209 protein-coding genes, 1 tRNA gene, 1 other RNA gene and 2 pseudogenes (2 of these 213 cut by a window edge) are annotated in these 228,740 nt (G+C 63.9%); 113 read left to right on the forward strand and 100 right to left on the reverse strand.

Translation table 11 applies throughout. From position 1 onward, the window contains the following. The 4 genes from dnaN to FJ943_RS16305 all read left to right on the forward strand — a co-directional run. Positions 1-256 carry the 3' portion of a DNA polymerase III subunit beta gene (gene dnaN, locus FJ943_RS16290; RefSeq protein ID WP_015313988.1) on the forward strand. Its footprint begins 863 nt before the window's first position, so the window shows 256 of its 1,119 coding nt (coding positions 864-1,119); its start codon lies off the left edge, out of view; its stop codon occupies positions 254-256. Positions 257-321: 65 nt separating this feature from the next. Then, positions 322-1,461: a DNA replication/repair protein RecF gene (gene recF, locus FJ943_RS16295; RefSeq protein WP_140722927.1), complete on the forward strand. Its 1,140-nt coding sequence runs from the start codon at positions 322-324 to the stop codon at positions 1,459-1,461. 31 nt (positions 1,462-1,492) lie between these two features. Next, entirely contained in the window at positions 1,493-2,245 is a 753-nt protein-coding gene (locus FJ943_RS16300; RefSeq protein ID WP_015313990.1) for a molybdopterin-synthase adenylyltransferase MoeB, read from the forward strand. Positions 2,246-2,247: 2 nt separating this feature from the next. Continuing rightward, positions 2,248-2,733, forward strand: coding sequence for a GNAT family N-acetyltransferase (locus FJ943_RS16305; protein ID WP_181166263.1), 486 nt, complete (start codon positions 2,248-2,250; stop codon positions 2,731-2,733). Between the two features lie 35 nt (positions 2,734-2,768). Here FJ943_RS16305 and FJ943_RS16310 read toward each other — a convergent pair whose 3' ends face one another. After that, the gene (locus FJ943_RS16310; protein ID WP_140660652.1) at positions 2,769-3,770 is read right to left on the reverse strand and encodes a D-glycerate dehydrogenase; all 1,002 of its coding nucleotides are present in this window, start codon (positions 3,768-3,770) and stop codon (positions 2,769-2,771) included. A 148-nt stretch (positions 3,771-3,918) separates the two neighbouring features. On the opposite strand from FJ943_RS16310, the gene FJ943_RS16315 reads away from it, so the two are divergent. Beyond that, positions 3,919-4,479, forward strand: a complete 561-nt coding sequence (locus FJ943_RS16315) for an SH3 domain-containing protein (RefSeq protein ID WP_015313993.1) — start codon at positions 3,919-3,921, stop codon at positions 4,477-4,479. Here the strand turns inward: FJ943_RS16315 and FJ943_RS16320 are convergent. Continuing rightward, the gene (locus tag FJ943_RS16320; protein WP_140722932.1) at positions 4,469-4,849 is read right to left on the reverse strand and encodes a DUF4260 domain-containing protein; all 381 of its coding nucleotides are present in this window, start codon (positions 4,847-4,849) and stop codon (positions 4,469-4,471) included. The genes FJ943_RS16315 and FJ943_RS16320 overlap by 11 nt on opposite strands. A gap of 28 nt (positions 4,850-4,877) precedes the next feature. Next, complete coding sequence (irrA, locus tag FJ943_RS16325) at positions 4,878-5,309, reverse strand: iron response transcriptional regulator IrrA (RefSeq protein WP_015313995.1); 432 nt, start codon at positions 5,307-5,309, stop codon at positions 4,878-4,880. A gap of 242 nt (positions 5,310-5,551) precedes the next feature. Between irrA and fabA the strand changes: the two genes are divergently transcribed. The 4 genes from fabA (at position 5,552) to FJ943_RS16345 (ending at position 9,858) form a co-directional block, all read left to right on the forward strand. Next, the gene (gene fabA, locus FJ943_RS16330) at positions 5,552-6,070 is read left to right on the forward strand and encodes a 3-hydroxyacyl-[acyl-carrier-protein] dehydratase FabA (protein WP_140722935.1); all 519 of its coding nucleotides are present in this window, start codon (positions 5,552-5,554) and stop codon (positions 6,068-6,070) included. 49 nt (positions 6,071-6,119) lie between these two features. Then, a complete protein-coding gene (gene fabB / locus FJ943_RS16335; RefSeq protein WP_140722938.1) occupies positions 6,120-7,340 on the forward strand; it encodes a beta-ketoacyl-ACP synthase I in 1,221 nt (406 codons plus the stop codon). 31 nt (positions 7,341-7,371) lie between these two features. After that, positions 7,372-8,184: an enoyl-ACP reductase FabI gene (gene fabI, locus FJ943_RS16340; protein ID WP_140660650.1), complete on the forward strand. Its 813-nt coding sequence runs from the start codon at positions 7,372-7,374 to the stop codon at positions 8,182-8,184. A 129-nt stretch (positions 8,185-8,313) separates the two neighbouring features. Continuing rightward, positions 8,314-9,858, forward strand: a complete 1,545-nt coding sequence (locus FJ943_RS16345) for a bifunctional diguanylate cyclase/phosphodiesterase (RefSeq protein ID WP_140722940.1) — start codon at positions 8,314-8,316, stop codon at positions 9,856-9,858. 104 nt (positions 9,859-9,962) lie between these two features. On the opposite strand, the gene FJ943_RS16350 is transcribed toward FJ943_RS16345, so the two are convergent. The 10 genes from FJ943_RS16350 to rimP form a co-directional block, all read right to left on the reverse strand. Beyond that, complete coding sequence (locus tag FJ943_RS16350) at positions 9,963-10,973, reverse strand: class I SAM-dependent methyltransferase (protein WP_140722943.1); 1,011 nt, start codon at positions 10,971-10,973, stop codon at positions 9,963-9,965. Positions 10,974-11,042: 69 nt separating this feature from the next. Continuing rightward, positions 11,043-13,190 (reverse strand): polyribonucleotide nucleotidyltransferase, encoded by a 2,148-nt coding sequence (pnp, locus tag FJ943_RS16355; protein WP_140722946.1) that lies wholly within the window; start codon positions 13,188-13,190, stop codon positions 11,043-11,045. Between the two features lie 279 nt (positions 13,191-13,469). Beyond that, entirely contained in the window at positions 13,470-13,739 is a 270-nt protein-coding gene (gene rpsO, locus FJ943_RS16360; RefSeq protein WP_015314002.1) for a 30S ribosomal protein S15, read from the reverse strand. A gap of 181 nt (positions 13,740-13,920) precedes the next feature. Then, on the reverse strand, positions 13,921-15,015 hold the full coding sequence (corA, locus tag FJ943_RS16365) for a magnesium/cobalt transporter CorA (RefSeq protein WP_140660647.1): 1,095 nt from the start codon (positions 15,013-15,015) through the stop codon (positions 13,921-13,923). Between the two features lie 52 nt (positions 15,016-15,067). Continuing rightward, the gene (truB, locus tag FJ943_RS16370) at positions 15,068-16,048 is read right to left on the reverse strand and encodes a tRNA pseudouridine(55) synthase TruB (RefSeq protein WP_015314004.1); all 981 of its coding nucleotides are present in this window, start codon (positions 16,046-16,048) and stop codon (positions 15,068-15,070) included. Further along, on the reverse strand, positions 16,048-16,458 hold the full coding sequence (gene rbfA / locus FJ943_RS16375; RefSeq protein ID WP_140722949.1) for a 30S ribosome-binding factor RbfA: 411 nt from the start codon (positions 16,456-16,458) through the stop codon (positions 16,048-16,050). The genes truB and rbfA overlap by 1 nt, the downstream gene beginning before the upstream one ends. Positions 16,459-16,598: 140 nt before the next feature. Then, positions 16,599-19,175: a translation initiation factor IF-2 gene (gene infB, locus FJ943_RS16380; protein WP_015314006.1), complete on the reverse strand. Its 2,577-nt coding sequence runs from the start codon at positions 19,173-19,175 to the stop codon at positions 16,599-16,601. Beyond that, positions 19,172-19,822 (reverse strand): RNA-binding protein, encoded by a 651-nt coding sequence (locus FJ943_RS16385; protein ID WP_140614777.1) that lies wholly within the window; start codon positions 19,820-19,822, stop codon positions 19,172-19,174. The genes infB and FJ943_RS16385 overlap by 4 nt, the downstream gene beginning before the upstream one ends. Positions 19,823-19,860: 38 nt before the next feature. Next, entirely contained in the window at positions 19,861-21,456 is a 1,596-nt protein-coding gene (gene nusA, locus FJ943_RS16390) for a transcription termination factor NusA (RefSeq protein WP_015314008.1), read from the reverse strand. A 49-nt stretch (positions 21,457-21,505) separates the two neighbouring features. Then, positions 21,506-22,153 (reverse strand): ribosome maturation factor RimP, encoded by a 648-nt coding sequence (gene rimP / locus FJ943_RS16395; RefSeq protein WP_140614778.1) that lies wholly within the window; start codon positions 22,151-22,153, stop codon positions 21,506-21,508. Between the two features lie 285 nt (positions 22,154-22,438). Between rimP and FJ943_RS16400 the strand changes: the two genes are divergently transcribed. Then, positions 22,439-22,603: a hypothetical protein gene (locus FJ943_RS16400; protein WP_015314010.1), complete on the forward strand. Its 165-nt coding sequence runs from the start codon at positions 22,439-22,441 to the stop codon at positions 22,601-22,603. Positions 22,604-22,655: 52 nt separating this feature from the next. Here the strand turns inward: FJ943_RS16400 and FJ943_RS16405 are convergent, their stop codons facing one another. The 18 genes from FJ943_RS16405 to FJ943_RS16490 form a co-directional block, all read right to left on the reverse strand. After that, positions 22,656-23,357 (reverse strand): tRNA (guanosine(46)-N(7))-methyltransferase TrmB, encoded by a 702-nt coding sequence (locus tag FJ943_RS16405; protein WP_041163235.1) that lies wholly within the window; start codon positions 23,355-23,357, stop codon positions 22,656-22,658. 27 nt (positions 23,358-23,384) lie between these two features. Next, positions 23,385-24,650, reverse strand: coding sequence for a methionine adenosyltransferase (gene metK, locus FJ943_RS16410; protein WP_140660644.1), 1,266 nt, complete (start codon positions 24,648-24,650; stop codon positions 23,385-23,387). A gap of 168 nt (positions 24,651-24,818) precedes the next feature. Continuing rightward, on the reverse strand, positions 24,819-25,238 hold the full coding sequence (locus FJ943_RS16415; RefSeq protein ID WP_127279029.1) for a helix-turn-helix transcriptional regulator: 420 nt from the start codon (positions 25,236-25,238) through the stop codon (positions 24,819-24,821). Positions 25,239-25,376: 138 nt separating this feature from the next. Continuing rightward, positions 25,377-26,969, reverse strand: a complete 1,593-nt coding sequence (lnt, locus tag FJ943_RS16420; RefSeq protein WP_140722952.1) for an apolipoprotein N-acyltransferase — start codon at positions 26,967-26,969, stop codon at positions 25,377-25,379. Between the two features lie 86 nt (positions 26,970-27,055). Next, positions 27,056-27,526 (reverse strand): VOC family protein, encoded by a 471-nt coding sequence (locus FJ943_RS16425; protein ID WP_140722955.1) that lies wholly within the window; start codon positions 27,524-27,526, stop codon positions 27,056-27,058. A gap of 14 nt (positions 27,527-27,540) precedes the next feature. Continuing rightward, complete coding sequence (locus tag FJ943_RS16430; protein ID WP_140722958.1) at positions 27,541-28,635, reverse strand: hemolysin family protein; 1,095 nt, start codon at positions 28,633-28,635, stop codon at positions 27,541-27,543. Between the two features lie 28 nt (positions 28,636-28,663). Next, positions 28,664-29,170 carry an rRNA maturation RNase YbeY gene (ybeY, locus tag FJ943_RS16435; RefSeq protein WP_015314017.1) on the reverse strand — a complete coding sequence of 169 codons (507 nt, stop codon included), beginning with the start codon at positions 29,168-29,170 and terminating at the stop codon, positions 28,664-28,666. A gap of 18 nt (positions 29,171-29,188) precedes the next feature. Next, a complete protein-coding gene (locus tag FJ943_RS16440; RefSeq protein ID WP_031241013.1) occupies positions 29,189-30,181 on the reverse strand; it encodes a PhoH family protein in 993 nt (330 codons plus the stop codon). An 83-nt stretch (positions 30,182-30,264) separates the two neighbouring features. Continuing rightward, entirely contained in the window at positions 30,265-31,686 is a 1,422-nt protein-coding gene (gene miaB / locus FJ943_RS16445) for a tRNA (N6-isopentenyl adenosine(37)-C2)-methylthiotransferase MiaB (protein WP_140722961.1), read from the reverse strand. Positions 31,687-31,748: 62 nt separating this feature from the next. Further along, positions 31,749-32,549 carry a 1-acyl-sn-glycerol-3-phosphate acyltransferase gene (locus FJ943_RS16450; protein WP_140722964.1) on the reverse strand — a complete coding sequence of 267 codons (801 nt, stop codon included), beginning with the start codon at positions 32,547-32,549 and terminating at the stop codon, positions 31,749-31,751. Between the two features lie 121 nt (positions 32,550-32,670). Beyond that, a complete protein-coding gene (gene rimI / locus FJ943_RS16455; RefSeq protein WP_015314021.1) occupies positions 32,671-33,165 on the reverse strand; it encodes a ribosomal protein S18-alanine N-acetyltransferase in 495 nt (164 codons plus the stop codon). An 82-nt stretch (positions 33,166-33,247) separates the two neighbouring features. Beyond that, positions 33,248-33,925: a tRNA (adenosine(37)-N6)-threonylcarbamoyltransferase complex dimerization subunit type 1 TsaB gene (tsaB, locus tag FJ943_RS16460; RefSeq protein WP_140722967.1), complete on the reverse strand. Its 678-nt coding sequence runs from the start codon at positions 33,923-33,925 to the stop codon at positions 33,248-33,250. 107 nt (positions 33,926-34,032) lie between these two features. Continuing rightward, on the reverse strand, positions 34,033-35,139 hold the full coding sequence (locus FJ943_RS16465; RefSeq protein WP_140722970.1) for a DUF1513 domain-containing protein: 1,107 nt from the start codon (positions 35,137-35,139) through the stop codon (positions 34,033-34,035). Between the two features lie 340 nt (positions 35,140-35,479). Beyond that, positions 35,480-36,559, reverse strand: coding sequence for an imelysin family protein (locus tag FJ943_RS16470; RefSeq protein WP_140722973.1), 1,080 nt, complete (start codon positions 36,557-36,559; stop codon positions 35,480-35,482). Beyond that, positions 36,559-38,160, reverse strand: coding sequence for a di-heme oxidoredictase family protein (locus FJ943_RS16475; protein ID WP_140722976.1), 1,602 nt, complete (start codon positions 38,158-38,160; stop codon positions 36,559-36,561). Before FJ943_RS16475 ends, FJ943_RS16470 begins: the two co-directional genes overlap by 1 nt. A gap of 12 nt (positions 38,161-38,172) precedes the next feature. Continuing rightward, positions 38,173-38,658 (reverse strand): bacterioferritin, encoded by a 486-nt coding sequence (bfr, locus tag FJ943_RS16480; protein WP_015314026.1) that lies wholly within the window; start codon positions 38,656-38,658, stop codon positions 38,173-38,175. Beyond that, complete coding sequence (locus FJ943_RS16485) at positions 38,624-38,935, reverse strand: (2Fe-2S)-binding protein (protein ID WP_140614790.1); 312 nt, start codon at positions 38,933-38,935, stop codon at positions 38,624-38,626. The genes bfr and FJ943_RS16485 overlap by 35 nt, the downstream gene beginning before the upstream one ends. 48 nt (positions 38,936-38,983) lie before the next feature. Next, on the reverse strand, positions 38,984-40,273 hold the full coding sequence (locus FJ943_RS16490; protein WP_015314028.1) for an imelysin family protein: 1,290 nt from the start codon (positions 40,271-40,273) through the stop codon (positions 38,984-38,986). Between the two features lie 432 nt (positions 40,274-40,705). On the opposite strand from FJ943_RS16490, the gene FJ943_RS16495 reads away from it, so the two are divergent. The 3 genes from FJ943_RS16495 (at position 40,706) to FJ943_RS16505 (ending at position 42,607) form a co-directional block, all read left to right on the forward strand. Next, entirely contained in the window at positions 40,706-41,959 is a 1,254-nt protein-coding gene (locus FJ943_RS16495) for an FAD-dependent oxidoreductase (RefSeq protein WP_140722979.1), read from the forward strand. A 79-nt stretch (positions 41,960-42,038) separates the two neighbouring features. Beyond that, the gene (locus FJ943_RS16500) at positions 42,039-42,296 is read left to right on the forward strand and encodes a type II toxin-antitoxin system ParD family antitoxin (RefSeq protein ID WP_140722982.1); all 258 of its coding nucleotides are present in this window, start codon (positions 42,039-42,041) and stop codon (positions 42,294-42,296) included. Then, positions 42,296-42,607 carry a type II toxin-antitoxin system RelE/ParE family toxin gene (locus tag FJ943_RS16505; RefSeq protein ID WP_140722985.1) on the forward strand — a complete coding sequence of 104 codons (312 nt, stop codon included), beginning with the start codon at positions 42,296-42,298 and terminating at the stop codon, positions 42,605-42,607. The genes FJ943_RS16500 and FJ943_RS16505 overlap by 1 nt, the downstream gene beginning before the upstream one ends. Positions 42,608-42,630: 23 nt before the next feature. Here FJ943_RS16505 and FJ943_RS16510 read toward each other — a convergent pair whose 3' ends face one another. Next, the gene (locus FJ943_RS16510) at positions 42,631-43,908 is read right to left on the reverse strand and encodes a 4-aminobutyrate--2-oxoglutarate transaminase (RefSeq protein ID WP_140660891.1); all 1,278 of its coding nucleotides are present in this window, start codon (positions 43,906-43,908) and stop codon (positions 42,631-42,633) included. Positions 43,909-44,135: 227 nt separating this feature from the next. On the opposite strand from FJ943_RS16510, the gene FJ943_RS16515 reads away from it, so the two are divergent. Genes FJ943_RS16515 through FJ943_RS16525 form a run of 3 tightly spaced genes read left to right on the forward strand, consistent with a single transcriptional unit; the run spans position 44,136 to position 49,425 of the window. Further along, complete coding sequence (locus tag FJ943_RS16515) at positions 44,136-45,272, forward strand: efflux RND transporter periplasmic adaptor subunit (RefSeq protein WP_140722988.1); 1,137 nt, start codon at positions 44,136-44,138, stop codon at positions 45,270-45,272. Beyond that, positions 45,269-46,339 (forward strand): efflux RND transporter periplasmic adaptor subunit, encoded by a 1,071-nt coding sequence (locus FJ943_RS16520; protein ID WP_140722991.1) that lies wholly within the window; start codon positions 45,269-45,271, stop codon positions 46,337-46,339. The genes FJ943_RS16515 and FJ943_RS16520 overlap by 4 nt, the downstream gene beginning before the upstream one ends. Continuing rightward, positions 46,336-49,425, forward strand: a complete 3,090-nt coding sequence (locus FJ943_RS16525; RefSeq protein ID WP_140722994.1) for an efflux RND transporter permease subunit — start codon at positions 46,336-46,338, stop codon at positions 49,423-49,425. Before FJ943_RS16520 ends, FJ943_RS16525 begins: the two co-directional genes overlap by 4 nt. Before the next feature lie 40 nt (positions 49,426-49,465). On the opposite strand, the gene FJ943_RS16530 is transcribed toward FJ943_RS16525, so the two are convergent. The 12 genes from FJ943_RS16530 to ffs all read right to left on the reverse strand — a co-directional run bounded on the left by FJ943_RS16530 (position 49,466) and on the right by ffs (position 61,289). Further along, positions 49,466-50,227, reverse strand: a complete 762-nt coding sequence (locus tag FJ943_RS16530; RefSeq protein WP_140722996.1) for an ABC transporter ATP-binding protein — start codon at positions 50,225-50,227, stop codon at positions 49,466-49,468. Continuing rightward, positions 50,224-51,087: an ABC transporter ATP-binding protein gene (locus FJ943_RS16535; protein ID WP_140614795.1), complete on the reverse strand. Its 864-nt coding sequence runs from the start codon at positions 51,085-51,087 to the stop codon at positions 50,224-50,226. The genes FJ943_RS16530 and FJ943_RS16535 overlap by 4 nt, the downstream gene beginning before the upstream one ends. Next, the gene (gene nikC / locus FJ943_RS16540; RefSeq protein ID WP_015314038.1) at positions 51,084-52,010 is read right to left on the reverse strand and encodes a nickel transporter permease; all 927 of its coding nucleotides are present in this window, start codon (positions 52,008-52,010) and stop codon (positions 51,084-51,086) included. The genes FJ943_RS16535 and nikC overlap by 4 nt, the downstream gene beginning before the upstream one ends. Before the next feature lie 196 nt (positions 52,011-52,206). After that, complete coding sequence (locus tag FJ943_RS16545) at positions 52,207-53,268, reverse strand: ABC transporter permease (protein WP_140614796.1); 1,062 nt, start codon at positions 53,266-53,268, stop codon at positions 52,207-52,209. Between the two features lie 19 nt (positions 53,269-53,287). Then, positions 53,288-54,931, reverse strand: coding sequence for an ABC transporter substrate-binding protein (locus tag FJ943_RS16550; protein WP_140722999.1), 1,644 nt, complete (start codon positions 54,929-54,931; stop codon positions 53,288-53,290). Between the two features lie 260 nt (positions 54,932-55,191). Beyond that, positions 55,192-56,451, reverse strand: coding sequence for a lytic murein transglycosylase (locus FJ943_RS16555; RefSeq protein WP_140723002.1), 1,260 nt, complete (start codon positions 56,449-56,451; stop codon positions 55,192-55,194). A 13-nt stretch (positions 56,452-56,464) separates the two neighbouring features. After that, on the reverse strand, positions 56,465-57,070 hold the full coding sequence (recR, locus tag FJ943_RS16560) for a recombination mediator RecR (protein ID WP_015314042.1): 606 nt from the start codon (positions 57,068-57,070) through the stop codon (positions 56,465-56,467). A gap of 78 nt (positions 57,071-57,148) precedes the next feature. Further along, complete coding sequence (locus FJ943_RS16565; RefSeq protein ID WP_140723005.1) at positions 57,149-58,156, reverse strand: cell wall hydrolase; 1,008 nt, start codon at positions 58,154-58,156, stop codon at positions 57,149-57,151. 250 nt (positions 58,157-58,406) lie between these two features. After that, positions 58,407-58,814 (reverse strand): hypothetical protein, encoded by a 408-nt coding sequence (locus tag FJ943_RS16570; RefSeq protein WP_140614800.1) that lies wholly within the window; start codon positions 58,812-58,814, stop codon positions 58,407-58,409. Between the two features lie 83 nt (positions 58,815-58,897). After that, positions 58,898-59,221 carry a YbaB/EbfC family nucleoid-associated protein gene (locus tag FJ943_RS16575; RefSeq protein WP_015314045.1) on the reverse strand — a complete coding sequence of 108 codons (324 nt, stop codon included), beginning with the start codon at positions 59,219-59,221 and terminating at the stop codon, positions 58,898-58,900. 31 nt (positions 59,222-59,252) lie between these two features. Next, positions 59,253-61,088 carry a DNA polymerase III subunit gamma/tau gene (locus tag FJ943_RS16580; RefSeq protein WP_140723008.1) on the reverse strand — a complete coding sequence of 612 codons (1,836 nt, stop codon included), beginning with the start codon at positions 61,086-61,088 and terminating at the stop codon, positions 59,253-59,255. 104 nt (positions 61,089-61,192) lie between these two features. Continuing rightward, an RNA gene (gene ffs, locus FJ943_RS16585) (signal recognition particle sRNA small type) lies at positions 61,193-61,289 on the reverse strand. 144 nt (positions 61,290-61,433) lie between these two features. Here ffs and FJ943_RS16590 point away from each other — a divergent pair. The 3 genes from FJ943_RS16590 to FJ943_RS16600 are packed head-to-tail and all read left to right on the forward strand — an operon-like array spanning position 61,434 to position 63,179. Continuing rightward, positions 61,434-61,853: an HIT family protein gene (locus tag FJ943_RS16590; RefSeq protein WP_140507712.1), complete on the forward strand. Its 420-nt coding sequence runs from the start codon at positions 61,434-61,436 to the stop codon at positions 61,851-61,853. A 51-nt stretch (positions 61,854-61,904) separates the two neighbouring features. After that, positions 61,905-62,849 (forward strand): NAD(+) diphosphatase, encoded by a 945-nt coding sequence (gene nudC, locus FJ943_RS16595; protein WP_140723011.1) that lies wholly within the window; start codon positions 61,905-61,907, stop codon positions 62,847-62,849. Positions 62,850-62,879: 30 nt separating this feature from the next. Next, on the forward strand, positions 62,880-63,179 hold the full coding sequence (locus tag FJ943_RS16600; RefSeq protein ID WP_140723014.1) for a Dabb family protein: 300 nt from the start codon (positions 62,880-62,882) through the stop codon (positions 63,177-63,179). A 1-nt stretch (position 63,180) separates the two neighbouring features. Here FJ943_RS16600 and FJ943_RS16605 read toward each other — a convergent pair whose 3' ends face one another. Both FJ943_RS16605 and FJ943_RS16610 read right to left on the reverse strand, forming a co-directional pair. After that, positions 63,181-64,044 (reverse strand): prephenate dehydratase, encoded by an 864-nt coding sequence (locus FJ943_RS16605; RefSeq protein ID WP_015314050.1) that lies wholly within the window; start codon positions 64,042-64,044, stop codon positions 63,181-63,183. A 9-nt stretch (positions 64,045-64,053) separates the two neighbouring features. After that, the gene (locus FJ943_RS16610; protein ID WP_140660621.1) at positions 64,054-64,782 is read right to left on the reverse strand and encodes a 3-deoxy-manno-octulosonate cytidylyltransferase; all 729 of its coding nucleotides are present in this window, start codon (positions 64,780-64,782) and stop codon (positions 64,054-64,056) included. 192 nt (positions 64,783-64,974) lie between these two features. Here FJ943_RS16610 and FJ943_RS16615 point away from each other — a divergent pair, with 192 nt between their 5' ends. The 7 genes from FJ943_RS16615 to FJ943_RS16650 all read left to right on the forward strand — a co-directional run bounded on the left by FJ943_RS16615 (position 64,975) and on the right by FJ943_RS16650 (position 74,721). Next, positions 64,975-65,676: a cytochrome c family protein gene (locus FJ943_RS16615; RefSeq protein WP_140660620.1), complete on the forward strand. Its 702-nt coding sequence runs from the start codon at positions 64,975-64,977 to the stop codon at positions 65,674-65,676. Between the two features lie 165 nt (positions 65,677-65,841). Next, on the forward strand, positions 65,842-67,719 hold the full coding sequence (locus FJ943_RS16620; protein ID WP_140723017.1) for an extracellular solute-binding protein: 1,878 nt from the start codon (positions 65,842-65,844) through the stop codon (positions 67,717-67,719). A gap of 14 nt (positions 67,720-67,733) precedes the next feature. Beyond that, a complete protein-coding gene (locus FJ943_RS16625; protein ID WP_140723020.1) occupies positions 67,734-69,602 on the forward strand; it encodes an extracellular solute-binding protein in 1,869 nt (622 codons plus the stop codon). Positions 69,603-69,881: 279 nt separating this feature from the next. After that, positions 69,882-70,976: a microcin C ABC transporter permease YejB gene (locus FJ943_RS16635; protein WP_015314055.1), complete on the forward strand. Its 1,095-nt coding sequence runs from the start codon at positions 69,882-69,884 to the stop codon at positions 70,974-70,976. Beyond that, positions 70,976-72,121: an ABC transporter permease gene (locus FJ943_RS16640; protein WP_140660617.1), complete on the forward strand. Its 1,146-nt coding sequence runs from the start codon at positions 70,976-70,978 to the stop codon at positions 72,119-72,121. The genes FJ943_RS16635 and FJ943_RS16640 overlap by 1 nt, the downstream gene beginning before the upstream one ends. Further along, positions 72,118-73,749, forward strand: a complete 1,632-nt coding sequence (locus FJ943_RS16645) for an ABC transporter ATP-binding protein (protein WP_140723023.1) — start codon at positions 72,118-72,120, stop codon at positions 73,747-73,749. Before FJ943_RS16640 ends, FJ943_RS16645 begins: the two co-directional genes overlap by 4 nt. Before the next feature lie 30 nt (positions 73,750-73,779). Further along, positions 73,780-74,721 (forward strand): glyoxylate/hydroxypyruvate reductase A, encoded by a 942-nt coding sequence (locus tag FJ943_RS16650; protein ID WP_140723026.1) that lies wholly within the window; start codon positions 73,780-73,782, stop codon positions 74,719-74,721. Positions 74,722-74,836: 115 nt separating this feature from the next. Here the strand turns inward: FJ943_RS16650 and FJ943_RS16655 are convergent, their stop codons facing one another. The 3 genes from FJ943_RS16655 to FJ943_RS16665 all read right to left on the reverse strand — a co-directional run bounded on the left by FJ943_RS16655 (position 74,837) and on the right by FJ943_RS16665 (position 76,759). Beyond that, complete coding sequence (locus FJ943_RS16655) at positions 74,837-75,364, reverse strand: AAA family ATPase (RefSeq protein ID WP_140660614.1); 528 nt, start codon at positions 75,362-75,364, stop codon at positions 74,837-74,839. 14 nt (positions 75,365-75,378) lie between these two features. After that, positions 75,379-75,738 (reverse strand): hypothetical protein, encoded by a 360-nt coding sequence (locus tag FJ943_RS16660; protein WP_015314060.1) that lies wholly within the window; start codon positions 75,736-75,738, stop codon positions 75,379-75,381. A 100-nt stretch (positions 75,739-75,838) separates the two neighbouring features. Next, a complete protein-coding gene (locus tag FJ943_RS16665) occupies positions 75,839-76,759 on the reverse strand; it encodes a methyltransferase domain-containing protein (RefSeq protein WP_140723028.1) in 921 nt (306 codons plus the stop codon). Positions 76,760-76,909: 150 nt separating this feature from the next. Between FJ943_RS16665 and FJ943_RS16670 the strand changes: the two genes are divergently transcribed. Then, a complete protein-coding gene (locus FJ943_RS16670) occupies positions 76,910-77,920 on the forward strand; it encodes a ligase-associated DNA damage response exonuclease (protein ID WP_140723031.1) in 1,011 nt (336 codons plus the stop codon). 4 nt (positions 77,921-77,924) lie between these two features. Further along, on the forward strand, positions 77,925-79,526 hold the full coding sequence (locus FJ943_RS16675) for a cisplatin damage response ATP-dependent DNA ligase (RefSeq protein ID WP_140723478.1): 1,602 nt from the start codon (positions 77,925-77,927) through the stop codon (positions 79,524-79,526). Between the two features lie 34 nt (positions 79,527-79,560). On the opposite strand, the gene FJ943_RS16680 is transcribed toward FJ943_RS16675, so the two are convergent. Continuing rightward, complete coding sequence (locus FJ943_RS16680) at positions 79,561-80,706, reverse strand: hypothetical protein (RefSeq protein ID WP_140723034.1); 1,146 nt, start codon at positions 80,704-80,706, stop codon at positions 79,561-79,563. 288 nt (positions 80,707-80,994) lie between these two features. Here FJ943_RS16680 and FJ943_RS16685 point away from each other — a divergent pair. From FJ943_RS16685 to FJ943_RS16730, 10 genes are all read left to right on the forward strand, one after another. Then, a tRNA-Thr gene (locus tag FJ943_RS16685) sits at positions 80,995-81,070 on the forward strand. 289 nt (positions 81,071-81,359) lie between these two features. After that, a complete protein-coding gene (locus FJ943_RS16690) occupies positions 81,360-81,587 on the forward strand; it encodes a hypothetical protein (RefSeq protein ID WP_083883127.1) in 228 nt (75 codons plus the stop codon). Between the two features lie 148 nt (positions 81,588-81,735). Continuing rightward, positions 81,736-81,924, forward strand: a complete 189-nt coding sequence (locus FJ943_RS16695; protein ID WP_015314066.1) for a DUF2158 domain-containing protein — start codon at positions 81,736-81,738, stop codon at positions 81,922-81,924. 212 nt (positions 81,925-82,136) lie between these two features. After that, entirely contained in the window at positions 82,137-82,559 is a 423-nt protein-coding gene (locus FJ943_RS16700; protein ID WP_140723037.1) for an acid-shock protein, read from the forward strand. A gap of 45 nt (positions 82,560-82,604) precedes the next feature. Continuing rightward, the gene (locus tag FJ943_RS16705; RefSeq protein WP_140714101.1) at positions 82,605-83,147 is read left to right on the forward strand and encodes an RNA polymerase sigma factor; all 543 of its coding nucleotides are present in this window, start codon (positions 82,605-82,607) and stop codon (positions 83,145-83,147) included. 26 nt (positions 83,148-83,173) lie between these two features. Further along, positions 83,174-83,626, forward strand: coding sequence for a hypothetical protein (locus FJ943_RS16710; protein WP_140723040.1), 453 nt, complete (start codon positions 83,174-83,176; stop codon positions 83,624-83,626). Further along, the gene (locus tag FJ943_RS16715) at positions 83,623-84,078 is read left to right on the forward strand and encodes a periplasmic heavy metal sensor (protein WP_140614819.1); all 456 of its coding nucleotides are present in this window, start codon (positions 83,623-83,625) and stop codon (positions 84,076-84,078) included. Before FJ943_RS16710 ends, FJ943_RS16715 begins: the two co-directional genes overlap by 4 nt. Positions 84,079-84,186: 108 nt before the next feature. After that, positions 84,187-84,462: a hypothetical protein gene (locus tag FJ943_RS16720; protein WP_140723043.1), complete on the forward strand. Its 276-nt coding sequence runs from the start codon at positions 84,187-84,189 to the stop codon at positions 84,460-84,462. Between the two features lie 116 nt (positions 84,463-84,578). Next, positions 84,579-86,105: a DUF1800 family protein gene (locus FJ943_RS16725; RefSeq protein ID WP_140723046.1), complete on the forward strand. Its 1,527-nt coding sequence runs from the start codon at positions 84,579-84,581 to the stop codon at positions 86,103-86,105. A gap of 46 nt (positions 86,106-86,151) precedes the next feature. Beyond that, positions 86,152-87,390: a DUF1501 domain-containing protein gene (locus tag FJ943_RS16730; RefSeq protein WP_140723049.1), complete on the forward strand. Its 1,239-nt coding sequence runs from the start codon at positions 86,152-86,154 to the stop codon at positions 87,388-87,390. A gap of 53 nt (positions 87,391-87,443) precedes the next feature. On the opposite strand, the gene FJ943_RS16735 is transcribed toward FJ943_RS16730, so the two are convergent. From FJ943_RS16735 to FJ943_RS16760, 6 genes are all read right to left on the reverse strand, one after another. After that, positions 87,444-90,854 (reverse strand): acyl-[ACP]--phospholipid O-acyltransferase, encoded by a 3,411-nt coding sequence (locus FJ943_RS16735; protein ID WP_140723052.1) that lies wholly within the window; start codon positions 90,852-90,854, stop codon positions 87,444-87,446. A gap of 346 nt (positions 90,855-91,200) precedes the next feature. Then, positions 91,201-92,769, reverse strand: a complete 1,569-nt coding sequence (locus tag FJ943_RS16740) for an indolepyruvate oxidoreductase subunit beta family protein (RefSeq protein WP_140723055.1) — start codon at positions 92,767-92,769, stop codon at positions 91,201-91,203. Further along, on the reverse strand, positions 92,762-94,915 hold the full coding sequence (locus FJ943_RS16745) for an indolepyruvate ferredoxin oxidoreductase subunit alpha (RefSeq protein ID WP_140723058.1): 2,154 nt from the start codon (positions 94,913-94,915) through the stop codon (positions 92,762-92,764). Before FJ943_RS16745 ends, FJ943_RS16740 begins: the two co-directional genes overlap by 8 nt. 44 nt (positions 94,916-94,959) lie before the next feature. Beyond that, positions 94,960-95,442, reverse strand: coding sequence for a MarR family transcriptional regulator (locus FJ943_RS16750; protein ID WP_140723061.1), 483 nt, complete (start codon positions 95,440-95,442; stop codon positions 94,960-94,962). Next, a complete protein-coding gene (locus tag FJ943_RS16755; protein WP_140723064.1) occupies positions 95,442-97,013 on the reverse strand; it encodes an NAD(P)/FAD-dependent oxidoreductase in 1,572 nt (523 codons plus the stop codon). Before FJ943_RS16755 ends, FJ943_RS16750 begins: the two co-directional genes overlap by 1 nt. Before the next feature lie 152 nt (positions 97,014-97,165). Continuing rightward, positions 97,166-97,957 carry a cyclase family protein gene (locus tag FJ943_RS16760; protein ID WP_140723067.1) on the reverse strand — a complete coding sequence of 264 codons (792 nt, stop codon included), beginning with the start codon at positions 97,955-97,957 and terminating at the stop codon, positions 97,166-97,168. A gap of 118 nt (positions 97,958-98,075) precedes the next feature. Between FJ943_RS16760 and FJ943_RS16765 the strand changes: the two genes are divergently transcribed. From FJ943_RS16765 to FJ943_RS16830, 13 genes are all read left to right on the forward strand, one after another. Then, entirely contained in the window at positions 98,076-99,650 is a 1,575-nt protein-coding gene (locus tag FJ943_RS16765; protein ID WP_140723070.1) for an NAD(P)/FAD-dependent oxidoreductase, read from the forward strand. A 112-nt stretch (positions 99,651-99,762) separates the two neighbouring features. Then, a complete protein-coding gene (locus FJ943_RS16770; protein WP_140723073.1) occupies positions 99,763-101,292 on the forward strand; it encodes an ABC transporter substrate-binding protein in 1,530 nt (509 codons plus the stop codon). Between the two features lie 88 nt (positions 101,293-101,380). Further along, positions 101,381-102,388, forward strand: coding sequence for an ABC transporter permease (locus FJ943_RS16775; protein WP_140660597.1), 1,008 nt, complete (start codon positions 101,381-101,383; stop codon positions 102,386-102,388). Further along, the gene (locus tag FJ943_RS16780) at positions 102,381-103,229 is read left to right on the forward strand and encodes an ABC transporter permease (RefSeq protein ID WP_140614831.1); all 849 of its coding nucleotides are present in this window, start codon (positions 102,381-102,383) and stop codon (positions 103,227-103,229) included. The genes FJ943_RS16775 and FJ943_RS16780 overlap by 8 nt, the downstream gene beginning before the upstream one ends. Next, a complete protein-coding gene (locus tag FJ943_RS16785; RefSeq protein WP_140723077.1) occupies positions 103,226-104,104 on the forward strand; it encodes an ABC transporter ATP-binding protein in 879 nt (292 codons plus the stop codon). The genes FJ943_RS16780 and FJ943_RS16785 overlap by 4 nt, the downstream gene beginning before the upstream one ends. Continuing rightward, positions 104,097-104,933, forward strand: a complete 837-nt coding sequence (locus tag FJ943_RS16790) for an ATP-binding cassette domain-containing protein (RefSeq protein WP_140723080.1) — start codon at positions 104,097-104,099, stop codon at positions 104,931-104,933. The genes FJ943_RS16785 and FJ943_RS16790 overlap by 8 nt, the downstream gene beginning before the upstream one ends. Positions 104,934-105,013: 80 nt before the next feature. Beyond that, a complete protein-coding gene (locus FJ943_RS16795) occupies positions 105,014-105,613 on the forward strand; it encodes a VOC family protein (RefSeq protein WP_140723083.1) in 600 nt (199 codons plus the stop codon). A gap of 142 nt (positions 105,614-105,755) precedes the next feature. After that, positions 105,756-108,050: a bifunctional salicylyl-CoA 5-hydroxylase/oxidoreductase gene (locus FJ943_RS16800; protein WP_140723085.1), complete on the forward strand. Its 2,295-nt coding sequence runs from the start codon at positions 105,756-105,758 to the stop codon at positions 108,048-108,050. 370 nt (positions 108,051-108,420) lie between these two features. Continuing rightward, positions 108,421-109,179 carry an SDR family NAD(P)-dependent oxidoreductase gene (locus FJ943_RS16805; RefSeq protein WP_140723088.1) on the forward strand — a complete coding sequence of 253 codons (759 nt, stop codon included), beginning with the start codon at positions 108,421-108,423 and terminating at the stop codon, positions 109,177-109,179. Then, the gene (locus FJ943_RS16810; protein WP_140660590.1) at positions 109,173-109,643 is read left to right on the forward strand and encodes a MarR family transcriptional regulator; all 471 of its coding nucleotides are present in this window, start codon (positions 109,173-109,175) and stop codon (positions 109,641-109,643) included. The genes FJ943_RS16805 and FJ943_RS16810 overlap by 7 nt, the downstream gene beginning before the upstream one ends. Beyond that, positions 109,640-110,452 carry an enoyl-CoA hydratase family protein gene (locus FJ943_RS16815; protein ID WP_140723091.1) on the forward strand — a complete coding sequence of 271 codons (813 nt, stop codon included), beginning with the start codon at positions 109,640-109,642 and terminating at the stop codon, positions 110,450-110,452. The genes FJ943_RS16810 and FJ943_RS16815 overlap by 4 nt, the downstream gene beginning before the upstream one ends. A 231-nt stretch (positions 110,453-110,683) precedes the next feature. Next, positions 110,684-111,832, forward strand: coding sequence for an acyl-CoA dehydrogenase family protein (locus FJ943_RS16825; RefSeq protein WP_140723094.1), 1,149 nt, complete (start codon positions 110,684-110,686; stop codon positions 111,830-111,832). A gap of 76 nt (positions 111,833-111,908) precedes the next feature. Further along, positions 111,909-112,304, forward strand: coding sequence for a RidA family protein (locus FJ943_RS16830; RefSeq protein WP_135916832.1), 396 nt, complete (start codon positions 111,909-111,911; stop codon positions 112,302-112,304). A 242-nt stretch (positions 112,305-112,546) separates the two neighbouring features. Here the strand turns inward: FJ943_RS16830 and FJ943_RS16835 are convergent, their stop codons facing one another. Beyond that, positions 112,547-113,638 (reverse strand): LLM class flavin-dependent oxidoreductase, encoded by a 1,092-nt coding sequence (locus tag FJ943_RS16835; RefSeq protein ID WP_140723096.1) that lies wholly within the window; start codon positions 113,636-113,638, stop codon positions 112,547-112,549. Positions 113,639-113,759: 121 nt separating this feature from the next. On the opposite strand from FJ943_RS16835, the gene FJ943_RS16840 reads away from it, so the two are divergent. From FJ943_RS16840 to FJ943_RS16860, 4 genes are all read left to right on the forward strand, one after another. Next, entirely contained in the window at positions 113,760-114,536 is a 777-nt protein-coding gene (locus FJ943_RS16840; protein WP_140723099.1) for an HpcH/HpaI aldolase/citrate lyase family protein, read from the forward strand. Between the two features lie 428 nt (positions 114,537-114,964). Beyond that, complete coding sequence (locus tag FJ943_RS16850) at positions 114,965-115,762, forward strand: ABC transporter substrate-binding protein (protein ID WP_140614841.1); 798 nt, start codon at positions 114,965-114,967, stop codon at positions 115,760-115,762. A gap of 160 nt (positions 115,763-115,922) precedes the next feature. Then, a complete protein-coding gene (locus FJ943_RS16855) occupies positions 115,923-116,597 on the forward strand; it encodes an amino acid ABC transporter permease (protein WP_015314096.1) in 675 nt (224 codons plus the stop codon). A 38-nt stretch (positions 116,598-116,635) separates the two neighbouring features. Next, positions 116,636-117,898 carry a cysteine desulfurase-like protein gene (locus tag FJ943_RS16860; protein ID WP_181174571.1) on the forward strand — a complete coding sequence of 421 codons (1,263 nt, stop codon included), beginning with the start codon at positions 116,636-116,638 and terminating at the stop codon, positions 117,896-117,898. 252 nt (positions 117,899-118,150) lie between these two features. Here FJ943_RS16860 and FJ943_RS16865 read toward each other — a convergent pair whose 3' ends face one another. The 5 genes from FJ943_RS16865 to FJ943_RS16885 form a co-directional block, all read right to left on the reverse strand. After that, positions 118,151-118,981 carry a dipeptide ABC transporter ATP-binding protein gene (locus FJ943_RS16865; protein ID WP_140714153.1) on the reverse strand — a complete coding sequence of 277 codons (831 nt, stop codon included), beginning with the start codon at positions 118,979-118,981 and terminating at the stop codon, positions 118,151-118,153. Then, the gene (locus FJ943_RS16870) at positions 118,978-119,835 is read right to left on the reverse strand and encodes an ABC transporter ATP-binding protein (protein WP_015314099.1); all 858 of its coding nucleotides are present in this window, start codon (positions 119,833-119,835) and stop codon (positions 118,978-118,980) included. Before FJ943_RS16870 ends, FJ943_RS16865 begins: the two co-directional genes overlap by 4 nt. Before the next feature lie 2 nt (positions 119,836-119,837). Next, positions 119,838-120,692, reverse strand: coding sequence for an ABC transporter permease subunit (locus FJ943_RS16875; RefSeq protein WP_174361976.1), 855 nt, complete (start codon positions 120,690-120,692; stop codon positions 119,838-119,840). Positions 120,693-120,762: 70 nt separating this feature from the next. Beyond that, complete coding sequence (locus FJ943_RS16880; protein ID WP_015314101.1) at positions 120,763-121,770, reverse strand: ABC transporter permease subunit; 1,008 nt, start codon at positions 121,768-121,770, stop codon at positions 120,763-120,765. Positions 121,771-121,820: 50 nt separating this feature from the next. Then, positions 121,821-123,413 (reverse strand): ABC transporter substrate-binding protein, encoded by a 1,593-nt coding sequence (locus FJ943_RS16885; RefSeq protein ID WP_015314102.1) that lies wholly within the window; start codon positions 123,411-123,413, stop codon positions 121,821-121,823. Between the two features lie 465 nt (positions 123,414-123,878). Between FJ943_RS16885 and FJ943_RS16890 the strand changes: the two genes are divergently transcribed. Both FJ943_RS16890 and FJ943_RS16895 read left to right on the forward strand, forming a co-directional pair. Next, a complete protein-coding gene (locus FJ943_RS16890) occupies positions 123,879-125,903 on the forward strand; it encodes a long-chain fatty acid--CoA ligase (RefSeq protein ID WP_140723104.1) in 2,025 nt (674 codons plus the stop codon). Then, a complete protein-coding gene (locus FJ943_RS16895) occupies positions 125,903-126,628 on the forward strand; it encodes a methyltransferase (protein ID WP_140723107.1) in 726 nt (241 codons plus the stop codon). Before FJ943_RS16890 ends, FJ943_RS16895 begins: the two co-directional genes overlap by 1 nt. On the opposite strand, the gene FJ943_RS16900 is transcribed toward FJ943_RS16895, so the two are convergent. After that, positions 126,612-127,334, reverse strand: coding sequence for an HAD family hydrolase (locus tag FJ943_RS16900; protein ID WP_015314105.1), 723 nt, complete (start codon positions 127,332-127,334; stop codon positions 126,612-126,614). The genes FJ943_RS16895 and FJ943_RS16900 overlap by 17 nt on opposite strands. A gap of 5 nt (positions 127,335-127,339) precedes the next feature. Further along, on the reverse strand, positions 127,340-129,016 hold the full coding sequence (gene pgi, locus FJ943_RS16905; protein ID WP_181174572.1) for a glucose-6-phosphate isomerase: 1,677 nt from the start codon (positions 129,014-129,016) through the stop codon (positions 127,340-127,342). A 304-nt stretch (positions 129,017-129,320) separates the two neighbouring features. On the opposite strand from pgi, the gene FJ943_RS16910 reads away from it, so the two are divergent. From FJ943_RS16910 to FJ943_RS16920, 3 genes are all read left to right on the forward strand, one after another. Beyond that, positions 129,321-130,814, forward strand: coding sequence for a PLP-dependent aminotransferase family protein (locus FJ943_RS16910; RefSeq protein WP_015314107.1), 1,494 nt, complete (start codon positions 129,321-129,323; stop codon positions 130,812-130,814). A gap of 191 nt (positions 130,815-131,005) precedes the next feature. Next, positions 131,006-132,589, forward strand: a complete 1,584-nt coding sequence (locus FJ943_RS16915; RefSeq protein ID WP_140714163.1) for a trimethylamine methyltransferase family protein — start codon at positions 131,006-131,008, stop codon at positions 132,587-132,589. 58 nt (positions 132,590-132,647) lie between these two features. Further along, positions 132,648-133,877 carry an aromatic ring-hydroxylating dioxygenase subunit alpha gene (locus FJ943_RS16920; RefSeq protein WP_140614851.1) on the forward strand — a complete coding sequence of 410 codons (1,230 nt, stop codon included), beginning with the start codon at positions 132,648-132,650 and terminating at the stop codon, positions 133,875-133,877. 27 nt (positions 133,878-133,904) lie between these two features. Here FJ943_RS16920 and FJ943_RS16925 read toward each other — a convergent pair whose 3' ends face one another. The 4 genes from FJ943_RS16925 to FJ943_RS16940 form a co-directional block, all read right to left on the reverse strand. Then, positions 133,905-134,303 carry a hypothetical protein gene (locus tag FJ943_RS16925; RefSeq protein WP_140723113.1) on the reverse strand — a complete coding sequence of 133 codons (399 nt, stop codon included), beginning with the start codon at positions 134,301-134,303 and terminating at the stop codon, positions 133,905-133,907. A gap of 166 nt (positions 134,304-134,469) precedes the next feature. After that, positions 134,470-135,861, reverse strand: a complete 1,392-nt coding sequence (chrA, locus tag FJ943_RS16930; RefSeq protein ID WP_140723116.1) for a chromate efflux transporter — start codon at positions 135,859-135,861, stop codon at positions 134,470-134,472. Further along, positions 135,858-136,676: a chromate resistance protein ChrB domain-containing protein gene (locus FJ943_RS16935; protein WP_140723119.1), complete on the reverse strand. Its 819-nt coding sequence runs from the start codon at positions 136,674-136,676 to the stop codon at positions 135,858-135,860. Before FJ943_RS16935 ends, chrA begins: the two co-directional genes overlap by 4 nt. Before the next feature lie 230 nt (positions 136,677-136,906). Continuing rightward, positions 136,907-138,712 (reverse strand): IlvD/Edd family dehydratase, encoded by a 1,806-nt coding sequence (locus tag FJ943_RS16940; RefSeq protein WP_140723122.1) that lies wholly within the window; start codon positions 138,710-138,712, stop codon positions 136,907-136,909. 151 nt (positions 138,713-138,863) lie between these two features. On the opposite strand from FJ943_RS16940, the gene FJ943_RS16945 reads away from it, so the two are divergent. Then, complete coding sequence (locus tag FJ943_RS16945; protein ID WP_015314114.1) at positions 138,864-139,313, forward strand: carbon monoxide dehydrogenase subunit G; 450 nt, start codon at positions 138,864-138,866, stop codon at positions 139,311-139,313. Between the two features lie 18 nt (positions 139,314-139,331). On the opposite strand, the gene FJ943_RS16950 is transcribed toward FJ943_RS16945, so the two are convergent. Next, positions 139,332-140,510: an Mrp/NBP35 family ATP-binding protein gene (locus FJ943_RS16950; protein ID WP_140723125.1), complete on the reverse strand. Its 1,179-nt coding sequence runs from the start codon at positions 140,508-140,510 to the stop codon at positions 139,332-139,334. A gap of 146 nt (positions 140,511-140,656) precedes the next feature. Between FJ943_RS16950 and FJ943_RS16955 the strand changes: the two genes are divergently transcribed. The 11 genes from FJ943_RS16955 (at position 140,657) to FJ943_RS17005 (ending at position 151,359) form a co-directional block, all read left to right on the forward strand. Continuing rightward, a complete protein-coding gene (locus FJ943_RS16955) occupies positions 140,657-141,034 on the forward strand; it encodes a VOC family protein (protein ID WP_140614858.1) in 378 nt (125 codons plus the stop codon). Between the two features lie 145 nt (positions 141,035-141,179). Further along, on the forward strand, positions 141,180-142,079 hold the full coding sequence (locus tag FJ943_RS16960; RefSeq protein WP_015314117.1) for a LysR family transcriptional regulator: 900 nt from the start codon (positions 141,180-141,182) through the stop codon (positions 142,077-142,079). A gap of 134 nt (positions 142,080-142,213) precedes the next feature. Next, a complete protein-coding gene (locus FJ943_RS16965; RefSeq protein WP_023783362.1) occupies positions 142,214-142,693 on the forward strand; it encodes a formate dehydrogenase subunit gamma in 480 nt (159 codons plus the stop codon). Continuing rightward, positions 142,690-144,246: an NADH-quinone oxidoreductase subunit NuoF gene (locus FJ943_RS16970; protein WP_140614860.1), complete on the forward strand. Its 1,557-nt coding sequence runs from the start codon at positions 142,690-142,692 to the stop codon at positions 144,244-144,246. Before FJ943_RS16965 ends, FJ943_RS16970 begins: the two co-directional genes overlap by 4 nt. Before the next feature lie 10 nt (positions 144,247-144,256). Then, positions 144,257-147,169: a formate dehydrogenase subunit alpha gene (gene fdhF / locus FJ943_RS16975; RefSeq protein WP_140614861.1), complete on the forward strand. Its 2,913-nt coding sequence runs from the start codon at positions 144,257-144,259 to the stop codon at positions 147,167-147,169. Between the two features lie 2 nt (positions 147,170-147,171). Continuing rightward, positions 147,172-148,002 carry a formate dehydrogenase accessory sulfurtransferase FdhD gene (fdhD, locus tag FJ943_RS16980; protein WP_140723128.1) on the forward strand — a complete coding sequence of 277 codons (831 nt, stop codon included), beginning with the start codon at positions 147,172-147,174 and terminating at the stop codon, positions 148,000-148,002. Next, entirely contained in the window at positions 147,992-148,303 is a 312-nt protein-coding gene (locus FJ943_RS16985; protein ID WP_015314122.1) for a formate dehydrogenase subunit delta, read from the forward strand. Before fdhD ends, FJ943_RS16985 begins: the two co-directional genes overlap by 11 nt. A gap of 110 nt (positions 148,304-148,413) precedes the next feature. Continuing rightward, on the forward strand, positions 148,414-149,967 hold the full coding sequence (locus tag FJ943_RS16990; protein WP_140723131.1) for an alpha/beta fold hydrolase: 1,554 nt from the start codon (positions 148,414-148,416) through the stop codon (positions 149,965-149,967). A gap of 109 nt (positions 149,968-150,076) precedes the next feature. Beyond that, positions 150,077-150,556 (forward strand): carboxymuconolactone decarboxylase family protein, encoded by a 480-nt coding sequence (locus tag FJ943_RS16995; protein ID WP_015314124.1) that lies wholly within the window; start codon positions 150,077-150,079, stop codon positions 150,554-150,556. Between the two features lie 82 nt (positions 150,557-150,638). Then, positions 150,639-151,001 carry a nuclear transport factor 2 family protein gene (locus FJ943_RS17000; protein WP_015314125.1) on the forward strand — a complete coding sequence of 121 codons (363 nt, stop codon included), beginning with the start codon at positions 150,639-150,641 and terminating at the stop codon, positions 150,999-151,001. A gap of 43 nt (positions 151,002-151,044) precedes the next feature. Further along, positions 151,045-151,359, forward strand: coding sequence for a hypothetical protein (locus FJ943_RS17005; RefSeq protein ID WP_015314126.1), 315 nt, complete (start codon positions 151,045-151,047; stop codon positions 151,357-151,359). Between the two features lie 179 nt (positions 151,360-151,538). Here FJ943_RS17005 and FJ943_RS17010 read toward each other — a convergent pair whose 3' ends face one another. The 5 genes from FJ943_RS17010 to FJ943_RS17030 form a co-directional block, all read right to left on the reverse strand. After that, on the reverse strand, positions 151,539-152,966 hold the full coding sequence (locus FJ943_RS17010) for a gamma-aminobutyraldehyde dehydrogenase (RefSeq protein ID WP_140723134.1): 1,428 nt from the start codon (positions 152,964-152,966) through the stop codon (positions 151,539-151,541). 74 nt (positions 152,967-153,040) lie between these two features. Then, the gene (locus tag FJ943_RS17015; RefSeq protein WP_140723137.1) at positions 153,041-153,856 is read right to left on the reverse strand and encodes an ABC transporter permease; all 816 of its coding nucleotides are present in this window, start codon (positions 153,854-153,856) and stop codon (positions 153,041-153,043) included. Continuing rightward, complete coding sequence (locus tag FJ943_RS17020) at positions 153,846-154,796, reverse strand: ABC transporter permease (protein WP_181171021.1); 951 nt, start codon at positions 154,794-154,796, stop codon at positions 153,846-153,848. Before FJ943_RS17020 ends, FJ943_RS17015 begins: the two co-directional genes overlap by 11 nt. Positions 154,797-154,810: 14 nt before the next feature. Beyond that, positions 154,811-155,809, reverse strand: a complete 999-nt coding sequence (locus FJ943_RS17025; RefSeq protein WP_140723143.1) for an ABC transporter ATP-binding protein — start codon at positions 155,807-155,809, stop codon at positions 154,811-154,813. Between the two features lie 191 nt (positions 155,810-156,000). Then, complete coding sequence (locus FJ943_RS17030; RefSeq protein WP_015314131.1) at positions 156,001-157,155, reverse strand: ABC transporter substrate-binding protein; 1,155 nt, start codon at positions 157,153-157,155, stop codon at positions 156,001-156,003. Here FJ943_RS17030 and FJ943_RS17035 point away from each other — a divergent pair. Then, the gene (locus tag FJ943_RS17035; RefSeq protein WP_140723146.1) at positions 157,150-157,338 is read left to right on the forward strand and encodes a hypothetical protein; all 189 of its coding nucleotides are present in this window, start codon (positions 157,150-157,152) and stop codon (positions 157,336-157,338) included. The two genes, FJ943_RS17030 and FJ943_RS17035, sit on opposite strands and share 6 nt — an antisense overlap. 29 nt (positions 157,339-157,367) lie before the next feature. Here FJ943_RS17035 and FJ943_RS17040 read toward each other — a convergent pair whose 3' ends face one another. From FJ943_RS17040 to FJ943_RS17050, 3 genes are all read right to left on the reverse strand, one after another. Next, entirely contained in the window at positions 157,368-158,279 is a 912-nt protein-coding gene (locus FJ943_RS17040) for a LysR substrate-binding domain-containing protein (protein ID WP_140723149.1), read from the reverse strand. Between the two features lie 79 nt (positions 158,280-158,358). Then, positions 158,359-158,976 (reverse strand): DedA family protein, encoded by a 618-nt coding sequence (locus FJ943_RS17045; protein ID WP_140714190.1) that lies wholly within the window; start codon positions 158,974-158,976, stop codon positions 158,359-158,361. Continuing rightward, positions 158,973-159,572 (reverse strand): rRNA adenine N-6-methyltransferase family protein, encoded by a 600-nt coding sequence (locus FJ943_RS17050; protein WP_015314136.1) that lies wholly within the window; start codon positions 159,570-159,572, stop codon positions 158,973-158,975. The genes FJ943_RS17045 and FJ943_RS17050 overlap by 4 nt, the downstream gene beginning before the upstream one ends. Before the next feature lie 300 nt (positions 159,573-159,872). Here FJ943_RS17050 and FJ943_RS17055 point away from each other — a divergent pair, with 300 nt between their 5' ends. The 4 genes from FJ943_RS17055 (at position 159,873) to FJ943_RS17070 (ending at position 163,327) form a co-directional block, all read left to right on the forward strand. After that, positions 159,873-160,547 (forward strand): response regulator transcription factor, encoded by a 675-nt coding sequence (locus FJ943_RS17055; RefSeq protein ID WP_140723151.1) that lies wholly within the window; start codon positions 159,873-159,875, stop codon positions 160,545-160,547. Between the two features lie 10 nt (positions 160,548-160,557). Then, positions 160,558-161,919 carry a HAMP domain-containing sensor histidine kinase gene (locus FJ943_RS17060; RefSeq protein ID WP_140723154.1) on the forward strand — a complete coding sequence of 454 codons (1,362 nt, stop codon included), beginning with the start codon at positions 160,558-160,560 and terminating at the stop codon, positions 161,917-161,919. Between the two features lie 69 nt (positions 161,920-161,988). Beyond that, positions 161,989-162,438 (forward strand): Rrf2 family transcriptional regulator, encoded by a 450-nt coding sequence (locus tag FJ943_RS17065; RefSeq protein WP_140714196.1) that lies wholly within the window; start codon positions 161,989-161,991, stop codon positions 162,436-162,438. After that, positions 162,428-163,327 carry an NAD(P)/FAD-dependent oxidoreductase gene (locus tag FJ943_RS17070; protein WP_140723157.1) on the forward strand — a complete coding sequence of 300 codons (900 nt, stop codon included), beginning with the start codon at positions 162,428-162,430 and terminating at the stop codon, positions 163,325-163,327. Before FJ943_RS17065 ends, FJ943_RS17070 begins: the two co-directional genes overlap by 11 nt. Here the strand turns inward: FJ943_RS17070 and FJ943_RS17075 are convergent. Then, a complete protein-coding gene (locus FJ943_RS17075) occupies positions 163,324-164,091 on the reverse strand; it encodes a DeoR/GlpR family DNA-binding transcription regulator (protein ID WP_140723160.1) in 768 nt (255 codons plus the stop codon). The genes FJ943_RS17070 and FJ943_RS17075 overlap by 4 nt on opposite strands. A 416-nt stretch (positions 164,092-164,507) precedes the next feature. On the opposite strand from FJ943_RS17075, the gene FJ943_RS17080 reads away from it, so the two are divergent. Both FJ943_RS17080 and FJ943_RS17085 read left to right on the forward strand, forming a co-directional pair. After that, positions 164,508-165,395, forward strand: a complete 888-nt coding sequence (locus FJ943_RS17080; protein ID WP_140723163.1) for a phosphotransferase family protein — start codon at positions 164,508-164,510, stop codon at positions 165,393-165,395. Then, complete coding sequence (locus FJ943_RS17085) at positions 165,392-167,845, forward strand: FAD-dependent oxidoreductase (RefSeq protein ID WP_140723166.1); 2,454 nt, start codon at positions 165,392-165,394, stop codon at positions 167,843-167,845. Before FJ943_RS17080 ends, FJ943_RS17085 begins: the two co-directional genes overlap by 4 nt. On the opposite strand, the gene FJ943_RS17090 is transcribed toward FJ943_RS17085, so the two are convergent. Then, a complete protein-coding gene (locus FJ943_RS17090) occupies positions 167,842-168,474 on the reverse strand; it encodes a class I SAM-dependent methyltransferase (protein ID WP_140614880.1) in 633 nt (210 codons plus the stop codon). The genes FJ943_RS17085 and FJ943_RS17090 overlap by 4 nt on opposite strands. A gap of 91 nt (positions 168,475-168,565) precedes the next feature. Here FJ943_RS17090 and FJ943_RS17095 point away from each other — a divergent pair, with 91 nt between their 5' ends. Beyond that, positions 168,566-169,468, forward strand: a complete 903-nt coding sequence (locus FJ943_RS17095) for a phosphotransferase family protein (RefSeq protein WP_140723169.1) — start codon at positions 168,566-168,568, stop codon at positions 169,466-169,468. An 18-nt stretch (positions 169,469-169,486) separates the two neighbouring features. On the opposite strand, the gene FJ943_RS17100 is transcribed toward FJ943_RS17095, so the two are convergent. Together FJ943_RS17100 and FJ943_RS17105 are read right to left on the reverse strand one after the other, a co-directional pair. After that, on the reverse strand, positions 169,487-170,410 hold the full coding sequence (locus FJ943_RS17100) for a DMT family transporter (protein ID WP_140614882.1): 924 nt from the start codon (positions 170,408-170,410) through the stop codon (positions 169,487-169,489). Between the two features lie 108 nt (positions 170,411-170,518). After that, the gene (locus FJ943_RS17105; protein WP_140723171.1) at positions 170,519-171,799 is read right to left on the reverse strand and encodes an amidohydrolase family protein; all 1,281 of its coding nucleotides are present in this window, start codon (positions 171,797-171,799) and stop codon (positions 170,519-170,521) included. A 151-nt stretch (positions 171,800-171,950) separates the two neighbouring features. Here FJ943_RS17105 and FJ943_RS17110 point away from each other — a divergent pair, with 151 nt between their 5' ends. Further along, entirely contained in the window at positions 171,951-173,705 is a 1,755-nt protein-coding gene (locus tag FJ943_RS17110; protein ID WP_140723174.1) for an ABC transporter ATP-binding protein, read from the forward strand. Between the two features lie 76 nt (positions 173,706-173,781). Here FJ943_RS17110 and ilvD read toward each other — a convergent pair whose 3' ends face one another. Next, positions 173,782-175,626, reverse strand: coding sequence for a dihydroxy-acid dehydratase (gene ilvD / locus FJ943_RS17115; RefSeq protein ID WP_140723177.1), 1,845 nt, complete (start codon positions 175,624-175,626; stop codon positions 173,782-173,784). 267 nt (positions 175,627-175,893) lie between these two features. Here ilvD and FJ943_RS17120 point away from each other — a divergent pair, with 267 nt between their 5' ends. Beyond that, positions 175,894-176,364 carry a VOC family protein gene (locus FJ943_RS17120; protein WP_015314150.1) on the forward strand — a complete coding sequence of 157 codons (471 nt, stop codon included), beginning with the start codon at positions 175,894-175,896 and terminating at the stop codon, positions 176,362-176,364. 114 nt (positions 176,365-176,478) lie between these two features. Here FJ943_RS17120 and FJ943_RS17125 read toward each other — a convergent pair whose 3' ends face one another. Together FJ943_RS17125 and FJ943_RS17130 are read right to left on the reverse strand one after the other, a co-directional pair. Then, a complete protein-coding gene (locus FJ943_RS17125) occupies positions 176,479-178,071 on the reverse strand; it encodes a peptide chain release factor 3 (RefSeq protein ID WP_140723180.1) in 1,593 nt (530 codons plus the stop codon). A 160-nt stretch (positions 178,072-178,231) separates the two neighbouring features. After that, positions 178,232-178,354, reverse strand: a pseudogene (locus tag FJ943_RS17130) (alpha/beta fold hydrolase); the annotation flags it as partial. Positions 178,355-178,453: 99 nt separating this feature from the next. On the opposite strand from FJ943_RS17130, the gene FJ943_RS17135 reads away from it, so the two are divergent. Next, positions 178,454-179,527, forward strand: coding sequence for an FAD-binding oxidoreductase (locus FJ943_RS17135; RefSeq protein ID WP_140614887.1), 1,074 nt, complete (start codon positions 178,454-178,456; stop codon positions 179,525-179,527). A gap of 331 nt (positions 179,528-179,858) precedes the next feature. Here the strand turns inward: FJ943_RS17135 and FJ943_RS17145 are convergent, their stop codons facing one another. Then, complete coding sequence (locus FJ943_RS17145; protein WP_140723183.1) at positions 179,859-180,659, reverse strand: class II glutamine amidotransferase; 801 nt, start codon at positions 180,657-180,659, stop codon at positions 179,859-179,861. 15 nt (positions 180,660-180,674) lie between these two features. Continuing rightward, the gene (locus tag FJ943_RS17150; RefSeq protein ID WP_140723186.1) at positions 180,675-180,923 is read right to left on the reverse strand and encodes a DUF6356 family protein; all 249 of its coding nucleotides are present in this window, start codon (positions 180,921-180,923) and stop codon (positions 180,675-180,677) included. 115 nt (positions 180,924-181,038) lie between these two features. Between FJ943_RS17150 and FJ943_RS17155 the strand changes: the two genes are divergently transcribed. The 5 genes from FJ943_RS17155 to FJ943_RS17175 all read left to right on the forward strand — a co-directional run bounded on the left by FJ943_RS17155 (position 181,039) and on the right by FJ943_RS17175 (position 184,964). Next, positions 181,039-181,509 (forward strand): Lrp/AsnC family transcriptional regulator, encoded by a 471-nt coding sequence (locus FJ943_RS17155; protein WP_140723189.1) that lies wholly within the window; start codon positions 181,039-181,041, stop codon positions 181,507-181,509. An 85-nt stretch (positions 181,510-181,594) separates the two neighbouring features. Further along, positions 181,595-182,080, forward strand: a complete 486-nt coding sequence (gene dut / locus FJ943_RS17160; RefSeq protein WP_140723192.1) for a dUTP diphosphatase — start codon at positions 181,595-181,597, stop codon at positions 182,078-182,080. 54 nt (positions 182,081-182,134) lie between these two features. Further along, positions 182,135-182,806, forward strand: a complete 672-nt coding sequence (locus FJ943_RS17165) for an HAD family phosphatase (protein WP_140723195.1) — start codon at positions 182,135-182,137, stop codon at positions 182,804-182,806. 340 nt (positions 182,807-183,146) lie between these two features. Next, the gene (locus FJ943_RS17170; protein WP_140614891.1) at positions 183,147-183,950 is read left to right on the forward strand and encodes an oxaloacetate decarboxylase; all 804 of its coding nucleotides are present in this window, start codon (positions 183,147-183,149) and stop codon (positions 183,948-183,950) included. 15 nt (positions 183,951-183,965) lie between these two features. Then, positions 183,966-184,964 carry a proline racemase family protein gene (locus FJ943_RS17175; RefSeq protein ID WP_140723198.1) on the forward strand — a complete coding sequence of 333 codons (999 nt, stop codon included), beginning with the start codon at positions 183,966-183,968 and terminating at the stop codon, positions 184,962-184,964. Here FJ943_RS17175 and FJ943_RS17180 read toward each other — a convergent pair. Together FJ943_RS17180 and FJ943_RS17185 are read right to left on the reverse strand one after the other, a co-directional pair. Beyond that, positions 184,956-185,681, reverse strand: a complete 726-nt coding sequence (locus FJ943_RS17180) for a sulfate transporter family protein (protein WP_140723481.1) — start codon at positions 185,679-185,681, stop codon at positions 184,956-184,958. The two genes, FJ943_RS17175 and FJ943_RS17180, sit on opposite strands and share 9 nt — an antisense overlap. A 119-nt stretch (positions 185,682-185,800) precedes the next feature. Next, entirely contained in the window at positions 185,801-186,703 is a 903-nt protein-coding gene (locus FJ943_RS17185) for an EamA family transporter (RefSeq protein WP_140723201.1), read from the reverse strand. A gap of 199 nt (positions 186,704-186,902) precedes the next feature. Here FJ943_RS17185 and FJ943_RS17190 point away from each other — a divergent pair, with 199 nt between their 5' ends. Next, on the forward strand, positions 186,903-187,895 hold the full coding sequence (locus FJ943_RS17190) for an adenosine kinase (RefSeq protein ID WP_140723204.1): 993 nt from the start codon (positions 186,903-186,905) through the stop codon (positions 187,893-187,895). Between the two features lie 272 nt (positions 187,896-188,167). Continuing rightward, complete coding sequence (locus FJ943_RS17195; RefSeq protein WP_140723207.1) at positions 188,168-188,884, forward strand: antitoxin Xre/MbcA/ParS toxin-binding domain-containing protein; 717 nt, start codon at positions 188,168-188,170, stop codon at positions 188,882-188,884. 11 nt (positions 188,885-188,895) lie between these two features. On the opposite strand, the pseudogene FJ943_RS17200 reads toward FJ943_RS17195, so the two are convergent. After that, positions 188,896-189,092: pseudogene (locus FJ943_RS17200) on the reverse strand (arginase family protein); the annotation flags it as partial. 39 nt (positions 189,093-189,131) lie between these two features. Between FJ943_RS17200 and FJ943_RS29675 the strand changes: the two are divergent. Next, a complete protein-coding gene (locus FJ943_RS29675; RefSeq protein ID WP_181174576.1) occupies positions 189,132-189,335 on the forward strand; it encodes a hypothetical protein in 204 nt (67 codons plus the stop codon). A gap of 24 nt (positions 189,336-189,359) precedes the next feature. Here FJ943_RS29675 and FJ943_RS17205 read toward each other — a convergent pair whose 3' ends face one another. Together FJ943_RS17205 and FJ943_RS17210 are read right to left on the reverse strand one after the other, a co-directional pair. After that, on the reverse strand, positions 189,360-191,639 hold the full coding sequence (locus FJ943_RS17205) for an NADP-dependent malic enzyme (RefSeq protein ID WP_140723210.1): 2,280 nt from the start codon (positions 191,637-191,639) through the stop codon (positions 189,360-189,362). Between the two features lie 132 nt (positions 191,640-191,771). Next, positions 191,772-192,965 (reverse strand): glycosyltransferase, encoded by a 1,194-nt coding sequence (locus tag FJ943_RS17210; protein ID WP_140723213.1) that lies wholly within the window; start codon positions 192,963-192,965, stop codon positions 191,772-191,774. 160 nt (positions 192,966-193,125) lie between these two features. Here FJ943_RS17210 and mutS point away from each other — a divergent pair, with 160 nt between their 5' ends. Then, positions 193,126-195,858 (forward strand): DNA mismatch repair protein MutS, encoded by a 2,733-nt coding sequence (mutS, locus tag FJ943_RS17215; protein WP_140723216.1) that lies wholly within the window; start codon positions 193,126-193,128, stop codon positions 195,856-195,858. Here mutS and FJ943_RS17220 read toward each other — a convergent pair whose 3' ends face one another. From FJ943_RS17220 to FJ943_RS17230, 3 genes are all read right to left on the reverse strand, one after another. Next, positions 195,859-196,704, reverse strand: coding sequence for an aldo/keto reductase (locus FJ943_RS17220; RefSeq protein ID WP_140723219.1), 846 nt, complete (start codon positions 196,702-196,704; stop codon positions 195,859-195,861). It abuts the gene before it with no gap. A 97-nt stretch (positions 196,705-196,801) separates the two neighbouring features. Continuing rightward, positions 196,802-197,194 carry a DUF305 domain-containing protein gene (locus FJ943_RS17225; RefSeq protein WP_140614900.1) on the reverse strand — a complete coding sequence of 131 codons (393 nt, stop codon included), beginning with the start codon at positions 197,192-197,194 and terminating at the stop codon, positions 196,802-196,804. A 43-nt stretch (positions 197,195-197,237) separates the two neighbouring features. Continuing rightward, entirely contained in the window at positions 197,238-199,751 is a 2,514-nt protein-coding gene (locus FJ943_RS17230) for a heavy metal translocating P-type ATPase (protein WP_140723222.1), read from the reverse strand. Positions 199,752-199,953: 202 nt separating this feature from the next. On the opposite strand from FJ943_RS17230, the gene FJ943_RS17235 reads away from it, so the two are divergent. The 7 genes from FJ943_RS17235 (at position 199,954) to FJ943_RS17265 (ending at position 209,109) form a co-directional block, all read left to right on the forward strand. Next, the gene (locus tag FJ943_RS17235; protein WP_140660538.1) at positions 199,954-200,766 is read left to right on the forward strand and encodes a glycosyltransferase family 25 protein; all 813 of its coding nucleotides are present in this window, start codon (positions 199,954-199,956) and stop codon (positions 200,764-200,766) included. Between the two features lie 322 nt (positions 200,767-201,088). Beyond that, on the forward strand, positions 201,089-201,892 hold the full coding sequence (locus FJ943_RS17240) for a glycosyltransferase family 25 protein (RefSeq protein ID WP_140660537.1): 804 nt from the start codon (positions 201,089-201,091) through the stop codon (positions 201,890-201,892). An 89-nt stretch (positions 201,893-201,981) separates the two neighbouring features. Continuing rightward, entirely contained in the window at positions 201,982-204,783 is a 2,802-nt protein-coding gene (locus FJ943_RS17245) for a [protein-PII] uridylyltransferase (RefSeq protein WP_140660536.1), read from the forward strand. Positions 204,784-204,829: 46 nt separating this feature from the next. Beyond that, positions 204,830-206,437 carry a murein biosynthesis integral membrane protein MurJ gene (gene murJ / locus FJ943_RS17250; RefSeq protein WP_140723225.1) on the forward strand — a complete coding sequence of 536 codons (1,608 nt, stop codon included), beginning with the start codon at positions 204,830-204,832 and terminating at the stop codon, positions 206,435-206,437. A gap of 171 nt (positions 206,438-206,608) precedes the next feature. Beyond that, complete coding sequence (gene trpS, locus FJ943_RS17255) at positions 206,609-207,676, forward strand: tryptophan--tRNA ligase (RefSeq protein ID WP_015314174.1); 1,068 nt, start codon at positions 206,609-206,611, stop codon at positions 207,674-207,676. Positions 207,677-207,768: 92 nt separating this feature from the next. Then, positions 207,769-208,260, forward strand: coding sequence for a universal stress protein (locus tag FJ943_RS17260; RefSeq protein WP_010913128.1), 492 nt, complete (start codon positions 207,769-207,771; stop codon positions 208,258-208,260). 279 nt (positions 208,261-208,539) lie between these two features. Next, positions 208,540-209,109 (forward strand): NifU family protein, encoded by a 570-nt coding sequence (locus FJ943_RS17265; protein WP_015314175.1) that lies wholly within the window; start codon positions 208,540-208,542, stop codon positions 209,107-209,109. A 158-nt stretch (positions 209,110-209,267) separates the two neighbouring features. On the opposite strand, the gene FJ943_RS17270 is transcribed toward FJ943_RS17265, so the two are convergent. Then, entirely contained in the window at positions 209,268-209,885 is a 618-nt protein-coding gene (locus FJ943_RS17270; protein ID WP_015314176.1) for a L,D-transpeptidase, read from the reverse strand. A 225-nt stretch (positions 209,886-210,110) separates the two neighbouring features. Here FJ943_RS17270 and cueR point away from each other — a divergent pair, with 225 nt between their 5' ends. The 3 genes from cueR (at position 210,111) to FJ943_RS17285 (ending at position 212,010) form a co-directional block, all read left to right on the forward strand. Beyond that, the gene (cueR, locus tag FJ943_RS17275) at positions 210,111-210,596 is read left to right on the forward strand and encodes a Cu(I)-responsive transcriptional regulator (protein ID WP_015314177.1); all 486 of its coding nucleotides are present in this window, start codon (positions 210,111-210,113) and stop codon (positions 210,594-210,596) included. A gap of 107 nt (positions 210,597-210,703) precedes the next feature. Next, positions 210,704-211,174, forward strand: coding sequence for a nucleoside deaminase (locus tag FJ943_RS17280; RefSeq protein ID WP_140723228.1), 471 nt, complete (start codon positions 210,704-210,706; stop codon positions 211,172-211,174). A 335-nt stretch (positions 211,175-211,509) separates the two neighbouring features. Then, complete coding sequence (locus FJ943_RS17285; RefSeq protein WP_015314183.1) at positions 211,510-212,010, forward strand: MmcB family DNA repair protein; 501 nt, start codon at positions 211,510-211,512, stop codon at positions 212,008-212,010. A gap of 47 nt (positions 212,011-212,057) precedes the next feature. Here FJ943_RS17285 and nhaA read toward each other — a convergent pair whose 3' ends face one another. From nhaA to FJ943_RS17310, 5 genes are all read right to left on the reverse strand, one after another. After that, positions 212,058-213,251 carry a Na+/H+ antiporter NhaA gene (gene nhaA / locus FJ943_RS17290; RefSeq protein WP_140723230.1) on the reverse strand — a complete coding sequence of 398 codons (1,194 nt, stop codon included), beginning with the start codon at positions 213,249-213,251 and terminating at the stop codon, positions 212,058-212,060. Positions 213,252-213,481: 230 nt separating this feature from the next. Beyond that, the gene (locus FJ943_RS17295; protein ID WP_015314185.1) at positions 213,482-214,045 is read right to left on the reverse strand and encodes an ActR/PrrA/RegA family redox response regulator transcription factor; all 564 of its coding nucleotides are present in this window, start codon (positions 214,043-214,045) and stop codon (positions 213,482-213,484) included. A 64-nt stretch (positions 214,046-214,109) separates the two neighbouring features. Continuing rightward, entirely contained in the window at positions 214,110-215,441 is a 1,332-nt protein-coding gene (locus FJ943_RS17300; RefSeq protein ID WP_140723233.1) for an ActS/PrrB/RegB family redox-sensitive histidine kinase, read from the reverse strand. Between the two features lie 26 nt (positions 215,442-215,467). Then, the gene (hrpB, locus tag FJ943_RS17305) at positions 215,468-217,930 is read right to left on the reverse strand and encodes an ATP-dependent helicase HrpB (RefSeq protein WP_140723236.1); all 2,463 of its coding nucleotides are present in this window, start codon (positions 217,928-217,930) and stop codon (positions 215,468-215,470) included. Between the two features lie 57 nt (positions 217,931-217,987). Continuing rightward, a complete protein-coding gene (locus tag FJ943_RS17310) occupies positions 217,988-218,878 on the reverse strand; it encodes a DMT family transporter (protein ID WP_023772505.1) in 891 nt (296 codons plus the stop codon). A gap of 24 nt (positions 218,879-218,902) precedes the next feature. Here FJ943_RS17310 and FJ943_RS17315 point away from each other — a divergent pair, with 24 nt between their 5' ends. From FJ943_RS17315 to FJ943_RS17365, 11 genes are all read left to right on the forward strand, one after another. Beyond that, entirely contained in the window at positions 218,903-219,592 is a 690-nt protein-coding gene (locus tag FJ943_RS17315) for a PIG-L deacetylase family protein (RefSeq protein WP_140723239.1), read from the forward strand. Between the two features lie 264 nt (positions 219,593-219,856). Further along, entirely contained in the window at positions 219,857-221,188 is a 1,332-nt protein-coding gene (locus tag FJ943_RS17320; RefSeq protein WP_140723241.1) for an extracellular solute-binding protein, read from the forward strand. Positions 221,189-221,311: 123 nt separating this feature from the next. Further along, positions 221,312-222,259 (forward strand): sugar ABC transporter permease, encoded by a 948-nt coding sequence (locus FJ943_RS17325; RefSeq protein WP_041163577.1) that lies wholly within the window; start codon positions 221,312-221,314, stop codon positions 222,257-222,259. Then, complete coding sequence (locus tag FJ943_RS17330; protein WP_015314192.1) at positions 222,256-223,206, forward strand: carbohydrate ABC transporter permease; 951 nt, start codon at positions 222,256-222,258, stop codon at positions 223,204-223,206. The genes FJ943_RS17325 and FJ943_RS17330 overlap by 4 nt, the downstream gene beginning before the upstream one ends. Before the next feature lie 151 nt (positions 223,207-223,357). Continuing rightward, entirely contained in the window at positions 223,358-223,561 is a 204-nt protein-coding gene (locus FJ943_RS17335) for a hypothetical protein (RefSeq protein ID WP_140723244.1), read from the forward strand. Positions 223,562-223,563: 2 nt separating this feature from the next. Next, positions 223,564-224,676: an ABC transporter ATP-binding protein gene (locus FJ943_RS17340; protein ID WP_140614919.1), complete on the forward strand. Its 1,113-nt coding sequence runs from the start codon at positions 223,564-223,566 to the stop codon at positions 224,674-224,676. Then, entirely contained in the window at positions 224,669-225,682 is a 1,014-nt protein-coding gene (locus FJ943_RS17345; RefSeq protein WP_140723247.1) for an ABC transporter ATP-binding protein, read from the forward strand. Before FJ943_RS17340 ends, FJ943_RS17345 begins: the two co-directional genes overlap by 8 nt. Before the next feature lie 70 nt (positions 225,683-225,752). Further along, positions 225,753-227,396 (forward strand): dihydroxyacetone kinase subunit DhaK, encoded by a 1,644-nt coding sequence (locus tag FJ943_RS17350; protein ID WP_140723250.1) that lies wholly within the window; start codon positions 225,753-225,755, stop codon positions 227,394-227,396. Positions 227,397-227,468: 72 nt separating this feature from the next. Beyond that, positions 227,469-228,071 carry a dihydroxyacetone kinase subunit DhaL gene (gene dhaL, locus FJ943_RS17355; protein ID WP_140614922.1) on the forward strand — a complete coding sequence of 201 codons (603 nt, stop codon included), beginning with the start codon at positions 227,469-227,471 and terminating at the stop codon, positions 228,069-228,071. Next, positions 228,068-228,457: a dihydroxyacetone kinase phosphoryl donor subunit DhaM gene (gene dhaM / locus FJ943_RS17360; protein WP_140723253.1), complete on the forward strand. Its 390-nt coding sequence runs from the start codon at positions 228,068-228,070 to the stop codon at positions 228,455-228,457. Before dhaL ends, dhaM begins: the two co-directional genes overlap by 4 nt. Before the next feature lie 21 nt (positions 228,458-228,478). Further along, on the forward strand, positions 228,479-228,740 hold the 5' portion of the coding sequence (locus FJ943_RS17365) for an HPr family phosphocarrier protein (protein ID WP_015314199.1). It continues 41 nt past the right edge of the window; the window shows 262 of its 303 coding nt (coding positions 1-262); its start codon is at positions 228,479-228,481; its stop codon lies beyond the right edge, outside the window.

The raw sequence follows: 228,740 nt of genomic DNA on the forward strand, positions 1-228,740 counted from the left end.
GCTCTCGATCAGCGAAGGCCAGGTGACGCTTGCGGTCAACAATCCGGATTCAGGCAGCGCCACGGAAGAACTGGCGGCCGACTATTCGGCCGACCCGATCGAGATCGGCTTCAACGCCAAATACCTGCTCGATGTCGCCGCGCAATTGACCGGCACGGAGGCCAAATTCATGTTGGCCGATGCCGGTTCGCCGACGCTGATCCACGACATGGCCGATGAGACCGCGCTTTACGTGCTGATGCCGATGCGGGTATAGCCGGCGCGGCGTCGCTGGCGATACGACCGGCCTTGGTTGCGGCGACTTCTACAGGCGGATAGCGGTTGCCGGCACAAACCCACATAAGTAAGCTCACGCTTACCAATTTTCGCAACTATGCGACCCTTGCGATAGATGTCGCGCCGGGCGCCGTGGTCTTTGCCGGCGACAATGGTGCCGGTAAGACCAATCTCCTCGAAGCGATCTCCTTTTTGACACCGGGACGCGGCTTGCGCCGCGCAGCCTACGGGGATGTGGCCCGTGAGGGTGGCGATGGCGGTTTTGCCCTGCATGCACGGCTCGACGGACCTGAAGGCGAGGTCGAGATCGGTACAGGCATTTCCGGGGGCGACACCGCGGAGAGCGGCAGGCGGGTGCGTATAAATGGAGCCGCGGCGCGGGCCGAGGACATGCTGGAATGGCTGCGGGTCGTGTGGCTGACGCCGGCGATGGATTCGCTGTTCACCGGGCCGGCCGCGGATCGCCGGCGCTTTCTCGACCGGCTGGTGCTAGCGATCGATCCCGGCCATGGCCAGCGCGCACTCGATTACGAGAAGGCGATGCGAGGCCGTAACCGCTTGCTGACGGAAGGCTCGCGGGATGCCAGCTGGTTCGAGGCGATAGAGACGCAGATGGCCGAGACCGGCGTGGCGATAGCGGCCGCGCGCGCCGAGTTGGTGCGCCTGCTGGTGGCCATGATCGACAGGCTGCCCGACACCGGACCGTTTCCGCGGGCCGATATCGGCCTTTCGGGTGAATTGGAGGCCGAGATTGCCGGTGCGCCGGCGGTCGATGTCGAGGAGCGGTTCCGACGGGCGCTTGCCGATGGCCGCGACCGCGACCGCGCCGCCGGACGTACCCTCGAGGGCCCGCACCGCTCGGACCTCATGGTCCGGCACCGGCCCAAGGCAATGCCGGCCGAACTCTGCTCGACCGGCGAACAGAAGGCGTTGCTGGTCGGCATCGTGCTGTCGCATGCCCGGCTGACCGGCGAAATGTCCGGCCTGACGCCGATCCTGCTGCTCGACGAGATCGCGGCGCACCTCGATGGCGGCCGGCGCGCGGCACTGTTCTCGATCCTGGAAGACCTGAACTGCCAGGCTTTCATGACGGGTACCGATGCGGCGCTGTTTTCCAGCCTGCATGGCCGCGCTCAGTTCCTGACGGTCGACCATGGCACGGTTGGGCCAACCGAAGACCCCTGATAAGATTTTTCGGCTGCTATATGGTCCTGACATGACTACCGCCCTCACCGCCGACGAGATCGAACGCTATGCCCGCCACATCGTGCTGCCCGAGGTCGGCGGCGCTGGCCAGCAGAAGCTCAAGCAGGCGCGGGTGCTGGTGATCGGCGCTGGCGGGCTCGGGGCGCCGGTGCTTGAATATCTCGCCGCGGCCGGTGTCGGCACGCTCGGCATTGTCGACGACGACACTGTTTCGCTCTCCAACCTACAACGGCAGGTCATTCACGGCACCGATACGGTCGGCATGCTGAAAACCCAGAGCGCCGGCGCTGCGATCGCCCGCATCAATCCCAACATATCGGTCGAAACGCACACATTCCGGCTCACCGCGGAAAACGCCCCTGCCCTCGTCGCCAAGTACGATATCGTCGTCGACGGGTCCGACAATTTCGAGACGCGTTATGTGGTTGCCGATGCCTGCGCCAGCGAAGGGAAGCCGCTGGTGCATGCGGCCGTCGGACGTTTCGATGGCTCGGTCACCGTGTTGAAGCCTTTCGAGGACGGCAGGGACGGCAAGCCGAACCCGAGCTATCGGGATCTGTTTCCCGAAGCCCCGCCGCCGGGCCTGGTGCCGTCCTGTGCGGAGGCCGGAGTGCTCGGCGCGCTGACCGGCGTCGTCGGCACCCTGCAGGCAATGGAGGCGATCAAACTGGTCACCGGCATAGGCGAGCCGCTGATCGGCCGGCTGCTGCTTTACGATGCGCTCGCCGCCCGCTTCGAGACCATCCGCTACAAAAGACGCTGATCTTGGAACAAACCCGTGTTTCGATCACGCAAATCCCCGCCGATTTCGGCCGCTGGGGTGATGTGCTTGCCCTGATCATGCATGCCTTCGCCTTCATGGACGGCATCATCGACCCGCCGTCGTCGGCTCACCTGCTCACAGTCGAAGCACTGCGCGCCAAAGCCTTGCGGGAGACAGGCTTTCTGGCGCTCGACGGCGACAGGATCGTGGGCTGCGTTTTTGCTCTCGAAAAGGCCGAGGGTCTTTATGTCGGCAAGCTCGCCGTCGCCCCGGACCGGCAGGGGCAAGGCATTGGCCGGCGGCTGATGCAAGCGGCCGAAGATCTGGCCCGCAGCCGCGGCAAGGCCGACATCGAACTGGAGACGAGGATCGAACTGGCCGCGAATCATGCCGCCTTTGCCCGGCTCGGCTTTCGCGAAACCGAACGGACGGCGCATGAGGGCTATGACAGGCCGACGTCCATCACCATGCGCAAGACCATTTCGTAAGCTTCGGTTTATGAGAGCCGGCGCCTGGAAGGTTTTCAGGTCCTGAGCGGCAGCACGCGGTCCGGCGGGCGATGGCCATCGACGAAGGCGCGGATATTGATGATGACCTTCTCGCCCATGTCGATGCGGCCCTCGAGCGTGGCCGAGCCCATATGCGGCAGAAGCACGACCTTGTTCCTGGCGGCCAGCTTCAAGAGCTTGCCGTTCAGGGCCGGTTCGTGCTCGTAAACGTCCAGGCCGGCGCCGGCGATCTTGCCGTCCTGGATCAGCTTGACCAGCGCTTCTTCGTCGATGATGTCGCCGCGGGCAGTGTTGACGATATAGGCGGTGGGCTGCAGCAACGCGAGCCGCCGCGCCGACAGAAGATGAAAGGTAGCGGGTGTCGAGGGACAATTCACCGAGATGATGTCCATGCGGGCCAGCATCTGGTCGAGACTTTCCCAATAGGTCGCCTCCAGCCCATCCTCGACCGCCGGCAGCACACGATGCCGGTTGTGATAGTGAATGGACAGGCCGAAAGCCTTGGCTCGCCTGGCAACGGCGGTGCCGATGCGGCCCATGCCGACAATGCCGAGCCGCTTGCCCCAGATGCGCCGGCCAAGCATCCAGGTCGGCGACCAGCCGGCCCATTTCTTGTCGCCCGTGAGCACACTGGCGCCTTCCGCCAGCCGGCGCGGCACCGCCAGCATCAACGCCATGGTCATGTCGGCGGTATCTTCGGTGAGCACGTTGGGCGTGTTGGTGACGGTGATGCCCCTCTTGGCCGCCGCCGCCACGTCGATCTTGTCGACGCCGTTGCCGAAATTGGCGATCAGCTTGAGATTGTCGCCGGCCTGGGCAATCAGTGCGGCGTCGATCTGGTCGGTCACGGTCGGCACCAGCACGTCGGCTTCCTTGACCGCAGCGACCAGTTCCGGCTGCGTCATCGGCCTGTCCTCGACGTTCAGCCTTGCGTCGAACAGCTCGCGCATGCGGGTCTCGACCGGGTCGGGCAGCTTTCGCGTGATGACCACGAGAGGCTTCTTTTTGCCTACCATTGTTTCCCTCGTTGAGACCTCTTTAACCAAGACAGGCGAAACTGAAAGCCGGTCGCGGTAGCCGATTTACCCATGTAACAAGCGGTGCCGCCGAAGACAAAGAAAAAGGGGTGCCGCAGCCATCGGGCCGGTGCCGAAAGGAACGAAAGTGTCTGGTTTCGCGTCGCTTCGCCTGGCCCTCAGCGCAGCATTTCTCGGCGCTCTTCTCTATTCTCCGCTTGCCGGCGCGCAAAGCGCGGCCGCTCCCGCCCAGAGCGCCATCACGCTCGGACCGAGCGGCCTGCCGCTGCCGCGATTCGTCAGCCTGAAATCCGGCCGCGTCAACTCGCGTGTCGGCCCCGGCGCCAACTATTCGGTCGACTGGATGTACATGAAGGCTGGCCTGCCCATGGAAATCATCCAGGAATTCGATACGTGGCGGCGCGTGCGCGACGCCGACGGCTCGGAAGGATGGATCAACCAGTCGCTGCTTTCGGGCCGACGTACCGCAATCGTCGCTCCCTGGCAGCGCGGCAAGGGCGGCCAGATCAACCTTCTCAAGAGCCCCGAAAAGGATGCCAGAGTGGTGGCGATCGTAGAACCCGGCGTCATGGGCACGATCAAAGCCTGCGACGGCCAGTGGTGCGAGATGACGTTCGACGGCCACACCGGCTGGCTTGCCCAGTCGGTCGTCTGGGGCGCTTATCCGGGCGAGCGGGTCAAGGACTGAACGTTTCGCTTTTGCGCCCGATACGGCCGAGATGGGTATCCTGAAATCCTGTTGACAGCTTCAAGCCGTAGCCCAGCGCGCGGTCGATCGCGATATGCGCGATCCAGATCAGTGCGACGGCGTTGCCGACCGCACTGCCGGCGAGGTGCCCGGCAAGCAACACAAGCACCGGTACGATCAGAATGTGCAAGGCGTTGTAGGCAATGGCGCCGGCGCGTGGGCCGCCGAGATAACCCAGCATCGACAGGTCCGGCGCCAGGATGAGCAACGCGAAGAGCCACCAGGAAACGCCTGTCGCGCCATAGAAGACGATCGCGGCAGCCGCCGCGACGGCCCATTCGAGCCGGACTATCCAATCGAGGAATTTCATCCCAGACCGCTTATTCCGGCCTTGCCGATCATTCCGGACGCTTGGGACGCAGCCTCACCACGATATCGACATTGGCGATCTCCATGCCTTCGGGCGGCTCCGGCAGATTGGTGACGGTTACCGGGCCGTTGGCGATGTCGAAAATCCTGTTTTCGCCTTCGATGTAGAAATGGTGGTGGTCGGAGGTGTTGGTGTCGAAGTAGGTCTTGGAACCTTCGACGGCGAGAATGCGCAGCAGCCCCGCCTGGGTAAACTGGTGAAGCGCGTTGTAGACGGTGGCCAGCGATACCGGCACGCCGGCGGCCTGCGCCTCCTCATGCAGTTCCTCAGCCGACAAATGGCGGTCGCCCTTGGCGAAAAGCAGGTCGGCCAGCGCAATACGCTGACGGGTCGGCCTCAGGCCGGCTTCACGTACCCGCTTGTCCACAGCGACATTTTCCTTCCGGCAGCCCCGGTCCATCTGGTCTTCCAAGCTCGCAGTCCCGCTTCAAGACACGCCCAGAATGGCAAAAAAATGAATGTCTGCCGGAACCGGACCCCTGTTGACATATATTCTGTCGCCCGAATGCGATCAATAGCGCGCATTGACCCGGGCAGACTGGCGGGTTAAGCGCAAACGCCGGTTTCCGGCCTGAAACAGATTGTGTTAGGACACCAACGACAAGGGCGCGCTACCGCCCGGACGATATGGGGACGAAATTGATGGCGGGTTCGAAATCCAGCTACGACTACGAAGACTTGCTGGCCTGCGCTCGTGGCGAGCTGTTCGGAGAGGGCAATGCCCAGTTGCCCTACCCGCCGATGCTGATGTTCGACCGTATCACCGAGGTCAGCGAGACCGGCGGCGCCTTCGACAAGGGTTTCATTCGCGCGGAATTCGATATCAAGCCCGACCTGTGGTTCTTTGCCTGCCATTTCATAGGCAATCCGATCATGCCGGGCTGTCTCGGCCTTGACGCCCTGTGGCAATTGACCGGCTTCTATCTCGGCTGGCTTGGCGAACCCGGCAAGGGAATGGCGCTGTCGACCGGAGAGGTCAAGTTCAAGGGCATGGTCACGCCATCGGTCAAGAAGGTCGAGTACGGCGTTGATTTCAAGCGTGTGATGCGCGGCCGGCTGGTGCTCGGCATCGCCGATGGCTGGATGAAGGCGGATGGCGAGCCCATATATGCGGCGACGGACCTGAAGGTAGGTCTGTCCAAGCAGTCGGCGGTCGCTTGACCGCAGCCCTGGCCCGCGCATTGGCCAGCATCCCTGGAAGGAGTTGCGAATGAGACGTGTCGTAGTCACAGGCCTCGGCATCGTGTCGTCGATCGGCAACAATGCCAACGAGGTGCAGGCCTCGCTGCATGACGCCAGATCGGGCATCAGCTTTTCCGATTCCTTTGCCGAACATGGATTCCGGTGCCAGGTCTGGGGCGCGCCGACGCTCGACCCTTCGGCGATGATCGACCGCCGCGCGATGCGATTCCTAAGCCAGGGCGCGGCGTGGAATCACGTCGCCATGGACCAGGCGATCGCGGATGCCGGCCTCGACGAGAGCGACATCACCAACGAGCGCACCGGCATCGTCATGGGTTCGGGCGGTCCCTCCACCCGCACCATCGTCGAGGCGGCCGAAACCACGCTCAAGAACGGCAGCCCCAAGCGCATCGGTCCCTTCGCGGTGCCGAAGGCGATGTCGTCGACGGCCTCGGCAACCTTGGCAACATGGTTCAAGATCCATGGCGTCAACTATTCGATCTCCTCGGCCTGCTCGACCTCGGCGCATTGCATCGGCAATGGCTACGAGCTGATCCAGTGGGGCAAGCAGGACATGGTCTTTGCCGGCGGCCACGAGGATCTCGACTGGACGATGTCGGACCTGTTCGACGCCATGGGCGCCATGTCGTCGAAGTTCAACGACAGGGCCCCGACCGCATCGCGCGCCTACGACGCCAATCGCGACGGCTTCGTCATAGCCGGCGGCGCCGGCGTACTGGTGCTGGAGGAGCTGGAGCACGCCAGGGCGCGCGGCGCCAAGATCTACGCGGAGATCGTCGGCTACGGCGCCACTTCGGACGGTTTCGACATGGTTGCGCCCTCGGGCGAAGGCGCGGTCCGCTGCATGCGCCAGGCGCTGGCGACGGTTTCCACGCCGGTCGACTACATCAACACGCACGGCACCTCGACGCCGGTCGGCGATTCCAAGGAAATGGGCGCGATCCGTGAAGTGTTCGGCGAGAAGATGCCGTTCATCACGTCGACGAAGTCGCTGACCGGCCATTCTCTGGGCGCGGCGGGCGTGCAGGAATCCATCTATTCGATCCTGATGATGCAAGGCGGCTTCATCGGCGAAAGCGCCCATATCGAGACGCTCGATCCGGAATTCGAGGGCATGCCGATCGTACGCAAGCGCATCGACAACGCAGGGATCGACACCGTTCTGTCGAACTCCTTCGGTTTCGGCGGCACCAACGCGACGCTCGTTTTCCAGCGCTACTCCGCATAAGGCCAAGTTTTTCATATAAGGATTGCCGGCCATGGACGGATTGATGAAGGGCAAGCGCGGGCTTGTCATGGGTGTTGCCAACGATCATTCGATCGCCTGGGGCATTGCCAGGAAATTGTCCGAACAGGGGGCGGAACTGGCCTTCACCTACCAGGGCGAGGCTTTTGGCCGCCGGGTCAAGCCGCTCGCCGACAAGCTCGGCGCTTCGCTGGTCGTTCCCTGCGACGTCGAGGACAGCGCTTCGGTCGCCGCCACGTTCGAGACGCTTGGCAAGGCGTGGGGCGGACTGGACTTCGTCGTCCATGCCATCGGCTTTTCCGACAAGAACGAGTTGAAGGGCCTCTATGCCGATACCAGCCGGGACAATTTCGTCCGCACCATGGTGATCTCCTGCTATTCCTTCACCGAGGTGGCGCGCAATGCCGCGCCCCTGATGACCGCCGGCGGCTCGATGATCACGCTGACCTATGCCGGCTCGGTCCGCGTCATGCCGAACTATAATGTCATGGGCGTCGCCAAGGCTGGCCTGGAGGCCAGCGTGCGCTATCTCGCCAACGACTACGGTCCGCGCGGCATCCGGGTCAACGGCATCTCGGCCGGTCCGGTGCGTACACTGGCCGGCGCCGGCATTTCGGACGCCCGCCACATGTTCTCCTACCAGCAACGAAACTCGCCGCTGCGCCGGACGGTGACGATCGACGAGGTCGGCGGCTCCGCGCTGTATCTCCTGTCCGACCTTGCTTCCGGCGTCACAGGCGAAATCCACTATGTCGATTCCGGCTACCATATCGTGTCGATGCCGACCCTCGACGAGTTGAAGCAGACGGATGGCGGCCGCGACTGACGGCGGCCCCGGTCACGCGGGTTTTTTGCCAGTAAAGAAAATAATCCTCTCCAGTAAAATTGGATTCATTCGCGGAAACTCATTTTAAGAAGGTTTCCGCTATAAAGCTTCCCATCTGGGGACCTTTTCATGCCTGCCGCCATCAACCCGAAGCGAACACCCGTGTTCCGACTGCTCACGATAGCAAGTTCGGGCATTGGCAGTTTCGTCCTCGGAATCTGGGGGCTGAAGCACGGTCTCGGCGACGGATTTGCCGGCATTTCGGCTGATATGATGGTGTCGATCATGGCCGCGCTTTGTGCGCTGGCCGCATCGGTGGCGGCAATGTCCTTCTTTGCTGGTGTCGATGAATCAGCGGATTTCGTCTTCAACGAAACCCATTTCGACAAGCTGACCGGACTGCTGGCCCGCCCGGCGATGGTCGGCAAGATCGCCGAGGCGGCATGCGCGACAAGCCGCACCGGGGAACCGATGTTCCTGATCGACATCGACATCGACCGGTTCAAGCAGATCAACGATGCAATCGGCTACACTCACGGTGACGAACTGATCCGCGCCTTCACCAAGCGGCTGCGCGACTGCGTGCCGGCGCGCGCAATGATCGGGCGGATCGGGGCCGGCGAGTTCGCGGTGCTGCTTCCCGATCACCAGATCCAGGGGACCCTGGAAAGCATGGTCGAGAGGCTCATCGACGAGATGATGGAGCCGTATGAACTCAGCACCCACCAGCAATCGGTGAGCCTGTCGGTGGGCATCGTGGCGATGCCCAAGGATGGGATCGATCCGGTCCTCATCCTGCGCCGTTCCAACCTGGCGCTGCAGAATGCGCGCGCCAGCGGGGTTGGCAACTGGTCGGTCTTCAACAGCGATATGGGGCGGGTGGCCGACCATCGCCAATGGGTCGAGTCCGAACTGCACAATGCGTTCGAGCGCGGCGATTTCGACCTGCATTATCAGCCGCAGCTCGACCTTCCGACAGGCCGCATCGTCGGCTACGAGGCGTTGATCCGGTGGCAGCATCCCGAACGCGGCATGATCCCTCCGATGGAGTTTATCCAGATCGCCGAGGAGACCGGCATGATCAATCCGATCGGCGAATGGGTGCTGCGTAAGGCCTGCAGCGATGCCCGCCATCTGCCGGACGACTGTTTCGTCGCCGTCAACATCTCGCCGGTCCAGTTCATGACCAAGGATTTCGTCGGCCTTGTGCGCGACACGATGCGGAGCACCGGCATCAAGCCGTCACGGCTGGAACTGGAAGTCACCGAGACGGCGATGATGCAGGACCGCGACCGCGCGGCCGCCATCCTGAAAGAACTCGCCGAGATGGGGATCTCGGTCGCCGTCGATGATTTCGGCACCGGCTATTCCAACCTCAGCTATCTGATCGACTTCTCATTCGGCAAGCTGAAGATCGACCGCTCCTTCGTCAGCCGTATCGATACCGATGCGAGCTCCGGCGCGGTCGTGTCGACCATTGTCGGGCTTTCCCGGGCGCTTGGCGTCAGCATCATTGCCGAGGGCGTCGAGACCGAGAACCAGGCGACACTGCTGCGGGCAGCTGGTTGCGAAGTGGTGCAGGGCTATCTGTTCGGCCGGCCGGCGCCGCTCAAATTCAGCGCTGGTGACAGGCACGCCACCGACGAAGTCCGGCGCGTCGCCAATCTACACTGACCTACAACATGTCGCGGCAATAGGATTCGCCCGACCTGCTGTAAGCTTCCGATTTGTTCCCGAACCGATGACACTTCCGGGCGACACGCATTAAATGCATCGCGTCAGCGCCGTGCGACAAACACCTTGAACATGCCGTCGCGGGCAAGCTCGGCGTGGCTGGCAAAGGCGGCCGACAGCACCGGCTCGTAGGGAAGCTGGCGGTTGGCGACCATGAACAGGCGCCCACCGGGCTTCAAGGCCTTGGCCGCGGCGCGGATCATGCCGACGCCGATCTCGGGCTCGGCCGCACGGCTGCGGTGGAAGGGTGGGTTCATTGCGATGACGTCGTAGCGGCGCTCGACAGGCTCGGCCAGCAGATCCGTCCAGAAGAAGCCCTGCGCCACGGTGTTGGCAAGGTTGCCCCTGGCGGCCTCCAGCGCATCGAAATCGGCCTCGTAAAGATCGAGGGCCGACAAGCCCGGACAGCGGGCAGCCATCTCGGCCGCCACATAGCCCCAGCCGGCGCAGAAATCGGCCGCGGTGCCACGCAAATCACCGGGCAGATTGTCGACCAGCAGTTTCGAACCGGCATCGACGCGGTCGAAGGAGAACATGCCGGGTGCGGTGCGGAACCGGTCCTCAACAAGCAAGGCGGGATTGGCGGCGCGAAGCGCGGCGGCGGCTTGCACATCAACCGGACGACGCAGCCAGAAGGCAATGCCGTGATATTTTGGCATGTGGCTATCAAGCAGCACAAGATCGCCGACGCGCTTACGCAGGCTTGCGATGCCATCCTCCTTGCCACCGGCAATGACGATCAATCCGCCCTCCGCCACCCGCTCGAGAGCCTCGGCGATGCGCAGTTCGTTTTCGCCGCGATGGCGGCCGGCGAGCACAAGCACTGCATCGAAATCCTCACCGGCCGATCGCGGCGTGACCGTGAAGCCAGCCGCCTGCAAAGCGCGGAAATACGGGCGAAAGCCCTGTACGAGATGCAGCGTAGCCTCGAAGCCCTGTGGCAAGCGCAGGCCGGGTTCGGCGCCAAGGAAGAGGATGCGCTCGTCCCTGCCCGGCGGGGAAAGAGCCTCGGCCTCGAATGGATGAAAAAGCGTCTTCAACGCTTCAGCGGACATGGCCGTGCTCCATAAACAAAAGCGGGCGCGACATAAGCCGCGCCCGCTTCGATTTTTCCGTCAGAGGCCTCAGGCGGCGTTTTCTTCGCCTTCGGTCTTCTTGTCGCGGGCGATTTCCTTGCCGGTGGCCTGGTCGACGACCTTCATCGACAGGCGGACCTTGCCGCGCTCGTCGAAGCCCATCAGCTTGACCCAGACCTTGTCGCCTTCCTTGACGACGTCCGAGGTCTTGGCGACCCGGTCGTTGGCAAGCTGCGAGATGTGGACGAGGCCGTCACGCGGACCGAAGAAGTTGACGAAGGCGCCGAAGTCGGCGGTCTTGACGACCGTGCCTTCGTAGATCTCGCCGACTTCCGGCTCGGCGACGATGGTGTGGATCCACTTCTTCGCCGCCTCGATCTCCTTGGCGTTCGACGAAGCGATCTTGACCGTGCCGTCGTCCTCGATGTTGATCTTGGCGCCGGTCTTCTCGACGATCTCGCGGATGACCTTGCCGCCCGAACCGATGACGTCGCGGATCTTGTCGGTCGGGATGTGCATGACCTCGATGCGCGGCGCGAACTCGCCGAGTTCAGGGCGGGCGCCGGTCAGGGCATGGGACATCTCGCCGAGGATATGCAGGCGACCGTCCTTGGCCTGGCCAAGGGCGATCTTCATGATCTCCTCGGTGATGCCGTCGATCTTGATGTCCATCTGCAGCGAGGTGATGCCGCCTTCGGTGCCGGCAACCTTGAAGTCCATGTCGCCGAGGTGATCCTCGTCGCCCAAGATGTCGGAGAGCACGGCGAAGCGCTCGCCTTCCTTGATCAGGCCCATGGCGATACCGGCCACCGGCTTGGCCAGCGGCACGCCGGCATCCATCAGCGCCAGCGAGGTGCCGCAGACGGTAGCCATCGAGGACGAGCCGTTGGACTCGGTGATCTCCGAGACGACGCGCAGCGTGTAGGGGAACTGGTCGGCGGAGGGCAGCATCGGACGGATGGCGCGCCAGGCGAGCTTGCCATGGCCGATTTCGCGGCGGCCCGGCGAACCCATGCGGCCGGTCTCACCGACGGAGTAGGGAGGGAAGTTGTAGTGAAGGAGGAATTTCTCCTTGTACATGCCGGTCAGGGAATCGACGTACTGCTCATCCTCGCCGGTGCCGAGCGTGGCAACCACGAGCGCCTGGGTCTCGCCGCGGGTGAACAGCGCCGAACCATGGGTGCGCGGCAGGACGCCGACTTCGGAGACGATCTTGCGAACCGTGCTCAAGTCGCGGCCATCGATGCGCGCGCCGGTGTCGAGGATGTTCCAGCGAACGACCTTCGCCTGCAATTCCTTGAATACCGAGCCGATCTGTTCGGAGGTGTACTTTGCGTCCTCGCCTTCAGCCGGGGCAAACGCGGCCTTGACCTTTGCCTTGACAGCGTCGACGGCGGCGTAGCGCTTCTGCTTGTCGACGTTCTTGTAGGCATTGCTGAGCTCGTCGCCGACGATCTTCAACATCTCGGCCTCAAGCGCGGAATAATTCGGCGCGGTGAAGTCGCGCGGCTCCTTGGCGGCAACTTCCGCCAGCTTGATGATGGCGTCGATGACCGGCTGGAAGCCCTTGTGGCCGAACATGACAGCGCCGAGCATCAGCTCTTCGCCGAGTTCCTTGGCTTCCGACTCGACCATCAGCACGGCATCAGTGGTGCCGGCAACGATGAGGTCGAGCTTGGATTCCTGCATCTCGTCGACATGCGGGTTCAGCACATATTCGCCATTGATGTAGCCGACGCGCGCGCCGCCGATCGGGCCCATGAAGGGAACGCCCGACAGGGTCAGGGCCGCCGAGGTGGCGACGATCGACAGGATGTCCGGGTCATTTTCGAGATCGTGCTGGACGACGGTGACGACGATCTGCGTGTCGTTCTTGTAGCCGGCGGCGAAGAGCGGGCGGATCGGGCGGTCGATGAGACGGGAAACCAGCGTTTCCTTCTCGCTCGGACGGCCTTCGCGCTTGAAATAGCCGCCCGGGATCTTGCCGGCGGCATAGGTCTTTTCCTGGTAATTGACGGTCAGCGGAAAGAAGTCGAGACCGGGCTTGGGCTCCTTCATCGAAACGACGGTGGCGAGAACCTTGGTCTCGCCGTAGGTTGCGAGCACCGCGCCGTCGGCTTGGCGCGCGATCTTGCCGGTCTCCAGGATGAGCGGACGACCGCCCCATTCGATTTCCACTTTGTGGTGATTGAACATGTCTTGTCCTTAATAAGCGGAAAGGGCCGCGCCGTTTCACGGTGCGCGGATGCCCTTTGCCTGGCTTCCTTTCTCGGGCAGCCACGGGCAAGACAACGGGAAGCTCGGGTGATTTAGGCGCGACAAGCGCGCGCGAGCGTCCTGCAATCCTGCCCCATGACCGTCCATGGGCGGTTTCGAACGGCCCTTTGCACGCTCGAAACCGGGTCTGGCCAGCCTGTGCGACTGGCAGAATGCGCGACCGGCGGGCTCTCCGAAGAAAGCCCGCCGGTCAATTCGTCAACGGCGCAGACCGAGCTTCTCGATCAGTGTCTGATAGCGCGAGTCGTCCTTGCGCTTGAGATAATCAAGCAGGCTGCGGCGCTGGGACACGAGAGCGAGCAGACCACGGCGGGAATGGTTATCCTTCTTGTGGTCCTTGAAATGGTCGGTCAGGTTCTTGATGCGCTCGGAAAGGATGGCCACCTGGACTTCCGGAGACCCGGTATCGCCCTTGGCGGTTGCGAATTCACCCATCAATTCCTGTTTGCGCTCGGCAGTAATCGACATCGTGTTTTTCCTTATCTGTTTGAGGAAACGGGTCGCCCGCAGCCGGGATGTCGTCCAGCAGGGGCCGTGCATGCAAAGCGTCAAGGCGCTATGCTGCGGCGCATATAGTGCAATTCCCTGAAAAACACCAGCCCAATTCACAAGCCGGCTTTTGAGGCTCAAATGACAGGTTTAGACCCGGTCAAAGCCATTTCTTCCATTTGAAGAATGCAATCAGCCCGACAGCGACGGCAGCCATGAACAGCAGAGACAATGGATAGCCGTAGTACGCCTTCAGCTCCGGCATATTCCAGGGCGAGCTGGCGGGGTCGAAGTTCATGCCCCAGATGCCGACCAGGAAGGTGAGCGGCATGAAGATGACCGAAACGATGGTGAGATAGGAGATGACGTCGTTGGTGCGGGCCTGGCTCAGCGACAGATGCATTTCGATCAGGCCGGTCAGCATGTCGCGCTGGGTCTCGACCAGCTCTATCAGCCTGAGCGAATGGTCGAGCGTGTCGTTGAGGAAGACCTTGGTCTCGGCTGTGACATAGGCCACGTCGTTGCGGATCAGCGTTGCCAGGGCATCGCGCATGGGCCACAGCACGCCTTTCAAAACATTGGCATCGCGCCGCAATTCGTGCAGCTGCCGCATCTGGTGCTTGTGCGTCGAATGCAGCATCTGGTCCTCAATGCTGTCGACCAGGTCGCCGGCAGCCTCGATCGGCGGAAAATAGCTGTCGACGATGGCGTCGATCAGCGCATAGGCGAGATAGTCGGCGCCGCGCGTGCGCAACCGGTTGGGGGCCGAACTCTCGATGCGCTTGCGCACCGGATCGAACGGATCGCCCTCGCGCTCCTGGAAGGTGACGACGAAGTTCTCGCCGAGGAAGAGAGCGATCTGCTCATAGCGATGCGACGTGACATCGTCGATCATGCGCATGACGACGAAGGCGTGATCCTCGAAGAAGTCGACTTTCGGCCGCTGGCCGGTGTTGACGACATCCTCCAGCGCCAGCGGATGCAGGCTGAAGATGCGGCCGATCTCCTCGATCAGTTGGATGTTGGCAAGGCCGGTGCAGTCGAGCCAGATGACGGGCCATTTCCGGCAACTGACCTCGACGTCGTCGATGCTGGCGTTCTCGATGGTCTTGAACTTCTGCGGCGAGATCAAGGTCAGCCGCAGTTCGGAGCGCCGCGCCGCCGGATCGGCGATCAGCGTGCCGGGCGAGGCGCCAACCGGAGGCCGTCTCGTCTTCACCGGCGCCCGTTTTTTCACCACCTCGGCCTTTGCCATGCCACCACCCGTCGAACCTGCTTGTCCTATACCGCCATCGCGATCAGACCGATCACCCGGCAAAGACCCGCTTGGGCTTGAACATGCCTTGCTCGATAGCGCCGATGGCGACGAGCTTGCCGCGCGCCGTCGCACAGGCTTCTTCCGCCTCCACCGGCGCGTCACGGCCACGAATGATGACCGGATTGCCGAGGCGGATCTTGGTCGCGGCATCGTCGCTGATCGCGATCTGCGGCAGGCAGTCGAGCGCCGCCGAGGTGTCGACGAGAAGCCCGTCGATGGCGCCGAAATCGATAGGCATCTCCACTGCGTCCGCGGCATCTGCCTCCGGATCCGGTTTATCGTCACCTTGCGCGCCGAAGCGCGCGGCCTCGAGTTCGGCGATGGTGACGAAGTCCTCTGGCGTAAACGGCTCGACCTCGACCCGGCGCAGTTCGCTGATATGGCCGAAGCAGCCGAGGTCGCGGCCCATGTCGCGGGCCAGCGAACGCACATAAGTGCCCTTGCCGCATTCGACCTCGAAAATCGTCTGGTCCGGCTTGTGCTCGACAATGTCGAGCCGGCCGATCTCGATCTCGCGCGGCGGTATGTCGACCGTCTCGCCTTCGCGGGCGAGGTCGTAGGCGCGTTCACCCGCAATCTTGATCGCGGAAAATTGCGGTGGCGTCTGCATAATGACGCCGGTGTATTTCGGCAGCAACACCCGGATATCGGCTTCCGATGGACGCTGATCGGCCTCTTTCGTCACCGGACCTTCGAGGTCATCGGTCGACCGCTCCTGTCCCCAGGCAACGGTGAAACGGTAAATCTTGGCGCCGTCCTGCACGTAGGGCACGGTCTTGGTGGCCTCGCCGAGCGCGATCGGCAGCATGCCGGAGGCAAGAGGGTCGAGCGTGCCGGCATGGCCGGCCTTTTCGGCCTGGAACAGCCATTTGATCTTGGAGACGGCCTCGGTCGAGCCCATACCGACCGGCTTGTCCAGCACCACCCAGCCGGAGACCGGCCGGCCCTTCTTCTTGCCGCGACGCCCCATTATTCTTCTTCCTTGTTGCCGTCGCTATCCAGGTCGCGTGCCACTTCGGGTGACTTCAGCAGGTCGTTGATCCTGGCGAAATTGTCGAAGGACGTATCCAGCCGGAAACGGAACTCCGGCATGTACTTCATCTGCCGGAGCGCGCCGGAGACGCGGCCGCGCACGAACTTGGCATGCTTGTTCAGCGCTTCGATCACCGCGTCGGTATCCTTTGCGCCGAGCGGAGAAACGAAGGCTGTGGCGATCTTGAGATCCGGCGACATGCGCACTTCCGACACCGAAACCACGGTATTTTCAATCAACGGGTCGATGATGTCCCCGCGCTGCAGGGTTTCCGAGAGCGCATGGCGCACCTGTTCACCGACGCGCAACATGCGCTGGGATGGGCTTGATGTGGTGGAACGGGGCATTTTTCTCGATCCTGAAAGCGTGAGGCGCGGGATGGGACCGTGCCGCATGTCTCAAATGATTATTCTCAACAGGCTTGTGGTCAACAGGCTTGGGGCGGCGGTCTTTCGACCACCGCCCGACATCGACAAGTCACTCGACCTCAGAGTGTGCGGGTCACCATCTCGACGCGGAAGCACTCGATGACGTCGCCGACGCGCATGTCCTCGTAGTTCTGGAAGGCCATGCCGCACTCCTGGCCGCCCGGGACTTCCGAAACTTCGTCCTTGAAGCGCTTCAGGGTCTTCAGCGTGCCTTCGTGGATGACGACGTTGTCGCGGATCAAGCGTACGCCCGCACCACGCTCGACCTTGCCTTCGGTGACACGGCAGCCGGCGATCTTGCCGACCTTGGTGATGTCGAAGATCTCGAGGATCTCGGCATTGCCGATGAAGGTCTCGCGACGCTCCGGCGAGAGCAGGCCCGACAGAGCCGCCTTCACGTCATCCACGAGGTTGTAGATGATCGAATAATAGCGGATCTCGATGCCCGCGGCCGCGGCCGCGGCACGTGCCTGCACATTGGCCCGAACGTTGAAGCCGATGATCGCCGCGCCAGACGTTTCCGCCAGCGAGACGTCGCTTTCGGTGATGGCGCCGGCGCCGGAATGAACGATGCGCGCACGAACCTCGTCGGTCCCAAGCTTGTCGAGCGCGGCATTGATAGCCTCGATCGAACCCTGCACGTCGCCCTTGATGACCAGCGGGAATTCCTTCAGCCCGCTCGTCTGCAACTGCGACATCATCTGTTCGAGCGAGCCGCGCTGGCCGGCATGCCTGGCCACCGCCTTCTCGCGCGCCAGACGCTGGCGATATTCGGTGATCTCGCGGGCACGGGCCTCGTTGTTGACCACGGCGAAGCGGTCGCCGGCCTGCGGCGTTCCCTGAAGGCCGAGCACCTCGACCGGCATCGCCGGCGGTGCTTCCTTGATCTGCTCGCCGCGATCGTTGACCAGAGCGCGCACGCGGCCCCATTCATTGCCGGCGACGAGGATGTCGCCCGGCATGAGGGTGCCGGTCTGCACCAGAACGGTGGCGACGGGACCACGGCCCTTGTCGAGCTGCGCCTCGATGACGACGCCCTCGGCGGTACGGTCGGGGTTGGCCTTGAGGTCGAGGATTTCGGCCTGCAGCAGGATCGCCTCGAGCAACTTGTCGAGATTGGTGCCCTTGGTCGCCGAAACTTCGACGTCCAGCACTTCACCGCCCATCGATTCGACGAAGACCTCATGGCGCAACAGCTCGGAACGCACCTTCTGCGGATCGGCGTCGTGCTTGTCGATCTTGTTGATCGCCACGATGATCGGGACGCCGGCCGCCTTGGCATGGCTGATCGATTCGATGGTCTGCGGCATGACGCTGTCGTCGGCCGCGACCACCAGGATGGCGATGTCGGTCGCCTGGGCGCCACGGGCGCGCATCGCCGTGAAGGCGGCGTGGCCGGGCGTGTCGATGAAGGTGATCTTCTGACCGTTCTTCTCGACCTGATAGGCGCCGATATGCTGGGTGATGCCGCCGGCCTCGCCGGAAACGACATTGGCATTGCGGATCGCATCGAGCAGCGAGGTCTTGCCGTGGTCGACGTGGCCCATGATGGTCACGACCGGCGGACGCGACACCAGGTCCTCGGCATTGTCGGCGATGTTGAACAGGCCTTCCTCGATGTCGGACTCGGCAACGCGGCGGACCGTATGACCGAATTCGGTGGCGACCAGTTCGGCCGTGTCGGCGTCGATGACGTCGCCCGGCTTCAGGATCTGGCCCTGCTTCATGAAATACTTGACCAGGTCGACAGCACGCTCCGACATGCGCTGCGCCAGTTCCTGGATGGTGATGGTCTCGGGCAGGATCACTTCGCGCATGACCTTCTCGCGCGGCTCGTTGTGCATCGCGCGCTTGAATTTTTCCTGGCGGCGACGCATCGACGACAGCGAACGAGCCCGGGCATCCTCGTCGGACAGCGCGGAGTTCAGTGTCAGCTTGCCACGGCGGCGGTCTTCCTCGCTCTTGGTGGGCTTTGCCGGGCGCGCCACTTCGGGCGTGACCAGACGGCGCACCGGTGCGCCGGCGGTCGCCCGCTTCGGCTTGACCTCTTCCTCCTCGTCGGCGGTCGCCAACTCGGCGGCTTGCGGTGCGCGGCGGCGCGCCTCTTCCTCGGCGCGGCGGCGCGATTCGGCCTCGGTCTGCAACCGTGCCTCTTCCTCGGCCTGGCGGCGCGCGGAATCCTCACGTTCGCGCTTGCGGCGCTCTTCGTCCTCGGCGCGGCGCTTGGCATCCTCGGCGGCCCGCTGACGGTCTTCGACCTCGCGGACCTTCGAGCCCTCGAGCGCCCTGCGGCGCGCTTCCATCTCGCTGCGCGACAATTCGTTCAGCACCATGCCGCTGCGCTCGACCGGAGCCGGCGGCGGGGGTGGCGCCTTGGGCGCTTCCTGGACGACAGGCGCCGCCACGACCGCCGGCTTCGGCGTGAAGACGGGCGCAGGCGGAGCCGCGGCCGGCTCCGGCTTGTCGCCGGGCAGCGAGAACTTGCGCTTCTTGGTCTCGACCACGACCGACTTGGTACGGCCGTGCGAGAAGTTCTGGCGCACGGTGCCCTGTTCCATGCCGGGGCGCTTCAGCGTCAAGGTCTTCTTCGGTGTAACACTCAACGTCTTGTCGTCGCCCGATTTCGTATCGCTCATTCCATATCCTCTGCGGCATCATCTTCGTCAGCAACGGCCGCAAGCATTGCAAGATCGTCCGGGGTACCGCCCCGATATCGGTCGAGCGCAACCATGCGCTTCTGGACCGCCTTACCCGCGTCTCCCGCGAGGACGGCAGCATGTATCACATTTGTACCCCCCAATGCCAAGCTCAACTCGGCCTCGGAGAAAAGTTTGTAGGCAAGGATGGAGGGGCCGCCGATATGGACGGTCGCCCGCCGCGCCTGGCTGATCTTGCGCACGCCATCCTCGGACGCTTCGGTCGCGTGGAGCACGAAAAGCGCCAGTCCGCCGCGCACCGCGCTCTCGACCTTGGTAGCGCCTAGCGAAATCGAGCCTGCCTTGCGGGCAAGACCCAGCATACCGAGAGCGTATCTGGAAAGCAGCCCGTCGACCATGCCGCCGAGATCGGGCGGCACGACCACCTGTGCCTTGAAGGCGCGGGCAAAAAGGTTCTTGGCCGCCGCCTTCTCGATATGTAGGCGGTCCGCACTCACCCAGCAACCACGGCCGGGCAGATTTCTCTTGAGATCGGGAACGACGGCCGAATCCGGGCCGACGACGAACCGGATCAGTTCATCCGGTTCGGCCTGTTTGCGGGTGACGATGCAGGTGCGATCGTTCATCTCGTCCAAGGGCGGGTTGTGTGCGATGCGGTTTCACCTCACGCACCAACGGCTTCGTCGGCCGTTTCTTCTTCGGCCGCAAGCTCGTCTTCGGTGATCCAGCCGGCCTTGAGGCGAGCGGCCAGAACCATCTGCTCGGCATCGGCGCGCGAAACGCCGTGATTGGCCAGCACGCCGGGATAGACCTTGGTCTCGCCGTCCTTGCGTTCCTTCCAGCCGGTGAGGTCGTCGGCGGCATAGCCGGCGAAATCCTCGATCGTCTTCACGCCATCCTCGCCGAGCGTCACCATCATGGCGGTGGTGACGCCGGGGAGTTCGCGCAGATCATCCGAAACGCCCAGCGCCTTGCGCTTCTCGTCGTGCTCGGCCTCGATCTTCTCCAGATATTCGCGGGCGCGGGTCTGGATTTCCGAGGCTGTATCCTCATCGAAGCCGTCGATCGAGGCGATCTCGCCGGCATCGACATAGGCGACTTCCTCGACGCTGGTGAAGCCTTCCGAGGCCAGCACCTGGCCGACCATCTCGTCGACATCGAGGGCTTCCATGAACAGCGCCGAGCGCTCGACGAATTCCTTCTGACGGCGCTCGGATTCCTCGGCCTCGGTCAGGATGTCGATGTCCCAGCCGGTGAGCTGCGAGGCAAGGCGCACGTTCTGGCCGCGGCGGCCGATGGCCAGCGACAGCTGATCGTCGGGAACCACCACTTCGATACGCTCCGCATCCTCGTCGAGCACGACCTTGGCGACTTCCGCCGGCTGCAGCGCATTGACGATGAAGGAGGCCGCCGATGGCGACCATGGAATGATGTCGATCTTCTCGCCCTGCAATTCACCGACGACGGCCTGGACGCGGCTGCCGCGCATACCGACGCAGGCGCCGACCGGATCGATCGAGCTGTCACGCGAAATGACGGCGATCTTGGCGCGCGAGCCCGGGTCGCGGGCGACCGACTTGATCTCGATGATGCCGTCATAGATCTCCGGCACTTCCATGGTGAAGAGTTTGGCCATGAACTGCGGATGGGTGCGCGACAGGAATATCTGCGGGCCGCGCTGCTCGCGCCGCACGTCGTAGACATAGGCACGCACGCGATCGCCATATTTGTAGTTTTCGCGCGGGATCAGCTCGTCGCGGCGGATGATCGCCTCGCCACGGCCGAGATCGACGATGACGTTCCCATATTCGACGCGCTTGACCGTGCCGTTGACGATCTCGCCGATGCGGTCTTTGTATTCGTCATACTGGCGGTCACGCTCGGCCTCGCGCACCTTCTGCACGATGACCTGCTTGGCAGACTGGGCGGCGATGCGGCCGAAATCCATCGGCGGCAGCAGTTCGGCGATGAAATCGCCAAGCTGGGCGTCAGGATTGCGCTCACGCGCCGAGGAAATGGCGATCTGGGTGGCGTAATCGTCGACCTTCTCGACCACTTCCATCAGCCGCTGCAGCTTCATCTCACCGGTGTTCGGGTTGATGTCGGCGCGAATGTTGGTCTCCTGGCCATAACGCGAACGCGCCGCCTTCTGGATCGCATCGGCCATGGCGGCGATGACGATCGACTTGTCGATCGACTTCTCACGCGCGACCGCATCGGCGATCTGCAGCAGTTCAAGTCTGTTGGCGCTTACAACCATGTTCTTTCTCCCGAGCCTGTTCGCCGGACCTTTGCGCCCGGCAGCTCAATCAAATTTCCTGTTCGTGTTCTTCCGTGGCGTCCGGTTCCGTACCCTCGGACACATCGTCGTCCGGTTCACCGCGGCGTCTCTTGGCTTCCTTGCGCTCCCTGTTGTCCTTGGACAACGCTTCGCGAATAAGGTCGTCGGTCAGGATCAGCCTGACATCGGCAATGGCATCGTAGGGCACGCGCACCGTCGGCTCCTCGCCATAAGCCGCCTTGTCGCGCTCGATCAGCACGTCGTTCTCACCGGCTTCGGCGATCTTGCCCTTGAAGCGCTTGCGGTCGGCGACGACGACCGATGTTTCCATCTTCACCAGATGACCGGTCCAGGTCACGAAATCCGATTTACGCACCAGAGGCCGATCGATGCCGGGCGAAGAGACTTCGAGGTGATAGGCCTTTTCGATCGGATCATCGACGTCGAGCGCCGGCGACACCGCGCGGCTGACCTCTTCGCAATCCTCGACGGTCATGGTGCCGTCCTCACGCTCGGCCATGATCTGCAGCGTCAGCCCGTTCTGGCCGGACAGATGCACGCGCACGAGGCGAAAGCCGATGCCGCGCAGCACCGGCTGGACGATCAGCGCAATGCGCGCATCGATGCCGCTTTCGCGGATGATGCGATCGTCACCTTCGTTTGCCGTTCCAGTCATCGTTGCCTATCGTTGGTCTCGAACCTATCGGCAGGTAATAAAAAAGAGCGGGACCGGGTGGACCCACTCTTCGTCATACCGACCAAGAATTTGAGGCTGATATAAACGAACACGGTTCGTGTTTCAAGTCCGCAGTCCCGGCCGGACGAAAGCCTGTGGGTTCAGGGTTGTTCCAGGCGCATGGCCGCCATGCGGCAATCCGCCTGTGAGAGCCGGCGGCGCGCTCTTATTTATTAGCCATCAAACGAATTGAATTGGCGCGCTGGCGCGCGAAAGGACAAGACCATGAGCAACCGCAGGATATTCTCCGCCTTGGGCGATCTGTTCACCACATTCGGCAGCGCCGTTGCCGCGTCTCGCGCCGTGGAAGCCGGGCGCAAGCCCAGAGCCGACGACCTGCGCAATCTCGGCATGGATCCGGCCGTATTCAACAGGATCGGTCGTTTCTGACTCCAACAGGCATTCGACCCCGTCCTCCCGGCAGGTTGCCGGTTGGGCGGACCTAGGTCCTGACGAAAGTCAGATAGGCCGGCCGGCGCCCCTCGCGAATGGCCTTTGCCTCATAGCGCGTGCCGGGCCAGCCCTCATAGGAGCGATGCCAGTCCGCCGCTTCCGCAGCCTGCCATGCGAAAGCGCCATGCGCCCGGCAATGCAGCAAGGTCCAGTTCACATAAGTGTCGATGTCGGACGCAAAGCGGAATTTCGAGCCGGGTTTCAGGACGCGTGCGAAACGATCGAGATTGACCGGACTGACGAAACGCCGCTTCCAGTGTTTTTTCTTTGGCCAGGGATCGGGATAGAGAAGATCGATGCCGTCGAGCGAGGCCGGCGGCAACCAGTCAAGCAACTGGGTGGCGTCGTCGTCGTAGACCCTGAGATTGGCCAGCGGCGCTGCCCGCACCGCCATCATCATCTTGGCCATGCCGTTGACGAAGGGCTCGACGCCTATGAAGCCTGTCGCGGGCGCCTCGATGGCGCGATGCAGGAGATGTTCACCGCCGCCAAAGCCGATCTCGAGCCGAACCGCCGAAACCTCTGCTGCAAACAGGACGCGCAGGTCTGGCGGTGCCTCGGCCGTCAGATCGAGCCGGTATTTGCCAAGCCCGCTTTCCAGCGCCGCGGCCTGCTGCGGGCGCACGGGCTTGCCGCGCCGGCGACCGAAGAAGGCTTCGGTCATGCGGCTTGGCCTGTCCGCGTCACTCATCGACTGGCGCCAGTCCTGCCGCCGCCCTCAGGCCGCGACAGCATCCTTGAGCGCCTTGGCCAGATCGGTCCTTTCCCAGGAGAAAGACCCGTCACGGCCAGCCTTGCGGCCGAAATGGCCGTAAGACGACGTCTTGGCGTAGATCGGCTTGTTGAGGTCGAGATGACGGCGGATGCCTGACGGCGACAGGTCCATCACGCTGCGCAGCGCGTCCTCGAGCTTTGCCTCATCGACCTTGCCGGTGCCGTGCAGGTCGACATAGACCGATAGCGGCTGGGCGACACCGATGGCGTAGGAAAGCTGGATGGTGCAGCGCTCGGCGAGCTTCGCCGCGACGACATTCTTGGCCAGGTAGCGCGCCGCATAGGCAGCCGACCGGTCGACCTTGGTGGTATCCTTGCCGGAAAAGGCGCCGCCGCCATGGGGGGCTGCGCCGCCATAGGTGTCGACGATGATCTTGCGGCCGGTCAGGCCTGCATCGCCATCCGGACCGCCGATGACGAACTTGCCGGTCGGGTTGATGTACCACATGCAATCGTCAGCGATCTTGAGGTCGCCCAATGCCTCGCGGATATAAGGTTCCACCACCTTGCGGACCTTCTTGGAATCCCAGCTTGAATCCAGATGCTGGGTCGACAGGACGATCTGCGTCGCCTCGGCGGCCTTGCCGTCGACATAGCGGACGGTGACCTGGCTTTTCGCGTCCGGCCCGAGCTTGCCGGCCTCGCCGTTGTTTTCGTGGCGGGCCGCTGCCAGCAGTTCCAGAATCTTGTGGCTGTAATAGATCGGCGCCGGCATCAGGTCCGGCGTCTCGCGGCAGGCATAGCCGAACATGATGCCCTGGTCGCCGGCACCTTCCTCGCCCTGACGGTCGGCGGCATTGTCGACGCCCTGGCCGATATCAGGCGACTGGCCATGCAGCAGGACCTCGATCTTGGCCGTCTTCCAGTGAAAGCCGGCCTGCTCGTAGCCGATCTCACGGATCGCCTTGCGGGCGACGGATTTGAACTTCGCCGGGTTGACGACGGGGTGGCCCGCGGCATCCTTGAGGATGTTGCCGGCCTTGTCCTTCTTCAACAACGTCTCGGGAACGCGCACTTCACCGGCGATGACGACTCGGTTGGTGGTCGCGAGCGTCTCGCAGGCGACACGGACTTTCCATGGGTCCATGCCGGTCTTCTTGGCTTCACGATAGACCAGATCGACGATTTCGTCGGAGATGCGGTCACAGACTTTGTCGGGATGGCCCTCGGCCACGGATTCCGAGGTAAAGAAGTAGTTCTGCCGCGTCACGGGTGTCCCCTCTTGAAAAACGATCGGCAGGCTGCCGATTTTGGCGCGCCACGTGTTAGCGGGGCAAAGCGCTGCTCGTCAAGCGCTGCCGCGGCTCTGGCCTGAATGTCGGAGGCGATATCTTGTGCCACCGGCGGCGCATGCCGCCGGTGCAAAGCGCATTGCGGATCAGTCGAGATCGTCCTCGGCGAGCGATTTCACCAGGTCAATGATCCTGCGGCGCACCTTGACGTCGGCGATCTTGACAAAGGCCCGGTTGAGCTGAAGTCCTTCGGGACTGCCGCAGAACTCAACAGCGAAAGCCATCGAACTATCCTCGGCAAAGCCGCGGTTGGCGGTCAATTCCTGGCCTGGCGCATCCTCGAAAAAGAAGGCGACGGGGACGCCGAGTATGGAGGCAATCGCCTGCAGGCGGCTGGCACCGACGCGATTGGTGCCCTTTTCATATTTCTGGATTTGTTGGAACGTGATGCCGAGATTCTCGCCCAGCTTTTCCTGGCTCATTCCGAGCATATTGCGGCGAAGCCGGACCCGGCTTCCCACGTGAATATCGATGGGATTGGGTTTCTTCTTGTTTTCTTCTGTCATTTTTTCCTCGCCGAATTTTTTCGGCTTTGTGATTTTTTCCTGCCCAAAGAAAGCCGGAGGCGACTGCCCCAACAGAACGATCCACCAGCTTCGAGAAATTTTCAGGCGGTACAGTATGAGTTTCTAATGTGCCAGCTGTCAATTCACCCGTAGCTTTTGCCTTACGTTCAACAGCCCCCCTACAAGCGCAAACAGCAACATGATCAGCATTCCGTTAATGCGCCGCTGGCTGGACGAAATGACCGTCTGTGCGGAAACAGGCACCTTCACATCGATGGCTCCGCGCGCGTCGATCGCAAGGGCGTCGACGACGCGGCCACGGGCGTCGACCACGGCCGAGATGCCGTTGTTGGCAGCACGCAACAAGGGCAATCCATTCTCCACCGCGCGAATCTGGGCCTGCCTGAAATGCTGATACGGTCCCGGCGTGTCGCCGAACCATGCATCGTTGGTAACGTTCACAATAAGCTGCGATGACGTAGCGTCAACTGCCACCAGATCGGGAAAGATCACCTCATAACAGATAAATGGCAGGGCACGAATGCCGCCCGGAAGCGTGATGGCATGACGCCCGTTGCCGGCCGTGAACGTCAGCGGCCCGGCGACGAGCTGTTCGATGCCGAAACGAGCGAGCAGGTCGGCGAAAGGCAGGTACTCGCCGAACGGCACCAGATGAACCTTGTCCACGGCGTCGGCGATCTCGCCCTTGTCGTTGATCGCCACCACGGAGTTGTAGTAGCGGCTGTCGGCGCTGGCCGCCGAGCCGCCCTCCTCACGCACGACGCCGGCGATCAGCATCTGCCCGTCGCCCAGCATGTCGCCCAGCGCCGTCAAGGCGTCAGGGCGCTCCGTGAAAAGGAACGGTACCGAGGTTTCCGGCCAGAGAATCAATTGCGGTTTTTCGTGACCTGGGTCCGGTGCCTTTGCGGAGAGGCCCAGCAAGGTGGCGAAGATGCGGTCGCGCACCGAGGCATCCCATTTTTCCGACAGATCCACGGCCGGCTGGACGATGCGGACATCGAGACTGCGCGTCGCCGGCTTTTCGGGGGCGTTGAGCCTGACATAGCCAAAGCCGACATGGGCGGCGGCGAACACGACAAACAGCGCGGCGCCCAGCCGAAGATGCCGACGCGCCGCCAGCAGCGCCGGCAGCGCGAAAAGGAAAACCGCGAGCGCGTTCATGCCGATCATGCCGGTCACCGAGACGCTCTGCATCAAAAGCGGCACCGGCATCGCCGCGTAGCCGATGGCGTTCCAGGGGAAACCGGTGAACAGGAAGCCGCGCAGCCACTCCGCCAGCGCAAAACCGGAGGCAAGGGCAGCGATACGGCCGATATCGCTGCTCCACAGGAGCCGCGCGACCACCGTTGCGAAGCCGTAGAAAAATGCGAGCGCGAAGGGAATGCCGACCACCGCGAACGGCAGCGCCCAGGCAAAGTCGTCGGCCTCGACCAGCAGCGCCGAGCCGATCCACCAAAGGCCGGCGAGGAAATAACCGAAGCCGAACCACCAGCCGACGGCGAAAGCCGGCCGCAGGCGCCGCAACAGGCTGCCGGAGGCTTCGCCGGTCGCGCCATCGAGCAGCCAGACCAGCAGCGGAAACGAAATGAAACAGGCGGCAAAGAAATCGTAAGGCGCCTGGCCCAGAACCGTGAGCGCCCCAGCGAAAAACGCCACAAGCGAACGCCGCCAACCCCAAAGCAGAATTATCCGGCCGGCAAGGCGCTCCATGCGTATTTCCGTCGCGCGAATCAGGAGCTAAGATTTATCAGGCCGCGCCGCGCGCTCCAAACGCCGGCGTGGTTACCGGCCGCTCTCTACCGGTGCCAGCCTTCGATGCGCAGGCCACCCAACCGCTCGGCCTCTTCACGAGAAACAGAACCCATCGGTTGCGTGAACGTCCAGACATGGCCCTCGGGATCGCGCGCCCGATACTGGCGTTCGCCGTAGAACTGGTCGGCCGGCTCGTGGATTATTGCAGCACCGGCCGCGCGGGCCTGCTCGCAATGCGCATCCAGGCCGTCTTTCAACCTGACATAGACCGATTGCGTGTTCTTGCCCTGGACCGACGCGGGGCTCGCGACATGATCGGCCCATTCAGAATCGACAATGAGGTAGCAATCGCCGAACCGCATTTCGGCGTGGACCAGCTTTCCCTCGGCATTGCTGACCACCATGCTGCGCTCGAAGCCAAAGGCTGTTTCAAGCCAATCCAGGGCAGAGCGTGGATCTTTGTAAAACACACCGGAGCCGAGGACCGAGTGCTTGAACGGATCTTCGATCGTCATGCGACAGCAGGCTTTCAGGCCTGTTCGGTGCGCGCCGTGGCCCGCCGGCGGCGTTCGCCCTTCTGGCTCTGCACGATGCGAACGCGCTTGACGCGGCGCGGATCGGCGTCCAGCACGTGGAATTCGAAGCCGGGAATGGCCTGCACCACCTCGCCGCGCGCCGGCACGCGGCCGAGCGTGTTGAAGATCATGCCGCCAATGGTGTCGACATACTCGCCATGTTCACCGGCGGCGAAATCCTCGCCGATCATCTTGGCGACCTCGTCGATCTCGGCCTTGCCGTCGACGATAAACACGCCGTCGCCGGTCTGGGTGATCATCGGCTCGTCGTCGTCGTGCTCGTCCTCGATGTCGCCAACCACCATCTCGACGATGTCCTCGAGCGAGACGAGGCCGTCCGTGCCGCCATATTCATCGATGACCAGGGCCATCTGCGTGCGCGTCGTCTGCATGCGGCCCATCAAGTCGGACGCAAGCATCGACGGCGGCACGAACAGGACCTGCCGGATCAGGTTGAGCTCTCCGATGGTGCGCGCGAGGTCGACCTGGGCAAGATCGAGAACCGTGGCGACAGGCGTTTTGCGGGTTGCCCGGCCCTTCCTGACGCGCGCCAGCTTGGTGATATGGGCCAGCACGTCGCGGATATGGACCATGCCGCGCGGGTCGTCGAGCGTCTCGGAATAGACCGGCATGCGGGAATGGCCGGATTGTTCGAACATGCCAAGCAAGTCACCGAGCGACGTGGCGATCTCGACCGCCTCGATATCGGCGCGCGGCACCATAACGTCCTCGACGCGCACCTCGCGCAGGCGCAGGATGTTGTTGAGCATGGCGCGCTCGCCAGGCGAGAAGGATTCGACATCGCTCGTCGTCTCGGCGAGCGCGCCGGCGATCTCTTCGCGCAGGCTGGTGCCGTTGCGTTGCCGGAACAGGCCCAGCACGCGGTTGAACAGGGAGGGGCCGGCAGGCGACGGCTCGATGGCCGCGCTGCCAGTGTTGGCAACACCAGGGGTGACGGTACTCGGACCTGATCCCTCTTCCGACGTATCGGAAGCCTTGATCGCACTGCCGACATCGGGGCGGGCGGCAGTCTCTGGTTTGTCGTTCATCGTCGTCCGGTCAATTGGTCGTTTTTAGTTACGCGTAGGGATCGGGAATGGCAAGCCTTGCCAGCGCGGCGCGCTCGATGGCTTCCATCTCCTCGGCCTCCGCGTCGGTCTCGTGATCATGGCCCATGAGATGCAGCAGGCCATGGATGACGAGATGGCAGATATGGTTCTCCAGCGGCTTGTCTTCCAGTGCCGCCTCGCGCGCCACCGTCTCGGCGGCAAGCACGATGTCGCCGAGCATCGGCGGCAGCGGGCCGCCTTTTGCCGGCGGAAAAGCCGGGAAAGACAAGACGTTGGTGGGCTTGTCCTTGCCGCGCCAGCCGGCATTCAACGTACGGACATGGGCGTCGTCGGAAAAAACAATGCTGAGTTCGGAATGACCCGCCGCACCGGTCTCGGCAAAGGCGGCGTCAACCGCGCGATCGACCAGCCGCGTCAGGCTTGCTTCATCGGGCCAGTCGCCCGCTTCAACCGATATATCGATCTCGACGGGAACCGGGAGGCTCCCGCCGCCGGATGTGTTGTCATCAGGCATGAGGCCGCATCGTCAAGATCAATTCTCGGCACCGAGGCCACGAGCCAGCTTGGCGTCCCGATCATAGGCCCTGACGATTTCCGCCACCAGCGGATGGCGGACGACGTCGACATCGTTGAAGCGCACGGTTACCGCGCCTGCCACACCGTCGAGGACACGCAAGGCTTCGACCAAGCCCGACTTGGTGCTCGGAGGAAGGTCGATCTGTGTCGGATCGCCAGTGACGATCATGCGCGAGTTCTCGCCGAGACGGGTGAGAAACATCTTCATCTGCATCGGCGTGGTGTTCTGCGCCTCGTCGAGAATGACGGCGGCGTGCGCCAGCGTGCGGCCGCGCATGAAGGCGAGCGGCGCGATTTCGATTACTTCGGCGGCAATCGCACGCTCGACCTTGTCGGCCGGCATCATGTCGTAGAGCGCGTCATAGAGCGGTCGCAGATACGGATCGACCTTCTCCTTCATGTCGCCCGGCAGGAAGCCCAGCCGTTCGCCGGCCTCGACAGCCGGTCGCGATAAAATGATGCGCTCGACCATGCCGCGTTCCAGCAGCATCGCCGCATGCGCCACCGCCAGATAGGTCTTGCCGGTGCCGGCCGGACCGATGCCAAACACCAGTTCCGACCGCTCCAGCGCCCGCATATAGGCGTCCTGGTTCAGGGAGCGGGCATAGATGGTCTTCTTGCGGGTGGCGATCTGGGCGGCGGAGACCTTGCCCTTGCGCTCCAATGTCGGCAGCGTGAGCTGGTCGTCGGCGGCGATAGCCATGCGCACGGCCCCGTCGACATCGGACTGGCTGATATCGACGCCCTTCTGCAGGATGCCGTAGAGATTGTCCAAGGCGCGGCGCGCCTGTTCGGCGGCCGAAGCGGATCCCTTGATGGTCAGCTGGTTGCCGCGCGAGCGTATGTCGACGCCGAGCTTCTGCTCAAGCCGGGCCAGGTTTTCGTCGAACTGGCCGTAAAGGGCGCTGGCAAGCTTGTTGTTGTCGAAAGTCAAAACGATGTGCGCCATGTCAGAAGCCCCGGATGCCGGTACCGGGGGCAGATTCTTCAGCTCCGCTGCGCTCAACCGTCTCTCCTCATCTGCCGAGACCATCAGGCCAATTCAGCGAACAGGCTGTTGTAGCCCGTCTTCGTGATTCGCACCTTGATAATGTCACCGATTTCGCCGGCGTTTTCATCAACAATAACTGGCTGCAGCCAAGGCGAGCGGCCGACCTTCTGGCCGGCCTGACGACCGGGCTTCTCGATCAGCGTATCTATGGTGCTGCCGATCAAACTCAAGCCGAAATCCTGCTGTTGTTTCAACAGCAGTGCCTGCAGGCGCTGCAAGCGGTCGTCCTTGACCGCTTCCGGCACGTGGTCGGACATCTCGGCGCCGGGCGTACCGGGACGCGCCGAATATTTGAACGAGAAGGCCGAGGCATAATTTACCTGGCGCACCAGATCCATGGTCGCCTCGAAATCGGCCTCCGTCTCGCCGGGGAAGCCAACGATGAAATCCCCCGACAGTGCGATATCGGGGCGCGCGGCGCGGATGCGGTCGAGCAGCGCCAGATAGTCCTTGGCCGTATGCCTGCGGTTCATCGCCTTCAAAATGCGATCCGACCCGGATTGCACCGGCAGGTGCAGATAGGGCATCAGTGCGGCCAAGTCGCGATGCGCGGCGATCAATTCGTCGTCCATGTCGCGTGGATGGCTGGTGGTGTAGCGCAGCCGCGCCAGGCCGGGGATTTCGGCCAGCCGGAACAGCAGCCGCCCGAGACCCCATTCCGCGGTCTTGCCCCTTTTGGCCTCGCCCTGGCCATGCCAGGCGTTGACGTTCTGGCCGAGCAGCGTCACCTCGCGCACCCCGGCCTCGGCCAAGCGCTCGGCCTCGGCGACGATCTGCGCCACCGGCCGCGACACTTCCGAGCCTCTCGTATAGGGCACGACGCAGAAGGTGCAGAACTTGTCGCAGCCTTCCTGGACGGTGAGGAAGGCGGTGACGCCGCGCTTGATCACCTCGGCACGCTTGGGCTGCGGCAGATGCTCGAACTTGTCCTCGATGGCGTATTCGGTTTCGACGATCTTTTCGCCGCCGCGAACCCGTGCCAGCACGTCGGGGAGACGGTGATAGGTCTGCGGACCGATGACCAGGTCGACGGCCGGCGAACGCCGGATGATCTCGGCGCCCTCGGCCTGCGCCACGCAGCCGGCGACGCCGATCAGCATCTCGCGGCCGGCACTTGCGCGTTCCGCCTTCATGTCGCGGATGCGGCCAAGTTCGGAATAGACCTTTTCGGCGGCTTTTTCCCTGATATGGCAGGTGTTGAGCAGCACCAGATCGGCCTCGCCGATGGCATCGGTCGCCGTATAACCGTCAGCGACCAGCGCATCGGTCATGCGCTGTGAATCATAGACGTTCATCTGGCAGCCATAGGTCTTGACGAAGACCTTCTTGGCTGCCGTGGCGTTCGCCGCCGGCTGTCCGGCCGCAGTGCCGATGTCGTCGCTCTCAATCGTGTTCAAGTCCATCCGGCGGCTTCTAACGCCTTTCCGTGACAAAAAACAGACGATTCTGCCTTGGGCCGCTGGGTTCAGCGGCTCGGGAGCGGATCGGCAAGGGCCGCCTGCATCATCTCGCGCACCCGGCCTTCCATCAGCTTGGCCGTTTCCTTGCGGTTGGAACCCTTGGCAAAGGCGATCGGCTCGCCGAAATGCACCTCGACGTCGAGCGCGCCCTCGGCCATCAGCACCTTGAGATGCGGCATCAGGTCCTCATCGCCGATCCAGGCTGCGATCGGACGGTGGCGGCGGCCGAGCGGCACGCCGTGCAGGCGCGTATAGGCGATCGCAACGGGCTGGATAAAGACCTGCTCGGCCGCGCCTTCGGAGATGGCCATCGAGGCGGCGCCGAACAGGGTGCTTTTGAAGGGCAGGACGACATTGCCGTCACCGGTCGAACCCTCGGCGAACAGCACCATGGCATCGCCCTTGGCCATGCGTCTGGCGATCTCGCTGGCCTGATCGCCAGACGAACGCTTGCGTTCGCGCTCGATGAAAACAGTGCGCTGCAGTTTCGACAGCATGCCGATCAGCGGCCAGCCTTCCATATCGGCTCGGGCGATGAATTTCACATCGGCAAAGGAGCCCAGCACCATGATGTCGGTCCAGGAGATGTGGTTCGAGGCAACCAGCAAGGGGCGTTTGTCGGACAGCGCCCCCCTGACATGGATACGCATGCCGAGCGCCCGGATGATCAGCCGGTGCCAGATCTTGAGGATGAAGGTTTCCGGCCACCAACCGGTCTTCATCGACAGGATCTGCAGCGGCACGAAAACCAGCGACCCAGCGACGACGAGGCCCAGCGCCAGGAAAATCCTGATTTTCTTGATCATCGCCCTACCATTACAGCGCCGCGCGTCCTCTTGGACGCGCAAAGGACGCTGTAACACCTTAATTCTGGCGCATGATCCTCTCCGAAATCGGATTCGATTTTCGGGATCATGCGGCCCCTGGCTAGCGAAGATCGCGGCGCATGACAAGCGCCCCAGTCGGCCCGCGATCGGGCGACTTGTAGTAATCCGGACGCTTGCCGACTTCCCGAAAACCCAGGCGACGATAGAGGGCGATCGCCGCGGCATTGGTCTCATCGACCTCGAGGAACAAGGCTTCGGCGCGCTGCGAATGCAATTCGCGCAGCACTGCGTCCATCAGCTGCCAGCCCAGCCCCTGGCGCCGATGCGACCGTGCCACCGCGACGGTCAGGATTTCACCCTCGCCCGCGGCCAGCCGGGCGAGGACGAAGCCGACAGGCGGCTTGGCGCCCTGCCCGGTTTCGCGCGCGGCATAGCCGAACACGGTGTCCTGTTCGAGCAAGGCGGCGAACTCACCATCGGTCCAGGGGCGGACAAAATCCTCGCGGTGCAGCAGCGAGACCGCGGCGCTATCGGTGATCCTGAGCGGCTCGAGCGCGTAGTCCCGGCGACGTGGCTGAAGAAAAGGTATGCGCATCAATTCTCGTTTTCTCGTCTGACCATGAGCTCTGGACAAACGGAACCGTTTGTCCGCGAAAACCGGCTTCCACTTTTCGGGATCATGGTCTTTGCCTCGAAAGTATAAACCCGGCCTGCGGCTTGGCATCGGCACCGCGCAGATAAAGCGGCTTAGGCCTTTCGCCCTGCCCCTTTGCGGCAGCCAGCCGGGCGTAGGTGAGAATGTCGGCGGTGGCCGCCCGAGGCCCGATGTCAAAGGTACGGCCGGCCGCGTCAGCGATCAGCGTCGCTGCCGTGCCGGCGAGCACCGCGAAACGTTCCGACGCCATCGTCACCGCATCCGCAAGCGTGGCCACGGCCGGACCGTAAGTCAACACCGACATTTCATCGTACAGTGCGGCATGGATTTCCTCGCGGCCGGCATCAAGCGCCGCCAGCACGGCGCGGCCAGGAAAGGCACCGGCCGCCTCGGCGGCCAGTGCCTCAAGGGTCGTCACCCCGATTGCCGGCAGCTTGAGCGCCAGCGCCAGGCCACGCGCGGTCGACACGCCGACGCGCAGGCCGGTGAAGGAACCCGGACCGACAGAGACGGCAATGGCGCCAAGGCCGGCGTAGTCGATCGCGCCGGTCTTCAACGCGTCAGCGATCACTGCCATCAGGTGCTCGGCATGACCCTTGCCCAGATCGAGCACCGAGCGGCCAAGTTCCAGCCCAGCTGCCGCGTCGTAGACGCAGGCGGCGCAGAGGCTGGCGGCACAGTCGATGGCGAGAACTTTCATGAAACGACCGGTTCGAGAAACAATTCCCTGTGCCCGCCATAGCGCGCAACCGCAAGTGTGTAGTGCATAATTTGTTAAGCGGCTTCGGTTTGGCCTGGCAGAAGAGCTTATGCCGCCGGCCCTATGCGCAGCATGTGGTTGTCCCAGACATAGTCCGGCTCCGTCCGCGTGGCACCACCGCCCTCGATGATCTCGCCGGCGCCCGTGGTGGCCATGAAACCTGCCCCGTCGGGCGCCACGCCGCAGACCTCGACCAGCGCGCTGGAGGAGACGAGCCGGCCGCTGTCCGCATCGATCACGACAAGCGAATTGCCTTCCGGCGAGGAGACGGCGACGGTGCCGGCACCAGGATTGGCGGCGACCGAGCCGATATAGTTGCGGAAACCGGACAGCACATCCCGAGGCATGTCGAGCAATGCCAACTCCTTGCCCCGGGCGGCGCGACCGACCAGAAGCGGACGATCGGTGCCGGAGCCCCTGTATTGGCAGCCGAACCAGACGGTGCCTGTCTGGTCGGTATCCATGTGACGGATCGACAATTGGTGCAGAGCGGCCGGCGGTTCATGCTTTTCGATCAGGTCGCCGGTGGCGCGGTCGATCAGCACATAGGAAGGTTTCATGGTGGCAATGTTGAGCTCGGCGCGTCCGTAGTCTGGATGGGTCTCGATGCCGCCATTGGCGACCGCGATCGTCTTGCCGTCGCCCAGCAGAAGAAGTTCGTGCGGGCCTATGCCGTAGGTCGGGAATTCGCCGACGCGATTGAATTTCGCCCGCGCGTCATAGACGCCGACCACGCCAGCGGCGTTGTCGAAGTCGTTTTCGGTGGCGTAGAGCAGAGCGCCGTCGGGCGAAAAGACACCATGACCGAAGAAGTGCCGGCCTGCGATGCTGGCGATGGTCCGCGGGGCGTCGCGCCCGGCGTGATCGAATACGACGGCGAAGGTGCCGGGCTGGCGGGCGAAAACCACCGAACGCTTCGATATCGGATCGTAGGTGACGTCATGACCGCGATCGGGCAGGTCGATCGCATGCAGCACCTTGCCGGCCTCAGACAGGACGGCGGCACCAAAACTGCCGTCGCGCTTGACGAAGGCGGTGGCGAACACGGCATCCGCCGCGAGCGTATTTGCCCAGGCCGAGGGCGTCACGGCGGCGGCAAAGCCAATGCCGGCGGCCCTCAAGAAATCGCGGCGGTCGATGAGAGGCGTTTTCAAGACATGGCCCTCCCCTGCACTGGCCGGCTCCAAGACATGGTAATTTTTAGGGATCGGAGCTGACGCTTGGCACCTGCCGATTCTTCGAATGACTCATCGCAGACGTTGGAAGTTGGCCGAAGCATCCGGAACTTCGTCATCCTTAGGCGGAGCAGGAGCGTAGCTCCGTCGCGGAGACCCAAGTATCCATGCCGTGACTTTCGCCGAGGAATGCAGCAGAGCAGAATTCTGAACCGTTGCAAGGCCTTGCGGTCACGGCATGGATCCTGGAGTCTACGCCGCGTCGCTTCGCCCCAGGATGACGAAGCTATGGGCGTTTCGGCCAATCTCAAGGTCACGCTCAGTCTCCATCCAGCGACGAGAAGCCGGCGGTCAGGCCGAATTCGGCGGTCAGCCTGGTGCCGATCAGGGTCGACAGGCTGGAGGTGATCAGGGCGAGATGCTCGAGTTTTTCGCGCAGCGCCGGATCGGCGAGCGCCTTGTCGATCGGCCCCTGGACGGCCTTGGCGGTCGCAGCGCCGTTGAGCAGCTGGATGTGGATCGACTCTGCCATCCAGCGCGCATCCGGCGGCAGCGCGTTGCCGAGCTTCGACACCTGGAACAGCGCATCGATGCCGGCCAGATTTCCGGCCAGCGCGTTGGCGGTGTTCTGCGAACGCCAGTAGATCGCCTGTTTTGGCTTGTCGGCCTCGGGCTTGGCGCCCAGAAAACCCTTCAGGCGCACATCGCGGACCATTTCCAGTTCGTTGATCAAGACGCCGACCAGTTCGGTCACCGCCTCGTTACCATCGCGATAGAGCGTGTTTTGCGGCCCCGGATTGGCCCACAGTGCCGCGAATCCATCTGGTTTGTCCCAGGCCGCGCTGACGTCCGCGGCGATGGTTTCGATGTTGCCGGCGACAGCCGCCCCGTAAGCGCAGCGATAGGATTCAGCCTTGCCCGTCAAGGCGTCGGCGCCGTCGCCGTAAAGCACGAATTCCAGCGCCCCGAGCCCCTGCATGGCAACGCTCTTGCCCGCAAGCTGGACAGGATCGGTGGCGGCGGGATCCTTGTCAGACAACGCCGCCTGCACCTGTTTCAGGCCGATGCTCTTGCGATCCGGCCAGAACAGCATGCGCTCCAGCCTGTTGTTCTCCTTGATCGGCCCGAAACCGATGATCTCGGCCGATGACCAGGCGTAGACGGTAGCCGAGAACGCAGCTCGCGCCGCTTGTACGTCCGCTTGCGAGGGCGCCTCGCAAAGCTTGTGCATGGCTTTGGTCAGGGCTTTCGCATGCTGGTGCAGGTCCTCATATGCCGGGCGGACAAAGCCGTCGATCGCGCGCTGGATGACATCAGAGGCTTTCACCGCGGCCGATGCGGGCAAGGCGCCCAGCAGAACCAGCGGAAGAACGAGAACCAGCGCGAAACGCTTCGCCATCAAAGTGACTCCAGAAATTTGACCAATGCATCGCGCTCGGTGGCGCTGGTGGCGGCAAAGCGGTCGCGCGCCTTCTGCGCCTCGCCGCCATGCCACAGGATGGCCTCGACCAAAGTGCGCGCACGGCCATCGTGCAGATAGAAGGAATTGCCGTTGACCATTTCAGTGAGGCCGATGCCCCATAGCGGCGGCGTGCGCCACTCATTGCCAGTCGCATCGCCCACAGCCTGGCCGTCGGCAAGATCCGGCCCCATGTCGTGCAGCAGGAAATCGGAATAAGGCCAGATCAACTGGAACGCCTGCGGCTTGTCAGGTGCATCGCGACGGGTAACGAATTTCGGCGTGTGACAGGCAACGCAGCCGATTTCATAAAAGACCTTCTTGCCGGCGAGCACCTCAGGCGAGGCGAGGTCGCGTCGCGCCGGCACCGCCAGGTTGCGCGAATAGAAGGTGACGAGATCCATCACCGGCGCCGGCGCCTCGACCGGGCCGAGGCGCGCCTGCACGCCGTTGGGCATGGCGAGGCACTTTTCCTGCGCGGCGGTGCAATCGCCCCAGTGTTTCGGCGCCTCCGGCGTCGAGATGCCGATATCGCCGGCAAAGGCATCGGCGGCCTGCTGGCGGATCGACGCGGTCTGCGCCTTCCAGCCGAAACGGCCAAGCGTCAGCTCGCCGCTCAGGCCATCACGCACGATGTTGGGCTTGCCGGAAATACCATCGCCATCCCTGTCGTCAGGGTCGGCACGGGCCAGAATGTCGGCCGGCGCGATCTGTTCGATGAGACCGAGGCCGATCATCGGCGGCGTCAGGCGCGGCGACAGCGTGGTGCGCGGATCGAGCGGCCCGTAGCCGAGATCATCGATCGTATAGGCGGGTTTGCGCAGTAAAACCGCGGTGCCGTCCGGCAGTTCCACCTTCCGTTCCCGATAGTCGACACGCATCCTGCCCTCACCCCTGAGACCAGGCACGGCCAGTTGCTGCAATTGCGTGCCATAGACCGGGTCTGGAAGGTTGAGCAGCCGGTGGTCGGCGAGCGCCGCCTTTTCTTCCGCGCTGCTGGCATCGCGCGCCAGCCGCAGGAACATCGAGGTGGTGCCAACATCGGCTTGCGGCGGCCGTCCGCGTCCATCCTTCAGATGGCAGTTCTGGCAGGCGCGTTCGTTGAACAAGGGTCCGAGCCCATCCGATGCCTGCGTCGAGGACGGCGACGAGACCCAGTTCTTGCGGAAAAGCGCATTGCCGAGCTTGAAGGTGCCTTCTTCCTCGAAGCTGATGTTGGCCGAAGATTGCGAGAAGGAATCACGGCTGATGTCTTTCCGCGAGGTGCCTGCGCCACCTTGCATCAGTTCGAAAGGCTCGGGCTTGGAAAAATCCGTGGTCGGCCTGGTAATGGCTGTGACGCGCACCTGATCCTTGGCATTAAGGTCGGTGCGCGTGGTGGCGAGACCGGCGGGTAGAAGGTCGCCGGCGATGGCAGAAGTGGTCAGCGCCAGCATCAGAATAATGCCGTGCCGACCAGCCGAGATGGCTGGCATTTTCCGGAGGCGCGGCGGGCCCTTGGCCCGCCGCAAGCGGCGCAGGACGTCTAAGAGGCGCCGCATTCCCGCATATCCTTAGTCCGCCTCGTCCGCCGGTGCGGCGTTGAGCTGGCCGTACTTTTCCTCACCGATCGAGGCCAGCAGGTCGAGCTGCGTCTCGAGGAAGTCGATATGGCTTTCCTCGTCGGCGAGCAGTTCCTCGAACAGTTTCATCGTGACGTAGTCGCCCGCTTCTTCGCAGATTTCGCGCGAGCGCTTATAAGCAGTGCGCGCGTCATATTCACCGGCCAAGTCGGATTCGAGCACTTCCTTGACGTTCTGGCCGATGCGCAGCGGCGCCACGGACTGCAGGTTCGGATGGCCTTCAAGGAAGATGATGCGGGCGACGAGCTTGTCGGCGTGGTGCATCTCCTCGATCGATTCCGCCCGCTCCTTCTTGGCCAGCTTGGCGTATCCCCAATCCTCGAGCAGGCGGAAATGCACCCAATACTGGTTGACGGCGCCGAGCTCCAGAAAAAGAGCCTCGTTAAGCCGCTCGATGATCTGTGGTTCGCCTTTCATGGGTCCTGCTCCCGTATTGGACGCGCAGGCCTCTGACGCGATCCAGATGTGAAACGATGTCCACGCCGCTTGCCTGCGAGCGGGCGTGGTAGTTCTCGGTGACCCGAATGATCGTTTCGACCACATTTGGGAAGCAGCCGCAACAGCGACCCCGTTTGTGCATGGCGTGATAGACCTTTGCCGGCACGATGAGCTGCCAGGGATCCTGATCCAGCAGGCCGATGATCGTCTGCTCGATCTCCTTCTCGGTGATGATGTTGCAATGGCAGATCAGCATTTCGTCGCTCTGGCTGACGGCGCTCCGATGCGCCGTTTGGCTGGGGGCTTACTTGAACACCTTGTCGGGCGCGTCGAGACTGTCGGAGCCTTCGAAGGCGATGTTGTTCAGCTTCAAGGCGCCGACGGCGCGTTCGATCGACTTGGTCTGGTCGATCAATGCGTCGATTGCCGCCTGCACGGTGGCATTGCCCGCCGTATTGCCCTCGGCGATCTGCTGGTCGTAGGCCTCGCCGGCCAATGCCCGTGCCTTGATGGCTTCCATCTTGGCGACCGAAACATCGAGCTTGTCGGACAGTTCCTTGTCGATTGCCGGATCCGCTGCCTTGACCATGTCGTGCACCGAGGGGCCCGAAACGACGGTACCATCCAGCCGTGTGTAGCTGGCGTGATAGGCGGCGCGAATGCCGACTGCATCATAGAGATGAGAATTGTAGGTGTTGTCGGAGAAGCAGTCATGCTCCTCTTCGGGATCGTGCAGCAGCAGGCCGAGCTTCATGCGCTCGCCGGCCAGTTCGCCGTAGGAGAGCGAGCCCATCCCGGTGAAGATGATCGAGATCGCGGTGTTCGGCTCGCCATCGACGAGGTTCTTGCGCGCGGCGCCGTCTTCCTTCCAGTCGTTGACCATCTTCTGCAGGTCGGAGACCAGAAGGTCAGTTGCCGATTTCAGGTACTGTGCGCGGCGGTCGCAATTGCCGCCGGTGCAGTTCTTGAGGTCGTAGTCCGTATAGGGACGCTCGCCGGCGCCTGGACCGGTGCCATGCAGATCCTGGCCCCAGAGCAGGAACTCGATGGCGTGATAGCCGGTAGCGACGTTGGCCTCGATACCGCCGGCTTGCTGCAAGGTGCCGGAGAGGAATTCCGGCGAAAGCGTCGCGGCGTCGATCTTCTTGCCGTTGATCTCGATCTCCTTGTTGGCGATCACATTGGCGGTGTAGAGCGAATTCGCGTCCGATTCCGTGCCGTAGCTCTTGGCGACATAGTCGATCAGGCCTTCGTCCAGCGGCCAGGAATTCACCTCGCCCTCCCAGTCGTCGACGACCTTGTTGCCGAAGCGATAGACCTCGGTCTGCTGGTAGGGGACGCGGGCCGCCTTCCAGGCGTCGCGGGCGGCATTGAGCGTCTCCGCCGACGGGTTGGCCAGCAGCGCGTCGACCGCCTTGTCCAGCGTCCGCGCCGTGGTTAGCGAATCCTCGTACTTGGCAAGCGCGATGTCGGAATAGGTCTTGATCACCGCCTTCGCATCGGTTTGCGCCTTTGCAGGCAGCACGAACACCGCCGCCGTCAGCAGCGCCGTGGCGCCGATCGCCACAAGCCTGCTGCCATATCGTGCCGTCATTATCGCTCTCCAGTTTCTCGGGAATTCCGCAAACGGCGCGCGCGGCAACCGGCACCAGGCCGTGTGCATGCCACCGGCCGCAAGATATGCCGCGCTGCCGCGCGGCTCAGGGAAGAAAGACACCAAAATGCCTCCAATCGAACGGGTTCAAGGCCCAGACATCAAAGGGATGCGCCAATGCGCAAGCTTCCTTAAAACTTCGAGTTCGATGGAGTCAACGGAAATTGCTGAAAAACCTAATCGAAACAACAGTTTAGAATTATTCTAAACTACAACTGTCAACTTTACGCGTTCCCTTGCACCGACTTTGCGGCCGAACTGTACGATTGACAGTCGCCATCCCGGGTGCGACCCGCAGACATTCTCTTGCGGCGGTGCCAGGCAATTGCCGCTTGGCGAGACGTCCTAGGATCGAATTGGGATCGGAATGCGATGAAGAACGGCGTGGTCATTGTCGGTGCGGGTCATGCGGGCGTGCAGGCAGCCGCCAGTCTGCGCGAGGATGGCTATGATGGGCCGGTGATCCTGGTGGGCGACGAGAATGAACTGCCCTATCACAAGCCGCCGCTGTCGAAGACTTTTATCAAGGATGCCACGGCCAAACCGCAGCCCTTGCGCGGCGAAGCCTTCTACACCGGCAGCGCCATCGACTACCGGCCGGGCATCCGGATCGAGCGCATCGATGTCGGCCGCGGCAGTCTCGACATCGCCGGCGGTGGCGCACTTGTCTTCGACCATCTGATCCTGGCGACCGGATCGCGCCCGCGTGCCTTGCCATTACCCGGCGCGGAGCTGTTCGGCGTGGTGTCGCTGCGCTCGCTGGCCGATGCCCGGCTGATCCGGGACTTGAGCGCGCACAGCGAAGATGTCGTTATTCTCGGCGGCGGCTTCATCGGACTGGAAATCGCCGCGACGCTTCGGGCGGCGGGCCGCACCGTCACCGTTGTCGAGGCGGTCGACCGGCTGCTTGGCCGCGCCGTGGCGCCGGTGGTGGCTAGCCATGTCCGGCAAAGGCTGGAATCGACAGGCGTGCGCATCCTGACCGGCACCTCGATTGCAAGGCTCGAAGGCGAAGACGGCCATGTCACCGCAGCGATCACCACCTCAGGCGAAAGGCTGCCGGCGCGCATGGTCGTGGTGGGCATCGGTGCCGTGCCGAATGTCGAACTGGCGCAGGAAGCCGGCCTCACCATCGCCAACGGCATCCGCGTCGATCACCAGATGCGCAGCTCGGTACCGAACATCCTCGCCATCGGCGACGCCGCCTCGTACCGGCACTGGTTCACCGGCGGCGACGTGCGGCTGGAATCGGTGCAAAACGCCACCGACCAGGCGCGGCTCGCCGCGCGCACCATATCAGGCCACGCCGACGCTTATTCGGCGGTGCCATGGTTCTGGTCCGACATTGGCGACATGAAATTGCAGATGGTCGGGCTGACATCAGGCGGCGACAGCCATGTCGTGCTCGGTGACCTGCCCGACAACAAGTTCTCGATCTACCACTACGCGGGAGACCGGCTGCTCGGCATCGAATCCGTCAACCGCCCCGGCGACCACATGCTTGGCCGCAAGATGCTCGGTGCCGGCTTCTCGCCGACACCGCAGACGGTGGCCACGGGTCCCGAAGGGCTGAAGGCGGCATTGGCACAATTTCACCAGGACGAGCCTGCCCGGGTTACGGGCTAAAGCAGGCCGGGATCTTGCCAAAAAAATCAATGAGCTTATCATAAATTGATAATCGCGGATAAAATGGAAGGCCGTCCCCATGCCTGCGAGCTACAGCATCGGACCTCGCTACGAAACGTTCGTGCGCGAACTGGTTGAAAGCGGCCGCTATGTCAGCGCCAGCGAAGTTGTGCGTGATAGCCTGCGCCTCTTGGAGGAACGCGAGGAGCAGCGGCAAACGAAACTTGCGGCACTGCGTGAGGACATCCGCAAGGGTGTAGAAAGCGGACCGGGCATTCAGGCCAACAGCGTTTTTGACCGGCTGGAGAAAAAATACAGCGGTGGAACCCACAAGTAATGGCCCTCAGTTTTGCGCCTGCCGCGGTGCAGGACATCGAGGAGATCGGCGATTACATCCATGCTGAAAATCCGCCCGCCGCTCACCGTTTTATAGCGGCGCTTCGCGGACGATGTGGCCGCATAGAGAATGCGCCACGCGGAGGCGCACCTCGTTCCGAGCTTTGGCCTGGTCTGCGGTCCGTCGCGTTCCAAAAATGTATAATTTTCTACACCGCCCAGGGCAACGACGTGCGCGTCGAGCGCATTTTGCACGGCGCGCGCGATATTGAGGGCATCTTCGAGGAAGAAAAGATGCCCAAAGACATGTGAATCGGAACGCTCGTCCTTGTCGATCAGGCTGCGCAGACTTCGCGGATCGAGCTTTCCAGAATGTCGAGCGCTTCGTTCATGACTTCGTCCTGGATGGTGATCGGCGCCAGGAAGCGGATGACGTTGCCATAGACGCCGCAGGTCAACAGGATCAGACCCTTGTCGAGCGCCTTCAGGCGGATCGCGTTGGCGATCTCGGCCGACGGCAGGCCCTTCTTGACGTCGTTGAACTCAACCGCGTTCATGAAGCCCAGACCCCTGATGTCGACGATCTCGGGCACGTCGTCACGGATCGACTGCAGACGCTGCTTCAGCCGCGCACCCAGCGTGTTGGCGCGGTCGCAGAGCTTTTCGTCCTCGATGACATCCAGGACGGCGTGTGCCGCGGCGACGCCGATCGGGCTGCCGCCATAGGTGCCGCCGAGCCCGCCGGGGCTGGGTGCATCCATGATCTCGGCGCGGCCGGTGACCGCCGACAGCGGGAAGCCGCCGGCCAGGCTCTTGGCCATGGTGGTGATGTCGGCCGCCACCTCGTGATGGTCCATGGCGAACATCCTGCCGGTGCGGGCAAAGCCGGTCTGCACTTCGTCGGCGATGAGCAGCATGCCGTGCTGGTCGCAGAGCTTGCGCAGCGCCGTCAGGAGTTCACGCGGCGCGTCGTAGAAGCCACCCTCGCCCTGAACCGGCTCGATGATGATCGCGGCGACGCGGGCCGGATCGACATCCGCCTTGAACAGCTTGTCAAGTGCCGCCAGCGAATCGGCGACCGAGACGCCATGCAGTTGCACGGGGAACGGCACGTGGTAGACGTCGCCCGGCATGGCGCCGAAGCCAACCTTGTAGGGCACGACCTTGCCGGTCAGCGCCATGCCCATGAAGGTGCGGCCGTGGAAGCCGCCGCCGAAGGCGATGACGGCCTGGCGGCCGGTGGCGTTGCGAGCGATCTTGATGGCATTCTCCACCGCCTCGGCGCCGGTGGTGACGAAGATCGTCTTCTTCTCGAACTTGCCGGGCAGCATGGCGTTCAGCCGTTCGGCCAGCCGCACATAGCTCTCGTAAGGCACGACCTGGTGGCAGGTGTGGGTGAAGCGGTCGAGTTGCGCCTTGACCGCCTCGATCACCTTGGGATGGCGATGGCCGGTGTTGACGACGGCGATGCCCGAGGAGAAGTCGATATAGCGGCGGCCCTCGACATCCCAGATCTCCGAATTCTCGGCCCGGTCGGCGTAGATTTGCGTGGTCATGCCGACGCCGCGCGAGATCGACTGGTTCTTGCGTTCGGAAATGGCGGAGTTCTTCATCATATCCCTCACCGGGCCGGCGCCCGTTCTGTTTGATGCCGTTGAGTTCCCTTCTGGCCTTATTTCAGGTTTTCCTCAAGCCGGCACCATCGCAGGGTCGATTGGGCCTGACTTAACCAGTCCGGCGATACGTCTACGAGACCGGTTTCCTTTTTTTCGGGATCGACTATCCTCCTGTTATCCGCGAGGGACCGCGATCAGCGACCGGCGCGCGGCCGAGGGGAGCCATGAGCAGGAACGTGACATCGTCCGTCTCGCCGCCATCCGCCAAAACTCCCAGCCTTTTGTCTTTTCCAGCCGCTTCAATTCTCGCCTGCACGGCCCTGGCGCTGCTCGCCGGTTGCCAAAAGCAGGCGGCGGCGGACAAGAAGCTGCCGGTCATGGTGCGCACCGAAACGGTGGCGATGGCCGACTATGCGCCGAGAACCTCGCTGACCGGGGTGATCGCGGCGCGCACGCTGAACAATCTTTCGTTCCGGGTTGGCGGACGCGTCGCCGAGCGGCTTGTCGATGTCGGCCAGCATGTCGATCAGGGGACAGTGCTTGCCCGCATCGATCCGCAGGAGCAGGAATCCGATCTGCGATCGGCGCAGGCCGATCTCGATGCCGCGCAGGCGCAACTGACCCAGGCCGCGGCCACTTTCGAGCGGCAAAAGACGCTGCTTGCCCAGGGCTTCACCACCAGGCGCGATTATGACGCGGCCGACCAGGCACTGAAGGTGGCGCAAGGCAGCGTCGGTGCCGCGCAGAGCGCGCTCGCCAACGCCCGGCAGAACCTGTCTTTCACCGAACTCAAGGCCGGTGCCGCCGGCGTGATCACCGCCCGCCAGGTCGAAGCCGGCCAGGTGGTGCAGGCGGCGCAGACCGTCTTCACCGTTGCCGAGGACGGTGACCGCGACGCCGTGTTCAACGTGCAGGAGACGCTGGTCGCCAGGACGCCGGCCTCGCCGGCGGTGACGATCACGCTGTTATCCGATCCGCAGGTCAGAGCAACGGGCAAGGTGCGCGAGATCTCGCCGGCGGTCGACCCGGCTTCGGGCTCGATAAGGGTCAAGGTCGCCATTCCCGAGACGCCCGCCGGCATGCCGCTTGGGGCGGCCGTCATCGGCTCAGTCGGCGCCAAACCGGCGAAGGCGATCCTGTTGCCCTGGCAGGCCCTGACATCCAGCGCCGGCAAGCCGGCGGTCTGGATCGTCGATCCCGCGACCAAGGCAGTCGCGACGACGCCGGTCGAGGTGCTGGCGTTCGATTCGGGTACCGTCGTCATTGCCAAGGGACTGAGCGAGGGCCAGAGCGTCGTTACGTCAGGCGGGCAACTGCTCAACCCCGGCCAGACAGTCGAAATATCGGGAGCGGCGCAATGAAGCGGCTCCTGCTTGGCCTTGCCGCGCTTGGCACGCTCGCAGCCTGTTCGAAATCGGAGGAAAAACCGCCGGAGATCGTCCGGCCGGTGCTGTCGGTCGTGGTCGAGCCGCGCACCACCCAGATCTTCGGTTTCGCCGGCTCGGTCGAACCGCAGGTCAGTGCCGATCTTGCCTTCCGACTGCTCGGTCGCGTCGTCTCGCGCGACGTCAAGGTCGGCGACATCGTCAGCAAGGGCACGACGATCGCGGCACTCGACCCGACCGCGCTGGAGCTGGCCGTCCAGGCGGCCAGGGCCGAACTCTCCAATGCGCAGGCGCAGTTCGCCAATGCCGCGGCCAGCGAGGAGCGCCAGCGCCAGTTGCTCACCTCGGCCAATACATCGCAGTCTGTCTTCGATGCCGCGCAGCAGGCACGCAAAGCCGCGGAAGCCAGCGTCGAGCGGGCCAAGGCTTCGCTGGCCAAGTCCCAGGAGCAGCTCGGCTACGCCAGGCTGTTCTCGGATTTCGACGGCGTCGTCACCGCCGTCGGCGCGGAGGTCGGCCAAACCGTCTCACCGGGCCAGACGGTCGTCACCGTGGCACGCTCGGACCCGCGTGAAGCGGTTGTCGATATTCCCGACCAGTTGACCAGCGATCTCTCGGCCGGCACGCCCTTCCAGGTCATCTTGCAGTCGCTGCCGACAATCCAGACAGAGGCCAAGCTGCGCGAGATCGCGCCCCAGTCCGAGGGCTCGACCCGCACCCGGCGCGTCAAGCTGACGCTCACCGACCCGCCCCAAGCCTTCAGGCTCGGTTCGACGGTAACCGCGACGCGGATGACCAAGGTCGTACCAACGATCGAACTGCCCATCTCGGCGCTGCTCGAAAAAAACGGTTCTGAAAAAGTGTGGATCGTCGATCCAAAGACGTCGAGCGTGAGCGCGCGCGATATCAAGGTCGCGCGGAAGGCTGGCGGCACCTTCACTGTGGCGGAAGGGCTCGAAGCCGGCATGCGCGTCGTCACCGCCGGCGTTCACAGCCTCGTCGACGGCCAGAAGGTCAAAGTCCCCGCGGGAGGGGCCTCATGAAGGGCTTCAACCTCTCCGACTGGGCGCTCAACCACCGCTCGCTGGTCTGGTATTTCATGCTGGTCTTCGTCGTGGCCGGCGTATTTTCCTATCTTAATCTCGGCCGCGAGGAAGACCCCAACTTCACCATCAAGACCATGATCATCCAGGCCAACTGGCCGGGTGCCTCGGTCAAGGAGACGGTGCAGCAGGTGACCGATCGCATCGAGAAAAAGCTCGAGGAGCTCGACAGTCTCGACTTCACCAGATCCGTCACCACCGCCGGCCAGACCGTCATCTTCGTCAACCTGAAGGACACCACCAAGGCGCGCGAAGTCGTGCCGAACTGGCTTCAGGTGCGCAACATGGTCAACGACATCAAGGCGCAATTTCCGCAAGGCGTGCAGGGACCGTTCTTCAACGACCGCTTCGGCGATGTCTACGGCAACATCTATGCCTTCACGTCAGACGGGCTGACGCCACGCCAGTTGCGCGACTATGTGGAGGATGTCAGGACCAAGATCCTGACCGTGCCCAATGCCGGCAAGGTCGATCTGGTCGGCGCGCAGGACGAGGCCATCTATCTCGAATTCTCGACGCGCCAGATAGCGGCGCTTGGCCTCAACCAGCAGCAAATCGTCGCCAGCCTGCAGGCCCAGAATGCGATCACCCCGTCCGGCGTCATCCAGTCCGGGCCGGAGCGCATCAGCGTGCGCGTCGGCGGCCAGTTCACCTCCGAGGAGAGCCTGCGCGCGATCAACCTGCGCGTCAACGATCGGTTCTTCCGGCTGAGCGACGTGGCGACGATCACGCGCGGTTATGCCGACCCGCCGACGGCCTTGTTCCGCTTCAACGGCCAGAACGCGATCGGGCTTGCCATCGGCATGAAGCCCAACGCCAATCTGCTCAAATTCGGCGAGGCGCTGCATGAGGAGATGAACAAGGTGCTGGCCGACCTGCCGGTCGGCGTCGGCGTGCATCTGGTAGCCGACCAGCCCGTCATCGTCGAGGAGGCGGTCTCAGGGTTCACGCGTGCGCTGTTCGAGGCGGTGGCGATCGTGCTTGCCGTCTCGTTCATCAGCCTTGGCATGCGCGCCGGCTTCGTGGTGGCGCTGTCGATCCCGCTGGTGCTGGCCATCACCTTCACGGTCATGGAGTATCTGGGGATATCGCTGCAGCGCATTTCGCTCGGCGCTCTGATCATCGCGCTCGGGCTGCTGGTCGACGACGCGATGATCGCGGTCGAAATGATGGTGGCGCGGCTGGAGGTCGGCGACAGCCTGCGCAAGGCGGCGACCTATGTCTACACCTCGACCGCCTTCCCGATGCTGACCGGCACGCTGGTGACGGTCGCGGGCTTCATCCCGATCGGGCTCAACTCGAGTGCTGCCGGCGAATACACCTTCACCTTGTTCGTCGTCATTGCGGTGTCGCTGCTGGTGTCATGGATCGTGGCGGTGCTGTTCGCGCCGCTGCTCGGCGTGACCATCCTGCCGGCGACGATGAAGACCAAGCATCATGACCAGCCAGGGCGCTTCACGTCGCTGTTCCGGCGCGTCCTTGTCGGCTCGGTGCGCCATCACTGGCTGACGATCATCGTGACCGTGCTTCTGTTCGCCGCCTCGATCGCCGGCTTCGGCCTGGTGCAGCAGCAGTTCTTCCCACCTTCCGACCGGCCGGAGCTGATCGTCGATTGGAACCTGCCACAGAACTCGTCGATTGCCGAGACGCGCGACCAGATGGAGCACTTCGAACAGCGGGCGCTGGTTGGCAATCCCGACATCGATCATTTTTCGTCCTATATCGGTCAGGGCGCCGTGCGCTTCGTGCTGGCCTATGACGTGCAGCCGGCCAATCCCTATTTCGGCCAGACGGTGATCGTCACCAAGAGCATCGAGGCGCGCAACCGGGTGAAGCCGGCGCTGGAGAAGCTGCTGCGCGCGGAGTTTGTCGGCACCGACGCTTTCGTCAAGCCGCTTGAACTCGGACCGCCGGTCGGGCGGCCTGTGCAGTACCGCGTCGGCGGCCCCGACATCCAGACGGTGCGAGAACTGGCGCAGCAATTCGCCGGCGTGATCTCGGTCAATCCGAAACTCGCGGCGCCGACTTTCGACTGGAACGAACCGCAGCGTGTGCTGAGGGTCGACGTGCTGCAGGACAAGGCGCGCCAACTCGGCATCACCTCGTCCGACATCGCCAGCACACTGAACAGCACGGTGGGCGGCGCGACGATCACGCAGGTGCGTGACGCGACGTACCTGATCAACGTCGTGGCTCGCTCGCGCGAGGCCGAACGCGGCTCGATCGAGACGCTGCAAAACATCCAATTGCCGACCGGAAATGGCGAGGCGATCCCACTCGCCGCGGTGGCCAATTTTCGCTACGATCTGGAGCAGCCCACCGTGTGGCGACGCGACCGCATCCCGACCATCACCGTGCGCGCCGGCTTGGTCGGCGACGTGCTGCCGGCGACCGTCGTCAACGAGTTGAAACCGTCGGTCGACGCCTTTATCGCCAAGCTGCCGGCCGGCTATTCGGTCGAGACCGCCGGCTCCGTCGAGGAAAGCGCCAAGAGCCAGGGGCCGATCGCGGCCGTGGTGCCGCTGATGCTGTTCGTCATGGCGACCATCCTGATGGTGCAGTTGCAGAGCTTCCAGCGCCTGTTCCTGGTGGTGGCGGTGGCGCCACTCGGGCTGATCGGCGTGGTCGCGGCCCTGGTGCCGAGCGGAGCGCCGCTCGGCTTCGTCGCCATTCTCGGCGTCTTGGCGCTGATCGGCATCCTGATCCGCAACTCGGTCATCCTGATCGTGCAGATCGAGGACCTTGTCGCCGAGGGCAGGGATCGCTGGGCCGCGGTCATCGAGGCAACGGAGCACCGCATGCGGCCGATCGCGCTGACGGCGGCCGCGGCCAGCCTGGCGCTGATCCCGATCGCGCGCGAAGTGTTCTGGGGGCCGATGGCGTATGCGATGATGGGCGGCATCATAGCGGGTACCGCGATCACGCTCTTGTTCCTGCCGGCGCTTTATGTGACGTGGTTCAGGATCAAGGAGCCGAAGCGGGAACAGGGCGGCGAAGTAGACCTCGCCGCTGTTGCGGAAACTTAAGGCGAGGTCGAGCTCCCTGGCGTGACGCGGAGAACTATCGTCAGATCTGCTTCGGAGCCGTCCTCACAAACCCGTCACTGGCCCGCAACAGGTTGCGCGTATAATCCTTCGTCACACGGCGCTCGACGAGATCGTTGGCCACCAGATTCTCTACCGCCTCGCCGCCCTGCATCACCATCAGCCGCTCGCACATATGGGTGATGATTGCGAGGTCGTGGCTGACCATCAGGAAGGTCAGCTTGCGCCGCGGGCGGACTTCCTCCAGCAGGTTGAGGACTTCCGCCTGCACCGAGGCGTCGAGGGCCGAGGTCGGCTCGTCGAGCAGCAGGATCGAGGGCTCGAGGATAAGCGCGCGCGCGATCGCCACGCGCTGGCGCTGACCGCCGGAAAGCTGGTGCGCGTAACGGAAACGAAAGCCGTTGCCGAGGCCGACCTCGTCGAGCGCGCGTTCGATCCGCTTTTCGCCATCGGCAAAACCATGGATGGCGAGCGGCTCCTGCAGCAGGCGGTCGACGGTCTGGCGCGGGTGCAGCGAGCCGTAAGGATCCTGAAAGACCATCTGCACTTCGCGGTAAAAGGCCTTGTCGCGGCGCGCGCCGAGCGTCTTGCCATTGACTGTGATGCTGCCCGAGGCGACCGGCGCGAGGCCGGCTATGGCCCGCAGCAATGTCGATTTGCCCGAGCCGGATTCGCCGACCAGGCCGAAGGATTCGCCCTGCTGCACGTCGAGGCTGACACCCTTCAGCGCGCGGAAGCGGTCGAAGATCACCTCCAGCCTGTCGACGGCAATCGCAGAAGTCATGCCGCCCACTCCGGCTTGCGGTCGAGCACCGGCAGCGGGTGACGGTCGGCGCCGATTTTTGGCATGCAGTTGAGCAGCCCCCGCGTGTAGGGATGCTGGGCCTGACTCAATTCCGACGCCTTGAGCTGCTCGACGACCTTGCCGGCATACATGACGATGACGCGGTCGCAGAAGGACGAGACCAAGCGCAGATCGTGCGAGATGAAGATCAGGCCCATGCCGCGCTCCGCGACCAGCCTGTCGAGGATGCCGAGCACGTCGAGCTGCACCGTGACGTCGAGCGCCGAGGTCGGCTCGTCGGCGATCATCATTTCCGGTCCGGCGATCAGCATCATGGCGATCATGGCGCGCTGGCCCATGCCGCCCGACACTTCGTGCGGATGCAGGTCGAAGACGCGTTTGGGATCGCGGATCTGCACCGCCTCGAGCATGGCCAGCGCGCGCTCGCGCGCCTCGGCCTTGCCGACCTTTTCGTGGGTGCGCAGCGTCTCGACGATCTGGCGGCCGATGCTCATCACCGGATCGAGCGAATATTTCGGGTCCTGCAGGATCATGGCGATGCGGTTGCCCCGCAGCGCCCGGCGTTGGCGCGGCGAGATGCCGAGCAGGTCGATGCCGTCGAAAGTCAATCTATTGGCCGATATGCGGGCCTGCGGCGGTGTCAGGCCCATGATGGCGCGGCCTGTCTGCGACTTGCCGGAACCGGACTCGCCGACGATGCCGAGGCGTTCGCGGCCAAGCGAAAAGGAAACGCCGCGCACCGCCTCGATCATGCCGGTGCGGGTCGGAAAGGTGACGCGCAGATCCTCGACGTCGAGAAGCGTGCTCTTGGATCGCTGCTGATCAGGGGGGCCACTCATTGGTCACCGCTGCGGGGATCGAGTGCGTCGCGCAGGCCGTCGCCAAGCAGGTTGAAGCCGAGGCTGACGATGAGGATGGCGAAGCCCGGCGCACCAGCCACCCACCATTGGTCGAGGATGAAGCGGCGACCCGAAGCGATCATGGTGCCCCATTCCGGCAGCGGCGGCTGCGCGCCAAGGCCGAGGAAGCCGAGGCCCGCGGCCGTCAGGATGATGCCCGCCATGTCGAGCGTCACGCGGACGATCAGCGAGGAGATGCACAATGGCATGATGTGGCGAAGCACGATACGGAAAGGCGAGGCGCCCATCAATTGCACGGCCTTGATATAGTCCGAGTTGCGCACGGTGAGCGTCTCGGCGCGGGCGATGCGCGCATAGGGCGGCCAGGAGGTGATGGCGATCGCCAGCACGGCGTTCTCGATGCCGGGGCCAAGGGCGGCGACGAAGGCCAGCGCCAGCACCAGCTTGGGGAAGGCAAGGAAGATGTCGGTGATGCGCATCAGTATGGCATCGGTCCAGCCGCCGGCATAGCCGGCGACGGTGCCGACCAGGAGACCGATGGGAGCGGCGATGATGGCGACCAGGACGACGACATAAAGCGTCCAGCGGGAGCCGTAGAGGATGCGCGAATAGATGTCGCGGCCGAGGTCGTCGGTGCCGAACCAGTGCTGAGCACTCGGCGCCAGCAGCCGCGCGTTCTTCAGGTCACCGAACGTCGGCGAATACGGCGCCAGCATACCGGCAAGGACGGCGACGAGCAGCAGCGCGATGATGATCAGCAGGCCGACAAAGGCCAGCCGGTTGGCGGAAAAGCGCCGCCACGCGACATAGGCGCGGCCGAGCCTTGCCTGCAAGCGCGATGCCGGCCGCTCCGACAGCAACCATTCGCGACGGGAGAAGGTGCGGGCGTCGGAGGCGGTCATGACGATGCCTCTTTAAGCTGTCGACCCCCACTCCGGTCTGCTTCGCAGACCACCTCTCCCCCGTTCGACGGGGGAGAGGAAAGGCGCCAAGCCTGCGACCGCGTTTTCCTCTCCCCCGGGCAGGGGGAGAGGTGGCCCGAAGGGCCGGAGTGGGGGTGATTAGCCGCAGCCAAGCCCGAAAGTGCAATACCTCTACTCATCCTGTCTTCGTCCTCGGGTCGAGCACACGATAAAGCAGGTCGGACAGAAGATTGATGGCGATGAACACCGAGCCGATGACGATGGTACCGCCGAGAACGGCATTCATGTCGGCGTTCTGCAGCGAGTTGGTGATGTAGAGGCCGATGCCCGGCCAGGAGAAGACGGTCTCGGTCAGCACCGAGCCCTCGAGCAGCCCGGCATAGGATAACGCGATCACGGTCACCATCGGCACGGCGGCATTGCGCAGCGCGTGGCCCCAGATGATGCGGGTTTCCGACAGGCCCTTAGCGCGCGCGGCGACGACATATTCCTGGGCGAGTTCGTTGAGCATGAACGAGCGCGTCATGCGGCTGATATAGGCCAGCGAGAAATAGCCGAGCAGCGAGGCCGGCAGGATGATGTGACGGAAGGCGTCGTAAAAGACGTCCCACTGTCCCTGCATGGCGGAGTCGAGCAGGTAGAAACCGGTGATCGGCGTGAAAGTGTATTCGTAGACGACGTCGAGCCGTGCAGGGAAGGCCACCCATTGCAGCTTCGCGTAGAACAGCACCAGGGCCAGCAGACCCAGCCAGAAGATGGGTACGGAATAGCCGATCAGGCCGATGATGCGCACGATCTGATCGACGAAGCTGCCGCGTTTGACCGCGGCCAGTACCCCGAGCGGCACACCGAACAGCGCGCCGATCAGTGTCCCGAATGTCGCCAGTTCCGTGGTTGCCGGAAGGGCGCGGCGGATATCGGTCATGACAGGGTTGGTGGTCAGCACCGAGGTGCCGAAATCGCCGCTCAGCGCATGTTTCACATAGATGTAGAACTGCTCGATCAACGGCAGGTCGAGACCCATCTCGCGGCGCGTGCGCTCCACGACATTGGCGGGTGCCCGGTCGCCGAGAACGGCCAGCACCGGGTCGATCGGGATGACACGGCCAATGAAGAAGGTGACCGCGAGAAGACCAAGATAGGTCGTCACCGCAATGACCAGGAATCGGCCAAGCGAAGATGCAAGGGCTACGGCGCGGGCGCTGCCGCGCCCGCCCTCGTTTTCAATCGCGCTCATGCGGGCGTGTCCGCGAACGCTATTCCTTGGAGACCGGCCCGACGAAGTTGGTGTCGAAGCTCGGACCAAGCGCGAAGTCCTTGAGGTTCTTGCGCAGACCGGCGACTTCCAACTGTTGGTGGATGACGACGAAGGGACTGGTGTCGAGGATCTTCTTTTCGAGATCCTTGTACATATCGGCGCGCTTGCCAGAATCCTTCTCGAGCAGGGCTGCTTCCGTCTGCTTGGTCAGGTCCGGAATGTCCCAGGCATTGCGCCATGCCAGCGTCTTCGACTTGCCAGCATCCGAATTGTCCGGGTTCGAGGCAAAGGTCTGGGCATTGGAGTTCGGATCGAAATAGTCCTGGCCCCACTGGCCGATATAGATGTCGTGGTTGCGGGCACGGTATTTGGTCAGCGTCTGCTTGCCGTCGCCGGGGATGATCTCCAGCTTGATGCCGGCCTGGCCGAGCGTCTGCTGGATGGATTCCGCCATGCCGGTGGTCGGCTGGCCGGTGCGCACGTCCATGGTGACGCTGAAGCCGTCGGGCAGGCCGGCCTTGGCCAGCAGTTCCTTGGCCTTGGCGACATCGAGCTTGAACGGGTTCTCGTCCAGTTCGCCCAGAACGCCCTTGGGCAGGAAGGTCTGGTGGATCTCGCCGATGCCCTTGAGGATGGTCGTGCTCAAGGCGTCATAGTCGACCAGGTATTTGAAGGCCTGGCGGACCTCGGGCTTGGCGAGGTTCGGGTTCTTCTGGTTGAGGCTGATGTAGTAGACGGTGCCTTTCGGCGCGCTGGTGGTGGTGAGGTCGGCATTCTTGGCGATGGCGTCGAGGTCGTTCGGCTCGAGGTTGCGGGCAACGTCGATGTCGCCGGCTTCGAGCGCCAGGCGCTGCGCCGAGCTTTCCTTCATGTTGCGGTAGATGACGCGGGCGAGCTTGGCCTTTTCGCCGTAATAATTGTCGTTGCGCTCCATGACGACCGCCTCGTTGGCACGCCATTCACGCAGCTTGTAGACGCCCGAGCCGGCGTAGCCCGTCTTCAGCCAGGCGTTGCCGAAGTCGTTGTCCCATTTGTAGTCGGCGCTCGGCGTCACCGCCGCGACATGTTCCTTGACCAGCTTGGCGTCGACAATGGAAGCGACGGTGGCCGACAGGCAGTTCAGCACGAAACTTGGCGCATAGGCCTTGTCGACGGTGAACTGGAAGGTTGTGTCGTCGACCGCCTTGGCCTTCTCGGTGACGTTGTCGCCGCTGATGCCGAACTGATCGATGATGAAGGCCGGGCTCTTGTCCAGCTTGACGGCGCGCTCGAACGACCAGGCGACGTCGGCGGCGGTGATCGGGTTGCCGGAGGCGAATTTCAGGCCCGGCTTGAGCTTGAACGTATAGGTCAGGCCATCGTCGGAGACGGTCCAGCTTTCGGCGAGATCGGGCTTGACCTTGGAAGTGTCGCTGAGGTCGAGGCGGACAAGAAGATCATAGGTGTTGCCGGTGACTTCGGCGGTCGACAGCTCGAACGCCTCGCCCGGATCCATCGAGATGATGTCATCGATGGCAAAACCTTCGACAAGCGTATCGGCGGGGGTGACCGCGCCAGCCGGCGCTCCGGCCAAAAGCAGCGCCGACATGGCGGCGCCCGCAAGCAGGATGCGGGATCGTAGAGCAAGCTTTTCCATCATCATGATGATTGTTCCCTGTTTTGTTGTTGGTTGACCTGAGTTCCCGGCTCAGGGTTACGGTGTTCTTTCAAGGCTCGACGAGAGCCTCTGCCCCACTAACGTCGTGGTTTTTGTCCAGTTGGTCAACAGCATATCCGGCGGCCCAGCGGTGGGCAACGAGCATTTATGCGACGGTTCATTGGACCAGAATGGCGGGCGGGCGTGTCGACGCATACATCAGCCAATCGAGGCACCGATCGAGAAAAAATCTGCTAGATTCGAAGCTATTTCAGCGCCGCGACGAGGCCGGCATCGGGAAAACAGGTGGCGGCCTGGCCATTCTTTTCCTGCCATCTGCCGATCGAGCGGCGGGTCTTGAAGCCAGGCAGGCCGTCGGCGCTGCCGACATCATAGCCCTTGGCTTCCAAGGCACGCTGCAAGGCGGCGATATCGGAGCGGTGGAGATCGCCGACCGGACCCCAGCCACCGGTAAAATTCTGGTCGCCATGGGCGATGCGGTCGGCGCCATGGCCGATGAACAGCGCATAGAGGTCGCTGGTGTTGTATTCCTTCAGCACGTAGAAATTGGGGGTCGCGATGAAGGCCGGACCGCTGCGCCCGGCCGGCATCAGCAGGAAACCTTCCGCCTTCAGCTCGCTTGCCGGGAACGCCTTGCCGCCGACGCGCTCGACGCCCATGGCAGCCCATTGTGCAATCTTTTTGCCTTGGTCCGGGCCCTCCAGCGAACAGGAGACGCTCTGGGGCACCATCACCTCGAAACCCCAGCTGCGTCCCCTCACCCAGCCGTAGTGGACAAGATAATTGGCGATCGAGGCCAGCACATCGGGCGTCGAATTCCAGATGTCGACGCGGCCGTCGCCGTCGAAATCGACGGCATGCTTGAGCAACGAGGTCGGCATGAATTGCGGCTGGCCGAGCGCGCCGGCCCAGGACGATTTCATCGCGCCGACCGGCGCCAGCCCACGCTCGACGATTTCCAGCGCCGCCAGCAGTTCTGTGCGGAAGAAATCCTTTTTCGTCGACATGAATGCCTTGGTGCCCAGCACCTCGAAGGCGTCGTAGGGCATCTTCGCCGCGCCGAAGCCGGTTTCGCGGCCCCAGATCGCCAGAAGGATTTCGACCGGCACGCCATAGCGCTTCTCGATCGAGGCAAGCGTGCGGGCGTTGGCGGCTTCGCGGGCGCGTCCACCTGATGTCACCGCACGAACCGTCTTCTCGGCGAAATAGGCGCCGGGCGATCCGAACTCGGCCTGATGCTGCTTCTGCGGCGTCTTCGGCTTCTCGCCCGGCATGACAAGGTCGGGGAGTTCGAGGTTCGGCTTCACGCCGCTGAAGGCGGCGTCGAAAGTCTGCTTGGAGACGCCTTTCGCCTTGGCGTCCGGCCAGAGGTCGGTTTGAAGCCAGGCACGGAACTGGTCGTCGATCTTGGCGGCGGAAGCGGGGATGGTGAGGAAGACGGCGAGGAGTGCGGCTAGAAAGAATGCAAGACTAAATTTGCGAAGGTCGCGTTCTGTGGCAATCATCTCCAGGAACGCCTCAAAACGCCGTCCGCGAGCGCAGTGCCGCGGCCAGCGTGCCTTCGTCGAGATAGTCGAGCTCACCGCCGACCGGCACGCCGTGCGCCAGCCGCGTTATCTTGACCTCGAAACCGGAGAGCTGATCGGTGAGGTAGTGCGCGGTGGTCTGGCCCTCGACCGTCGCGTTGACGGCGAGGATGATTTCCTTGATTTCGCCGCCGGCGACGCGATCGATCAGCGAGCGGATGTTGAGCTGGTCGGGGCCGATGCCGTCGAGCGGCGACAGCGTGCCGCCGAGCACGTGGTAGCGCACGTTCATCGCCGCCGCCCGCTCCAGCGCCCAGAGATCAGAGACGTCCTCGACGATGATCAGGGTGGCGGCATCGCGGCGTGGGTCCGTGCAGATCATGCAGGGGTCCGAGGTGTCGACATTGCCGCAGGTCGAGCAGATGCGCACCTTGTCGGCGGCCTCGCCCATGGCGGCGGCCAGCGGCGAAAGCAGCTGTTCCTTCTTCTTGATCAGGTGCAGCGCGGCGCGCCTGGCCGAACGGGGGCCAAGCCCCGGCACCTTGGCCAGGAGCTGGATCAGGCGTTCGATCTCGGGACCGGCGATTCGCTTGGACATCGCTCTGATCTAGGATTTTTCAGAGCGCTTTGAAACATCCCCCTTCGACGCACGGTTCGCCATGCTGCCATGCGAGAATTAGTTTGTTTCGAGCGGGCGGCCCTGGCTGACAATCATCGCGCCTATGGCATCGGTGTTTTCAGGCGTCGACTGGAATCCCATCGAGGCTTGCTGTGGAGCGTCCTGGATCGAGGAGATGACCCGTTTGTTCGAGGTTCCGCTGTTCAGGGTTCCGCCAAAACGGGCGGCATCCGGCTCTTCCATCGGCTCCTGCATGGCAACTTCCACCGGCTTCGCCGAGACCCGCGCGGATTTTGCCGTCGGCGCCGCGGCCGCGGTCAGATAGGTCTGCTGCGCGGGGGCGGTACGGACGGGCTCCGGCTTGGCCGCCGGTTCCGCCGCGGCGGTCATGTAGACTTGCTGGGCTGGAGCGTTGCGAACTGATGCCTTGGCCGGGCGCACTGTCTCGATGGATGCGACCCGTGTCGCGGGTACCCCCGGCAACGCCGCCGGCTGCTCGGCCGAGGCAATCATCGGCTCATCCGGCAGCGGCTGCCAGTTGCGGCCGCGCTTCTCGTAGAAGGCGTTGCCGCCGGCAACCATGGTGTAGTGCATGTTCTTGTAGGGGAAGCGCAGGCCGGCGGTGTGGAAATACATCGTGTTCTTGAGCTTGGTCTTGCGCTCGCCCTTGAGCACGGCGTCGGCGGCCTCTTCGACATCGGGCATTGCGCGCGAATTCATCGATCTGGTCATGACGCCCGGCGCGAATTGCCCGGGCTCACCGACCACTTGGCAGATGGTGCTGCCATGGTTGCCCGAGCGCAGCCGGTTCATCACCACCGTGCCGACGGCGATCATGCCGTCGCGGCTCGACCGGTTGGATTCGAAGAACATCGCCCGTTCCAGGCATTCCCTGTCCTTCGGCGTATGACTGTAGGCGCGCGAACTCAGAAAGCTCGGCGTGATGGCGTCGGTCAGGCTGGCGACGGACATGCCGTGCGAGGTGGTCTGGCTGCAAGCGGCCAAGAAAAGGGGAGACGTAACGACGCCGAGCAACAGCGGCGTCTTCCATCGCATCGCGATCACAGGTAACCCTCTCACTTCAACGCCCGCCCCCAGGCTGCGGCAAGAATGAGACACTTTCGGGCAAAATGATGGCCAAAACGTTATTAACGGCATACTGTTGCCGAATTGACACAAAATCGAGGCTTTCCAGATAGATCGAGCCATCGTTTCACACTGATGATGACCGTTCTCTCTTCGTTTTGCCGCAATTCCCTTGGGGAAACGCCAAGTGCCTTTCCCGGCAAGACCGCGCCATGCGTTCCAAAACGGCCTATTGCCCGGCGGCGATTGCTGCCGGCCGGCCGGGCTCGATCTCTTCGATCTTCTCTGAAAACAGGCCGCGCCTGAGAAACAGCGCCCGCGCCTCCCTGGCCGTCGGCGCGATCTTGCCCGGCCAGTCGCTGTCGATGAACTCGGCCTTGGTGAAATCAGGATTTGTTTCGGAGGCCGCCTCCAGGAATTCGGCGATTTCCAGCACGATCGCGCGTTCATCTCTTGAAAGCGCCGACGTGCCGGCCTCGATCGACGGCCGATGCACGAAATCCTCGAACAGGTTGAAGTAGCCCTTGATGCCGACGAGATCGACACCGGCATCGCAATCGGCGAGGATTTCCAGAATCTCGTAGATCCTGTTGCGGATACGCTGCTCGATCAGTCTTTCGGACGGCTCGTCGATCATGGGCGCCGGTCTCAGCTTTCATGCATATCGTTGCCTGCGCACCTCAGGGCCGAGCCCGTGGGCATGCTTTTGGGCGACATGCATCAGAAAGGCAGTTTCATTCCCGGGGGAATGGGCAGGCCGGCGGTCAGCGCCTTGGTCTTTTCCTGCATGATCTGCTCGACCTTGGCCTTGGCGTCATTGTGCGCGGCAAGAATCAAATCCTCGAGGATCTCGACGTCGTCCTCCTTGAACAAGGACGGGTCGATCTTCAGCGACTTGATATCGAATTTTCCGCTCAGCGTGACGCTGACCAGGCCGCCGCCGGCCTGGCCGAGGGCTTCGACCGTCGCAATCTCATCCTGCATGGCCTGGAACTTGGCCTGCATTTCCTTCGCCTTGCCCATCAGGCCGAGAAGATCTTTCATGGTCCGATCCTTTGCGGATTAGTGCTGGATATCAGGGTTCGTCGTCATCGGCCGGCGGCTCGACCGGCATTTCGGCCTCGCTCGCGTCGGCGTCGGGCGTGTCGGGAATGCGCACATCGATGATCTTGGCGCCGGGAAAGCGGGCCAGGATGGAGGCCACGGTCGGGTCGTTCCTGGCATCGAGGAAAGCGTTTTCACGCTTCGTCGATTCCATCTCGGCCAGCGTCTGGCCGCCCTCCTCCTTCGACAGCGACACCAGCCAGTTGCGGCCGGTCCAGGCGCGCAGCTTGGTCGTCAGGTCGTTGAGCAGCATCTTGGGCGCATCGTCGGTCAGGCTTACGTCGATGCGGCCCGGTTCGATGCGCACGAGGCGGATGCAGCTCTTGATCAGCACCTTGAAGGCAATGTCGCGTTTCGCGTCGGCAAGGGCAACGATGTCGGCCAGCGATTTCAGCGGTACGGCTTGCGTCTCCGGCGCCGGCTGCGGGGGCGCGACGAACGCAGTCGGAGTAGGCGTGGCCTCGACCAGCCGCATGGTCTGGGCGCCGCCCGAGCCGCCAGGCATGCGCGCCTGCGCCAGGGCGCTGGCGCCATTGTCGCCATTGCCGGGAGTCACGGGGCCGGGGCTCATCGGCGCGCCGTTCGGGCGCGGCGCGGCGCCAGTTGCCGAGGCGCCGCTCTCCAGCGATCTCAGCGCCTCGTCCAATGTCGGGAGGTCGGCGGCATGCGCCAGCCGGATCAACACCATTTCGGCGGCACTGACCGGCCTGTTGGAGGACTGCACCTCGGGAATGCCCTTGAGCAGCATCTGCCAGGTCCGCGACAGCACTCTGACCGACAACGCCCGGGCGAAATCGGCACCGCGCTGACGCTCGTCCTGCGACAGCGAGGCATCGTCCATCGCGGTCGGCACGAAGCGCAGTCTGGTGACGAGATGGTTGAACTCGGCAAGATCGGTGAGCACGGCGGCCGGATCGGCGCCGGTATCGTATTGCGCGCGAAACTCCCCAAGGGCTGCCGCCACATCGCCCTTCATCACATGTTCGAACAGATCGACGATGCGGGCGCGGTCGGCCAGCCCCAGCATGGCGCGCACGGCCTCGGCGCTGACCGAGCCGGCGCCATGGGCGATCGCCTGGTCGAGAATGGAGAGCGAATCGCGGGCGGAACCTTCCGCAGCGCGCGCGATCATCGCCAGCGCGTCGTCGTCGACCGAAATGCCTTCCTTGCCAGCGATCGAGGAGAGATGCGAGACGAGCGCGCCAGCATCGATGCGCCTCAGGTCGAATCGCTGGCAGCGCGACAGGACGGTGATCGGAACCTTGCGGATCTCGGTGGTGGCGAAGATGAACTTGACGTGCGGCGGCGGCTCTTCCAGCGTCTTCAGCAGGCCATTGAAGGCCTGCGTCGACAGCATGTGCACTTCGTCGATGATGTAGACCTTGTAGCGGGCCGAGACCGGCGCGTAGCGCACGCGCTCGATAATGTCCCTGATGTCGTCGATGCCGGTGTGCGAAGCGGCGTCCATCTCGATGACGTCGACATGGCGGCCTTCCATGATCGCCTGGCAGTGCTCGCCAAGCACGGCGAGGTCGACTGAGGGCTGATCCGTGGTGGCGGTTTTATAGTTCAGGGCACGCGCCAAAATGCGCGCGGTGGTGGTCTTGCCGACGCCGCGCACACCGGTCAGCATCCAGGCCTGGGCAATGCGGCCGGTGGCAAAGGCATTGGTGAGGGTGCGCACCATCGGCTCCTGGCCGACGAGTTCGGAAAAATTCGACGGACGGTATTTGCGCGCCAGCACGCGGTAGGCAGCGGCCTTGCCCGTCGCCAGACTATCGGGGCCCGAATTTCCGGCTTCGCTCATTCGCCCGTTAAGCTCCAAAAGGCCGCGCCCACAGGCGCCGATTCCTGCGCATAGTCTCGCCCGCGCTGCAATGCGTCGTCAATGTCGCGAGGAGGGCCGATGAGGTGGGAGGCTGGAACAATGACCCGTTCCGGGCTCGTTAGGGCTGCTTCCTTCCGGACCTGACCCGGTTGGCGAGTGGATCGTCCACCACCAACCTCCCGCTGTCCATATCGGCAATTGCGCGACGAAATGCAAGTGCGCAGGCAAATCGGCACCGCGAACCACCAGATTCGCTTGCAGCACCGGTGCAGCCGCTCTAGCGTTCATGGTTTGAGGAAACCAAGAAAAGCAAGGGAAACGCCGATGCTGCCGGGCCTGAAGGCCGGATTCACGCTGGATGCCCGGCTGGAGGCCGACAGCGAGCAATTGATGTGGCTGGGGCTGTGCGAATTGCGGGTGATGAACGACCGCCGTTGGCCATGGCTGCTCCTGGTGCCGCAGCGGCCGGGCGCGGAGGAGATCCATGACATGACGCCGCTCGACCAGGCGATGCTGACCTTCGAGACCAATATGGTGGCGCAGGCGCTGAAGAAGGTGAGCGGCTGCACCAAGATCAACACCGGTGCGCTCGGCAACATCGTGCGCCAACTGCACGTCCACATCATCGCACGGTCCGAGGGCGATCCCGGCTGGCCCGGCCCAGTCTGGGGGCACGGCCTGCGCGAGCCCTATGAGCGTTCCGATCTGCGCCGGTTTGCCGAAACGATAAGGGCAGCGCTATAAGCCTTGCCGTGTCCATCCCAAGCATGTCCATCCCAAAACACCAGAGTCCATATGACCTTCCGCCTGTTTGACGCGCCCGTGCGCGAGCCGAGCCAGTTCGTCGGCTTTGCCGGCAACACGATCGACCGGCAATCCGAGAACCGCGCCGACGATTCGGTCGACAAGGCGCTGGCCGATCCGACGACGCGGCTGCTGTTGATGAATGGCGGCAGGCTCCTGCTGAAGCCCGGCGAGGGCGGCCGCCTCGACCCATGGTTCGGCATCGCCGAAAGCGAGCCCTTCAGCCCTTCTGTCGACCAGGGCGTGCTGCTCGGCTTTTCCGAACAGGGGCCGGTGCTGGCGGTGCTTGCAGGCGTCGATGCCGAACAGCTGCCCGAAACCGTCAAGGCGATCGATTACCGCTCGGTCTATATGCAAGGGCTGATCGACGAAGCGGCCGCCGGCGCGATGGCGCAGGGCGCCGCCCTGCTTGCCTGGCACGCCAGCCACCGCTTCTGCAGCAAATGCGGCACGCAATCGCAGATGCGGGCCGGCGGCTACAAGCGGCATTGCCCCAATTGCGGCACTGAGCATTTTCCGCGCACCGACCCGGTGGCGATCATGCTGACCACGACGCGGGAGAAATGCCTGCTCGGGCGCGGCCGGCATTTCGCGCCGGGCATGTATTCGGCGCTTGCCGGCTTCATCGAGCCGGGCGAGACGATCGAGGCGGCGGTGCGCCGCGAAACGCTGGAAGAGGCGGGCATCCGGCTCGGCCGCGTCGTCTACCACGCCAGCCAGCCCTGGCCGTTCCCCTATTCGCTGATGATCGGATGCTTCGGCGAGCCGCTCAACGAGGACATCCAGGCCGATCTCAACGAACTGGAGGACTGCCGCTGGTTTTTGCGCGACGAGGTGCGCCTGATGCTGGACCGAACGCACCCCGACAATCTGGTCACGCCGCCGAAAGGCGCCATTGCGCACCACCTCATCCGCGCCTGGGTCGACAGCGAATAACGAATATCGAAGTCATTGCAGGAGAGACAAATGATCCGTCACACCGTCGTCTTCACGCTGAAGCACCCACCGCATTCGCTGGAGGAAAAGCGGTTCCTCGTCGACGCCAGGAAAATCCTGTCGGCGATCCGGGGCGTCACGCATTTCGAGCAATTGCGGCAGGTCAGCCCGAAGAACGACTATCAGTTCGGCTTCTCGATGGAGTTCGCCGACCAGGCCGCCTACACCAGGTACAACGACCATCCCGACCATGTCGCCTTCGTGCGCGACCGCTGGGTGCCGGAGGTCGAGGCCTTCATGGAGATCGATTACGTGCCGTTGGGCTGGTAGCTCAATCCGCCACCTTCCACTGCTCGCGTGACTCGCTGGCTGGATAGACGCCGAGGATCCGCACTTCGCGCGAGAAGAACCGCAGCTCGTCGAGCGCCAGCTTGACCAGCGGATCGTCGGGGTGGCCCTCGATGTCGGCGTAGAACAGCGTCGCCGTGAAGGCGCCGAGCTGGTAGCTTTCCAGCTTTGTCATGTTGATGCCGTTGGTGGCGAAGCCGCCCATGGCCTTGTAGAGCGCGGCCGGCACGTTACGGACGCGAAAGATGAAGGTCGTCATCATCTTGACGTCGGGTGACGGGCGCTCGGCCCATTGCTTGCTTTTGGTCAGGACGACGAAGCGGGTGACGTTGCTGTCGGTGTCCTCGACATTCTCCTCGATGATGTCGAGCCCGTAGAGCGTCGCTGCCAGCGCCGGCGACAACGCGGCCATGGTGCGGTCCTTGACCTCGGAGACCATCTTGGCGGCGCCCGCCGTGTCGCCGGCGACCACTCCCTTCCACCCGTTCTTGCGGATGTATTTGCGGCATTGGCCGAGGGCGTGGATGTGGGTGTGCACGGTCTTGATCTCGTCGCGCCTGACGCCCGGCAGCACCATCAGCTGGAAATGGATCGGCAGGAAATATTCGCCGACGATGTGCAGCTTCGATTCCGGCAGAAGGTGGTGGATGTCGGCGACGCGCCCGGCGATGGTGTTCTCGATCGGGATCATGGCAAGATCGGCCTTGCCGGTCTCCACGGCATTGAACGCGTCCTCGAAGGTCGGGCACGGCAATGGCTCCATAGAGGGATAGACGTTGCGGCTGGCGGTGTCGGAATTGGCGCCGGGCTCGCCCTGGAAGGATATTCTATTGGTCTTTTCAGGCATGCTGATATCTCAGTTGGAAAGGATTTGCCTGGCACGGTCCAGGTCTTCAGGGGTGTCGACACCAAGCGGCAGCGACTGCACGATCTCGGCGTCGATGCGCATGCCGGCTTCCAGGGCCCGCAGCTGCTCCAGCCGCTCGCGGCGCTCAAGCGGCGACGGCTTCAGCGCGACGAAACGCTCGAGTGCCGCGCGTCGATAGGCGTATAGGCCGACGTGGTGATAGAGCGGCCCCTCACCCCAGGGTGCCGTGGCGCGGGTGAAGTAAAGCGCCCGCAACCGCGTGCCGGTGAGCGGCGACCCGACGATCTTGACGACGTTAGGATTGGTCTTTTCCCCCTCGCGGACGATCTCGACGCCGAGCGTGGCGATATCCACCAAGGGGTCGTCGAACGGCCTGAGCGAAGCGGCGATGATGCCGGGATCGATGGTCGGCAGGTCGCCCTGCACATTGACGATCGTTTCGACTTCGCCCCGGGGATCGAGTGCCAACAGTGCCTCGTGGATGCGATCCGAACCCGACTCATGATCCAAGCGCGTCATCACCGCCTCGAAACCATGCGCCCGCACCGCTTCGGCCACGCTTTGCGTGTCGGTCGCCACCACCACACGACCAAGCCCGGCCTCGGCGGCGCGGCGCGCTACGTGGACGATCATCGGGGCGCCGGATATGTCGGCCAGCGGCTTGCCCGGCAGGCGTGTCGAGGCCATGCGGGCGGGGATCAGGATCAAGGTTGACATCGGTCTGGCAAGGCGTTCGAAACGAGGAGGGGAAAGTGGCAAAAGGTCTCACTGGAAGCGCCCTTATAGGTGTTGCAACGCCGGAGCAAAAGACCTAGTTTCCGCCCGATTTGACCGGCTCTGGAGGGCAGGTCTCGATACCGACGGACGGAGTGGACGGATCGGTCCGCCGGAAAAGGGAGCAAGGGGCGTATGGATTCCAACGAAGTCAACAAGCTGCTCGCCGGATTGCTCGGAACCATTTTCGTGGTCTTCTCGGTCGGCATCGTGTCGGACGCGCTGTTTGCCTCGCCCGCTCCGGAAAAGCCCGGCTTCGCCATCGAGGCCGCCGAGCCCGCCGAGGGCGGCCCCGCCGGGCCGGCAGCAGCCGAAAAGCCGATCGCAGATCTTCTGGCCAGCGCAAGTGTCGAACAGGGCGCCGCCATCTTCAAGAAATGCCAGGCCTGCCACTCCGGCGAGAAGGGCGGCCCCAACAAGGTCGGCCCGGATTTGTGGGATCTCATCGACCGCCCCGTCGCCGCGCATGAGGGCTTCGCCTATTCGGCCGGCATGAAGGAGTTTTCCAAGGGCGGCGCCGAGAAGTGGACCTACGACAACATCAACCACTTCATCACCTCGCCGAAGAAATTCGTGAAAGGCACGGCGATGGGCTTCGCCGGCCTGCCCAAGGAAGAGGACCGCGCCAACGTCATCGCCTATCTGCGCACGCTGTCGGACAATCCCAAGCCGCTGCCCGCGCCGGGCGCTGCCGCCGACGCGACGGCGCCGGCCAAGCCGGCTGAAGGTGCCGCACCGGCCAAGCCGGCCGAAGGGGCTGCTCCCGCCAAGCCGGCGGCACCTGCGGCTCCCGCCGCACCAGCTCCGGCCGCCCCAGCACCGGCGCCTGCTCAATAACCCAAATATCGTCTCGACGACCTTGAAAAAGCCGGGTTCAGCCCGGCTTTTTCGTTAGGAAAATCGCATATGCGGCGACAAAGCCGCGCATGGCGGTTTTCACGCGCGACAAATCATCTAGATTGCCTTTCTGGATGATGGCACGCATCGCGAAGAGGACAGTGGATGACGCTTGGCCGGGTGCTTCTCAAATCATTGCTGGCGGCGGCCCTGCTGGCCGCGGGGTTGCAGGCGGCCCTGGCCGACGAGTGGCGCACGACATCATCGCTGATCGGCGACTCCAAATATGGCGACAACTTCCAGCACTATGATTACGTCAATCCGAACGCGCCCAAAGGCGGCACGCTGAATTCGGTGGTGCTGGGCACTTTCGACAGCTTCAATCCCTATATCGTGCAGGGTTCGCCGGCCGCCGGCCTGGTCGGCTTCGGCGGCGGCCTGCTCTATGACACGCTGATGGAGCAGGCGACCGATGAGGGCAGCGTCAGCCATCCTCTGATCGCCGACGCCTACAAATTCCCGGCCGACTATTCCTCGGCGACTTACCGGCTCGACCCCCGCGCCAAATGGCATGACGATCAGCCGATCACCGTCGACGACGTGATCTGGTCGTTCCAGATGCTGAAGGCGAACAGCCCGCAATACAGCCGTTATTTCGAGAACGTCACCGATGCGGTGGCGATCTCCGACCGCGAGGTCGAGTTCCATTTCAACCAGAAGGGCAACCGCGAACTGCCGAAGATCCTTGGGGATCTCGCCGTGCTGCCGAAGCATTGGTGGGAAGGCACGGACGCCAATGGCAAGAAGCGCGACGTCACCAGGCCGACGCTGGAAATTCCGCTCGGTTCGGCTGCCTACAAGATCGCCAGCTTCAAGCCGGGCTCGGAGATCGTCTGGCAGCGCGTGCCCGACTACTGGGCGGCCAAGCTGCCGGTGAAGATCGGCCGCGAGAATTTCAACACGCGCCGATACACCTACATTCTCGACGACAATGCCGCCTGGCTTGCCTTCACCAAGGGTGGGCTGGAAGACATCAACCGCGAATACAGCTCCCGCAAATGGGCTACAGCCTATAATTTCCCGGCCATTCAGGCTGGCGACGTCATCAAGAAGGATTTCCAGACCCGGTCGCCGCAGCCGATGCAGGGCTTTGTGCTAAATCAGAGGCGGCCGCTGTTCCAGGACCGACTGGTCCGCGAGGCATTGACCATACCCTTCGATTTCGAGAGCATGAATCGCACCTTGTTCTTCGGCTTCAACACACGCACATCGAGCTATTTCCAAGGTACCGAACTGGCGTCCAGCGGATTGCCGCAGGGCAAGGAACTGGAAATCCTGGAAAAGTATCGCGACAAGCTGCCGCCAGAACTCTTCTCTCAGGAGTTCAAGCTGCCCGTCTACGACTCGCCGCAAGCGGAACGAAAGTATCTGAAGCAGGCCGTCGATCTCTTCGCCAAGGCCGGTTGGATCATCAAGGGCGGCAAGATGCTTAACGCCAAGACAGGCGCACCGTTCAAGTTCGAGATCCTCGGCTGGAACGACACAGACCAGGTGATCGCCAGCCCCTACATCGCCAACCTGCGCAAGATCGGCGTCGACGCTACCCTGCGCATCATCGACCAGACGCAGTATATCAACCGCGTCAACAATTTCGATTTTGATGTCGTGACGGGTCTGTTCGGCCAGTCGGAGTCGCCCGGCAACGAGCAGCGCGATTTCTGGAGTTCCAAGGCCGCCGATGCGCCTGGTTCGCGCAACCTGATGGGTATCAAGGATCCAGTCGTCGACGCGCTTGTCGATCGCATCATCTTCGCCACAGATCGCGATGATCTCGTCGCCGCCACCCACGCACTCGACCGCATCCTGCTGTGGAACTTCTACGTCGTGCCGCAATATTACCGTTCAGCGGTATGGCTGGCCTATTGGAACAAGTTCAAGTTCCCCGACAAACAGCCTGCCTATGTCGGCGCCGACATCGATTCATGGTGGATCGACCCGGACAAGGAAAAAACGCTGGCGGCCAAATACAAGGGCGGCAATTGATGGGGCGGCAATTGATGGCGGCCCTGCCCCGCCGCGATTTCCTGGCTTTGGGTGGCGCTGCCGCTGCAGCAGCGCTGATGCCGGGCAAAGCCTTTGCAAACGTTGCGACCGGCACCAAGCTGCACGGCCTTTCCGCCTTCGGCGACCTCAAATACAAGCCTGATTTCCCGCATTTCGACTATGTCAAAGTCGATGCGCCCAAGGGCGGCATCTTCAATTTCTCGCCGCCGAATTGGGGTTACAACCAGGATACGCAGACTTTCAACACGCTGAACTCCTTCGCCAACAAGGGCGATGCGCCGCCACGCATGGAGATGTGTTTCGACGCGCTGATGGTGCGGGCGCTCGATGAACCCGACGCGGTATATGGCCAGATCGCGGATGGCGTGACGCTCTCCGACGACCGCAATGGCTTCACCTTCTCGCTTCGACCCGAGGCGCGTTTCCATGACGGCACGCCGCTGACGGCGCAGGATTCTGCCTTCACCTTCAAGCTCTACAAGGAGAAGGGCCATCCCGACCTATCGCTGTCGCTGACGCACATGATCGATGCCGTTGCCGTCGATGACCGCACACTGCGGCTTACTTTTTCCGGCAAGCAATCCGCCCGGACCGTGCTCAACGTGGTGGAATTCCCGATCCTGTCCAAGGCCTTCTACACGGCAAATCCCTTCGATTCCTCGCAATTGAACCCGCCGCTCGGGTCCGGCGCCTACAAGGTCGGGCGTTTCTCGGCCGGCGCATGGATCGAGTACGATCGGGTGGCGGACTATTGGGGTCGTGACCTCGCGTTCAATCGCGGACAGAACAATTTCGATCGTATCCGCATCGAGTTCTACCAGAACCGCAACGCCGGATTCGAAGCCTTCAAGAAAGGTGAGATCACTTATCGCGAGGAATTCGTGTCACGCGTTTGGGCCACCGCCTATGACTTCCCTGCAATGACCGCGGGCAAAGTGGCCAAGCATGAATTCCCGGCCGAAAAGCGACCCTCGATGCAGGCCACCGCGGTCAATCAGCGGCGAGAGCAGTTTCGCGACCCTAGGGTGAGGCGGGCGCTGGCGCTATGTTTCGATTTCGAGTGGACGCGCCGCAACTTCTTCTACGGCTCGTACGAGCGTTCGCAATCCTGCTTCGAGAAATCGGACTTTCGCGCCGAAGGGACACCGTCGCCGCAAGAACTGGCTCTGCTGGAGCCGCTGCGAAGCCAGTTGCCGGCAGAGGTCTTCGGCGAGGCAGTGACCCAGCCCGCGTCCGACGGCTCCGGTCGCGACCGCAAGCTGCTTGGCCAAGCGGCAAAACTTCTGTCCGCCGCCGGGTGGAAGCGATCAGGCGACTTTGTCGTTAACGACAAGGGAGGCCGGCTTTCAGCCGAGTTCATGGTCGATGACGACACCTTCGTCCAGGTCTATTCGCCCTGGGTCGCCAACATGAAGGCGATCGGCATCGACGCCACGATACGGTTGGTGGATTCGGCGCAATACCAGTCCAGGCAGGCGAGTTTCGACTTCGACCTCTTGTCTGCTGCTTTTTCGTTCAGCGCGACGCCGACTCGGGATGATCTCGAAGTCTTCTTCCATTCGAGCACCGTCGGCGTCTCCGGCTCCCGCAACTTGCCGGGTATCTCCGATCCCGCTGTCGACACGCTGATCAATGCCGTGGGCGCGGCAAAGGACCGTGAAAACCTGACCGTGGCGATGCGGGCGCTCGACCGGGTCTTGCGTGCGCGATGCGATTGGATTCCTAGTTGGTTCCTGGCGAATCACCGCGTCGCCTATTGGGACATGTTCGGCTTTGTCGAGCAAAAGCCCGATTACGGCTTTCCGGTCGAGACGCTGTGGTGGTTCGATAAGGGCAAGGCGGCAAAAATTGGCAAAGGCTGAATATCTTGCGGGTGTTGGCGCTGCCCCTCACCTGCCTGCCGGCATCCTCTCCCCGTATAGTGACGGGGAGAAGGGCGCTCTCATCGATAGTTTCGTCAACTGCAAGCGTTGCAATAAAAGCGCCGAGATCGCGGCCAGCCCCTTTCTCCCCGTTACTATACGGGGAGAAATGTCCGGCAGGACAATGAGGGGCGGCGCCCGCGCCGACAATTGGCCTGAAGCGAATGCCTTGGGGGTGTTGCCGGACGCGGTGGCTCTCCTCGAGGAGGATAACACCTGATGGGCGCCTATATACTGCGTCGCATCCTTTTGATGATCCCGACCCTGTTCGGCATCATGGCGATATCGTTCGCCGTTATCCAGTTCGCGCCTGGCGGGCCGGTCGAGCAGGTCATCGCCAAACTGACCAACCAGGGCGGCAGCGACCGCCTCGGCGGTGGTGGCGGCGATGCAGGCGGCTCCAATTTCGATGTCGCCGGCGATGTGAGCTCGAAATATCGCGGCGCCCAGGGCCTGGATCCGGAATTCATCAAGAAGCTGGAGAAGCAGTTCGGTTTCGACAAGCCGCCGCTCGAGCGCTTCGGCATGATGCTGTGGAATTATGCCAGGTTCGATTTCGGCAACAGCTATTTCCGCGATATCTCGGTGCTCGACCTGATCCTGGAAAAGATGCCCGTATCGATTTCGATCGGGCTCTGGATCACCTTGTTGTCCTATCTGATCTCGATCCCGCTCGGCATTCGCAAGGCGGTGAAGGACGGCACGCCCTTCGACGTCTGGACCAGTGGGGTCGTCATCGTCGGCTATGCCATTCCAGGCTTCCTGTTCGGCATCCTTTTGATGGTGCTGTTCGCTGGCGGCTCGTTCTGGGACTGGTTCCCGTTGCGCGGCATCGTCTCGGACAATTGGGACCAATTGTCGTGGCCGGCCAAGATCGTCGATTATTTCTGGCACATGACGCTGCCGCTGACGGCGCTGGTGTTGTCGGCCTTCGCAACGACCACGCTTTTGACCAAGAACTCCTTCCTGGAGGAAATCCGCAAGCAGTATGTGGTGACGGCGCGCGCCAAGGGCCTGTCGGAACGGCAGGTGCTTTATGGCCACGTTTTTCGCAACGCCATGCTGATCGTCATCGCCGGCTTCCCGGGTGCCTTCATCTCGGCCTTCTTCACGGGATCGCTGCTGATCGAGAACATCTTTTCGCTCGACGGGCTCGGCCTGCTCGGCTTCCGGTCCGTGGTCGAGCGCGACTATCCGGTGGTGTTCGCCAACCTTTATATCTTCTCGCTGCTTGGCCTCTTCGTCGGGCTCCTGTCCGACCTGATGTACACCTGGGTCGATCCGCGCATCGATTTCGAGCGGAGAGACATCTGATGTCGGAGGCAAGGGTAACCGCCGGTGTCTTGCCGGAGCGGCTCCCACGGCCGTTCCTGTCGCCGCTCAACAAGCGCCGCCTGCAGAATTTCAAAGCCAACCGGCGCGGCTACTGGTCGCTGTGGATTTTCCTCGTCCTGTTCGTGCTGTCGCTGTTTGCCGAATTCATCGCCAACGACAAGCCGATTATCGCTTCCTACAAGGGCGAGATCCTTTTCCCGGTGATGGTCGCTTACCCCGAGGAAAAATTCGGCGGCTTCTATGCCGTCACCGATTACCGCGACCCGGTTATCCAGGACGAGATCAACGCCCATGGCTGGATGATCTGGCCGCCGATCCGCTATTCCTACCAGACCGTCAATAACGCCATTCCGGAAGCAGCGCCGGCCAAGCCATCATGGGAATATGACGCCAAGACGCGCTGCAACCAATATCCACGAGGAGCCGATGACCCGGCCTGCAATGTCGGCAACTGGAACTGGTTCGGCACCGACGACCAGGCGCGCGACGTGCTGGCGCGCGTCATTTACGGCTTCCGCATTTCGGTGCTGTTCGGCCTGATCCTGACCGCGGGTTCGGCGCTGATCGGCGTCGGCGCCGGTGCCTTGCAGGGCTATTTCGGCGGCTGGACGGATCTGCTGTTCCAGCGCTTCATCGAGATCTGGTCGGCCATTCCCGTGCTTTATCTGCTGCTCATCGTCGCCGCCATCCTGCCGCCGGGCTTCTTCATCCTGCTCGGCCTGATGCTGCTGTTTTCCTGGGTGGCGCTGGTCGGGGTGGTGCGGGCGGAGTTCCTGCGCGCCCGCAACTTCGAATATGTCAACGCGGCGCGCGCGCTCGGCGTGCCCAACCGCACCATCATGTTCCGGCATCTGCTGCCCAACGCCATGGTGGCGACATTGACCTTCCTGCCCTTTTTGCTGAGCGGCTCGATCTCGACGCTGACCTCGCTAGACTATCTCGGCTTCGGCCTGCCGCCCGGCTCCGCCTCGCTCGGCGAACTGCTCAAGCAGGCGCAGCGCAATCTCAACGCGCCCTGGCTCGGCATTTCCGGCTTCGTCGTCATCTCGCTGATGCTGTCGCTGCTGGTTTTTGTCGGCGAGGCGACGCGCGACGCCTTCGATCCGCGCAAGACGTTCAAATGAGCGATGCTCCCTTGCTCAGCGTGCAGGACCTCAGCGTCGCCTTCAGCCAGGGCGGCGGCCAGTCAGTCGCCGTCGACCACATTTCGTTCGACATCGCCAGGGGCGAGACGGTGGCGCTGGTCGGCGAATCCGGCTCCGGCAAATCGGTCTCGGCGCTGTCGGTGCTGAAGCTGCTGCCCTATCCCAGCGCCAGCCACCCCTCGGGCAAGATCCTGTTTCAGGGTGCCGACCTGCTCGCCATGAGCGAGAAGCAATTGCGCCAGGTGCGCGGCAACAAGATCACCATGATCTTCCAGGAGCCGATGACCTCGCTCAATCCGTTGCACACGATCGAGCACCAGGTCGTCGAAATCCTGAAGCTGCATCAAGGCATGGGCGACCGTCCGGCCAAGGCGCGCACGCTGGCCCTGCTCAACGAGGTCGGCATCCGCGATCCGCAGAAGCGTCTGGACGCCTATCCGCATCAGCTGTCCGGCGGCCAGCGCCAGCGCGTCATGATCGCCATGGCGCTCGCCAACGAGCCGGAACTGTTAATCGCGGACGAGCCGACGACCGCGCTCGACGTCACGGTGCAGGCACAGATCCTCGAACTGCTCGCGGGCCTCAAAAGCCGCAAGGGCATGTCGATGCTGTTCATCACCCATGACCTCGGCATCGTGCGCAAGATCGCCGACCGGGTCTGCGTGATGACCAAGGGCAAGATCGTCGAGACCGGACCGACCAAGGACATCTTCGCCAACCCGCAGCACCCCTATACGCGCCATCTTCTGGCCGCCGAGCCGAAAGGCAAGCCGCCGGCCGCCAATGCCGACGCCAAGCCTGTCATGACCGGCAAGGACATCAAGGTGTGGTTTCCGATCAAGCAGGGGTTCTTCCGGCGCACGATCGATCATGTGAAGGCGGTCGACGGCATCGACGTCACCGTGCGCGCCGGCCAGACGCTGGGCGTGGTCGGCGAATCCGGTTCGGGCAAGACGACGCTCGGCCTGGCGCTGGCGCGCATGATCTCGTCGACCGGGACGATCCAGTTCAACGGCCGCGACATCAACCAGCTCACCTTCAACGCCATGCGACCGCTCAGGCGCGAATTGCAGATCGTCTTCCAGGATCCGTTCGGCTCGCTCAGCCCGCGCATGTCGATCGCCGAGATCATCGAGGAAGGCCTGAAGATCCACGAGCCGAAGCTGTCGCCCGACGAGCGCGACGACAAGGTGGCCGCCGTGCTGAAGGAAGTCGGGCTCGATCCGGCGACCCGCAACCGCTATCCGCACGAGTTTTCCGGCGGCCAGCGCCAACGTGTCGCCATCGCCCGCGCCATGGTGCTCAACCCGCGCTTCGTCATGCTGGACGAGCCGACATCGGCGCTCGACATGAGCGTGCAGGCACAGGTCGTCGATCTCCTGCGCAATTTGCAGGCCAAGCACGACCTCGCCTATCTTTTCATCAGCCACGACCTCAAGGTCATCCGGGCGCTGGCCAACGACGTCATCGTCATGCGCAACGGCCAGATCGTCGAAGCCGGCCCTTCCGAACAGATTTTTGGAAATCCGCAAACCGACTATACTCGGGCTCTGATCTCGGCCGCTTTCAAGATCGAGACAGCGCCGACAGGCGTGGTCAGCGAGTGATCCGCACAAGGAAGGACTGAACGAACCGCGATGGAAAAAGGCCGCATCCTGCTTGCCGTCACCGGCTTTCATCCGCAGCGCTGGCGCGACCTGCTGTCGGCCGAACGCGAGGTGGTGCTGGAACCGGATGGAGCCGAGGATCCCTCGATCACCTATGCGGTGGTGTGGAAGCAGAAGCCGAATTTGATGTCGTCGCTGCCCAATCTGCGCGCCATCTTCTCGATCGGCGCCGGCGTCGACCATATCTTCGCCGATCCCGGCCTGCCCGACGTGCCGATTGTCAAGGTCGTCGCCGACAACCTCACCCAGTACATGACCGAGTACGTCGTCTGGCGGGTGCTCGATCACCATCGCCAGGGCCTGCTCTACCGGTCGCAGCAGCCAAAGAAGATCTGGCACGAGCCGCAGCAGAGGCCGGCCGGTGACATTTCCGTCGGCATCATGGGACTTGGCAGTCTCGGCCGCGCGGCAGCCTCGGCGCTGCTGTCGCTGGGCTTTGCGGTCAATGGCTGGTCGCGCACGGACCGGCCAATGGAAGGGGTGGCGACGTATAGCGGCGAGGCCGGGCTGATCCCGTTCCTCAACGCCACCGATATTCTGGTCGTGCTTTTGCCGCTGACGCCGGACACGCAAGGCATCGTCAACTACGGCGTGCTGAAGGAATTGAGGAAACGCAACGGCCTCGGCGGCTCGGTGCTGATCAATGCCGGACGCGGCCGCCTGCAGAAGGACGCCGACATCGTGCGCGCGCTGGATGACGGCACGCTGAAGGAGGCGAGCCTCGACGTGTTCGAGGTGGAACCACTGCCGAAGACCAGCCCGTTGTGGAACCACCCGAAGGTGTTCGTGACGCCGCATGCCGCGGCGACTTCCGATCCAGCCCATCTGGCGCCGCTCATGCTGCGCCAGATGGACGCTTTCGAACGCGGCGAAAGGCTCGACAATCTGGTGGACCGCAAAGCAGGATACTAGAGCGGTTCAGCGTTTTATGGAATCGCCGACCCGCTCTAATTCTTTGTTTTTACGCAATTCCGGACGGAAAACCGCTACGCACTTTTCCTGGAATTGCTCTAGCCAGACGTCCTCGTCACCTGGCCAAATCCCAGTCCTGAAAACATTTCTTGATCGCCCGGACCGACGACAGTTGCAGCTTCGGCAGGTTGACTTGGTCGAACGTCGCCCGGTATCTTGAGCGGTTTTTCGGCGTGGTCACGGCAATGTGGTGGATCATGTCCCATTTGATGCTGTCGCGCCCACCCTCCAAGGCTCCGCGTCTCTCCTTCTCGAACAAGGTACGCCTGAAATAGCGCAGCAGACTTGCCGGGGTGGAAATGTCCAGCAGGATCAATCCGGTCGCGCGCTGGAAGCGTTGCGGCATGCAAACCGAGTAATTTCCGTCCATCACCCACCGTTCGCTGGCGATCGCTGCGTCATGCAAGGCAATGAATTCGTCCCTCGGACGCTGCAGCCAATCCGTGTTGGGCAGGTGAAAGAGCAGATCAAGATGAATGGGTGTCAGGCCACGCTTGCGCGCGATCGCGTCGGCAAGCGTCGACTTGCCGCTGTTCGACGGGCCCAGGATACAGATGCGGTCGCCGAAGTCCGAGAGCTTCATTTGGGCAACACGCATCAGCCAGGCAGCGCGAACTTCTTCTGCTTGTCCGGTTTGCCGCAGTCGCGGCGATCGATCGACCGGTTCATGGCATCGATTTCGCCTGACGCCTTGTCGCTGTCGCGTTGAGCCTTGGAACGCATGTCGGGCGTGAACGGGCCAAAACCCATGGCAGGATTGGAAAAAGTCGGCTTGGCGGTCGTGGGGAGACTATATTGCTGCGCCAATCCGTTGCGCCGCGACAGCAACTGATCGCATGGCACGCTGTCATATTGCAGCGAGGACTCGACGTTGGCGTCCTGCCGCTCGGACGCTGAATTGCCCACGCAGCCGGTGGTTACGAGGCAAGACGCCAAAATCATCACGTTCCAGCGCATAGAAGTGCTCCTCCTGATATCCCGCCCTGATGCGACCAGATCGCAAATATCAGTCGCGCACGCAAATCGGACTTTTTCGCAGCAGCGCAAAGAGTTGCCCTCACAGGGGACCGGCTTTCCATGCCACGACGGCCAGGCCTTTGACAGGCTCGCGGCGATCCCAGCGGATGGTTGTCGGCTCCAGCGCGAGGACCGAGAGGCCGTTGGCCTCGAGGGTCCGTACGACATAGCCATCCGAATGGGCGTAGCGCCGGGAGGGCTGCAGCGCGAACTCGCCACCGCCTTCCGCCAGGCTCTCGACTGAAAAGACAAACAAGCCACCCTCGGCGAGCAGGCCGGCGACCGTTCCCACGAGACCTTCGAGGCCGCCGATGTAGATCAGCACGTCGGCTGACGTCACCAGATCGGCCTTGTCGCCTGAATAGGAAAAATCCTGCAAATCCGCTTTCGTCAGCGCGTCGTAGATGCCTTTTGCCCGCGCCTTCTTCAGCATCCTTGCCGAGATGTCGAACCCCTCCAGCCGGTCGACGATCGGCCTCAGCTTCTCGCCCATCAGCCCAGTGCCGCAACCCAGGTCGAGCGCCAGGCGGAGGCGGCCCGGCTTTGCCTTGCGGATGGCAGCGTCGAGCACCTCAGGCAGCCGGTAGTCGAGCTTGCCTACCAGCATATCCTCGAATGTCTCGGCATAATGGTCGAACAGCGTTTCGACAAAGGCGCTGGGCGGCGCCATAAAGACCGGACCTTTGCCGATCAGCTGCAATTTGAGAGCCGCGCCCTGACGATCGGCCGGATCCAATTTCAACGCCGTCCTCCAGGCCTGCGCCGCTAGGTCGAGCCTGCCTGATGCCTCCTGCATCTCGCCCAGGCGAAACCAGCCCATTGCCCATTGCGGCGCCAGTTCCAGCCCGCCGAGCAGCAACTCGGCGGCAGCGGCATGATCGCCGGAGGCAACGAGCATTTCGGCATAGTCCGCACGGCGATCGGCGTTCGGGTCGCCCGACGAGGTCTGAAGCGGTTTCATGATGATGGTTTCCACCTGCAGGGAGCCGGCCGCCCATCTCTGTAGAGCATGGAATGCCGAAGCTGAACCGAATTGGACAGGCTTTGTCCGGGAGTCAGCAGTCTCGGGCAACAGGCTTTCCGCAGCGGAATTATATCCTATCTTGGCATCATGCGCGCCAGCGACCTGCTTCATCCCCGGCCCGAAGGCCTCTACTGCCCGCCGGGCGATTTCTTCATCGACCCGGTGCGGCCGGTGAACCGGGCGCTGATCACGCACGGCCATTCCGACCATGCGCGTTCCGGCCACGGCTCGGTGCTTGCGACACAGCAGACGCTCGACATCATGGGACTTCGCTACGGCGAGGATTTCGCGGGGACGACGCAGACAGCCAGGCTCGGCGAGACGATTGCCCTCAACGGCGTCGATGTCAGCTTTCATCCGGCCGGCCATGTGCTGGGTTCGGCGCAGATATCGGTCGAGCACCAGGGCAGGCGCATCGTCGCCTCCGGCGACTACAAGCGGCAGAAGGATGCGACCTGCGCGCCCTTCGAGCCGATCCGCTGCGACATCTTCATCACCGAGGCGACTTTCGGCCTGCCGGTGTTTCGCCATCCGCCAGACACGGAAGAGATCGCCCGGCTGCTGAAATCGGCGGCGCAATTCCCGGAGCGCTCGCACCTGGTCGGGGCTTACGCGCTGGGCAAGGCGCAACGCGTGATGCGGCTGTTGCGCGACGCCGGTTACGACAAGCCGCTCTACATCCATGGCGCGCTGGCCAGGCTCAGCGCGTATTACCAGAGCCAGGGCATCGATCTCGGCGATCTCGAGCCGGCGACGGTGGAGAGCGGGGCCAAGCAAGATTTCGCCGGCGCCATCGTGGTCGGCCCGCCATCGGCCTTCGCCGACCGCTGGGCGCGGCGCTTTCCCGATCCGATCTCGTGCTTCGCGTCGGGCTGGATGCGCATCCGCCAGCGCGCCAAGCAAGGCGGCGTCGAACTGCCGCTGATCATCTCGGATCATGCCGACTGGGACGAACTCACCGCCACCATCAAGGAGACCGGAGCCGCCGAAATCTGGGTCACGCACGGCCGCGAGGAAGCGCTGGTGCGCTGGTGCGAACTGGAAGGCATCGCCGCCCGCCCGCTGCATCTGGTGGGCTATGAGGATGAGGGCGATTGACGGCATGAACCGCTTCGCCGAGCTTCTCGACCGCCTGGTGCTGACGCCGTCGCGCAACGGCAAGCTGACCCTTTTGATCGACTATTTCCGCAACGTCGAGGATCCCGATCGCGGCCTGGCGCTGGCGGCCATCACCGGCGATCTCAGGATTGCCGCGGTCAAGCCGGCGATGCTGCGCACGCTGGTCACCGAACGTATGGACCCGGTGCTGTTCGGCTATTCCTACGATTATGTCGGCGACCTCGCCGAGACTGTGTCGCTGGTCTGGCCGCAAACGCCTGGCAGGATCGCCAACCGCGAGCCGACGCTTGGCGAGGTGGTGGCCAAGCTGCAGGCGGCAAGCCGCTCGGATGGACCGAAGGTGCTGACGGGGCTGCTCGACAGCGCCGGTATCTCGGCACGCTTTGCCATCATCAAGCTGGTCACCGGCGGCCTGCGCATCGGCGTCTCGGCGCGGCTGGCCAAGCAGGCGCTGGCCGATTTCGGCAAGGTCGACGTCGCCGAGATCGAGGAGCTCTGGCATGGGCTATCGCCGCCCTACACGGCGCTGTTCGCCTGGCTGGAAGGCAAGGACGAGAAACCGCGCAGCACCGTGATGGCGCTGTTTCGCCCGGTCATGCTGTCGAACCCGGTCGGTGACGGCGACCTCGAAAAGCTCGATCCCGCCGACTACGCGGCGGAGTGGAAATGGGACGGGATCCGCGTCCAGGCGGTGGCCGAAGGCGGCATCCGCCGGCTCTATTCGCGCACCGGCGATGATGTCTCAGGGGCCTTTCCAGACCTCGCCGACGCCATGCGTTTTTCCGCCGCGCTCGATGGCGAATTGCTTGTCGGCGATCCGCGAGAAGCGACGGGAACCTTCTCGGACCTGCAGCAGCGGCTGAACCGCAAGACGGTGACGCCGAAGATGCAGCAGCAATATCCAGCCTTCATGCGCTGTTACGACGTGCTTCAAATCGGTGCCGAGGATCTGCGCGGACTGTCCTTCCGCGAGCGACGCGGCCGGCTCGAAGCCTTCATCGGGACGCTCGACCCGAGCCGCTTCGATCTCTCCCCCTTCGTCGCGTTCACGGATTGGCGGTCGCTCCAGGACCTGCGCCGCGCGCCGCCGCATCCGATCATCGAAGGCGTGATGCTGAAGCGCTGGGATTCGCCCTATGTCGCCGGCCGGCCGAAGGGTCCATGGTTCAAATGGAAGCGCGATCCGCACACGGTGGACGCGGTGCTGATGTATGCCCAGCGGGGCCACGGCAAGCGCTCGAGCTTCTATTCCGACTACACGTTCGGCGTCTGGTCCGGAGCCGAGGGCGAGGAGGAACTCGTGCCGGTCGGCAAGGCCTATTTCGGATTCACTGATGAAGAGCTGAAGCAGATCGACAAATATGTCCGTGACAACACCGTCGAGCGTTTTGGACCGGTGCGCTCGGTGCGCGCCGACCGCGACAATGGCCTGGTGCTCGAAGTCGCCTTCGAGGGACTCAACCGTTCGACCCGGCACAAATCCGGTGTGGCCATGCGTTTCCCCAGGATTTCACGATTGCGCTGGGACAAACCGGCCAACGAGGCCGATCGCATAGAAACCCTGCAGGCGCTGCTCGACCGCTAGGGACTGTCGATGTGTCAGTCGCAACGAATTCAGTTCAGGGTTCGACCGAGACACGGATCTCGTAGACGTCGACCGCCTTGCCCTGCTTGTCGAAATCGGAATTGATGGCGATGGTTCCGGCCGAGCCCGGATGCTTGTCGGGAAACTTCACGTCGAACAGATATTCGTTCTTCTGCTGGCCGACCGCGTAACGCTTGCGGCCGCAATCGCCGAGTTCGCCAAAATTGCAGTCGACGGATATCTGCGTGTCCTTGCCGTCCTCGGCCCGGGCGATGATGTCGAACACGGCGTGCTTGCCGGCGAGTTTTTCCAGCACGCCCTGTCCGACATCGAAGGCGATCGCCGAGCCGGAGGCGCCGGACTGGATGCGCAGGAACGGCCCGCTGTCGTCCTTCATCACCTCGGCCTTGGCGTCGGACGGAGCGGCGACATGCGTCGGGTCGGACGGTGAAAACACATTGATCCAGTCGCGCGACAGGTCCGCGGCACCGGGCTTTGCCGGCGCGTTGGCGCCATCGGTCGGGGTGAAATCGTCGTCCTCTACGGTCGGCGGCGCTTCCGGCGGCGCGGTATTGAGCTGCGCGGCGGTCTTGAACACACCGGTTTGCATGGCAAAGTACAGTCCGATGCCAATCGCCGCGAGCAGCGTCACCGTGAAGAAAATGGCGGTCAGCGGCAGCCGCCGGCCTCTAATGCGCCGCTCATCGCGATCGGGCGCGACTTCCGTGGCGGCACCGGAAGAGGCTGGAACCGACATGTCGATGGCTGGCGCACCGGGCAGGGTCGCATCCGGCATGATGTCGGGAACCACCGGCAGCACGCGCGAGCGCGGTGCGTCGGAAGCGGGCTGCCCGGGACCGTCGACGGTCACAGCGGGCGATGACGCCCTTGGGCCCGCCTCGACCGCGGGCGCCGCGCCGGCCGCGGCCTCGACCGCCGGCGCGTCGATCTGCGGGGCAACACCGGGCACCGCCGGCAGGTACTCGGATTCGATTTCGGTGATTTTTGCCTGGATTGCCTTGCGGCGCTTGATGGCGACTTCCACGGTCACGCCGGGATTGGCCTGGAGCGCGCGGTCGAGCGCGGCGAAGGCCGAACGATAGACCTTCTCGCGGAACGCACGGTCCTCGGCATTGCCCTTTTCCAGGGCGTTCCGGATCGCTTTTTCGATCGCGTCCAAGCGAGATCCCTCTGCAAATTGTCCCAAGCTTTCATGATGGTTAGCCGCAGGCGACCAATCAATCAACGGGCGGGCAGCCGCATTCTGCCTCGACAAGCCGTCCAAAGTCTATTTTCACGATGTTCCGGCAACAAAATCGGAACATGTCGGCGATTCCGGGCATGCAGGGACGCCAGAACGCCGGTTTCGATCGGGGCGCGGCTCTTGCATGATTTGCCAAGTCGCATCTTGAATTCGCGGCCGGTTGAGTCTATCACCCTGCCCATCTTGGAGGCCTTGGCCTCCCGGGCCGCTTTAGCTCAGTTGGTAGAGCACATCATTCGTAATGATGGGGTCAGGTGTTCGAGTCACCTAAGCGGCACCAGTTTTTCAAACCGATGGTCGAAGCTGCCTGGACGCGCGGAAGAGGCCCGAATCCCCGGCCGTTTGCGTTTGCCATGGATGCAAGGATCTGCCCGTCGATCGACAACAACTCGGGAGCGGTGCAGATCTGGCCGAAGACCCGCGAGGCAAGTCGCGACTTGCTCCTGGCTTGGAAAACTCGCGAAAGCGAGCAATCCGGGATTTTCAAATCTCAATAACAAATGATGGACCGCGCATTTCTATTTTTTTGGAACAGACACTTGGGTTGCACATTTCCTGCCGACAGTTCCATGACAGGAGGTTTTGAATTGCCAAGGCGTGTCGACAAGGAAAAGCTGGCAAGAGCGGACCGCGAGGCGAGGCTGGTGCTGGATGCCGAGCGTCACGCAAGGGACGCCAAGACAACCCGCCTGAGGGAGCAGAGACTGCAGCAGGAGGCATTGGCGGACAAGGCCCCGCCTGCGCGCCGACGGGAGCCGACTGGGAAGCCGGCCAGGCGTGTGATCGAGGTGGACTGACCTGTTGGGGGGTTGCCCGGTTCGCCCCGATGGCGCGTCAGCGATGTCTCCGCGTTGCCGCATAAGACAGTAGCCCAGAAGACCCATATGCCATTGTCGGGACCCCCGTTTTGGTATGAAATGTCGGGTGTCAGCATGGGAGGTCCAAATGCCCAACACTTTCAAGACCGGAGACGTCGTCAAGCTGAGGTCGGGAGGCCCGAAGATGACGGTCAGCGACGGCGCCGCTTCCGGCATGTATCTGTGCCACTGGTTCAACAAAGACGGCGACGTGTGGACCCCCCAGCATGCCGGCTTCAAATCGGATCAGTTGATAGCCGCCGACCAATCGACGTAATTCCCGCCTTCGCCAACGGGCGGGCCGGCCCGGCGCAATTCAGATGCGCCGGACGAGGTGTTCTGCCGTACCGTGGGCCGCCAAAGTCCATCATCGCCGGCAAGCGGCGAGATAGGCATGGCGACCGACGGATTTCTGCGATCACGACGTTTAACGGTTGAAGCGTGACCATGGCATCGGGCCATGCAATGCGCCAACCGGAGACGTAAAACATGATACGCCGTTCGATCCTTGCCGCTGCCCTGTGCCTGCTGACCACCGCGGCTCTGGCCCAGACAGGGACACAGCCACCGGCCGCCACACCGCCCCCCGCGACATCGTCGGCCGCCAAGTCCGACATCACGCGGGCCAAGTTCCAGAAACGGCGAGAGAAGGCGATCATGGCCGCCGACACGGACGGCGACGGCAAGATCAGCCTGCTGGAATGGGAGGCCTTTCAGGCCAAGCGCAACGTCAAGGGCGATCCCGCCAAATCCTTCGCGCGCATTGATTCCAACCATGACGGCTTCATCGACCGGGCCGAGCTCGATGCGTTATTCGCCAAGCGCTTTGCCAGGCTGGACAAGAATGGCGACGGCATTCTGACGGGCGACGAGATGCCGGGCCACAAATCCGCTCCCAAGCCGGAGCAATGACCAAGAGGCTATGACGCATGATGGACATTGGGTGTGCGCCAACCCATGAGCCCCGACCCGGACGAGGAGCTGGTTCGCCGGGTCGGCACCGGCGACCCCGCGGCGGTGCGGACGCTCGTCGCGCGCAAGCTGCCGCGCATCCTTTCGCTGGCCGCGCGCATGCTCGGCGATGCGGCGGAGGCCGAGGACGTCGCGCAGGAAACCTTTATGCGCATCTGGCGTCACGCATCGGGCTGGCGGCGCGGCAACGCACGCTTCGACAGCTGGATCCACCGGGTGACGCTAAACCTTTGTTACGACCGGCTGCGCCGGCGCCGCGAGCTGGTGACCGACGACCTGCCGGACATTGTCGATCCCGCCCCGCTTCCCGATGCCCATCCCGGCAAGGAGGCGCATCGGGTCGAGCAGGCCTTGCAGGCAATCGCGCCGCGCCAGCGCGAGGCGATCCTCCTGGTCTACTATCAGGAGATGTCCAACATAGAGGCGGCCGCGATCCTGGAGATCAGCGTCGATGCCCTGGAAAGCCTGCTTTCGCGCGGCCGGCGGGCGCTGCAGGTGATCCTGGCCAAGGATAGTGTCGATGAATGAGAAAGCCGCGATCAAAGGACAGACCGATGCCTAATGGGTCCAGGAACGAACCGGCAATGGATGCCGAGCGCTTTGCGGCTCTGGCGGCAGCCTATGGCGGCGACTTGCGGCGGTGGCCGCAGGCCAACCGCACGACCGGCGCGACGTTCGCAAGGACCGAGATGGGCGCGGCCATATTGGGGCAGGCAGGCAAACTCGACGCCTTGCTCGACAGCTATGATGTCATGGCGCCTGGCGCGGCACTGCACGGCGGCATCCTGCGAATGGCCGACCGGCTGCTCGTCCAGCGCCGGCGCCGACGGGCCTGGTGGCTGGGTCTTGGACTCGCCGGCATCGGCCTGGCCGGCGCCATCGCCGGATTGGCCCTGGTGAGCGTCGTCACGCCAGAGTTTCAGCCCGACCGCTATGTGCTCGATGCCAATGCGACGGCGTTCGGCGATGCCGGGTCCGATGGCGAGACGATCGAGGAGGACCTATGAGCACGCGCCGCAACCTCGTGATCGCATCCGTGGCGCTGAATGTCTTCCTGGCCGGCGCGCTTGCGGGCGGAGCCGTCTGGATAAGAAGCGGCAAGCCCGGCCAGGGCTATTCGCTGGAAGCCGCCGGGAGCCGGCTTCCCCACCAGGAACGCGTGCTGTTTCGAAAGGCGCTGCGCGACGTGCGGCGCGAATCCCGCCAGGTCATCCTCGATGGCCAGCAGGCCAGGCGCGAGGCAGCCGACCTGCTGCGCCAGCCGGTCCTCGACACGACGGCCCTGTCGGCCGCGCTGGAAAGGGCGCGCAATGCCGACATCGCCGTGCGCACACGGCTTGAGCAGCGCATCGTCGAGTTCGCGACGGCGGGTTCGGCCGGGGATCGCGCCGTGCTCGCGGACGGGCTGGCCAGGCGGGCCGGGCCGCAACCGGCGGCAGAGCCGAAAAAATCGCCGTGACCGCAGACGGAAAACGACCGCAAGGCCGTTTAACCAGAGGAAGGGCAGCCTGCCGGACCAATCGGTACGCACAGGTTTTCATTCTCGGAGAACATTCGGAGTAACGTCATGAACCGTCTGACACAGTATACGGCGGCAGCCGTCCTCGCCTTCACCGGAACCGTCGCGACCGTCGCGACCTCCGCCGCCATGCCGCTGGTGGCGCAGCCGGCCGCCCCGGCGCTGATCGAGCACGTGGCCTGGGGTTGCGGGCCTGGATGGCATCACTGGGGGCGCTGCGTTCCCAACCGTGTCGTGGTGTATCCGCGCTACCGCTATTGGCACGGCCCGGCCTACTACGGCTGGCATCCGCACCGCCACTGGCACCGCTGGCACCGCTGGTAAACGCGGGGGGGCCGGGCGGCATCCGCCTGCCCGGCCGCCTGTCCCCGGTTTGAGCTGGGGAAACAGCCGATCGGGCGTCGCGCGCCTCGCGTGAGATTCAACGATGGAGCGTTGACATGGCTGTCGTGACCAAAGTGCCCATGGCGCCAGATCCCGCCCTGCCAGATCCCGCCCTGCCAGATCCCGCCTTGATAGCCTTCAATCGCTTCGGCCTTGGCGCCCGGCCGGGTGACCGCGAAAGACTGGGCGGCGACCCTCGCGGTTATCTCAAGGCGGAGCTGCGCCGGCCCGACGTCGCCATGATATCGCTCGACGATCCCGCCTATGCCGACCTCAAGGGGAGCACGCCGGCCATCCAGGCCAGCATGGCGGCAAATCTCCAGCGCAAGCGGGACCGGCAGCGGATGGCGACGGAGCAGCCGCCAGCGGCCACGTCGGCCGCGGCTTCGGTCATGCCTCCACCCGCCGCACCGGCCATGTCGCCGCCCGTCGCCCCGGCCGCGGCCGCGGCCAAACCGGCCGTGCCGCCTGTCGAGGTTATGTTGTTCCGGGCCGAGGCACAGGCGCGCTTCGACAAGGCAATGCAGGCAGAGGCCGGCTTCGTCGAGCGCCTGGTCTATTTCTGGTCGAACCATTTCTGCGTCTCCGTCGCCAAGGACAACATCGTGCGCGCCAGCGCCGGGGCGTTCGAACGGGAGGCCATCCGGCCTTTCGTGCTCGGGCGCTTCGCCGACATGCTCATGGCGGTGGAGCGGCATCCGGCCATGCTGTTCTATCTCGACAACCAGCAGTCGATCGGCCCGGACTCCCGCGCCGGCAAGAACCGCCAGCGCGGCCTCAACGAGAACCTCGCCCGCGAAATCCTGGAACTGCACACGCTCGGTGTCGGCAGCGGCTACAGCCAAGCCGACGTGACCAGCTTCGCGCGCATCCTGACCGGCTGGATGATGGCCGGACGGGAAGGACGGCTGGGCGAACCCGGCAGTTCCGTCTTCAACGCCAATGCGCATGAGCCGGGTGACGCGGTGCTGCTCGGCAAGACCTATCCGGCTGGCGGCATGGGCCAGGCCGAGGCCGCGCTCAATGACATCGCCCGTCATCCGGCGACCGCGCAACACATCGCCACGCAACTTGCCCGCCATTTCATAGCCGACGACCCGCCGTCGGCGGCGGTCGCCCGCCTCGCCAAGGTGTTCACCAGGAGCGACGGCAATCTCAGGGCACTGGCGGCGGCGCTCGTCGACATGCCGGAAGCGTGGTCGACGCCATTGGCCAAGATGCGCTCGCCCTTCGACTATATCGCGGCCATCCGCCGGGCAGCCGGTCCTGGCCCGACGAACGACCCTGGCCAGTCGCTCAACTGGCTCAACGCGCTGGGCGAGCCGCTCTGGGGGCCGCCGGGACCGAACGGCTTTTCCGACCAGGCGGACAGCTGGGCATCGGCGGAAGGCATGAAGAGCCGCCTCGACATCGCATGGCAGGCCGCCCGGCAAGTGAAGGACGTCGGCAACCCCAACGGCATGCTCGACGCGGTCATCGGTCCCTCCGCCTCGCCCGAAACACGCCAAGCGATCGCCCGCGCCGAGACCAAACAGCAAGGCCTGGCGCTGCTGCTGATGGCGCCCGAATTCCAGCGACGATAGATCGAACGATAGGTCCGGCGCCGACAACTCCCATGGAGACGAAGTCATGAGCCTGCTGTGCGAAACCCCTCACCCTTCCCGCCGCGCCGTGCTGACGACCGGCGGCGCGCTGTTTGCCTGGGCCTATCTGCCGCGCTTCGCCCGTGCCGCCGACAACCGCGACCCGCGCCTGATCGTCATCGTGCTGCGCGGTGCGCTGGACGGCCTGTCGACCGTCGGTCCGGTCGGCGATCCCGACTATGCCGGCCTGCATGGCGACATCGCCCTGTCGCTCACCGGCCCGCACGCGGCACTGCCGCTCGATGCTTTCTTCGCGGTCAATCCGGCGATGCCGGTGTTTGCGCGGCTGTTCAAGAACAAGCAGGCGGCTGTCGTGCACGCCGCCGCGACCGGCTATCGCGAGCGCTCGCATTTCGATGGCCAGGATGTGCTGGAAAGCGGCTTTGCCGGTCCCGGCCATGTCGCCACCGGCTGGCTCAATCGGGCGCTGGAGAACCTGCCGGCGGGCGACCGCGTGGCGACACTCGGCGGCCTGGCCGTCGGACCGTCGACGCCGCTGGTGATCCGTGGCGCGGCTCCCGTGCTCGGCTGGGCGCCGCAATCGCTGCCGGCGCCGGCCGGCGACCTCGCGGCGCGCGTTCTCGATCTCTACCAGCATCGCGATCCGGTTCTGGCCGTCGCGCTGCAAAAAGGTCTCGACGCCGATCGCACGGCGCTTGACGACCAGATGGGCGCCAAGACGATGAAGCCGAAAGGCGGCCTCGACAGCGCCGCCGGCATGCGGCAGGCCGCGCAAGGCGCCGCCAGGCTGATCGCCGCCGATGACGGGCCGCGTGTCGCGGCACTCGCCTTCGACGGCTGGGACACGCATGTCAACGAAGGCGGCGCGACCGGCCGCCTCGCCAGCCTGCTCGGCGGCCTCGACGGTGCCTTCGAGGAATTCAAAAAAGGTCTCGGCGAGCGCTGGAAGGATACGGCAATCGTCACCATCACCGAATTCGGCCGCACCGCGCGGATCAACGGCACGGTCGGCACCGACCACGGCACCGGCACCGTGGTGCTGCTCGCCGGCGGCGCCATCAAGGGCGGCCGCGTCATCGCCGACTGGCCGGGGCTGAAGCCCGCGCAACTTTACCAGCAGCGCGACCTTGCGCCGACCAGCGACGTGAGGGCGGTGCTGAAAGGCCTGCTCGCCGACCAGTTCGGACTTTCGGCCTCGGTGCTCGGCGAGAAAGTGTTTCCGGACTCAGGGGCGGTGAAGCCGATGATGAACCTGATCGCCTGAAGGCTGGCGGCGCCGCGTCTCCTACCGTGGCGCCGTCTCGCTGTCGCCGGCGATCAGGCGGCCTCGACCTTGGCTGCCTGCAAGGCTTCGCCGCGTACCAGCCTGGTTACGCCGACGAAGTCGATCTTGCCCGAGCCAAGCACCGGCACATGCGCCACGACGCGCACTTCAGCCGGCACCATCAGGTCCATGGCGCCGTTTGCCTTGGCGAACGCCAGAAACTCGGCGCGCGTCGCTTTCTCGGCCTCGGTGACGAGCACCAGTTTTTCACCCTTGCGCGGGTCCGGTACGGTCGCGACCGCCGAGAGCGAACCTTTCCACAGCTCGCCCGCCAGAGCTTCCACCGCAGCCAGCGAAATCATCTCGCCGCCGATCTTCGCGAAACGCTTGGCGCGGCCGCGAATGCTGACGAAACCGGCATCGTCGATGCTGACGATGTCGCCGGTGTCGTGCCATCCATTTTGCAGCGGTTGGAGCACGCCCGGCTTTTCGGCCCTGAGATAGCCCGCCATGACGTTGGGGCCGCGCACGAACAGCCGTCCACCGCCCTCGACGCCGATCACCGGTTCCAGACGATATTCCATGCCGGGCATGATTTTTCCGACCGTGCCCGATTTGTTGTACATCGGCGTGTTGATGGAGATCACCGGCGCCGTCTCGGTAACGCCGTAGCCTTCGAGAATGCGCAGGCCGAACTTCTCCATGTAGGTTTCGCGGGTCGAGGCCTTGACCGGCTCCGCACCGGAAAAGCAATAGCGCACCGAGCGGAAATCATAGGGATGCGCTGTACGCGCATAGCCGCTGAGGAAGGTGTCGGTGCCGAAGATGATTGTCGCATTCGAGGCATAGACCAGTTCCGGCACGATACGGTAGTGCAGCGGCGACGGGTAGAAATAGACCGGGACGCCGGACACCAGCGGCAGCACCGTGCCCGCCGTCAGGCCGAAGGAATGGAAGATCGGCAGAACGTTGAACACCTTGTCGCCCGAATGGAAATCGATGCGCGAGGCGGCTTGCGCGGCGTTGGCCAGGATGTTGCGGTGGGTGAGCACGACGCCCTTCGGCGTCCCTTCGGAGCCCGAGGTGAACAGGATCACGGCCGGGTCGGTGGCCTTGCGGGCAACCCTGGGCGTACTCTTGCGCAGCAGGCCGAGCAGCTTGTCCTTGAGGCCGATGGTCGCGCGCAGATCATCGAGCCAGACGATGTTGACCGAGCGGCCGATCTCCTCGACGATCGCGCCAAGCTTGGCCTGCTCGACAAAGGCCCGCGAGGTCAGAATGGTGGTTACCTGCGCCGCCTTGCAAGCGGACAGGATGTTGGCGGCACCGGCGGTGAAGTTGATCATCGCGGGGACCTTGCCGGCGGAGATGACGCCGAGCAGCGCGGCACAGGCGCCATTGGCGTTGGGCAGCATGATGCCGAGCGTGTCCTGTCCGGCATAGAGCGTCTCAAACTTCTCGCCGAGCACGGCGACAGCCGTGAGCAGCTTGCCGTAGCTCAGCGAACCGGCGACCGGATCCTGCGCGGCAAGTTGCTTCATGCCGCGCTCGGTCGCCGTCTCGATGATCCTTTCGAGCACGGTCTTGTCGATATGCTGGGTGCGGAAGACGAGGTCGGACATCACCTGGTAGAGCGCGGCACCGGCGGCGGCCCGACGCTTGCGTCCCTTCAGCTCGTCGTCGACCTTGAGCCTGACCGGCGGCAGTATGGTCACCTTGACTTTCGGGAACAGGCGGCGGCGCACGTGCTGCGCCGTCAGCCGCGAGAAGGGGCTTTTCTCCAGCCCCTCGATGCGGATCGGCACCACCATCGAGCCGGTCTTGTCGGCCACCATGGCGGCACCGTCATAGACCTTCATCAGCCCGCCCGTGACGGTGATGCGGCCCTCGGGGAAGATGACCAGCGGGTCGCCGTTCTGCACGATCTTGATCAGCGTGCGTGTCGACATCGGCTTGGACGGATTGAGCGGCAGCGCGCGGGTCAGCTTTAAAAACGGCTTCATCCACCAGGCCTGCGCAATGGTGTAGTCGATGGCGAAGACCGGCTCCTCATTGGTCAGCGTCAGAGCCAGCGGTCCATCGAGGAAGCTGACATGGTTCAGCGCCAGGATGGGTGCCGGGCCTGCGGCCTTGAGATTGTCCAGGCCTTCGACTTCCAGCCGATGGAAGGCGCGGAAAAGAATGGAGACATAATCGCGGAAGGCATTGGTCGGCAGGTATTTCAGCATCAGCCAGGCGGCGATGGCATTGGCCAGGGCGAGGCCGAACAGGATGCCTCCCGTCGAGACGCCGGCTGCCTGGATGATGGCGACGAGCAAGCCACCGACGGTCATGAAGCCGGCGTTGACGATACTGACCGCGGCGACGACCCGGGCGCGGCGCGCCTCGGGCGACCAGGCCTGCACGGCGGCAAAGGTCGGCACCACGAGGAAGGCGCTGGAAATGGCCATGCCGGCGAGGTCGATCGCAACACGGATCGTGTTTGGCCCGGCGAAGAAGAGGCCAAGGGTTTCGGATCTGGGCGAAGGCTGCATGCTCCAGATGGTCCATGCGAGGTCGAGGCCGAACAGCGCCAGCAGCGCCGTGCCGACCGGTGCGGGCAAGAGCACGATGCGTCCCTGCGACATCCACGCGGCGATTGCCGAGCCAATGGCGATCGAGATAGCGAACACCGCGAGATAGGCGGTGACCGCGATCTCGCCACCGCCGAGCTGATCCTTGACCAGCGTCGGCAGGATCGAAAGCACAATGGCGCCGATCAGCCAGAACCAGGACGTCATCAGGCCGGCGCGCCAGATCCGTGAGTCCGTGCGCAATTCGCTGACCTGGCGCCAGGTCGAGCGAAAGACATTCCTGTCGATGACGAGGTCGGGCGCCGCGGAACCGGTTGAAGGGATGTGGCGGCTGACGGCCCAGCAGCCGACGGCGAGCATCATCATGATCGGCCCGAAGACCGAGACGCCGATGCCATCGGCCGAGACGACGCCCCCGGCGATGGTGCCGCCGAGGATGGCGGCGAAAGTCGCCGACTCGATCCAGGCGTTGGCGCCCGGCAATTCCTTGCGTTCGAGGTGATCGGGCAGGATGCCGTATTTGATCGGCCCGAACAGCGCCGAGATGATGCCGAACATCAACAGCGCGGTCATCAGCACGGGGATGGAGGACAGCGCGATGCCGACGACCGCGACGGCAGCGGCGCCGATCTCGGCAAATTTCAGCCGGCGGGCGATGAGCGCCTTGTCGAAGCGATCGGCGATCTCGCCGCCCAGCGCCGACAGGAGCAGGAATGGAGCCATGAACACGGCGCCGGCCAAAGTGACCAGCGAGGCCGCCTGATCGGCGGCCAGTGTGAAGAGGATCAGGAACACCAGCGTGTTCTTGAGGAAATTGTCGTTGAAGGCGGACAGGAACTGCGTCCAGAAAAGTGGCGCGAAGCGCCGCGAAAGCATGAGATGCGTGTTCATGGCGATTTCCATCTGGCGGAACCCTTCGACAGTGTGCCGATAGGCCCTGCGGGTTGCAGGCGCTGTTCAGTTTTAGTGATAGTCCTGAGCTGGTTAAACTTTCTTGCTGCGCTTTTGCCCATCCGCGGCTTTCGGCCGCTGCGAAATGAACGTCGTTCACAATCGCACTCTATCACGCTTTGAACATCGTTCAAGGGGAAAAATGAACAGCGTTCACCAAACCGGTTGATGGTCCGAATGTCGAAACCAGCCCTCGCAGGACCGAGGGCGCCACGGGGTGACCCTCCGAGGCTTCGAGCATACCAACGGGGCCGATGGCCCGGTGAAGTCTGTCGGGACGTGCGGCTCAGTTGCCCGTTGCCGGGCCCAAGGTCGCCACGGTCTTCAACGCGCCGTCGAGCATGTCGCCCTTCTCGTCCTTCAGCGCCGCCTCGCGCAGGCGGCGGATCCAGTCGGCGGCGTCGGCCCTGCCCTCGAGCAGATCAAGCGCCGACAGCACGCGGTCGAATTTCGAGTGGGCGCGCACATGCGTGTCGCTGTAGCCCTTGATCAGCCGGCGGCAATTGAGGATTTCGACGGCAAGCGCGTAATCCGCCGGCACGTAGCCAAGCGCGAGCGTGTACCATTGGTCAAGATGCGCGGTCTCGACCTTGTGGCGCAGCAGGCGGCGGCGCCAGCGGCGCAGGCCGCCGATGAACCACAAAGCGGCGAAGCCGGCAAAGCTGTCGGTGCGGATGCGGCGGCCCCGGTTGATGCGGCGGTCGAGGAAGGCTGCCAATTTCGGCCGGTCCTCGATGTAGCTGCCCAGCCTCGCCGGCAGCGTGCCGCAGAACTCCTCGATGCGCGGATGGAAGTACTCGGTCACTTGCAGGACCGAACCATCCTTGACGCCAACCTCCTTGCGCACCCGCCTGTCGCGGGTCGAGCGCGTCTTCAGATCGGCGACGCGGATCATGTCGTCATAGCACATGGCGTTGGCCAGATGCTTGGCGGCCGCGATTGACAGCGCATGGGTTGGATCCAAGCTGTCAATCGCGACGGCCTTGTCCAGCCGGTCGAGATATTCGCGCCCATAGGCGATGTCCTGGTAGTCGACGACCTTTCTCAGGCCCCTGAGCGCCATGTCGCGCACGGCAACCGGCAGCAGGTCGATGCGAGCGGCAAGCGCCTGCCATCCCTGCAACAGGTTTCGCGGGCCACTCACATGTCCCGAACCCAAGGCAGATCCGACAATCGCCGGGTTCGCCGTCGGCGCCGCCGTGCCGCGCGCACGATCATACGCAGCCGCGAAGGCGGCGAGGCTGGCCTTGACGCCACGGCCGCCGGTGCCAATCGCCTGCTCGTAGCTTTCACGGGTAAACGGCAGCGCGTCGGAGCCGGCCAGCGCGCCAAGCAGGCTGGCCGAGATCATCGAGCCGTTGTCGGCGGCGATCTTTTCCATGTCGAATGCGATGAAGCGCTTCGATGCGGCCTCGGCCGTGGCGTGGACTTTGGACGACGAAGCGCGGCCATCACCCGGTTCGATCTTTTCCGACACGGCGGCGATGCGGTGCGAGGAAGCGATCAGCGTCGTGCGGTTGGGGGTGACGAAGCCCCTGATGATGGCTCGGCCGGCTTCCATCAATTCGGCGGCGATCAGGATATCGACATCGCCCTGCGAGGGCGACAGCGCGAAGACCGGCAGGCGGCCGGTGTCGCGGGCCATTTCGATATAGTAGATGGTGGCGCCGGTGCGCTGCGCGACGCCGGCGACCGAGGTCGATTGCGCGACAAAGCCATTGCGCTCGGCGACGTCGGTGATCCAGTCGGCGAGCACGCCGCCGCCCTGGCCGCCGACGGCCAGAACGGCGAGCTTGATCACCGGCTCATCGGCAGCACCGGACCGGGGGCGCGAGGAAGGAACAGGATCAAGCATCGGCGAATATCAGGCGCCGGCCTTCGCGCCGCCTCTGCAGGAAACCGATCGTCGCGCGGCGCGCCGTCTCCAGGAAACGGTCCCAGCGGCTTGGATTGTGCACGACGTCGGCACGGTAGAAGGACGGGCACAGCACCGCCGCATCGGCGACCTCGCCGCAATTGCCGCAGCCGACACAGTTCTGGTCGATCGATGCGACCGGATCGTCGCGCAGCGGATCGTCGAGCGACTTGACCGACAGCGATGGGCAGCCGGAGAGCCGCATGCAAGCATGGTCGCCAGTGCAGATGTCCTCGTCGACGCCAAATTTCGGCTTGACGACACGCTCGCCGCCTTTGATCGCCTTGTCGACCAGCGGCTTTTCGCGGCGCTGGCGATTGAGCATGCATTCCGACGAAGCGACGATGACTTTTGGCCCCTTCTCGTCAGTCGTCAGCGCCTCGCGCAGCGTGTCCTGCATCTTGCCGACATCGTAGGTGCGGTCGACATGGCGCAGCCATTTTACGCCCATGCCTTTCACCGCCTCGGCGATCGGATGCTTGGTCGACTTGGTCTTGTTGCCCGCGCGCGACGACAGGATGTCCTGCCCGCCAGTGGCGGCCGAGTAAAAATTATCGACGATGACGATGACGCCATCATTCTTGTTGAACACCGCATTGCCGATCGATGAGGTCAGGCCGTTGTGCCAGAAGCCGCCGTCGCCGACGAAGGAGATCGAACGGCGCTTGGCATCGGGCGCGTTGAACGCCGAGGCCGATGCCGGCCCCAGCCCGTAGCCCATGGTGGTCGCGCCAAGCTCGAAGGGCGGCATGATCGAGAACAGATGGCAGCCGATGTCGGAGGCGATGTGGTGCTTGCCGAGTTCCTGCTCGACCAGCTTGGTCGCGGCGAAGATCGGCCGCTCCGGGCAGCCGATGCAGAAACCGGGCGGTCGTCCTGGAACGACATTGATCAGGTCCGCCGTATCGAGGCCATCGCCGACTTTGTTTGGCGCGCGCACTTCGCCGGGCAACAGGTGCGGCGCCTCGGCGCGCAGGAAGGCGCCGATGCCGTCGAGCATGACCTGGCCGGTATATTCACCGGCCATCGGCAGATGCTCCTTGCCCACCAGACGGGTGCCACGCCCGGCCTTGTGCAGCATGGCGGCGAAAGCCTGTTCGATGTAGTTGGGCTGGCCTTCCTCGACGACCAGCACCGACTGCTTGCCCTCGCAGAACGACAGGAACTCATCGTCGATCAGGGGATAGACGGCGTTCAGCACGTAGAGTGGCACGTCGGTCTCGCCATAGGTGTCGGCAAGGCCGAGACGCTGCAGCGCACGGATGACCGAATTGTACATGCCGCCCTGCATGACAATGCCGATCGAGCCGTGATCCGAGCCGAAGATCTCGTTGATCTTGCGGCTCTTGATGAAATCGACCGCGGCCGGCCAGCGCTTGGCGACCTTCTCCTTCTCATGCAGGAAAGAAGCCGGCGGCAGAACGATACGGCCGGTGTCGCGGCGCGGCGCTTCGAGCGCATCGGCGACCGTCATCGGCGGACGCTTGTTGTCCTTGGCGATGAAATGGCCATGCACGTGGCAGCAGCGGATGCGCACCTGCAGCATGACCGGCGTGTTGGAGATTTCCGACAGTTCGAAACCATCCTCCACCGCCTTGACGATCGACGGCAGGTTCGGACGCGGGTCGAGCAGCCAGACCTGGCTCTTCATCGCGAAGGCATGGCTGCGCTCCTGCATGATCGAGGAGCCCTCGCCATAATCCTCGCCGACGATGATCAGCGCGCCGCCGGTGACGCCACCGGAAGCGAGGTTGGCCAGCGCGTCTGAAGCCACATTGGTGCCGACGGTCGACTTGAACGTCGCCGCGCCCCGGATCGGGTAATGCACCGAAGCGGCGAGCATGGCGGTGGCGGTGGCTTCCGAGGCGCTCGCCTCGAAATGCACGCCGAGTTCGCCCAGAATGTCCTGCGCGTCGGCCAGCACGTCCATCAGATGGCTGATCGGCGCGCCCTGATAGCCGCCGACATAGCCGACGCCGCACTGCAGCAGCGCCTTGGTGATGGCGAGGATGCCCTCGCCGGCGAATTCCTCGCCGGCGCCGAGCCTGAGTTTTTCGACTTCCTTGGCAAAAGACCGTTCGGCCATGTCTGCCTCCTTCCGTTGCCGCCGACAGCTGGCGGCGCCTATATCTAGATGTCGTGCTTGCGAATGTTTTTGAGCATCTTCAAAAGCGTTGCGATGAGTGCTGCATATTCGGCGTCGTCGATATCGTCGAACATCGCCTCGAAGGCGTCATGCATGGCCGGCCAGGCGCGGGTGAACTCGGCGCGGCCGTCGTCGGTCAGGAACACGTGGCGGATGCGGCTGTCGGTGACGCCTTGCTCGCGCCGCACGAAGCCTTGCCCCTCTAGCGTGTCCAGCGTGCGGCTCAGGGTCGATTGCTCGATGACAGTATAGACCGAGAGGTCGTTGACGGTGACGCCGTCGGTGACCGACAGCACCGCCAGCGTGCGCACCTGCGAAATGGTCAGGCCCTGCTTGCGGAAGTCGTCGCGCAAGGTAGCGTTGTAGCGGCCCATGATGCGGTTCATCAGATAGGGAGCGAATTGCTGCAGGCCGATCTGGCCGAGGGTGGAAATGCGCTGGCGTTTTTCGGCGACCTTCTGTTCCATCAGAGCTTCCCTGCCAGCAGGAAGCCGGAGCCACCGCCGAGGCCCGCACCGGGATGGGTCGAGGCGCCGATATGGTAGAGGCCCTTGACGCCGGTCTGATGGTTGCGGCTGGTCTTGAACGGCCGCCACAGGAACGACTGGTCGACAACAGAGGAGCCGCCGTAAGGGTCGCCGCCGACGAGGTTGATATTCATCGCCTCGAGATCGGCCGGCGAATAGGCGCGGCGCGCGATCACGCTGTCCTTGAAGCCGTCGATATGGCCGGCGAGTATCGCTTCAGCGCGATCGGCATAGGCCTCGCGCAGCGCCTCGGTCCATTGTCCGTCGGCAGGCGCATCGAGCTTCCCGGCGGCGTCGCCCTTGATGTGGCGGGGCGCCTCGGGGAGTTGCAGCCACAGGATCGCCTGGCCCTCCGGACAGCGTGATGGATCGAGCGCGTGCGGCTGGCCGACGCAGATGGTCGGCACCTCCGGCAGCATGCCGCGCGCCGCCTCGTTGCAGGCTTTCGAAACGCCGTCCAGTCCGGGCGTCAGATGCAGCAGCGCCACCTTGTCGAGGCCCTCGCCGCGCCAGGACGGCGGCTTGGTCAGCGCGTAATGGATCTGAAAATTGCCCTTGCCATAGCGGTATTTCCGCGTCGCTTCGACGTCGTCCTTCGAAGCGTCCTTGCCGAGCAGACGGCCGTAAAGCTGCGTCGGCGTGACCGAGCAGATGACGCTCTTGTTCGCTGTGATCGTTTCGCCCGACGCCAGCCGCACACCGGCTGCGCGGCCACCCGCCTGGACGACCGAAGCGACGTCGGCGCCGGTGCGGATGTCGCCGCCGCGTTCCCTGATCAGCGCTTCGAAGGCGGCAAGCAGGTTCTTCGCCCCGCCCTTGACGATCGGCGCACCGGCAGCCTCCAGCGCGAAGGCGATCACCTTGGCGATCTGGCCGGAAAACGCATCTTCCGGGCCAAGCCCGGCATGCAGCACCCAGGGCGCCCAGAGCGCCCGAATGGTTTCGGACTGGTAGCTGCTTTCCAGCCAGCCGCGCGCCGGCACCAGCGCTTCGCCAAGAAAGGCGGCTAGGCCGCGCGGACCACGCCGCCAGGTATCGCCGGCCAGCAGCTTCGCCGTCGGGTACGACCAAAGCGCGCCGCCGAGCAGACCGAACAGCAGGCCGGCATTGCGCTCGATGCCGCCGACATCTTCCGCATGCCGGTCACCGTCGCCGGCCGCGATCGCGTTCAGCGCAGCGACATTGGCCGCGCGGCCGGTGCTGAGCACGGCATGGCTGCCGTCAGGCATGAGCACGCCGGTCGGCGTGCCGGTGTGGCAGAACTCCAGCCCGTGCCGGGCGAGGTCGCCGCCCAATGCTGCAAAGGCCGGCGAGGTGATGAACAGCACGAAGGTGGTCGCCATCACGTCGTGGACGAAGCCCGGCGCAGTGATCTCCTCGGTGCGCATGCAACCGCCGATACGGTCGTTGCGCTCCAGAACGAGCACCTTGGCGCCCTTGCCGCCGAGCATCGCCGCGCAGACCAGCGCGTTGATGCCGCTGCCGACGATGATGTGATCGGGGGCGGTCATCGAGGGGTGCTCCCCCGCTTTGGTGGATGATGTTCAATTGCGCGCGGTAGCGTTCCTTGGCGTAGAGCGGCAACCTCACCAGGTCGCCGCGCCCACTTCGTCATCGCGGTACCATTTGCAGCCATGATCTTCTCCCGAAGACCGCCCTCGCTTTATTTCCCCGCCACCAGCGCCAGCGCGCGGATCGGGCTGCCGGTGCCGTGCTCGATCTTGAGCGGCGCCGCGATCAGGATGGCGCCTTTCGGCGGCAGCTGGTCGAGATTGCAGAGGCTGGCGAGGCCATAGCGGTTGGCCTTGTGCATCAGCGTGTGCGCCGGGAATGGCGGCTCCATGCCGCCGGCCTTGCCGGCATCGGTGCCGATCGTCTCCGAGCCCCAGCCCTTGATGTCCTTGCCGATCAGGAACTGGATGGCTTCCGCCGTCGGGCCGGGTGTGTGCGGGCCGGTCTCGTTAGCGTTGAGGAACTCGGCTTCCGAGCCGTTGCGCTTGTACCAGTCGGTGCGCATCACCACCCACTCGCCGGCATTGATCGCGCCATGCTTGGCCTCCCAGGCCTTGATGTGGTCGACGGTGAGCAGGAAATCGTGATCGGCGGCCGCCTCTTTCGAACAGTCGATGACATTGACCGGCCCGATGAAATTCTGCGCCGGAATGGTATCGGTGGCGCCGTCCGGATAATCCTTGCCGCTGATCCAATGCTGCGGCGCGTCGAAATGCGTGCCGGAATGCTCGCCGAGCTTCAGCCAGTTCCACGCCCACCATGGACCGTTCTTGTCATAGCGGGAGATCGAGTGGATCTCGACCTTCGGCGTGTCGACGGCAAGCTCCGGCGGCAGCTTGATCAGCGGTGTGTCGGGCCCGAGCGGCGCCGTCAGGTCGACCACCTTGATGGCGCCGGAAAGGAGCTGGCCGGCAACTTCGCCGAGGAGTTTCTGGGTATCCATGGTCTCTGTTCCCTCTTGTCTGACATGATCAAGGCTCGTCTCGGCCCTTAATATCCTACTAGACGAAAACATATGCATCTGCAATTATCTTTAAGCATAAAGGAAATGGGAACGGGGCGTGAGCGAGTTCGACGCCATCTTTGTCGGGGCGGGCCACAACACTCTGGCATGCGTCGCGCATCTGGCGCTCAAGGGCTGGAAAACCGGGGTTTTCGAGCGCAATACAACAATCGGTGGAGCCGTCCAGACCCGCGAATTCACGCTTCCGGGCTTCCGCCACGATTTCGGCGCGATGAATCTGAGCCTGTTCGCCGGCTCCGCCTTCCACCGGAAATATGCAAATGAATTGAAAGCGCAGGGGCTGGAATTCGCGCCGGTCGCCGATTGTTTCGCCAGCGCGTTCCCGGATGGACGCTGGTTCGGTGTCAGCAACGACCTGGAAAAGACCGCCGGACGCATGGCTGCCTTTTCAGCCGCCGATGCCGCGACGTGGCGCAGGCTGATTGCCGCTTTCCCAGCCGAGGCCGAGCATCTGTTCAAGCTGCTGGGCTCGCCGATGAGCGCCCGGGCGCTTGCAAGCACCGCCTGGAACCTGTGGCGCAAAAAAGGTGTTTCCGGCGCGCTCGACACCGGCCGGCTGTTGCTGTCGTCGCCGCGTGCCTGGCTGGAGGAAAATTTCGAGTCTCCACACATCAGGGCGACGCTCGCCACCTGGGGCATGCATCTCGACTTCGCGCCCGACATCGCCGGCGGCGCGGTGTTCCCCTATCTGGAATCGATGGCCAACCAGAGTTTTGGCATGGTGCTGGGCAAGGGTGGCGCCGACACGATCATCCGGGCGCTGGCCGGCATTGTCACATCGGCCGGCGGCAGGATCGTCACCGGCGCCGATGTCGCCGAGATAACCGTTTCCGGTGGCAAGGCGACCGGTGTGCGGCTTGCTTCCGGCGAGACGCATACGGCCACCAAGGCGGTCATTGCCGGCGTTGCACCCAAGGCGTTGGCCGGCACGCTTTTGCCGAACGGTTCCGGCGACGCCGGCTTCGACACGGCGATGCAAAAATTCCGGCATGCACCCGGCACGATGATGATCCACCTGGCGCTGGACGACCTGCCGGACTGGCGCGCCGGGGCAGAGCTTCGGCGGTTCGCCTATGTGCATCTAGCGCCATCGCTCGAGCAGATGTCGCGCACCTATCAGCAGGCGACATCAGGCATGTTGCCGGACGAACCGGTGCTGGTCGTCGGCCAGCCGACGGCGGTCGATCCTTCCCGGGCACCTGAAGGCAAACATGTTCTGTGGGTGCAGGTGCGCATGCTGCCCGCCGAAATCGTGGGCGACGCCTCGGGCAAGATCGCAGCAGCCCATTGGGACCAGGTCAAGGAGGCCTATGCCGACCGCGTGCTCGACATCATCGAGACCTACGCACCTGGGCTGCGTGCGAAGATCCTCGGCCGCGCCGTGTTTTCGCCGATCGACCTCGAGCGCGAGAACCCGAACCTCGTCGGCGGCGACCAGGTCTGCGGCAGCCATCATCTGGCGCAGAACTTCTTGTTCCGTCCGGCGCGCGGCTATGCCGGCTGGGACACGCCGATCAGCAATCTGCATCTCACCGGCGCCGCGACATGGCCCGGTGCCGGCACGGGTGCCGCCTCGGGCTTCATGCTCGCGCAACAGCTTGGCGGGAGGTAGGCCAGACGATTTCATGAAGGCGACGAGAGGCAAGCGCTGCTGCCGACGAAGCCCTAACCAATGACCGGACGAAGCCGCGCAAAAGACAAATAAACCAACAAGGGGAACGACCATGACAATAAACAGACGCGAATTACTGGGATACAGTGCCGCGGCACTTGGTGTGGCCGCTGTCGGCCTGCCCAAGATGGCCAATGCCGCCGCCGGCGAGTTGACCATCGCCTATAATGTCAACCTGCCGTCCTGGGACCCGACCACCGGACCGTCGGCCGTCAACCCGACCATCCAGGGCCTCTACCAGTCGGTGTTCGACCAGTTCATCCCGCAGAAGCCGGACCTGTCCTTCGCGCCGGGCCTGCTCACCGAATGGGGCTGGAACGAGGACCGCACCAAGATCATGATGACGGTGCGCGAGGGTGTAACCTGGCATGACGGCTCGCCGTTCACGCCCGAGGACGTGGTCTGGTCGTTGCAGCGGGCGGGCGATGAAAAGACCGGCAACCCGATCCAGTTCGTGTGGAAGAACGTCAACAATTTCAAGATCGACGGCAACAAGATCACGGGCGATGTCGTGCAGTTCGACCCGGTCTATTTCAAATGGATGTCGTTCCTCACCGGCTACATCATGCCGAAGGCCTATTACGAGAAGGTCGGTGCCGAAGGTTTCGAGAAGGCTCCGATCGGAACCGGCCCCTACATGGTCGAGAAGTTCGAACGCAACGCCTTCCTGCGGCTCAAGGCCAATCCGAAATACTGGGGCGGCAAGCCGGCATTCGAGAACGTGACGATCAAATTCGTCACCGACGCGGCGAGCCGTGTCGCCGAGATCGAATCCGGTTCCTCGCAGGTGACGCTCGAAATCCCCTATGAAGAGTACGACCGGCTGATCGCCAAGGACGGGCTTGCCGGGTCGATCAAGAATGTTTCCGATATCGGCATGATCTTCTTCAACGACATCGAAGCGATGCTGGACAAGAACGTGCGCCAGGCAGCCGTCATGGCGGTCGACAAGGAGCTTCTGGTCAAGCGGCTGCTGCGCGGCTACGGCCAGCCGCTCGCCACGCTGGAAACGCCGGAATACGCGGCCTACGATGCCTCGATCAAGGTCGAGCACAATCCGGAAAAGGCCAAGGAGCTGCTGGCGGCCTCGGGCTATTCGCTGGAAAAGCCGGTCAAGTTCACCATCCAGACGACCAAGGGCTTCAAGCCCAAGGACTATGAGATGATCCAGGCGATCGTCGGCATGTGGCGCAAGGTCGGCATCGAGGCGACGATCGAGGTCTACGAGATCGCCAAGCACTACGAACTGCGCGCCGCCGACAAGCTCGCGCCGGCGGCCTTCTACAATTGGGGCAACGCCATTGGCGACCCGACCACGTCGACCGGCTTTGCCATGTATGGGCCGAGCCCGCATTCGGTCTGGGACAGCCAGGACCTGATCGACATGATCAACCCGCTGTGGGGAGAGAAGGACGAGACCAAGCGCATCGCCGGGTGGAAGGCGGTCGATAAATACATCGCCGAGCAGGCCTACGTGCTGCCGCTTATGCAGTATGCGCAACCGATCGTGCATGCGAAGGGCGTCAAGGTGGTGCAGCATATTTCCGGCGCGCTGCTGCCGGCCCTGATGACCCCGGCCTGATATCAGCCTGGGCTTACCGCGCGCCGTCCATAGCGACGGCGCGCATTTCTACACGCATATGAGCCTGCGGGCTCCTGCAAAGATTTACATGCTCCTGCAACGATTCCTGATCCGTCTGCTGACGATGCTGATCACGCTGTTCGGCGTGGCCGTCGTCGTATTCGTGGTCATCCGCGTCGCGCCCGGCGATCCGATCGCCATGATGTTGCCGCCCGGCGCCACCAATGACGACATCGCCCGTCTGCGTGCGCTCTATGGGCTCGACAAGACGATCGTGCAGCAGTTCTTCATCTGGCTGTCCGGTGTCGCCAGGGGCGATTTCGGCACCTCGATCTCGCTCCGGCAGGACGTGCTTGGCCTCGTCTTCAGCCGGCTGCCGGCTACGCTGGAGCTTGCCATCGTCGCGCTCATTATGGCAGTGGCGATCGGCGGCACGACGGCGATCCTGGGCGCGCGCGAGCGCGGCACGGCGGTCGAGGCCGGCATCGACATCGCCAGCGGTGCCGCGCTTTCTATCCCCGATTTTCTCTGGGGCCTGGTGCTGATCCTGCTGTTCGGCGTGCTGGTGCCGATCTTCGACATTTCCGGCCGCGTGTCGCCGCAGCTCGACCTGCCCTTCGTCACCCAGTTCTACTTCTTCGAGAGCCTGCTTCGGCTGCGCTTCGACCTCACCTGGGACCTCTTGAAGCACATGCTGATGCCAGCCGTGGCGCTGGCGCTGCCGCTCGCGGCCATCATCGCGCAGCTCCTGAAGCAGTCGCTGAAGGAGGTGCTCGACCTCGACTATGTCGTGCTGGCGCGGGTCAAGGGGTTTTCGGAAACGCAGGTCATCTTGCGCGAGGCGCTGAAGAACGCCGCGCTGCCGACGCTGACGCTCATCGGCGTGCAGTTCACCTTCCTCATCGGCGGCACCGTCATCGTCGAGCGGCTGTTCTCCTATGAGGGCCTCGGCAACATGGCGATCGACGCCGTCATCAACCGCGACCTGCCGCTGATCCAGGGCATCGTGCTGGTCTTCGCGCTGCTGTTCGTGCTGATCAATCTCGCGGTGGACATGATGTACGCGCTGCTCAATCCGAGGCTGCGCCATGGATGAGGCACGCATCATCAGGCACGGATCGAGCCCGAGGCTGTGGCTCGCCGGCGGTTGGCTGCTGCTGGCGCTGCTGGCCGCGATCTTGGCGCCGCTGGTGGCGCCGCAGGATCCGCTGGCGCAGGATTTGATGCTGGAACGTCTGCCGCCGTTCTGGCTCGATGGCGCCGAGCCGGGCTATTGGCTCGGCACCGACAGCCTCGGCCGCGACCTGCTCTCGCGCCTGATCTTCGGCGGCCGCATCGCCTTCATCGTTGCTTTCGCGGCGGCCATCGCCGCCTGCGTGGTGGGCTCCACATTAGGGCTGGTCGCGGGCTATTTCGGCGGCTGGGCGGACCGCATCATCTCGCGCATCGTCGACATCTGGATGGCCTTCCCGCCGGTGCTGTTCGCCATCCTCCTGGTCGCCGTGCTCGGCACCGGCTTGAGCTCCGTCATCCTCGCCATCGCCATCATCGACTGGACGCGTTTTTGCCGGGTCATCCGCGCCGAGGCGATGGGCCAGTCGCGCATGGACTATGTCGAGAATGCCCGCATCGCCGGCTATGGCCGCTTCGGCATCATGCTGCGCGAGGTGCTGCCCAATGTGGTACCGTCGATCGTGGCGCTGCTGTCGCTGGAGATGGGCATCGCCGTCATCGTCGAGGCGATCCTGTCCTTCGTCAATCTGTCGATCTCGACCGACGATCCGACCTGGGGCGGCATCATCGCCGAGGGCCGGCTGTCGATCCATCAGGCCTGGTGGGTGCTGGTCTTCCCGCTGATCACGCTGATCCTCACCGTGCTGTCATTCAGCCAGTTCGGCGAGGCGCTGAAGACGCGTTTCGATCCGGTGCTGCGATGAGCGCCTGTCTCGAGATAAACAATCTAAGCGCGGTGCTGGCCAACGGCCAGCGCGTGCTGCGCTCTGTTTCGCTCTCGGTACAACCCGGTGAAGTGCGCGCGCTTGTCGGCGAAAGCGGCGCCGGCAAGACGATGATCGGCAAGGCGGTGCTTGGCGTGTTGCCATCGAGCGTGCGCATCGTCGAAGGCGATATGAGACTCGAGGGCGAAGACCTCGGCAAACTCCCGCCAAAAGCACGGCGCACGCTGATAGGCGCGCGCACGGCGCTGATCCCGCAGGATCCGCTGACCGCGCTCAACCCCTCGCGGCGCATCGGCCCCCAGATGACCGACCGTCTGGTGCGCATCCTCGGCTGGAGCGGAGACAAGGCCGATCGGCGTATCCGCCACTTGCTGGACGAGGTGCAAATCCGCGACCCTGATCGTGTGCTGAAAAGCTATCCGCACGAGCTCTCCGGCGGCATGCGCCAGCGCGTGCTGATTGCCGCCGCCTTTGCCGCCGAGCCAAGGCTGATCGTCGCCGACGAGCCGACCACCGCCCTCGACGTCACCGTGCAGAAGCAGATCCTGCGGCTGATCGCGGCGTTGCAGCGCGAACATGGCACCGCGATCCTGTTCGTCACCCACGATCTCGGCGTCGTCGCCAAGATCAGCCAGAAAGTGTCGGTGCTCTATGCCGGCAAGGTGGTGGAAGAAGCAGAGACCGCGGCGCTGTTCGCGGCACCTCAGCATCCCTACACCCGAGCACTGATGGCTGCGACGCCGCGCTATACCGATCCCTTCGCGTCGCTGAAGCCGGTGGACGAGGCGGTACTGGCCGGGCTCGCTGCCGAGATTGCTGCCGCCGACCAGGCCTGGAGGCGTCCGCATGGCTGAGCCGCTGTTCTCCGTACGCGGGCTGAAGGTCGCGCTGCCCGACATGACGCGTAAGCCGCTCATCGGCCGCGCACCTTTGGCCGAGATTCTGAAAGGCCTGGATTTCGACCTGCCCAAGGGGTCGGTGACAGGGATCGTCGGCGAATCCGGATCGGGCAAGTCGACGCTCGGCCGCGCTTTGGTGCGCCTTCTGGAGCCCAGCGCCGGCAGCGTCAGTTTCGAGGGCCGCGACATCACGCATCTGCCTGAGGCAGCGTTGCGACCGCTGCGCCGCGACCTTCAGATGATCTTCCAGGATCCGATGTCGTCGCTCAATCCGCGCCGCACCATCGCCAGCATCATCGCCGCGCCGCTCAAGCAGAACGGGCTTGGCGACAATCTCAGGGATCGTGTCGCCGAAGCGCTGCAGCGGGTCGGCCTGCCGCAGAGCTTTGCCAGCCGCTACCGCCACGAACTGTCGGGCGGCCAGCGCCAGCGCGTCGGCATCGCGCGCGCGCTGGCGCTGTCGCCGAAATTCGTGCTGGCGGACGAGATCGTCTCCGGCCTCGACGTGTCGACGCAGGCCCAGATCCTCACCTTGCTGGAGAAACTCGCGGCCGAGATGGGCCTGACCGTTGCCTTCATCAGCCACGACCTGTCGGTGATCCGAAGGCTGTGCCGGCAGGTGATCGTCATGCGCGAAGGCAGCATCGTGGAAGCGAGCGCCACGGACGCGCTGTTCGACATGCCGCGGCAGACCTACACGCGCGACCTCATTGCAGCCATTCCGCTGCCCGAAATCGACGAGAGCTGGCTGGACATTCCTTCCGCCGGCAAAGCGCCGCCATGAATGCGAACGCGCGCCGAAAAGCGGGCCTCGGACGTGCGATTGGAAAATGACGAAGTCCCGCCAATGGAGGAGAAACTGACATGAAGATGATAATCCGAAGTGCGACGCTCGCGGCCGCTATCCTCGGCAGCGCCGGCATGGCCTCGGCGAGCTCGATCCCCGGCATGCGCGGGCACGACCATACCGGCATCACGGTTCCCGACATGAAGCAGGCGGTCGACTTCTTCACCGAGGTCGTCGGCTGCAAGAAGGCGATGTCGTTCGGCCCGTTCGCCGACGACAAGGGCACCTTCATGCAGGACCTGCTCGGCGTCGATCCGAAGGCTGTCATCGAGCAGGTCACCATGGTGCGTTGCGGCTATGGATCAAACATCGAGCTGTTCAAATATACCGCGCCCGACCAGAAGGATCTGACACCGAAGAACAGCGACATTGGCGGCTTCCACATCGCCTTCTATGTCGACGATGTCGCCGCGGCCAAGGCTTATCTCGATGGCAAGGGCGTCAAGACCAGGATGGGGCCGCTGCCGGTCAAGGAAGGACCCGCCGCCGGCCAGACCATCCTTTATTTCCAGGCACCGTGGGGACTGCAACTCGAGGCGATCAGCTATCCCTCGGGCATGGCCTATGAGAAGGGTGCCGAGACCGTGCTGTGGAGCCCGAAGAATCCTGAGAAATGATCTCTCGCGGCGCGCTTGCAGGATGTCCCGGCAAGCGCGCCACGCACGCTCGCATAATCATTTCGACATAAAACTTTAAGCTTGAAATATCTTACCTCCGGCGCGATACTGAGGCATAGCAAGCGAAGAGGAGATCGCACAAATGAAGGTTGCGGTTCTCGGCGGCGGACCAGCCGGCCTCTACTTTGCCATTTCGATGAAGTTGAGGGACGCCGCGCACGACGTGACGGTTTTCGAGCGCAACCGCGCTGACGACACGTTCGGCTGGGGCGTGGTCCTGTCGGCCGAGACGCTCGATAACCTTGCTGAGAACGATCCGGTCAGCGCCGTCTGGATCAAGAAGCATTTTGCCTATTGGGACGACATCGCCGTCATCCATGACGGCGTGCGCACGGTCTCGTCGGGCCATGGCTTCTGCGGCATCGGCCGCAAGCGGCTGCTGGTCCTCTTGCAGCGCCGCGCGCGCGAACTCGGCGTCAGGCTGATGTTCGAAACCGACATCGCCGATCCCCGCCCCTATATGGAGACGCATGACCTGGTCGTCGCCGCCGACGGGCTGAATTCAAGGGCGCGCAACACTTTCGTCGATATCTTCAAACCCGACATCGACACCCGCAAATGCAAATTCGTCTGGCTCGGCACCAACCAGAAATTCGACGACGCCTTCACCTTCATCTTCGAGAAGACCGAGCATGGCTGGGTGTGGGCGCACGCCTACCAGTTCGACAGCGAGACCGCGACCTTCATCGTCGAATGCAGCGAACAGACCTGGGCCGCCTTCGGCTTCGGCGCGATGTCGCAGCAGGAGTCCATCGCGGTGTGCGAGCGCATCTTTGCCAAGCATCTTGGCGGCCACGCGCTGATGACCAACGCCAACCATATCCGTGGCTCGGCCTGGATCAACTTCCCGCGCGTGCTGTGCGAGCGCTGGTCCTACAAGAATCTGGCGCTGATGGGCGACGCGGCGGCCTCGGCGCATTTCTCGATCGGCTCCGGCACCAAACTGGCGCTGGAAAGCGCGGTGGCGCTGGCCGATTATGTCGAGACCGAGCCGGACCTCGAGGCCGCCTTCAGCAAATATGAAGACGCCCGCCGCACCGAGGTGCTGAAGCTGCAGTCGGCGGCGCGCAATTCGCTGGAATGGTTCGAGGAGGTCGAGCGCTATCTCGGCCTCGATCCGGTGCAGTTCAACTATTCGCTTTTGACCCGCTCGCAACGCATCAGCCACGAGAATCTGCGACTGCGCGATGCCGAATGGCTGGGCGGCGCCGAAGAATGGTTCCAGCGCCAGGCGGGTGCCGGTGGCAACAGGCTGCGCCGGGCGCCGATGTTCGCGCCGTTCAAGCTGCGCGACATGCGGCTGCAAAACCGCGTCGTCGTCTCGCCGATGGCGCAGTACAAGGCCGTCGACGGCTGCCCGACCGACTGGCATTTCACCCATTATGCCGAGCGCGCCAAGGGCGGCGCCGGGCTCGTCTATATCGAGATGACCTGCGTCAGCCCGGAAGGGCGCATCACGCCCGGCTGCCCCGGTTTCTACGCGCCCGAGCATGAGGTGGCGTGGAGGCGACTGGTCGACTTCGTCCATGCCGAAACCGAAGCGAAGATCTGCGCCCAGATCGGCCATTCCGGCGCCAAGGGTTCGACCCGCGTCGGTTGGGAAGGCACCGACGTGCCGCTGGCCTCCGGTAACTGGCCTGTGATGGCGGCATCGGCTGTCGCGTGGTCGCCTGACAATCAGGTGCCGAAGGCGATGGATCGCGCCGACATGGATTTGGTGCGCGATCAATTCGTCGCCTCGGCCGAAATGGCCGATCGCTGCGGCTTCGACATGCTGGAGATCCATGCCGCGCATGGCTATCTCCTGTCGTCCTTCATCACGCCGGTCACCAACCGGCGCGCGGACGCCTATGGCGGCTCACTTGAGAACCGCATGCGCTATCCCCTCGAAATCTTCCACGCGGTGCGCGCCGCCTGGCCGGCGGAGAAGCCGATCTCGGTGCGCATTTCGGCCAATGACTGGGTCGGCATCGAAGGCGTGACGCCGGCAGATGCCGTCGAAATCGCTGGGATGCTGCGTGAGGCCGGCGTCGATATCTGCGACGTCTCGGCGGGGCAGACGTCGGTTGCCGCCAAGCCGGTCTATGGCCGCATGTTCCAGACGCCGTTTTCCGACCGCATCCGCAACGAGGTCGGCATGGCGACGATGGCTGTCGGCAACATCTACGAGCCGGACCACGTCAATTCGATCCTGATGGCCGGCCGCGCCGATCTGGTGGCGCTGGCACGGCCGCATCTCGCCGATCCCTACTGGACGCTGCATGCGGCGGTGTCGCTCGGCGACCGCGGTGTCAAATGGCCTGATCCCTATCTGCCCGGGCGCGACCAGATCTACCGGCTGGCCGAGCGCGATGCGGCGGCGGGGCTGAAAGTATGAGTATTTTTCGTTCGCCACGCTGCCCCTCATCCGCCTGCCGGCACCTTCCCGCAGCATGCAGGGGGGCGTCGCGCATGCATGGTCTTGCACTGCGCTGGTCGACCCCCACTCCGTCTCGGCTTCGCCGATCCACCTCTCCCCCGATCGACGGGGGAGAGGAACGGTGCGACCCCTCTGCCGCCGATGCTCGTCTCATGAGGCTCCCTTCCTTTCCCTCCGGAGGAGGGAAAGGTGGCGTTGCGAAGCAACGACGGATTGGGGGAACCACCTGGCAACCAAGCATCGGGCCAATCGCCAGTCCCAGAATGTCTGTGCATGTCATGGCTTCGATCTGGCGCAAGAGGCAGCGCCGACCTTCGAGGATTGCCACATGATCGCGGGCAAGCACGCACTGGTCACCGGCGGCGGCTCCGGCGTCGGCCGGGCAATCGCGCTGGCACTGGCCGGCGCCGGCGTTGACGTGACCATCTGCGGCCGGCGGGAAACGGAGCTCGCAAAGGTCGCGGGTCAAAGCGGCCGCATCTTCACCATTGCCGCCGATGTCACGAGCGAGACCGAAACGGCGGCGCTCTACGCGCAGGCGGAGGCAGTGCGCGGACCGTTCGACATCGTCGTCGCCAATGCCGGCATGGCCGGCAGCACGCCGGCGCACAAGACCACGCTTGCCGACTGGCAGCGGACGCTCGAGGTTAATCTGACCGGCGCCTTCCTGACGGTGAAACCGGCGCTGGCCGGCATGGCCGCGCGCAACGCGGGCCGCATCGTCTTCATCGCCTCCACGGCAGGTCTGAAAGGCTATGCCTATGTCGCGCCCTACGTCGCGGCCAAGCATGGCGTCGTCGGCCTGATGCGGGCGCTGGCCGCCGAGACGGCGAAATCCGGTGTCACCGTCAACGCCGTGTGTCCAGGCTTCGTCGAGACCGACATGCTGGAGGAGTCCATCCAGCGCATCGTCGAAAAGACCGGCCGCTCGGCAGAACAGGCGCGGGCCAGTCTTGCCTCGACCAATCCGCAAGGCCGTTTCATCCAGCCGCGGGAAATTGCCGAAGCCGTGCTTTGGCTGTGTGGCGACGCGGCGCAATCGATCACCGGACAGGCGATTTCGATCTCGGGAGGTGAAACATGGTAGCCGGCCCCCTGCCCCTGCCATCGGGACCCGGCAAGGACCGGCTGCGCCTGTGGATCAGGCTGCTGCGCGCCTCGCGCACGATCGAGGCCGAACTGCGCGAGCGCCTGAAAAAGGAATTCGACACGACGTTGCCGCGCTTCGACGTCATGGCAGCACTTTACCGCGCGCCGGAAGGCATGCTGATGAGCGACCTGTCGCGCTTCCTGCTGGTGTCCAACGGCAATGTCACCGGCATTGTCGACCGGTTGGTTTCGGAAGGGCTGGTGGCGCGCGCGCGCCGCAATGGCGACCGCCGCACCTCGATGGTTCGGCTGACCGAGGAAGGTACGAAGTCCTTTGCCACCATTGCCGCCGCGCATGAGGGCTGGATCGGCGAATTGCTGGGCAAGGTCAGCGAGGAGGATGCGCGCCGGCTGACAGGCATGCTGACCTCGTTCCGCAGCAACTGGGAGGGACGCGAATGACCGCAATGGCCGGCCTCAAGCCGACGCATTTCCTGTGGGAGGTCGAGGGCAGGATCGCCAAGGTCCGGCTTGACCGGCCGGAGCGCAAGAACCCGCTGACCTTCGACAGCTATGCCGAGCTGCGCGACACGTTCCGCGATCTCGTCTATGCCGACGACGTCGACGCCGTGGTGTTCCTCTCCAATGGCGGCAATTTCTGCTCCGGCGGCGATGTTCACGACATCATCGGCCCACTGGTCAAGATGGACATGAAGCAGCTCTTGGCCTTCACCCGCATGACCGGCGATTTCGTCAAGGCGATGCTGAATTGCGGCAAGCCGATCATCGCCGCGGTCGACGGCGTGGCGGTCGGCGCCGGCGCCATCATCGCCATGAGTTCGGATATCCGCATCGCCACGCCGGAAGCCAAGACAGCGTTCCTGTTCACCCGCGTCGGTCTCGCCGGCTGTGACATGGGCGCCTGCGCGATCCTGCCGCGCATCATCGGCCAGGGCCGCGCCGCCGAACTGCTCTACACCGGCCGAACCATGACAGCGACGGAAGGCGAGCGCTGGGGGTTCTATAACAGGCTGGTAGCGGCAGACGTACTTGAGACCGACGCGCTCGACATGGCCGCCCGCATCGTCTCCGGCCCGACCTTCGCCCACGGCATCACCAAGACGCAGCTCAACCAGGAATGGTCGATGGGCCTCGACCAGGCGATCGAGGCGGAAGCACAGGCGCAGGCGATCTGCATGCAGACGCGCGATTTCGAACGGGCGTATCGGGCTTTCGTGGCCAAGGAAAAGCCGGTGTTCGAGGGGAATTGAGGATGAGCGGACTATCGGAGACGTTGGCGGGACAGCGCCCCCCTCTGTCCTGCCGGACATCTCCCCCTCTAGGGGGGAGATCGGCTGTCGCGTACGCTTTCGCAAATCGCCAACGTCGCGGGAAGGGCGCCGGCGCCGGCACTGCCAATCTCCCCACTAGAGGGGGAGATGTCCGGCAGGACAGAGGGGGGCGCCGTAGAGCGCAAGGCTCGAAGTACTGCGGAGGCACAAATGCCTGACCGCTCCTTCCTCAACTGGCCCTTCTTCGAAAGCCGCCATCGCGAACTCGCCGGGCATCTGGACGCCTGGTGCGCGAAAAACCTGCCGGTTGACCACCACGACGTCGACGCCGCCTGCCGCGAGCTGGTCGCGAAACTGGGCAGGGACGGCTGGCTGAAGCCGACGGCGCTCGATACGGACAACCCCGCACCACTCGACGTGCGCGCCCTGTGCATCACGCGCGAGACGCTGGCCCGCCACGATGGCCTCGCCGATTTCGCTTTCGCCATGCAAGGTCTCGGCACCGGCGCGCTCAGCCTGTTCGGCACGTCGGAGCAGCAGCAATGGCTTGCGAGGACACGCGCTGGCAAGGCGATATCAGCCTTCGCCCTATCGGAACCGCGTTCGGGATCTGATGTCGCCAACATGGAGATGGCGGCGACCCGTGACGGCGACAGCTATGTTCTCACGGGCGAAAAAACCTGGATATCGAATGGCGGCATTGCGGACATCTATGTCGTCTTCGCCTGCACCGGCGAGGCGCCCGGAGCCAAGGGGCTCTCTGCCTTCCTGGTGCCGGGCGATGCAAAGGGGCTCGGTATCGCCGAACGCCTGGAAGTGATCGCGCCGCATCCACTGGCGCGCTTGTCTTTCGACGGGGTGCGGTTGCCGACCTCGGCGCTGATCGGCAAGCCGGGCGACGGTTTTCGCATCGCCATGTCGGTGCTCGACGTGTTCCGCTCGACCGTCGGCGCGGCGGCGCTCGGCTTTGCCCGACGCGCGCTCGATGAAAGCATCAAGCGGGTGGCCGAACGCAAATTGTTCGGCGCGCCGATGGCCGAGTTGCAGATGGTGCAGGGCCATGTCGCCGACATGGCGCTCGACGTCGATGCCGCGGCGCTTCTGGTCTATCGCGCCGCCTGGACCAAGGACATGGGCGCTGCGCGGGTGACGCGCGAGGCGGCGATGGCCAAACTGTTCGCCACCGACAAGGCGCAGGAGGTGATCGACAAAGCGGTGCAGCTGCATGGCGGCGATGGTGTCCGCAAGGGCCATATCGTCGAGAGCCTGTATCGCGAGATCCGCGCGCTGCGAATCTACGAGGGCGCATCGGACGTGCAGAAGGTTGTGATCGCACGGCAAGTAATGGGCGCGGCCTGAACAGGTCGTGACCACGGACTGAAATGTTTTCGAGACGGATATTGCGGACCCGATATTGGACAGGCGGAGAGACGACATGCACGAGATCCTGCAGCCGGAAGGCTGGGCAAAACCGGTCGGCTACGCCAACGGCGTGGCCGCGCGCGGCAGGCTCGTCTTCGTGGGCGGACAGGTCGGCTGGAACGGGCAATGCCAGTTCGAGACCGACGATTTCGCCGGCCAGGTGCGGCAGACGCTTCAGAACATCGTCGCGGTGCTGGCCGAGGCCGGCGCGGAGCCACGGCACATCACCTCGATGACCTGGTATTTTACCGACAAGGCCGAATATCTCGGCAACCTCAAGGGGATCGGCGAGGCCTATCGCGAGGTGATCGGCCGGCATTTTCCAGCGATGGCCGCCATGCAGGTGGTGGCGCTGGTCGAGGACCGCGCCAAGGTGGAGATCCAGGCGACCGCCGTTATTCCGGAATAAACGCCCATCGCTTCGTCATCCTGGGGCGAAGCAAGGAGCGCAGCGACGCGGCGCAGACCCCAGGATCCATGCCGTGAAATCAAAGCGTTGCAGCGGTCCGGAATTCTGCTCCGCCGCACTCCGTCGCTAAGATCGCGGCATGGATCCCAGGGTCTCCGCGACGGAGCTTCGCTCCTGCTCCGCCCAGGGATGACGACGTTGAAATCCTGGCTAGGCCACCGATCATCCCCTTGGCATCGCTGCTACCCGCGAAGCCCGGCCTGCCTGAGCAACGGCAGTACGTGGTCGCAGAAATAGGGCAATTCCCTGGTGTAGTTGACGAAGGACAGGGCGATGCCTTGATAGCCGTGCTCCGCAATGGCGGCCATTTCGGCGACGATCGTCTGCGGCGTTCCAACCAGCGGATAGGTGCCGGCGCCGCCGGCGAAACGCTGCCGGTAGCGGTCATAGGCATGCGGGTCGTGCGACTGCGAGAATTCCTTCTTGCCGGCCATATGCGCATCGACCGCCTCGTGATCGGCCAGATCGACGGCATATCTGTTGTAATAGGCCTGCGCCTCTTCCATGGTCGGACGGCAGACGACATGGGCCACGGTGTAGACGCCGACCTGCCGACCAACCTTGTCGGCTCGCTCGCTGATGTCGGCGACATGCTTGCCGGCATCGGCCATCTCGGAAAAGGTCGTGAACAGGTAGTCGCAATGGGCCGCGGCGAAATCGCGGCCGGGGCCGCCGAAAGCGGCGTTCATGGTCACGGGGCGCGGAACCTGCAGGCTGGCCGGCCGGCTAACCGCCTCCTTGAGGTGATAATAGGTGCCTTCGTAGTCCAGCGGCTCCGCCGATGCATAGAGCTTCTCGAGGATCTCGATCCATTCGGCCGCCTGGTCGTAGCCCTTCTCGACCAGCGGCGTGCCGAACATGCCGAATTCCTTCGGGTTCCAGCCGCAGACGATGTTCAGGCCGGCCCGGCCCTGGCTGATGTGATCGACCGTCGCCAGCGCCTTGGCGGCATAGAGCGGATGCATCAGCGGCACGTGCACGGTCATGAACAGGCCGATCCGGTCGGTGGCCATGCTGAGTGCCGCCGCCCAGGTGAAGGTCTCGAAGGACCGCTCGCGCACCTTGTTGCGGCCGCCAAAGCCACGCCAGCGCGCGATCGGCAACATGAACTCCAGCCCGGCGCGATCGGCGATCCGGGCGGCCGTTAGATTGTCCTGCCAGCTCGCCGTCCAGCGTTCCGGCACATCCGATATGGCAAGGCCGCCATCGGCGTTGGTCGAGAAAACGCCAAGCTTCAGTTTGTTGGAGCCGTGCAGCGGATGTGCTTTGTTCATGTCGCGACCTCCCGGCGAAGATCGCACGCTACGGCTCCGCGAAAATATTTCAAGCATGAAATAGCTTAGCCCGGCCCCGGTTTGCCGATATGAATTTGGCGAGATGAGAAAAGGAATAGGCATGAGCGAGTTCCGCCAGAATTGCATCGGCAAGGCCAACCTCATCGGCTCCTTCGCTGCCATTCCTCACCCGGTCGCGGTCGAAGTGATGGCGCTGTCCGGCCTCGACTTCCTCTGCATCGACTGGGAGCATGCCCAGATCTCACGCGACATCATCGAGACCATGGTGCGCGCCGCCGATGTCCACCGCGTGCCGGCGATGGTGCGCGTTCCCGGCCACGCGCCCGAAGCCATCCAGGCGGCGCTGGACAGCGGCGCGCAAGGCGTGCTGGTGCCACGCGTCTCGACACCGGCACAGGCGGCAATGGCCGTGAAAGCATCCCGCTATCCGCCACGGGGCGAGCGCGGCGTCGGACCCGGCCGCGCGGCCGGTTATGGCTATCGCATTCCCGAATATCTGGCCGGCGCCAATGACAGGATCGTCGTGGCGGTCCAGGTCGAGACCGCCGAGGGATTGGCCAACATCGAGGCGATCGCTGATGTCGACGGCGTCGACGTGATCTTCGTCGGCCCCGGCGATCTCTCCGTGTCGATCGATGCGATCGGACCGAAGGGCGCCGACAAGCTCACGGACGCGATCCGCAGGATCGTCGGCGTGACGATCGCGCACGACAAGACCTCCGGCATATTCTGCGCCAGCCCGCAGGCCATCGGCCAATGGGCGGCAATCGGCGCCAGCTTCTTCGTCCTGGCCAGCGACACGATGTACCTGGGTGCGGGCGCCGCGGCCAATTATGCCGCCGCCCGGGCCGAACTGGCACGGGAGGACCCGCGCTAGCGCCCGGTTGCGCAAGCGATCAAGCCAGGAAACTTTTTAAGCTTAAAACTTTTGCCTTGAAAAGCGCCGCGCTTTGGATAAGCATTCAGGATGGATGGCGACTGTCGGCCTGGAGGGCTTTACGGGCAGTTGTCATGGTGCTCCGGGTGGGAGGGGTTTCAGTCCTTGTCGTTTGTGCAGCCCCAATCATCGACCAGCGCGCGCTACGCTTTCGATGGTGCGCGCGCTCAGCTCCACGACCTGCGTACCGAGACCATCGCCAACCTTTCGCGCGTGAATGCGTATGCGACCGCGACAAAATCGCGGCTGCGCTCGAGCGCATGGCCGCCATCATGAATTGACGCCCCGCTGGGAGGCGGGACGGCAAGAACCGTGCGGGCCAGCCCGCCCGATCAACAACCAGAGGGAACACCCCAGAGGGACCACCAATGAAGCTCAATCGTCGCAATCTCATCCTTGTCGCCGCGGCAATCGGCATCGCGGCCGGACCGGCAACCGCCTATGCCGCCGATGTGCTCAATGTCGGCGCCTACCCGACCAATCCGCCCTTTGAATACAAGAACGAGAGCGGCACGTTCGAGGGTTTCGAAGTCGACATCGTCAACGAGGCGGCCAAGCGCGCCGGCATGACCACCGACATCGCCGATCTCGGCTTCCAGGCGCTGTTCGCCGCGACCACTTCGAAGCGCATCGACGTCGCCATCTCCTCGATCACCATCACGCCGGAGCGGCTGAAGTCGCAGTCGTTCACCCAGCCCTATTATGATTCCGACATGGGTATCGCGACCAAGACCGACAGCGCGGTCAACGCCGAGGCGGACCTCAAGGGCAAGATCGTCGGCGTGCTCTCGGGCTCGACCGGCGAGACCTGGGTCAAGGCGCATCAGGAAGCCGACGGCTTCAGCGATGTAAAGGGCTATGACACGCAGCAGAACCTTTTGCTCGACCTCAGCGCCGGCCGTATCGACGCCGCCGTCAGCGACATTCCCGGCATGGAATATTCCTTTACGAAGATGAAGGACCTGAAGGTCAAGCAGCGCATCAAGACCGGCGAGCAGTACGGCCTGATGATGACCAAGGATCATCCGCTGCTCGGCAAACTCAACGACGCGCTGACGGCGATGAAGAAGGACGGCACGTTGGCCGCGATCCACAAGAAGTGGTTCGGCAGCGACGCGCCGGCCGATTCCTCGACCGTCAAGGAAATGCCTATGCCCAAGGCCTGAGCGGCGGCCAGACGGAATGCGTGCCGGCCCCAAGGGGTCGGCACGTCCCGTTTTTCACGCATGACCTTCCCGGGACTGGCATCCGTTCGGCAAAGCCGATCTTGATGTTCCGGGTCGGGCTCTGGCGTCAGATGACGCAACACCGTTCGGGAATGCCTCGATGTCGCTGATCGACACTTTCTTCAACGCCGACGTCATCGCATCGAGCCTGCCGGCGTTGCTGCGCGGCTTCCTGAACACGCTGCTGCTCGGCCTGCTCAGCATCGGCATCGGCATTCCCATCGGCCTGGTGATCAGCCTGTTGCGGCTCTATGCGCCGAAGCCGCTGCGCTGGCTGGCGGTCGGTTACACCGACATCTTCCGCGCCTTGCCGGTCCTGGTCGTGCTGATCCTGATCTATTATGCGCTGCCTTTCCTCGGCATACGCCTATCGTCCTGGGCGTCGGCGGTGACCGCGTTCGCCATTATCATGTCGGCCTATTCGGCGGAGGTGTTCCGTTCCGGCATAGAGAGCATTCCGCGCGGCCAGTTCGAGGCGGCGCAGGCGCTTGGCCTGCCGTTCCTTTTGACCTTGCGCAAAGTGGTGCTGCCGCAGGCGGTGCGCGTCGTCATCCCGCCGATGACCAGCAACTGCGTCTCGATGTTCAAGGACACGTCGCTGGCCTCCACCGTGGCGCTGCCGGAACTGCTCAAGGAAGCGACCAACGCACAGTCGCTCTACGCCAACCCCTCGCCGCTGATCGGCGCGGCGCTGGTCTATCTCATCTTCCTTTGGCCGATGGTTCGTCTCGTCAGCCTGCTTGAAGCCCGCTTCAAGACCGAGAAGACCCGCTGACCACTCACCACCCCGCAAGCACTTCGCAGGAGATATCCTTGAGCAATTCCCAGGTCACCGGCGGCTTTCCCGTCGACACTATCCGCGCCATGTTTCCTGCCCTGCAGCGGGCCGGCGATTTCATCTTCATGGACAACGCCGCCGGGGCGCAGATTCCGCAGAGCGTGCTCGACGCGGTGACCAACCATCTGGTCTCGCACAATGTGCAGCGCGGCGGCCGCTATGGCCGCAGCGTCACCGTCGACCAGTCGGTCGCCGATGCGCGGACAAGCGTCGCACTGTTGATCAATGCTTACAGCCCGGCGGAAATCTGCTTCGGCATGAACGCCACCTCCTTCATCCGCCTGGTCAGCCTCGGCATCGGCCAGATGCTTGGAGAACGCGACCAGATCGTCATCACCGACATGGACCACGACGCCAACATCGCCACCTGGCTGGCGCTGGAATCGGCCGGCGCCAAATTCAAGTGGTGGCGCATGCGTGAGGATGGCAACCTGCATGTCGACGATCTCAAGCCACTGGTTTCGGACCGCACGCGGCTGGTCGCCTGCACGGTGACGGCGCACTCGATCGGTTCGATCGTTGACGTCGCGTCGGTGGCGCAAATCGCCCAGGCCGCCGGCGCCGAAGTGTTCCTCGACTGCGTGCATTACGGGCCGCATGGGCTGATCGACGTGCAGGCCTGGGGCTGCGATTATCTCGTCTGCTCCGGCTACAAGAATTTCTCGCCGCATATGGGCTTTCTGTGGGGCCGCTTCGAGACGCTGAAGCGGCTGCCGACCTTCCGCGAGGATTTCATTCCGGACGAGCCTCCCTACAAGGTGGAAGCCGGCACCTTCATCTACGAGAACGTGTCGGGCATGGATGCCGCCGTGCAATATCTGGAACTGATCGGCCGCAATCTGGCGCCCTCCAACAACCGCTCGCGACGCGAAAACATCGTCGCCGGCATGGGCGCCATCCGCGACTACGAACTCATTCTGGCGCGCGAGATGATGGGCGTGCTGAAGGGCTGCGGCGCAACCATCTACGGTGTCGCCGACGAGGCGCGCATCAACGAGCGCGTGCCGACCTTCTGCTTCAATATCGGCAAGCTGTCGCCGCAGCGGATCGTCGAGGAAATGGCCGAGATGCAGATCGGCATCCGCGACGGCCACATGTACGCGCCGCGGCTGATGAAGCGCCTCAACCTGTCGATGGACAGCGGCGCCATCCGCGCCTCGCTGGTCCACTACAATACGGTCGAGGAGGTGCAAAAGTTCGGCGAGGCTTTGCGGGCTATTATCGCCAAGCTGTCGTGATGAGTCAGGCTCGCGGCAATCGCACCGATCGATCCGGGCCGTCGCGCTGCCCCTCATCCGCCTGCCGGCACCTTCTCCCCGTATAGTGACGGGGAGAAGAGGCTGGCCGCACCCTCGGCACCCTGCTCGCAATGTTGGTGGTGGCGAAACCGGCCGTGAGAGCGTTTTTCTCCCGGTCACTATACGGGGAGAAATGTCCGGCAGGACAATGAGGGGCGGCGCTGACGTCGGCCATTTGCATGGCTTGCGACCTTAGGCGGCCTTCTTCTTCGCCAGCCTCGCCTTGATGCTCGCCACGTCGGCGCGCGGTGTCGCGGCGAACAGCGTCCTGGTGTAGCTGTGCTTGGGGTCGGCGAAGACCTCGTCGCGCGGGCCGTATTCGACCGCCTCGCCGAAATACATCACCATCACGTCGTCGGCGATGTAGCGCACCACCGACAAATCGTGGCTGATGAAGACATAGGTCAGCTGGAATTCGTCCTGCAGGTCGGCGAGCAGGTTGAGCACCTGCGCCTGCACCGAGAGATCGAGCGCCGAAACCGGCTCGTCGAGCACCAGCAGGCTTGGGTTGAGCATCAGCGCACGGGCAATGGCGATGCGCTGGCGCTGGCCGCCCGAGAACATGTGCGGGTAGCGGTTATAGTGCTCGTGACCGAGGCCGACCTTCTTCAGCATCTTCATGGCGAGGTCACGCCGTTCGGCGGCTGGCTTGTCGGTGTTGATGAGCAGCGGCTCGCCCAGCACATCGCCGATCTTCTGGCGCGGATTGAGCGATCCGTAAGGGTTCTGGAAGACGATCTGCACCTTGCGGCGCATCTCCTTCGTCAATCCGCCTTTGGCGATATCGACCTTGTTGCCGTCGATGAAGAGCTCGCCCGACGTCGCGGGATCGATCAAGGTGATGATGCGGGCGAGCGTGGACTTGCCGCAGCCGCTTTCGCCGACGATGGCCAGCGTCTTGCCCTTGTCCACCGTGAAGGAGACGCCCTTGACGGCATGCACGGTGCGCGGCCCGGAGAACAGGCCGCCGCCGATATGGTAGTCGCGAACGATGTTCTTGCCTTCAAGGACGGTGGTGCTCATGCCGAGGCTCCCGCTGCCGAAGGGGCAGGCTCGAACAGCATGTCGGACACAGTCGGCAGCCGGTCGCCGACGGCGTTTTCCGGCAGCGCCGACAGAAGCGCGCGCGTGTAATTGCTTTTCGGCGATTCAAACAGCGACAGCACGTCGGCCTCTTCCATCTTGCGGCCCTTGTACTGGACGATGACGCGATCGGCGGTCTCGGCCACCACGCCCATATTGTGGGTGATCATGATCAGGCCCATGCCGTATTTGGCCTGCAGCGAGACCAGGAGATCGAGGATCTGCTTCTGGATGGTGACGTCGAGCGCGGTCGTCGGCTCGTCGGCGATCAAGAGCTTCGGATTGCAGGCGATGGCAATCGCGATCATGACGCGCTGGCACTGGCCGCCCGACATCTGGTGCGGAAAAGAGCTCAGCCGTTCTTCCGGATCGGCAATGCCGACCAGCTTCATCAGCTCGATGGCGCGCGCCCGGCGCTGGGCGCGATCCATGCCCATGTGAAAGCGCAACACTTCCTCGATCTGGAAGCCGACGGTGAAGCATGGATTGAGGCTGGCGATCGGCTCCTGGAAGATCATCGAGATGTCCTTGCCGACGATCTTGCGGCGTTCGGACGGGCTGAGCTTCAACAGGTCGACACCATCGAAAGCCATACGGTCGGCCTTGACCGTCGCGGTGTTGGGCAACAGCCCCATCACCGCCAGCATCGAAACCGACTTGCCGGAGCCGGACTCGCCGACGATCGCCAGCACCTCGCGCGGCTCGACCGAAAGGTCGATGCCTTGCACGGCCATGAACGGTCCGGCGGCGGTGTCGAAGGAAACGGTGAGGTTCTTGATCTCGAGCAGGGACATGCTCACGACCTCTTCAACTTGGGGTCGAGCGCGTCGCGCAGGCCGTCGCCGATCAGGTTGATGGCAAAGACGGTGATGAGGATGGCAAGGCCCGGGAAGGTCACCACCCACCAGGCGCGCAGGATGAACTCGCGCGCTTCGGCAAGCATGGTGCCCCATTCCGGCGTCGGCGGCTGCGCCCCCATGCCGAGGAAGCCGAGGGCGGCCGCCTCGAGGATGGCGTTGGAGAAGGACAGCGTCGCCTGCACGATCAGCGGGGCGATGCAGTTGGGCAGGATGGTGACCAGCATCAGCCTGAGATGGCTGGCCCCGGCGACCTTGGCCGAGACTACATATTCGCGGGTCTTCTCCGCCATCACGGCGGCGCGGGTGAGCCGGGCGAAGTGCGGCTGCAGCACGAAGGCGATGGCGATCATGGCATTGACGAGGCCTGGGCCGAGCACCGCGACCAGCACCAGGGCCAGCAGCAGCGACGGGAAAGCCAGGATGATGTCCATGATGCGCATGATCAGCGTGTCGACCCAGCCACGGCAGTAGCCGGCGAGCAGGCCGAGGATGACGCCGGAGATCAGTGCCGTGGTGACGACGACGAAGCCGATGGCGAGCGAGAATCGCGAGCCGTAAATCAGGCGCGAAAGCATATCGCGGCCGACGGCGTCGGTGCCGAGCAGGAACTGTGCGTTGCCGCCCGCCTGCCAGGCCGGCGGCGTCAGGAAGAAGTCACGGAACTGGTCATCAGGCGAATGCGGGGCGAGCAACGGCGCGAAGATGGCGATCAGGATCAGCAGGGCGAAGACGAAGAGGCCGATCACCGCGCCCTTGTTGATCGAGAAATAGTGCCAGAATTCGGCGAACATCTGCAGCCGCGCATCCTGCGGCTTGACGACGGTTGCGGCTTCGATGGTGGCTGGGCCTTCATTGGTCATGTCAATTCGCCCGGATGCGCGGGTTGATGACGGCATAGAGCACGTCGACGATAAGGTTCACCGACATGACGATCAGCGCGATCAAAAGCAACCCGCCCTGCACGGTGAAATAGTCGCGCTTGGAAATGGCATCAATCATCCACTTGCCGATGCCCGGCCACGAAAAGATGCTCTCGGTCAGGATGGCGCCGGTCAACAGCGTGCCGACCTGCAGGCCGATCGTGGTGACGACCGGGATCAGCGCGTTGCGGAAGGCATGCAGGCCGATGACGCGCCGCGGCGCCAGGCCCTTGGCGCGCGCGGTGCGCACATAATCCTCGCCCAGCACTTCGAGCATGGCCGAGCGGGTCTGCCTGGCGATGACCGCCAGCGGAATGGTGCCGAGCACGATGGTGGGCAAGATGAGGTGCGACACCGCCGAGCGGAAGGCGCCCTTCTGGCCCGAGATGAGGGAATCGATGGTCATGAAGCCGGTCACCGGCTTGAAGAAATAGAGAAGGTCGATGCGGCCCGAGACCGGCGTCCAGTGCAGCGTGCCGGAAAACACGATGATCAGCAGCAGCCCCCACCAGAAGATTGGCATGGAATAGCCGGCGAGCGCGGTGCCCATGGTCAGCTGGTCGAACCAGGAGCCGCGGCGGATGGCAGCGAAAATGCCGAAGGCGACACCGAAGATGACGGCGAAGATCATGGCGAAGATGGCGAGTTCGACCGTGGCCGGGAACCGCACCAGGAAATCCTTGAGCACCGGCGTCTTGGTTGAAAACGAGGTGCCGAAATCGCCGCCGAGGATATTGGTCAGATAGGTCAGATACTGTTGCCAGATCGGCAGGTCGAACCCGAACTGGTGCATCAGCGCCGTATGGCGTTCGGGCGACAGGCCACGTTCGCCCGCAAGCACCAGCACCGGATCACCGGGCAGGATGCGCACGAAGCCGAAAGCGAGGATGGTTATCCCGATGAAGGTCGGGATGATGAGGGCGAGCTTGCCGAGGATATAACGCAGCATGGCGGGCGAGGTGGGGCGGCGCCTTGTGGCGCCGCCCCGTTTCGCGAACCTTATTCGGCGATATCGACGCCGTCAAAGCGATGGATACCGAGCGGATCCATCGCAAAGCCGGAGACGGTCTTCTGCATCGGCATGAACACCTTGGAGTGGGCGAGCGTCGCCCACGGTGCCTGCTCCTTGAAGATGACCTGTGCCTGTTCGTAGAGCTTGGTGCGCTCGGCCTGGTCGGAAACCGTCTTGGCCTTGTTGATGAGCGCATCGAAGTCCTTGTTGCACCATTCCGCGCGGTTGTTCGAACCAACGGAAGCGCAGCTCAGGAGCACGCCGAGGAAGTTGTCCGGATCGCCATTGTCGCCGGTCCAGCCGACGATGACGGCGCCGTCGTGATCGACCGCGGAAGCGCGCTTGAGGTATTCACCCCAATCGTAGCTGACGATGTTGACGGTGACGCCGACCTTTGCGAAGTCCGCCTGGATCAGCTCGGCGGTGCGGCGCGCGTTCGGCATGTACGGACGCGAGACGGGCATCGCCCAGACGTTCATCTTGAGGTCCTTCACGCCGGCCTCTTCAAGCATCTTCTTGGCGGCATCCGGATCGTACGGGTCGTCCTTCACGTCCTTGTTGTAGGACCACATGGTCGGCGGGATCGGGTTGATCGCCACCTGGCCGGCGCCCTGGAACACCGCGTCGATGATGGCCTTCTTGTTGATGGCCATGTTGAGCGCCTTGCGGACACGCACGTCGTCGAACGGTTTCTGCTGGGTGTTGTACATCAGCGCGCCGACGTTGAGGCCTTCCTGCTCCGCGACCGTCAGGTTCGCATCAGCCTGCAGGCCGGCAATGTCGGCCGGTGCCGGGTAGGACATGATGTTGCATTCGCCGGCCTTCAGCTTCTGCGCGCGCACCGCCGGATCGGTGGTGATGGCGAAGACCAGATCGTCGATCTTCTGCTTGCCGCCCCAATAGTCCGGGTTGGCCTTGTAGCGGATGGCGGCGTCGGTCTGGTAGTCGACGAAGATGAACGGCCCAGTGCCGACCGGCTTCTGGTTGAACAGTTCAGGCGTCTTGTCGGCCTGCAGCTTGTCGGCATATTCCTTCGAGACGATCGAGGCGAAATCCATGCCCAGGGTCGGAATGAAGGTGATTGCCGGTTCCTTGAGGGTGAACTTCACCGTCAGGTCGTCGACCTTCTCGACCTTGGTGATGTTGTCGCCGAACTGGTCATTGTAATACTGGTAGGCGATGCCCGGTATGTACTGGAACCAGGGGCCGTTCTTGTCGACCTGGCGCTCGAAAGAGAACACCACGTCGTCGGCGTTCAGGTCGCGGGTCGGGGTGAAGTAGTCGGTGGGCGCGAACTTGACGCCCTTGCGCAGCTTGAAGGTATATTCCTTGCCGTCGTCGGAAATGGTCCAGCTGTCCGCCAGGCCGGGCGAGACCGAGGTCTTGCCGTGATCGAATTCGACAAGGCGATTGAACACGGTGCGCGAGGACGCGTCGAATGTCTGGCCCGCGGTATACGGCGCCGGGTCGAAACCCTCCGGCGACGCTTCAGCGCAATAGACCAGAGTTTTCGCGTTGGCCACGCCGCCCAGGACGCTTGCAGCCAGCAACGCGGCTGCAAAAGTCAATTTCTTCTTCATTGAGCACTCCCTGATGTTCTTCCAAGCCCCTCTATCAGGCTCGCGAAGCGCGCATATAAGCACCGTTTTTCCGGGTTTGGAACACCCCGTTTGCTTACCCCGCGGGAAGCAGGAAAAAAATCCGCAATTTTGCTAAATGGCAGAAAAAATTAGCACTTTTTTCTATTCACGATATTTTTAACGACCGCATTTTTTTATTGATCAGACGTCCGGCGACAAGGGTGCCGCGCCCAGTATTCATCCGCCGCCGGTGCGGAAAGATGCCGTTCCAGCCGTGGCCGGCGGGAAAGGTTTTCGGCGGCAAATCTTTCGGCATCCTGCCGCTAGGGCAAGACTTGCACCGCCGCCGATAGAGGCAATACATAGATAAACAGGCGGCACAGCGGAGGGACGTCTCCATCAATCCGGAGGCGGCGCGGTAGGGGCCAGCGAGAACAGGCGACCAGGGTTGTCGAGGAGGAACGGGTGGCAAAAGCATCGAAGGCGCCGGTGAAAGCGTCGGCCAAGGCGGGGCCTAGGCCAGCCGCCGGCGGCGACGGGCAAGGCAAGGCCGCGGGCAAGGCCGCGACCGCGAAGGCGGCGGCCGGCAAGAAAGCACCCGCGGCAAAAGCCGTGGCCACCGCCAGGACCGCCGCGAAGCCGGCGTCGAAGGCCGCGCCGGCAAAGGCGCCCGCGACCAAGGCCGGATCGGGCAAGGCCGGAACAGGCAAAACCGCGACGACGAAGAGTTCGCCACCAGCGAAGGCTGCACCGGTCTCCAAGCCAGCCACAGCGACCAGCCAACGGCTGCCGAAGGCGCTCACCGAACTCGCCGCCGGCCTGCCGCAAAAGCCATGGCTCAACAGCTATCCCAAGAACATGCCGGCCGAGATCGGCGCCCTTCCCTACGGTTCCATCGGCGACTTCCTCGTTGGCGCCTGCAAGCAGTTCGCCGGCCAGCCGGCTTTCACGTGCATGGGCAAGTCCATTACCTACGCGCAGCTCGAACAGTCTTCGGCGGCCTTCGGAGCCTACCTGCAGTCCACAGGATTGCAGAAGGGCGCGCGTGTCGCCCTGATGATGCCGAACGTGCTGCAGTATCCCATAGCGATGATGGCGGTCGCCCGCGCCGGCTTTACGGTGGTGAACGTCAATCCGCTCTACACGCCGCGCGAACTGGAGCATCAGCTCAAGGATTCCGGGGCGCAGGCCATCGTCATCCTCGAAAACTTCGCCAACACCCTGCAGGCGGTCGTCGCCAGGACCTCGGTCAAGCACATCGTCGTCGCGGCCATGGGCGACCTGCTCGGCGGCCTGAAGGGCTCGATCGTCAATCTGGTCGTGCGCCGCGTCAAGAAGATGGTGCCGGCCTGGTCATTGCCTGGCCATGTCAAGTTCAACGCGGCCCTCAAGGCTGGCCGCGGCATGGCTTTCAAGCCGGCCACGGTGGCCGCCAGCGATGTCGCCTTTCTGCAATATACCGGCGGCACCACCGGAATCTCGAAAGGCGCGACCCTCTCGCACAGCAATGTGCTGGCCAATGTCGCGCAGAATGCGCTGTGGCTGCAGGACGCCTACACCGTCAAGCCAAAGCCGGCGCATCTCAACCTCGTCTGCGCACTGCCGCTCTACCATATCTTCGCGCTGACGGTGAATGCGCTGATGGGCATGCAGATGGGCGGCCAGAACATACTGATCCCCAATCCGCGCGACATTCCCGGCTTCGTCAAGGAAATGGGCAAGTATCCGATCCATATCTTTCCGGGCCTCAACACGCTGTTCAACGCGCTGCTCAACAATGAGGACTTTCGCAAGCTCGACTTCAAGCCGCTGCTCTTGACGCTTGGCGGCGGCATGGCGGTACAGAAGGGTGTCGCCGAGCGCTGGAAGGCGCTGACCGGTTGCCCCATCAGCGAAGGCTACGGTCTTTCGGAGACCTCGCCGGTGGCGACGGCCAACAAGTTCAGCTCCGGCGAGTTCACCGGCACTATCGGCCTGCCGCTGCCCTCGACCGAAATCGCCATTCGCGACGACGACGGCAACAACGTACCGCTCGGCGAAGTCGGTGAGATCTGCATCAGGGGACCGCAGGTGATGGCCGGTTACTGGAACCGGCCGGACGAGACCGCCAGGGTGATGACCAAGGACGGCTTCTTCAAGTCCGGCGACATGGGCTTCATGGACGATCGCGGCTTCACCAAGATCGTCGACCGCAAGAAGGACATGATCCTCGTCTCCGGCTTCAACGTCTATCCGACCGAACTCGAGGAAGTCGTGGCGGCGCATCCCGGCGTGCTCGAAGTGGCGGCGATCGGCGTGCCGGACGAGCATTCGGGCGAAGTGCCGAAACTGTTCATCGTCAAGAAAGACCCGGCCCTGACCGCCGAGGCCATTACCGCCTTTTGCCGCGAGAACCTGACCGGCTACAAGCGGCCCAGATACATCGAGTTCAGGACCGAATTGCCGAAGACGCCGGTCGGCAAGATCCTGCGGCGGGCGCTGCGCGAATAGTGGGTCTCGTCAACGACGATACGCCGGACCGGCGCCCGCGCCTCGACCCGGCGGAATTCATCAAGGCGAACATGCGCCTGGCATCGGTGCCGGCGCTTCCCGAAATCTGGCTTTATAGCGCCCACCCGAGCAGCGGGCTGAGGCGCCTTGCTGAAGGCGATGACGCCGATTCGCAGGAGCCGCAACCGCCCTATTGGGCCTATGCGTGGGCAGGCGGTGCCGTGCTGGCGCGCTATGTGCTGGACCATCCGGAGATCGTGGCGGGCCGCCGCGTGCTCGACCTTGGAGCCGGCTCCGGCCTTGTCGGCATTGCCGCCGCGAAGGCCAGCGCGTGTGAGGTGATGGCCGCCGAGGTCGATCGGAACGGCGTTGCCGCGCTGGCGCTGAATGCAGCGGCCAATGGCGTCACGATCACGATAATGGGGAACGACATCACCACCGGGCCACCGCCCGCCGTGGACCTGGTGCTCGCCGGCGACGTGTTCTACGGGCAAGGTGTCGCCTTGGGGATGATGCCTTTCCTCGACCGCTGCGTCGCCGCCGGCATCGAGGTGCTGGTCGGCGATCCGGGCCGGGCCTATCTGCCGCGCTCGCGGCTGCGGCTGCTTGCCGAATACAAGGTGCCGGATTTCGGCGAGGCGAAAGACGCCGCGCTGAAGCCGAGCGCTGTCTTTCGCCTCCAGCCCGAACAGTACGCCGCCCTGCCGATCAGACCGTCTCCTTGACCCGCGTCGAAAGGAAATCCGGCAGATCGGCAACCGAATCCAGGATGACATCGGCGATCTCGGCCAGCGATTCGCGCGTGCCGGTGCCGGAGAGCACGCCCACCGCCAGGCCGCAGCCGCCGGCACGCGCCATTTCGAGATCGTGCCTGTTGTCGCCGACCATGGCGATCTCAGACGGCTTGAGCCCCGTAAGATCGCAAAAGGCCTGGATGGTGTCGGGGGCGGGCTTGGGGTTGGCCACCGCGTCATAGCCATAGGCGGCTTCGAACAGTTGCGCGACACCCAGCGTGACAAGCGTCTTTTCCGCGCCGCTGGTCGAATCGTTGGTGGCGACGCCAAGCCGGTAGGATCGCCTGTGCAGCAGAGCCAGCGTGTCGGCGATGCCTGGCAGCGCCACCGCCATCGTCGAGCCCTGCACCGAGGTGATCTCGTTGAAACGGGCAACGGCCAGCATCTGGTCTTCATTGGACAGGCGCGGGAACCACAGTTCGACAACGTCGAGATTGGTGCCGGAGGCAAAGATGGAATCGGGCTTGAAGCGCCGGTTGGCGAAATCGAAGCCCGCGGCCGCGAGCAGCCTGTCGGCTTTCCAGCGGTCGCCGTCGGCCGCGTCCATGGCCATGAAGTCGGCGACGCCGAGCCAGGTCGCGTTGAAGTCGACAAGCGTTCCGTCCTTGTCGAACAATATCCCCTTGATGTCAGCCAAGCGCTTCACTCCGAACCACGCAATTGGTGGATGCGTTCCACAAGGCCCCTGGTCGAGGCGTCCCGGTTTGCGGCGCTTTCCTTGCCTTCCACGACAGGCAGGAGGCCGGTGGCCAATTCCTTGCCGAGTTCGACGCCCCACTGGTCGAAGGAGTTGATGTTGAACAGCGTGCCCTCGACGAAGACGCGGTGCTCGTAAAGCGTGATCAGCCGGCCGAAGGTGCGCGGGTCGAGCTTGCGGTAGAGAATGGTCACCGAGGGCCGGTTGCCGGAGAAGACACGATGCGGCGCGATACGGTCGACATCGGCCGGCTTCATGCCCTTGGCCAGCATCTGCGCGCGCGCCTCTTCCAGCGTACGGCCCTTCATCAGCGCTTCCGACTGCGCCAGGCAGTTGGCGAGCAGCAGGTCATGCTGATGCTTGAGATCAGGCTCGTGGCCGACGGCGGCGGCCAGGAACTCGACGGGGATCAAATCGGTGCCCTGGTGCAGCAGCTGGAAGAAGGCGTGCTGGCCGTTGGTGCCTGGCTCGCCCCAGACCAGCGGCCCGGTCGGCGTCGTCACCGGCGTCCCGTCAAGGGTAACGCTCTTGCCGTTCGATTCCATGTCGAGCTGCTGCAGATAGGCCGGCAGCCTGGACAGGCGCTGATCGTAGGGGATGACCGCGCGGGCCGGATAGCCGCAGACCACGCGGTGCCACCAGCCGACCAGCCCGAGGAGCGCCGGCAGGTTTTTCTGGAGCGGCGCAGTGCGGAAGTGTTCGTCCATTTCGTGCGCGCCGTCGAGGAAAGCGCGAAAATTCCTTGGGCCGACGGCGATCATGACCGGCAGGCCGATCGCGCCCCACAGCGAATAGCGGCCGCCGACCCAGTCCCAGAAGCCGAAGACGCGATCCGGCTCGATGCCGAACTTGGCCACCAGGTCGAGCGCGGTCGAGACGGCGGCGAAATGCTTGCCCACGGCCTCCTTGCCGAGCGCCTTCTGCACCCAGTCGCGCGCCGTCTGCGCATTGGTCATCGTCTCGACCGTGGTGAAAGTCTTGGAGGCAATGATGAACAGCGTGGTTTCGGCGGACAGCCCCTTCAGCGTGTCGTGGATGTGAGCGCCGTCAATGTTGGAGACATAGTGGGCGCGCGGGCCGTCATGATATGGGGCGAGCGCCAGCGTCGCCATGGCCGGACCAAGGTCGGAGCCGCCAATGCCGATGTTGACGATATCGGTGATCTTCTTGCCGGTGGCGCCTGTTGCCTTGCCGGAGCGAATGGCATCGGCGAAGGCGCCCATGGCGTCGAGCACGGATATGACTTCCGCCTTGACGTCCTGGCCGTCAACCGTGACGCCCTTGCCGCTCAGGTTGCGCAGCGCCGTGTGCAGGACGGCGCGGTCTTCGGTGATGTTGATCTTCTTGCCGGCGAACATGGCGGCGCGACGGCCTTCGAGATCGGCTGCGGCGGCGAGCTTCTCAAGGAAATCCATGGTCGTCGCGTCGACGGCGCATTTCGACCAGTCGAGCAGGAGGTCGCCGTCAGCGGCGGAGAATGTCTTGAAGCGCTGTGGATCGGCGGCAAAGGCCTGGCGCATGTCGCCCGGGGCCGCGGCGCGATGGTCGCGCAGGGCGGCAAGCTGTTTCTGGAAGGCTGACTGATCCACTGGCGGGGACTCCTGGCTTTTTCGACGCACCATATCAGACCGGATGTTTCCGGCGCGTGTCGTCGCGCCCCAACTATTGAGCCGAAATCCATCCGGTCAATACGCGGCGATGACGCAGCACATCACGATGCGATGACACAATGTATCGAGCAAGGAGGTGGGTATCGAGGAGCGAGGTGGTGTCGAGAGCGAGGGGCCGCGCCTTATTTCGAGCTTGAAGGATCACTGGCATAAATCCCAAAGATCAGAAAAATTGATTGGCGCAACCCCTTGTGCCACGGTTACGTTCGGCTGGTCCAGCCAAGCGAAAAAAGCTGGCCATCGAGGAACATCTTCCATGCCACAGAGAAACGACACGGCGATATGGTCCGGCCTGTTCCGGATTTCGGCTGAATCCGGCCAGACCCTGCAGGCGCAGATCCGCCAAGCCATCGTGGCCGCGATTCTCGACCGCCAGATCGCCGCTTCGATGCCGCTGCCTTCCTGCCGTATCCTGGCCGAAAAACTCGGCGTCGCACGCGGAACGGTGGTGCTGGCATTCCAGCAGCTCGTCGACCAGGGTTTCCTGGTGGCGCGCGAGCGGCGCGGCCATTTCGTCAATCCGGACGTGCTGGCGACACCCGCCAAGCCGCACCAGAAAGCACCCGACCAGGCCAACGAGATCGACTGGAAGGCGCGCCGGCAGATCGCGGCAAGCGACATGCCGCCGCCCGCCAAGCACGAGAACTGGATCAAGTCCTCCTACCCCTTCGTGTACGGCCAGTTCGACCCGGCGCTGTTCCCGACCGCCGAGTGGCGCGAGTGCAACCGCATGGCGCTGGCCGTGCTGGAGATCCGCAACTGGGCGTCCGACATGGTCGACCGCGACGATCCGCTGCTGATCGAGCAAATCCAGGCACGGCTGCTGCCCCGGCGCGGCATCTTCGCCAATCCCGACGAGATCATCGTCACGCTGGGCGCCCAGAACGCGCTCTATATGCTGGCCTCGCTGCTGATGACCAAGGGCTCGAAAGTGGCGATGGAGGATCCAGGCTATCCCGACGCACGCTCGATCTTCCGGCTCGCGGGCGCCGACATCGAGCCGGTGCCAGTGGACCAGTCCGGTATCGTAACCTCTTCTATTCCCAATGATTCCGGCTTCGTCTTCGTCACCCCCAGTCATCATTGCCCGACCATGGTGCCGTTGTCGGCGGAGCGGCGGCAGGATCTTCTGGCGCGCGCCAACCGGCACAACCAGATCATCATCGAAGACGGCTATGACAGCCAGCTTCTCGACGAGGCGCCGCAGCAGGCATTGAAGAGCCTCGACCGTTCCGGCCGCGTCGTCTATGTCGGCTCGATGTCGAAGACGCTGGCCCCGGGGCTGCGGCTTGGCTACATCGTGGCTTCCGCTGGACTGATCGCCGAACTCAGGGCGCTGCGCCGCTTCATGCTGCGCCATCCGCCGGCCAACAATCAGCGCGCCGTGGCGCTGTTCCTGTCGCTCGGCCATCACGAAGCGCTGGTGCGGCGGCTGTCGAGCGCCTTCGACGAGCGGCGCAAGCGGCTGGTCCATGCGATTTCGGCCTTCCTGCCGGAATGGCGCTCGACCGACTCGGCCGGCGGCACGTCGCTGTGGCTGGAAGGGCCCCGCGGCACCGATTCCCGCGGTTTGGCCGAAGCCGCGGCCTCGCGCAGCGTCATCATCGAGCCCGGCGACCGCTTCTTCGACCGCACCGAGAAGCCTTCGCGTTTCATGCGGTTGGGCATTTCCTCTATCGCTCTGCAGCACATCGAGCCCGGCATCCGGGAACTCGCCACCGCAGCCGGACGCAGGCCGGCCGCCGCCTGATCCATCAAGCCGATTTCGTGACCGGAGCCGCTTCTCAGCGGCTCCGGTTTGTTTTAGGTCTGGCACATGTAGCTGGGCCAGCTGGCTCATAGGATGGGCCAGTGCCGGCGGCATAGTCGGCGTCAGAGAAGAAGCAGGTTGATGGTGGACCAACCGCCACGAGCTCCTGCCGGTAGAGGTGGAGTGCTTCCATGCCAGTGGCTGTCGAAAAGCAGGACATGCCGGCGAACCGTCGTCCACAACGCTCCGGCGACCGCGAAACGGGACGTGCGGTGAAATCAGCCATTCCACCAAACGGGCCACTACACCAAGCCATGGAAGGCGGCAGTTACGGGCCATTGCGCGGAAACGACTGCGAGCGCATTCATGAGGGCGTGCTGACGCTTCTGGAAACGGTCGGCTTCGCCAACGCCATCCCGTCCTGCATAAAAGTCCTGACCAAGGCTGGCGCCATCCATGGCGACGATGGCCGCATCCGTTTCCCCCGTGCGCTCGTACTCGACACCATCAAGCGAGCCGCGCGGCATTTCACGCTGCATGGCCAGGACCCCAGGCACGACATGGTGATCCAGGGCAAGCGCGTCCATTACGGCACGGCGGGTATCGCCGTGCATCTGGTGGATCTCGAAAAACGCGAGTATCGCGAATCGAAGCTGCAGGACATCTATGACGCCGCCCGCATCGTCGATGGACTGAGCAACATCCATTTTTTCCAGCGGCCGATGGTGGCGCGCGACATCGCCGACCCGCTCGATATGGATTTCAACACGCTCTACGCCTGCGTGATGGGGACGTCGAAGCATGTCGGCACGTCCTTCACCGTGCGCGAGAATGTGAAGCCGGCGCTCGAAATGCTCTATGCCATCGCCGGTGGCGAGGAGAATTTCCGCGCCCGGCCATTCGTTTCCAACTCCAACTCCTTCGTCGTGCCACCGATGAAGTTCGCCGAGGATGCCTGCGGCGTGCTCGAGGCCTGTGTCGAAGGCGGCATCCCCATCCTGCTCCTCTCCACCGGCCAGTCCGGAACAACCGCTCCGGCGGCGATGGCCGGCGCGGTCGCGCAGGCAGTGGCCGAAGTGCTGGCTGGCCTGGTATATGTCAACGCACTCAAGCCGGGACATCCGGCGATCTTCGGCGCCTGGCCGTTCATGTCGGACCTGCGCACCAACACCATGGCCGGGGGCTCGGCCGAACAGGCGGTGGTAACGGCGGCCTGCGCGCAGATGGCGCAATTCTACGACCTGCCCGGCGGCTCGGCCGCCGGCATGACAGACTCGAAACTGCCCGATATCCAGTCCGGCTACGAGAAGGGCATCACCAATGTGATGGCCGGCCTCTCGGGCCTCAACCTCGTCTACGAATCGGCCGGCATGCATGCCTCGCTGCTCGGCTTCTGCCTGGAAAGCCTGATCATCGACAATGACATGCTTGGCCATTGCTTGCGCTGCGCACGCGGCATCGAAGTGACGGACGAAGCGCTCTCGATCGACACCATCGCCGATGTCTGCCTCAAGGGTCCGGGCCATTATCTTGATAACGAGCAAACGCTCAAGTCGGCCCGGGCAGAGCGTTTTTATCCCGCCTTCGGCGACCGTTCCTCACCGAAGGAATGGAACGAAAAAGGCCGCCCTGATATATTGGCCCGGGCGATCGACGAAAAGAAGCGCATCCTTGCGGAACGATTTCCGCGGCACGTGCCCAAGCTGGTCGACGACAGATTGCGCGCCCGCTTCGGCAACCTGATCCACCTGCCGCGAGCGAGCATGGGCGGCTAGCCAGAAGACCGACATACAGATAGCCACCGACAGAACCAACCATTGGGCAGAACGACAAATGAGCGTCTATCCTATCCAGCAAGCCGCAAATACCGAAGATGCCATCGATCGGCTGGTGGCCTCGCACCGGCCAGGCTACGGCCTGACGCGCCCATTCTACCACGACCAGGATATTTTCGAGCGGGACATGGAACGTCTGTTCCGCCGCCATTGGCACTGCCTGGCGCATGCCAGCGTCATTCCCAACCCCGGCGACTTCGAACTGTTCAAGCTCGGTGACGAGGCGGTCATCCTGTCGCGTGGCATGGATGGCACCGTGCATGCCATGCTCAATGTCTGCCGCCATCGCGGCGCCGAGGTCTGCACCAAAGAGAAGGGCAACGCGAAAGTGTTCGTCTGCCCGTACCATGCATGGACCTATTCCAATGACGGCTCGCTGCGCGCCGCCAGGCTGATGCCGAAGGATTTCGACCGCACCGCGCACGGGCTGAAGAAGCTCCATGTCCGCGTCGCGACCGGCCTTGTCTTCATCTCCTTCGCCGAGACGCCGCTCGATTTCGATCCGATCGAGCAATCCTTGCGCACGAGTTGCGGACAATATGGTTGGGGCGATGCCAAGGTGGCCTATCGCCAAAGCTATCCGCTCGACGCGAACTGGAAGCTCGCCGTCGAAAATTACGTCGAATGCTACCATTGCGGACCGGCACATCCCGAATATTCGCAGACGCACGCGCTGGAAAAGCCCGCGGAAATGATCGAGCAGCTCAATGCCGCGATGGAACAGCGGACCTGCGCTCTCGGTATCGAGATCGGCAGCGGCGATCGCTGGCAGAATTCGGCCGCCGGCCAGGAGGCGATCCACACCTTCCGCTACGCGCTTTACGACGGCGTTTCGAGCGGAAGCCGGGACGGCTCCCCCGTCGCGCCACTGATGGGCCGCTTCACCGACTATGACGGCGGCGTCACCTCCATCCATCTTGGCGGCACGACTTTCCTCGTCTGCTACCCCGACCACGGGATGATCTACCGATTCATCCCGAAAACGGCTCAGACCTGCGAGATGGAACTGATCTGGCTGGTGCGCGGCGACGCTGTCGAAGGCCAGGACTACGATCTGGAAAAACTGACCTGGCTGTGGAAGGTCACCACGGACGAGGACAAGAAGATCATCGAGCATACGGCGCGCGGCGTACGCTCGCACTATTTCGTGCCCGGACCGATCGCGCCGATGGAGTACAACGAGTTGCGTTATATCGGCTGGTATCTCCAGGAGATAAGCCGGGCTTAGCGTGGTTTCAGCGTTTCACGAAAGCACTCAGTCGGCGCCCAGCCGGAAGCGCTCAACCACCTCGGCGTTGATCAGCTTGGCGTGCAGTGCCATCAGCACGATCTGCGCATCGAGATCGTCGCCGGTTTCGAGAGCGGCCTCGATCCGGCGCTCCGCGTCGAGCCGCTGCTGTGGACCTTGCGCACGCTCGAAGGTTTCCGGTCCCGCGATGCAGTAGCTGAACAGGTTCGCTACCCGCGGATAGGCCTGCGGCGGCGGCTCCTCGGGCCAGTGGTCCCTCATCAGATTGACGATGGTTAGTTTCACCCCTTCGGGCACGAGGGCGGGATGCAGGTCGGCGCCACGCAAGGCGGCATCGAGCTGCCGCAAATCACCCGAGCGGCCGAACATGCCGAGAAAGCCGAGGGAAGAGCGTCGTCCCGCCATTGCTGGTCCAATCCGTTTTCCACCAGTTAGGTGGTTCGGAAGCGGAATACAAAGGAGCCGGAAAATCTAAGCGCGTCGCGTCGAAACGGATTCATGCGACGCGCCTTAGATCTTGTTTCGATGCATGTCGTTTTCCCGAACCGAAGACACTTCCGGGCGACATCCACTAGCCGCCCGCGGCGAGCAGCAACACGCCGGCAAGAGCGCATCCCGCAAGCGTCGGCAGCACACCGGTTTTCCACTTCAGGATGGCGACCATGGCGGCGACCGAAAGCAGCGCGGCTCGCCAGTCGATCGACGAAAGCACCGGCACGTTCATGCCAAGGCCCGTCATGCGTACTTCGCGGAAGACGACGTGCAAGGCGAACCACAGAGCAAGGTTCATGACGACGCCGACCACGGCGGCGGTGATCGCGCCCAGTGCGGCCGACAGGGCCTTGTTGCCGCGCAGGGCCTCAATGTAGGGCGCGCCGAGGAATATCCAGAAGAAGCAGGGTGTGAACGTAACCCACAGCGTCAGCAGCGCTCCAAGCGATCCGCCAAGCAGTGCGTCCAGCGAGCCGGAGTGGCGAAACGCGGCGATGAAGCCGACGAATTGCAACACCAGGATGAGTGGACCCGGCGTGGTCTCGGCGAGGCCGAGGCCATCGACCATTTCACCAGGGGCGAGCCAGCCGAAGGACTGCACGGCTGCCTGCGCGACATAGGCAAGAACCGCGTAGGCGCCGCCGAAGGTGACCACCGCCATGAGGCTGAAGAAGCCGCCAATCTGCGTCCACACGCTGCTCGTCCCGGTGAGCGCCCACAGCAACAGAACCGGCCCGAGCCAAATCGGCAGCCAGATCGCGATGGTGCGCGGCGCATGCCATCGTGTCGGCCTGGTATGGGCCAGTTCGCCGCGTTCGAACATCAGGTCGACCGCGCCCCTGATATCGGGAGCGTCGTTCTTGCCGTGCGCCGCGCCGGAAAACAGGGCTGGCGCGACACGGTTTCCCACCCATCCCACCGATCCCGCAATCAGGACGATGAGCGGGAACGGGATGGCGAGCACATAGATGCCGAGAAAAGCGCAGAGCGCGATCGCCACCATCAACCGGTTCTTCAAGGCGCGGCGGCCGATGCGGATCACCGCCTCGACCACGACCGCGAGCACGGCGGCCTTGACCCCGAAGAACAGCGCCGCGACCAGCGGGACATCACCATAGAGCGCATAGAGAATGCTCAGGGTGAGCATGACCAGTGCGCCGGGCACCACGAACAGGACACCGGCGACAAGGCCGCCGATCGTCCTGTGCAGCAGCCAGCCGATATAGATGGCGAGTTGCTGGGCCTCGGGACCGGGCAGCAGCATGCAGTAGTTCAGCGCATGCAGGAAACGCTGTTCGCCGATCCAGCGCCGGTCCTCGACCAATTCCTTGTGCATGAGCGCGATCTGCCCCGCCGGCCCGCCGAAGCTCAGCAATCCGATCTTCGCCCAGAGTTTCGTGGCTTCGCGGAAGCTCGGGACCGCCGGCGCCTCGACGAGGTCGGCATCATTGCCCGAAATGAGGCTGCTCATGACGGCTTTGCCCCGCCCGGCCAGTTGTGCGTCTCGTCAGTGGCGTCGCGACACCAGCGGAAGAACGCGTCATAGAGTATCGTGCCGGCCTCCAGCTGCTCCAGATCGTCGCGGAACATGCGTGACAGGCCAAGCGAGGCGGCCAGAAATCCGGCTGCCTGAGGAACCAGATCCAGGCGTGCGGTGTCGGCCGCGCGCACGATCGTGGCAAGCCGATCGAGTGCCTGGGATTCCAGCCCGAACTCCTCGATCATCGTGTCGAAGGTGCAGCGCTCGCCGCGATGACTCCAGAACACATTGTCGATGTCGAAAGGCACGGCCTGAAAGCGGTCTGCGACAGCCGGAACTTCAGCGGGTTCGACGAAGAGAAACACCGCGTCGGGATCGATGAAGCGCCGGATCAGCCATGGGCAAGCGATGCGATCGACCTTGGGGCGAGCCCGCGTCACCCAGACGGTGCGGCCCTTTTCATCGCGGGAAGGTATCTTGTCGGCGCGGACCAGAAGCCCGCCGGCATCGCGCCAGGCTTCGAAGCCGCCTTCGAGGGATTCGGCGGCAATGCCTTCATGCCGCAGCCACGCGGCAACCCCTTGCGAAAGCTTTTGCCCCTTCTGGCAAACGACGGCCACTTGGCTGCCGGCAAGGTCGTTTGCCCAAGCCGAGACCGTTTTGAAATTGCGCCGGTGAGAGGCCGGCAGCAGGCGCGGGTCGGCGTCGTAGTCTTCATCGATACGGACATCGACGATCACAGGCGCGCCCGGCAGACCAATCAGACGGGATAGTTGCTGTACGGTGATAGCGGTTGTTGACGGCATGGCGTCCACCTCCTGAAGAAGCCTGGACGCGAACATTGGGCTGACGCCTCACGGGGTCGTCGCGATACACCCCTTGCGATGATGGTGGAATTGTTGGGCTGGCTTGTCAAGGACGGAGCGTTTCCCGGCCCGTGGCCGCGAGACCGGCGGCCTGATCGATCAGGCGCCGGTCGTCGTCATCCATCATCAATGACCAGCCAGGAATAATCGATGACTATTCCCGGGAATAATCAATGATTGTCGCGAGGCACTCCCATCGTGTGGGCCACATCCTGATATTTCACTGCCGGCTTCAGCACCATGCCGGCCGAGAACTGGTCGACCATGCCGCGCTGGATCTCCTGCCAGGGCGTCTGGTGCTGGGGATAGTGATAGCCGCCATCCTTCTGCAGCTCGGCGCGCCGCCGTGTGATCTCGTCATCGCTGACGAGGATGTTCGCCGTGCCCTTCCGCAGGTCGATGCGGACGCGGTCGCCGGACTTGAGCAGCGCCAGGCCACCGCCGACCGCGGCTTCCGGCGAGGCGTTCAGGATCGACGGTGAGCCCGACGTGCCGGATTGGCGGCCGTCGCCGATGCAGGCCAGCGCGTGGATACCCTTCTTGATGAGGTAGGCCGGCGGCTGCATGTTGACGACCTCGGCGCCGCCGGGATAGCCGACGGGACCGGCGCCGCGCATGAACAGGATGGTATGCTCGTCGATGCCTTGCGCCGGATCGTCAATGCGGGCGTGGTAATCCTCGGGGCCGTCGAACACCATGGCGTTGCCCTCGAAGGCTTCCGGGTCGTCCGGGTTCGACAGATAGCGCTCGCGGAATTCCGGCGAAATGCCGCTCATCTTCATGATCGCCGAATCGAATAGGTTGCCCTTGAAGTTGATAAAGCCGGCATTGGCCTTCAGCGGCTCGGCCACCGTGCGGATGACGTCGGTATTCTCGTTGGCGACGCCCTCGCAATTGGCGCCGATCGACTTGCCATTGACGGTCAAGGCATCGGGATGCGGCAGCATTCCGGCCTTCATCAGTTCGGCGACCACGGCAGGCACGCCACCGGCGTGGTGATAGTCTTCGCCCAGATATTCACCTGACGGCTGCAGATTGACGATGAGCGGCACTTTGAGGCCGATGGTCTGCCAGTCGTCATTGTCGAGCGGCACGCCGAGATGGCGGGCGATGGCGTTGAGATGGATCGGCGCGTTGGTCGAGCCGCCGATCGCCGAATTGACGACGATGGCGTTTTCGAAAGCCGCGCGGGTCATGATATCGGACGGTTTCAGGTCTTCGTGCACCATGTCGACGATGCGCTTGCCGGTTTCGTAGGCGATCTGGCCGCGCTCGCGGTAGGGCGCCGGAATGGCGGCCGAACCGGGCAGTTGCATGCCGAGCGCCTCGGCCAGCGAATTCATCGTGGTGGCCGTGCCCATCGTGTTGCAGTAGCCGGTGGACGGCGCCGAGGACGCGACGATGTCCATGAACTCGTCATAGCCGATCTCGCCGGCCGACAGGCGCTGACGCGATTCCCAGACGATGGTGCCCGAGCCGGTGCGCTTGCCCTTATGCCAGCCATTGAGCATCGGGCCGACCGACAGCGCGATGGCCGGGATGTTGACGGTCGCCGCCGCCATCAGCAAGGCAGGCGTGGTCTTGTCGCAGCCGATGGTGAGCACGACGCCGTCGAGCGGATAGCCGTAGAGCACCTCGACAAGGCTGAGATAGGCGAGGTTGCGGTCAAGGGCGGCGGTCGGCCGCTTGCCGGTCTCCTGGATCGGGTGACAGGGGAATTCGAAAGGAATGCCGCCCATCGAGACGATGCCTTCGCGCACGCGCTTGGCAAGTTCGATATGGTGCCGGTTGCAAGGCGAAAGGTCAGAGCCCGTCTGCGCGATGCCGATCAGCGGTTTGCCCGACATCAGCTCGGCGCGAGTCAGCCCGTAATTCAGGTAGCGCTCGAGATAAAGCGCCGTCATTCCCGGATTGTCGGGATTGTCGAACCACTCCTGCGAGCGGAACTTTTTCTTTTTCGTGGGGGCGCCGGCCATCATGGTCTCCGTATTTGTATGACAAATCGATATGACAACGCGCGGATGCAGGCAAGGGGCACGCGTGATCTGAATCCGGACTTTGGTGCGATAGACAGCTATCGAGCCGCACGCTACGACCAATCCGACATAGGCGATGCGGGAGGTTTAGATGGCTTTGGTGATCGAGGGCGAGGAACGTATCGCCGCACCCGTGCAGAAAGTGTGGGAAGCGCTGAACGACCCAACCGTCCTGAGGGGCGCCATTCCAGGCTGCCAGAGCCTGGAAATGAAATCGGCGACCGAGATGGCGGCAACGGTGGTGCTGAAGATCGGGCCGATCAAGGCCACCTTCAACGGCGAAGTGACGCTCAGGAATCTCAAGCCGCCGCATGCCTACACCATCCAGGGCGAAGGCAAGGGCGGCATCGCCGGCTTCGCCAAGGGCGGCGCCGACGTCACGCTCACCGCCGACGGGCCGGACGCGACGGTCCTCAAATATGCGGCCAAGGCAGAAGTCGGCGGCAAGATCGCGCAACTCGGCAGCCGGCTGATCGAATCGACGTCGAAGAAACTGGCCGGACAGTTCTTTTCGGCTTTCGGCGAGAAAGTGGGCGGCTGACGCACTCCCCGTGAGGGTTCACTCAAAGACGATACTCGGCACTGCCGCTTCGGCCGCGCCGCGTTCCTCGTTGACCCTGTCCCAGACCTTGGAGGCGATATCGCGGTAGATTCTCGCCTCGGCGCCATCCGGCTTCGAGACGACCACCGGCGTGCCGGCGTCAGAGCTCTCGCGGATCCCCATTTCAAGCGGCACCTCGCCGAGGAAGGTGACGCCCAGCCTCTCCGCCTCGCGGCGCGCGCCGCCATGGCCGAAGATGTCGTATCGCTTGCCGGTATCCGGGGCGATGAAGTAGCTCATGTTCTCGACGATGCCGAGCAGCGGCACATCGACTTTCCTAAACATATTGAGGCCCTTGCGGGCGTCGATCAGTGCCAGGTCCTGCGGCGTCGAAACGATGACGGCACCCGCCAACGGCACCTGCTGGGCCATGGTCAGTTGCGCATCGCCCGTGCCGGGCGGCATATCGACGACGAGCACGTCGAGCCGCCCCCATTCAACCTCGCGCAGCATCTGCGTCAGCGCCGACATCACCATCGGCCCGCGCCAGATCATCGGCGTCTCCTCATCGACGAGGAAACCCATCGACATCACCTTGAGGCCGTAGTTCTCCATCGGTTTCAGGATCTTGCCGTCGACCGTCTGCGGCCGGCCATGGATGTTAAGCAGCCTGGGCATCGACGGGCCATAGATGTCGGCATCCAGCACACCGACCCGCAAGCCATTGGCGGCAAGGCCGAGCGCCAGGTTGACGGCCGTGGTCGACTTGCCGACGCCACCCTTGCCTGAAGCAACCGCTATGATCGCCTCGATGCCGGGCACGCCGCGCTTGCCCTGGCTCTGCGAAGCGGGAGCATGCGGAGCCGCCCGTGGCGCCGCAGCGACCGGAGCCGTCGGCGCCGGCCTGGGTGCGGGACGCGATGGAACCGACGCCTCCATGCCGCCGCCTTTCTTTTCAGCCGTCAGCGCGACGACCGCACCGGCGACGCCGGGAATGGCCTTCACCACCCGCTCGGCGGCGGCGCGCAACGGCTCCATCTCCTGGGCGCGCGCGGCGGGAACGGTGATCGAGAAGAACACTTTCGAATCGGCGATGAAAATCTCCGAAACCATGCCGAGGTCGACGATGTTGCCGGTAAAGTCCGGCCCGTTCACCGTCTTCAGGCGCTCGGTGACGATTTCCTTGGTGATGGACATGGCTGTTGTTCCCTGGCGTTCGGCTGCAGCTCACATAGTGCAGATCGCGGACCGCTCCAAGCGCCAGGCATGATGGCGGTCGTCAAGCGGCCTGGGCGACCTATTTCCATGAGCAGAGGGAATGACAACCAGGGAAGGAGACGATCATGCTTGCAAACAGCAACGCATCAGCAAACCTCGCCGTGAAGGATCTGGCAAAGGCCAAGGCCTTCTATGAGAGAACACTCGGCCTGGAACAGGTGCACGATGAGGGCGGCGAATTGATCGTCTACAAAAGCGGCGATACCACGATCAATGTCTATCGTTCCGAATTCGCAGGGACCAACAAGGCGACGGCGGTAACCTGGAGGGTCGGCGACGCCATCGCCGATGTCGTCGACGCCCTCAAGTCGAAGGGTGTCGCCTTCGAGCATTACGAGATGCCCGGCCTAACGATGGAGGGCGACCTGCATGTCGGCGGCGGCATGAAAGTCGCATGGTTCAAGGATCCGGACGGCAACATCCTCAATCTCGTGGATCGGTAGATCCGGCGATCGAGGCAGCGCGGCGCGATCGCTTTTTTATGCATGTCGTTGTCCCAAAACCGAAGTCACTTTCGGGCGACATGCATTGGAGGTTTGAGCGCGACACCATCTGGCGCGACGCCACCGCGCCGGATAGCTTCCGCCAATGATCGACAAGCTGGAATTCTTCATCGCGCTGGCCAAGGAAGAGCACTTCGGCCGGGCGGCCGAGGCGTGCGGGGTCACGCAGCCGACCCTGTCGGCCGGCATCAAGCAGCTCGAGGGCCAGCTCGGCGTCATGCTGGTCAATCGCGGGTCGCGGTTCCAGGGGCTGACCCCGGAGGGCAAGCAAGTGTTGGTCTGGGCGCGCCGCATCGTCGGCGACTCCAGGACCATGCGCGAGGAGATGCGCGCCGCCCGGTATGGCCTTTCCGGCCGCATCCGGATTGCAGCAATCCCGACGGCATTGGCGATGGTCGCGAGATTGACGACGCCCTTTCGAGACAAGCACCCAGGCGTCACCTTTTCGGTGCTGTCGCGGACCTCGATCGAAGTGCTGTCGCTGCTTGGCAATTTCGATGTCGATGCGGGCATCACCTATCTCGACAACGAACCGCTGGGACGGGTGACCAGCGTGCCCCTCTATGACGAGCGCTACCAATTGATCACCGCAATCGGCAATCCCTATTCCGACCGCGACAAAGTGACATGGTCCGAGATCAGCCAGTTGCCGCTGTGCCTTCTGACGCCGGACATGCAGAACCGCCGCATCATCGACCAGCACCTGGCGGAAGCCGGCGTGCAGGTGCGGCCGACGCTGGAATCGAATTCGATGATCGTGCTGTTCTCGCACATCCGGACCGGCAAATGGTCATCGATCATGCCACTCAACCTTGCGGAAACATTCGGTTTTTCCGAACCGATCCGGGCCATTCCGATCGTCGAGCCCGATGCCAGCCACACAGTCGGGCTGGTCGCCGCGCCGCGCGAGCCGCACACGCCGCTGGTGCAGGCGCTGCTGGACGAGGCGATGGCGCTGGCAGACGATTTCCGCGCCCACCGCTAGGCTAGACAATGCTGAGCGCAGCTCGTCGATAGAAGATTTCTATCGAGCAACGAAACAGCTTTATTGATTTCGCGGGTTTCCTCTGATTTTGTAAAGACTTAGCGATAAAAGCTATCGACCAGGGAGGGCGCTGCATGACGATGCAGCCTGCAAGTACCGAGATCGCATCGCGCACGGCGGCGATTATCCAGGAGTTGAAGGACCTCGAAGGTCCGCTGCTGCCGATCCTCCACGGCATCCAGGAAGAATTCGGCCACGTCCCGCAGGATGCCGTCCCCGTCATTGCCGACGGCCTGAACCTGTCCAGGGCCGAGGTGCATGGTGTCGTGACTTTCTATCATGATTTCCGCGCGCGCCCGGCCGGGCGGCACGTGCTCAAGCTCTGCCAGGCGGAAGCCTGCCAGTCGATGGGTTCGGACGCGGTCGCCGCCAAGGTCAAGCAGTTGCTCGGCATCGACTTCCATGAGACCACGCGTGACGGATCGGTTACGCTGGAACCGGTCTATTGCCTCGGGCTGTGCGCCTGCTCGCCATCTGCGATGCTGGATGGCGAGGTGATCGGTCGGTTGGATGACGACAAGATCGACGAGATCGTCGCCGAGGTGCGCTCATGACCCCCCGTATCTATATTCCCGGCGATTCCGGCGCACTGGCGCTGGGCGCGGAAAAGGTCGCGAAGGCCGTCGCCAAGGAACTCGCGGAGCGCGGCATCGAGGCCAAGATTGTGCGCAACGGCTCGCGCGGCGCCTATTTCCTCGAACCGATGGTCGAAGTGGCGACGGCCAATGGCCGTGTCGCCTACGGGCCGGTGAAACCGTCGGACGTGAAGAGCCTGTTCGACAGCGGTTTTCTCACCGGCGGCCATCACAAGCGCTGGCTCGGCGCACCGGACAAGATTCCGTTCCTGGCCAAACAAACTCGCTTGACGTTTGCACGTTGTGGCATCAACGACCCGCTGTCGCTCGATGCCTACAAATCGCTCGGCGGACTGAGCGGCCTGCGGAACGCGGTGGCCATGGCGCCCGCCGACGTCGTCAAGCAGGTCACCGACTCCGGCCTGCGCGGCCGCGGCGGCGCAGGCTTCCCGACCGGCATCAAATGGAAGACGGTGCTCGATACGACATCGGAGCGCAAATACATCGTCTGCAATGCCGACGAGGGCGACAGCGCCACCTTCGCCGATCGCATGATCATGGAGGGCGACCCCTTCGTGCTCATCGAAGGCATGACCATCGCCGGCATCGCCACCGGCGCGACCAAGGGTTTCGTCTATATCCGCTCGGAATATCCGCACGCGGTGGCTGTCATGAACAAGGCCGTCGAGATCGCCCGCAAGGCCGGTGTGCTCGGCGTCAATGTGCTGGGTTCGCCTAACGCCTTCGACATGGAAATCCGCGTCGGTGCCGGCGCCTATGTCTGCGGCGAGGAAACCTCGCTCTTGAACAGCCTGGAAGGCAAGCGCGGCGTGGTGCGCGCCAAGCCGCCGCTGCCCGCGATACAGGGTTTGTTCGGCAAGCCGACGGTGATCAACAACGTCATTTCGCTGGCTTCCGTACCCATCATCATGGACAAGGGCGCCGCCTTCTACAAGGATTTCGGCATGGGCCGCTCGCGCGGCACGATCCCGATCCAGATCGCCGGCAACGTCAAGCAAGGCGGCCTGTTCGAAACCGCTTTCGGCCTGACGCTGGGCGAGATCGTCGACGAGATCGGCGGCGGCACGTCCACCGGGCGCCCAGTGAAGGCGGTGCAGGTTGGCGGACCGCTCGGCGCCTACTTCCCGCGCGCACTGTTCGACACGCCGTTCGACTACGAGGAATTCGCCAAGCGCGATGGGCTGATCGGCCATGCCGGCATCACGGTTTTCGACGATACCGCCGACATGCTGAAGCAGGCACGCTTCGCCATGGAGTTCTGCGCCATCGAAAGCTGCGGCAAGTGCACTCCTTGCCGCATCGGCTCGACGCGGGGCGTGGAAACCATCGACAGGCTCGCCGCCGGAATCGAGCCGGAAAAGAACCTCGCTCTGGTTACCGACCTCTGCAACACGATGAAGTTCGGTTCGCTCTGCGCGCTGGGCGGCTTCACGCCCTACCCGGTGATGAGCTCGATCACCCATTTCCCCGAGGATTTCAAGCCCGCGCCAGCGCGCGTGGCTGCTGAATAGGAGCTGGCAGATGAACATCAAGGCCGACTTCCCAACGCTGATCGAAGAGATTGACTACGGAACTCCGGAGTCGAAGGCGCAAAAACAGGTCACGCTGACCGTCGATGGCCGCAGCATCAGCGTGCCTGAAGGCACGTCGATCATGCGTGCGGCGATGGAAGGCGGGGTGGAGATCCCCAAGCTCTGCGCCACCGACATGCTGGACTCCTTCGGTTCCTGCCGCGTCTGCCTCGTCGAAATCGACGGGCGCGGCGGTACGCCGGCTTCCTGCACGACGCCTGTCGGCGAAGGCATGGTGGTGCGCACGCAGTCGGACAGGCTCGACGCCATCCGCCGGGGCGTCATGGAACTCTACGTCTCCGACCATCCGACCGGCTGGCACGAGAAGGCCGGAACTGGCGCCAGCGAGTTCGATGTGGTGGCGAAGTCTGTCGGCCTGACCGAAAATCGCTACGGCGTTGAGGGCCGCAACCACGTCAAGGAAGAAAATGGCGTCGCGCCGGGCCATGGCTCGCTCGCGGTCGACTACATCGCCCGTGATGAGTCCAACCCCTATTTCACCTATGATCCGGCGCAGTGCATCGTCTGCTCGCGCTGCGTGCGCGCCTGCGAGGAGGTGCAAGGCACTTTCGCGCTGACCATCGAGGGCCGCGGCTTCGAATCGCGCATGGTCGCCGGCATGCACGAGGACTTCATTGCCTCCGAATGCGTGTCCTGCGGCGCCTGCGTGCAGGCCTGCCCGACCGATGCGCTGCGCGAGAAGACCGTGCTCGAAAAGGGCCTGCCGGAGCGCTCGGCCGTCACCACCTGCGCCTATTGCGGCGTCGGCTGCTCGTTCAAGGCCGAAGTGAAGGGCGACGAGGTCATCCGCATGATGCCCTACAAGGAGGGCATGGCCAACCACGGCCATTCCTGCGTGAAGGGCCGCTTCGCTTACGGTTATGCCACCCACAAGGACCGCATCCTGTCGCCGATGATCCGCGAAAAGGTCAGTGATCCCTGGCGCGAAGTGAGCTGGGAAGAGGCGATCGCCCATACGGCCAAGGAATTCCGCCGCATCCAGTACCAGTACGGACGCACGGCGATCGGCGGCATCACCTCCTCGCGCTGCACGAATGAGGAGACCTATCTCGTCCAGAAGCTGGTTCGGCAGGGCTTCCGCAACAACAATGTCGACACCTGCGCACGCGTCTGCCATTCGCCGACCGGCTATGGGCTCGGCCAGACCTACGGCACCTCGGCCGGCACGCAGGACTTCGATTCCGTCGAATTCACCGACGTCGCCGTCATCATCGGCGCCAATCCGGCTTCCGCGCACCCGGTGTTCGCCTCGCGGCTGAAGAAGCGGCTGCGCCAGGGCGCCAAGCTGATCGTGCTCGATCCGCGCCGCACCGAAATGGTCAAGTCGGCCCACGTCGAAGCCGACTACCATTTGCCGCTGAAGCCCGGCACCAATGTCGCCGTGCTGACCTCGCTGGCGCACGTCATCGTCACCGAGGGCCTTTTCGACGAAGCCTTCATCCGCGAGCGCTGCGACTGGGCGGAATTCCAGGACTGGGCGTCCTTCGTCGCCCTGCCGGAAAACAGCCCCGAAATCGTCGGCAAGCTGTCCGGCGTCGATCCGGAGTTGATCCGCGGTGCCGCCCGTCTCTACGCCAAGGGCGGCAATGGCGCGATCTATTACGGCCTCGGCGTCACCGAGCACAGCCAGGGCTCGACCACGGTGATGGCGATCGCCAACCTCGCCATGGCCACCGGCAATATCGGCCGGCCTGGCGTCGGCGTGAACCCGCTGCGCGGCCAGAACAATGTGCAGGGCTCCTGCGACATGGGCTCGTTCCCGCATGAGCTGCCGGGCTACCGGCACATTTCGGGTGACGCGGTGCGCGACATCTACGAAAGCCTCTGGGGCGTGAAGCTCGACGACGAACCCGGCCTGCGCATTCCCAACATGCTGGATGCCGCCGTCGACGGCTCGTTCAAGGGCATCTACATCCAGGGCGAGGACATCCTGCAGTCCGATCCCGACACCAAGCATGTCGCCGCCGGCTTGGCCGCGATGGAATGCGTGGTGGTGCACGACCTCTTCCTCAACGAGACGGCGAACTACGCGCATGTCTTCCTGCCGGGCTCGACCTTCCTCGAGAAGGACGGCACCTTCACCAATGCCGAACGCCGCATCAATATGGTGCGCAAGGTGCTGGAACCGAAGGCGCGCTACGCCGATTGGGAGGCGACGCAGGAACTCGCCCGTGCGATCGGCCTCGACTGGAACTATACCCATCCGTCCGAAATCATGGACGAGATCGCCAAGACGACGCCAAGCTTCGCCAACGTCTCCTTCGACCTGCTCGACCGGGTCGGCTCCGTGCAATGGCCCTGCAACGACAAGGCGCCGCTTGGCACGCCGATCATGCATGTCGACGGCTTCGTGCGCGGCAAGGGCAAGTTCATCCGCACCGAATATGTGGCGACGGACGAAAGAACCGGACCGCGCTTCCCGCTGCTGCTGACCACCGGCCGTATACTGTCGCAGTACAATGTCGGCGCGCAGACGCGGCGCACCGAAAATGTCATGTGGCACTCCGAGGACAGGCTGGAAATCCATCCGCACGACGCAGAAAACCGCGGCTTGCGCGATGGCGACTGGGTCCGGCTGACCAGCCGTTCGGGCGAGACGACGCTGCGCGCGCTGATCACCGACCGGGTATCGCCGGGCGTGGTCTACACCACCTTCCACCATCCCGACACGCAGGCCAACGTCATCACCACCGACTTCTCCGACTGGGCGACCAACTGTCCCGAATACAAGGTGACCGCGGTGCAGGTCGGCGCTTCCAACGGCCCGTCGGAATGGCAACGCGACTATGACGAGCAGGCCAAGCAGAGCCGTCGCATCGCACCGCTGCAGGCGGCGGAGTAGTCTTGGCCGCGCGCCGCAAAGCGACGACGCAGATATCGCGACTGGCGCACCGCGCCAGCGGCACGGCTGCGGCCAACCGCATGGTGCCGGAAGAGACGCCGGTGGCGTTCTCCTTCGCCGGCACCACGCATGCGGTGATGATGGCGAGCCCCGCCGATTTCGAGGACTTCGCGCTCGGCTTCTCGCTCACCGAAGGCATCATCGCTGCGCCTGATGAGATCGAAGCCATCGAGGTCGAGGATCATGGCGCCGGCATCGACATCCAGATCCGGCTGAAGGACCAGGCCAATACGCGCTTCGAGGCGCGGCGGCGGCGGCTTGCCGGACCGGTGGGCTGCGGGCTGTGCGGCATCGAATCGATCGAGGAAGCGATGCGCTCGGTCGATCCGGTGGGTGCGTCGAAACTTACGCTTGAGGCCGACGATATCACCCGCTCGGTCAAGCTGCTGTCGAAGGTGCAGCCGCTGCATACCGAGACAGGCGCCGTGCATGCAGCCGGCTTCTACGTCCATGGCAAGGGCGTCGTCATGGCGCGCGAGGATGTCGGCCGCCACAATGCGCTGGACAAGCTGGCCGGCGCGCTGGCCAAGGCCAATATCGATGGCGCATCGGGCGCCGTCGTGGTGACCAGCCGTGTTTCGGTCGAGATGGTGCAGAAGACGGCGGCGATCGGTTCAGCCTTCATCATCGCCGTCTCGGCGCCGACGGCCCTTGCCATCCGCACCGCGGAAGAGGCCGGCATGACGCTGGTGGCGCTGGTGCGTGGCGACGATTTCGATGTTTTTACCCACCCCGACCGGGTGATTTCGGGAGTTGCCCAGCATGTCGCATGACGAAGAGCACATCATGAGCACGGGGGAAAAGCTGGTGCGCATGGCCAACCAGATCGCCGCCTTTTTCCACTCCAGGCCACGCGAGGAAGGCGTTGCCGGCGTCGCCGAGCATATCAACAAGTTCTGGGAGCCGAGAATGCGGCGCCAGTTCTTCGAGATGCTGGACAGCGGCGGTGAAGGCTTCGACGAACTGGTCGTGGTCGCTTCGGCCAGGATCAAACGGCCGATCACGCCGGCGGAGGCCGATCTCAAGCTCGGCCTCGCGGCCTCGCCTGGCGACGTCGCCGCGTCGCAAAAGTAACCGCGTCGGCCGCCGGCTACATTCATTTCCGCTAAAATATAAGCTGCCGCAACCGGCGCGGCTCTGCTATGGTTGGCGATCAGAAATCGTCAGGCCGGGCGGACACCCTCGTGAGGCCGATCGAGACCCGATACGCCCTTAGCGGCGAGGTGCGGATCGCCTATCAGGTGGTCGGCCAGGGGTCGTTCGACCTCGTCTTCGTCCCCGGCTTCATCTCCAACCTCGACCTGCACTGGGAAGACGAGGGCTATACCAGGCTCCTGAGGCGGCTTTCGGCCTTCTCACGGCTGATCCTGTTCGACAAGCGCGGCACGGGTCTTTCCGACCGCGTCGATGTCCATCACCTGCCCAGCCTCGAGACCCGCATGGATGATGTGCGCGCGGTGATGGATGCGGTCGGCAGCGGCCGCGCGTCGATCCTAGGCGCTTCGGAAGGCGCGCCGCTGGCGATGCTGTTCGCCGCCACCTATCCAGAGCGGACGCGGGCACTGGCGCTCTATGGCGGCTACGCGCATTTCCACAAATGGGTGATGCCGCCGGAGCGTCTGGAGGCCTTCATCGCGACGGCCGAGACGGCCTGGGGCACAGGCGCCACCTTGCCCAATTTCGCACCGGGCAGGGTCGACGATACCCGCTTTTCAACCTGGTGGGCGCGCTTCGAGCGGCTGTCGGCAAGCCCTACCGCGGCGGCGACGCTGGCGCGGATGAACGCGGGGATCGATGTGCGCGGCATCCTGGCGGCAATCGGCGCGCCGACGCTGCTGATCCATCGTCGCAACGATGTGCGGGTCGACCCCGACGCCAGCCGCTTTCTGGCCAGGAAAATCCCCAACGCGCGGCTGGTCGAAATCCCTGGACGCGACCACCCGATCTGGACCGGTGATGTCGACCGGGTCGCCGACCTGATCGAGGAGTTCCTGACCGGCGAGCGCGCCGTGGTGGAAGCCGAACGCGTTCTGGCTGCGCTTCTCGTGACTCGGATCTACGACACGGCCCGCCTCGGAGACCGGATGTGGGGCGAACGCAGCCAGCATTTCCATGAGACATGGCGGACCCTTGTGACGCGCCATGGCGGGCGCTGCGCGGACATGCACTCCGAGATGATGATTTCGCGCTTCGACGGCCCTGGGCGTGCCTTGCGTTGCGCGGCGGCGTTGCGGGACGCGGCGCAGCAAATCGGGGTGGCAAGCGCGCAAGGGGCGCATGTCGGCGAGATCGAGTCGCGCGGCCCTCCTGCAGGATTGACGGGCCGCGTGACGATACAACTCGCCGCTCACGCCGGGCGCGGCGAGATATTGGCGTCGAGGCTGGTCGCCGATCTGGCCGTCGGCTCGGGTCTTCATTTCGTCGATCGCGGGCGTGTGGGCATCGACGAGCTGGACGAGCCGCTGGCGTTTGTGCTTGCGATGTCCGAACAGCACCTGGAGCCGGCCTGCCGGCCCAAGACCAAAGCGGCCGAACCGGCTTGCCTGACCGCGCGCGAGAGCGAAGTCGTGAATTTGATCGCCGACGGCAAGAGCAATGCGGCAATCGCCGCCGAACTCAGGCTGAGCGAGCACACGGTCAAGCGCCACGTCGCCAACATACTGCTGAAGCTCGACCTGCCGTCGCGAGCGGCCGCGGCGGCATTTTCCGCCAGGCAGACTGGCCCGGACGGGCCATGAGAGCCATGGCGCTTTCGGGCGAAGCAGGCACACTGCCATAGGCGCTATCAATTCCCCCATGCAGGCCAAGGCGGATATCGCCGGAAAGGCGCTGCGGACGGAGGATGAAATGCCCAAGTCAAAACTGAATGTCAGGTCACTCGTGATCGCGGCGGGCATTGGCGCGCTGTTCACGATCACTCCGGCGAAAGCCGAGGATGCGTCGGCGGCGGCAGCCTACAAGGACATCGAGGCGACGCTCGGCTCGGTGCCGGATATGTTCAAGACACTGCCTGACGTCGCCATCGCCGGCGCCTGGGCCGAGATCAAGGGGGTCCAGCTCAATCCCAAGACCGCGCTCGACGGCAAGACCAAGGAGCTGATGGGGCTGGCGGTCGCGTCGCAGATCCCGTGCCAGTATTGCATCTATTTCCACACCGAGGCCGCCAAGCTCAACGGCGCATCGGACGAAGAGATCAAGGAGACGATCGCGATGGCCGCGATCGTGCGCCACTGGTCGACGATCCTCAACGGCAGCCAGGTCGATCTGGCCACCTTCAAGAAGCAGACCGACGGCGTGTTTGCGGCAGTTAAGGCCAAGTCACAGTGAAAGACACCGCCCGTCGGCGAGCGCCGGGCGACACCTCAAACGTCAAACGCCCGATCGTGAAGACGGGCATAGGGAGGATAAAATGCTGACCAAGACCCAAGCCGTGGATGGCGCGGCGATCAAGAAAGCGATCGAAGGCCGTGACGGCAAGATGCTGTCGAGCTTCTATGCCGATGATGCGCTGGTGCGGGTGATCGACCGCAACAACCCGCCGAGCAAGCCGCGCGAAATCCGCGGGCGCGCGGCGATCACGACGTTCTGGGACGACATCTGCAGCCGGGCGATGACCCACAAGGTCGACACCACCATCGCCCACGGCGACAGCCTGGCATTCACCCAGGCATGCGCCTACCCGGACGGCACCAAGGTGTTTTGCGCGGCGATGCTGGAGCTGAAGAACGGCCTGATCGCGCGCCAAACCGTCGTGCAGGCCTGGGACGAGTAGATCAACCCGCGGCCTGAGCCGCAAGTGATGGAGGAGAACCAACATGTTCAGCGCCAGATGGCAGATCGACGCCAAGTTCGGGCACAAGCAGACGGTGCTCGAGCTGATGCGGAAATGGGAACGCGAGATCGGCTCGCAGGTCGGCCTCACCGAGCTCAAATTCCAGATCATGACCGGATCGATCGGCGCCCGTGAAGCGACGGTCGAGTCGCATCACCAGGTCGAAAGCCTGGCCCAGTTGGAGGCGATGTTCGCCAAGATCGGCAAGATCGACGCGCACGCCAAATGGGGCAAGGAGATGGAGCCCTATGTCGTGTCGGGCACCAGCCTGTGGAACATCTATCGCATCGTGGAGTAGCGGATGGAGTTCTTCTCCCGTTCACGGGAGGAGATGCCGCAGGCAACTGAGGGGCAGCGCCGGCATCGCAGAAGCTTGCGCTGCCCCTGGTCCGGCGCCCGGCCCTTCGCTATGGCTCCGGGCGTTCGTCGCTTCGATCGACAAATCGTTGTCGATTGATCGCCAGCGGCGACCGCTCCTCACCCATGCGCAACCATCACATGGCGCACGGCGGTATAATCCTCCAGCGCATAGAGGGACATGTCCTTGCCGTAGCCGGATTGTTTCAGGCCGCCATGCGGCATCTCGTTGGTCAGCATGAAATGGGTGTTGATCCAGGTGCAGCCATATTGCAGCCGCGCGGCGGTCGCCATGGCGCGCGAAACATCCTTGGTCCACACGGATGACGCCAGGCCGTAATCGCTGTCGTTGGCCCAGGTCACCGCCTCGTCCACTTCCGTGAAGCGGGTTATTGAAACGACGGGGCCGAACACTTCGCGGCGCACGATCTCATCCTCCTGCAGCGCGCCGGCGACGACGGTCGGCTGGTAGTAGAAGCCGGTGCCCTCGCCCGGCTTGCCGCCGGTGGTGATCTCGATGTGCTTCAGCTCCGAAGCACGTTCCACGAAGCTCGAGACGCGGTCGCGCTGGCGCCGCGAGATCAGCGGCCCGATTTCGTTCTCGGCGTCGTCTGATAGATTGTATTTGATGGTCGAGACGGCGGTGGAGAGATCGGCGACAACCTTGTCGTAGATCTTCTTGCCGGCATAGATGCGGCAGGCGGCGGTGCAGTCCTGGCCGGCATTGTAGTAGCCGAAGGCGCGCAGGCCTTTGACGACGGCGCCAAGGTCGGCGTCGTCGAAAACGATGACCGGCGCTTTGCCGCCGAGTTCCAGATGCGTGCGCTTGACCGATTTGGCGGCGGCCTGCAGCACCTTCTTGCCGGTGGCGACGTCGCCGGTGATCGAGATCATGTTGACCTTGGGGTGATTGATCAGCGTGTTGCCGACGCTGTCGCCCCGGCCAAGCACGACATTGACGACGCCCTCGGGCAGGACATCGGCCAGGATCGTCGCCAGCTTCAGCGCCGTCAACGGCGTCTGCTCCGACGGCTTGAAAACCACCGTGTTGCCGCCAGCGATAGCCGGCGCCAGTTTCCAGGCCATCATCATCAGCGGATAGTTCCATGGCGCGATCGAGGCGACGATGCCGATCGGGTCGCGCCGGACCATCGAAGTGTGGCCGGGCAGGTATTCGCCCGCGACCACACCTGGCATAGAGCGCACCGCCCCGGCGAAGAAGCGGTAGCAGTCGACGATGGCCGGGATTTCGTCATTGAGCACCGCATTGATCGGCTTGCCGCAATTCAACGCCTCCAGCGTCGCGAACTCCTGCGCCTCGGTCTCGATGCGGTCGGCGATCTTCAGGAGGTAGCCGGAGCGCTGTGCCGGCGTGGTGCGCGACCACAAGGCGAACGCCTTTTCGGCGGCGCTCACCGCCGCCTCGATCTGTGCCTGGCTGGCCTCGGGCAGATTGAGGATGGTCGCCCCGGTCTTCGGGTTGAGGATCGGCTCCTCGGTCTCGGTGCCCTTCTCGAATTTCGAGCCGATCAGCATCTGGGTGTCCATGGTGTCTCCTTGGGGCAGAAACGAATGGGGTAATTAGTGACTAGTGAGTAGTGAGTAGTCACTACTCACTACTTTCATTTGCCCGAACCGGCGATCTGGTCGCCGTCGCGGGTCAAGTAATAGGCAACCAGGATCGGCAGCAGCGTCACCAGCACAACCACCATGGCCACGACATTGGTGACCGGGCGCTGGCGCGGGCGGATCAGTTCCTCCAGCATCCAGATCGGCACGGTCTGCTGCTGGCCGGCGGTGAAGGTGGTGACGATGACCTCATCGAACGAGAGGGCGAAGGCCAGCATGCCGCCTGCGAGCAGTGCGGTGGCGATGTTGGGCAGCACGACATGGCGAAAGGTCTGGAAGCCATCGGCGCCGAGATCCATCGAGGCCTCGATCATCGAACCGGAGGTGCGGCGGAAACGAGCGACCGCGTTGTTGTAGACGACGACCACGCAGAAAGTGGCGTGGCCGAGCACGATCGTCCAGAACGAGAACGGGATTTCGGCCAGCGAAAAGGCCGAGCGCAGCGCGATGCCGGTGATGATCCCGGGCAGCGCGATGGGCAGGATGACCAGCAGCGAGATGGTCTCGCGGCCGAAGAATTTCGTCCGCGAGACAGCTGCGGCGCAGAGCGTGCCGAGCAGCAGCGCGATCGCGGTCGAGATGGCGGCGACGCGCACCGACAGCGACAGCGCTTCCCAGACATCGGGCCGGTTCCAGGTGACGGCGAACCATTGCGTGGTCAGCCCGGGCGGCGGCCAGACGAAGCTCTTCTCCTCGGTGGTGAAGGCATAGACGAAGATCAGCAGGATCGGCAGATGCAGGAAGAGCAGGCCGCTGGCGGCGGCGATCTTCAGGCCGAGGGGAGCGGATTGACCACGGTCAGAGCGCATCGAAAGCCCCCATTCGCTTGGCGCCCCAGAGATAGAAGCCCATGATGACGATGGGCACCACGGTGAAGGCGGCGGCGAGCGGTATGTTGCCGGCGGTGCCTTGCTGCGAGTAGACGGCCTGGCCGATGAAGAGGCGCGAGGTGCCGATGATCTGCGGGATGATGTAGTCGCCCAATGTCAGCGAGAAGGTGAAGATCGAACCGGCGACGATGCCGGGCAGCGCCAGCGGGAACAAGACGTTGCGGAATGTCTGCCCCGGCGAAGCACCGAGATCGGACGAGGCCTCGACCAGATTGCCAGGCACCCGCTCGAGGGCTGCCTGAACGGGGAGGATCATGAACGGCAGCCAGACATAGACGAACACGATGAAAGTGCCGGTGAACGACACCGACAGCGAATTGCCGCCGACGACCGGCAGTGACAGCCAGGCGTCGAGCAGCCACAACAAATGCAGCTTGGCGAGCAGCCAGGTTAAAATACCTTCCTTGGCCAGGATCAGCTTCCAGGCATAGATCTTGACCAGGTAGCTCGACCACAGCGGCAGCATGACGCCGAGATAGAACAGCGCCTTCCAGCGGCCGCGCGCATAGCGCGCCGCATAGTAGGCGATCGGGAAAGCGACGATGGCGGAGGCAAGCGTGACCAATGCGGCCATCGTCACCGTGCGCAAGATGATGTCGAGATTGGCCGCCTGGAGCAGGTCGCCATAGGTCTTCAGCGTGAATTGGCGATTGATGAGGCCCGAGAATTCGTCGATCGAGAAAAAACTCTGGGCCAGCAGCGCGAACAGCGAGCCGATATAGACGATACCGAGCCACAGCACCGGCGGCAGGAGCATCAGCAGCAGCAGCAGTTGGGGGCGGCGCCAGAAAAGGTCGGAGAGCGCGCCGCGCATGCCGCCGCTGCCGGGCAAGATGGCGGACGCCGTGGCACGCGGCATGGTAGCGTCGAGGCTCATGCCGGCTCGTCCATCAGGTGCAGATGCTCGCGGTTGAAGGTGAGCATGACCGCCTCACCTTCCGCCGGCAGGGGCGTTCCCGCAGGCACCACGGCGTGCAGTTTCAACCCGTCGGCATCGAGCGCCAGCCTTGTCGTGGCGCCGAGATAGTTGGTCGAGACGAGGCGCGCGGCGACGCCTTCGCCGCTCGCCGCGCGGCCGACACGAATGGATTCAGGGCGCAGGCTGCCCCAGCGGTGCTGGCCGGAATAACGCTGGACGAAATCCGGCGGCAGCACGTTGGAGGAGCCGACGAAATCGGCGACGAAACGCGTGCTCGGCCGCTGATAAATATCCTCGGGCGTGCCGATCTGCATGATCCTGCCATCGTTGAAGACGGCGACGCGATCGGCCATCGACAGCGCCTCGCCCTGATCGTGAGTGACGAAGACGAAGGTGATGCCGAGCGCCTTCTGCAGCGATTTCAGCTCTTCCTGCATGTTTTCGCGCAGCTTGAGGTCGAGCGCGCCGAGCGGCTCGTCGAGCAGCAGCACCTTGGGCTGGTTGACCAGGGCACGGGCGAGCGCGACACGCTGGCGCTGACCCCCGGAAAGCTGGCCGGGCCGGCGCGCGCCATAGCCAGGCAGCCGCACCAGCGACAGCGCTTCTTCCGCCGCCTTGTGCCGCTCGGCCTTGCCGACACGCTTGACCATCAGCCCGTAGGCGACGTTGTCGAGCACGTTGAGATGCGGGAACAGCGCGTAGTCCTGGAACACGGTGTTGACGTTGCGGCGGTAGGGCGGCACGCCCTCGGCCCGCTCGCCGAAGATCGAGATCGAACCCGCCGTCGGCTGCTCGAAGCCGGCGATGAGACGCAGGCACGTGGTCTTGCCCGAACCGGACGGCCCGAGCATGGCGAAGAATTCGCCCGGCGCGATGTCGAGATCGACAGCGTCGACAGCGCGAACGCTGCCGAAATGGCGCGAGGCTTTTTGAAAGGAAACGGCTGATGTCATGGGGTGTCCTGATCTTTCAGGCTCATCAAATTTCAGGCGATCGCGCCGCCCCTCATTCGCCTGCCGGCACCTTCTCCCCGTATAGCGACGAGGAGAAGGGACAAGCTCCAACGCTGGCAACTGCCTCTCCCTGTTCTTCACGGGGAGAGGCAGGGGTGAGAGGCAGCGCCTACCTCTCTAGCGAAGCGAACTCACCGGCCGCCTATGACGCCGATGTAATCCGAGACCCAGCGATAATAGGGCACGCACTGGTCGTTCTGGGTGGCGCATTTGGAAACCGGCGTCTTCCAGAACTTGATCTTGTCGAAATTGTCGTAGCCGTTGGTCTTACAGCCTTCCTCGCCGAGCAGCTCGTTGCCCTTGCAGGCGGCCGGCACGACCGGCAGCGAGCCGAACCAGGCGGAGACATCGCCCTGCACCTTCGGCGCCAGCGAATGCTCGAGCCACATATAGGCGCAGTTCGGGTGAGCGGCGTCGGCTTCCATCATGGTGGTGTCGGCCCAGCCGGTGACGCCTTCTTCCGGCACGGTCGAGGCGACCGGCTTCTTGGCGGCGACCAGCGTGTTGACCTGGTACGGCCACGAGCCTGATGCAACGACGCCTTCGTTCTGGAAATCGTCGACCTGGATGGCGGCGTCGTGCCAGTAGCGGCCAACCAGCGTGCGCTGGACGCGCAGCAATTCGAGCGCCGCCTTGTACTGGTCCTCGTTCAATTCGTAGGGATCCTTGATGCCGAGTTCCGGCTTGTGGAACATCAAATAATTGGCGGCGTCCGCTATATGGATCGGTCCGTCATAGGCCTGGACGCGGCCTTTGTTGGACTTGCCATCCGGCAGCTTCATCTCCTCGAAGACGACGTTCCAGCTCTTCGGTGCTTCCTTGAAGACCTCGGTGTTGTACATCAGGATGTTGGGACCCCACTGATAGGGGACGCCGTAATGCACCTTGTCGACGGTGAACCAGGGCGCGTCCTTCAGCCGGTCGTCCACCGTCTTCCAACTCGGGATGAGATCGGTGTTGATCGGCTGCACGCGCTTGCCGGCGACGAGCCGCAGCGAGGCATCGCCCGAAGCTGTGACGAGGTCGAAGCCGCCCTCGTTCATCAGCGAGACCATTTCATCCGAGGTGTTGGCGGTCTTGACGTTGACCTTGCAACCGCTCTCCTTCTCGAAGGCGCTCACCCAGTCATAGCCCTTGTCGGTCTCGCCGCGCTCGATGTAGCCCGGCCAGGCGACGATGTTGACCTGACCTTCGCCCTTGCCGAGTTCCTTCACCTGGGCGATGGCCTGACCGGAGAAGGTCAGCGCGACCGTCAAGGCAGTGCACGACTTCAGGAATGAATGCATATCGATCTCCCATTTTGGCACGTGATCCTGAAACCGCTCCGGTTGTCGCCAGATCACGCGCGGACTGAAAAACTTGTCAGCTCGTCCGTTGGACTTGACGCCACTCTGATGGCAGCTTTGGTCCCTTCAATGGAAGGTGCTTTGAAAATTCCGGTTTCGCAAATTCATTTATCAGAAGGCTGATATCGGTTTTTCCGATATGCCAGCAGCCATCAAGGGCGCTGCCGCACCGTCCGCTGCGACTGGGCAAGACCCACAAAATCGCGCGCCGCGGCGGCCAAGCCAGATCCCCGCCGCCAGACCATGCCAACCTGCACCACCGGCAAGGAACCGGAAATGTCGCGCGATTCGATGCGGTCGCCCTCCAGCGACCAGGGTCGGTAGACGAGGTCAGGCAGCAGCGCCACGCCGGCCCCGGTGGCGACGAGGCTGCGAACGGCCTCCACGGAACGGGTGCGGAAGGCGACATGCGGCCTGGCGCCGATCGCCGTCAGCAGCTTGCCGGTGTTTTCCTCGATCTCGTCAACGGTCAGCATGATCAGCGGTTCGGAGGCGATATCGCCGATGCCGATAATGTCGGCGCCAGCCAGGGGATGGCCGAGCGGCAGCCACAGCCGGTAGGCCGAGACTTCGAGGATTTCCGATTGCAGTGCAGTGCGGTCGCGCAAATTGGAGGTGACCATGACGGCAATGTCCAGCTTGCCGCCGATCAGGAGATGTTCGAGGTAGTCGCCATTGTCCTCGATGGCCGAGACCTCGACGCCGGGATAGGCGCGGCGGTAGCGTGAAAGCAGGTCCGACAGCACATAGCCGGCGACCAGCGAGGTGACGCCCAGTTGCAGCCGCCCGCCCGCCACGGCCTGCTCGCCGGAAAAAGAACGGCGGGCGTCGGACACATCGGCGAGAATCTTTGTCGCGTGGCGCAGGAACTGGTGACCCTTGTGGGTGATGTTGAGGCCGCGCGGATGGCGTTCGAACAGTTCGACGCCAAGATCGCTTTCAAGTTCCTTGATCGCCTCGGTGACCGACGATTGCGAGATGGAGAGGTTTTGCGCCGCGCGCGATACCGTGCCTTGCTCGGCGACGGCGATGAAGAACTGCAACTGCCGGATGGTGAAGGCCATTGCCGGACTAAACACCGCCGCAACCGCGAAGAAAAGCCGATGGCGACTCTTATCCCATGGCTGGATGTCTGGCCGTGGCTCAGCCGAGCATCGGCCGGATGCGCCGCCAGCATGCCGGGCCGTAGCGCAAGGCAAGCATGAATGCCGTTTCCAGCGCCACGACAATAGCGATGATGCGAAAGCCGACGGCGAGCGGGCTCTGGCCGCTGCCATGCAGCGCATAGCCTGTAAGCAGAAAGCCGGCATTCCAGAGCGTGGCTCCGGCTACCGTCGCGACCACGAAAGGTAAGGCTGGCAGGCAGAGCGCGCCGGCCGCGATCGGCAAATAGTTGCGCACCGTCGGAATAAACTGCGCCAGCAGGGAAACCCTGACATGGTTGCGGCGATAGGCCTGGCCAAGCTTGCGGTAGGTTTCGGGGCGCAAGAAGACATATCTGCCGAACCGCTCGACCAGCCTGTCGGCGCGATCGATTCCGATCCGGCGGCCGACAGTGTACCAGACGAGACAGCCTGTCGTTGAGGCCAGCGTGGTCACGCCAAGCAGGATTGCCAGCGTCGCATCGTCGGGCGCTGCCGTCATGCCGAGGAACAGCAGCAGCACATGCGAGGGCGGGATCGGCAGAATCTTCTCGGTAAAGGCGAGGCAGAAGACGCCGAACAGGCCGAAGCCAAGAATGGCCGACAATGGTCCCGTCATGCGAAGCGCCAGTCGTAGGTTCCTGACGTCTTGAGCCTGGCGATGCGATAGACCGTCGCCGGCGGGAAGTTGCGAAAGGTGTGGCCAACCCGCGTAACCCCGAGATCGAGCCTGTCGAGCAGCGACTGGTCGAATGGGCAGCGCCGTCCGAGCGTGAACTGGTAGAGCGCTCCGCCGGGGCGAAGGTTGGCGAAAACACCTTCGAGAATGGCAAATGTCCTGCGCGGCGAAATCAGCCGGAAAGGCAAGCCGCTGACGGCGGCGCCAATCGCAGGCCGGTGGAAGAGCGAGAGATGGCGCAGACCGACGGCGTCCATTTCGAAAATCCGGGCAGCAGGAAAACGACGCATGAGCAGTGCGGCGAAATCCGGATCGGATTCGATCAGCGTCAAATCTTCCTCCTTCACCCCGCGCGACAGCAGCGCCCTCGTGAACGGCCCGGTTCCCGGACCGAGTTCCAGCACGGGGCCAGTCTCGGGTCCAATGTCACGGGTCATCAATGCCGCCAGGCTGGAGCTGGACGGCGTGACGGAGCCGACCCTGAACGGCGCGACGGTCCACGCCATGAGAAAAGACAGAGCATCATTTGCGGGCATGGTAACCTCGATCCCGGACAACATCACGCCAACCAGTTTGGTGTGGCCACGTGGTTTCGTTTCAGCGCCATTTGGTTTCGAGCGTCAGGCCCGACCTGTTGCATATTCGGGCCTGACGCCGTCACGTCGGCGCGAGCGATTCGTGCCGACCCGGCGTTGTTTGCCGCGACTGGGTTGCATAGACATTGCGCAATCTCGCTGAGGCTAAGAAAGTGCCTGTCGACCGCAGTCCTTCGGCTTTGCCATGTTTACGCAATGTTGGCGCGGTAGCGCCCGACGCGGTTTTCTGAGGGATTGTCGATGCGTATCTTGCTGGTCGAAGACGAACCCGAGATGGTTTCGGCCCTGCGTGCCGCGCTGAAGCGTCACGACATGGTGGTCGATCACGCCGGCACATTGCTGGAGGCGGAGGGGTTCGTTGCCGTCGACAGCTATGACGCCATCCTGCTCGACCGCCAATTGCCGGATGGCGACGGGCTGTCGCTGGTGCCGAGACTGCGTTCGGCCAGGAATACCACGCCCGTGCTGGTGCTGACGGCGAGAGGCGACACGTCGGACAAGGTCGATGGGCTGGACATGGGCGCGGACGATTATCTGGCAAAGCCATTCGCGTTCGAGGAACTGCTTGCCCGGTTGCGCGCGCTGCTCAGGCGCCCGGCGCCGCTGCAGTCGCAGTTCATCCGGGCCGGCGATCTGGTGCTCGACGTCGGACATCGCGAAGCGTCGATCCGTGCCGAACCGCTCAGCCTGCCGCGCCGCGAGCTCCTTGTGCTGGAGGGTCTGATGCGCCGCACCGGCCGCATGGTGCAGCGCGAGGCGCTGATGGAGGCGGTGTTCGGTCTCGACGACGAGATCCAGTCCAACGCGCTCGACACGCATGTCTCGCGCCTGCGCCGCAAGCTCGCCGATGCCAATGCCGGGGTGACGATCAACGGCATTCGCGGCGTCGGCTATCTCCTGCGCGAGACGACATGAGCGCCAAGCGATGAGCCTCAAGCGCCCGCATTCGCTGAAATGGAGCTTGGTGCTGCGCATCGCCTTGCTGCAATGCGCCATGCTGACCCTGATCATCGTCGGCATTCTCGGCGCCATGCTGGCCACCGGCCTTATCCCGCACGATTACGAGGACGGCACGATGGACGTGCTGGCGGATGCGGTGACACGCGATGCCGGCGGCAAGTTGGTTCTGCGCGAGACCTCGGACCTGACGAAGCTGCGGTCAGGTGTTCCCGACCTCTGGTTCATCATTCGAGACAAGCAGGGGCAAAGGCTGCAGGAGGGGACCGTGCCGCCCATCTTCCAGCCTTTCAGCGGACTGCTGGACACGATCAGCGACGCCCGTATCAGCCATGCAATCGGACAAGCCGCGCCGCCGGAGGGAAAGATCCGCTGGACCGACACGATGGCCGGCAACGTCCAGATTTTCAGCGGCACCAAGGGCGGGCTTTCGCTGCTGCGTCTGCTCGGCCAGGCGCCGCAATTCTTCCTGCAGGGCATATTGCCGCTCGCCGGGCTGATGGCGCTGGCCACGCTGTTCGCGACGCCATGGGTGGTGCGTGGCGCTTTGTCGGGCCTTGGCCATGCGGCGGCCGAGGCTGAGCGCATCGACATCGACCAGCGCGGCGTGCAGTTGCCGCTGAAGGACGTGCCGGCGGAAGTGACGCCGCTGGTCAAGGCCGTGAATGCTGCCCTTGCGCGCCTGGACAAGGGCTATGAGCGCCACAAGCGCTTCCTCACCGACGCCGCCCATGAGCTCAGGACACCGGTCGCCATCCTCAACACGCGCCTCGCCTCGCTGCCGCCGACACCGGAGCGGGCACGGCTGCTGCAGGACGCGGCCAGGCTTTCAACGCTGACCGACCAGTTGCTCGACCTGCAGCGCCTCGACCGGCAGACGTCGCCGTTCGAAGCGGTCGATCTCGTAGCGACCGCGCGCGGCGTTATCGTCGACCTCGCGCCGATGGCGTTTTCTGCCGGTTACGAAATGTCGTTCGAGCCGGAACGGGACACGATTTTCGCCACCGGAGACCGCACCGCCATCGAGCGCGCGGTGACCAACATCGTCCAGAACGCCATCGAGCATGGCGGCCGCGCTGGCAAGATCACCGTCGGCGTCACAACGCCCGCCATCATCGAGGTCCGGGACGAAGGCGACGGCGTCCCGCCGGGCGAGCGGGAGCGCATCTTCGAGCCCTTCTATCGGCTGCGCCCGCAGGATCATGGCGCCGGCCTCGGCCTCAATCTCGTGCAGGAAATCATGTATCTCCATGGCGGCCGCATCGATATCCTCGATGGCAAGCCCAGCGGCGCCTGCTTCAGGATGAGTTTTCGCGCTTTACCCGTTTAGCCTTGCCGCCAACCTCGCAAGGTCGCTGGTGCGTTTGACATTGCGATAAATCGTAACTAACTAAGTTACATGAAGCGCAATAGCCGACTGTCCTCCACTCTGCACATCCTCGTTCACATGGCCGAGAAGCCCGAGCAGGCTCTGACCTCCGAGCAGCTTGCCACCTTCATCCATACCAATCCGGTGGTGGTGCGCCGGACCATCGCAGGCTTGCGTGACGCCGGCATCGTCACCTCGTCACGCGGACATGGCGGCGGCTGGCTGCTCGGGCGCGCGCCCGAGAACATTTCACTGGCCGAGATCAGCCTTGCCCTGGGCGAGACGCTGCTGCCGTTCAGCACCGAGCCGGAAAGCCCGGGCTGTCTCGTCGAGCAAGCGGTGATCGCCGTGCTCGACGATTTTCGCATCGCGGCCGAGAAGCTGCTGGCGGAGAAGCTCAGCCGCATCACGCTGGCCGACCTGACAGCCGATTTTCGCCGTCGTTTCGACCTCGTTGGAGTTTCCAGCCATGCAGTATGATCTTGCCGTTATCGGCGGCAGCTTCGCCGGCCTGTCCGCCGCCATGCAGGCGGCGCGGGCGCGGCGCACCGTGCTGGTGATCGACGCCGGCCAGCCGCGCAACCGCTTTGCCGCGCATTCGCACGGCTTTCTCGGCCAGGACGGACGCACGCCTGGAGCGATCCTGGACGATGCAAGGCGGCAATTGCTTGCCTACCCGACGGCCAGGCTTGTGACCGCACGGGCGGACAAAGCCATTGCCAACAGCAGCAGCGATTTCGAAATCACCACCGATGGCGGCGAGACATTCGGCGCCGCACGACTGGTGCTGGCAACCGGCGTGCGCGACATCCTGCCGGAGGTTCCCGGGCTTGCCGAGCAATGGGGCAGAACCGTGCTGCATTGCCCCTATTGCCACGGCTACGAGGTTTCCACCGGGCCGCTCGGCGTGCTCGCGACCGGCCCGATGTCCATGCATCAGGCGCAACTGATTTCCGATTGGGGCGACATCACGCTGTTCGGCAACGGACTGATCAAGCCCGATGCCGACGAGATGCATGCGCTTGAGAGCAGGAATGTAAGGTTCGAGCCCGCGACGGTCAACGAACTGAGCGATGATGGCTCCGGCGGCTTGGTTGTCCATCTCGTCGATGGCCGGCAGGCTGGCGTCAAGGCGATATTCACCGCGCCACGCAACACGATGGCGAGCCCGCTGGCCGAACAACTCGGCTGCGGCCTCAAGGACGGCCTGCTCGGCCCGATGATATCAGTCGATGACCGGCAGCAAACGACGGTTCCCGGCGTCTATGCCGCCGGTGACGCGGCACGTGCGATGCACAACATCGCCTTCGCCGTGTCGGGCGGCACCTTCGCGGGCGTGTGCGCCCACCAGTCGCTGGTCTTCGGCTAAATTCCGCCGGCCACGCTGAGGCGCGCCCCGGCTTGCGCCAGTGCCGCGGCAATGTCGTGCGGCGGCGCGCGGTCGGTGGCGAGTTCGGAAAAGCCGTCGAAGCCGCAGACCTGGACCAAGCCATGGCGGCCGAACTTCGTGTGGTCAGTGACGACCAGCGAGCGCTGGCCCCGCGACAGCACCATGCGGGCGAATTCCGCCTCGTCCAGATCAAAGTCCATGACACCGGTCAGCGCATCCACGGCGCCGGTGGAGATGATGGCGTGGCTGACCGAGAAGCGGCTGACGAACTCGATGGCCGACGTCCCGAACGCGGCGCCTGAATCGCTGCGCAGCTCGCCGCCGGCCATATAGACCTTGTTGCCGTTAATGGTGGCCAGGGTGCGGGCGATGTCGGACGAATTGGTGACGACCGTCAGGCGCCGGTGGCCGAGCAGTTCGCGCGCCAGGAACGAGGTCGTGGTGCCGGTGTCGAGCATGATCGATTCGCCGTCGCGGATGGTGGCCGCGACCGCGCGGGCAATGCTTCGCTTGGCGTCGGCATGCTCGCGCATGCGCCGTTCGAACGGCGCTTCGCCGACCATCGACGGCAGGCCGACGGCGCCATGCATCTTCAGAACCGAGCCGTCGCCGGTGAGCGGCTTGACGTCGCGGCGTACGGTCTCGAGCGAAACGCCCAACCGGTCGGCCAGGCTGGCGATAGTGACGGTTCCCTCTTCCTGCAGCAGCCGCAGGATCTCGCCATGTCGTTTCGAGTGGTTCATATGGGCATCCCGAAAATGACCGATTCTAAGGCATTCCTAGCGCTTTTAAAGAAATTGCCCATGCTTTCGGACAAAACACCCAAAAAAAGTCACATCTTTTTATTGACAGAAGAGCAACCCCGGCGTGAAATCCATCTTCAACAGGGTTCGGAACTGCAGCGGGATGTAATTGGCAGAGCTGCAATTCACTGACCCCAGGCAGCCTGTAACGAGTGTGGCGCAAGGAATTTTCAGATCCGCGGGGGCGGATGCCGGGCTCATAAACCTGGCCAAGGGGCTCGTCGGTGCGGTGCGGGATACCGATCCTGGCATCCCGCACCGACGAGATTGTTTGCGTTTCACCCCGCCGTCGTTGCGCCGCCCATGGCGCCATATAGAAGCCCAGCAAACCAGGCCTGCGAACCAGGGATGATCCCGTGATTGCCGAAGACCGCATCCACGCCCTGCCGTGCTGGACGGGCGCCATCGAGATCGCGCCGCTGCCCGGCGGCCTAAGCAACGCCAATTATGTGGTCACCGATGCGGCCGGCAAACATGTGGTGCGTTTCGGCCAGGATTATCCGTTCCACCATGTCTTCCGCGAACGCGAGGTGATGACCGCGCGGGCGGCTCACGCGGCCGGCTTCGCACCGGCGGTACGTTACGCCGAACCGGGGATCATGGTGACGGCGTTTCTTGGCGCCAGAACCTATCTGGCCGAGGACATGCGCGCCAATCTCCGCCGCGTCGCGACGCTGATGCGCGGCTTTCACCGCGAGATGCCCAACCATATCTCCGGCGCCGGCTTCATGTTCTGGGTGTTCCACGTCATCCGCGACTATGCGCGCACGCTCGACGAGGGCAACAGCCGCAAGCGCGGTGACCTGCCGCGCTTTCTGGCGTTGGCCGACGAACTGGAGCGCGCCCAGAAATTGCTGCCGATCGTCTTTGGCCACAATGATCTTTTGCCGGCCAACATTCTGGACGACGGCGGCAGGCTTTGGCTGATCGATTTCGAATATGCCGGCTTCAATACGGCGATGTTCGACCTTGCTGGCGTCGCCTCGAACGCGGGCATGAGCGACGAGGAATCCTTCGCCTTCCTGACCGCCTATTTCATGAAGGAACCGGACGAGGCGATCCGCCGCTCGCACGCCGCCATGCAATGTGCCTCGCTGCTGCGCGAGGCGATGTGGAGCATGGTGTCGGAGCTCTATCTCGACGCCCCCGGGATCGATTACGTCGCCTACACCGAGGAAAACCTGGCGCGGCTCGACGCGGCGCTGGAAAACTACCGGATAAAATACGGGATCCTGAAATCATGACCTTGCCTAGCCAGGCCGAGATCGTCGTCATCGGCGGCGGCATCATCGGCTGTTCGACGGCCTATCATCTGGCGCGTGACCACAAGGCCGACGTGGTGCTGCTCGAACAGGGCAAGCTGACCTCGGGCTCGACCTGGCATGCAGCCGGCCTGGTCGGCCAATTGCGCTCGTCGGCCTCGATCACGCGAGTACTGAAATACTCGGTCGACCTCTACAAGGGGCTGGAAGCCGAAACCGGTCTTGCCACCGGCTGGAAGATGACGGGGTGCCTCAGGCTCGCCACCAATGCCGACCGCTGGACCGAATACAAACGGCTGGCGACCACGGCGAAAAGCTTCGGCATGGACATGCAGCTGCTGTCTCCGGCGGAGGTCAAGGCGATGTGGCCCTTGATGGAGACCGGCGATCTCGTCGGCGCCTCCTGGCTGCCGACCGACGGCCAGGCGAGCCCTTCCGACATCACGCAGTCGCTGGCCAAGGGCGCGCGCATGCACGGCGCCAATCTCTACGAGGACGTGCGCGTCACGGGTTTCGAGATGAAGGGCGACCGCATCACGGCGGTGAAGACCAATCAAGGCGACATCGCTTGCGACAAGGTGGTGAACTGCGCCGGGCAATGGGCGCGGCAGGTCGGCGCGATGGCCGGCATCAACGTGCCGCTGCAGCCGGTCAAGCACCAGTATATCATCACCGAGAAAATCGCGGGGCTGGCAACCGACGCGCCGACGCTGCGCGACCCCGATCGGCGCACCTATTTCAAGGAGGAGGTCGGCGGGCTGGTGATGGGCGGCTATGAGCCGAACCCGCAAGCCTGGACGACCAATCTTCCCGGGGGCGACGTGCCCAATGATTGGGAGTTCCGGCTGTTCGACGACGACTACGATCATTTCGAGCAGCACATGGCGCAGGCGATCGCGCGGGTGCCGGCGCTGGAGACGGTCGGTGTCAAGCAGATGATCAACGGATCGGAAAGCTTCACGCCGGACGGCAATTTCATCCTCGGTGTGGCGCCCGAATGCCCCAACATGTTCGTCGGCGCTGGCTTCAACGCCTTCGGCATCGCCTCGGGCGGCGGCGCCGGCTGGGTGCTGGCGCAATGGGTGGTCGACGGCGAGGCGCCACTCGACCTTTGGGTGGTCGACATCAGGCGTTTTTCCAACCTGCACCGCGACCGGCAATGGGTGAGCGAACGTACGCTGGAAGCCTATGGCAAGCATTACGCGATCGGCTTCCCGCATGAGGAATACACCAGCGGCCGGCCGCGCATCGTCTCCCCGCTCTACGACAGACTGAAAGACCATCGCGCCGTGTTCGGCTCCAAGCTCGGCTGGGAACGGCCGAACTGGTTCGCGCCGGAGGGCGTCGAGCCGAAGGACATCTATTCGATGGGCCGGCAGAACTGGTTCGCCGCCGTCGGCGACGAACATCGGCACGTGCGCGAGCATGTCGGTATCTTCGACCAGTCGTCCTTCGCCAAGTACGAGCTGAGCGGGCCCGACGCGGCGAGGGCCTTGGACTGGATCTGCGCCAACGATGTCGGCAAGCCGGTCGGCCGGCTGACCTACACGCAACTCCTCAACTCGCGCGGCGGCATCGAGGCCGACCTGACCGTGTCGCGGCTGGCCGAGGAAAAATTCTACATCGTCACTGGCACGGGTTTCCGCACCCATGATGCCTCGTGGATCAGCGACCATATCGACCACGGCCTCGATGCCCAGCTCGCCGATGTCACCGAGGATTTCGGCACGCTGTCGCTCATGGGACCGCGCGCCCGCGACGTGCTTTCAGCGGTCACCAATGCGGATGTGTCGAATGCCGGCTTCCCGTTCGGCCATGTGCGCGAGATCACGATAGCCGGTCACACAGTCCGGGCGCTGCGCGTCACCTATGTCGGCGAACTGGGCTGGGAACTGCATGTGCCGATCGCCGCTACCGGCGAAGTCTTCGACGCGCTGATGGCGGCCGGCGGGAAGCACGAGATCCGGCCGGTCGGCTACCGCGCGCTGGAATCGCTGCGGCTGGAAAAGGGCTATCGCGCCTGGGGCTCCGACATCACGCCCAACGACACACCGCTGGAAGCTGGGCTCGGCTGGGCGGTCAAGCTGCGCAAGAACACCGACTTCGTCGGACGGCGCGCACTCGAGAAGATTGGCGGCGCGTCCCTGAAGAAGCGCTTTGCCGGCTTCACGGTCGATGATCCGGAGATCGTGCTCGTCGGACGCGAGACCATCCTGCGCGATGGCCAGCCGGTCGGCTATCTCACCAGCGGCGGCTACGGCTACACGGTGGGAAAGAACATCGGCTACGGTTATGTGCGCAACGCTGACGGAGCAAGCGATGATCTTCTCGCCTCGGGCAGCTATGAACTTGTGGTGGCGATGGAGCGGACGCCGGCTCAAATCCATCTTCAGCCGCTATACGACCCGGCAATGGAGCGCGTGAAGGCTTAACTCACGCGCAAAGCGAGGCCACGGCTGGGGACGGTATCGGCCTCGCCTGGCATTGAGACATATGGCCGTGTTTCCTCGACCCGCGTGACCAGGCCTTGTGCCTCGAGTTCGGCGATGCGCGCGGCAAAACCGTGATCCCACAACGTGTTCTTGACCGTCAGCACGATCACCCCACCCGGCCGGCAGATGCGGATCAGTTCGTCCAGTCCCTCGGCGCCGACATGGCCGGAGGTAAAGACGCCGGCCGAGATGATGCCGGCATAGGTGCTGTCGGCAAATGGCAAGGCGCCGCCGAGCGCCAGACAATGCAGCGCCGAATAGACGCCCTTGCGCGCGGCTTGATCCAGCATGCCTTGCGAGATATCCAGCGCCTCGACCTGGGGATAGCCGGCAATATCGAGCCACTCGCCGATCAGCCCGGTACCGGCCCCGGCGTCGAGCAGCGGGGCTGACCCGCGCGGCAGATGGCGGGCGAGCAAAGCAAGGCAGATGGTCGGGTGGCGGTAGCCGGCTGCCGACATGTCGGCGTCGTAGGTTTGCGACCAGCGGTCGTACAGTGCGGCCACCTCTTCCGGGCGCTTGGCCGCGTAGACCTCGCCGAGCGCGCCTTGATGTTTGCTGTCCGCCACTGTCCACCATCCCTCGTCTCGCCGCGATGATAGCCAAACGGCGAAAATTGTGGAACCGTGCAGCCGAGAAATAACGCGTGGGGACGCAGGCATGGGGACAGACGAGGCGCGGGCAAAACTTGCCGTCATTCCGGTACTGGCCGGCTATACTGGGCCGCTGGAACGGCTCGGCGGCTTGACCAACCTCGTCTTCAAGGCCGGCGATTACTGCCTGCGTATTCCGGGCAAAGGCACCGAGGAATACATCAACCGCGCCAACGAGGCGATTGCCGCGCGTGAGGCGGCAATCGCCGGGGTAAGTCCTGAAGTGCTGCATGCCGACGCCGCCAGCGGCCTGATGGTGACGCGCTACATTGCCGGTGCGGAGACGATGTCGCCGGAGAAGTTCAAGGAGCGGCAGGGCAGCCCGGCCCGAGCGGCCGAGGCCTTCCGCAAGCTGCACGCGTCCGGCGCGGTGTTCCCCTTCCGCTTCGAACTGTTTTCGATGATCGACGACTATCTCAAGGTGCTGTCGACCAGGGATGTCGCCCTGCCCGCCGGCTATCATGACGTGGTGCGCGAGGCCGAGAGCGTACGCTCGGCCTTGGCCGTCCGCCCCTTGCCTCTCGTCGCCTGCCATTGCGACCCGCTGTGCGAGAATTTCCTCGACACGGGCGAGCGGATGTGGATCGTCGACTGGGAATATTCGGGGATGAACGACCCGCTCTGGGACCTCGGCGACCTCAGCGTGGAAGGCAAGTTCGACGCCGCCCAGGACGAGGAGCTGATGCGCGCCTATTTCGGCGGCGAGGCGAGGCCGGCGGAGCGCGGCCGCATCGTCATCTACAAGGCGATGTGCGATCTGCTCTGGACGCTGTGGGGGCTGATCCAGCTTGCCAACGAAAATCCCGTCGACGATTTCCGCGCCTATGCCGACGGCCGCTTCGCCCGCTGCAAGGCGCTGATGGAGACAGAGGAGTTTTCGCGGCACCTGGCGGCGGTACGCAAGGGCTAGGCACCAGAAATCTGGCCCCTAGTTCACGCCTTTCGGCACGTTCTCCGGCGGCACCGTGGTGTCGACCACCTTCTGGCGGTGGAAGATGAACATGCCGGCCACGACGATGATGCCCGAGCCGATCAGGATGCGCGGACCGGGAACGTCGCCGAAGAACACCAGCCCGAACACCACCGCCCACAAGAGCAGCGTGTAGTGCAGCGGCGCCAGCGTCGAGGCCGGCGCCAGTTTCAGCGCCCTGGTGATCATCAGATGCGCCCCGCAGGAAACGATGCCGAGCAGCAGCATGGCGCCGAAATCAAGCGCAGACGGCGTCTTCCAGGCCCCGATGGTGAGGGCGCCGCCAACCGCCAGCGTGCCGATCGTCTGCCATGTCACCAGATTGGTGTCGCTGGTGCCGCGCAGGCGTCGATTGAGGATGATGGCGAAGGCGAAGGCAAGGCTGCCGACAAGTGCGAAACTCGATGACAGCGAAAACGCGGCAGAGGACGGTTTCAGCATGATGACCACACCGCAGAAGCCGAGCAGGATCGCCACCCAGCGGCGCCAGCCGACCTTTTCGCCAAGCAGGAAATGTGACAGCGCCGCCACATAGATCGGCCCGGCCATGTAGAAGCTCATCACATCGGCAAGCGGCAGGTAGACGACGGCGGCGTAGAACAAGGCGGTGTCCAGTGTCGTCGCCACCACGCGCAGGATCTGCAACCCTGGCCGCTCCAGCTGGAACAGTCTGCCGGCGCCCTGGTTGGCGATCATCGGACCCAGCACGAAGAAAGCGCCGATCGAGCGGATCAGCACCACCTGGCCGACGGAGAAACTGGCGACCAGCCACTTGCCCATCGCATCATTGAGCGCAAACAGGAAGTCGCCGGCCAGCATCAGCAGGATGCCGGCCAGGAGGACATTCTTGATTGTGGAATTCCGCGCCACGGGTTGCGTCATGCCTGCCCCGATTCCTCCCTCGCCCGAGCCGCGTCGTAGACGGAAGCGCCGGCTTTGACGAGGAGAAATCGGGAAATAGGTAAGACCAGCGTCGGGAATCGGCTGTATCTAGGTGGATATGTGCCTGCGATTCACCTGCGACGGCCTGCCGGAGATCGAAAGCCTGGTATCCTGCCTCGTCCGCTCCGCCACCACCTTGCCCCTGGCAATGACGCAGATGCGCTCGGCGCGCAGGCGCAGAGCCTCGATCGGATTGCCGGCATCGAGGATCACCACGCTGGCGCGCTTGCCGACGCCGAGGCCGAGATGGTCGAGGCCCATGATCGCGGCATTGACGTTGGTGACCATGTCGAAGCAGCGCGCCATGTCGGCGGGGCTCGACATCTGGGCGACATGCAGGCCCATGAAGGCGACGTCGAGCATGTCGGCGGTGCCCAGCGAATACCAGGGATCGAGCACGCAATCCTGACCCCAGCCGACACGGATGCCCAGCGCCAGCATCTCCTTGACCCGCGTCATGCCACGCCGCTTCGGGAATGTGTCGTGGCGGCCCTGCAGCATGATGTTGATCAGCGGATTGGGGATCGCGGAAACGCCGGCTTCGGCGATCAGCGGCAGAAGCTTTGAGACGTAGTAATTGTCCATCGAATGCATCGAGGTGAGGTGCGAACCGGCCACCCTACCCTGCAGGCCGAGGCGCTGCGCTTCATAGGCGAGCTGTTCGATGTGGCGCGACAGCGGGTCGTCGGTCTCGTCGCAATGCAGGTCGACCATGAGCCCGCGTTTTGCCGCGATCTCACACAGTTCGGTAACCGAGCGTGTGCCGTCGGCCATGGTGCGCTCGCAATGCGGAATGCCGCCGACGATGTCGACGCCAATGTCCAGCGCGCGAATGGTGTTTTTTCGTGCCGTCGGCGAGCGATAGAAGCCGTCCTGCGGGAAGGCCACCAATTGCAGATCGATATAGGGTGCGACGATTTTCTTGACCTCCAGCAGCGCCTCGACGGCCAGCAGCCGGTCGTCGCAGACGTCGACATGGGTTCGGATGGCGAGCAGCCCCATCGACACCGCCCAGTCACAATAGGCGAGCGCCCGGTCACGCACGGCCTCGTGCGTCAGGAGCGGCTTCAGTTCGCCCCATAGCGCTATGCCTTCGAGCAGCGTGCCCGACGCGTTGATACGCGGAAGGCCGTAGGAGAGCGTCGCGTCCATGTGGAAATGCGGATCGACGAAGGGCGGTGACACCAGATTGCCATGGGCGTCGACCTCGGTCCGCGCGGAACCGTCGAGCTTCGGCTCGATCGCGGCGATCGTCTCGCCGCTGATGCCGATGTCGGCGATGCCGCCATCCGGAAGCGTGCCGCCGCGCACAATAAGATCGAAATCCATCTGTCATCATCCTGCTTGAAGAATCACTGCCGCATCGTGTCTCAAAAGACACCCCGCCGCAGCGGTTTCTTTCCATGGCGGCGAAAGGTTCCCTCCGGCGGCATCTCCCTCTATAAGCCGCCTTCGTCATCCCGGCATCAAGGATCAGCCGTTGTTTCGCTTCTTCCGCTCGACGGAGAACCAGCGCCTCGTCGCAAGGCTGCTCCGGGAATCGTTCCGGCAACACAGGGCCGGCTACGCCGCCGCCATCCTGTCGATGCTCGTGGTGGCCGGCATGACGGCCGCCAGTGCCTGGATCCTGCGTGAAATCACCAATGAATTCGTCATCGATAGACGGGTCGACCGCGTCAATATGATCGCCGTGGCGGTCGCCGGGATCTTCATCGTCAAGGGCATCGCCAATTTCGTCCAGGCCTACTTCATGAGCCGCGTCGGCAACGCCATCATCGCCGAACGGCAGCGCAAGATCTATGACCGCATCCTGGCGCAAGGCATCGAATTCTACCATTCGACCTCGTCGTCCGACCTGATCACCCGCATGACCAACAATGCCCAGGCGGCGCGCAACGTGCTCGACCTCATCGTCACTTCCTACGTGCGCGATCTGGTGACGCTGGCTGCCCTGATTGGGGTCATGGTCTGGCAGCAGCCGGCGCTGTCGCTGATCTGCTTCGTCGTCGGTCCGTTGGCCATCTATGGCGTCAACCGCATCCTGAAGCGCGTGCGCAAGTTCGCCGCCATGGAGTTCCGGTCGGTCGGCCAGATCGTGCAGGTGATGCAGGAAACCGCGATCGGCGTGCGCGTGGTCAAATCCTTCAACCTCGAAGGCCTGATGCGCAAACGCATGTACAGGGCGGTGGCGGACGTCGAGGATCGGGCCAACAACATCGCCGCGCTGGAAGCGGTGACCAATCCGGTGATGGAAACGCTGGCCGGCCTGGCGATCGCCGGCGCCGTCATGGTCAGCGGCTTGCTGGTCCTGCAGGGCGGCCAGATGCCTGGCAACATCATGGCCTTCATCGCCGCGCTGCTGCTTGCCTATGAGCCGGCAAAGCGCCTCGCGCGGGTGCGCATATCGCTGGAAAGCGGCATTATCGGCGTGCGCATGATGTTCGAGCTCGCCGACCAGCCGCTGACATTAGCCGAGAAGCCGGATGCGAAGCCGCTTCGGGCCGGACCGGGCGAGATCCGGTTCGATGCCGTCAGCTTCGCGTATCAGAACGGTCCGCCGGTGCTGGACCGGTTCGACCTGACCCTGGCGCCCGGCAAGATGACGGCGCTGGTCGGCCCCTCCGGCGGCGGCAAGTCGACGATCCTGAACCTCATCATGCGCATGTATGACCCGAAGAGCGGCAGGGTGCTGCTTGACGGCCAGGATATTTCCCATGCCACGCTCGCCTCGCTCAGGGAAAAGATCGCCTATGTCAGCCAGGATACGTTCCTGTTTGCCGGCACGATCATGCACAACATCCGGCTTGGGCGCGAGGATGCGACCGACGACGAGGTGATCGCCGCGGCCAGGGCCGCCAACGCGCATGACTTCATCGTCGCGCAGGCGAAAGGCTACGAGACGGATGTCGGTGAGAATGGCGGCCTCTTGTCGGGCGGCCAGCGCCAGCGCATCTCGATCGCGCGCGCCATGCTGCGCAATGCCGAAATCCTGCTGCTGGACGAGGCAACCAGTGCGCTCGACGCCGAGTCGGAAGCGCTGTTCCGCGACGCGCTGCAACAGCTGACGGAAGGGCGCACCACAATCGTCATCGCACACCGCCTCTCGACCGTGCACCAGGCCGACACGATCGTGGTGCTGGAAGCCGGCAAGGTGGTGGAAAGCGGGCCGCACAAGATGCTGCTCGGGCAAGGCGGGCTTTACCAGAAGCTGTATGAATATCAGCTGATGCCTTAATGTGGAGCGGCGCAAGTCGAGGACAGGTAGTCCTGCGGAGTTTGTGCCGCAGCGCCTGCCTGACGAGATTCGAACTTTACTCCGGCACGTGCCTTACCGCCCCCTTATCGGCGCTGGTGGCGAAGGCGGCGTAGGCGCGCAGCGCCGTCGTCACCTTGCGCTTGCGCTTTTCCTGCGGCTTCCAGGCGTCCGCGCCCCTGGCCTCCATCGCCGCCCGGCGCGCATCGAGTTCCGCGTCATCGACGGCAAGGCGAATGGTGCGGTTCGGGATATCGATCTCGATCGTATCGCCCTCCTGCACCAGTCCGATCAGCCCGCCTTCCGCCGCTTCCGGCGAAGCATGGCCGATGGACAGGCCCGAGGTGCCGCCGGAGAAGCGCCCATCGGTGACCAGCGCGCAGGCCTTGCCGAGGCCTTTCGACTTCAGATAACTGGTGGGATAGAGCATCTCCTGCATGCCGGGGCCGCCGCGCGGACCCTCATAGCGGATGACGACGACGTCACCAGCCTTGATCTCATTGGCAAGGATCGCCTTGACCGAAGCGTCCTGGCTTTCGAAGACACGAGCCGGTCCGGTGAATTTCAGGATCGACTCGTCGACGCCGGCTGTCTTCACGATACAGCCATCGAGCGCCAGATTGCCTTTCAGGACGGCAAGGCCGCCGTCTTTCGAGAAAGGCGTATTGGCCGAGCGGATGACGCCTGTCTCGCGGTTCATGTCGAGCTCGTCCCAGCGGCGGTCCTGGCTGAAGGCGACCTGTGTCGGCACGCCGCCGGGCGCGGCGAGGAAGAAGTCGCGCACATTCTGGCTCGAGGTGCGCGAAATATCCCAATGGTCGAGCGCTTCGCCGAGGCTCGCCGTATGCACGGTCGGCAGGTCGCGGTTGAGCAACCCGGCATTGTCGAGCTGGCCAAGGATCGCCATGATGCCGCCGGCGCGGTGAACGTCTTCCATGTGGACGTCGGACTTGGCCGGCGCCACCTTGCATAGCACCGGCACCCGCCGTGACAGCCGGTCGATGTCTTCCATGGTGAAATCGACCTCGCCCTCGTGCGCGGCGGCCAGAATGTGCAGCACGGTGTTGGTGGAGCCGCCCATGGCGATATCGAGCGTCATGGCATTCTCGAAGGCGCCCTTCGAGGCAATGCTGCGCGGCAATGCACTCTCGTCATCCTGCTCGTAATAGCGCTGGGCGAGATCGACGATGAGATGGCCGGCCTCGACGAACAGACGCTTGCGGTCCGCATGCGTGGCCAGCGTCGAGCCGTTCCCGGGCAGCGACAGGCCCAGCGCCTCGGTCAGGCAGTTCATGGAATTGGCGGTGAACATGCCCGAACAGGAACCGCAGGTCGGGCAGGCCGAGCGCTCGATGACCTTGACGTCCTCGTCGGAGATCTTGTCGTCGGCGGCCGCAACCATGGCATCGACGAGGTCGAGCGCCTGCGTCTTGCCGGCCAGCACAACCTTGCCGGCTTCCATCGGGCCGCCGGAGACGAAGACGGTCGGGATGTTGAGGCGCAATGAGGCCATCAGCATGCCAGGCGTGATCTTGTCGCAATTGGAAATGCAGACCATGGCGTCGGCACAGTGCGCATTGACCATGTATTCAACGGAATCGGCGATCAGCTCGCGCGACGGCAGCGAATAGAGCATGCCGTCATGGCCCATGGCGATGCCGTCGTCGACGGCGATGGTGTTGAATTCCTTGGCGACACCGCCTGCCTTCTCGATCTCGCGCGCCACCAGTTGGCCGAGGTCCTTCAGATGGACATGGCCCGGCACGAATTGGGTGAAGGAGTTGACCACCGCAATGATTGGCTTGCCGAAATCGCTGTCCTTCATGCCAGTAGCGCGCCACAGGCCGCGGGCGCCGGCCATGTTGCGGCCATGGGTGGTGGTGCGGGAGCGATAGGCGGGCATGAATTTTCCTTGGCTGTCTGGCTGCGCTCGATGCGGAGCGTGGCGGCGCTGAATTTTGATCGCAGGGTTTATAGACCGCCAAGTATGGTCTGGCCACATTTTTGCAATGCGCCAGGTTCTCCTGAAAAAACGAGCGTCTCAGAAAAATTCGATGTCTATGTCGGGTCGGGCGTATCAGGGCCGTCCTTGGGCAGACGGCAAGAAATGGCACCATTCTCGGAGTCAGCCGTTTCATTGTAACAGCAGGAAGCAACCTAGGAGCACGACATGCAAAAGATCACCACCTGCCTGTGGTTCGACGGCCGGGCAGAAGAGGCGATGAATTTCTACGTCTCCATCTTCAAGAATTCGAAGGTTACGAGCGTTCTGCGTTGGCCCGAGGGTCACGCAGATGCGGGCAAAGTGCTGATGACCACGTTCGAGCTCGACGGCGTGCCGTTCCAGGCGCTCAATGGCGGACCGCAATTCAAGTTTAACGAGGCGATGTCACAGTCGATCGACTGCAAGACGCAGGAAGAGGTCGATTACTTCTGGGAGAAGCTTATCGAAGGTGGCGGCGAACCTTCGCAATGCAGCTGGCTAAAGGACAAATTCGGTGTGTCTTGGCAGGTCGTGCCGGAGCAGCTGCCGCGCCTGCTTCTGGATCCGGACAGGGCCAAGGCCGGCCGGGTGATGTCGGCAATGATGCAGATGAGCAAGATCGATATCGCTGAGATCGAAGCGGCGGCCAAGGGGTGATCATAAGTGAGGTAGTGAGTAGTGAGTAGTGAGTAGTGAGTAGTGAGTAGTGAGTAGGTACGGCTTGTTTCCCATCGCTACTACTCACTAGCAACTACTCACTACTCACTAGAATCACGCCGCCTTGTCTCGCACCTGATAATCCTTGATCGTGGCGAAGCGGATCGCCTTCCAGCGTTCGGCTTCGTAGTTCAGCGAGAAGGCGTGCTGGGCCAGGAAGACCGGGTCGTTGTCGAGGTCGCGGGCGATGTCGCCGCGATGCGCCTCGATGAACCGAAGCACCTCGGCCTTGTCGTCGGCCGATATCCAGCGGCAGATGGAAAAGCGCGACATCTCGAATTCGACCGGCAGCGTGTATTCGAAGTTCAGCCGCTCTTTCAGCACATCGAGCTGCAGCGCGCCGACGACACCGACGATGGCCGGCGAGCCGTCTTCCGGCGAGAACAGCTGGACGACGCCCTCCTCTGCCATCTGGTGCAGCGCTTCCTTGAGCTTTTTCGCCTTCATCGCGTCGCCGAGACGGACGCGACGCAGGATTTCCGGGGCGAAGTTGGGCACGCCGCGAAACAGAATTTCCTCGCCTTCGGTCAACGTGTCGCCGATGCGCAGCGTGCCGTGGTTCGGGATCCCAACGACATCGCCGGCAAACGCCTCGTCGGCGGTGACGCGGGTGCGGGCAAAGAAGAATTGCGGCGCCGAGAGTGACATCGGCTTGCCGGTGCGCACCAGCTTGGCCTTCATGCCGCGCTCGAGCTTGCCCGAGCAGACGCGCACGAACGCGATGCGGTCGCGGTGATTGGGATCCATGTTGGCCTGGATCTTGAAGACGAAGGAGGTCATCTTTTCCTCCGTCGCCTCGATAGTGCGGGTGTCGGCCTCCTGGGCGCGCGGCGGCGGGCCAAAGGCGCCAAGCGCCTCGATCAGGTCGCGCACGCCATAATTGCGCAGCGCCGAGCCGAAATAGACCGGCGTCAGATGGCCCTCGCGAAAGGCCTCGATGTCGAGCGGACGGCAGGCTTCTCGCGCGAGCTCGAGTTCCTCGATGAAGGCCTCGCGCTCGTTTTCCGGCAGAAGGCCGGCAACGCGGTTGGAATCGGGACCGTTGACGGGGGTGCGTTCCTTCTCGTCATCGCCCTTGCGCACGGCGTTCAGCGCCAGGTGATAGGTACCGGAGAAGGTCTTGCCACGGCCGATCGGCCAGGTGATGGGCGCGGTGTCCAGCGCCAGCTTCTGCTCGATCTCGTCCAAAATCTCGAACGGATCGCGGCTTTCACGGTCCATCTTGTTGACGAAGGTGATGATCGGGATGTCGCGCAGCCGGCAGACCTCGAACAGTTTCAGCGTGCGCGGCTCGATGCCCTTGGCGGCGTCGATGACCATGACGGCCGAGTCGACCGCCGACAGCGTGCGATAGGTATCGTCGGCGAAATCCTCGTGGCCCGGCGTGTCGAGCAGGTTGAAGACGTTGTCCTCATATTCGAAGGTCATCACCGAGGTGACGACCGAAATGCCGCGCTCGCGCTCGATCTTCATCCAGTCGGACCGGGTCTGGATACGGTCCTTCTTGGCCTTCACCTCGCCGGCAAGCTGGATGGCGCCGCCGAACAAAAGCAGCTTTTCGGTCAGCGTCGTCTTGCCGGCGTCGGGGTGGGCGATGATCGCGAAAGTGCGGCGGCGCGCCACTTCCTCTGGGATAGTTTCGGGCATTCTCTTGGGATTTCCGTGTGACAGGCCGGGCTTCTAGCAGCGCAGCGCCGGGCTGTCGACCGGTCCGGCGGCGTGAACACCGCCGGTTGCGGGGCTTGCTTCAGGCTGGCTCGTTCAAGCGGCCTGCCTGAACGACCCCCGGAAGCCATCCGGCATGGCACTGCCGCGCCGCGAGATGAAAGGCAAGGGCCGTGCCCCAATCCTGGGCGACCAGCACCATGTCCTGGATGCCGAGCGCGTCGAGGAAGGCATCGAGATAGCGCACATGGTCGAAGAAGCGATGGTGTCAAGATGCATAATTTTGCGCTGCCAATGTTGGCAACGGGCCGCCGGAATGGCACTGGGATGAACCGTCCCCCAATCACGAGGCAAAGGAGCGACCATGACCGAGGCGAAACAAGTGATCGTCATCGGCGCCGGCATCATCGGCGCTTCCATCGCCTGGCATCTGACCATTGCGGGCGCGCAGGTGACAGTCATTGCCGAAAGCGAACGCGGCGGCGTGGCGACCCCTAACTCGTTTGCCTGGATCAACGCAAGCTGGGGTAACCCGGAGCCGTATTTCCGGCTGCGCACCCGCGCCATGGCTGAGTGGGCTCGCCTAGCGCGGGACCTGCCCGGCCTGCCGCTCAATTGGTGCGGCGGCCTGTGCTGGGATCTGCCGGCGGCCGACATGGAGACCTATGCAGCGGAGCATTCTGAGTGGGGCTACGGAATCGAGCGCGTCGACCGCGGCGAGGTGGCGCTCATCGAACCCAATCTCACCGAGCTTCCCGATTTCGCCCTGCATGTCGCAGAAGAGGGTGTCGCCGAGCCTGTCGCGGCCACCAAGGCACTGCTGGCCGATGCCGAACGGCGCGGCGCGCGAATCCTCTTCAGCACGGTGACGGCGCTTGTCCAAAGCGTCGGCAAGGTCACCGGCGTGGACACATCGCATGGACTGTTTGCCGCCGACGAGGTGGTGATCGCGGCCGGCGTGGGTTCGCCAGACATTGCCGCGACCGCTGGCATCAACCTGCCGATCGAGACACCGCCCGGGTTGATCGTCCACTCGCGGCCTTACAAGAAACTGCTCAACGGGCTGGTGCTGGCCGAGCGCCTGCACATGCGTCAGACCGCCGAGGGTCGAATCATCGCCGGCTCGGATTTCGGCGGCGCCGATCCCGGCATGGACGCCGAAGCCACGGCGCGTGAATTGTTCGCGGCCATGAAGGCCATGCTGCGCGACAGCGACGGGCTGGAGCTGGATTTCCACACCGTTGGCTACCGGCCGACACCGATCGACGGCTTTCCGATCATCGGCCGCGCCAAAGGCAAGGAGGGTGTCTATATCGCGGTCATGCATTCCGGCATCACTCTGGCGCCGGCCATCGGTCTGTTCGCCACGCGCGAAATTCTTGATGGCAAGCGCGACACGCTGCTGGCGCCCTATGGATTGGATCGCTTCGCTCAATAGCCGGGCGGACGGCGAAAGCCGCTGGTCAAGGGCATCATCGCCCTGGCGATGCCGAGCAGCCGCGGCTCCGACCAGCGTTTGCCGACCAATTGGAGGCCGAGCATCACGCTGCACGCCATGGTTGAGGTCGCCACTCTACGGCGCCCCCTTTGTCCTGCCGGACATCTCCCCACGCGTGGGGAGATTGGCAGTTTTCGGCGCTTCGCTCTGTCCTGCAACGCTGGGGATTGGCGAAAGCCATTGAGGCATCCGATCTCCCTCCTTGTGGGGGAGATGTCCGGCAGGACAGAGGGGGGCGCTGTCCCGCGACGTTACTCAATGCGGCGAAAGCCTATCCAACCAGCGCCAGTTTTGCCGCGACCGGAGCGAATGGATGTATGTCGATGCCATCCCTGGTCATGGTGACGAAGCTCGATGGCGGAATCGCCTGCCAGTCGCCGCCCTCGCGATCGAAGGGCTCGGAGACGATGCAGCGGCCGGCCCCTTTGCGGAAAATGGACGTGTAAAGCGTCGGAGCCAGGGCATCGGTGGCATAGCGCACCGCATACAATGCCTGTCCGTCGGAAAAGGCGGCGGTCAGTTTCAGCGCCGGCTCGAAACCGGCACGACGCGAGGCTTCCAGCACGCGGCTGGTGGCGCGCGAGACGGCGCCTTGCGGGTCGGCCGAAAGGCCCTCGTCGATCATGAGCAGAAAAAAGAGTTCGGAATCGGTGGTGCCTTCGCGCTGGTCGAAAACGGCGTCGGACAGCGAGTTCTCCAGCGCGCGGCGGATTTTTTCGAAACCGCCGATCTGGCCGTTGTGCATGAACGACCAGCGTTCTGAGATGAACGGATGGCAGTTCATGCGGCTGGTGGCGCTGCCGGTCGAGGCCCTGACATGGGCGAGGAACAGGCTGGACTTGATCTGCCGGCACAGGCTTTTCAGATTGGGATCGGACCAGGCCGGCAGGATATCGCGGTAGAGGCCGGGTTCTGGCCTCTCGCCATACCAGGCAAGGCCGAAGCCGTCGCCATTGGTGGGCGACTTCGCTTCCTGGGCGCAATGGCTCTGGGCGATCAGCGAGTGACAGGGCGCCGTGAGGATGTCTTCGAGAAAGACCGCTTCACCGAGATAGGCCGCCCACCGGCACATCGCTTCTGTCTTCCTCTAGGCGCGATCCGGAAGAGCAGCGGGCTCGTTGATCGCGTGCGTGCCTCTGTTGTGCGTCCGCTCGTAGAGCTCGCGAATGATTCGGCTGGCGGTAGTCTCGAAGAGAAATGGCAAGAAAGCGTGAACAAGAGCTGCTCCCGCCGCCATCAGAAGGCGCGAGGAAAACCAGGCGGCGAAGGCCATATGGCTGAAATAGGTCTCGCCGACCTTGGCCGGATGAGAGGTGAAGATCCTTGCGACCGACATGCTGGTTCCCCTTCAGCGCTTTTCGTTTCGATATGAGTATCCTGACACGCCTCACCGGTTCATTGGTCCCAAAATATCCTTGTATTTTGCTATTCCATGGGACAAATATCCCAATATGAGCTTTGACATCGACGAAATTGATCGAAAACTGCTCGCCGAATTGCAACGTGACGGCACGCTGTCGGTCGACCAGCTGTCGGAGCGGGTAGCCTTGTCGCGGAATGCCTGCTGGCGTCGCGTCAAGCGGCTGGAGGAAGATGGCATCATCACCGGCCGTGTGGCGCTGGTCGATGCCGAGAAGCTCGGACTCGGCCTTTCGGTGTTCATCCTGATCCGCACATCCAATCACGACCCCGACTGGCTGCAGAAATTCCGGGCGGCGGTGAACGGTCTTTCCGAGATCATCGGGGTCTACCGGATGTCCGGTGATCTCGACTATGTGCTGCGCGCCCGCGTCGCCGACGTGAAAGCCTATGACCGGCTCTACCAGCGGCTCATCGCCAAGGTGGCTTTATCCGATGTCTCCGCCTCCTTCGTCATGGAGGAGATCAAGGAGACGACGGTGGTTCCTATGGAACTCCGCTAGGCCACAGTGATGCCTGAAAGAAAGCCGTTGATAGCGCCGCGGTCGAGTTGACCGAATCGACATTCGCGCCGATAGGATCGATTTTATGCGCGCAGCCCTTCAAACACCTTCCGTCATCGGTCCCACCGTCGGCTTCGTCAGGTTGCCGCATGGCGAGGGACTTCCGCTTCCCGCCTATGAAAGCGCCGGCGCCGCCGGCATGGATTTGCGCGCGGCGGTGCCTGAAGACCGGCCGCTTCTGATCCTGCCGGGCAAGCGCGCCTTGGTAGCGACGGGGCTGATCCTGGAAATTCCCGAAGGCATGGAAGGCCAGGTGCGGCCCCGCTCGGGCCTTGCATTCAAACACGGCCTTACCGTCCTCAATTCACCGGGCACGGTCGACAGCGATTATCGCGGCGAGGTGAAGGTGCTGCTGGTCAATCTCGGCGACGAGGATTTCGCGGTGACGCGCGGGATGCGCATTGCCCAGATCGTTTTCGCCGCGGTGACGCAGGTGGCGGTTGAAGAGCGTTCGCTGGCCGGCGGCACGGCGCGTGGCTCGGGCGGATTCGGATCGACCGGCACCGCCTGATGCCTGGCTGTGTTTCGGCACAGTGAACCGTTTTGCCGGGTAGACTGATCTAACATGACTGAAACACGCCCCCTGCCAAAGCTCGTCATCTTCGACTGCGACGGGATCCTGGTCGATACCGAGAACCTCGCCAACCGGCGCCTGGCCGAATGGCTGAGCGACGCCGGTTTTCCAACGACCTTCGAATATTGCCGCAAGAACTTCTCCGGCCGCAGCATGGTCTCGGTGCAGAAGGAGATCGAAGAGACGACCAGCGTCAGGCTCGGCGCCGATTTCGTCGAGCGCTGGAATGCCGGCCTGCCGGATCTGTTCGCTCACGGTGTCGAGGCGATCCCTTATGTCCGGGAGTTCATCGAGGCGGTCCGCGCGGCCGGCATCGCTTATTGCGTCGCCACCTCGGCCAGGATCTCCAAGATGCACATAACGCTTGGCCAGACCGGTCTGTTGCCGCTGTTCGAACATGCCATGTTCAGCGCCACCATGGTATCGCGCGGCAAGCCGTTCCCCGACCTGTTCCTGCATGCGGCCAAAACGATGGGCTTCCCGCCCGCCGACTGCATCGTCATCGAAGACAGCGTCGCCGGCACGCAGGCTGGCATCGCCGCCGGCATGCGGGTGTTCTCCTATCATGGCGACCCCTATTCCGACCTCGACGGCTTGATCCAGGCCGGCGGCATCCTGTTCGACGACATGCGCGAACTCGCCGGGCTGGTGCCGATCCACTGATCCGCTGCACTGGACGCCACGAAGCGCGGTGCTACCTTCCGCGCGCCCGACAATGGGGCGCCGCATGCCAACGTACCTGCTTCGCTTCATCCTCACCTGGGGTGCTGCTGCGGCTTTTGGGGATGGCGGCCTCTGCACAAGCCGTCAGTTTCCCTGACCTCGGCAGCGCGCTGCCCGTCACAAGGATGCCACCTCCGTGCCTGTCGAGATGCGCCACATCGACGCTTTCGAGAAATTGGCAGCAGAGAACGAGAAACGCTTCTGAACCAACCGCATTCGTTTGCCCGGCCGCAAACAGCGCGGTAGCATCCGCCCCAATACTCGTTATGGGGGAGCATTCATGGACAAGGGCAAGATTTTTCGCGACCTGCATGCCTCGACCTTCGTCATGCCCAATCCCTGGGATCCGGGCACGACGAAGCTGCTCGGATCCTTCGGCTTCAAGGCACTGGCCACCACCAGCGCCGGCTTTGCCTTTTCGCGCGGCCTGCCGGATGGGGCCGTGACCTTCGACCAGATGATCCATCATTGCCGCGAGGTGACGGGCGCGACCGACCTGCCGGTCTCGGCCGATCTCGAGAAGGGCAAGGGGGACAGCGCCGAGCAGGCCGCCGAAACCATTTTCGCGGCGGAAGCGGCCGGGCTTGCCGGCTGCTCGATCGAGGATCACACCGGCGATCCTGAAAAGCCCATCTACGAGTTTTCGCACGCGGTCGAGCGCGTCGCCGCAGCGGTGGAGGCGGCGCGGGCGCTGAAGCGCGACTTTGTCTTCACGGCGCGGGCCGAGAATTTCCTCTGGGGCAAGTCCGATCTCGACGACACGATCAAGCGGCTGCAGGCGTTCGAAAAAGCCGGCGCCGACGTGCTCTATGCACCTGGTATCGGCGATGTCGAGATGGTGCGGACCTTGTGTTCGTCGGTCGGCAAGCCGGTCAATGTCATGGCGAGGCCCGGCTTCACCATCGCCGACCTCGCCATGGCCGGTGCCAAGCGGATTTCGCTTGGGCCATGGCTGACCAATTTCGCCTACGGCATGCTGGAGACGGCGGCGCGCGAGATCCAGCAGGACGGCACGTTCGGCTTCACCCGCGCCGCCATGCCGTTCGGCAAGCTGCAGGCGCTGTTCGGCAAATCCCAGGGCTAGGATGGGTTCGGCCGCATGAACCTTACCGTTGTCGACATGCATACGGGTGGCGAGCCGCTACGGATCGTCACGGGCGGTTATCCCGCTATCCCCAAGGGCACCATTCTTGAGAAGCGCGCCTATGTGCGGGACCATCTCGACCATTTGCGCAAGTTGCTGATCTTCGAGCCGCGCGGCCACTATGACATGTATGGCGCTTTGCTGGTCGAGCCCGATTTGCCCGGCGCCGACCTCGCGGTGCTGTTCATGCACAATGAGGGCTATTCGACCATGTGCGGCCACGCCATCGTCGCGCTCGGCCGCTACGCCGTCGATCAGGGGCTGGTGGCGAAGCAGGAGCCGTTCACCACCGTGAACATCGAGGCGCCGTGCGGCCTGGTCGTCGCCTCGGTCGCGGTCAGCGATGGCAAGGCCGGCGCGGTGTCGTTCGAGAGCGTGCCGGCGTTCCTGTTCGCCGGCGATCGACAGATCGAGCTGACAGGCTATGGCAAGATCGGTTTCGACATCGCCTATGGCGGCGCCTTTTACGCGCTGGCCGACTGTCATCAATTCGGGCTGGAGTTCGGCCACGACCGCCTGCGCGATTTCGTCGACGCGGCAACCGCGCTGACGAACCGGCTGAAGGCCGAGTTTCCGCTGTCGCATCCCGATCATGATGACCTCGCCTTCCTCTATGGCACCATCCTGACGGATGGAAAGGACGCTTTTTCCGGAGAGGCCACCAGGAATGTCTGCGTCTTCGCCGAGGCGGAGGTCGACCGCTCGCCAACCGGTTCCGGCGTCACCGCCCGGCTGGCGGCCATGCATGCCAAGGGCGAGATCGCCGTGGGGCAGACGCGAACGTTCGAGAGCATCGCCGGCTCACGCTTTTCCGGTGCGGTGGCGCGAACAGCGCAGGCCGGCCCGCATGAAGCGATCGTCGCCCGCGTCGGCGGCCGTGCCTATTATTCCGGACGAGCCGAATTCATTGTCGAGCCGGACGACGAGTTGGGGCGGGGATTTCTGCTACGCTGAAGAGATTTGGCGCCGCGAGGCGCGCGCGACTTCCCGTGCCGAGATCGCCTTGTGCAGATGCACCATCATGGCGGCGGCGAAGAGCGGCGTCAGCAGGTTGAGCAGCGGCACGGCGAGGAAGGCCGCGACAACCAGCCCGGAGAGAAACACCGTACCGGCATACTGCCTGCGCAGGGCCCGGACCTCTTCTTCCCCGCGAAAGCGCATGGCGGCGAATTCGAAGAATTCGCGTCCGAGCAGGTAGCCGTTGACGATGAAGAAGGCGGCGATGTTGATGCCCGGCACCAGCAGGAGCATCAGCGCCACGACGTTGCCCAGGATGACGACGCCGAAGAATTTTATCGCCAGCACCAGCGAGCGCAATACCGGCATGGCGCGTCCGACTGGGTCGCCGGGATAATCGGTGCGCTCGACCACTTCGGCCACATCGTCGAGGAACAGGCCGGCGATTACCGCCGTGACTGGCGCGATCAGAAGCGCCATGCCGAAGGCCAGCGCGATGGCCGCGACGATGCCGCCCAACCAGCCGGCCCAGGACGGCATGCCGGGCAACAATGTTTGCAGCCACGGCAGGGCAAGCCATTCGACAAGGCTGGTCAAGCCGAACCACAGGGCGACCAACGCCAGCAGGGTCAGGCCGAGCGTCTTGATGAACACGGCGCGAAACGGAGGCGAGAGCAGCTCAAGGGCCGCAGTGCGGGCAGCGTCGAAAATCACGTGCTTCACCCCCAGGTCAGCGGACACAGCCACAAGGCAGGACGCCTCCGAGATAGGCGGTGCGGCCCGCGAGCACAAGCGCGGGCCGTTGCTTGCCTTCGTATGTTCCCCAGATCTGCCTATCGGGCTAAGCCCGGCTTACGAACCGGTATGGTCATGGCCGCCACGCCGGCGACGACAAACCCCATGCCGAGCCAGGCCGTGGGCCCCAGGCTTTCGCCGAGGAAGACGGCGCCGATGCCGACGCCGATCGGCACCCGCAGATAGGCCTGAGACGTGGTGCCGACCGAACCCAGCGTGTGGATCAGGCGGAAATAGATGACGAAAGCCAGTGCCGTCGAAAACACGGACAGGCCGAGCAGGGCAAGGATGGAAGCCGTCGAAGGCGCCAGCGTCCATGGCTGGTCGACCGCCAGGCTGAGCGGTACCAGCATGACAGCGCCGCACAGCATCGAACCGGCGGCGGGAAGCATCGGATCGAGGCCCTTGAAGCCTCGGCCGAAAATGGCGGCCCCGGCATAGCAGATCGTCGCCGCGACGATGGCGATCTGTGCCCAGAGCTGGTGGCCGATGCCGCCAAGCGCCTGCGTGCCGACGATGAGGCAGATGCCGGCGATGCCGGCGCCAACGCCGACCAGCTTGCGCACGGTCACCGGCTCATGACGGGTGATAAGCGCCGTCAGCAGGAAGGTGAAGATCGGCGAGGTGGCGTTGAGGATGGTGGCAAGGCCGGCGTCGACCGAACGCTCGGCCGCGGCGATCAGCGTGAACGGGACGACGCTGTTGAGGCAGGCCTGGAAGGCGAAGCGGCGCCAGCTTGCCGCATCGCCCGGCATGGCAAGCCCGCGCCAGCGGATGATGGCGAACAGGATGGCGCCGGCGATAAGGGTGCGGGCGGCGATGAAGGTGATGGGCGGGATGGTCTCTACGCCGATCTTGATGAAGGTATAGGAGGCTCCCCAAAGCACCGCCAGCACGCCCAGCAATGCCAGGTCGATGGTCGTGTTGTTTTTGGCAGGCATGGGCTCGCGCCTTCGGACCGTGATTGAACAGGCGCAGATGTAGGCGACATCGCGACGAAATGTTTCGGCCACGGTCGAATTGTCGTAGCGCCTGGCTGGCGCGGCAAGGACAGAAAATCGGTTGCCAGTTTTCAGGGTCATGCTGTAGACCCGCGCGGGCATGGCAAGAAGCCGGCCCGGGTTTTTGGCGGAGACATTGATGCCGGATTATGACGTGCTTTGCATCGGCAATGCGATTGTCGACATCATCGCCCAGTGCGAGGAAGAATTCCTCGAGACCAACGGCATCATCAAGGGCGCGATGAATCTCATCGACACGCAGCGCGCCGAATTGCTCTACAGCCGCATGGGCCCGGCTATCGAGGCCTCCGGCGGCAGCGCCGGCAACACGGCGGCCGGTGTTGCCTCGTTTGGCGGACGCGCCGCCTTCTTCGGCAAGGTCTCCAGCGATGCGCTGGGCGAAATCTACGCGCACGATATCCACGCGCAGGGTGTCGCCTTCGACACCAAGCCGCTCCAGGGCGAGCCGCCGACGGCGCGTTCGATGATCTTCGTCACCCCCGATGGCGAGCGCTCGATGAACACCTATCTCGGCGCCTGCGTCGAACTCGGCCCGGAAGATGTCGAAGCCGACAAGGCGTCCGGCGCCAAGGTAACCTATTTCGAGGGTTATCTGTGGGACCCGCCGCGCGCCAAGGAAGCGATCCGGCAGACGGCGAAACTGGCGCACGCGGCCGGTCGCGAAGTTTCGATGACCTTGTCGGATTCGTTCTGCGTCGACCGTTACCGCGACGAGTTCCTAGACCTGATGCGTTCGGGCACGGTCGATATCGTTTTTGCCAACAGCCACGAGATCAAGTCGCTTTATCAGACGTCGTCGTTCGACGAAGCGCTGGCGCGGATCCGCAAGGATTGCAAGATCGCGGCGGTTACCCGCTCCGAAAAGGGCTCGGTTATCGTGCGTGGCGACGAGACCGTGGTCATCCAGGCGACCGCCATCAAGGAACTGGTCGACACGACGGGCGCCGGCGATCTCTACGCCGCCGGTTTCCTGCATGGCTACACACAGGGACGCGACCTCCAGACTTGCGGCGATCTTGGCTCACTGGCGGCCGGATTGGTGATCCAGCAGATCGGCCCTAGGCCAAGGCAGAACCTGCGCAAAGAGGCCGAGCGGGCGGGGTTGCTGTAACAACGCCCTTTCTCTTCGCTCGCTGTTGGGGAAAGGAGGCAAGCGCGGACAGCTTCTCATCGTCGCGCAGTTGTCACATACCGCTCCTACACGCAAATGCGAGCGTGCCGTGACTGACATTTCGACATGCTAATCGGGGTGTGAAGCAATGCAGGACAGCAACCTGTCGGGTCGCTGCATCCGTTGCCGTCGCACTTTCCACGTTCCGCCGTAACCGTTCAACAACCGGCCGCGGCCAAGGGAGGAGAGCGCGCGGCCCAGAAAACAGATGCATGACAAGATTTCAGACCAAGACGACATTTCAGACCAAGACAACCGGCATCACGCAGGACGATTTCGCCGACATGGTGGCGGAAAGGGTCGAGCGTGCGCTTGCCCACTATGACGAAGCCATCAACGGCCCCACAATGGTCTCGGTCGGCAAGATCGCCGGCTCGATAGCGTCCGCCGTCACCTTGCTGTCGCCCAAGCACCAGCGCGCCATCGACGCCATCCATGCCGACCTTCCGGGCCTGGCCCAGAAATTCGTGCGGGCGCTGGCGGCGGAAGCCGCACGCCGCGGCGAAGCCGGCGCCATGACCGCCACGACGCTGTCGGCAGAGGCTGAAACAGTTGCCGCGCTCCCCCAGTCCGACGACCTCGAATCGATGCTGATCGAGGACTGGGCCGGCCGCGTCGCCGGCTCGACCTATCTGGAAGAGAACCTGCGCATCGCCCGCTCCACCCTGCACCGCTGGCAAAGGCGCGGCGACGTCATCGCTCTGCGCAAGGGTGGCCGCAAGCACGTCTTCCCGCTGGCGCAGTTCGTCGATGGCAGGCCGGTCGCGGGCATCAGCGACGTGCTGGAGCTGATCGGCAATCCGAGACTCGCATGGCTGTGGCTGACCCGTCCAGCGGCACAGCTCGACGGCCGCATTCCGATCGACCTGCTGCGGCAGGACCAGGCGGAGGAAGTCGTGGAGGCGGCGCGGGCGTTCGCGCCGGGGTGAAGTCGGCGCGGTCATCCCTTTCGTTCCGCGAGCAGGCCGAGATAGTGCTGCAGCACCGCCGCCCCGGCAAGCGACGTGACATCGGCGTGGTCATAGGCGGGCGCCACCTCGACAACGTCGGCGCCGACAATGAGTGCCCGTGCCGGGAGATAGGCCGGGTCGAGGCAATCGATGTCGAAGGTCAGACGCGAGCCCGATCTTCCACGACCCGGCGCTTGCTGTCCGTGAGGCCGTCAATTGCGGCGGCGTGGCGCTGGCCGACAACATCACGGTCGAGGACCTGCTGGCCAGCGGCCAGCTGGTCGCGCCCTTCACGATCCGCCACGCAATCCCACAGAGCTATTGCCTGCGGCAGAAGCCGGGCAACCGCAATTCAACCAGCGTCAGGCTGTTCCGGGATTGGCTGCTGTGGGAGATCGCCAGCCACAAGCAGGTGATGCGGCTGGCGTGATGCGTCCCACACGGGGGAAGCCCCTCAAGCCCCCGCCGTGTAGGCGGCGATCGCCGCCATGTTGACGATATCGCTGTCCTTGGCATTCAGCGACACGATCTGCACCGGCTTGTTCAGGCCGACCAGCAGCGGGCCGATGACGGTCGAGCCGCCCAGTTCCTGCAGCATCTTGGTCGAGATGGAGGCCGAGTGGAAAGCCGGCATGATCAGGACGTTGGCCGGACCGGTCAGTCTTATGAACGGGTATTGCGCCATGGCGCGGGCGTTGAGCGCGACGTCGGCGGCCATCTCGCCGTCATATTCGAAGTCGACGCGGCGCTTGTCGAGGATGCGCACGGCTTCCTGGACACGCTCCGAGCGTTCGCCCTGCGGATGGCCGAAAGTGGAATAGGCCAGCATGGCGAGCCTTGGCTCGTAGCCCATGCGGCGGGCGAAGCCTGCCGCTTCCTCGGCTATGTCGGCGATCTGCTCGGCGTTGGGCATGTCGTGCACGGCGGTGTCGGCGACGAGCACCGTCTTGCCACGCGCGAGCACGATCGAGACGCCGATGACGCGGTGGCCGGGCTTGGCGTCGATGATGCGCCTGATGTCGTCGAGCGCGGTCGAATAGTTGCGGGTCACGCCGGTGACGATGCCGTCGGCGTCGCCCAGCGCCACCATGCAGGCGGCGAAATGGTTGCGGTCGTTGTTGATCAGCCGCTGGCAGTCGCGGAACAGGAAGCCTTTGCGCTGCATGCGCTCGTAGAGATAGTCGGTGTAGATCGAATTGCGGCGCGACAGGCGCGCATTGATGATCTCGATGCCTTGCTTGTTCAGGTCGATGCCAGCGTGCCTGGCGTTCTCCTTGATGACGTCGTCGCGACCGAGCAGGATAGCGGTGCCGAGCCGCTGGTTCACGTAGGAGACGGCGGCGCGCATCACCTGCTCCTCCTCGCCCTCGGCGAAGACGATGCGCTTGGGCTGGCGGCGCACGCGGTCGTAGATGCGCTGCAGCGTCGAGGCGATCGGGTCGCGGCGGGCGGAAAGCTCCTGCGCGTAACGGTCGAGATCGAGGATCGGCTTGCGGGCGACGCCCGAATCCATTGCCGCCTTGGCCACGGCGATCGGGATGGCCGAGATCAGGCGCGGGTCGAACGGCACCGGAATGATGTAGTTGGGGCCGAATTTCGGCCGGTTGCCCTGATAGGCCGCGGCGACGTCGTCGGGCACGTCCTGGCGCGCCAGTTCGGCCAGCGCGCGGGCGGCGGCGATCTTCATGTCGTCATTGATGGTGGTGGCCCTGACATCCAGCGCGCCGCGGAAGATGTAGGGAAAGCCGAGCACGTTGTTGACCTGGTTGGCGTAATCCGACCGCCCGGTGGCCATGATGGCGTCGGTGCGGATCTCGGCCACTTCCTCCGGGGTGATCTCGGGATCGGGGTTAGCCATGGCGAAGATGATCGGGTTCTTGGCCATCGACTGCACCATGGGGGTGGTCAGCGCCCCCTTGGCCGAAAGGCCGAGGAAGACGTCGGCGCCGTCCAGCGCTTCGGCCAGGGAACGCGCCTCCGTCTTGACCGCATGCGCCGATTTCCACTGGTTCATGCCCTCGGTGCGGCCCTGGAAGACAACCCCCTTGGTGTCGCATAGGATGATGTTTTCTGGCGAAAAACCCATCGCCTTCATCAGCTCGATACAGGCGATGCCGGCCGCGCCCGCACCGTTGCAGACCAGCTTCGTGGTCTTCATGTCGCGGCCGGTTATTTCCAGCGCGTTGATCAGACCGGCGGCCGAGATGATGGCGGTGCCGTGCTGGTCGTCATGGAAGACCGGAATGTCCATCAGTTCGCGCAGGCGCTGTTCGATGATGAAGCACTCCGGCGCCTTGATGTCCTCCAGGTTGATGCCGCCGAAGGACGGACCGAGGAAGCGCACGCAGTTGATGAACTCGTCGGCATCCTCGGTGTCTACCTCGAGGTCGATGGAATCGACATCGGCGAAGCGCTTGAACAGCACCGCCTTGCCTTCCATCACCGGCTTCGAGGCCAGCGCGCCGAGATTGCCTAGTCCCAAGATTGCAGTACCATTCGAGATGACCGCGACCATGTTGCCGCGCGTCGTGTAGTCGAAGGCTTTGGATGGATCCTCTGCGATGGCGCGCACCGGCACGGCGACACCCGGCGAATAGGCAAGGCTGAGATCGCGCTGCGTCGTCATCGGCTTGGTGGCGACGATCTCCAGCTTGCCGGGCCGGCCCATGGCGTGGAATTCGAGCGCTTCCTGCGCGCTGACGGACGGACCGTTGTTCTCGGTTTTCCTGGCCATGGTGCTTTTGATTTCCTCGCCGGTGCGGCACCTCCTTGAAGCGGGTACCTGTGTGCTTGCGAATTAAGACCACGGGCCGCCGCGTGTAAACCACGAAGCTGGGCAAAGCTGCTTCAAAGCGGATACGGCCGGTCAGAAGCCTTTCCGCGCCGTTCCCAATGTCGTGATTTCATCCGCATGCTGGCGGGCCGTTGCCCAGCGCCGCAGCGTCCTGGTTCCGGGAAACGGCCATTGCGTCAGCGGCGGTTGGCTGCTTCCCATCCTCTTCAACAGGTCGGACAGGAACACTGTGAGTTCCTCCCGTTGAGCCCGCACCTTGGCCAGCGTGCGGTTGCGAATCTCATCGCGGGGAATGGCGCGGTCGCGCAACGTCTCGACCGCGCGCCGGATCGCCGCCGGATCGGGCTCGGCGATGATGCAATAGTCCGGATCGAAAAAGACGTCCCGGCCGCCAAGACTGGGCGTGCTCACCACCGGTAACCCCGCCATCAGATATTCCATGCTGGAGCACATCGCCCCTTCCGCCGCCGACAGACAGAGCCCAACCGCGGCCTGGTTGTAGACGCGGTTGACCTCCTGCGGCGCCAGCCAGCCAGTTAGGCCATTGACGATCGGGTTGGCGATACGATGCAGCGGCGATTGCGCCTGCAAGCGACGGACGAAGGCACGGTCGCCGGCCCGCGGCAGCTCGCCGATCGAAAAGGTAATGTGGGCGAGCCTTTCGATATCGAAGGCGAGGTGGTGGCGCTTGGTGTGCGAAATGCGGCCGTTATAGACCGCATCAAACTCGACAGAAATGTCCGGCAGTGGTCGAAATATGTCCTCGCTGACCATCAGATTGTGGTTGGAGAAGATCGCGGTTCCTCCGGCAGCAGTGACCAGACGACGCTCCTCTTGCGTGTTGCAAAGAAAGATCAGTTCGTGAAGCGAGAAGCTCTCACGGTACCAGGCGAGATCCCTGCCAAGCTTCGCGACGACATGGGGCCGCTCAAGCGTCCAACTCGGCATCAGCAGGAACACGGCGCGGCGCGAGGCCAGGCGACGGCCGATTGCCACCACTGAGTTGAGGGGGCGCTCGCCGCCGATCGGCGTGTAGATCAGCAGCGGATCGTGGCTGAGCACGTAAGCTGCAAGCCGAATGCCGCTATCCAGGTGGGACAACGGACCGCTGAGCGGCAGCGCGAAAGGAAGGCGCTTGGCTGCTACAAACTTAAGCCTGCCCAACCGTTGGCTGGCGTGCCGAGCTGTCATGAGCCAGAAGCGCTCGAGCGCCGAGTCGATCGGTCCCACCATCTCCTCGAACGTTTCGTGCCCGTCTTTGTCCATGACGCCCCCGCCATTATTGCCCAAGATGACAGATATTCGCGATCGCCGTGTCGGACAATGCAGCTGAACAGCCGTTCCATGAAGACGGCTCGCGGTCTTCCCCTGCTTTTCGATGGCCTGGCATTAAACCCCGCCATCACATCTGCTAGCGTGCCGCGCCATGAACATGCACAGCCCGAACGAGCCCGACGCCGCCCCCGAGGCGATGACGCCGCCGCAGCCCGGCGTTGCCGCCGTCACACCGATGATGGAGCAGTTCATCGAGATCAAGGCGGCTAACCCGGATTCGTTGCTGTTCTACCGCATGGGCGATTTCTACGAGCTGTTCTTCGACGATGCCGAGAAGGCGAGCCGGGCGCTGGGCATCGTGCTCACCAAACGCGGCAAGCATCAGGGCCACGACATTCCAATGTGCGGCGTGCCGGTGCATGCGGCCGACGACTATTTGCAGAAGCTGATCGGCCAGGGCTTCCGCGTTGCCGTCTGCGAGCAGATCGAGGATCCGGCCGAGGCCAAGAAGCGCGGCTCCAAATCGGTCGTGCGCCGCGACGTGGTGCGGCTGGTGACGCCGGGAACCATCACCGAGGACAAACTGCTGGCGCCGTCGGAATCGAGTTATCTGATGGCGTTGGGTCGGGTGAAGGGCGGCAGCGAGCACAGCTTTGCAATTGCCTGGATCGACATCTCGACTGGTGCTTTCCGCGTCGCCGAGACCACCGCCGACCGGCTGCTGGCCGACATCTTCCGTGTCGATCCGCGCGAACTCATCGTCGCCGAGCCGGTGTTCCATGATCCCGACCTGAAGCCGGTGTTCGACGTGCTCGGCCGTGTCGCCAGCCCACAGCCGCCGAGCCTGTTCGATTCGGCCTCGGCCACGGGGCGGATTGCGCGTTTCTTCGAGGTGGCGACACCGGACAGTTTCGGCACGTTTTCGCGCGCCGAATTGTCGGCGATCTCGGGCGCCATCGCCTACGTCGAGAAAACGCAAAAGGCCGAGCGGCCGCCGCTGTCGCGGCCCGAGCGCGAGGAGCAGGGCTCGACCCTGTTCATCGATCCGGCGACGCGCGGCAATCTCGAACTGCTGCGTACGCTGTCCGGCAGCCGCGAGGGTTCGCTGTTCAAGGCGATCGACCGCACGGTGACCGGCGGCGGCGCAAGGTTGCTCGCCGACCGGCTGATGGCGCCGCTGACCGACCCGGCGGCCATCGGCGCGCGGCTGGACTCCGTCTCGTTCTTCCGCTCCGAGGTCAGGCTTTGCCAGGCGGTGCGGATGAGCCTGAAGAGCGTCGCCGACATGCCGCGCGCCCTGTCCAGGCTGGCGCTCAACCGGGGCGGGCCACGCGATCTCGGCGCGCTTCGCGCTGGTTTCGAGGCGGCCGGTGCCATCGCCGAAACCTTTGCCGCGACCGCCCTGCCCCAGGAGTTGGCCGGCGCGATGGCCGCGATCAAGGCGCTGCCCAAGGCGCTTGCCCAGCATCTCACCCAGGCGCTCGGCGAGGAACTGCCGCTGCTCAAACGCGACGGCGGCTTCGTTCGCGGCGGCTACCACCCGGACCTCGACGAGATGCGGGCGTTGCGCGACGAGTCGCGAAAAGTGATTGCCGGACTGGAGCGGTCGCTGATCGAGGAAACCGGCATCCGCTCCCTGAAGATCCGGCACAACAATGTGCTGGGTTACTACATCGAGGTGACGGCCAATCATCACGCCGTCATGACTGGCAGCGATGGCGCCAAGGCGCGCTTTATTCACCGCCAGACCATGGCCAACGCCATGCGTTTCACCACGACCGAACTCGCCGAGCTCGAGACCAAGATCGCCAATGCCGCCGACCGGGCACTGAGCATCGAACTGGCCGCCTTCGATGCGCTGACGGCGGAAGCGGTCGACGCGGCCGAGGCGATCCGCGCCGGCGCCGACGCGCTCGCCGTGCTCGACGTGTCGGCAGCGCTTGCGCTTCTGTCGGAAAGCGAGGCCTGGTGCCGGCCGGTGGTGGATTCCAGCCTTGCCTTCGAGATTTCAGGCGGGCGGCATCCGGTGGTCGAACAGGCGCTGCGCCGTTCGGGCGAAGGCCCATTCGTCGCCAACGATTGCGACCTCTCGCCGGAGGGCAATGCCAAGAACGGCGCGATCTGGCTGCTGACCGGCCCCAACATGGGTGGCAAGTCGACGTTCCTGCGGCAGAACGCGCTGATCGCCATCCTGGCCCAGACCGGCTCCTTCGTGCCGGCGACATCGGCCCATATCGGCGTTGTCGACCGGCTGTTCTCACGCGTCGGCGCGTCGGACGACCTGGCGCGCGGCCGCTCGACCTTCATGGTCGAGATGGTGGAGACGGCGGCGATCCTCAACCAGGCCGGCGAACGGGCGCTGGTGATCCTCGACGAGATCGGCCGCGGCACCGCCACCTTCGACGGGCTGTCGATTGCCTGGGCGGCGGTGGAGTATCTGCACGAGAAGAACCGCTGCCGGGCGATCTTCGCCACCCACTTCCACGAAATGACGTCGCTCGCCGGCAAGCTGGCGCGGCTTTCCAACGTCACCATGCGGGTCAAGGAGTGGGAAGGCGACGTCGTTTTCCTGCACGAGGTCGGCAAGGGTGCCGCCGACCGCTCCTACGGCGTGCAGGTAGCCCGCCTTGCCGGCCTGCCGGAAGCGGTGGTGGGCCGCGCGAAGGAAGTTCTGCATCAGCTTGAGGAAGGCGAGGTCTCCGGCAAGACCAACCGGCTGGTCGATGACCTGCCGCTGTTTTCGGTGGCGGTGAAGCGAGAGGCGCCAAAGCCGGTGAAGAGCGACGCTGTGGGCGCGGCACTCGGTGAGATCAATCCCGACGAGATGACCCCCAAGGAAGCGCTGGAGGCGCTTTACCGGCTGAAGGGGCTGGCGGGGAAATAGTCAGATCATTTCCAGTCCGCGCTTGCGCGTCGGTGGGGGGAATGCACGGTCGAGATCGGCGAGGTCATCGGCCGTAAGCTTTATGTCCAGCGCGGCAAAATTCTGGCGGACGTGTTCCTGGCTGCTGGCCTTGGGAATGGCGATAACGCCGTCCTGATGCATCACCCAGGCCAAGGCGATTTGCGCAGGGGTCGCATTGTGACGGGTGGCGATGGCCTCCAGCCTGGCATTGCGCGCCAACGCGCCCTGCTCGACCGGCGAATAGGCCATCAGCGGAATGCCGCGCTGGCGGCTCCATGGTGCAAGGTCGAATTCGGGGCCGCGCCGCGACAGATTGTAGAGCACCTGATTGGTCTGGACATTGCCGCCCGAGCGCAAACCGGTGAGCTCTTCCATTTCATCGGTATCGAAATTGCTGACGCCCCAGTGGCGGATCTTGCCGGCCCTCTTCAGAGCCTCGAAAGCGTCGACGGTCTCGGCCAAAGGCACGCTGCCCGGCCAGTGCAGGAGATAAAGATCGATGCGGTCGGTGCGCAAGCGCTTCAGGCTTTTCTCGCAAGCCGCCGGCACGCCGGTGCGCGAAGCATTGGACGGCAGCACCTTGGAGACGAGAAAGAGTTCTTCGCGCCGGCCGGCGATGGCTTCGGCCACCACCTCCTCGGCGCCGCCGCTGGCATACATTTCGGCGGTGTCGATCAGCGTCATGCCGAGGTCCAGCCCAAGCTTCAAGGCATTGACCTCCCCGGCTCGACGGCGGGCATCCTCGCCCATTTTCCAGGTGCCCTGTCCCAGCACCTGGACGGCTTCGCCCGAAGGCAGCTTGGTGGTTCTTGTCGTCGTGGGCATGGGGGCTCCTGGGTAAGCGATCGAGGCGCATGGCATCACAAGCATACGGAGAAATCCAGGATGGAGCTCGGGTTCTCCGGTCGCCGCCGTTGATGCCTTACTTCACCGGATGGGCGGCGAGCCAGTCCTGCATCTGCTTGATTTCGGCTTCCTGCGCGGCGATGACGTTTTCGGCGAGTTTGCGGATTTCCGGATCCTTGCCGTTGGCCAGTTCGACCTTGGCCATGTCGATCGCCCCCTGATGATGCGGGATCATGCCGCGGACGAAATCGACATCGGCGTTGCCGGTATATTGGGAGGCCATCATGTCGGTATGCATCTTGTCCATCGCCGCCTTGTAGCCCGCCGTGGAAGGGCTTTCCGCCCCCATGGCCATGGCACCCATGTCGTGCTTCATCTCCTCGCTCTGCGCCGGCACGCTTTCGAGGAAAACGGCAAGCAGCATTCCGGCGGCCATCAGCAGCAGCACGAGTTTTTTAGCCAAGGTCATTCATGGTCTCCTGTCGGTTGGGTTTCGTATCTGGGGGTTAATCTCAGAGTTTCAACGTTCTCAGGCGCAATGCGTTTGCGATCACGGAAACCGAGGACAGGCTCATCGCCGCCGCCGCCAGCATCGGCGACAGAAGCGTGCCGGTGAGCGGATAAAGCACGCCGGCCGCGACCGGCACGCCAAGCACATTGTAAAGGAAGGCGAAGAACAGGTTCTGCCGGATGTTGCCGATGGTGGCCTGCGCCAGGGTTCGGGCGCGGACGATGCCGTTGAGGTCGCCCTTGACCAAGGTGATGCCGGCGCTTTCGACCGCGACATCGGCGCCCGTTCCCATGGCGATGCCGACATCGGCGGCGGCAAGCGCGGGCGCATCGTTGACGCCGTCGCCGGCCATGGCGACGGCGGCACCCTTGCCGCGCAGTTCCTCGACCAGCGCTGCCTTCTGTTCCGGCAACAGACCTGCCCGAACCTCGTCTATGCCGAGATGTCCAGCGATCGCCCTGGCCGTGCGCTCATTGTCGCCGGTCGCCATGATGATCCGCAGCCCGCTGCCATGCAGCGCCTTGATCGCCTCGGCCGTGGTCGCCTTGACCGGATCGGCGACGGCGACGATGCCGGCCAGCTTGCCGTCGACAGCGACGAACATCACCGTCTTGCCATCGCCCTGCAAGGCTTCCACGCTGGCCAGGACCCCGGAAACGTCGATGGCGAGATCGGCCATCATCGCGGCATTGCCGAGCGCGACCTTCTTGTCCGACACCGTGCCGGAAACGCCTTTGCCGGTAACCGCCTCGAAGCTGCCGGCCTCGGCGATCTTCACGCCGCGCTGGCCGGCTCCGTCGACGATGGCCTCGGCCAGCGGATGCTCCGACCCTTTTTCCAGGGTCGCGGCGCATCTCAGCAATTCGTCCTCGGAAAAGCCGCTGGCAGCCACGACATCGGTCAATTTCGGCCGGCCCTCGGTCAGCGTGCCGGTCTTGTCGACGATCAGCGTGTCGACGGAGGCGAAGCGCTCGAGCGCGGCGGCTTCCTTGATCAGCACACCGGCATGCGCGCCGCGCCCGGTGGCGGTCATGATGGACATCGGTGTGGCGAGACCCAGCGCACAGGGACAGGCGATGATCAGCACCGAAACCGCCGAGACGATGGCGAAGATCAGGCTGGGCTCGGGGCCGAAGATCGCCCAGGCGACGAATGCGGCGATCGCGACCAGGACGACGGTCGGGACAAAATAGAAGGAAACGCGGTCGGCCAGGCCTTGGATCGGGGCGCGCGAGCGCTGTGCCTTGGCGACGAGTTCGACGATGCGCGACAGCGTCGTCTCGGCGCCGATCCGTTCGGCGCGCATGATCAGCGAGCCATTTTTGTTGAGCGTGCCGCCGGTCAAGGCGTCGCCTTCGGCCTTCTCGACCGGCAAGGGCTCGCCCGTGATCATCGATTCATCGATGGAGGAGCGGCCTTCGAGCACCGTGCCGTCGACCGGGACGGCATCGCCGGGACGGATGCGCAGGCGATCGCCGGTCTTGACCTCGTCCAGCCCGACATCGATCTCGGCGCCGTCCTCGGCGACCCGCCGCGCGGTCTTCGGCGCGAGGTCGAGCAAAGCTCGGATCGCCGATCCGGTCTTCTCGCGGGCGCGCAGTTCCAGCACCTGGCCGAGGAAGACCAGCGCGACGATGACGGCGGCCGCCTCGAAATAAACCGGCACCGCACCGCCATGGCCGCGAAACTGATGCGGAAAGATGTCCGGGAAGAACGTGGCGACGACGCTGTAGAGATAGGCGGCGCCGACACCCAGCGAAATCAGCGTCCACATGTTGGGGCTGCGGTTGAGGATCGAGTCCCAGCCGCGATGGAAAAACGGGAAAGCGGCCCACAGCACCACCGGGCTCGCCACGACCAGTTCGATCCAGACCTTCGCGCGATCCTCGACCAGGCCCTCAAGCGACAGGCCTATCATCGGCGCCATGGCGACGATCAGCAGCGGGACCGACAGCACCGCGCTCACCCAGAGGCGTCTGGTGAAGTCGACCAGTTCGGGATTCGGCCCTTCATCGCCCGTCGGCACGCCCATGGGCTCGAGCGCCATGCCGCAGATCGGGCAGGAGCCGGGCTTGTCGCGGATGATCTGCGGATGCATGGGGCAAGTGTATTGCGTGCCCTTGGGCATCGGCGCCGGCGCCGGCCTGTCGCCGAGATAGGTTTGCGGCGCTGCCTCGAACTTCGCCTTGCAGCCGGCGGAACAGAAATAGAAGCCCTGGCCTTCATGGCGGACGAAATACCTGGCGTCGGCGCGGTCGACGATCATGCCGCAGACAGGGTCGACGGCGGTCAGGTAGCGGTCCGGCTCGGCCTGGAACTTCGAATGGCAGCGCTCGCTGCAAAAATGATAGAGGCGGCCGCCATGCTCGAATGTCGGCTTGCCGGCGGGCGGCTCCACCGTCATGCCGCAGACCGGATCGCGCAGAACCGCATCCGAATCTCCGCCCGTGCCCTTTGCCGCGCAGCAGCCGCCATGAGCGCCATGCGTGTGATGATCGTGATCTGAATGCGTCATTTCTAATGCCTCAATGGACCTGCTTCGAGGCAGAGGTAGTGCTTCCAGTAACTGGAAGGTCAAGGGCTGTTTTGAATTCGGTTCTCCGAACCCAGCGGATTGACCAAATGGCGAAAACTGTACACAACCGCGCGCCCACACTAAAAAGCGCGCCGCTTCTAATATATCGTTCGCCGCCCATCCCGCTGGACCTTTGTCGACAATGAAGTGCCTGGTCATAAACCTAGATCGGTCCCCGGACCGACTTGCACACATAAGTGCAGAGTTCGCCCGGATCGGCGTCGCGTTCCAACGCGTTGCGGCGGTCGATGCACGTAGCCACCCTGAACTCGGGCAGCAACCGCAACATCCGATTTATGCGTCCCGGCGTTTGTTGGGCAGCGAAGTCGCCTGCCTGCACAGCCACCGCGTCTGCTGGACGATGCTGGCGCAGGACGAGGCTCGCTACGGCGCCATCTTCGAGGACGACGTGGTTTTTTCAGCAAAGGCCGGTCCGTTGCTTGCTGACGACGGCTGGATTCCGCCAGATGCCGACATTGTCAAATTGGAAACGTACTTCAAGAAGACCCTCATTCACCGACGAAGGATCGCCACCGGTCATGGTTTTTCCGCGTTCAGGCTCTACAAGAACCATCCGGGGACCGGGGGTTACATCATCTCCAGACAGGCCGCGCGCGATCTCCTCGAAGCGACCGAAACGATCAATATCACCGCCGACGATCTACTTTTCACCCCGGCGTTCGGAGTCTCGTCCAGCAAGACGATCTACCAGCTCGTCCCTGCGCTGTGTGTGCAGGACCAGTTCGTCAGCGACCGACTGCCAAGCCTGCTTGGGGAGGAGCGGGATGCCGCAAGAACCGGCAATGAGCTTGTCGCGAAACGCAGAAGGCCGGCGGCTGAAAGAATTATGAGCGAAGGCGGACGGACAGTGCGGTGGGTTCTCGGCTTCTGCAGAGGCCGGCGACACATCGTTGTCCCCTTCGAGACGACTGGGAAGCCGACTAATCTTGCCTGACGGCCGCCAAGTCCATATCCGGCGCCGCAGGAATGCGCTTGAGCTCCGCCCGAAGGCAAGCCCGACCGACATCTATGGCAGGAAGCTCCAAAGCCTGCCAAGATAAATATAGAGCTCCGCGTTGCTTCCACCTTGCCGTGTGGCGAGCGGACACAGAAATTGAATCCTGTTCTATCCAAAATATCGATAGTGATTCCAGCCAGGAGATGGTAAACATCCGTGTTTCCCTGTTTATTTACAAAAACCAAGTCCTTATCATAAATAAAAACTCTGGTTCCGCATGTGCTATAGAGCGCCATAAGAAAAAAGTTTTGTTAAAGAAATGAAGTGTCTGGTCATCAACCTCGATAGATCCCCCGACCGGCTCGCCCATATGACGGCGGAGTTTGCGCGCATCGGCCTCGGATTCGAGCGGGTTGCCGCAATCGATGCAAGGGACCGGCCAGACCTCGCGCTGCAGCGCCAGCATGCACGATATGCGGTGCGACGTCTGTCCGGCAGCGAGATCGCGTGCTTGCACAGCCATCGCGCCTGCTGGGCCATCATCGCGCAAGATGAAGCGCCCTACGGCGCCATCTTCGAGGACGACATGGTGTTTTCCGCGAAAGCCGGTACGTTGCTTGCCGATACGAGCTGGATTCCCGCCGACGCAGATGTCGTCAAGCTCGAGACATTCTTCCACACAACCGTGATCCAGCGGGAGAGGTTTCCCGTCGGCGGCGGGTTTTCCCTGTTCAGGCTCCGCAAGAACCATATAGGGACGGGCGGATACCTGCTCTCCCGGCAGATGGCACGCGCCCTTCTCGAGACAACCGCCGATGTCAATGTGGCGGTGGACAATCTCATCTTCGATCCCACATTCGCGATCTCGACCGGCAAGACGATCTACCAGCTTGTTCCGGCGCTCTGTGCGCAGGACCAGTTCGTGGGCAACAGGTTACCGAGCCTGCTCGAACAGGGTCGGGAGGCCGAGTGGGTCGCGAGCGGGCTCGCCAATGGACACAGGATACGGGCACTCGCGCGTATCCGCAGGGAGGCCAGCCGGGCAGCGCGGCAGATCACCGATCTCTGCAGGCTACGGCGGCAGATTGTCGTCCCGCTCGCTCCAGTCGAGGCAAACGACTAGAGCGTTTGCGGGATTGACAGCAGGCCCATACCCAGCGCCGCGAAAACGCGCTATAGACGCCGCCCAAAAGGCAAGGCCAACCGATATCTATGGCGAAAATCTCCCTGAAGCTCGATGAACTGATCGACGGCGAAGCCTTGCGCCGCGAGATGACCGCGCTGACCACGGCCAGCGCCGGCGACGGTTCCAGCAAGGCCATCCGCTCGGCCGTCCTTCAGCTTCTCAAGGGGCGTCTCGCCGAGGGCCGCAAGACAGCCGAGGCCATGCTGAGACAAGATGGCGGCGGCAATGCCTGCGCCGAACGGCTGTCGCACCTGATGGACGAGCTGATCCGCTCGCTCTACGATTTTGCCGCAACCCATGTCTACCGGGTGAAGAACCGATCCTCGGCCGAACGCATGGCGGTCGTTGCCGTCGGCGGCTATGGCCGCGGCACGCTGGCGCCGGGATCCGACATCGACCTTCTGTTCCTGCTGCCTTACAAGCAGACGCCGTGGGGCGAACAGACGGTCGAATATATGCTCTACATGCTGTGGGACATGGGGCTGAAGGTCGGCCATGCCACCCGCAACATCGATGAGTGCCTCAGGCTGTCGCGCACCGACATCACCATCCGCACCTCGATCCTGGAAGCCCGTTTCCTGTGGGGCGAACGCAAGCTCTATGACGAGTTGATGCTGCGCTTCGACCATGAGGTGGTGCGCACGACCGGCCCGGAATATGTGCAGGCCAAGCTTGCCGAACGCGACGAGCGCCATGCCAAGGCCGGCGAAAGCCGCTATCTGGTCGAGCCCAACGTCAAGGACGGCAAGGGCGGCCTGCGCGACCTGCAGACGCTGTTCTGGATCGGCAAATATTTTTACCGGGTGCGCACCGGCGAGGAACTGGTCGAAAAAGGCGTCTTCACCGAAGCCGAGTACCGCGAGTTCCAGAAGGCCGAGGATTTCCTGTGGGCGGTGCGCTGCCACATGCACTTCCTCACCGGCAAGGCCGAGGAGCGGCTGCATTTCGACATTCAGCGCGAGATCGCCGAACGGCTCGGCTATACGACCCATCCCGGCCTGTCGGCGGTCGAACGCTTCATGAAGCACTATTTCCTCGTCGCCAAGGATGTCGGCGACCTGACCCGCATCTTCTGCGCCGCGCTGGAGGAGGAGCAGGCCAAGCATGTTCCCGGCTTCAACCGCATCTTCCTCACCTTCCAGCGCCGCAAGCGCAAGCTTGCCGGCACGTCGGACTTCATCGTCGACAACCATCGCATCAACATCGCCGACGACGGCGTCTTCGAGCGCGACCCGGTCAATCTTCTCAGGCTGTTCTGGTTTGCCGACAAGCACGGGCTGGAATTCCATCCCGATGCGCTGAAACTCCTCACCCGTTCGCTCGGCCTGGTCAACAAGTCGCTCAGGCGCGACGAGGAAGCCAACCGGCTGTTCCTCGACATATTGACCTCGGATCGCAACGCCGAGCTCAACCTGCGGCGGATGAACGAGGCGGGATTGCTGGGCCGGCTGATCCCCGATTTCGGCAAGATCGTCGCCATGATGCAGTTCTCGATGTACCACCACTACACGGTCGACGAGCACCTGATCCGCTGCATCGGCGTGCTGGCCGAGATCGAGCGCGGCGACGGCGAGAAGGTGCATCCGCTGTCGCATGCGCTGATGCCCGGGCTGAAGAAAAGCCGCGAGGCGCTCTATGTCGCCGTCCTGCTGCACGACATCGCCAAGGGCAGACCAGAGGACCATTCCGAGGCCGGCGCCAGGATCGCAAGGCGGATCTGCCCGCATATGGGGCTTTCGCCGGCCGATACGGAAACTGTCGCCTGGCTGGTCGAGAACCACCTCGTCATGTCTATGACGGCGCAGACCCGCGACCTCAACGACCGCAAGACGATCGAGGACTTCGCCTCGATCGTGCAATCGGTCGAGCGGTTGAAGATGCTGTTGATCCTCACCGTTTGCGACATCAGGGGCGTCGGACCGGGCGTGTGGAACGGCTGGAAGGGCCAGTTGCTGCGTACGCTCTACTACGAAACCGAACTGCTGCTGACCGGCGGCTTTTCGGAAGTCTCGCGCGCCCAACGCACGGCGGCGGCGCGCGAACGCCTGGCCGAGGCGCTCGCCGACTGGCCCGACAAGGCGCGCAAGCGCTATGTCGGGCTGCATTATGAAAACTACCTCCTGACCGTGGACCTGCCGGACCAGCTTCGCCACGCCGAGTTCATCCGTGAGGCGGACGCGGCGGGCAACAAGCTCGCCACCATGGTCAAGACCCACCAATTCGAGGCGGTGACCGAAATCACCGTGCTGGCGCAGGACCACCCCCGTCTTCTCTCGGTCATCGCCGGGGCATGCGCCGGCGCCGGCGGCAACATCGTCGACGCGCAGATCTTCACCACCTCGGACGGGCGCGCGCTGGACACGATCCTGATCTCGAGGGAATTCGACCGCGACGAGGACGAACGCCGGCGCGCCGAGCGCGTCGGCCGGCTGATCGAGGACGTGCTGTCGGGCAAGAGCTGGCTGCCGGAGATGATCGAGAAACGCACCAAGCCAAGGCGCGGATCCAAGGTCTTCAAGATCCCTCCACGCGCCGAAATCCGCAACGCGCTATCGAACCGGTTTTCGGTGATCGAGGTCGAGGGGCTCGACCGCCCCGGCCTGCTGTCGGAAATCACCGGGACACTGTCCGACCTGTCGCTCGACATCGCATCGGCGCATATCACCACCTTCGGCGAGAAGGTCATCGACACCTTCTATGTCACCGACCTGACCGGCCAGAAGATCGACAACCCGGCCCGCATCGCCACCATCCGCAACCGGCTGATAGCGACGCTCGAAGGTGTAGCGCTCGAACGCGGCGGCAAGGCCAAGGCAGCCGCCGAGTGACGGCCATCATCCCCTTCTTCCAATCCCACAGGCAGTTTGCGAACGCATGAGTCTCGTCAAGAAATTCGCTACCGTCGCGTCCGGCACGCTGATGAGCCGTGCGCTCGGTTTCGGCCGCGAGATGCTGATGGCGGCCGCACTCGGCACCGGACCGGTCGCGGACGCCTTCAATGCCGCCTTCCAGTTCCCCAACACCTTTCGCCGGCTGTTCGCCGAGGGCGCGTTCAATGCCGCCTTCGTGCCGCTGTTCGCCAAGGAGATCGAGACACACGGCACCGATGGCGCCAAGCGTTTTTCCGAAGAGGTGTTCGGGGTGCTGTTCACCGCGCTCCTGGCGCTGACCATCGCCATGGAACTGGCGATGCCGCTGATCGTGCGCTACCTGGTGGCGCCGGGCTTTGCCGACACGCCGGGCAAGTTCGAGACGACCGTCACGCTTGCGACGATCATGTTCCCTTATCTGATCTGCATGTCGCTCGCCGCCATGATGGCGGGCATGCTGAACTCCTTGCGGCGCTATTTCGCCGCGGCAATCGCGCCGGCTTTCCTCAACATCATCCTCATCAGCGTGCTTGGCTATGCCTGGTATCACGGACTGGATGCACACGCTGTCGGCTCCGGCCTGTCCTGGGGCGTGCTGGCGGCCGGCGTCGTGCAACTCGCCATCGTCTGGGTGGCGGTGCGCAATGCGGGCATCTCGATCGGCTTCCGCCGGCCTAGGATGACGCCGAACGTGAAGCGGCTCCTGATCCTGGCGCTGCCGGCGGCGATCACCGGTGGCATCACCCAGATCAACCAGCTGATCGGAACGGCCATCGCCTCCGCGCAGGACAGTGCCGTGTCCTCGCTGGCTTATGCCGACCGCGTCTACCAGTTGCCGCTCGGTGTCGTCGGCGTCGCAGTGGCGATCGTGCTGTTGCCCGAACTGTCGCGGGCGCTGAAGTCAGGCAATCTGATCGAGGCAGCCAATCTGCAGAACCGCTCCGTCGAATTCACCCTGTTCATGACCTTGCCGGCGGCGGCGGCGCTCTGGGTGATGGCGGAGCCGATCGTGCGGCTGGTCTATGAGCGCGGCGCGTTCGCCGCCAACCATTCGACACCTGTCGTGGCGGCGATCCTGGCGATCTTCGGTCTCGGCCTGCCGGCCTTCGTGCTGATCAAGGCCTTCACCCCAGGCTATTTCGCCCGCGAGGATACGCGCACGCCGATGATCTTCGCCGCAATCTCCGTGGCGGTGAACGTCGCCACCGCGCTGACGCTGTTCCCGAGGATGGGTGCACCCGGCATCGCCGTGGCCTCCGCCGTCGCCGGCTGGGTCAACGCGCTGATGCTGCTTGCCGTGCTGATCCGGCGCGGCCATTGGGGCCGCGACGTGCCGCTGTTGAGGCGCATCCCACGGCTGGTGCTGTCGGCGGTGGTCATGGGTGTCGCCCTCTATTTCGCCGAACATTTGTTGGCCACAAGGATCGGCCCCGGCTCGCCGCTGGTCGTCAAGGCGACGACGGTGCTGGCATTGGTGGCCGGAGGGGCGCTGCTCTATTTCGTCACCGCTTTCGCCACCGGCGGCGCCGATTTCGGCATGATCCGGCGCAATGTGGGGCGCCGGAGGACAGAAGCCGGCCCGTCCGTGGCAAAATCAGAACTCGACGAATAGATCGGCCGAGCATCCCGCCTGGCCGGTCTTGATCCCGCCCGCGCTCTCGTCCATAAGCGCGCCGTCGCAGACTTTCGCCGCGCGCGGTTTCCAGCCGCCCGATTGGCTCCGAAAAGTCCGCAACTTTCGGAATCACGCTTATACGGCCCTCCACAAGCCATGAGGAAAACCATGTCCGCCTTCAAGCCACTCGTCTTCTCCGGTGTTCAGCCGACCGGCAATCTGCATCTCGGCAACTATCTCGGCGCCATCAAGAAATTCGTCGCCCTGCAGGATACGTCCGACTGCATCTATTGCGTCGTCGACCTGCATTCGCTGACCGCCCAGCTTGTCCATGACGACCTTGCCGACCAGACGCGGTCGATCACCGCGGCGTTCCTCGCCTCCGGCATCGACCCGAAGAAGCACATCGTCTTCAACCAGTCGCGGGTGATGCAGCACGCGGAGCTCGCCTGGATCTTCAATTGCGTGGCGCGCATAGGCTGGATGAACAAGATGACGCAGTTCAAGGACAAGGCCGGCAAGGACCGCGAGAACGCCTCGCTGGGCCTGCTTGCCTATCCCTCGCTGATGGCGGCCGACATCCTGCTTTATCGCGCCACCCATGTGCCGGTGGGCGAGGACCAGAAGCAGCACCTGGAACTGACACGCGACATCGCGCAGAAATTCAACAACGATTTCTCCGACCGCATCGCCGGTCTTGGCGTCGGCGTCGAGATGAGGATAGGCGAGGAGACGGTGAACGGCTATTTCCCGCTGACCGAGCCGGTCATCGGCGGGCCGGCAGCGCGCATCATGTCGCTGCGTGACGGCTCCAAGAAGATGTCGAAGTCGGACCCGTCGGACCTGTCGCGCATCAACCTGACCGACGATGCCGACGCCATCTCGAAGAAGATCCGCAAGGCCAAGACCGACCCGGAGGCCTTGCCGAGCGAGGTCGACGGGCTGGAAAGCCGGCCCGAGGCGGAGAACCTGGTCGGCATCTATGCCGGTCTCGCCGAGATGTCGAAGGCCGATGTGCTTAAGGAATTCGGCGGCCAGCAGTTCTCTGTGTTCAAGCCGGCGCTGGCCGATCTCGCGGTGGAGAGGCTGGCGCCGATCGCCACCGAGATGCGCCGTATCCAGGGCGACCGCGCCTATGTCGACGCCGTGCTGCGGGATGGCGGCGAACGCGCCGGCGTGCTCGCCGAAACGACGATGAAGACGGTGCGCGACATTATCGGGCTGCTGCAGGGCTGAACGCGGCGCACAACACTGGCACAAGGCCGGCGGCTTGCCGCCGGTCAGCGGCGGTGGCAGATTGCGGCCGAAAAGACATCGAGTAGATAGACATGGTCTCCAAACGCCTCAGCCGCGAAGCCGGTCACCGCAGGAAATTCCTGACGATCATCGACGACACGCCGGAATGCGAGCGCGCCGTCGCCTACGCCTCCAAGCGGGCGCAGAGCACCAGCGGCACGCTGGTGCTGCTCTATGTCATCGTACCGGACGACTTCCAGCACTGGCTGGGGGTCGAGAAGATCATGCGCGAGGAGGCGAACGCCACGGCGCGCGCGGCGCTGGACGGCTACGCCAACAAGGTGCGGCAGAAGCTCGGCATCGAACCGGAGATGGTGGTGCGCGAAGGCAAGCCGACGGAAGAGATCCACAAGCTGATCGAGGAAGACCAGGACATCGCCATCCTCGTGCTCGCGGCCGGCGCCGGCAAGGAAGGTCCTGGACCGCTGGTCGGTGCCGTGGCAGGCAAAGGTGCTGCCTTTCCGATCCCGGTGACCGTGGTGCCACAGAATTTGTCGGATGAGGAGATCGACAGCCTCGCCTGAAGTGTATCGACATTCGGGTGATGGCGGCCTGCAAATGGCGGCTTCCTGCGCTTCCGGTGCTCACGTGCTTCAAGTACGCTCCGCTCCGGTTCTCGGAAACCATCATTTTCGACTCGGCCTGACCCGAATCTCGACACACTTCACAGTGCTTGGCATGAGTCGCAAAAAATCATCCGCCAGCCAGCCGTTCCGGCGATGCGTTTCGCTTGAATGTCCCGCCGATAGAGCCTATTTAGAACTATTCCAAACTAGTTGCCCAAAACGGGCATGGAGACGGCCATGTTCATCCAGACCGAGTCGACGCCCAATCCGGCGACGCTGAAATTCCTGCCCGGCAAGGAAGTGCTCCTAGAAGGCACCGCCGATTTCCGCGATGCCGACAGTGCGGCCATTGCCTCGCCGCTGGCTGGGCGGCTGTTCGAAATTCCAGGCGTCACCGGCGTGTTCTTCGGCTACGATTTCATCACCGTGTCCAAGGACGGCCCGGACTGGCAGCACCTGAAGCCGGCGATCCTCGGTGCGATCATGGAGCATTTCATGTCCGGTGCGCCTGTCATGGCCAAGGCCGGCCCCGCCGCCGAGACCAGCCAGACCGGTGAATTCTATGACAAGGCCGACGAGGAACTCGTCATCACCATCAAGGAGCTGCTCGACACGCGGGTGCGCCCGGCGGTGGCGCAGGACGGCGGCGACATCACCTTCCGGGGCTTCGAGAACGGCACCGTGTTCCTGCACATGAAAGGCGCCTGCGCCGGTTGCCCGTCTTCGACGGCGACGCTGAAGCACGGCATCCAGAACCTGCTTCGCCATTTCGTGCCGGAAGTGCAGCAGGTCGAGCAGGTCTCTTAGACGGCAATTTCCCACCCACGGACAACAAAAAACCGGGCCGAATTGCCCGGTTTTCTGTTTGGGACGTCCGTTGTTGCCTAGACGGTCCGCGTATGAAAGGCGACTTCCAGTTAACCACGATCTGCCGGAAAAGCGGACAGGCTTTCCGGGATCATGGTCTAAAGAACGATGACCTTGGCGCCGACCTCGGCGCGATTGTAGAGGTCGATGACGTCCTGGTTCATCAGCCGGATGCAGCCCGACGACATGGCCTTGCCGATCGAGTTCCATTCCGGGCTGCCGTGCAGGCGGTAGCCCATGTCACCGCCCTTGTTGAACAGGTACATGGCGCGCGCGCCGAGCGGGTTCTTCAGGCCCGGATCCATGCCGCCGGCGAACTTGGCGAGTTCGGGCTGGCGCTTGATCATCTGCGAAGGCGGCGTCCAGGTCGGCCATTCGCGCTTGATGGCGATATGGGCGGTGCCGTGCCATTCGAAGCCCTCGCGGCCGACGCCGATACCGTAGCGGATTGCCCGGCCATCGCCCTCGACGAAGTACAGGAACTTGTTCTGCGTATCGACGATGATGGTGCCGGGCTTTTCCTTGGAGTCGTAACTCACTTCCTGGCGATGGTACTTCGAGGGGACCTTCTCGATCGGGATACGTGGCAGCTGGTAACCGGCATCGGTCACCGCGCCATAGTCGTTGGAGAACATCTGCCCGCCGATGGTGCTGCAACCGGCAATAGCAGTGGACAGCGCCAATGCGGCGATTATTGCAAGCGACTTCATGCGCATGTGGTGATCCGGTGCCCCGCCCAAACTAGAGCGGCACGAGTCGGCCGCTTTCTCGCCATCATTCATGCTGGCATTTGCTTTGCTTGCCAAGCACACGATGCCTATATGCGGGGACTTACGTGCTGGTATGCGTATCACTATGGCATTTCGGCAACATACTTCACCGGATTGTGAAGGAAATTCAATGGGCCTGAATCGCAGGCCCGCGAAACTCGAGGATCCGTCATGAATGTCGGCGACGCCGCTCACCGCTCAGGCCTGCCGGCCAAGACCATCCGCTACTATGAGGAGATCGGCCTGATCGCGCCCGCGCGCGCCGCCAATGGCTATCGCGATTATTCGGGCGACGATATCCACCGGCTGGCCTTCCTGCGCCGCGCGCGCAATCTCGGCTTTTCGATAGACGATTGTCGCCAGCTGATGGCGCTCTACAAGGATCGCGGCCGCGCCAGCCACGACGTGCGCGCAATCGCCGCCGCCCACGTCACCGCCATCGAGGAGAAGGTGCGCGAACTGCAATCGATGCGCTCGACGCTGCAGAAGCTCGTTCACGCCTGCCATGGCGACGAGCGGCCGGACTGCCCGATTTTGGATGACATGGCGGGGGCGGCGTTGGCCGGCGGCAAACCCAACCGCGGAAGCGATAGACCACCTGTTGAAGAGGGTGGCCTGGGCGAAGGCGGCGTTAGCCGCCTTGCCACGCGCTCGTGAAGCCGCCAGCATGGGTTCGTGTGGTATATTGCGCGCTCTGATATCAGCGTAGGGTAAAAGTACTGCCGCTGGTCGCCGGCCGGTGACCCCAACACCGGAGAGAGCGCATGACCCGCGACCAGATGCTCGCCCACCTTCGCGCCGCCGATGCGGTCGCCCGCGAGGCTGCCGCGCACGGCCACCATCCGTTCGGCGCGGTGCTGGTCGGCCCCGACGACGCAATCCTCATGCGCCAAGGCAATATCGACACCCTGCATCACGCCGAGACCGAACTTGCGCGGCGCGCGGCGGCAGCCTATCCGCCGGAGTTTCTCTGGACATGCACGCTGGTCTCGACGGGCGAGCCCTGCGCGATGTGCACCGGAACGCTCTACTGGGCGAATATCGGCCAGCTGGTCTATGGCTTCGAGGAGACCGAGCTTCTCGCGCTGACAGGCGACCATCCCGAAAATCCGACGATGAGTCTGTCCGCGCGAATTGTGCTCGGCTCTGGGCAGAAGAAGATCGAGGTCCACGGCCCCTTCCCCGAAATTGAGGATGAACTTGTATCGGTGCACCGTGGCTTCTGGCAGCGGTAGTGGCTCCCCACGTCCCGCGAAAGGTCAGAAAGAGCGGACCGAACATAGGCGCAATGTGGACCACTGCTACATGGACTCGAGCGGAAACGCCGCCCTTCGTTCGAATGACGCCAACCGGTCAACCCTGCGATATCCTGGTCAAAGCTGACGGCGAACTCCCAAATCCCCAAATTTGCCGCCGCCAGTCAGGCTCGGCGGTTTTGCCCGTATTGATGTCCCCCCAAACCGCCGAGCCGCCCCGGTCAGCCGGCAAACTCCCTCCAGGTCTGTCAAATACATAATCGCCGTTAAAAACCGGGTTCAAACCGTGAACAAAGTCTGGCATGGTGCCTGCCATGCCAATCATCTCCCCGATTCTCCTGAACCCTCTGATCGACGGTCGCCAGTCCGAGCGCGCCATGCTGGTGCGGCGGGGCGTGCAGCGGTTGCTGATGCAGATGGGCGCGCATGTGCTGCCCGAGTTGTCGTTGGCCACCGGCCGGCGCGCCGATCTCGTGGCGCTGACGCGGCAGGGCGATATCTGGATTATCGAGATCAAATCCTCGATCGAGGATTTTCGCGTCGACCGCAAATGGCCCGATTACCGGCTGCATTCCGACCGCTTTTTTTTCGCCACACATCCCGGCGTGCCGGCCGAAATCTTTCCCGAGGAATGCGGCTTCATTCTCTCCGACGGCTATGGGGCCGAGATTTTACGCGATGCGCCCGAGCACCGCATGGCGGCGGCGACGCGCAAGGCGCTGATGCTGCGCATCGCGCGCGCCGGCGCGGCGCGCCTGCTGGCGGCGGAGCTGGCGGGGGTCGCGGTGCCGGTGCTGGAGGGGGAGAGCGAGTAATCGCAGCCCTGAAATTGACGCCCGCCAGATGCTCCAGCCCGGAACGGCTACTCCGTCTCTTCCTCGCCACCCACGGCCGGGGCCATCAGCAGCACCGCGGCACCAAGCAGCGCGGCGATGAAGGAACCGGCAAGGATGCCGACCTTGACCGCGTCCTGCAGCGCCACGTCGTTGGCGAAGGCGAGCAGGCCGATGAACAGGCTCATGGTGAAGCCGATGCCGCACAGGAGCGAAATGCCGATCATGTGCGGCCAGCCGGCGTTGGCCGGCAGGTCGGCGAGGCCGAAGCGGATGGCGAGCGCGGAGGAGCCGAAGACGCCGACCAGCTTGCCGACGACGAGACCGGCTGCGACGCCCAGCGTGAGCGGCTCGATCAGGGCGCTAAAACTCAGGCCGGTGAGCGAAACGCCGGCATTGGCAAAGCCGAAGATAGGGATGACGATAAACGCCACCAGCTTGTGCAGGCCGTGCTCGAGCCGGTGCAGCGGCGAATGGTCAAGGTCGTGGCCGATGCCGGCCGAGCGTTCGAGCGGAATGGTCAGCGCTAGTGCCACGCCGGCCAGCGTGGCATGGACGCCGGACTTCAGCACCAGTACCCACAGGATGGCGCCAAGCACGAGATAGGGCACAAGGCTCATCACCCGCATGCGGTTGAGCACAATGAGCACGGCAATGACGGCGAAGGCAGCGCCGAGATAGGCCAGCGACAGGCCGCTGGTGTAGAATATGGCGATGATGATGACGGCGCCGAGGTCGTCGATGATGGCAAGCGCGGTCAGGAAGACCTTCAGCGAGGCCGGCACGCGGCTGCCGAGCAGCGACAGGACGCCGAGCGCGAAGGCGATGTCGGTGGCGGTCGGGATCGCCCAGCCGGACAGTGCGGCCGAATTGTTGCTGTTGATGGCGACATAGACCAGCGCCGGCATCACCATGCCGCCGGCCGCCGCGATGCCGGGCAGCACCCTGCGCGGCCAGGTCGAGAGCTGGCCGTCCAGCATCTCGCGCTTGATCTCCAGCCCGACGAGCAGGAAGAACACCGCCATCAGCCCGTCATTGACCCAGTGCGAGACGCTGAGCGGGCCGAGATAGGCGTGGAGAACCGAGAAGTAGGTCCCGGCGAGCGGCGAATTGGCGACGATCAGGGCAAGGGCGGCGGCCACCATCAGGATGATGCCGCCGGCCGCCTCACTGTCGAGGAACTCGCGGAAGACGGAAACCGGCCGTCGCTTCAAATCCTGCATGTCGCCTCCGTCATGCCGCCTGCCGGCGTGCGTCATTTGCAATGATGCGCAAAGTCCGGCCGCCGGGCAAGCATGGGACCCTTTTCAGCGCCTCGGAGACTGTTTCGAATTCGCTCTGACTGGTCATATGGTGGTTGAGAACCGCAGCGCAGCGGACATTCGTCCGTGAGCAAGGGAAGCGCAGAAAACGCCGCCAGATGGCCGCCAGAGCAGAATTTCCAAACAGTCTCTCAGCGCGGCGCGCGCTTGGCCAGGATCCGCTGCAGCGTGCGGCGATGCATGTTGAGCCGGCGTGCGGTCTCTGAAACGTTGCGCTCGCACATTTCGTAGACGCGCTGGATATGCTCCCAGCGCACGCGGTCGGCCGACATCGGGTTTTCCGGCGGCGCGGCGCGCTCGCCGGTGGTGCGGGTCAATGCCGCAAAGACATCGTCGGCGTCGGCGGGTTTCGACAGATAGTCGACGGCGCCGAGCTTCACCGCCGTCACCGCGGTGGCTATGTTGCCGTAACCGGTCAGGATGATGGTGCGGGAGTCCTCACGCTTCTCGCGGATGGCGGCGACGACATCGAGGCCGTTGCCGTCGCCCAGCCGCATGTCGACCACCGCATAGGCGGGCGGATTGGCGCGCGCCTTGCCCACGGCCTCCTCGACGCTCTCCGCCGTCTCGACCACGAAACCCCTGGTTTCCATGGCACGGGCCAGACGGGTCAGGAACGGCTTGTCGTCATCGACGATCAGAAGCGAGGTGTCCTCGCCTTCAACCATAGGCCCACTGTTCTCATCGCCTGTCATCGTCTCGAAAATTCCTGCTGCCTTATTTTTACGCAGATATAGTTTTGCGGGGCCATTGTCCAATTTACGCAGTGTCAAACATGGTGGCTGGGGCCGATTCCGGGTTCAGGAAGACGCTTCTCGGCCACGAAATCCGCACCACGGCCCCTTCGCCGAGGCCGCTCGAATTGCGAAAGTCGAGCGTGGCGCCCGAACGTTCGAGCAATGTCTTGGCGATAAACAGGCCGAGCCCGAGGCCGCCTCCGGCTTCCGTGCCCTGGCGTGTCGACATGTAGGGTTCACCGATGCGGTCGATGATCTCGGGCGGGAAACCCGGGCCGTCATCGGTGATCGAGAAGGAGACCGTCGCCTCGTCCCAGCTCCAGCGCACGGTGACGCCCTTGCGGGCGAAATCGACCGCGTTCTCGACCAGATTGCCGAGACCATAGATGACGCCGGGATTGCGGCGCCCGACCGGCTCCGGCCCGGTCCGCTCGCCAGGGCGAAGCTTGATCGAGATGCCGAAGTCGCGATGCGGCGCCGTCACCTCCTCGACCAGCGAGGTCAGTGGCAGGCGGGACAGATGTGCCTCGCCCTCCGACGACAGGCTGGTCAGGCGCTTGAGGATTTCACGGCAACGCTCGCTCTGAGAGCGCAGCAGCTTCACGTCTTCCCCGTATTTCGGATCGCTGCCGAGCGCCTTTTCCATCTCCTTGGCGACGAGCGTGATCGTGGCGAGCGGGGTGCCGAGTTCGTGCGCCGCCGCCGCCGCCAGCCCGTCGAGCGCGGAAAGGTGCTGCTCGCGCTGCAGCACCAGTTCCGTGGCGGCGAGCGCGTTGGCCAATAGCCGGGCTTCGGCGGCCACCCGGAAGGCGTACATGGCGGTGAAGGCGATGGAGGACAGCACCGCCATCCACATGCCGGCGACATAGATGAAGGGCATCACAAGGGGCGCGCCTTCGTACCAGGGCAGCGGCAGATGGCGAAAGACCAGCAAGGTCGCCGCGATCATCACCAGTCCGCCGAGGATGGCGGTGAGGCGAAGGGGCAGCGACGTCGCCGAAATGACGACGGGCACGGTCATCAGCAGCGAGAACGGATTGGTCAGGCCGCCGGTCATGTAGAGCAGGCCGGCAAGCTGCAGGCTATCGAAGACCAGGATGCCGAAGGCGGCGAACGGGGTGAGCCGGTGCGCGGCCGGAAAGCGAAAGGCCAGAAACAGGTTCATCCAGGCCGAACAGGCGATGAGGGCAAAACACAGACTGACCGGCAGCGGAAACTTTAGGCCGTAGGCGACGACGAGCACGGTCACGCTCTGGCCGACAATGGCCAGCCAGCGCAGCCGGATCAGCGTGTTGAGGCGCAGTCGCTGGCTTTGCTGGAAGTCGGGCGTGTTCAGGATGTTGATCATGGCCATGGATTACAGCCGCAAACCAGCAAAGGCTAGGTCCCGCGCGGCTTGGCGCGGGCGGTGGCGGCGGCGAGCAATGGGTTTTCCGGCCAGACATGCTTGGGATAGCGGCCGCGCATGTCGGCGCGCACATCGGTCCAGGAGCCGCGCCAGAAGCCAGGCAGGTCTCGCGTCGTCTGGATCGGCCGGTGCGCCGGCGACAACAGTTCAAGCGTCAAGGGGACGGTGCCGTTGGCGATCGACGGATGGCGGTCGAGGCCGAACAATTCTTGCACGCGCACCGCCAGAACCGGCCATTCGCCGTCATAGCGGATCGGCACATGGCTGCCCGACGGGGCATCGAAATGAGTCGGCGCCAGTGCTTCGATCTTGCGTTGCAGGTCATGCGGCACGAGCGACGCCAGCCCGGCCGCGACAGTTCCGGGATCGATGGCGGCCAGGGAGGCCGCACCGGACAGAAAAGGCAGCAGCCAGTCGTCGAGGCGCGCGATGAGCGCTTCATCGGACATGTCGGGCCAGGGCTCGCCCAAGCCCTTGTGCAGCCAGGACAGCCGGTGGCGCAGCGTCTGCGCCTCCTTGCTCCAGGTCAGAAGGGAAAGCCCATGCTCGCGCAGGGCCTCGATGATGGCGCGGTCGGCATCGGCGCCGGCCGGCGGCGGCAACATGCGTTCGGCGAGCGTGATGGCGCCAAGGCGCACGGTTTCGCGCACCCGCACGGCGCGCCTGTCGCGATCGAAACTCGTCTGCCGGCGCGTTTCGATCCTGCCGCCAAGTGCTGCCTGGATGTCCTCCTCACTGCTTGCCGCAGCCGCCGTAATGCGGGCATTCTGCGCCTTGCCCTGCAGGTCCGCGACGACCAGAAACGGCTCGCCCGCCAGCGGGTCGCCGGCGTCGAGCATGGCGCCGGAACCGTTGGCCAGCACGAAACGGCCGCGCTCGCCGCGCGCCTTGGCGACGCGATCCGGCCAGGCGTGGATGAGCAGGGTTCCGGCTGGAACAGCTCCGCTGGTCTTCGCACCGCCTACATGCCTGGCCAGGCGCTCGGCAAGCTGGCGCGCCGACGTGGCACGCGGCGATCTTTCCGTGCGAAAGCGCATCAGTCGCCGTTCGAGGTCGGCACCGTCACCGCCAAGGCCACGCTCGGTCAGCAGCACGGCAAGCATGGCCGCCTCACCACCATGACCGCTGCTGGCCGCCTCGGCGACCATATGCGCCAGCCGGACCGGCAGAGCGAGCTTGCGCATCGCAGCGCCGGCGTCCGTCAGCCGCCCTGCTTCATCGATGGCCCCAAGCGCCCGCAACAGCGCCCGTGCTTCATTGAGCGCGGGAGCCGGCGGCGGATCGAGGAAAGCAAGACTGACTGGATCAGCGACACCGAAGGCGGCGCAGTCGAGCAGCAGACCCGACAGGTCCGCCTCGAGGATTTCCGGGGGTGTGAAGGCGGGAAGTGCCGCCGTCTGCTCGGCACGCCATAGCCGGATAGCGACGCCCGCCTGCGTGCGGCCGGCGCGGCCGGCGCGCTGATCGGCGGAGGCCTTGCTGACGCGCACGGTTTCCAATCTGGTCAGTCCGCTGGCCGGCTCATAGCGCGGCAGCCGCGACAGGCCGGAATCGATGACGACGCGCACGCCGTCGATGGTGATGGAGGTCTCGGCGATGGAGGTCGCCAGCACCACCTTGCGGCGGCCTGGCGGCGCCGGCTTGATCGCCGCGTCCTGCGCCTTGCCGTCGAGCTGGCCATAGAGCGGCACGATATCGGTGTCGGCGCCGATCTTGCCGGCCAGCCGCTCGGCGGTGCGCTCGATCTCGCGCTGGCCGGGCAGGAAGGCAAGCACGCTGCCGCTCTCCTCGGCAAGGGCGGCGCGGATCGCCTTGGCCATGGCGTCCTCGATCGGGATGCCGGCCGGCCGCTCGTCGTATCTGACATCGACGGGGAAGGCGCGGCCCTCGCTTTCGATCACCGGCGCGCCCGACAGGAGTTTCGCGACCCGTGCGCCGTCGAGCGTTGCCGACATCACCAGCAGACGCAGATCCGGCCGCAGCGCGCCTTGCACATCGAGGGCAAGAGCGAGACCGAAATCGCCGTCGAGCGAGCGCTCGTGGAATTCGTCGAAGATGACCGCCGAAACGCCGGGCAGTTCAGGGTCGTCGAGGATCATGCGCGCCAGCACGCCCTCGGTGACGACCAGGATTTTCGTCCGCGCCGAGGTGCGGTTTTCCATGCGCATGGCGTAGCCGATGGTGGCGCCAGGCTCTTCCCCCAGCAACTCGGCCATGCGGCGCGCGGCGGCGCGGGCAGCAAGCCGGCGCGGTTCGAGCAAGACGATCTTGCCCCTGCCCAGCCAGGGCGCATCGAGCAGCGCCAACGGCACCAGCGTGGTCTTGCCGGCACCGGGTGGCGCCACCAGCACGGCGCTGTTGCCAGAGCCGAGCGCCTCGCTCAGCGCCGGCAGCACGGCGGATACCGGAAGTTCCGGCAAGGGTTTGGTTGTCATTACGCCCGCATATCAGCGGTCGCGGGCGCCGTGCAACTTTATCGCATCAGGGCCCGGTTAGAGCCGTGCGCGGGAAAACGGATTCCAGCGCACCGTGCCCAGCCGCACTTCCTCGCGCACCATGGTCAGCAGGCCCGATCCGCCGACGACGGCGAGGCCGACAAGCGACAGCCAGTCCGGATATTCCCGGAAGAACAGCGCGCCGAGGATGACCGCCCAGACGATCTGCGAATAATGCGTCGGCGCAATCCGGTTGGCCGGAGCGTATTTGGCGGCCAGCAACTGCAGCAATTGTCCACAGGCGGTGAAGGCGCCCGCCATCACCAGCCATGCCAGCTGTTTTCCATCCGGGACGGTGAAGGAGGTCGCGGCGGCACCGATGCCGTTGAACAGCAGCCCATAGCCGATCAGCACGCCGAGCATGGTCGTGCGTTTTTCCTGCTGCGCCAGCGACCGCATCAGGATGACGTTGGTGGCGGCGAGGAAAGCGATGGTGAAAGCGGCAAGGTGACCAAGGTGCAGCTCGCGAAAGCCCGGCCTGACAACCAGCATGACGCCGGCAAAGCCGGCGACCACCGCTAGCCAGCGCCAGGGCCCGACCTTTTCCTTGAGGATCACGGTGGACAGAATGGTGACGCAGAGCGGCGCCAGAAAGATGAGCGCATAGGTCTCGGCCAGCGGAATGGTGGTGAAAGCATAGACGCTGAGCACGCCCGACGCGATGCCGGCCCAGGCCCGCGCCTGCACCGCCCAGGGACGTTTGGCGCGCCAGAAATCACGCCAGCGCTCGTTGGCCGGCCGGCTGAAGAAGAGAAAGCAGCCGGCAAACAAAGTCGAGAAGAAGCCGATCTCGAACACCGTGAATTGGCCGCCCAGGCTCTTGATAACGGCATCGCTGCCCGAATAGCTTGCATAGGCGATCAGGGCGAGCAGGATTCCGTTCGGCACGTTTTTCATTTCCGGGAGAGAAAGTTGAAAATACTGGCGCTCGGTGCCCATCCAGACGACATCGAGATCTTCATGTTCGGTACGATGGCCGCCTATGCCGCGCAAGGCGCAGAACTCACTTTTGCCGTGGCTACCGATGGTGCCAGGGGCGGCAAGAGCGATCCCGCTGTGCTGGCTCGTTTCCGGCGCGAGGAGGCAATGGCCGCGGCCGCGCTGCTCGGGGCGGCAGCCCGCTTCCTCGACTTTCCCGATGGCGGGCTGGTGGCCGACGCCGCGCTGATCGATGCACTGAAAACACTGATCAGCGAGATCGGGCCGGACCTGGCGATCACGCACGCGCCCAACGACTATCATGCCGACCACCGCGCGCTGTCGGACGGCGTGCGCATCGCTGCTTCGTTCGGGGTTCCGGTGCTGCATGCCGATACGATGGGCGGCACCGGATTCTCGCCGACGCACTATGTCGATATTTCCGCCCATGCCGACATCAAGGCCAAGGCGATCCGCATGCACCAGTCGCAGGACCCGGACCGCTTCGTCGACATTGCACTGACGCAGAACCTTTTTCGCTCGGGCCAGTGCAACGGCGCGCAAGGTTCGCTGGCCGAAGCCTTCCGCTTCGAGCCGACGTTTCCCTTCGGCGACATCCGCGCGCTGCTGCCGCCGGCGCCACCGATCCGGACGGTGATGGTGAGCACCAAGCAGGTCGACTGAACCCGCGGACGATCGGCCAGGGGTATCCCGTTCCGCGCTCGTCCGCCTGATGCCCGGCGCTTTTCCCAACATTTTCAGAGACCGGCTTCTGCATGTTGCGGCGCAGCAACGAATTCGCTTGCGTTGTTTAGTAAAAATTGCATCACTAAACAAATTACTAAACATCCGCGATGCGACGACGCCGCCATGTTTGGGCCTCTGAGGAGAGAGGTTGAGGGATCTTGAGACCGTCATCCGGACGTGTTTCGCAAATGGGAGGAAGGCATGAAATCGAGCTTGAAACTGGCGTTGGGACTGACCTCGGCGATCGCAGCGTCGACAGCTATCTCGAGCGCCGCGCACGCTGAAGACCTGACGCTGTGCTGGGCCGCCTGGGACCCGGCCAACGCGCTGGTCGAACTGTCCAAGGATTTCACCAAGGAAACCGGCATCGGCATGAAATTCGAGTTCGTGCCGTGGACCAACTACGCCGACCGTTTCCTCAATGAGCTGAACTCGCACGGCAAGCTCTGCGACCTGATCATCGGCGACAGCCAGTGGATTGGCGGCGCGGCCGAGAATGGCCACTACGTCAAGCTGAACGACTTCTTCGACAACGAGAAGATCAGCATGGACGACTTCGTGCCGGCGACCGTCGTCGGCTATTCGGAATGGCCGAAGAACACGCCCAACTACTGGGCACTGCCGGCCATGGGCGACGTCGTCGGCTGGACCTACCGCAAGGACTGGTTCTCCAAGCCCGAACTGCAGAAGGAATTCAGGGAGAAGTATGGCTGGGACCTCGGCCCGCCGGCCACTTTCGACCAGTTGAAGCAGATCGCCGAATTCTTCCAGAAGCGGCAGGTCGACGGCAAGACGGTCTATGGCGCCTCGATCTACACCGAGCGCGGCTCGGAAGGCATCACCATGGGCGCCATGGACGTGCTCTACAGCTATGGCTTCCAATACGAGAACCCGAAGAAGCCCTACGAGATGGAAGGTTTCGTCAATTCGCCAGACGCCGTCAAAGGCCTGGAATTCTACAAGGCGCTCTACGATTGCTGCACCCCTCCGGGCGCCTCGAACAGCTACATGGGCGAAGGCGTCGATGCCTTCAAATCCGGCCAGGTGGCGATGCACATGAACTTCGCCTTCACATGGCCGGGCCTGCAGAAGGACGAGAATGTCGGCGGCGACAAGATCGGCTATTTCGTCAATCCAAAGGGTCCCGGCGGCGCCCAGTTCGCCCAGCTCGGCGGCCAGGGTATTTCGGTGGTCTCCTATTCCGACAAGCAGGAATCGGCGCTGAAATACATCAAGTGGTTCGCCAACAAGGACGTGCAGGCCAAGTGGTGGTCGCTCGGCGGCTATTCCTGCCTCAACGCGGTGGTGAAGGATCCGAAATTCCCGGCTAGCCAGCCCTATGCGCAAACCTTCCTCGACTCGATGGCGATCGTGAAGGACTTCTGGGCCGAGCCGAGCTACGCGCCGCTGCTGCAGGCCTCGCAGAAGCGCTTCCATGACTATGTCGTCGCCGGCCAGGGTTCGGCCAAGGATGCTCTCGACGGCCTGCTCAAGGACTGGACGCAGGTCTTCCAGGACGACGGCAAGATGTAGCCGCGACAACCGCAAGGCTCCTCCCGAGCCATGACCCCGCGTCCCGTGCCGCCCTTGGCACGGGACGCGGTTCAGATAAATTCCATGACAGAGACGAACGAAGTGACCGAAGCAGGACTGACCATGCTCAATCGGACCGCGGAGACCGTTGCCCGGGCGACCCCGGAACCGTTGGCCCGCAAGGTCCGGGGCATCAGCGACAAGGGCCTCGCCTGGCTGTTCATCTCACCGACGATCCTGTTGCTGCTCGCCATCAACATCTTCCCGCTGTTCTGGGCGATTTACCTGTCGTTCACCAATTTTCGTGCCAACCGCCCGAACGAGGTGGTGAAGAACCTCGGCTTCGCCAATTACCAGCGCATCCTTGGCGACCAGGACATCTGGATCGCCATGCAGACGACGGCGCATTTCGTGTTCTGGACCATCCTGTTGCAGACGCTGATCGGCTTCACGCTGGCCTGGCTGATCGACCGCAAGTTTCGCGGCCACGCTTTCTGGACGACGCTGATCCTGGTGCCGATGATGCTGTCGCCGGCGGTGGTCGGTAATTTCTGGCGCTTCCTCTACGAGCCGCAGATCGGCCTGTTTTCCTATGTCATCTCGTTCGTGTCGGGCATTCCGCCGACAAGCATCCAGATGCTTTCCAACGTCTCGCTGGCGCCGTGGTCGATCATCATCGTCGATACCTGGATGTGGACGCCCTACGTGATGCTGATCTGCCTCGCGGGCCTGCGCTCGATCCCCGAATATATTTATGAAGCAGCCGAGGTCGACCGCGCCTCCAACTGGCGGCAGTTCTGGTCGATCACGCTGCCGATGGCGCTGCCCTTCATCATGCTGGCGGTGCTGTTTCGCGGCATCGAGAACTTCAAGATGTTCGACATGGTCAACCTGCTCACCGGCGGCGGGCCGGGCTCGACCACCGAAGTCGCCTCGATCACGCTGAAACGGCAGGCCTTCGAGAGCTGGCGCACCGGCTATTCTTCTGCCTTCGCCATCATCCTGTTCGTCGCGGTGTTCGGTCTCGCCAACATCTACGTCAAGGCGCTCAACAAGGTGAAGCAGAGATGAGCCTGACCACAGCCCATTCGGTCGTCGCGCCCTCGTCGAATTCGAAGCGCATCGCCGGCGCCATCATCATCGCCTACGCGTTGATCTCGATCGTGCCGCTCTTGTGGATCTTCGCCACCAGCTTCAAGACGCCGCCGGATTCGATCGCCTATCCGCCCAAGATCGTGTTCCAGCCGAGCATCGAGGGCTACTGCAACCTGTTCACGACGCGCACCAGGCAGACGCCTGAATATATCAACTCGCTCGGACCGGCGACGGGCTTCTGCGACGAGACCGTGCGCAAGCGCAACATGGTGATCGCCGGACCATCCAACTTCCTGCCGCGCTTCATCAATTCGCTGATCATCGCCTTCGGCTCGACCTTCTGCGCCGTCTTTCTCGGCACATTGTCGGCCTACGGCTTCTCGCGCTTCAAGGTGCCGCTCGCCGACGACCTTCTGTTCTTCATCCTGTCGACACGCTTCATGCCGCCGATCGCGGTCGCCATTCCCATCTACCTGATGTACCGCGAGCTTGGCCTGTCGGACACCGCCCTCGGCATGATCCTGCTCTACACGGCGGTCAACGTGTCGCTGGCGGTGTGGCTGCTCAAGGGCTTCATCGACGAAATCCCGCGCGAATATGAGGAAGCGGCGATGATCGACGGTTACACGCGGCTGCAGGCCTTCTGGCGCACCGTGCTGCCGCAGGCGACCACCGGCATTGCCGCCACGGCGATCTTCTGCCTGATCTTCGCCTGGAACGAATATGCCTTCGCCGCACTGCTGACTTCCGGCACGGCACAAACAGCGCCGCCCTTCATCCCGACCATCATAGGCGAAGGCGGCCAGGACTGGCCGGCCGTGGCGGCCGGCACGACGATCTTCCTGGTTCCAATCCTGGTCTTCACCATCCTGCTCCGCAAGCAATTGCTGCGCGGCATCACCTTCGGCGCGGTGCGCAAATGATTAGTGTGGAAGGGCGCGAACTTGATTCAGCCAGGCTCCCTTCCTCTCCCTCTGGAGGGGGGAGAGGTGGCGCTGCGGAGCAGCGACGGAGTGGGGGAACCACCGGGCAACCATCTCTCCCTTTGAACGGGGAAAGGGGAGGACGCTACGCATGACGCGCCCCGCCATCTTCAGGAAATCGCGCTGGCCCCGCTGGGCCAGGCGCGGGCTGATGGAAAACATTGCCACGGCGCTGATCGCCATCGGCTTCCTGATGCTGTTCCAGCCCTTCGCGCTGTCGCTCTATACCTATTCCTTCATCACCATGCTCGCCGGCACGGTGATGTTCATCATCGTCTCGAAGTTCCCGGAATAATCATGGCCGAAATTCGCGTCCAACATCTGAGAAAGGCCTTCGGCGATTTCGTCGCCGTCCAGGATTCCAACTTCGTCGTCGAGGACGGCGAGTTCTTCGTCATGCTGGGGCCATCGGGCTGTGGCAAGACGACGACACTGAGAATGATCGCCGGGCTCGAACTGCCGACCGGTGGCCAGATCCTGCTCGGCGGCGACGACGTCACCATGCTCAGGGCCCGCGAGCGCGACATCGCCTTCGTCTTCCAGCTGTTCGCGCTCTATCCGCACATGAATGTGCGCAAGAACATCGGCTTCCCACTTTTGGCGCAAGGCATGCCCTCGGCCGAGATCCGCACAAGGGTCGAGGAGACGGCGAAGCTTCTGCGCATCGACCATCTGCTCAACAAATCCGTATCCGGCCTTGCCGGCGGCGACCGCCAGCGCGTCGCGCTTGGCCGCGCCATCGTGCGGCGGCCGAAATGCTTCCTGATGGACGAGCCACTCGGCACGCTCGATACCGAATTCCGTGACCTCATGGTCCATGAGCTGCGCGAACTGCACAACCGCATCCACGCGACGACCGTGTACGTCACGCATGACCAGATGGAAGCCATGTCGATGGCCGACAAGATCGCGGTGATGAACCACGGCGTCATCGAGCAGTTCGGCACGCCCCGCGAGATCTACGACCGCCCCGCTACCATGTTCGTGGCCGACTTCATCGGCTCGCCGCCGATGAATTTTTTGAAATTTGGCGGTGGACTCACAAAAGGCGCGAAGGAGGTGGTCGTCCAAGGGGCGACAGTGGCAGTGCCAGAGGTGCGCGAGGACGTAGCACCTGCCGACATGGCGCTCGGCATTCGCCCCGAACACATCCGCTTCGACGATGCATCCAAGCTGCGCGGCGCCATCTACGGCACCGAATATCTCGGCACCACCCAGATCGTCGCGGTGGAAACGGCGGACGGCATCATCAAGGCGCGGGTGCCGGCCGAAATCCGGCTCAATGCTGGCGACCATGTCGGCCTCACACTGAACGGCGCGCGGCTGTCGCTGTTCGAAAAAGGCTCCGGGCGCGCGGTGAGAACGGCAATCCACGACACAGCGTCGTTGGGGAGAGCGCAGCATGGCTGACGTGCACATCAAAGGCGTGACCAAAAGCTTCGGCGACCATGTCGCCGTCAGCGGGCTCGACCTGCATATATCGGACGGCGAATTCGTCGTGCTCTTGGGGCCGACCGGCGCCGGCAAGACGACCACACTGCGGCTGATTGCAGGGCTGGAACGGCCGGATGCAGGCACGATCGAGATCGGTGGCCACAATGCCACGACCCTGTCACCGGCCGAGCGCGACACAGCCTTCGTCTTCCAGCAATATTCGCTCTATCCGCATCTGTCGGTGTTCGACAACCTCGCCTTCCCACTGCGCTCGCCGGCGCGGAAAATACCGGAAGACCAAATCCGCCGCCGGGTCGAGGAGGTCGCGAAGATGGTGCGCATCCATCACAAGCTTGCCAACCGTTCGACCAAATTGTCGGGCGGCGAAATGCAGCGCGTCGCCATCGGCCGCGCGCTGGTGCGCAAGCCTTCCATCTACCTGATGGACGAGCCGCTGTCGTCGCTCGACGCCAAGCTGCGCGCGGATCTCAGGCTCGAATTGAAGCGCATCCAGTCCGAGCTCGGTGCCACCATGCTCTACGTCACGCACGACCAGATCGAGGCGATGACCATGGCCGATCGGATCGGCATCCTCGCCGACGGCGTGCTGGTGCAGATCGGTTCACCACGAACCATTTATTCGGAACCGGCAAATCTGCATGTCGCTGCAAGGCTCGGCCAGCCGGCGATCAATCTTTTGCCGACTGGGCTGCTTCCCGATGGCGGCGCGCCGGCCGGCACCAGGACAATCGGCGCGCGCACCGAGCACCTGGCGATCGAGAAGGCCGTGAATGGCCATGCTGATGGCGTCGTCGACTGGGTCGAGCATCTCGGCGACCAGAACCATCTGCACGTGACGGTGGGGCCGAAGAAGCTGGTGACGCTGACCGATCCCGACACCGATCTGGCGCAAGGCGACAAGGTGGTGATCCGCTACCGCTCGCCGCTCTATTTCGGCGCCGACGGACAACGACTGATGTGAGCGGTTTCGGCGCCCCCCGCCAAGGCGACGCCGGCTTCTGATTGAAGATTGCGAATACGGGACGAATTCGATGAAGAACTTTTTCAACCGCAGGGAAACGATCGTCACCGAGGCCCTGGACGGCCTGTTGCGCACCATTGGCTCAGGCGACCTCGCGCGCCTCGACGGGTATCCCGAGATCAAGGTCGTGCTGCGCGCCGATTGGGACAAGTCCAAGGTTGCCGTCGTCTCCGGCGGCGGGGCCGGGCACGAGCCGTCGCATGCCGGCTTCGTCGGCAAGGGCATGCTGACGGCGGCGGTTTCGGGCGAGATCTTCGCCTCGCCGAGCGTCGAAGCGGTGCTGGCGGCCATTCGCGCGGTCACCGGACCGGCCGGTTGCCTGCTGATCGTCAAGAACTACACCGGCGACCGGCTCAATTTCGGCCTCGCTGCCGAGAAGGCGCGCGCCGAAGGTTTTGCCGTCGAGATGGTGATCGTCGCCGACGACATCGCGCTGCCCTACATCACCCAGCCGCGCGGCGTTGCCGGCACATTATTCGTGCACAAGATATCAGGCCATCTGTCGGAAGCCGGCAAGGACCTGGTATCCGTCGCGGCGGCCGCGCGTGCGGCGGCAAAGGATATCATCTCGCTCGGAATGTCGTTGTCGTCCTGCTCCATTCCCGGCCAGCCGCACGAGGACAGGTTTGGCGAAAACGATGGCGAGCTCGGCCTCGGCATCCACGGTGAGCCGGGCGTCGAGCGCATCGCGGTGCAGAGTGCCGACAAGCTGGTGGCTGTCATGGCGGAGCGCCTCGCGGGGCGGCTCGACGCGAAGGCCGGCCATGCCTTGCTGATCAACAATCTCGGCTCCGTGCCGCCGCTCGAAATGTCGCTGGTTGCCAATGCGGTGCTTGCCTCACCGCTGGCAAAGACAGTGAAGTTCACAATCGGCCCCGGACCGTTCATGACGGCACTCAACATGAACGGGTTCTCGCTGTCGCTGATCCGGCTCGATGCGGCACGCGAGGCCGCCTTGCTGGCGCCAGTCGGCCCGCACGCCTGGATGCCGGCCAAGCCGCTCGTTGCGCCCGCTGTCGTACCGATAGCGAAAGCAGCCGGACAATGCGCGGCACACAGGGCCAGCCAGGATGCCGGCACCAGGCGCTTGATCGTCACGGTCTGCGACAAGCTGATTTCGCTCGAAGCGGCATTGAACGGACTGGACGCCAAGGCGGGCGACGGCGACACCGGCTCGACGGTGGCGACCGGCGCACGAAGCATTCTTGATCGGCTCGACACGCTGCCGCTTGCCGACCCCGCGGCGACCCTAGGTGCAGTGGGCGACATATTGAGCGCATCGATGGGCGGCTCCAGCGGAGTGCTGCTGTCGATCTTTTTCACGGCGGCGGGACGGGCCTTGGACGGTGGCGCCGGTGTGCCCAAGGCCCTGCTCGCCGGGCTTGAACGCATGACCTTCTACGGTGGCGCCAAACCCGGCGATCGCACCATGATCGATGCGCTGGAACCGGCCTTGAAGGCCCTCGACGGCAAGGGCCTTGGCGACGCGGCGGCGGCAGCCCGGCGCGGTGCGGAAGCCACCGCGGCCATGGAGAAGGCAAAAGCCGGGCGATCCGCCTATGTCGGTGCCGGATTGCAGGGCGTGGTCGATCCGGGTGCTCATGCCGTGGCAGAGGTGTTCGCGGCGGCCGCCACACTGCTTGTCACGGCCTGACGCATGCACCAGTTGTCGAACGACCGCTCTTTCGCTACTGCCGGCAAGGTGCAAACCGGGAATTCGGGCGACATGACGGCGCTGGACCTTTCGAGGCTTATCACGGCCGCCGCGGATGCGATTGCCGCGCACGCCGAGGAATTGACCGCGCTCGACCAGGCGATCGGCGACGGCGACCACGGGCTGAACATGAAGCGCGGCTTCGACGCCGTACGGGCCGAGGCCGACGTGTTCGCCGCGAAGCCGCTGCCGGACGCCCTGAAGGCAATTGGCACCAAGCTGGTGATGACGGTGGGCGGCGCTTCCGGCCCGTTGTTCGGCACGCTGTTCATGGCGCTCGGCAAGGAGATTTCGGTTGAACCCGACCGCGCCGATCTGACGGCTGCCTTCGGCAAGGCGATCGAAGCGGTGGCCGCGCGCGGCAAGTCGCAGGTAGGACAAAAAACCATGCTCGATGTGCTGCGGCCGGTGCATGACGCCTTGGCCGGGGAAAGGACGGCGGCTGAAATAGCCAACGTCGCCGACGCCGCGGCCGAAGCCACCGTGCCTATGAAGGCACTGCGCGGCCGCGCCTCGTTCCTCGGAGACCGCTCGATCGGCCATATGGATGCCGGCGCGCGCTCGACCGCGCTGCTGGTGCGCACGCTGGCGCAAATCATCGGGGGCAAGGCATGAGCAATGTCGGGATTGTGATCGTGTCGCATTCGCCGCTGGTCGCCGAGGGCACGGCCGACATGGTACGCCAAATGGTCGGCGACGAGGTGCCGCTTGCGTGGTGCGGCGGAAACGGCCATGGCGGGCTCGGCACCAATGTCGAGGCGATCATCGGCGCCATCGACAAGGCCTGGTCGGACGCCGGCGTCGCCATTCTTGTCGATCTCGGCGGCGCCGAGACCAATTCGGAAATGGCGGTGGAATTGATCGGCGAGCCGCGTGCGCACAAAATCATCGTCTGCAACGCGCCGATCGTCGAGGGCGCGGTGATGGCGGCGACCGAGGCATCCGGCGGCGCCTCGCTCCGGGAAGTGGTGGCGACGGCGCACGAATTGTCGCCGTCGTGAGCGAATGGGATTTTTGAACACATGTCCGCAACCGCCGAAGCGACCGTCCTGATCACCCACGATGTGGGCCTGCACGCGCGTCCTTCGGTGAAGTTCACCAAGCTCGCCAAGAGCTTTGCCGCCGAGGTGGAGATTGCACTCGCCGCCAACGGCCCATGGTTCGATGCAAAAAGCATCGTCAAGGTGATGGCGGCCAAGGCGCCGAAGGGCACGGTGCTGCACATCAGGGCCAATGGCGATGGTGCCGATGATGCTATCCGGGCGCTGGTCGAACTGGTGCAGC

Origin of the sequence: Mesorhizobium sp. B2-3-10, assembly GCF_006442275.1 — a bacterium.
GTDB lineage: Bacteria > Pseudomonadota > Alphaproteobacteria > Rhizobiales > Rhizobiaceae > Mesorhizobium > Mesorhizobium australicum.

Bases quoted from the DNA above. Each gene is read 5' to 3' on its own strand.
- FJ943_RS16300 (WP_015313990.1), top strand. From the start codon at position 1,493: ATGACTACCGCCCTCACCGCCGACGAGATCGAACGCTATGCCCGCCAC.
- FJ943_RS16310 (WP_140660652.1), bottom strand. From the start codon at position 3,770: ATGGTAGGCAAAAAGAAGCCTCTCGTGGTCATCACGCGAAAGCTGCCC.
- FJ943_RS16320 (WP_140722932.1), bottom strand. From the start codon at position 4,849: ATGAAATTCCTCGATTGGATAGTCCGGCTCGAATGGGCCGTCGCGGCG.
- irrA (WP_015313995.1), bottom strand. From the start codon at position 5,309: ATGGACCGGGGCTGCCGGAAGGAAAATGTCGCTGTGGACAAGCGGGTA.
- fabA (WP_140722935.1), top strand. From the start codon at position 5,552: ATGGCGGGTTCGAAATCCAGCTACGACTACGAAGACTTGCTGGCCTGC.
- fabB (WP_140722938.1), top strand. From the start codon at position 6,120: ATGAGACGTGTCGTAGTCACAGGCCTCGGCATCGTGTCGTCGATCGGC.
- fabI (WP_140660650.1), top strand. From the start codon at position 7,372: ATGGACGGATTGATGAAGGGCAAGCGCGGGCTTGTCATGGGTGTTGCC.
- FJ943_RS16345 (WP_140722940.1), top strand. From the start codon at position 8,314: ATGCCTGCCGCCATCAACCCGAAGCGAACACCCGTGTTCCGACTGCTC.
- FJ943_RS16350 (WP_140722943.1), bottom strand. From the start codon at position 10,973: ATGTCCGCTGAAGCGTTGAAGACGCTTTTTCATCCATTCGAGGCCGAG.
- pnp (WP_140722946.1), bottom strand. From the start codon at position 13,190: ATGTTCAATCACCACAAAGTGGAAATCGAATGGGGCGGTCGTCCGCTC.
- rpsO (WP_015314002.1), bottom strand. From the start codon at position 13,739: ATGTCGATTACTGCCGAGCGCAAACAGGAATTGATGGGTGAATTCGCA.
- corA (WP_140660647.1), bottom strand. From the start codon at position 15,015: ATGGCAAAGGCCGAGGTGGTGAAAAAACGGGCGCCGGTGAAGACGAGA.
- truB (WP_015314004.1), bottom strand. From the start codon at position 16,048: ATGGGGCGTCGCGGCAAGAAGAAGGGCCGGCCGGTCTCCGGCTGGGTG.
- rbfA (WP_140722949.1), bottom strand. From the start codon at position 16,458: ATGCCCCGTTCCACCACATCAAGCCCATCCCAGCGCATGTTGCGCGTC.
- infB (WP_015314006.1), bottom strand. From the start codon at position 19,175: ATGAGCGATACGAAATCGGGCGACGACAAGACGTTGAGTGTTACACCG.
- FJ943_RS16385 (WP_140614777.1), bottom strand. From the start codon at position 19,822: ATGAACGATCGCACCTGCATCGTCACCCGCAAACAGGCCGAACCGGAT.
- nusA (WP_015314008.1), bottom strand. From the start codon at position 21,456: ATGGTTGTAAGCGCCAACAGACTTGAACTGCTGCAGATCGCCGATGCG.
- rimP (WP_140614778.1), bottom strand. From the start codon at position 22,153: ATGACTGGAACGGCAAACGAAGGTGACGATCGCATCATCCGCGAAAGC.
- FJ943_RS16400 (WP_015314010.1), top strand. From the start codon at position 22,439: ATGAGCAACCGCAGGATATTCTCCGCCTTGGGCGATCTGTTCACCACA.
- FJ943_RS16405 (WP_041163235.1), bottom strand. From the start codon at position 23,357: ATGAGTGACGCGGACAGGCCAAGCCGCATGACCGAAGCCTTCTTCGGT.
- FJ943_RS16415 (WP_127279029.1), bottom strand. From the start codon at position 25,238: ATGACAGAAGAAAACAAGAAGAAACCCAATCCCATCGATATTCACGTG.
- lnt (WP_140722952.1), bottom strand. From the start codon at position 26,969: ATGGAGCGCCTTGCCGGCCGGATAATTCTGCTTTGGGGTTGGCGGCGT.
- FJ943_RS16425 (WP_140722955.1), bottom strand. From the start codon at position 27,526: ATGACGATCGAAGATCCGTTCAAGCACTCGGTCCTCGGCTCCGGTGTG.
- FJ943_RS16430 (WP_140722958.1), bottom strand. From the start codon at position 28,635: ATGAACGACAAACCAGAGACTGCCGCCCGCCCCGATGTCGGCAGTGCG.
- ybeY (WP_015314017.1), bottom strand. From the start codon at position 29,170: ATGCCTGATGACAACACATCCGGCGGCGGGAGCCTCCCGGTTCCCGTC.
- FJ943_RS16440 (WP_031241013.1), bottom strand. From the start codon at position 30,181: ATGGCGCACATCGTTTTGACTTTCGACAACAACAAGCTTGCCAGCGCC.
- miaB (WP_140722961.1), bottom strand. From the start codon at position 31,686: ATGGACTTGAACACGATTGAGAGCGACGACATCGGCACTGCGGCCGGA.
- FJ943_RS16450 (WP_140722964.1), bottom strand. From the start codon at position 32,549: ATGATCAAGAAAATCAGGATTTTCCTGGCGCTGGGCCTCGTCGTCGCT.
- rimI (WP_015314021.1), bottom strand. From the start codon at position 33,165: ATGCGCATACCTTTTCTTCAGCCACGTCGCCGGGACTACGCGCTCGAG.
- tsaB (WP_140722967.1), bottom strand. From the start codon at position 33,925: ATGAAAGTTCTCGCCATCGACTGTGCCGCCAGCCTCTGCGCCGCCTGC.
- FJ943_RS16470 (WP_140722973.1), bottom strand. From the start codon at position 36,559: ATGGCGAAGCGTTTCGCGCTGGTTCTCGTTCTTCCGCTGGTTCTGCTG.
- FJ943_RS16475 (WP_140722976.1), bottom strand. From the start codon at position 38,160: ATGCGGCGCCTCTTAGACGTCCTGCGCCGCTTGCGGCGGGCCAAGGGC.
- bfr (WP_015314026.1), bottom strand. From the start codon at position 38,658: ATGAAAGGCGAACCACAGATCATCGAGCGGCTTAACGAGGCTCTTTTT.
- FJ943_RS16485 (WP_140614790.1), bottom strand. From the start codon at position 38,935: ATGCTGATCTGCCATTGCAACATCATCACCGAGAAGGAGATCGAGCAG.
- FJ943_RS16490 (WP_015314028.1), bottom strand. From the start codon at position 40,273: ATGACGGCACGATATGGCAGCAGGCTTGTGGCGATCGGCGCCACGGCG.
- FJ943_RS16495 (WP_140722979.1), top strand. From the start codon at position 40,706: ATGAAGAACGGCGTGGTCATTGTCGGTGCGGGTCATGCGGGCGTGCAG.
- FJ943_RS16500 (WP_140722982.1), top strand. From the start codon at position 42,039: ATGCCTGCGAGCTACAGCATCGGACCTCGCTACGAAACGTTCGTGCGC.
- FJ943_RS16505 (WP_140722985.1), top strand. From the start codon at position 42,296: ATGGCCCTCAGTTTTGCGCCTGCCGCGGTGCAGGACATCGAGGAGATC.
- FJ943_RS16510 (WP_140660891.1), bottom strand. From the start codon at position 43,908: ATGAAGAACTCCGCCATTTCCGAACGCAAGAACCAGTCGATCTCGCGC.
- FJ943_RS16515 (WP_140722988.1), top strand. From the start codon at position 44,136: ATGAGCAGGAACGTGACATCGTCCGTCTCGCCGCCATCCGCCAAAACT.
- FJ943_RS16520 (WP_140722991.1), top strand. From the start codon at position 45,269: ATGAAGCGGCTCCTGCTTGGCCTTGCCGCGCTTGGCACGCTCGCAGCC.
- FJ943_RS16525 (WP_140722994.1), top strand. From the start codon at position 46,336: ATGAAGGGCTTCAACCTCTCCGACTGGGCGCTCAACCACCGCTCGCTG.
- FJ943_RS16530 (WP_140722996.1), bottom strand. From the start codon at position 50,227: ATGACTTCTGCGATTGCCGTCGACAGGCTGGAGGTGATCTTCGACCGC.
- FJ943_RS16535 (WP_140614795.1), bottom strand. From the start codon at position 51,087: ATGAGTGGCCCCCCTGATCAGCAGCGATCCAAGAGCACGCTTCTCGAC.
- nikC (WP_015314038.1), bottom strand. From the start codon at position 52,010: ATGACCGCCTCCGACGCCCGCACCTTCTCCCGTCGCGAATGGTTGCTG.
- FJ943_RS16545 (WP_140614796.1), bottom strand. From the start codon at position 53,268: ATGAGCGCGATTGAAAACGAGGGCGGGCGCGGCAGCGCCCGCGCCGTA.
- FJ943_RS16550 (WP_140722999.1), bottom strand. From the start codon at position 54,931: ATGATGATGGAAAAGCTTGCTCTACGATCCCGCATCCTGCTTGCGGGC.
- FJ943_RS16555 (WP_140723002.1), bottom strand. From the start codon at position 56,451: ATGATTGCCACAGAACGCGACCTTCGCAAATTTAGTCTTGCATTCTTT.
- recR (WP_015314042.1), bottom strand. From the start codon at position 57,070: ATGTCCAAGCGAATCGCCGGTCCCGAGATCGAACGCCTGATCCAGCTC.
- FJ943_RS16570 (WP_140614800.1), bottom strand. From the start codon at position 58,814: ATGATCGACGAGCCGTCCGAAAGACTGATCGAGCAGCGTATCCGCAAC.
- FJ943_RS16575 (WP_015314045.1), bottom strand. From the start codon at position 59,221: ATGAAAGATCTTCTCGGCCTGATGGGCAAGGCGAAGGAAATGCAGGCC.
- FJ943_RS16580 (WP_140723008.1), bottom strand. From the start codon at position 61,088: ATGAGCGAAGCCGGAAATTCGGGCCCCGATAGTCTGGCGACGGGCAAG.
- FJ943_RS16590 (WP_140507712.1), top strand. From the start codon at position 61,434: ATGCTGCCGGGCCTGAAGGCCGGATTCACGCTGGATGCCCGGCTGGAG.
- nudC (WP_140723011.1), top strand. From the start codon at position 61,905: ATGACCTTCCGCCTGTTTGACGCGCCCGTGCGCGAGCCGAGCCAGTTC.
- FJ943_RS16600 (WP_140723014.1), top strand. From the start codon at position 62,880: ATGATCCGTCACACCGTCGTCTTCACGCTGAAGCACCCACCGCATTCG.
- FJ943_RS16605 (WP_015314050.1), bottom strand. From the start codon at position 64,044: ATGCCTGAAAAGACCAATAGAATATCCTTCCAGGGCGAGCCCGGCGCC.
- FJ943_RS16610 (WP_140660621.1), bottom strand. From the start codon at position 64,782: ATGTCAACCTTGATCCTGATCCCCGCCCGCATGGCCTCGACACGCCTG.
- FJ943_RS16615 (WP_140660620.1), top strand. From the start codon at position 64,975: ATGGATTCCAACGAAGTCAACAAGCTGCTCGCCGGATTGCTCGGAACC.
- FJ943_RS16620 (WP_140723017.1), top strand. From the start codon at position 65,842: ATGACGCTTGGCCGGGTGCTTCTCAAATCATTGCTGGCGGCGGCCCTG.
- FJ943_RS16625 (WP_140723020.1), top strand. From the start codon at position 67,734: ATGGCGGCCCTGCCCCGCCGCGATTTCCTGGCTTTGGGTGGCGCTGCC.
- FJ943_RS16635 (WP_015314055.1), top strand. From the start codon at position 69,882: ATGGGCGCCTATATACTGCGTCGCATCCTTTTGATGATCCCGACCCTG.
- FJ943_RS16640 (WP_140660617.1), top strand. From the start codon at position 70,976: ATGTCGGAGGCAAGGGTAACCGCCGGTGTCTTGCCGGAGCGGCTCCCA.
- FJ943_RS16645 (WP_140723023.1), top strand. From the start codon at position 72,118: ATGAGCGATGCTCCCTTGCTCAGCGTGCAGGACCTCAGCGTCGCCTTC.
- FJ943_RS16650 (WP_140723026.1), top strand. From the start codon at position 73,780: ATGGAAAAAGGCCGCATCCTGCTTGCCGTCACCGGCTTTCATCCGCAG.
- FJ943_RS16655 (WP_140660614.1), bottom strand. From the start codon at position 75,364: ATGAAGCTCTCGGACTTCGGCGACCGCATCTGTATCCTGGGCCCGTCG.
- FJ943_RS16660 (WP_015314060.1), bottom strand. From the start codon at position 75,738: ATGCGCTGGAACGTGATGATTTTGGCGTCTTGCCTCGTAACCACCGGC.
- FJ943_RS16665 (WP_140723028.1), bottom strand. From the start codon at position 76,759: ATGAAACCGCTTCAGACCTCGTCGGGCGACCCGAACGCCGATCGCCGT.
- FJ943_RS16670 (WP_140723031.1), top strand. From the start codon at position 76,910: ATGCGCGCCAGCGACCTGCTTCATCCCCGGCCCGAAGGCCTCTACTGC.
- FJ943_RS16675 (WP_140723478.1), top strand. From the start codon at position 77,925: ATGAACCGCTTCGCCGAGCTTCTCGACCGCCTGGTGCTGACGCCGTCG.
- FJ943_RS16690 (WP_083883127.1), top strand. From the start codon at position 81,360: ATGACAGGAGGTTTTGAATTGCCAAGGCGTGTCGACAAGGAAAAGCTG.
- FJ943_RS16695 (WP_015314066.1), top strand. From the start codon at position 81,736: ATGCCCAACACTTTCAAGACCGGAGACGTCGTCAAGCTGAGGTCGGGA.
- FJ943_RS16700 (WP_140723037.1), top strand. From the start codon at position 82,137: ATGATACGCCGTTCGATCCTTGCCGCTGCCCTGTGCCTGCTGACCACC.
- FJ943_RS16705 (WP_140714101.1), top strand. From the start codon at position 82,605: ATGAGCCCCGACCCGGACGAGGAGCTGGTTCGCCGGGTCGGCACCGGC.
- FJ943_RS16710 (WP_140723040.1), top strand. From the start codon at position 83,174: ATGCCTAATGGGTCCAGGAACGAACCGGCAATGGATGCCGAGCGCTTT.
- FJ943_RS16715 (WP_140614819.1), top strand. From the start codon at position 83,623: ATGAGCACGCGCCGCAACCTCGTGATCGCATCCGTGGCGCTGAATGTC.
- FJ943_RS16720 (WP_140723043.1), top strand. From the start codon at position 84,187: ATGAACCGTCTGACACAGTATACGGCGGCAGCCGTCCTCGCCTTCACC.
- FJ943_RS16725 (WP_140723046.1), top strand. From the start codon at position 84,579: ATGGCTGTCGTGACCAAAGTGCCCATGGCGCCAGATCCCGCCCTGCCA.
- FJ943_RS16730 (WP_140723049.1), top strand. From the start codon at position 86,152: ATGAGCCTGCTGTGCGAAACCCCTCACCCTTCCCGCCGCGCCGTGCTG.
- FJ943_RS16735 (WP_140723052.1), bottom strand. From the start codon at position 90,854: ATGAACACGCATCTCATGCTTTCGCGGCGCTTCGCGCCACTTTTCTGG.
- FJ943_RS16740 (WP_140723055.1), bottom strand. From the start codon at position 92,769: ATGCTTGATCCTGTTCCTTCCTCGCGCCCCCGGTCCGGTGCTGCCGAT.
- FJ943_RS16745 (WP_140723058.1), bottom strand. From the start codon at position 94,915: ATGGCCGAACGGTCTTTTGCCAAGGAAGTCGAAAAACTCAGGCTCGGC.
- FJ943_RS16750 (WP_140723061.1), bottom strand. From the start codon at position 95,442: ATGGAACAGAAGGTCGCCGAAAAACGCCAGCGCATTTCCACCCTCGGC.
- FJ943_RS16755 (WP_140723064.1), bottom strand. From the start codon at position 97,013: ATGACCGCCCCCGATCACATCATCGTCGGCAGCGGCATCAACGCGCTG.
- FJ943_RS16760 (WP_140723067.1), bottom strand. From the start codon at position 97,957: ATGGATACCCAGAAACTCCTCGGCGAAGTTGCCGGCCAGCTCCTTTCC.
- FJ943_RS16770 (WP_140723073.1), top strand. From the start codon at position 99,763: ATGACAATAAACAGACGCGAATTACTGGGATACAGTGCCGCGGCACTT.
- FJ943_RS16775 (WP_140660597.1), top strand. From the start codon at position 101,381: ATGCTCCTGCAACGATTCCTGATCCGTCTGCTGACGATGCTGATCACG.
- FJ943_RS16780 (WP_140614831.1), top strand. From the start codon at position 102,381: ATGGATGAGGCACGCATCATCAGGCACGGATCGAGCCCGAGGCTGTGG.
- FJ943_RS16785 (WP_140723077.1), top strand. From the start codon at position 103,226: ATGAGCGCCTGTCTCGAGATAAACAATCTAAGCGCGGTGCTGGCCAAC.
- FJ943_RS16790 (WP_140723080.1), top strand. From the start codon at position 104,097: ATGGCTGAGCCGCTGTTCTCCGTACGCGGGCTGAAGGTCGCGCTGCCC.
- FJ943_RS16795 (WP_140723083.1), top strand. From the start codon at position 105,014: ATGAAGATGATAATCCGAAGTGCGACGCTCGCGGCCGCTATCCTCGGC.
- FJ943_RS16800 (WP_140723085.1), top strand. From the start codon at position 105,756: ATGAAGGTTGCGGTTCTCGGCGGCGGACCAGCCGGCCTCTACTTTGCC.
- FJ943_RS16805 (WP_140723088.1), top strand. From the start codon at position 108,421: ATGATCGCGGGCAAGCACGCACTGGTCACCGGCGGCGGCTCCGGCGTC.
- FJ943_RS16810 (WP_140660590.1), top strand. From the start codon at position 109,173: ATGGTAGCCGGCCCCCTGCCCCTGCCATCGGGACCCGGCAAGGACCGG.
- FJ943_RS16815 (WP_140723091.1), top strand. From the start codon at position 109,640: ATGACCGCAATGGCCGGCCTCAAGCCGACGCATTTCCTGTGGGAGGTC.
- FJ943_RS16825 (WP_140723094.1), top strand. From the start codon at position 110,684: ATGCCTGACCGCTCCTTCCTCAACTGGCCCTTCTTCGAAAGCCGCCAT.
- FJ943_RS16830 (WP_135916832.1), top strand. From the start codon at position 111,909: ATGCACGAGATCCTGCAGCCGGAAGGCTGGGCAAAACCGGTCGGCTAC.
- FJ943_RS16835 (WP_140723096.1), bottom strand. From the start codon at position 113,638: ATGAACAAAGCACATCCGCTGCACGGCTCCAACAAACTGAAGCTTGGC.
- FJ943_RS16840 (WP_140723099.1), top strand. From the start codon at position 113,760: ATGAGCGAGTTCCGCCAGAATTGCATCGGCAAGGCCAACCTCATCGGC.
- FJ943_RS16850 (WP_140614841.1), top strand. From the start codon at position 114,965: ATGAAGCTCAATCGTCGCAATCTCATCCTTGTCGCCGCGGCAATCGGC.
- FJ943_RS16855 (WP_015314096.1), top strand. From the start codon at position 115,923: ATGTCGCTGATCGACACTTTCTTCAACGCCGACGTCATCGCATCGAGC.
- FJ943_RS16865 (WP_140714153.1), bottom strand. From the start codon at position 118,981: ATGAGCACCACCGTCCTTGAAGGCAAGAACATCGTTCGCGACTACCAT.
- FJ943_RS16870 (WP_015314099.1), bottom strand. From the start codon at position 119,835: ATGTCCCTGCTCGAGATCAAGAACCTCACCGTTTCCTTCGACACCGCC.
- FJ943_RS16875 (WP_174361976.1), bottom strand. From the start codon at position 120,692: ATGTTCGCCGAATTCTGGCACTATTTCTCGATCAACAAGGGCGCGGTG.
- FJ943_RS16880 (WP_015314101.1), bottom strand. From the start codon at position 121,770: ATGCTGCGTTATATCCTCGGCAAGCTCGCCCTCATCATCCCGACCTTC.
- FJ943_RS16885 (WP_015314102.1), bottom strand. From the start codon at position 123,413: ATGAAGAAGAAATTGACTTTTGCAGCCGCGTTGCTGGCTGCAAGCGTC.
- pgi (WP_181174572.1), bottom strand. From the start codon at position 129,016: ATGGTGCGTCGAAAAAGCCAGGAGTCCCCGCCAGTGGATCAGTCAGCC.
- FJ943_RS16910 (WP_015314107.1), top strand. From the start codon at position 129,321: ATGCCACAGAGAAACGACACGGCGATATGGTCCGGCCTGTTCCGGATT.
- FJ943_RS16915 (WP_140714163.1), top strand. From the start codon at position 131,006: ATGCCAGTGGCTGTCGAAAAGCAGGACATGCCGGCGAACCGTCGTCCA.
- FJ943_RS16920 (WP_140614851.1), top strand. From the start codon at position 132,648: ATGAGCGTCTATCCTATCCAGCAAGCCGCAAATACCGAAGATGCCATC.
- FJ943_RS16925 (WP_140723113.1), bottom strand. From the start codon at position 134,303: ATGGCGGGACGACGCTCTTCCCTCGGCTTTCTCGGCATGTTCGGCCGC.
- chrA (WP_140723116.1), bottom strand. From the start codon at position 135,861: ATGAGCAGCCTCATTTCGGGCAATGATGCCGACCTCGTCGAGGCGCCG.
- FJ943_RS16935 (WP_140723119.1), bottom strand. From the start codon at position 136,676: ATGCCGTCAACAACCGCTATCACCGTACAGCAACTATCCCGTCTGATT.
- FJ943_RS16940 (WP_140723122.1), bottom strand. From the start codon at position 138,712: ATGGCCGGCGCCCCCACGAAAAAGAAAAAGTTCCGCTCGCAGGAGTGG.
- FJ943_RS16945 (WP_015314114.1), top strand. From the start codon at position 138,864: ATGGCTTTGGTGATCGAGGGCGAGGAACGTATCGCCGCACCCGTGCAG.
- FJ943_RS16950 (WP_140723125.1), bottom strand. From the start codon at position 140,510: ATGTCCATCACCAAGGAAATCGTCACCGAGCGCCTGAAGACGGTGAAC.
- FJ943_RS16955 (WP_140614858.1), top strand. From the start codon at position 140,657: ATGCTTGCAAACAGCAACGCATCAGCAAACCTCGCCGTGAAGGATCTG.
- FJ943_RS16960 (WP_015314117.1), top strand. From the start codon at position 141,180: ATGATCGACAAGCTGGAATTCTTCATCGCGCTGGCCAAGGAAGAGCAC.
- FJ943_RS16965 (WP_023783362.1), top strand. From the start codon at position 142,214: ATGACGATGCAGCCTGCAAGTACCGAGATCGCATCGCGCACGGCGGCG.
- FJ943_RS16970 (WP_140614860.1), top strand. From the start codon at position 142,690: ATGACCCCCCGTATCTATATTCCCGGCGATTCCGGCGCACTGGCGCTG.
- fdhF (WP_140614861.1), top strand. From the start codon at position 144,257: ATGAACATCAAGGCCGACTTCCCAACGCTGATCGAAGAGATTGACTAC.
- FJ943_RS16985 (WP_015314122.1), top strand. From the start codon at position 147,992: ATGTCGCATGACGAAGAGCACATCATGAGCACGGGGGAAAAGCTGGTG.
- FJ943_RS16995 (WP_015314124.1), top strand. From the start codon at position 150,077: ATGCCCAAGTCAAAACTGAATGTCAGGTCACTCGTGATCGCGGCGGGC.
- FJ943_RS17000 (WP_015314125.1), top strand. From the start codon at position 150,639: ATGCTGACCAAGACCCAAGCCGTGGATGGCGCGGCGATCAAGAAAGCG.
- FJ943_RS17005 (WP_015314126.1), top strand. From the start codon at position 151,045: ATGTTCAGCGCCAGATGGCAGATCGACGCCAAGTTCGGGCACAAGCAG.
- FJ943_RS17010 (WP_140723134.1), bottom strand. From the start codon at position 152,966: ATGGACACCCAGATGCTGATCGGCTCGAAATTCGAGAAGGGCACCGAG.
- FJ943_RS17015 (WP_140723137.1), bottom strand. From the start codon at position 153,856: ATGCGCTCTGACCGTGGTCAATCCGCTCCCCTCGGCCTGAAGATCGCC.
- FJ943_RS17020 (WP_181171021.1), bottom strand. From the start codon at position 154,796: ATGCCGCGTGCCACGGCGTCCGCCATCTTGCCCGGCAGCGGCGGCATG.
- FJ943_RS17025 (WP_140723143.1), bottom strand. From the start codon at position 155,809: ATGACATCAGCCGTTTCCTTTCAAAAAGCCTCGCGCCATTTCGGCAGC.
- FJ943_RS17035 (WP_140723146.1), top strand. From the start codon at position 157,150: ATGCATATCGATCTCCCATTTTGGCACGTGATCCTGAAACCGCTCCGG.
- FJ943_RS17030 (WP_015314131.1), bottom strand. From the start codon at position 157,155: ATGCATTCATTCCTGAAGTCGTGCACTGCCTTGACGGTCGCGCTGACC.
- FJ943_RS17040 (WP_140723149.1), bottom strand. From the start codon at position 158,279: ATGGCCTTCACCATCCGGCAGTTGCAGTTCTTCATCGCCGTCGCCGAG.
- FJ943_RS17045 (WP_140714190.1), bottom strand. From the start codon at position 158,976: ATGACGGGACCATTGTCGGCCATTCTTGGCTTCGGCCTGTTCGGCGTC.
- FJ943_RS17050 (WP_015314136.1), bottom strand. From the start codon at position 159,572: ATGCCCGCAAATGATGCTCTGTCTTTTCTCATGGCGTGGACCGTCGCG.
- FJ943_RS17055 (WP_140723151.1), top strand. From the start codon at position 159,873: ATGCGTATCTTGCTGGTCGAAGACGAACCCGAGATGGTTTCGGCCCTG.
- FJ943_RS17060 (WP_140723154.1), top strand. From the start codon at position 160,558: ATGAGCCTCAAGCGCCCGCATTCGCTGAAATGGAGCTTGGTGCTGCGC.
- FJ943_RS17065 (WP_140714196.1), top strand. From the start codon at position 161,989: ATGAAGCGCAATAGCCGACTGTCCTCCACTCTGCACATCCTCGTTCAC.
- FJ943_RS17070 (WP_140723157.1), top strand. From the start codon at position 162,428: ATGCAGTATGATCTTGCCGTTATCGGCGGCAGCTTCGCCGGCCTGTCC.
- FJ943_RS17075 (WP_140723160.1), bottom strand. From the start codon at position 164,091: ATGAACCACTCGAAACGACATGGCGAGATCCTGCGGCTGCTGCAGGAA.
- FJ943_RS17085 (WP_140723166.1), top strand. From the start codon at position 165,392: ATGACCTTGCCTAGCCAGGCCGAGATCGTCGTCATCGGCGGCGGCATC.
- FJ943_RS17095 (WP_140723169.1), top strand. From the start codon at position 168,566: ATGGGGACAGACGAGGCGCGGGCAAAACTTGCCGTCATTCCGGTACTG.
- FJ943_RS17100 (WP_140614882.1), bottom strand. From the start codon at position 170,410: ATGACGCAACCCGTGGCGCGGAATTCCACAATCAAGAATGTCCTCCTG.
- FJ943_RS17105 (WP_140723171.1), bottom strand. From the start codon at position 171,799: ATGGATTTCGATCTTATTGTGCGCGGCGGCACGCTTCCGGATGGCGGC.
- ilvD (WP_140723177.1), bottom strand. From the start codon at position 175,626: ATGCCCGCCTATCGCTCCCGCACCACCACCCATGGCCGCAACATGGCC.
- FJ943_RS17120 (WP_015314150.1), top strand. From the start codon at position 175,894: ATGCAAAAGATCACCACCTGCCTGTGGTTCGACGGCCGGGCAGAAGAG.
- FJ943_RS17125 (WP_140723180.1), bottom strand. From the start codon at position 178,071: ATGCCCGAAACTATCCCAGAGGAAGTGGCGCGCCGCCGCACTTTCGCG.
- FJ943_RS17135 (WP_140614887.1), top strand. From the start codon at position 178,454: ATGACCGAGGCGAAACAAGTGATCGTCATCGGCGCCGGCATCATCGGC.
- FJ943_RS17145 (WP_140723183.1), bottom strand. From the start codon at position 180,659: ATGTGCCGGTGGGCGGCCTATCTCGGTGAAGCGGTCTTTCTCGAAGAC.
- FJ943_RS17150 (WP_140723186.1), bottom strand. From the start codon at position 180,923: ATGTCGGTCGCAAGGATCTTCACCTCTCATCCGGCCAAGGTCGGCGAG.
- FJ943_RS17155 (WP_140723189.1), top strand. From the start codon at position 181,039: ATGAGCTTTGACATCGACGAAATTGATCGAAAACTGCTCGCCGAATTG.
- dut (WP_140723192.1), top strand. From the start codon at position 181,595: ATGCGCGCAGCCCTTCAAACACCTTCCGTCATCGGTCCCACCGTCGGC.
- FJ943_RS17165 (WP_140723195.1), top strand. From the start codon at position 182,135: ATGACTGAAACACGCCCCCTGCCAAAGCTCGTCATCTTCGACTGCGAC.
- FJ943_RS17170 (WP_140614891.1), top strand. From the start codon at position 183,147: ATGGACAAGGGCAAGATTTTTCGCGACCTGCATGCCTCGACCTTCGTC.
- FJ943_RS17175 (WP_140723198.1), top strand. From the start codon at position 183,966: ATGAACCTTACCGTTGTCGACATGCATACGGGTGGCGAGCCGCTACGG.
- FJ943_RS17185 (WP_140723201.1), bottom strand. From the start codon at position 186,703: ATGCCTGCCAAAAACAACACGACCATCGACCTGGCATTGCTGGGCGTG.
- FJ943_RS17190 (WP_140723204.1), top strand. From the start codon at position 186,903: ATGCCGGATTATGACGTGCTTTGCATCGGCAATGCGATTGTCGACATC.
- FJ943_RS17195 (WP_140723207.1), top strand. From the start codon at position 188,168: ATGACAAGATTTCAGACCAAGACGACATTTCAGACCAAGACAACCGGC.
- FJ943_RS17205 (WP_140723210.1), bottom strand. From the start codon at position 191,639: ATGGCCAGGAAAACCGAGAACAACGGTCCGTCCGTCAGCGCGCAGGAA.
- FJ943_RS17210 (WP_140723213.1), bottom strand. From the start codon at position 192,965: ATGGACAAAGACGGGCACGAAACGTTCGAGGAGATGGTGGGACCGATC.
- mutS (WP_140723216.1), top strand. From the start codon at position 193,126: ATGAACATGCACAGCCCGAACGAGCCCGACGCCGCCCCCGAGGCGATG.
- FJ943_RS17220 (WP_140723219.1), bottom strand. From the start codon at position 196,704: ATGCCCACGACGACAAGAACCACCAAGCTGCCTTCGGGCGAAGCCGTC.
- FJ943_RS17225 (WP_140614900.1), bottom strand. From the start codon at position 197,194: ATGACCTTGGCTAAAAAACTCGTGCTGCTGCTGATGGCCGCCGGAATG.
- FJ943_RS17230 (WP_140723222.1), bottom strand. From the start codon at position 199,751: ATGACGCATTCAGATCACGATCATCACACGCATGGCGCTCATGGCGGC.
- FJ943_RS17235 (WP_140660538.1), top strand. From the start codon at position 199,954: ATGAAGTGCCTGGTCATAAACCTAGATCGGTCCCCGGACCGACTTGCA.
- FJ943_RS17240 (WP_140660537.1), top strand. From the start codon at position 201,089: ATGAAGTGTCTGGTCATCAACCTCGATAGATCCCCCGACCGGCTCGCC.
- FJ943_RS17245 (WP_140660536.1), top strand. From the start codon at position 201,982: ATGGCGAAAATCTCCCTGAAGCTCGATGAACTGATCGACGGCGAAGCC.
- murJ (WP_140723225.1), top strand. From the start codon at position 204,830: ATGAGTCTCGTCAAGAAATTCGCTACCGTCGCGTCCGGCACGCTGATG.
- trpS (WP_015314174.1), top strand. From the start codon at position 206,609: ATGTCCGCCTTCAAGCCACTCGTCTTCTCCGGTGTTCAGCCGACCGGC.
- FJ943_RS17260 (WP_010913128.1), top strand. From the start codon at position 207,769: ATGGTCTCCAAACGCCTCAGCCGCGAAGCCGGTCACCGCAGGAAATTC.
- FJ943_RS17265 (WP_015314175.1), top strand. From the start codon at position 208,540: ATGTTCATCCAGACCGAGTCGACGCCCAATCCGGCGACGCTGAAATTC.
- FJ943_RS17270 (WP_015314176.1), bottom strand. From the start codon at position 209,885: ATGCGCATGAAGTCGCTTGCAATAATCGCCGCATTGGCGCTGTCCACT.
- cueR (WP_015314177.1), top strand. From the start codon at position 210,111: ATGAATGTCGGCGACGCCGCTCACCGCTCAGGCCTGCCGGCCAAGACC.
- FJ943_RS17280 (WP_140723228.1), top strand. From the start codon at position 210,704: ATGACCCGCGACCAGATGCTCGCCCACCTTCGCGCCGCCGATGCGGTC.
- FJ943_RS17285 (WP_015314183.1), top strand. From the start codon at position 211,510: ATGCCAATCATCTCCCCGATTCTCCTGAACCCTCTGATCGACGGTCGC.
- nhaA (WP_140723230.1), bottom strand. From the start codon at position 213,251: ATGCAGGATTTGAAGCGACGGCCGGTTTCCGTCTTCCGCGAGTTCCTC.
- FJ943_RS17295 (WP_015314185.1), bottom strand. From the start codon at position 214,045: ATGACAGGCGATGAGAACAGTGGGCCTATGGTTGAAGGCGAGGACACC.
- FJ943_RS17300 (WP_140723233.1), bottom strand. From the start codon at position 215,441: ATGGCCATGATCAACATCCTGAACACGCCCGACTTCCAGCAAAGCCAG.
- hrpB (WP_140723236.1), bottom strand. From the start codon at position 217,930: ATGACAACCAAACCCTTGCCGGAACTTCCGGTATCCGCCGTGCTGCCG.
- FJ943_RS17320 (WP_140723241.1), top strand. From the start codon at position 219,857: ATGAAATCGAGCTTGAAACTGGCGTTGGGACTGACCTCGGCGATCGCA.
- FJ943_RS17325 (WP_041163577.1), top strand. From the start codon at position 221,312: ATGCTCAATCGGACCGCGGAGACCGTTGCCCGGGCGACCCCGGAACCG.
- FJ943_RS17330 (WP_015314192.1), top strand. From the start codon at position 222,256: ATGAGCCTGACCACAGCCCATTCGGTCGTCGCGCCCTCGTCGAATTCG.
- FJ943_RS17335 (WP_140723244.1), top strand. From the start codon at position 223,358: ATGACGCGCCCCGCCATCTTCAGGAAATCGCGCTGGCCCCGCTGGGCC.
- FJ943_RS17340 (WP_140614919.1), top strand. From the start codon at position 223,564: ATGGCCGAAATTCGCGTCCAACATCTGAGAAAGGCCTTCGGCGATTTC.
- FJ943_RS17345 (WP_140723247.1), top strand. From the start codon at position 224,669: ATGGCTGACGTGCACATCAAAGGCGTGACCAAAAGCTTCGGCGACCAT.
- FJ943_RS17350 (WP_140723250.1), top strand. From the start codon at position 225,753: ATGAAGAACTTTTTCAACCGCAGGGAAACGATCGTCACCGAGGCCCTG.
- dhaL (WP_140614922.1), top strand. From the start codon at position 227,469: ATGACGGCGCTGGACCTTTCGAGGCTTATCACGGCCGCCGCGGATGCG.
- dhaM (WP_140723253.1), top strand. From the start codon at position 228,068: ATGAGCAATGTCGGGATTGTGATCGTGTCGCATTCGCCGCTGGTCGCC.